The sequence below is a fragment of the Mesorhizobium sp. B2-6-1 genome, assembly GCF_006440475.1.
Lineage (GTDB): Bacteria > Pseudomonadota > Alphaproteobacteria > Rhizobiales > Rhizobiaceae > Mesorhizobium.
Genome location: NZ_VFUH01000011.1, coordinates 1 through 226,623, shown reverse-complemented (window position 1 = coordinate 226,623; position 226,623 = coordinate 1). Strand labels below are relative to the sequence as shown.

The following is a 226,623-nucleotide window of genomic DNA, read 5'->3' as shown; positions in this document are numbered from 1 at the left end:
CACAGCAGTTCGCAAATGCAAAGCGCGCGGCGGAACCAAGTCCACCGCGCGCTATTTTGATCATTGCGCGGTTGCCGTCCGTGCCGAGAAGATCAACGTGCCGTTACTTGAGAGAGTGGATCAGCTCAAGCGAGGTCACGGCAACGGCCAGGTTGACGCCGGTCTGTGCCTGGACGCTGAGCGGCTCCAGCATGAAGGCGCTGTCGAAGCCGCCGACCAGCAGATTGGCGCCGCCGCCGGTCACGACGCTCGCCTCGGCATTGACGCCGTAATAGCTGCCGGCAAGGTCGCCCGCGTCGCGGTCACGGGTCGCGGCAAACACGGCCCAGGCGAGTTGGCCCTGGTGCGTCTTGCCAACATCGACGCCGAGCTTGGAGATGACGCCGGTGTAAATCTCGGCCGGACCGTGATGATAGGGGCGGAAGACACAGGACACGCCCTTGTTGGATGTCACGATGTAGCCGGTGCCGCCGTCGATGGTGCAGTCGAGCGTGCCGAGCTGCAATCTGCCGGCGCTTGCCGGTGCAACAGCGAACATGGTCGTGGCGAGCGCAGCGGCGCAGACGAGTTTCTTGATCATGGGAGGTCCTTTCGCAAAACGCTTCAAAGTAACGGCTGGGTGACCAGACCGTTCCGCTGAAACCTTGGCGCGAACAAGGCAGGCGATCACGGCTTGCAGCGGGGTCAGCGCGCGGTTGCCGGATTGATGGCGATCTACGGCGATACGTGTCCTTTCGGACACGCATCCGACGCGTGGGCTTGGCCGGCCTTGCCTGATGTCAGCTGACGCGGGCGAGGCCATCCTTGGCAGGCTGGTAGGTGGGATCGAGCCGAACGGCTTCCCGGTAGGACTTGGCCGCCTTGGCCTTGTCGCCGCGCCGCTCGTAGATCAGCGCCTGGTTGGACCAGGCTTCGGCGTTTTTGCCGTCGAGCTTGATGGCCATGTTGAAATCGGAGAAGGCATTGTCCTCGTCATTGGTGGCGAGATAGGAAAGGCCGCGGCCATTATACGGCTCGGCGGCGTCCGGGGCCAGCGAGATGGCGGTCGAGAAATCCTCGATGGCGAATTTGTGCTGGCCCTGGCTCTGATAGATCAGGCCCCGATTGTGATAGGCGCGGGCATCGGTCGTGTCGAGCTGGATCGCCTTCTGGAAGTCGTTGAAGGCTTCCTGGGTGCGGCCGGCCTTGCGGTAGAGATTGCCACGGCCGATATAGGCGGCATCGTAGTTGCCATTGATCTGGATCGAGCGGTTGTAGTCCGCCAGCGCTGCTTCCTGATTGCCGAGGAAGCGCTGGATGAGCGCACGGTTCGAATAGGCCTGGTAGAAATTCGGGTTAAGCTGGATGGCCTGGTTGAAATCCTTGAGCGCCGCCTGGTATTGGCCGCCCCGGCCATAGGCCGAGCCGCGCACATTGTAGCCTTCAGGATCCTGCGGATTGCGCTGAATCACCGCCGACAGCGAGGAGATATTCTCGCTCGACCCTTGCGCCTTGTCGATGTTGTTGAACTCGCCGGTCGGGCCCGAGGTCTGGCAGCCGGCAAGCATCAATCCGGAAAGCAGGGCTGTCGCCAGGGCAAAGCCACGAAATGTGGTTTTGCTCTCCACGCTGATTGCGTTCATGTCTGCCCTGTCCTCACTTGCCGCGTCATTCAGGTCCGGATCCCCCCTCCGGGCCGGGTCACATCAAAATAAAAAGGTGGCGGCGATTCCGCATCGCGCCACCCCTGGTATCCTTCGAAAAGGACGAAATATTGGCGTTAATCAGCGCGGCGGACGCGCTGCGCCGGCGGCACCGCCAGCAGCCACCGGACGCGGCGTCATCGGCAGCAGACCTTCGCGCTGTGCACGCTTGCGGGCCAGCTTGCGGGCTCGGCGCACGGCTTCGGCCTTTTCACGGGCGCGCTTCTCGGAAGGCTTCTCGTAGTGACCGCGCATCTTCATTTCGCGGAAGATGCCTTCGCGCTGCATCTTCTTCTTGAGAGCGCGAAGCGCCTGATCAACATTGTTGTCGCGGACGAGTACCTGCACGGGCAATCCTGTCTTTCGGGTTTGATATCAACAGGCAAGCGGCCACAGCCACTAGCCTCCGCGGCGATTTACACCACGAATTGTGGCGGCTGATAGCAGAATCACGCCGCGCTGTCCACAGCCGAAATGAAGGGAGGCGGCCAAATCGCCCAGCGGGCGCTCGCAAGGTAGGCAGCCAACTACGCGGTGGCCAGATGCAACCGCTCAAAATCCTCGAAGAATTCGCCATAGTCGCAGGTTATCTCTTCGCCGGCCGCTATGTCGCGGGTCGCGGTTGCCCCGCCATATTGCGAAAAGTCCGTGTTCGGCGTCGCCGAATGGTTCATGAAGCGGCCATTGTCGACCTCATAGACCATGAAGCCGGGCCGGTCGGGGCTGGGATAGGCGTAGCGGTCGAGCAGTTCCCTGAGATGCGAGGGTGCCGCCTGGTATTTTTCCAGCGGGATCAGCCGGTCGAAATCCGGGTCGAGCCGCCAGATCGAGGCGCCTTTCCTGATCGGCTCGGCGGCGAACACGCCGACGCCCTCGATTGCGCTTTGGGCGACATAGGTTTTGATCAGCAGCATGGTTCCGGCCCGTTTCCAAGGAGAGAACGGAATCGTCAATTCGAGCCCAAATGCAAGCCCGGATTGCGACATCGCGGCCCGCGTTGATCCGCATGCCGGCGCCGAAACCGCTCACGTCCGGTTGATCGACACGCCGCCGTCGGCGAACAGTGCGGTTCCGGTGGTGAAGCTCGACGCCTCGGAGGCAAGATAAAGCGCCGAGCGGGCGATCTCTTCCGGCCGGGCCATCCGCTTCAAGGCATGGATGCCTTCGACGAACGTGCGGGCCTCGGGCGTGGTTGTGGTCGCGCCGGGCGTGTCTGTGCCGCCTGGCAGCAGTGCGTTGACGCGCAACCCCTTCGGCCCGTACTCGGCGGCCAGCACTTGCGTCAGGCCGATCAGGCCGGCCTTGGCCGCGGCGTAGGCCGCCATGCCTGGCATGCCGGCGGTATAGCCGACGAAGCTGGAGGTGAAGACCAGCGATCCGCCGCCACGCTCCAGCATCGCCGGTATCTGATGCCTGGCGGCCAGATAGGCGCTGGTCAGATTGGTATCCATCGTGTCATGCCACGACGCCGGCGGCAGGTCCGGCAGCGGCGCCATCATGCCGACAGCGCCGGCATTGTTGAATGCAATGTCGAGACCACCGAAGCTACCGGTCGCGAGATCGACCAGCGCCTTCGCATAGGCTTCGTCCCTGACGTCGCCGGCAAGAGCGATCGCAGTGCCGCCGGTTTCCACGATCTCCTCGACAAGCCTATCGAGCTCGGCCTGGCGGCGCGCGGCGGCGACGACCTTGGCTCCTTCCTCGGCAAAGAGCTTTGCAGTGGCGCGGCCGATGCCGGAACTGGCGCCAGTGACGATGGCGATCTTGTTGGCGAGTGCGAGCATGTTTCTGTCATCCTTCCGCTAAGCCGGCCTTGCCGGCGGTCGGATGCGTCGTCGCAAATGAGCATGGCCGCAGCCACCCGAAAGCTGCGAACCCGCCGATTTTCCCTGGCCTCGCACGCCGCGGCCGGTTGCGGCGCAAAACGGCAAGAGCCGTCGCAAACAGCGCAAGGGTGGCAGCGCTGTTTCGCTAGTGATACACCTCGCGCGCCGGGAGAAATTGCTAGCCCGGCCGCAAATCCGCGAGACTTTGGCGCGAGGCTGGAACGTGAAGAAATACTCTGTATTCGCCATCGCGCGTGAGGCCATGCGCGGCCACAAGGGCTGGGAGGAGCAATGGTCCTCGCCGGAGCCGAAGAAGGAATACGACGTCGTCATCGTGGGCGCCGGCGGCCATGGCCTGGCTACCGCCTATTATCTCGCCACCGTGCACGGCATCACCAATGTCGCGGTGCTGGAGAAGGGCTGGCTCGGTGGCGGCAATACCGGCCGCAACACCACCATCATCCGCTCCAACTACCTCTATGACGAGAGCGCCGGCATCTACGACCATGCGCTGAAATTGTGGGACGGGCTCAGCCAGGAGCTCAATTACAACGTCATGTATTCGGCGCGCGGCGTCATGATGCTGGCGCACAATGTGCACGACATCCAGGTGCTGAAGCGCCATGTCCACGCCAACCGGCTGAACGGCATCGACAATGAATGGCTCACACCCGAGCAGGCGAAGGAATTCTGCCCGCCGCTCAATATTTCCAGGGATGCGCGCTACCCGGTCGTCGGTGCCGCCTTGCAGCGGCGCGGCGGCACGGCGCGCCATGACGCGGTCGCCTGGGGGTATGCGCGCGGCGCCTCGGCGCGGGGCGTGCACATCATCCAGAATTGCGAGGTCACCGGCGTCAAGCGGGCGGCCAATGGCGCGGTCACCGGTGTCGAGACGACGCGCGGCTTCATCGGCGCCAAGAAGGTCGGCGTGGTCGCGGCCGGCCATTCCTCGGTCATTATGAACATGGCCGGCGTGCGAATGCCGCTGGAAAGCTATCCGCTGCAGGCGCTGGTGTCGGAGCCGGTCAAGCCTGTCGTTCCCTGCGTGGTGATGTCGAACACGGTGCATGCCTATATCTCGCAGTCCGACAAGGGCGAACTGGTGATCGGCGCCGGCACCGACCAGTACGTCTCCTACTCGCAGACCGGCGGCCTGCACATATTACAGCATACGCTGGACGCAATCTGCGAGATGTTCCCGATCTTCACGCGCATGAAGATGCTGCGCTCCTGGGGCGGCATCGTCGACGTCACGCCCGACCGCTCGCCGATCCTGGCCAAGACGCCGGTGCCCGGCCTCTACGTCAATTGCGGCTGGGGCACGGGCGGCTTCAAGGCGACACCCGGCTCCGGCCATGTCTTTGCCCACACCATCGCCAGGGACGATCCGCATCCGATCAACGCGCCCTTCACCATCGAGCGGTTCCGCACCGGCCGGTTGATCGACGAGGCGGCGGCGGCGGCGGTGGCGCATTGACGATGACTGAGCTGTAGGAACGAAAACATGCTTCTCATCCGCTGCCCCTATTGCGAGGAAGAGCGTCCGGAACTTGAGTTCCGCAACGCCGGCGAGGCGCATATCGCGCGCTCGGCCAACCTGTCAGGCGAGAGCGACGAGGATTTCGAAAAATTCTTCTTCATCCGCTCGAATCCCAAAGGCATCATCTATGAGCGCTGGCGACACATGCATGGCTGTGCGCGCTTCTTCAACGCCGTGCGCGACACCGTCACCGACAAGTTCGTCATGACCTACAAGGCCGGCGAGCCGAAGCCTTCCAAGCTGCCCAAGAACTCCAGCGAAGTGGTTGCCAAATGAGCGGCGCGTTCCGCATACCGAGCGCCGGCCGCCTGAGCCAGGCCAAGACCGCCCGCTTCAGCTTCGACGGTCAGTCCTTCATCGGCATCGAAGGCGATACGCTGGCTTCGGCGCTGCTGGCCAACGGCGTGCACCTGGTCGGCCGCTCGTTCAAATATCACCGGCCGCGGGGCGTGCTGTCGGCCGGGGCGGAGGAGCCCAACGCGCTGGTGCAGATCGTGCGCGACGACGCGCGCAAAACGCCGAATGTTCGCGCGACCGTGCAGGAACTCTATGACGGACTCGCCGCCAACTCGCAGAACCGCTGGCCGTCGCTGTCCTTCGACGTCAGCGCGGTCAACGATCTGGCGTCGCCGCTGTTTTCGGCCGGCTTCTACTACAAGACCTTCATGTGGCCGAAGGCGGCCTGGAAGAGCCTCTACGAACCCAAGATCCGGGAAGCCGCCGGGCTTGGCGTGTCCCCCGACAGGCCGGACCCCGACCATTATTCGTCGCGTTACGCTCATTGCGACGTGCTGGTGCTGGGCGGCGGTGCGGCCGGCATCGCGGCTGCATTGGCAGCGGCTGAAACCGGCGTGCGGGTCATTCTGGCCGATGAGCAGGCCGAATTCGGCGGCAGCCTGCGCTTCGAGAGCGGCGCGAAAATCGACGGCCAGGGCGGCTTTGCCTGGGCGCAGGCGGCGATCGCCAGGCTGAAAGGCATGGACAATGTCCGCGTGCTGTCGCGCACGACTGCCTTCGGCTACTACGCACAGAACTTCGTCGGCCTGGTCGAGCGGGTCAGCGATCATTTGCAAAATCCCGGCCACGACCTGCCGCGCGAGCAGCTGTGGCAGGTGCGCGCCAGGCGCGTGGTGCTGGCGTCCGGGGCCATCGAGCGCCACATGGTGTTCGCCAACAACGACCGGCCGGGCATCATGCTGGCCTCGGCCGCGCGCACCTATCTCAATCACCATGGCGTCGCGGTCGGAAAAAACGTCGGCGTCTACACCGCCAATGATTCCGCTTACGCGGCGGCGATCGACCTGAAGAAGGCCGGCGTCAACATCGCGGCTATCGTCGATCTGCGCGACAATCCGACCGGGCCGGTGATCGATGAAGCAAGGACGCTCGGCATCGAGATCAATTTCGGTCGCGCGGTGATCCGCGCCGGCGGCAAGCTGCGCGTCTCGTCGATGACGGTGCAGCCGAAGAATGGTGGCGGCGAGCGCACCATTGCGGTCGATGCGATCCTGATGTCGGCCGGCTGGACGCCGTCGGTGCACCTGTTCTCGCAGTCGCGCGGCAAGGTCGCCTTCAACGACGAAACCAAGCGCTTCGTGCCCGGCACCTATGCACAGGACTGCATCTCTGTCGGCGCCTGCAACGGCACGGACGGCCTGTCGGCGACCCTCGACGAGGCCTATGCGGCAGGGGCCAAGGCGGCAAAGGACGCCGGCGCAAAGACTGCCAAGGGTACAAAGCCAAAAGTCGACGCCTCGGAAAGCTGGTCGCGTGGCATGCTGGGCGCCGCCCCCGGCGCCGGTCCGGATACGATGGTGAAGGCCTTCGTCGATTTCCAGAACGACGTCACCGCCAAGGACATCCGCCAGGCGGTGCATGAGGGCATGCGCTCGATCGAGCACGTCAAGCGCTTCACCACCAACGGCATGGCGACCGACCAGGGCAAGACCTCGAACATGCACGGCCTGGCGATTGCCGCCGAGACGCTTGGCAAGCCAATCCCCGAGGTGGGCCTCACTACGTTCCGCGCCCCTTATACGCCGGTGACCTTCGGCGCCATCGTCAGCCATGCGCGCGGTCCGCTGTTCGATCCGACGCGCAAGACGGCGATCCATCCCTGGGCTGAAGCCCAAGGCGCCGTGTTCGAGGATGTCGGGCAGTGGAAGCGCGCCTGGTATTTCCCCAGGGGTGGCGAGGACATGCATGCGGCGGTCGACCGCGAGTGCGTCGCGGTTCGAAACACGGCTGGCCTATTCGACGCCTCGACGCTCGGCAAGATCGAGGTGGTCGGTCCCGATGCGGCCAAGTTCATGGAGCTGCTCTACACCAATCCGTGGGAAAAGCTGGAGCCCGGCCGCTGCCGCTACGGCATCATGCTGCGCGAGGACGGCTTCATCTATGATGACGGCGTCGTCGGCAGACTGGCGCCCGACCGCTTCCATGTGACGACGACGACCGGCGGCGCGCCGCGCGTCATGAACCATATGGAGGACTATCTCCAGACCGAGTTCCCGCATCTCAATGTCTGGCTGACCTCGATCACCGAGCAATGGGCTGTTATCGCCGTACAGGGGCCGAAGTCTCGCGACATCATCGCGCCGCTGGTCGAAGGCATCGACATGTCGGATGAGGCCCTCCCGCACATGTCGGTGCGCGAGGGCAAGATATGCGGCGTGCCGACAAGGCTGTTCCGCATGTCGTTCACCGGCGAGCGCGGCTTCGAGGTAAATGTGCCGGCCGATTACGGTCAGGCCGTGTGGGAAGCGCTGTGGGCCGAGGGCCAGAAGCATGGCGCAACCGCCTACGGCACCGAGGCAATGCACGTGCTGCGCGCCGAGAAGGGCTACATCATCGTCGGCCAGGACACCGACGGCACGGTGACGCCCAATGATGCCGGTCTCGACTGGGCCGTCGGCAAGAAGAAGGCCGATTTCGTCGGCATTCGCGGCCTGACGCGGCCTGACCTGGTCGCCAAGGGCCGCAAGCAACTGGTCGGCCTCAAGACCAAGGATCCCAAGGTGGTGCTGGAGGAAGGCGCGCAGATCGTGGAGGATCCCAGGCAGGCGATCCCGATGAAGATGATCGGCCATGTCACGTCGAGCTATTGGTCGCAGAATTGCGGCCGCTCGATCGCTCTGGCGCTGGTCGCCGGCGGTCGCGCACGCACGGGCGACACGCTCTACGTGCCGATGCCTGGCGGGACGATCGAAGTGGAGGTTTCCGGCATGGTGTTCTTCGACGAAACGGGAGGCCGCCTCAATGGCTAAGGCAGTCGCGAAAAAGACGGCTTCGGCCGCATCGCCGGCGGCCGAGCGCCGTCCGGCGCTGGCCGGGCGCGCTATCTCCGCCGCCGGCGTCAAGGTAGAGGTGCTGCCGCCGGCCGAACGGATCTCGCTGCGCGCTCCGGAGGCGTCGCTTGCCGCCTTGTCGAAGGCGCTCGGCGTGACCATGCCGAAAAAGCCGAAGACGTCCGTGTCGAAAGGCGGGCGCACCGCGCTGTGGCTTGGGCCGGATGAATGGATGATCATCGACGAGGCCGGCAAAGACCCGCTCGCCGATTGTGCAAAGATTTCCGCCTTGCATTCCGCTGTCGGCATCTCGCATCGCAACGTTGCGATATCGGTCGCCGGTCCGGCCGCGGCCGCGGCAATCAATTCGGGCTGCCCGCAGGATCTGTCGCTCGAAGCCTTCCCGGTGGGTGCCGCCTCGCGTACCATTCTCGGCAAGGCCGAGATTATTCTGCTGCGCACGGCGCAAGACGCTTTCCGGGTCGAGTGCTGGCGTTCCTTCTCGGATTATGTCTTTACTTTCCTCTCCGAGGGAGCACGCGACGCGGCGGCCTGATCCCGGAACGTTTGCCGCCCGCGCCCGTTTGCGGCAACAGGTCGAGGGAGAATGCCGATGCCATCGAAGTCCACGCCGAAGTCGCCCGGGAAAAGCTCGGCCGTGCGCTCCCTGGAGCATGAGCGGCATCACGGCGCCGACGCCGAAGAGGAACTCGAGGAAGGCCTCGAGGATACGTTCCCGGCCAGCGATCCTGTGTCGATCACGGGGACGGCTATCCCCGGCGCCCCCGCAAGGCCGGGCAAAGCCAAGACCGTTCCCGGACGCAAACCGCGCTGATTTCCCCAGCTTCGGTTGAGGAGCCATCTTTCCAAGACGGCGCCAAGTGGGATATTCAAAGCGCTTTGGGAGATCGTAAAATGCCGGTAAAAGCCGCCGTCTGGGGCGAGAATGTCCATGAGCAGACCAATGCCGCCGTGCGCGGCCTTTATCCATTGGGCATGCATGGGACCATCGCAGCCGCGCTCAACCAGGATAAGGGCATCGAGGCGACCACCGCCACCTTGCAGGAGCCGGAGCACGGCTTGAGCGAAAGCCGGCTGGCTGCCACCGATGTCCTGCTCTGGTGGGGCCATGCCGCCCATGGCGAGGTCAAGGACGAGATCGTCGAGCGCGTGCAGAAACGGGTCTGGGAAGGCATGGGTCTGATCGTGCTCCATTCCGGACACTATTCGAAGATCTTCAAGCGGCTGATGGGCACGCCTTGTTCGCTGAAATGGCGCGAAGCGGGCGAGCGCGAGCGCGTCTGGGCCATCAACCGCAGCCATCCGATCGCGCAAGGCATCGGCGAGTGCCTGGAGATCGGCGAGACGGAGATGTATGGCGAGCCCTTCGCGGTGCCGGAGCCGCTGGAGACGGTGTTCGTCTCCTGGTACGAAGGCGGCGAAGTCTTCCGGTCGGGGCTGACCTATCAGCGCGGCGCCGGACGGATCTTCTATTTCTCGCCCGGCCACGAGACCTACCCGATCTACCACAATGAAGGCGTGCAGCAGGTGCTGCGCAACGCCGTGCATTGGGCGCACAATCCCGCACCCGCATGGTCCGGCATCATCAATGCGCCGAACGTGCCGACAGACCAGGCCAAGGAGAAGATCGTCCAGAAGGGCCTGCGCCTGCATGCCGACGGCGACAAGGGCCTGAGTTAGGCGTGAGTTGAAGATGCACCGCCTCCTTCTGCTCGGCACCGGTGGCATTGCCGGACATCACGTCGAGGAGTTCGCCAGGATTCCAGGATGCACAATCGTCGCCTGCGTCGACCAGGTGCCGGGCCGCGGTGCGATGTTCGCCGCCGCCAACAAGATCAGCCAGTCTTTCGAGAGCCTGGAAGCGGCGATCGGCTGGGGTGCGTTCGATGCGGCCATCAATGCGACGCCGGATGGCGTGCACAAGGCCACGACGCTGGCGCTGCTTGCCCAGGGGAAACACGTCTTTTGCGAAAAGCCGCTGGCGCCGAACCATGCCGACGCGCTTGCAATGACGGAAGCGGCCGAGGCGGCCGGGGTCGTCAACATGGTCAACCTGACCTACCGCAACTCGGCGGCGATCGAGGAAGCGCGACGCATGGTGCAGGCCGGCGAGATCGGCGCATTGCGCCATGTCGAGGCGAGCTACAAACAGAGCTGGCTGGTCAGCAAGTCATGGGGCGACTGGCGCATCGAAGACAAATGGCTGTGGCGCCTGTCCAACCGGCACGGCTCGACGGGCGTGCTCGGCGATGTCGGTATCCACATTCTGGATTTCGCAAGCTATGGCGCCGACCAGGACATCGCCACCCTGCACGCCGACCTGGTGACGTTTCCCAAGGCCGAAGGCGATCGGATCGGCGATTATGTGCTTGATGCCAACGACAGTGTCGCAATGACGGCGCGGTTCAAATGCGGGGCGCTCGCGACGATCGTCGCCAGCCGCTACATGACCGGCCACGCCAACGACCTGTCGCTGGCCATGCATGGCACCAAGGGCGCCATCAAGGTCAAAACAGACGGCAAGGTTTCGCGCCTGTCGGCCTGCCTGGGCGAGGACATCGACCAGCAACGTTGGCGGACACTGGCGCTGCCGGATGTGAAGCGCAACGCGCTGCGTTTCGCCGAAGCGCTCGATAGGGGAAGGAACGGCGATCCATCCTTCCGTCGCGCCGCCGACATGCAGAGGCTGATCGACGCGGCCTTCGAGAGTTCGTCGTCCAGACTGCCGGTCACGATCGCCTGAATCACATCTGGCCGGCTGCACCAGCCAGGCGTGTGTTGCCGCTATCAGAACGCGCTCGGCACGATCCAGGGATTGATGCTGATGCCGAGGCGCGGGCCCTTGCCTTCAGCGGTGGTTTCCGTGACGCCCTTTTTCTCGAGCGAGCCGGTCGATGCGCAATCGAGCTTCACATTGGCCTTGGTGTCGACGCAGGTCGCGGCGGGCACGTGCTTGACCGGGTGTGTCGTGTTGGCGGCGAGGGCCGAGCCCGAAAGTGCCAGCACGGCAGCGAGGGTGAGGAGGGTCTTTTTCATTGTCCGTCTCCGGGTTCGATGGGTGAATTTGTTCTCGTACGTGTACGGTATTCCGTACAAATACGCCCACCGATCGCGGAGTTCAAGCCAGAATCGTACACGTACGGAAATTTTTGTTAACCAAGAAAATCCGCCCCGCTTGGCACGTTAAACGCGGAGCGTCGATGAAGCGTGGATACGCAAGGAGATATCGTTCAGCAGTTGACCGGTGTCTCGGTCAGCGGGGGCACGTTCTGCGTGCTGAGCGTGGCAAGGGTGAAATCGCACATCCGTTTCACGAAAGCCTGCGGATCACCGAAGGGGTAGAAGGGGAAGGTGATCAGCAGCGAGATGGTGCCGTGGCCGACCGCCCACAGCATGGTAGCAATGGCGCGCGGATCACCCTGCAACTTCCCCGCGGCGACGCAGGCCTCGACCCTGCTGATCAGCACCTTCATCGCCGGGTTGCTTTCTTCCATGTCCTCGTAGCTCCGGCCTGCCGGCAGCTTGGTCTTTTCGGTCATGAAGACGGTGCGGTATTCATTGGGATTGCCAAGCCCGAATGCGGCGTATTCCGTCATCACCGCTTGCAGCGCCTCGATCGGATCGTCGGCAGGATGCTCCTCGATGCGTCGGGCAAGCGTCTCGAACGCATCCTCAGCCAGCGCGAACAATATGTCCTGCTTGTCGGCGAAATAGGAATAGACCGACATCGGCGCGTAGCCGACACGCTTGGCCAGCTTGCGGATGGTCAGGCCCTCATAGCCTTCCTCCTGCACGAGCTTGTGCGCGGCCTCCACAAGTTCGGAACGCTGTTCGGCCTTTTGTTTCTCGCGGCGTGTTTGGGCGCTCACCGGCAATATCGCCTGCCTCTGCTGGTTGGGGGCCAACTGAATTATATACGCTGTACGGAAACGGACAAGGGCGTCGCTGGTTCCCAAGCGGCAGGCGTCAGATGGCGCCGACGCCGCCGTCGACAGCCAATGTGTGGCCGGTCATGAAGGAGTTGGCGGGGTCGGCGGCGAACAGGATCACCGGGGTGATCTCATCCACTTCGGCCACCCTCCTCATCGGCACGCCGCGCGTCAGTTCGGCCAAGGCGTCAGCTTCCGGAGCGCCGGAGACGCGCACGAAACTGTCGACCATCGCCGTTCTCGTGTGCGCCGGACAGACCGCGTTGATGCGCAGGCCCTTGCTGGCGTATTCAATTGCCGCCGACCGGGTCAGCCCAACCACGCCGTGCTTGGCGGCGGCATAGATCGAAAGCTTCGGCGCGCCACCCAGTCCGGCGGCGGAGGCGATGTTGACGATGGCGCCGCCCTTGCCGTCCGCCTTGAACTGCCGCTCCATCTGCGGGATCTGGTGCTTCATGGCATAGAAGACGCCGAGCAGATCGATTTCGATCACCCGGCGCGCCTCCTCCGAGGCGACCTGCGGCAAACGCACGAAACTCTGCAGGATGCCGGCATTGTTGACCGCGACATCCAGCCGGCCGAATCTTTCGACCGCCAGAGCCACCAGCGCCCGCGATAGCGCCTCGTCGGCGATGTTGCCGGCCAGGACCGCCGTCTCGGCATCGAGCGTTTCGGCAAAGCTCCTCAAGATTGGTTCATCGAGGTCGGAGAGGACCAGCCGCGCGCTCTCGGCGGCAAAAGCTTTGGCGGCGCCGCGGCCAAGCCCGCCCGCGGCACCCGTGATCAACACCGTCTTTCCGTCGAAGCGGCCCATCGATCACTCCTCGTCGATCAGTTTCAGTCGATCAGTTTCGCGGCGAGATGCGAAAGCAGTTTCACCGCCTCGCCATAGGTCCTGGCCTTTTCCGGGTTCGAGGCATTGCCGTCCAGCGCGCGCTTGTAGACGCCCTGGCAGATCGCGGCCAGCCGGAAGAAGGAGAAGGCGAGGAAGAACGTCCAGTGGCCGATGCCGGTGAGCCCGCGCCGCCGGCAATAGGTGGCGACATAGTCCTCTTCCGAAGGCAGTCCGAGCGCGGCGCGGTCGATACCGCCCAGGCCGCGAAAGCCCGAGCTATGCGGCAGGCGCCATTGCATGCACTGGTAGGCGATATCGGCAAATGGATGGCCTGATGTGGACAGTTCCCAGTCGAGCACCGCCATCACCTTCGGCCGGTCCGGCGCGAATATCAGGTTGTCCAGCCGATAGTCGCCATGCACCAGCGAGACACGGCCATCGTCGGCGGGCATGTGCGTCTCCAGCCAGTCGATCAGCCGGTCCATGTCGGCAATGGCACCGGTCTCCGAGGCGCGGTACTGGCTGGTCCAGCGCGCCAGCTGGCGCTCGAAATAATTGCCCGGCCGGCCGAAGTCGCCGAGACCCACGGCCTCGATATCGACGTCGTGCAGGGCGGCAAGCGTGGCGTTCATGGCATCGTAAATGGCCGCGCGCTCGCCATTGTCGCGCGCTTCCGGCAGTGCCGGATTCCAGAAGATGCGGCCGTCGATGAAATCCATGATGTAGAACATGCGGCCGATCGGCGAGTTCTCGGCCGAGAGATGCAGCATCCGCGGCACCGGCACGGCGGTGCCCGAAAGGGCGCTCATTACCCTGAATTCACGGTCGACCTGATGTGCGGATTTCAGCAACTGCCCCGGCGGCTTGGCGCGCAGCACGTAGCGGCCGCTGGCCGCCGTCAGCAGATAGGTCGGGTTGGATTGGCCGGATTTGAATTTTTCGACGGAGGAAAGTCCGGCAAAACCGGGGATCCGCGCCTCGAGATAGGGCGAAAGCGCTGCCTGGTCGAGCGCGTTCGGGTCGCTCATGCGGTCTCTGGCTGGCGTTCGATCAGGGTCAGCGTCAGCCAGCGGGCGGTGAGCGCCGGTTTCTTCGAGCCCTCGATCTCGATCGTCACGTCATGGGCCGTCTGCACCCAGCCCGAGGGTCTGACCTTGACGTCGGCCAGCACGAAACGGGTGCGGATGCGCGCGCCGGTCTTCACCGGCGCCAGGAAGCGCAGCGAATCGAAGCCGTGGTTGACGCCCATCTTGCCGTTTTCCAGCGGCGGCATGGTCTCGAAGGTCATTGCCGACAACAGCGACAGCGACAGGAAGCCATGCGCGATGGTGCCGCCGAACGGCGTCTCGCGTTTGGCCCGCTCGGGATCGCAATGGATGAACTGGTGGTCGTCGGTAGCGTCTGCGAACTGGTCGATCATGCGCTGCGTGACCACCCGCCATGGCGAGACGCCCACCTCCTTGCCGACGCTGGCCAGAAGCACATCGAGACTGATCGGTTCCACGCGGATGTCCTCCAGTTTCATCCCCGGCTTCCCCGGCCGGACATGTCATTCCTTGAACAGGGTCAGCCCATGCTGCACCGACTGTCCACCGTCAATCGGCAGGATGGCGCCGGTGACATAGCTGCCTGCACGGCTGCACAAATAGAGCGTTGCGCCGGCAATGTCATCCGGGGCGCCGATACGGCCGATCGGAACGTGGCTGCCGACATGCCTGGCCTGTTCCTCAGTGGCGGTGGCAAACGCCGTCATCCGGCTCTGGAAGGGCCCAGGGGCAAAGGCGTTGACGGTGATGCGGCGGCCGGCGAATTCCAGCGCCAGGGTGCGCGTCAGGTGATGAACGGCCGCTTTGGAGGCGGTGTAGGAGTAGGCGTCGTCGGCCAGCGGCTGCGTGCCCATCACGGAGCCCAGATTGATCACCCGGGCCGGATCCTCGTCGCTGGCGGCGGCTTCGAGCAGCGGCAGCAGTTCGCGGGTCAGGTGGAAGACGGCGGTGACGTTGACGCCGAACACCTTGGCCCAGGCATGATAGGGGAAGCTCTCCAGCGGCGCTCCCCAGGACACGCCGGCATTGTTGACCAGGATATGCAGCCGTTCGGCCCGCGTCTTGACCTCGCCGACCAAGGCGGCAATGCCGGCCTCGCTGGAAACGTCTCCGGCAAAGCCTTCCGCCCGGCCCGGCGCGCCAAACCCGTTCAATTCCTCGGCGACCTTGATGCAGTCCTCGCCCTTGCGCGAGGCGATCATCACCGTTGCGCCGGCCTTGACGAGGCCCGTCGCCGCCATGCGGCCGATGCCGGTCGCCGCGCCCGTGACCAGCGCGGTCTTGCCGGCCACCGAAAAAAGATCGTCGAGATAGCTCATCGAACTCCTGCGCCTTTCATCGGCGGATCGGGGAAAGCGTTCGCGTTGACAAGGCTATCCGAAGTACGGTCATCCTTGCCACTGACAAAATGCCCGGCCTGAATGAAGGGTTAGCGACCGATGACGGAGATGAATCTCGGCATGACGGAGCGGCTGAGGCCGATCCACGCGCGCGTCGCGGCCATGGTGCGCGACGAGATCATGCCGCTCGACAAGGAATTCCTCGGTGAAGTCGGCAAGGCGGGCGACCGCTGGACATACACGCGGCGCCAGACCGAGATCCTCGAAGGGCTGAAGACGACCGCAAGAGAGCGCGGCCTTTGGAATTTCTGGCTGACCGGCTCGGAACGCGGCTACGGTCTTTCCACCGTCGAATACGCCTATCTGGCCGAGGAGATGGGCAAGGCGCATCTCGGTGCCGAGACCTTCAACTGCTCGGCGCCCGACACCGGCAACATGGAGGTGCTGGAGCGCTACGGCTCGGCGGAGCACAAGAAGGCTTGGCTGGAGCCGCTTCTCGACGGAAAGATCCGCTCGGCCTATCTGATGACCGAGCCGGACGTAGCCTCGTCGGATGCCACCAACATTTCGATGCGCTGCGAACGGCGCGGCGACGGCTATGTGCTGAACGGCGAGAAATGGTGGGCCTCTGGTGCCGGCGATCCCCGCTGCGCCATCTATATCGTCATGGTGAAGACCTCCGATGGAGAGCCGAAGCACAGGCGGCATTCGATGATCCTCGTGCCGGCGGACACCAAGGGTGTCAACAAGCTGCGCCCGATGCAGGTCTATGGCGACGACGACGCGCCGCACGGCCACATGCATCTTCGCTTCGACAATGTGCTGGTGCCGGCGTCGAACCTGATCCTCGGCGAGGGCAGGGGTTTCGAGATCGCGCAAGGCCGCCTCGGCCCCGGCCGCATCCATCACTGCATGCGGGCCATCGGCCAGGCCGAGATGGCGCTGGAGCTGCTGTGCCAGCGTTCGGTCCGCCGGGAAGCGTTCGGCCAGCCATTGGCGAAACTCGGCGCCAATTTCGACATCATCGCCGAATGCCGCATGGAGATCGAGATGGCCCGCCTGCTCTGCCTCAAGGCGGCGTGGATGATCGACCAGGGCGACGCGCGCGCCGCCGCGCCCTGGATCAGCCAGATCAAGGTGGTCGCGCCACGCATGGCTCTGAAGGTCACCGACGAGGCGGTGCAGATGTTCGGCGCGCAAGGCATCAGCCAGGACACGCCGCTGGCGCGCTCGTGGACGCATCTCAGAACGCTGCGACTCGCCGATGGGCCGGATGCCGTGCATCGCCGCCAGGTGGCGCGGGCGGAGCTGAAGAAATACACGCAAGAGAAGGTCTGAGATGGCCCGGTCCGAGCGGGGAGACAGCCGATGAGCATCCCGTCCGAAATGAAGGCGCTGCTCCTGGTCGGCGACGGCTACACCAGGACGCCGAGCGGCAGCGCGCTGGAGGCGATGGAGCCCTATCTTGAGCCAGGCAGTATCGCAGTGCCGGCGCCTGGACCGACGCAAGTGCTGATCAAGGTCAGCCTTGCGTCGATCAATCCGTCCGATGTCGCCTTCATCAAGGGCCAATACGGCCAGCCGCGGGTCAAGGGCCGGCCGGCCGGCTTCGAGGGCGTCGGCGTGGTCGTTGCCGGCGGCGACGACGAGCCCTATCCCAAGAGCCTCGTCGGCAAGCGCGTTGCCTTCGCCACCGGGCTCTCCAATTGGGGCTCATGGGCCGACTATGCCATTGCCGAAGCCGCCGCCTGCATTTCGCTCCTCGACACCGTGCGCGACGAGGATGGGGCTGCCATGATCGTCAATCCGCTCACCGCGATCGCCATGTTCGACATCGTCAGCCGAGAAGGCGAAAGGGCCTTCATCCTGACCGCCGGCGCCAGCCAACTCTGCAAGCTGATCATCGGGCTGGCCAGTGAGGAAGGATTCCGGCCTATCGTTACCGTGCGCCGCGACGAGCAGATCGCGCTACTGAAGGAAATCGGCGCCGCCCATGTGCTCAACGAGAAGTCTCCCGATTTCGAAACCTCGCTGCGCGAAGTTATAAAGGCCGAACAGCCGCGCATCTTCCTCGATGCGGTGACCGGGCCACTGGCCTCGGCCATCTTCAACGCCATGCCGAAGCGCTCGCGCTGGATCATCTATGGACGCCTCGATCCCGAAGCCACGATCATCCGCGAACCCGGCCAGCTGATTTTCCAGCACAAGCACATAGAGGGCTTCTGGCTGAGCGAATGGATGCGGCAGCATAAGGATCGCCGCGGTCCTGCGATCCTCGAGGCGCAGAAGCGCTTTTCCGAAGGGCGCTGGACGACCGACGTGACGGCTGTGGTGCCGCTGGCCGAGGCGATGGCACGCGTGCCGGCGGAACTGGCCAGGCCCAATGGCAAGGTGTTCATTCGGCCGTAAGGCAGGGGGTGTGCGGTTGAGCTGCATTCCGGTCCATCGAGAGCACAGCTGCGATAACCTTCGAGGGCCGGGAAGAGGTGGTTTGTTGGCTGCGATCGTTCAATGTCGTCGGCGGCCGCGCCGTTCGATCCCCCTATGCCACCCCGCTTTGTCCGTGATATGCCGCCGCCAATGAACGCTGGGACAGTGCTGGACCGGGCCTGTTCCAGATTGGTGTGGGGTGCTTGATGAGGATTTCCAAGCCGGTTTTCGACCGTCTGGGGCTTAGCCTGTGGATTGGGGCATTCGCGGTCGTGCTTGGGCTTGTCCTGTGGTCGCCCGACGCACGCACCGTATTGCACGCCTACAGATATGGCAGTGTGGAGTTTCTCGCCGGCCGGCCGCTCTACGACCTCGAGTCCGAGATGGGATACCTTTACGCGCCCGCCTTCGCCGCGCTCTATATTCCGTTCTTGAATCTGGGACCGCATCTTGGCGGGCTGGTCTGGCATGCCCTCGGTTTCGCCGTTCTCACCCTTGCCGCGGCGCGGCAGGTGCATAAGCTGGGCGGACAGGAGCAGACCTGGCTGCTTTCCTTCGGCCTCTTCCTCGCTTTACCGATGACACTGGGCGCCATCCGCAACGGCCAGGCGACAATCCTGCTGACCGGCGCCTGCTGGCTCTTGAGCCTGTCGGCACTGGAAGGAAGGCGTGCGGAGACCTTTTTTTGGGCCTCGCTTGCCATAACGGCCAAGCCGACCGCGATCATCATGCTGCTGTTGGTGGGGGCGTTGCGCCCGCGGCTGATACCGGTGCTGGTGCTCGCGGTGCTGTTCGTGCTCGCCATACCCTACGCTTTCGCTCCCGCCGGCTACCTGAACGAGCAGTATGGCGATTTTGCCCGCATGCTGACGTCGATGGCCGTCGACAAGACCAGCCATTTTGTTCCTACCGATTTCACCGCGCCCTTTATCGAGATGGGGCTGCCCGTTCCGGACTCGGCTGCCACGGCGGTGCGCGTCGTGATCGGCCTGCTGACGCTCTCGATCGTGCTCTGGTTCGACCGCAAGCTCGAACAAGGAGCGGCCGGACTCGCGATCTTCCTGGCGGCCGCCTTCTACATGTGCGTCTTCAACCCGCGCGTCGAGCCCAACACCTATGCGATGATCGCGGTTCCCGCCGGCCTTGCCATTGCCCTGTTGTGGCGCGAAGAAAAAGGTGGCGTCCTGGCCTGCGTGCTGTCCATGACTTTATTCCTGACAGGTTTGACCGGTGTCGAGCGCCACATGCATGACTTTCTCTATCCCTGGTTTCGGCCGATCACGGTCACTTTCATCGCCTGCTTCCTGATATGGTGGTTCTGGGCCAAGGCGCGACAAAAATTGGTGAATGTGGAGCCTGTCGCCCATGGCTGAGATGCGCCCGAGACTCGACATCGTGGCGCCGTTCTTCAACGAGGCGCAATCGGCGACGGCTTTCGCGGCATTGCTCGACGCGCTCGAGGCGGCGGTGTCGAGCCGCTTCGGCATGCAGGTCCACAAGATCCTGGTCGACGACGGCAGCCGGGACGATAGCGCCGGGCGGTTTTCGCAGGCACTTTCGGGATCCTGGGAAATCGTGCGCCTCAGCCGCAATTTCGGCAAGGAGGTCGCCGTGCTCGCCGGCCTCGACCACTCGCGGGGCGACATGGTGCTTGTCATGGACGCGGATCTGCAGCACTCCCTGGAGACCAGCCTGAAGATGATCGTCGAGCTGGCTGAGAATCCGGACGTCGACGTCGTCTACGCGCAGAACGACCGGCGCGGGGCAAGCTGGCGGCGCAGCCAGTTGGCGAAACTGTTCTACAGTCTGATCAACAGCAGCCAGCGGTTTGATATACCCGAGAATGCAGGCGATTTTCGTGTCATGCGCGGCACCGTGGCGCGCGCATTGACCAGCCTGCGCGACAAAAGGCGCTTCAACAAGGGCCTGTTCGCCTGGGCCGGCTTCCGCCAGAAGGCCATATCCTATTCGCCGGAAAACCGCGCCAGCGGCAAGTCGAAATGGAGCCGGCTCAACCTGATCGCCTTTTCGTTAGAGGGGTTTACGTCCTTTTCGGTGATTCCGCTGCGCCTGATCAGCCTCAGCGGACTGCTTGCGGCGTTTGCCGGCGCGGTCTACGGCGCGAAAGTGCTCTTCGAGGTGCTGTTCTACGGCATTGCCGTTCCAGGCTATCCGAGCCTGCTGGTCGCCGTGGTGCTGCTCGGCGGCCTCAACCTGACACTTCTCGGGCTGATCGGTGAATATGTCTGGGTCACCCTCAGCGAAAGCAAGGATCGCCCGGTCTACATCGTGCGCGATATCGTGCGCAGCGATGTTCCCGCCAGGTCGGCGCCGGGCGTTTCCGGGGCATGATGCGCGGCATCCGCCTGATCGCCGACGATTACGGCCTGGCGCCCGGCGTCTCGGCGGCGATCCTCGACCTGCTCGATCGCGGGCGGCTAACGGGCACCGGTTGCATGACCGGTTTCGCGGAATGGCCGGGGGAGGCGGAACGCATCAAGCCGCTGTGCGGCCGGGTCGCCGTCGGCCTGCATCTGACCTTGACGGACCAGCCGGCCGTGACCGGCCCGTCGAGCCTGGCGCCGGAAGGCCGGCTGCCGCCGCTCCGCTCGCTGGCATTGCCGATCCTGCGCGGCAGCATCGAGACCTGCGACGTCCATGCCGAGCTCGACGCCCAATTTGGCCGCTTCGTCGAGGCGCTCGGACACCGGCCCGATTTCATCGACGGCCACCAGCATGTGCATTTCCTGCCTGTCGTGCGCAAATGGCTGCGGGGGCGTTTCGCCGGAGATGCCGGCAGACCGTGGCTGCGCGGCGCGCCGGCACTGGCCGGCAGCGGCGCGGCGGCATCGAAAATCGCGGCGATCGCCGCCCTGGCAACTGGTTTCAACCGATCCATGCGGCGCGCCGGCTTCACCGTGAGGGCGCCGCTCGCCGGCATCTATGACTGGCGGCAGCCGGAAAAGTTCGCGCCCGCCCTGCAAACCGCCGTTGAAAGCCTGCCGGAAGAGGGACTGTTCATGTGCCATCCCGGGCATGTCGACGAGACGTTGCGTGCACGCGACCCGATGCAAGATGTGCGCGAAGTCGAATTCGCGGTTCTCGCCTCCGATCATTTCGGCGCAAACCTGGCTCGCGCGCGTGTCGGCATCATGGACGGCACAGCATGAGTGCCGATCAGTCCCGGCGTTCGACCGGCAACAAGATTATCCGCTTCGCCATTGTCGGCCTGGTGAACACGGCCATCGACCTTGCCGGTTTCTTTCTGCTGCTCAAGCTGCACGTGCCGCCGCTGCCCGCCAACGTTGCGTCCTGGTTCATTGCCGTCACCTTCTCCTTCGCGGCCAACGGCTTCTGGTCGTTCGAGCGCGATCCGACCATCCGGCTGCATCATGCCTTTCTTCGCTTCGCCTCGCTCGGCGCGCTGATTTCGCTTGGTGTCTCCAGCCTTGCGATCGCGCTGTTCGCCGGCGTCGTCGGCGTGTGGCCGGCAAAGATCGGCGGGGTGGTTGTGGCGGCGGTGCTGAATTTCCTCGCCGCGCGCTGGTCGATCGAGGGCCGTCTCTTGAAATAGCAGGCTGTTTCCCCACGAAAATTCCGGACCCGCTACACGGTCTCCTGGAATTTCCCTATTCAGCCGGCTCCACATCGGTGTAGGCGGCTTCCTCGAGTTCGCGCTTCAGCCGCGCCTCCTCGTGGGTCTTCGGCGTGACGAAGCGGCCGAGCAAGAGATAGGCGACGGGGGTCAGGAACAGCGTCGAGACGGTGGCCAGCCCCAGTCCGCCGACGATCACCCAGCCGAGCGCGATACGGGCCTCGGCGCCGGCGCCCGCCGCCAGCACCAGCGGCACGCCGCCGAGCACGGTGCAGATCATTGTCATCATCACCGGGCGCAAGCGAATGGTCGAGGCCTGTTCGATCGCCTCGCGCACGCCCAGTCCGCGATCGCGCAGCTGGTTTGCGAATTCGACGATCAGGATGCCGTTCTTGGCCATGACGCCGACCAGCAGCACCAGGCCTATCTGGCTGTAGGCGTTGAGGCTGGTGCCCGAGAGCAGAAGCGCGAAGATGGCGCAGGCGAGGCCGAGCGGCACTGTCGCCATGATGATGATGGCGCTGACGAAGCTCTCGAATTGCGCGGCAAGCACCAGCAGGATGATGACCAGGGCAAAACCGAAGATGGTGACCATGGCGCTGTTTGTCTCACCCAGCGTCGCCGCCTCGGCCAATGGCACGATGCGGCTGCCCGGCGGCAGAAGCGGCGTTGCGATCTCCTCGGCGCGCGTAAGGGCCGAGCCGAGGGCGAAATCGCCGCCGAGGTTGGACGTGATCGCCACCGACGGCTGCTGCTGCTCGCGCGACAGCGAGGGCGGCACGGCACGCTCGGTCAGCGTGGCTATGGTCGACATCGGCACGAAACGGCCGTCAGCCGTCTTCAGGAAGACGTTCTCCAGGTCGGTCGGATCGTTGATCGGGTTGGTGGTCGAAACCAGCTTCACCCCGTAGCTGCGGTCGGCGATGTAGACATCGACGACGTCGTTGCCGTCGAGCATGGCCTGCATGGTGTTGGCCAGCCCGGTGATGTCGATGCCGAGATCGGAGGCGCGCTCGCGGTCGATGGCGACGGAGAGCTGCGGTTGCGTCGGGTCGATGGAAAGACGGGGTGTCTGGAAACGCGGATCCTTCTGCATCTCGGCGATGATCTTGACGGCCGCGTCGCCGAGCGCCTTGCGGTCGTTGCCGACCAGCGCGAACTGCAGGCCGTTGCCGGCGCCACGGATGCCGAGGCTGTTGGGCTGCACCGGGAAGATACGCACACTGGGCACTTGGCGGGTGAGTTGGCTGATCTCGGCCATGATCTCCTGCTGGCTGCGGCTGCGCTCGTCCCAGGGCGCCAGCGTCATCACCATGAAGCCTGAATTATAGGCGCCGTTCTGGCCGGCGCTCTCGAAAGTGCTGACGATTTCGCCGGAATCACGCAGCGGCTGGATCAGTTTTTCGATCTTCTGCATCTGCTGCGTCGTGTAGTCGAGGCTGACGCCTTGCGGGGCGCTGATGCGAAGCAGCACGACCGCGCGATCCTCGGTCGGCGTCAATTCCTGGCGGATGGTGCCGAACAGCGCGAATGCGGTGCCGGCGAACAGCAGCGCCACCAGCACCACGATCCACGGCGCGTCGAGGCAGACATGCAGGCTGCGCCGGTAGGCCGCGTTCAGCGCGCCGCCGATGCGTGCGCCGACGCCGTTGCCGCCCTCGTGGTGGAGGGCAGCAGTGGACAGCATGCGCGAGGCAAGCATGGGGCAAAGCGTCAGCGCGACCACGCAGGACAACAGCACCGACATGGCGAGCACGAAGCCGAATTCGCGGAACAGGCCGCCGGTCTGGCCCGGCAGGAAGGAGATCGGCACGAAGACGGCAACCAGCGTCAGGGTGGTGGCGATGACGGCGAAGAACACCTCCTGTGCGCCGAGCACGGCGGCGGCACGCGGCCCCATGCCTTGATTGCGCCGCCGCACGATGTTTTCCAAAACGACGATCGCGTCATCGACGACAAGCCCCGTCGCCAGCACCAGGGCCAGCAGCGTCAGGATGTTGATCGAGAAACCAGCGAGATAGATCGCCGCAATGGTGCCGATCATGGCGACGGGCATCGACAGGCCCGGAATGAGCGTGGCGCGCCAGTCGAGAAGAAAGGCATAGATGACGACCAGAACGATGGAGACGGAAAGCGCGAGCGCGATCTCCACCTCGTGCACGGCGCCGTTGACGAACACCGCGTCGTCGCTGGTGACCTTGATCGACATGCCTCGCGGCAGGTTTGCCTGCAATTTCTCGACGGCGGCCTTGACGCCGGTGGAGATATCCAGCGTGTTCGATTCCGCCTGGCGGATGATGCCGATGCCGATGCCGGTCTTGCCGTCCGAACGCAACGTGGTCTGGCCGATGTCGGGGCCGAGCGTGACGGTAGCGACATCGCGGATGCGCGTCGTGCCGCCAATGATGATGTTCTCGAATTCTTCCGGCGTCGTCACATCGGCCGTGGTGCGAACGATCAGGTCCTGATTGGTCGTGGTGATCGAGCCGGCGGGTGAATCGAAGGCGACCGAGGCAAGGGCGGTCCTGAGGTCGGCGACGGTGAAGCCCAGGCTGGCGAGCTTGTTCTGGTCGACGTCGATGCGGAAGATCTTGTCGCGGTCGCCATAGACCTGGACGTCCGCGACGCCTGGAACGGCAGCCAGTTCGTCCTCGATCTGGTCCTGGACCACAACGGTCATGTCCTGTACCGACATGGTGTCGGAGGTGACGGCCAGGCGCATCACGGGGTCGGAGTTGGCGTCGGCCTTGACGATGCGCGGCGGATCGGCCGTCTCCGGCATCTGGTTGGCGACGCGGCCGACGGCATCCCGCACATCCGAGGCCCCGACATTGAGATCGACGCCGTCGTTGAATTCGATGGTGACGCGGCTCGAGCCGAAGGAGGAGGTCGAGGAGATCGACTTGACGCCGGAAACGCGGGCAACAGCTCCCTCGATGGTATCGGTCAGTTCGCGATCGACCGTTTCGGCCGCCGCGCCTTCGAAAGTCGTGGAAACGGTGACGACGGCGCGGTCGACGTCAGGCAGTTCGCGGATCTCGACGCCATAGAAGGCGGCGACGCCGGCGACCGCGATGAGGACATTCAGCACCAAGGCCATGACCGGCCTACGGATGAACAGGGCGGTAAAGCCGGTCTCGCTGGCGGGGTTGACGGCTCCGGTCATGAGCCTTCGGCCGCGTTCGCGGCGCGCTGCTCTCCGCGAGCGATGCGGACTTCGCCTCCCTCGCTGACGCTCTGGGTGCCTTCGGTCACCACCATGTCGCCACTGTCCAGTTCCGCGTCGATCAACACGGTTTCGGTGTTGCGCTGGATGATGCGCACCGGCACCCGCTTGGCCTTGCCGTTCTCGACCGCCCAGACGTAAGCGCCCTCCGAGCCCCACAGGATCGCCAGCGGGCTGACGGCGGGATAGGTCTCGCCGGGGAACTTCATGGTGATGGCGAACGACATGCCGGCGCGCAGCGAATCGGCCGGGTTGGCGATCGTCGCCTTGACCAGAAGCGTACGGCTGTTCTCGTCGATGTGGTTGTCAATGGCCGAAACCGTGCCGGTATAGCTGTTGCCGGGGTTGGCGATCGGCGTCGCCGACAATTGCGCGCCGATCTTGACGGCGGCCGCGAAGCGTTCCGGCACCAGGAAATCGACAAGGATCGAGGAACGGTCGTCGAGCGTGGCGATCGCCGACTGGTTGGTCACATAATTGCCGGCGGAGATCGGCAGGATGCCGACCGTGCCGGAGATCGGGGCGAGAACAGACCGGCGGTGCAGGGCGAGTTCCGCATCCTGTAGCGCCAGCTTGGCACCGGCCAGCACCACTTCGGCATCGGCGACGGCGACCGGTGTCGCCGCATTGGAGGCGCGCAGCGACCTGACCCGGTCGAGCTTGGCCTGTGCGTCCTGAAGCGCGAGCCGGGCACGGTCCTGGGCGATCACTTCGGTCTCGGAATCAAGAGTCGCGATGACCTGTCCCTTGTCGACATGGGTGCCGGATGAAACCAGCAATTCGGCGAGACGGCCGGAGGAGTAGGGATTGACCGTTACCGACGCATTGGCGCGGCCGGTGCCTATGGCCTGGAGCCGATCGTTTATGGTCGCGGAAATAGCGGGCACGACGACGACGTTGACCTGACGGGCTCGCTCGCCGCCAGCGGATTTCGTGCCGGCGCCGGTTTCAGCCGGAGGCCTTGCCGCGTAGGCCCAGTCTATTCCCCAGCGCGCCAGCACGTCCGGCGCGCCCGGGAAAAAGCGCAGCCAGGCGGCAACCGCCACCACCAGCACCACAAGGGCGAAAAGTATCTGTTTCCAGGCGGCCATCGGCACTCCGGTTGGCAAAACAATCCTTCCGTCCACCGGTTTCCCGAAATAAGCAGACGCAGCGGGGCTATTCTAAGGCAAGAAGCAAGCCCCCGATATCGTGCCTTTATGACAATTCTTCAGTGTCCGCGCACATTAAATATGCGTAACGTTGCCGGTGTTCGTGCCGTTTTGATTTTTTAGTTCACTTCGAGCCGGGCTTTCGAGATTACAACGCTGGCTATGCCGCCCCGACGCCAGTTTCGGACCGAAATCGTTCCAGACTTATCCCGGGCTGCATCAACGCAGGCCTTCCATCTCGCGGATGCGCCGGGCGCCGTCGGCCTCGAGTTGCCTTGTGACGGCGCCGATCAGCGTTTCGGCGACGACGAAGAGCGCCGCCGAGGAGTCCCACGCCGAAGGCACGGCGGTTCGCCCGGCGATGACGTGACGGGCGAAGCGGGCGATCGGCGACAGCCACTGGTCGGTGAACAACACGATCTGCACGCCACGCTGATGCGCCTTCTCGGCGAAGCGGATGAGGCTGTCCTGGTAGCGCCTGATGTCGAAAATGACCAGCACGTCGCGCTTGCCCATGTCGATCAGCCTGTCGCGCCACATGCTTTCCTGACCGGCGAGGTGAATGACGTCAGGCTGGATGATGGCAAGGTGGGCGGCCATGTAGCGCGCCAGCGGATCGGTGAAGCGGCCGCCGATCAGGAATGTCTTGCCGCGACGCTCTGCGAGGCGGGACGCGATGTCGGCAAGCTGCTTGTCGGACAGGTGCCGGAACGTCTCGCGCATATTGTCGAGCGTTGCCTCCAGCATCGGCGACGCCGTGCCGCCGGGCAAGGGCGGATTGAGCGTGCGGGTCGCAGGGGACTGCAATTGCGCCGCCAGTTCGTCCTGCAGGCTCGACTGGAACTCCGGATAGTTCTGGAAGCCGAGCCTGGCGACGAAACGCAGGATCGTCGGCGAGGACACGCCGGCCGCGGACGAGAATTCGGCGACAGTCTTCAGACCGATCATCGGATAGCTCGCTATCAGCGTCTGGGCCGCGCGCCGCTCGCCGGCCGGCATTGTGCCGATGCGGTCGGCGATCAATTCGGCAATACTGGAAATCATCTTTCCCATCCATGGCCCGGCCGACGGTGTTTTCCCCAAATCGCATTTGACAAAGCCGGGCAAACTGTATGAAATCATCCATAGGGACGCAATGAGGCAAAATACGTAACATACGATACAGCGCTCCCCGGGGACCGCAGACTATGGAGAAAGCACGGCCCGCCAGCCTTGCATCGCCTGATGCCGTAAGGGTGACCAACCCGGGCGGATCGAGTCCCTTCGTGCTCACCTGCGACCACGCCTCCAATTTCCTGCCCGCCGAATTCGGCACGCTCGGCCTCACCGCCGAGGACCTGTCGCGTCACATCGCCTGGGACCCGGGCGCGCTGCCGGTTGCGCTGCGCATGGCGCAGGCGCTCGATGCGACGCTGGTCGAAACCTGCATTTCGCGTCTCGTCATCGACTGCAACCGGCCGCTTGACGCGCCGGACCTGGTGCCGCCGGTCAGCGAAACCACAGCCATACCGGGCAACACCGGCCTGTCGGAAAAGCAGCGCGCGGCGCGGGTCGCCCTGTCCTGGCAGCCGTTCCATAGCGCCATCGAGCATATTGTCGAAGACAGGCTGGCGCGCGGCCAGGAGACGCGGCTGGTATCGGTGCATTCCTTCACGCCGGTCTACAAAGGCCGAGACCGGCCCTGGCATATCGGCATCATCCACGATGACGACCGCCGGCTGGCGGCGCCGCTGATATCGGCGCTGCGGCACCTTGCCGGCATTACCGTCGGCGTCAACGAACCCTATTCGCCGGCCGACCGCGTCTATTTCACGCTGGAACGCCATGCGCGCCCGCGCGGGCTGCCCTGCGCGATGATCGAAATCCGCAACGATGAAATCTCCGGCGAGACCGGGCAGCGGAAATGGGCGGATTTGCTCACAGGCATCTTTTCGGATCTAGAGCCCGAGGAGACCAGGGGCGCCAGGGAACACGCAGTGGGAAAGTCAGTTCAATCGGCTAGCTGAGAACGCAAGGGGACTAAAAATGGCAGCACCTGGATATACCGAAGTTGACAAGGCGGAGGACGTCAAGGTCCTCCACAGCATGGGCTACGCCCAGGAACTGGAGCGGCGCCTCAGCCGCTTTTCGAATTTCGCCGTTTCCTTCTCCATCATCTGCATCCTGTCGGGCGGCATCAATTCGCTGGCGCAGGCAACGTCGGGCGCCGGCGGCATCGGCATCGGCATCGGCTGGCTGGTCGGCTGCTTCGTCTCGTTGACGTTCGCCGTCGCCATGTCGCAGATCAGCTCGGCCTATCCGACGGCCGGCGGGCTCTATCATTGGGGCTCGATCCTGGGCAACCGCGGCACCGGCTGGGTCACGGCCTGGCTCAACCTGCTCGGCCTGATCACCGTGCTCGGCGCCATCAATGTCGGCACCTGGACGTTCTTCATCGGTGCCTTCGGACCGGCGCTCGGCATCGAAGGCACGCTGACCAACCAGATGATCTTTCTGGTCATCATCACCGGCGCCCAGGCGCTGATCAACCATCTCGGCATCAAGCTGACGGCCAAGCTCACCGACTTCTCGGGCTATCTCATCTTCTTCGGCTCGATCCTGATCGCGGTGGTCTGCCTGCTCTCCGCCGAAACCTGGGATTTCAGCCGGCTGTTTACCTTCCATAACTACTCCGGCGATGCCGGAGGCGGCGTCTGGCCGTCGGTTTCGAATGCCTGGGTGTTCGCGCTTGGCCTCCTGCTGCCGATCTACACCATCACCGGTTACGACGCCTCGGCGCATACGTCCGAGGAGACCATCAAGGCGGCCAGCTCGGTGCCGCGCGCCATGGTCATGTCGGTGATCTGGTCGGCGGTCTTCGGCTATCTGTTCCTGGCCGCCTTCGTGCTGATGATCCCGAACATGGACGATGCCGCCAAGCAAGGCTGGAACGTGTTCTTCTGGGCCTTCGACCAGCGCGTCAGCCCTGGCCTCAAGGAGTTCGTCTATCTCGTCGTGTTCATCGCTCAGCTGCTGTGCGGCCTCGCCACCGTCACCTCAGCCTCGCGCATGATCTTCGCCTTCTCGCGTGACGGCGGCCTGCCGGGTTCGTCGGCACTGGCCAAGGTCAGCCCGACCTACCGCACGCCGGTGGCCGCGATCTGGACGGCATCGATCCTGTCGGTGCTGTTCGTCTGGGGTTCGACGCTGGTTTCGGTCGCCGGCACCTCGGCCTACACCATCGTGGTCTCCTGCACCGTCATCTTCCTGTTCCTGTCCTTCACCGTGCCGATCGTGCTCGGCATGCTGGCCTGGGGCACGCCCAAGTGGGACAAGATGGGACCGTGGAACATGGGGCGCGGCGTGTTCATGCTGTTTGCGGTCCTGTCGATCGTGTCGATGATCCTGATCTTCGTCATCGGCATCCAGCCGCCGAACGACTGGGCGCTCTACATCACCGTCGGCTTCTTCATCCTGACCGCGATCGTCTGGTTTGCCTTCGAGCGCAACCGCTTCCAGGGTCCGCCGCTCGGCGACATCATCGCGGCGCGCCAAGCGGCGATCAAGGCGGCTGAGCAGGCCGTCGGCGAAACCGGCCACTGAGGCCAGCATCTCACAGCCATGGCCGGCGCATCGCCGGCCATGGCTTCGACCCTTCGAAATCGACAAGCCCAAAATGACAAGCACTGGAGCGCCAAAGGAATGGCCGGAAATTTCTCGTTCGATCAGTTGAAGAAAGCGGTTTCCGGCGGGGAGATCGACACGGTGCTGGCCTGCATCGTCGATATGCAGGGACGGCTGGCGGGAAAACGGTTCCTGGCCCAGTACTTCGTGGATTCCGCGCATGACGAGACGCATGGCTGCAACTATCTCCTGGCCGCCGACATCGATATGGAGCCGGTGCCCGGCTATAAGGCGGCAAGCTGGTCGAAGGGCTATGGCGATTTCGTCATGAAGCCCGACCTCGCGACGCTGCGGCGCATTCCGTGGCTGGAAAAGACAGCGCTCGTGATCTGCGACGTGCTCGATCACCACACCCATGACGACCTGCCGCATTCCCCGCGCGCCATCCTGAAGAAGCAGGTCAAGCGGCTGACGGAGCGGGGCTATATCGGCTATTTCGCCTCCGAACTCGAATTCTACCTCTTCAGCGAGACCTACGATTCCGCCCGCAAGAAGCACTGGCAGGGCCTCGACACCGCCTCGCCCTATATCGGCGACTATCAGATCGGCATCACCACCAAGGAAGAAGGCGTCATGCGACGGCTTCGCAACGAGATGGAAGCGGCAGGCATCCCGATCGAGAACTCGAAGGGCGAGTGGGGGCCGGGGCAGGAAGAGATCAATGTGCGCTATGCCGAGGCCCTCGACATGGCCGATCGGCACGTCATCTTGAAGAACGGCGCCAAGGAGATCGCCGAATCCGAAGGCAAGGCGATTTCCTTCATGGCCAAGTACAATTACGGGCTCGCCGGCAATTCCAGCCACATCCACAATTCGCTGTGGAGCGCCGACGGCAAGACGCCGCTTTTCTTCGACAGACAAGCCGACTGGACGCTGTCGAGCCTCGGCCAGCAGTGGGCGGCGGGCCAACTCAAATACGCCAAGGAGTTCACCTGGTTCCTGGCGCCCTACATCAATTCCTATAAGCGCTTCCAGGCCGGAACGTTCGCGCCGACCAAGATCATGTGGAGCGAAGACAATCGCACCGCCGGCTTCCGCCTGTGCGGCGAAGGCACCAAGGGCATCCGCATGGAATGCCGCATCGGCGGCGCCGACTTGAACCCCTATCTCGCCTTCGCGGCGTTGATCGCCGCCGGCCTTGCCGGCATCGACGAGAAGCTGGAGCTGCAAAAGCCCTTCGTCGGCGACGCCTATCAGGCCTCGCGCCTGCCGGAGATCCCGAAGACGCTGCGCGACGCCACCGACACGCTGGCCAAGTCCAAGATGCTGAAACAGGCGCTCGGCGAGGACGTGCTCGAACACTACGTCCACACCGCCAAATGGGAGCAGTTCGAATACGACCGCCGCATTACGGATTGGGAACTGCACAGAGGGTTCGAGCGATACTAGAAAGATAGTAAGTTACTACCCTTACCTTGATCGGAAACGCGGATTAAACTAGATTTATGCGATGACCGAAGGAACCAAATACCATCCGCTTTTCGAGCATCTTCTGTTCTCGGGCCAAGGCCATATGTCCATGAGCTTCGCGGAGATTGAGCAAATAATAGGCGGCCGCTTGCCGCCGTCGGCGCGACAGCGGGAGGAATGGTGGGCGAACAGCCCGAGCGGGCACAGCCAGGCACGCGCCTGGTTGCGCGCAAACTATCGGGCGTCCCATGTCGACCTTGCGAACGAACGCGTGGATTTTAAACTGGAGGGATGGCCCGAGGGCTATCGAAAGCCGAACATGGCTACCATGGACAAGACTCCTCCGGAAATGGCGGAGCCAGCGCAGGCCAGCTACGAACTTCCACGGGAAAATATCGACCATCCGCTTTTCGGCATATGGACAGGCAAGGTTACGCTTTGCCCAGGGCATGATTACACCAGGCCGGCTTTTGAGCCTGATGTGCAGCCGTGACGCATAGGCTGCTGCTCGACACGTGCGCGATCATATGGATAGCGCTGAACGAGCCGATCAGGCCGGAAGCCAAGACTGCGATCAATACCGCCGCGGCTGTTGACGAGAAGATCCGGGTTTCCCCCATATCGGCCTGGGAATTGGGCCTGCTGAGCGCCAACGGCCGATTGGCGGCAGCAAAGTCGCCAACAAGCATTTTTGGGGAAGTGATCGCCACGCCAGGCATCAAGGTAGAGGCTCTTTCGCCGGGCTTATTGATTGAATCGTCCTTCTTGCCCGGATCGCTTCACGGCGATCCGGCAGATAGAATATTGATCGCGACGGCACGGGCGTTCGATCTGACGCTCGTGACGCGCGATCAGTCGATACTGGATTATGCGAGAGCGGGGCATGTTCGCGCCCTTGCCTGCTGACGCTTTGCCTTTCGATATGGAGACATCTTCTTGGAAATCGTGAAACTCAAATCCCCTATCGATGGTTCGGTCTATGCCGAGCGTCCGATCGCCACTGACCAGGCGGTCAATGCCGCTGTCGAGCGCGCCAAAGCGGCGCAGGAGAAGTGGGCCGGGACGCCGATCGTCGAGCGCGGCAAGTACATGCTGGCGATGCTCGAAACGCTGGTCGCCATGACCGACGAAATCGTGCCGGAGATTGCCTGGCAGATGGGGCGTCCGGTGCGCTATGGCGGCGAGTTCGGCGGCGTCAAGGAACGCACCAGCTATATGGTCGAGATCGCCGAGGCGGCGCTGAAATCGGTCCCGGCTTCCAATCCGAAGGACGGGTTCCGCCGCTATGTGAAGAAGGATCCGCTCGGCGTGGTCATGGTGATCGCGCCTTGGAACTACCCTTACCTCACCGCGGTCAACACGATCGTGCCGGCGCTGATGGCCGGCAACACCGTCATCCTCAAACATGCCGCGCAGACGCTGCTGGTCGGCGAGCGTTTCCAGCAGGCTTTCGACAGAGCAGGCCTGCCCAAGGGCGTGTTCCAGAACATCGTGCTGAACCATGTCCAGACAGAAAAATTGCTTGGCGCGGGCAAGATCGACCACGTCAATTTCACCGGCTCGGTCGCCGGCGGCCGCGCCATCGAAAAGGCAGCGGCCGGCACCTTCATGACGCTCGGGTTGGAGCTTGGCGGCAAGGATCCTGCCTATGTGCTGCCCGACGCCAAGATTGACCATGCAGTCGCCAATCTGGTCGATGGCGCCTTCTACAATTCCGGCCAGTGCTGCTGCGGCATCGAGCGCGTCTATGTGCATGAGAAGGTCTATGACGAATTCGTCGAAGCCTTCATCGCCGAGACGAAGAACTATGTCGTCGGCAACCCGCTCGAACAGGCGACGACGATGGGGCCGATGGCGCAGGCGCGTTTCGCCGACCTGATCCGTGAGCAGAAGGCCGAGGCGCTGCGCAAGGGCGCCAAGGCGCATATCAACATGAAGGTGGCTCAAGACAAGGCCGGCTCGCCCTATCTGGCGCCGGAGGTGCTGACCGGCGTCGACCACCAGATGAGCGTCATGCGCGAGGAAAGTTTCGGCCCGATCGTCGGCATCATGAAGGTGCGCAACGACGAGGAGGCGATCGCGCTGATGAACGACAGCCCCTACGGCCTGACCGCCTCGATCTGGACGCGCGACACCGAACATGCGGTGGCGATCGGCGACCGCGTCGAGACCGGCACGGTGTTCATGAACCGCTGCGACTACCTCGACCCGGCGCTGGTCTGGACCGGCGTCAAGGACACCGGCAAGGGGGCCGGCTTGTCCGCCATCGGCTACGACAACCTGACCCGGCCGAAATCCTTCCACCTGCGCGAAGCCATCTGATTTTTTGAAAGACAAACATGTCCAAGCTGATCTCCAAATGGAACTACCCCACCACCGTTCGCTTCGGCGCCGGGCGCATCAAGGAATTGCCCGAGGTGCTCGCCGCCACCGGCATCAAGCGGCCGCTCTTCGTCACCGATCCGGGGCTGGCGAAACTGCCGGTCGTCGCTTCGACGCTGAAAATCCTCGATGACGCAAAAGTGCCCTACGGCGTTTTCTCCGAAGTGAAGCCGAATCCGGTCGATTCCAATCTCACCGCCGGCATCGCGGTGTTCAAGAAGCGCAAGCATGACGGCGTCATTGCCTTCGGCGGCGGCTCGGCGCTCGACCTTGGCAAGCTGATCGCCTTCCAGGCGGGACAGACGCGGCCGGTCTGGGATTTCGAGGACATCGGCGACTGGTGGACACGCGCCAACTCGGACGCGATCGCGCCGATCATAGCGGTGCCGACCACCGCCGGCACCGGCTCCGAAGTCGGCCGCGCCGGCGTCATCACCAATGAGGCGACCCACACCAAGAAGGTCATCTTCCATCCGAAGCTGCTGCCGGCGATCGTCATTGCCGATCCGGAACTGTCGGTCGGCATGCCGGGCTTCATCACCGCCGGCACCGGCATGGACGCGCTGGCCCATTGCCTCGAGGCTTATTGCGCGCCGGGCTACCATCCGATGGCCGACGGCATCGCCGTGGAAGGCATCAGGCTTGTCTTCGAGAACCTGCCAAAGGCCTATGCCAACGGCAGGGATCTGGTCGCCCGCGCCAACATGATGAGCGCCGCGGCGATGGGCGCGGCAGCCTTCCAGAAGGGGCTGGGGGCGATCCATTCGCTGTCGCATCCCATCGGGGCGCTCTACGACACCCATCACGGCATGACCAATGCGGTTTTCATGCCCTATGTGCTCGCCTTCAATCGCGAGGCGATCGAGGACCGCATCGCGCGGCTCGCCGCCTATTGCGGCATAAGAGGCGGCTTCGACGGCTTCGCCAAGGCTGTCATCAAGCTTCGCAAGGAATTGAAGGTGCCGCATGCGCTGCCAAGCCTGATCAAGGGGCTCGACATGGACAAGAAGCGCAAGGCCTTGATCGCCGATATGGCGGTGGTCGATCCGACAGCCGGCGGCAACCCGGTCAAGCTGACCAAGAAAGCAGCGCTGACGCTGCTCGAAAATGCAATCGCCGGGACGGTGTGATACCGCTTTAAGGGTACAATTGATCTGGAAAATCAGGGGCAACCAAGGGGAAAGGGTGAAGTGCAAAGCAAAAAGTAATTAGCCGGAAAATTAAGTGATGGCTAATTGCTACAGTCGATTAAAAGGAGTTAACTTTCGTGCTGCCAGCGGTGGGGTTTCATAAAGCTTTCATCTGGCTGTCACACGAAAACGATACCGCATCGCAGGCGTCCAACGGCGTCAGTTCAACGGAGAGAACACATGTTCAAATTCACGGGGAAAGTGCTTTCCCTTTCGGCCGCGGCGCTGTTTGCGTCGACGGTGATTTCGTCCGCGGCTCCGCTGGACGATCTCGTCAAGGCCGCGAAGACGGAAGGCCAGCTCACCACCATCGCTTTGCCGCATGACTGGTGCGGTTACGGCGACGTCATCGCCGGGTTCAAGGCGAAATATCCGGAAATCACCATCAACGAGCTCAACCCCGACGCCGGCTCGGGCGACGAGGTCGAGGCGATCAAGGCCAACAAGGACAATAAGGGCCCGCAGGCGCCCGACGTCATCGACGTCGGCCTGTCCTTCGGCCCGACCGCCAAGGCCGACGGCCTGCTGATGCCCTACAAGGTGTCGACCTGGGACTCGATCCCCGACAGCGCCAAGGATGCCGACGGCGCCTGGTACGGTGATTACTACGGCGTTCTGGCGATGATGGTGAACAAGGATCTGGTCAAGGAATCGCCGAAGGACTGGGCCGATCTGCTGAAGCCGGAATTCGCCAATTCGGTGGCTCTCGCCGGTGATCCGCGCGCTTCGAACCAGGCCATCCAGGCGGTCTATGCCGCTGGCCTTTCGAGTGGAGCCGCGGCTGGCGAAGCCGCGGGCACCGCCGGCCTCGACTTCTTCAAGAAGCTCAATGCCGCCGGCAACTTCGTACCGGTCATCGGCAAGCCGGCGACACTCGCCCAGGGCCAGACCCCGATCCTGATCAACTGGGACTACAACGCGCTCGCCGGCCGTGACACGCTGAAGGGCAACCCGCCGGTCGACGTCGTCGTGCCGAAGACCGGCGTCGTCGCCGGCGTCTACGTGCAGGCGATCAGCGCCTATGCGCCGCATCCGAACGCAGCCAAGCTCTGGATGGAATACCTCTATTCAGACGAAGGCCAGATCGGCTGGCTCAAGGGCTATTGCCACCCGATCCGCTTCAACGATCTCGCCAAGAACGGCAAGATCCCGGCGGACGTCCTGGCCAAGCTGCCGCCGGCGGAAGCCTATGCTTCGGCGGTGTTCCCGACGCTGGACGAGCAGGGCAAGGCCAAGGAAGCCGTCACCAAGAACTGGGACTCCGTTGTCGGTGCCAACGTCAAGTAACAGTTGAATCCACCGGGCGGCTTCGCGGCCGCCCGGTTCCCCCTCGAAGACGGTAGCCGGCGCATGACCGATCTCTCGCTTTCCAGTCACGATACCGCAGGCAAGACCGCGCCGCCCGCGGAGGCACGCGCGTTGCGATTGCCGACGCAATGGCTAGGCGTCGCTCCGTTCTTCATCTTCGCCATCATGTTCCTGATTTTGCCCACGCTTTATCTGATGCTGGGCGCATTCCAGAATGATGCCGGCGAGTTCACGCTCGAGAACATTGTCGCTCTGGCGCAGCCGTCGATCGTTGCCGCTTACTGGATATCGATCAAGGTAAGCCTGGCCTCGGCGCTGATCGGCGCTTTCGCGGGCCTGGCCATCGCCATCGCCATCGTGCGCGGCGGGCTGCCGGACTGGATACGCTCGGCCACCCTGACTTTTTCCGGCGTCGCCTCCAATTTCGCCGGCGTGCCGCTGGCCTTCGCCTTCCTCGCCACGCTCGGCCGGCTCGGTCTTGCCACGGTGATCCTGAACACCGTGTTCGGCCTCAACATCTATGCCCACGGCTTCAACATCCTGTCCTTCTGGGGCCTGACGCTGACCTATGTCTATTTCCAGATACCGCTGATGGTGGTCATCATCACGCCGGCAATCGATGGCTTGAAGAAGGAATGGGGTGAAGCTGCCGCCACGCTTGGCGCGACCACCGCGCAATATTGGCGCATCGTGGTCATCCCTGTGATCTGGCCGAGTTTTCTCGGCACCGTGATCCTGCTTTTCGCCAACGCCTTCGGGGCGATCGCCACCGCCTATGCGCTGACCGGCTCGTCGCTCAACATCGTGCCGATCCTGCTCTACGCGCAAATCCGCGGCGACGTGCTGCACAATGCCCATCTCGGCTACGCGATCGCCTTCGGCATGATCGTCATCACCGGCCTGGCCAATGTCTTCTACATCTGGTTCCGGACCCGTTCCGAGAGGTGGCTGAAATGAAGTCGGGCAGATTCTGGGCCTGGGTGGTCTTCATCCTCGGCGCGGCCTATTTCTTCATCCCGTTGATCGCGACGGTGGAATTTTCCATGCGCATGCGGCGCGGCGCCTATTCCTTCGACGCCTACCGGATCGTGCTCGGCGACGCGCGTTTCCAGGCGACCTTCCTGTATTCGGTGGTCGCCGCCATCTTCACCATTATTCTGGGTGTGCTGATCGTGGTGCCGGCAGCCTACTGGATCCGATTGCGGCTGCCGCAGCTCAGGCCGATCGTCGAGTTCATCACGCTTTTGCCGTTGGTCATTCCGGCCATCGTCATCGTCTTCGGCTATATCAGGATGTACGGCTCGAATTCACCCTTGCCGTTCCTCGGGTCCGATATGGGAACCAATGCCTTGCTGGTCATCGGCTATGCGACCTTGGCGCTGCCCTATATGTATCGTGCCGTCGATACGGGGCTCAGAACCATCGACGTGCGGACGTTGACGGAAGCGGCCCAGATCCTCGGAGCCGGCTGGGGCACGATCATCACCCGCGTCATCCTTCCCAATGTGCTGATTGCGGTGTTGTCCGGCGCCTTCCTGACATTCGCCATCGTCATCGGCGAGTTCACGATGGCGAGCCTGCTGAACCGGCCGGCTTTCGGCCCCTATTTGCAGAATGTCGGAGCCAACCGCGCCTATGAGCCGGCGGCCCTTGCCATCATCGCCTTCGTCATCACCTGGGGCTGCATGTCGCTGATCCAGATCCTGTCGCGCTTCGCGCCGAAATCGGCTAATCGTCCGAACTGACCCGAAAGAAAAAGCCATGGCCGAGCCATTCCTCTCCATCCAGCATGTGCGAAAATCCTTCGGCGCCACCACCGTTGTCGAGGATTTCAATCTCGACGTCGAACCGGGCGAGTTCGTCTCATTCCTCGGCCCGTCAGGCTGCGGCAAGACGACGGTGCTGCGCATGGTCGCCGGCTTCGAGGAGCCGTCGGCCGGCAAGATCGTCGTCGGCAGCAAGGACATCACCAGGTTGAAGCCGAACCAGCGCAATGTCGGCATGGTGTTCCAGGCCTATGCGCTGTTCCCGAACCTGACCGTGGCGCAGAACATCGGCTTCGGACTGAAAGTCGCCGGCATGTCCAGGGCGGACATCGATGCCCGTGTCGCCGAAATGCTGGGCATCATCAAGCTGCCGCAGATGGCCGACCGCTATCCTTATCAGCTCTCGGGCGGCCAGCAGCAGCGCATCGCGCTGGCCCGCGCCATCGCACCGAAGCCGAAGCTCTTGCTGCTCGACGAGCCGCTGTCGGCGCTTGATGCCAAGGTGCGCGTCTCGCTGCGCGAGGAAATCCGCTCGATCCAGAAGAAGCTCGGCATCACCACCATCTTCGTCACCCATGACCAGGAAGAGGCGCTGTCGATCTCCGACCGCATCGCGGTGATGTATGGCGGCAAGGCCGAGCAGGTCGGCACGCCGTTCGAGATCTACAACCGGCCGGCAACCAAGTTCGTCGCCAATTTCGTCGGCACGCTGAACGTGCTGGAAGGCACCGTCACCGACGCGGCGTCGGGCAAGGTTCGTGTCAACACCGAGGAAGTCTCGCTCAAGGGCAGGCTCAACGGCTCGAAGTCCGGCGATACGCTGTCATTGGCGCTGCGGCCGGAAGCCATTTCGCTCGGCCGCCAGCCCGGTCGCGATTCAAGCCTGTCCGGCGAGATTTCCGAAGTGCACTTTCTCGGCTCGGTGATCCGGGTCCGGGTCGGCATCGGCGGCAACACCGTCTCGCTCGACACGTTCAACAGTTCGACGACGCCACCGCCGGCCGTCGGCGAGAAGGCGGAGATTTCCTTCTCGTCGGGCGACCTGCTGGTGCTGCACTGACGCGGCCGGAGCGCCCTGCCGATCCGGTCACCGGTCCAGTTGCCGGACGATCCTCCCCTGCTGGACAATCAACAGCATCTTGCCGCTTTGCCACTGCCAAGAGCTCTGCTTCGCCGCTACGATGAGCCATGGCGCTATTTGAGCTCACCCTTGTCCTCCTGCTGATCGCCGTTGCGCTGACGGCGCTGTCGCGGCGCCTGCAGGTTCCTTACCCCGCCTTGCTGGCGCTGGCGGGTGCCGGCCTTGGCTTCCTGCCCGGCGCGCCGACGATCGAGATCGATCCGGAACTGGCGCTTGCGCTGTTCATTGCGCCGGTGCTGCTCGACGCGGCCTACGACACATCGCTGCGCGATCTTAACCGCTACAGGCTGCCGCTTGTGCTGTTGGCGCTTGGCGCGGTCGTTTTCACGACCGCCGTCGTGGCCCTGGTCGGCTGGAAAATGGCCGGCCTGCCGATCGCCGCCGCCATAGCCCTCGGCGCCATCGTGGCGCCGCCGGACGCGGTTGCCGCGAGCGCCGTGCTCGGGCAGTTCAAGGTGCCGCACCGCATCACGGCCATCCTTCAGGGCGAAAGCCTGCTCAATGACGCCACCGCGCTTTTGATCTATCGCATCGCGATCACTGCCGCCGCCGGTCCCGTTCTTTTGGGCAGTGCCGTTCCGATGGTCCTGCTGTCGACCATCGGCAGCCTGGCCGCGGGCTATCTGCTCGGCCGCCTGTCCCAGGCGATGCTTGGACGCATCGAAGATGCGGCGAGCGGCACCGTCGTGCAGTTCGCCGGGACGTTCGGCGTCTGGATCCTGGCTGACAGGCTGGGGCTCTCGGCCATCATCACCATCGTCGTCTATGCCATGACTATCGCGCGCACCGCACCGCGGCGCATGTCGGCCAGAAAGCGCGTCAGCTCCTATTCCGTCTGGGAGACGGCGGTGTTCGTGCTCAACGTGCTGGCTTTCGTGCTGATGGGCCTGCAGGCGCGGCTGATCGTCGGTCGCCTGGCCGAGCAGGGACAGTCCGAGGCGTTCCTGTTTGCAGGGACGATCCTGGCCGTCGTCATCGTTTCCCGCCTTGCCTGGGTGCTGGGCTGCGGCGCCGTGATCCGAGGGCTTGCCCGCTTCGGCAATGCGGAGCAGCGGCAAGAGGTGCCGTCGTTTCGCGGCGGGGTGCTGATCGGCTGGTGCGGCATGCGCGGCCTGGTGACGCTGGCGGCTGCCTTCGCATTGCCGGCGAACTTCCCCGGCCGCGATCCGATCGTGCTCACCGCCTTTTGCGTGGTGCTGGGCACGCTTGTCCTGCAAGGCATGAGCCTGAAGCCGTTGCTGCGCCTGCTTCGTCTCGAACCGGACGAGACCATAGACCGCGAGGTCGCGCAGGCCCGTGTCGCCATCATGCAGGCGGCCCTCGACATATTGAGCGGCAAGACCTCGACCGCGGCGGCGGCGGTGCGCGAGCAGTATGCCGCACAGCGCAAGGTCGCCAAGAACCCCGACGACGCCCAGGCAGCAACCGAGTACGACCGGCTGCGGCTCTATGCCATCAAGCGCCAGCGCGACGCGCTGGAAGAACTTCGCCGCAACGGGACGATCGGTGACGAGGCCTATCACCGGCTGGAGGAAGAAATCGACTGGTCGGAGCTGGCGGCTTCCCCGGCGGGACGGTTCCAGCCGCTGACGACCTAGGCGAGGCGAGGGGCTTTTACGTCGTGGCCCAGCCGGGCCGCCGCGGCGGTCCATTGCAAGGTCGCCGTCGAAACGGTACTGCCGTCACCAAACTGAGCCGGACAAGAATGAAGCTGGTCAGCTACAATATCCAATACGGGTTCGGCAGCGACGGCCTCTACGATCCGGCGCGCGCCGCGCGCATTGTTGCCGGCGCCGATATCATCGCCTTGCAGGAGGTCGAGCGGCACTGGCAGCGCAGCAATTTCGACGACCAGCCGGAGCTGCTTTCGTGCCTGCTGCCGGACTATCACTGGGTCTACGGCCCGGCCTTCGACATGGACGCCAGCGAACAGCGCGACGGCCGCATCGTCAGCCGGCGCCGGCAGTTCGGCACCATGGTGCTGTCGAAGCTGCCGATCGTCTGGTCGCGGCTGCATGCGCTGCCGATGCGCCGCACACTGCGGCCGCTCAACACCCGCAACGCGGCGCTCGAATGCATGATCCGCACGCCGGCGGGTCCGGTGCGGGTGCTTTCATTGCATCTCGCCCATGTCGCGGTTGAAGAACGGCTGGAGCAGATCGATTATCTGTTCGCCGAGCATCGCCGGGCGCCCTCCGATGGCGGGCCGTGGAGCGGCGCCGACGATGAGCCGGCGCGCAACTGGAGCAATGGCGAGCCAGAGCCGGAGAACCCGCTGGCGGCGATCTGGATGGGCGATTTCAACATGGAGCCGGGCAGCGCCGAATACCGCCGCATCGTCGGCGGCACGCCCTATCATCGCGGTGCCGCCTATCTGGATGGGTTCGTCGATGCCGCTGCCGTGGCGATTGAACCGGCGGATGACTTCCACACGCATGAGAAGATCATCGACGGCAGGCTGGCAAAGCGCCGGCTCGATCATTGCTTCGTCGGCGGCCTGTTTGCCGGTCGTGTGCGCTCGGTCAGCTCGGACATTGGCGAAGTGGCTTCCGATCATTTTCCGGTCAGGATCGACATCGATCTCGAAACGCCCGCCGGCCCCGGAGGCGGATGAGGCCCAAATGACGCTTTTCGTCTTCTTCGCGGTGCTTGCGGCGGCCGCCATGCACGCGATCTGGAATGCGCTGGTCAAGGTCCATCTCGACCGCTTCCTGTCGATCACCCTGATGACGCTTGGCATGGGATTTGCCGCGCTTTTCGCACTTCCCTTCGTCGAGGTGCCGAGGGCGGAAGTCTGGCTCTATATCATTGCCTCCGTCGTTTTCCACATGGGCTACCGGACCTTCCTGATCGGCGCTTACCAGGCCGGCGACTTCGCCCAGACCTATCCTCTGGCGCGCGGCACCGCGCCCTTGCTGGCGGCGCTTGGCGGTATGTTCGTGGTCGCCGAAGTGCCGGCGCCGCTCGCCATTCTGGGTATTCTTTTGCTGTCGGCCGGCACGCTGGTGATGTCGTTTCGCGGCGGCGCGCATCTGGAACGATTGAACCTGCGCGCGGTGGGCTTTGCGCTGGGGACCTCGATCTTCATCGCCAGCTACACACTGTCCGACGGCAGCGGGGCGCGGCTGGCGGCCACGGCGCAGAGCTATGCCGCCTGGCTGTTCGTGTGCGATGCGCTTGGAGCGCTGGTGCTGTGCCTGATCTTCCGTGGACCGCGGGCCTTGCCGGTGCTGGCGCGGGACTGGAAAGCGGGGCTGTTCACCGGCGTGCTGAGCGGCGCTGCCTACTGGATCGTCATGTGGGCGATGACCAAGGCGCCGATCGCCTCGGTGGCATCGCTGCGCGAGACCTCCATCCTGTTCGCCATGGTGATCTCGGTGTTCGCGCTCGGCGAGAAGATGACAGGCTGGCGCGGCGCCGCCGCGCTCAGCATCGTCGCCGGCGTCGTGGCGCTCAGACTCGGCTGACGTCGTGGTCCAGCACGGTCATCACCTGGCCGCGCCGTTCCGGACTGAAGCGGATGACGATGATGATGCAGACGGCGACCACGCCGGCGAATAGCGCCAACGCGTAGCCATAGCTGCCTCCGGGAGCCTCGGCTATGCCCGCCTGATAGGGACCGCCATAGGAGGCTGCGAGATTGCCGGCCTGGTAGATGAAGCCGGGCAGGGTCGCGCGCACCGCGCCGGGCGAGAGCTCGTTGAGGTGCACCGGAATGACGCCCCAGGCGCCCTGGACCGCGACCTGCATGACGAAGGCGCCGATGGCCAGCATGAAGGGCGTCGAGCTGTAGGCCCATAGCGGGATGGACGGCAAGGCAATCAGGCAGGCGAGCGTGATCGCATTGACGCGGCCGATCTTCTCGGACAGCGCCCCGAACGCCAGACCGCCGACGATGGCGCCAATGTTGGCGACGATGGTGATCCAGCTCACCGTGTGCGGGTCGAAACCATGCTGCTTCTTCAGGAATGTCGGGTAGAGATCCTGCGTGCCGTGGCTGAAGAAGTTGAAGAACATCATCAGCACGACCGCATAGAGGGCGACGCCCCAGTGCTTTTGCAGTGTCTCCAGCATGCCGGGCCTTGCGGTCTTCCGCGCCTCGACGAAGGCCGGCGATTCCGGAACATGTGAGCGGATGAAAAGGACGATCAGGGCCGGGATGAAACTGAGCAGGAACATGGCGCGCCAGCCGATCGTGTAGCCGCCGATCGTCTGGTGATAGAGCAGGCCATAGACGACCGCCGCTAGGAGGTAGCCGGCCGGATAGCCGCATTGCAGGATGCCCGAGACCATGCCGCGGGCGCTGGGCGGGATGGATTCCATGGCAAGCGAGGAGCCAAGTCCCCATTCGCCGCCCATGGCGATGCCGAACAGTGCGCGCAGCGCCAGGAATATGCCGAGATTGGGCGAGAAGGCGGCCAAAGCGCCGATCACGGAATAACTGACGATGTTGAGCATCAGGATGGGCTTGCGCCCGAATTTGTCTGCCAACGTGCCGAAGAAGAACGCGCCAATGAAGCGCGTCGCAAGGGTCAGGAAAAGCGCCTTTGACACCGCCGGGACGTCGGTCTGGAATTCAGACGCAATGTCGGTGAGCAGGAATGTCAGAAGGAAGAAATCGAAAGCGTCGAGCGTCCAGCCCAGGAATGAGGCAAGGACGGTTTTCTTCTGCTGCGAATTGAGCTTCAAGGCGTTCCTCCTGATGTCGAGGAACGTTATCGCGTCGAGGCGGACAATCGTCAGTCACTTTTCAGAGAACTTGGTCACGTTTGCGTAGGGGGTCACCGAGTCCACAGCCGCATTCATTGGACACCCGCCGGCCGAAGCCGACGGGCTATCAGCCCAGCAGGTGGTTCCAACTGACGCGAGGCACCTGGAGGCCAAGGTTGCGAGTCGAGACATCAGTGGCAATGCGGTCAGCAACCTTCCGTCGTCGTTTCCATCTGGCCAGGGCCGCGGACTTGGCGCTGGTATCCTGCTGACCGGGAGCTGACTCCTTGGCGCTGCCTGTCTGTTGGCCCGGTGCGCAATCCTTAGCGGAGTTGGTCGACTTGGTCGTGGTCGAGTCCGTGTTCTGATCCGTCGGCATCGTTGTCGTCGTGGAGGAGGAGCCGCTCGACGTCGTATTGGTCGATTGCGCCAGGGCAAGGCCGCCGGAAAGAATCATTACGGCGGAAGCGAGAAGAAGTCGTTTCATCATTCACTCCTGGTGAGTATCCCTTCGGCCGCATAACAAGGGAGTCGGCGAACGCTTCCGTGGAGTATCTGGCGCCGTCGCCGTGGCATCAGCGTGCCGGTTGTGGTGCGTCGATGACGACATACGGCCCGGCCCGGAACAAAGAAAAGCGCCGTTAGTTTCACCCGCAGGGCACTCAAACAGAAGGACGAGCATGATGAAAATGGCTTTGGTAATCGCGCTTGCGGTGTCGTTTTCTGCGGGCTCTGCAATCGCGGCATGTCCGGACAAGTCGGCTGCCAACACGGGCGCCGACACCCAACAGACTGCCGGTATTTCGAAAGATGGTACCCACGCGCCCTTGGAAACTCCGAAGGCCAAGGATAGTGCCGGCAAACCGGCCGCCAAGGATGGCAGCACAATGCCGTTGGCGGGGGCGGAAGGCGGCGGTGACAAGAATCTCGCAACATCGCAGCAGGATATCGAGGCGCAGCAGCATGGCGGCAAGACCGCGGCGGCAAAGGCCGACGACAGCTGCAATGACTGACGACGGAACAGGGCCGGAGCGGTTGTTGGCTCCGGCCTTTTCATCAAGTCTACAGAAGAGCCGGCCGGACGGAGCCAGCGGGGCCTCGACGGACCGCGAGTGTTTGCCTTCGGCAGGTAGAGCTATGCCTTGGACGAGGCGGCCTCAGAGTTCCGCGTCGTTCGATGGCCGAAGGGGAAGAGGGAGCCAAACGAAGAGCACTCCTCCGCGGCCAGGGCTATGATCATTTCATCGATTCTCTCAACCGTTTCTCTGCTCACGTGATCATCGCCATGAAGGCACTGACGCGCGCGCTTCAGGTGTCGTCGTGCGGCCTCGAAATCGCTGCCCATCCGTTCCTCCCGCTTAGAGAGACTCCAGATTTGAACAGTTCACTCCTTTAAGAAAGTCACCCGAAAGAGCGATTCGGTCGGCAATTGGAGGTAGATGCCCAAAACGCAGAAACCCCGCCCCGCGAGCGCAAACGGGGCTATTGAGCCGACGGAGGGCGGAGGGAAGCGTGCCGGCTAACTTCTCACGGCGCTGGTTGTTCCGTTCGGCTTTTTTCTTGACCCCGCCATATCGGGCGTAACACACAAGCTGTCACGGATCGGCCGCATCGGAATACTCAAGGGCACTATTCAGGAGCTCAGTGGGCGTTTTGTGCCGTTCTGTGCCAATCGGCCCAAGAAGCTAAGTCTTTGAAAGGATGGTGGGCGTGACAGGGATTGAACCTGTGACCCCTGCAATGTCAATGCAGTGCTCTCCCGCTGAGCTACACGCCCATCCGAAGCCGCGCATACACCATTTTTGATCCGGCGCGTCAATAGCAGGAAAGGGGAAAGAAGGCTCCGTTTTGCCGCACCGGCCGATAGTCGCCGATGCCTTGGGCAAAAACGGCTCAGGCCGCCTGCAGCATCTTCTCGACCTCGTTGACGAGGTCGCGCAGATGGAACGGCTTCGACAGCACCTTGGCGTCTTTCGGCGCCTTGGAATCCGGGTTCAGCGCAACGGCGGCGAAACCGGTGATGAACATGACCTTGAGGTCGGGATCGATCTCGGTGGCGCGGCGGGCCAGCTCGATGCCGTCCATCTCCGGCATGACGATATCGGTCAAAAGCAGCGAGAACGGTTCCTCGCGCAGCCGCTCATAGGCACTGGCGCCGTTGTCGAAATCGCTGACCTGGTAACCGGCGCGCTCCAGCGCCTTGACGAGGAAGCGACGCATATCGTCGTCGTCTTCCGCCAGAAGAATGCGTGCCATGATATCCCGTCCGAATCACCCGCCCGGACTCTGCCGAAAGGCAGGGCCGTTAACCATCCTGTATATGAGGAGGCGAGGGTAAACATCAAGTGAACGAGGCGCGGCATAATCCGCATTCGGAAAGGCGGTGCCGGCGCCGAAATGCTGGACATGCGGCCGTCAAGGTGGCACTTTCATCCTATGATGCATTGGTGTTTTCGGGTTCGTTCAAATTGAAGACGGCAGCCGAGGATTTTTCGGTCGTTCCCCCCTTCGAAATCCGGTCGGGCGCCGAGCAGCGCGTCCCCTTCCTCTTCAACTCACCCCACAGCGGGCGCCATTATCCGGAGCGCTTCCTCGCCATGGCGAGGCTGGACCGCAACGCCATTCGCCGGTCCGAGGACTGCTATGTCGACGAGCTGTTCGGCGGCGCGGTGGCGCTTGGCGCGCCGATGCTCGCGGCAAATTTCCCGCGTGCCTATCTCGACGTCAACCGCGAGCCGTGGGAACTCGATCCGCGCATGTTCGCCGAGCCGGTGCCGTCCTTCTGCAACATCCGTTCCGCGCGCGTGGCCGGCGGGCTCGGCACCGTTCCGAAGCTGGTCGGTGAAGGCCTCGACATCTACTCCGGTCGCCTGCCGCTGGCCGAAGCGGTTGCCCGCATCGAGGCGGTCTACAAACCCTATCATGAGACGCTGAAACGGCTGTTGACGCGAACCCACGCGCGTTTCGGCTTTGCCGTGCTGATCGACTGTCACTCGATGCCGGCGAGCATCCGCGTCGGCGACAACGGCCTGCGGCCCGATTTCATCATTGGTGACCGCTTCGGCATCTCGGCCACCGCGGCATTGACCGAGACCGCAATCGGCCTGCTCAACGCCATGGGCTATACCGTCGCCCACAACAAGCCCTATGCCGGCGGCTTCATCACCGAACACTACGGTCGCCCGGCGCGCCATCTCCATGCGCTGCAGATCGAGGTCAATCGCGGGCTCTATATGAATGAGCGGACATTCGAGAAAGCGGCGGGCTTCGATGCGCTGGCCGACGACCTGGCGCGATTTTCGGCCGACCTGATGGCCATGCCCGACCACCATTTCATGGATCTGCCGCTGGCCGCGGAGTGAACAGAGCCCGGTTTCATTAGATGGCGCCATCCACAACCGCCGCATAGTTCTGGGCGACATGGATCGGGATTGGCGGGGATTGGAACTGGCGGCGAAAAAAAGACCGCATCGTTCGCACGATACGGTCGAAGTCTAGGGAGGAAACGCCCAAGGAGGGCATGGACAGGAAACCCTGTCCGAGATCAATGGTATGGTGCGCTGCACAAATGTCAAGCGACCTACCGGCTTTTTTAATTCAGAGTGATGTGGAAATTGCGCTTCGGTGGCGCCGGCGTGTTATTCTGGCAACAGTCGGCGCGGCGAAAAATCCTGGAACACCCTTGTCTTGGCGCGGAACTGGCGGCACACGTGGGCTCGGCCATGCTGCAATGCGGGAGAATCAGTTGGACATCAGCATCGATTTCATGCGCCGCATCGCGCAAGCGGCGGCGGCGGAAACCTTGCCGCGCTTCCGCAACCAGGGCGCGGTCGCCAACAAGGAAAAGGGCAGCTTCGATCCGGTCACCGAAGCCGATCGCGAAGCCGAGCGTGCCATCCGGGCGCTGATCTCGGCGCAATATCCGGACCATGGCATTCTCGGCGAGGAACATGGAAGCGAGAATATTTCCAGCAGGCATGTCTGGGTAATCGATCCGATCGACGGCACGCGCGCCTTCATCTCCGGCCTGCCGGTGTGGGGGACGCTGGTCGGATTGACGGTGGAGGGCGATGCCGTTGCCGGATTGATGTCGCAGCCCTTCACCGGCGAGCTCTTCTACGCCAACGCCTCCGGCTCCCATTATGAGGGGCCGGGCGGGCCGCGCAAACTGGTCACACGCAAGACGACGAGCCTTGCTGAAGCAACGCTGTTCACCACGACGCCGGCGCTGTTCAAGGGCGAGGCGCGCCTGCGCTACGACCAGTTCGAGAGGCAGGTGCAACTCGCTCGCTATGGCACCGACTGCTACGCCTTCGCCATGGTCGCCGCGGGAAGCGTCGACATCGTCGCCGATCCCGGACTGAAGCCCTATGACATCGTGGCGCTGATCCCCATCATCGAGAAGGCGGGCGGCGTGGTCACCACCTTCGACGGCGGGCCGGCCGAGAATGGCGGCGATATATTGGCGGCGGCGACGCCCGAGCTCCATGCAGCGGCGATGGCGGCCCTGCGCGGCTGAGCATCCGTTTCGCCGCGATGCGCTTTAGGCGTCTGAGAGACGCAGGCCCCATAGAATGAGCGCGAAAGCGATGAGGCCGGTCGGCGCGGACGAATAGGCGATGCCTTTGATCGCGTATTCCTGAAAGGCGCTTCCATGCGCGGCTCCGGCCGCCAGCGGCATCGTCTCGTCGCCGGCTCCCCAGAGGCTGGCCATCACATAGGCTGCCAGGATGGCCAAGGCTGAATAGATCAGGAACCAGAACGCAATCCGCGACATCGCGACGCCAAGATTGAGCCTGGACCAGACGAGACCCAAAACCAGCAGCAGGACGCCCTGCAAGGCGCTGAGTGTGTGAACCGACAATCCGAGCCGCGGTGCGGCGAGGTATGGGATGGCGAACCCTTCGAATGACGAAAACAGCAGGAGGGCGATGCCGAGCTGCAGCAGGCGATGGCCCTGGCGTGGCAGCGTGCCCGATGCGTTCATGACCGCTCCTCCCGATCCCGTCGACTGACCTCTGCGGACGGTAACTAGCGCCCGGCGCCGGAACGGGAACCAGGCGTCGAGCTGTCTCCGGCCGAACGGCCGAATTGAGAAGCATGCATAGCCGTTAAACCTGCCGAGGCGTCGGCGCGATCATCGTCCGACATTGATCCGTGCAAGACGGCGTGCTGGGAACGGGCGTTGTCGGCGGATAGCGGGGCGACCTGGGGGGCCAACCGGATTATGGAATTTCGCCAACCAGGCATGAGCCGGCGCCGGACCGGCTCCGGTCTCGGCAATACGCGCCATCAGGCCGTCGGGTCGTCGCTGCCGGGAATGAAAGCGTCGAAGGCGGCGAGGAATTGCTCGCGGTAGATGTCGGCCTCCTGCAGGATCTCGTGACGCGCGCCGTCGATCATGAGCAGCGAGCCGAGGCGCAGACGCCTGGCATAGGCTTCCACGGCCTTGGTCGAGACGACCTGATCGGCACCGGCGGCGATGACCAGCAGGGGGACCCGGATGCGGGCCATGAATTCGGGATCGCTTACCGCTTCCGCGGCTTCGGCAGCCGCTCTCAGCCAGCGGATCGTCGGGCCGCCAAGCGCCAGTTGCGGGTGATCCTCGTAGATCTTAGTGTTGCGGCGGTAGCGTTCCGGATCCGTCGTTACCTTGTTGGTGTCGAAGGGAGCGGTAACCTTCGGCCGCGGCCCCCAGGCGGCGTAAAGCCGGCCAAGGCCCAGGGCACAAAACAGCGAACAGACGCGGCGGACCGTCCGGATCGAGACGGGCAGGTCGGGCAAGGTGAAGAACGGCGCGATCAGCACCATGCGCCGCACGCGGTTGACCATGGAGGGCGAAGCAAGCAGCGTGATCACGGCGCCGGCCGAATGGGCAAGGATGTAGTACGGCCCGCGGCAGTCCGGCAGCACGATCTCCTCGAAGAACTGTTCAAGGTCGGCCGTGTGGTCGCGGAAGGACCTGATATAGCCGCGCTGGCGATCGCGGATCAGCCGGTCGGAGCCGCCTTGGCCGCGCCAGTCCAGCGTGGCGACGCCAAAACCGCGCGCCGCAAGGTCGCGGATGGTTTCGAAATATTTCTCGATGCACTCGTTGCGGCCGGACAGCAGCACCACGGTGCCCTTCATCGGGCGGGCGACCGCGGCGAACAGGCCATAGCGTATCTTCTTGCCGTCGCGTGCCGTAAAAAAGCCGCCGGTGGCGTTTTCCGGTCGCGGGTTGCCCTCAGTTTCATGAAAAAGGGGAGTTTCGTGAAAAGGGAGATCCGTCATTCGGCGCTTCGTGCTCGGCGTCTCGCATGCCTGCCTGTCGTGGCCGGCCTCGCCAAGGTTGATAGCCGTCCATGGGCCAAAAGCAAAGGAATTCCGGGAGCGTCGGATCGGCAACAGGGAAGGCCGGAAGCCGCTATGAGCGCGCTTCCGGCCCCTGTCGATCCGGGAGGAAGGGACGTTGCACCCGGTTCGGCCTCGTCGCGGCGCCCGGTCCATGCAAATCCGGCGCCGCTTGTCCTTGATGTCGAGAGCAGTCTAGCGGCGGCTGTCTGAACGCGCGCAAAAGCGCCGGTTCATCTGCCGTTCATCCTCGATTTTTGCCGGGAGGCAAAATCTTGAAATGGCTTTGCCCGCTCCCCAAATGTTGATTGCGGCCGCCAATGTCGGGGCCGCTGGTCAAACCGGAACGCCGCTCACGGGTTTCGCACCGGCCAAACGCAAGCCTTGTTGCTCAACAGGAGAACACACCATGCGTCACGTTGATTTTTCCCCGCTCTATCGCTCGACCGTCGGCTTCGACCGTCTCTTCACCATGCTTGATTCCCTTGCGCAGCCCGATGGCGCGCAGACCTATCCGCCCTACAACATCGAGCGCACCGGTGAGGATGCCTACCGCATCTCGATGGCTGTCGCCGGCTTCTCGGACGAGGAGATCTCGATCGAGGCCCACCGCAATGTGCTGACCGTGAAAGGCGAGCGCAAGGATGAGGGCACGGGCGAGGGTTCCGAACTGCTCTATCGCGGCATTGCCTCCAGGGCCTTCGAGCGCCGCTTCCAGCTTGCCGACCACGTCGAGGTCGTGGGCGCCACGCTGAAGAACGGCCTGCTCTTCGTCGACCTGAAGCGCAACATCCCCGAGGAACTGAAGCCGCGCAAGATCGCGATCACTTCGGCTCCGGCCAAGGCCAAGCAGATCGAGGCCAAGACCGCTGCGTAATCCCTAAGTCTCCTCCCGAGACGGAAGCGGCGCCGAAAGGCGCCGCTTCTTTTTTATTTGCCGAGAACAGCAATTATCCTGCGATCAACTGGCCAAAGCGGTCGACTTCCTCTGACGTCGTCGCAAAACTGGTGACGAAGCGATAGAGCAATTCGTCCTCGCCGATATGGCCTTCGAAGCCATGCGGCTTGTGCCAGTCGTAGAAAACAGCACCCGCCGCCTGCAGCCTGTCGGCTTCAGCCTTTTTCATCACCGCGAAAACCTCGTTCGCTTGCGGCAGCCAAGCCAGTTTCGCCGTCTCGGAATCCTCGATCGCCGCGGCAAGACGGGCAGCCATGGCATTGGCGTGCCTGGCGGTGTCGAGCCACAGGCCGTCGCGGAAATAAGCCTCGAACTGTGCCGCGATAAAGCGCGATTTGGAAAACAGCTGGGCGGCGCGCTTGCGCAGGAAGGCCAATTCCCGGGCACGCTCGAGATCGAACAGCACGATCGCCTCGGCGCACCAGCAGCCGTTCTTGGTGCCGCCGAAAGACAGTATGTCGACGCCACTTTTCCAGGTCATTTCGGCGGGCGTCGTGTCGAGCGCGACCAGTGCATTGGCAAAGCGGGCGCCGTCCATATGCAATGGCACGGAATGTTGCCGCGCGATGGCCGAGATCGCGGCGATGTCATGCAGGCCGTAGACCGTGCCGACCTCCGTCGACTGGGTGATCGAGACCGCCATCGGCCGGCCCCAATGGACCACCTCGCCGGCGAAACGGCCGATCGCCGTTTCCAGATTGTGCGGATCGATCCGGCCCAGCGCGCCATCGACGGCATGCAGCCGCGAGCCGCCGGAGAAATATTCCGGTGCGCCGCACTCATCTTCGATGACATGCGATTCGCGATGAGCGAAGGAAATGCCGCCGGGCTTGTTGTAGGCGGTCAGCGCCAGCGAATTGGCGGCGGTGCCGGTGGCCACGAAGAACGCCGCAACCTCGCGTTCGAAGATTTCGCTGAAGCGCTGGCAGACGGCCTGGTCGAGCGCGCCATCGCCATAGGCAGTGGAAAAGCCGCCGGCGTGGGCCGAGAGGCCGGAGGCGATGTTGGGGTGGGCGCCTGCCCAATTGTCGGAAGCGAAGAACATGCATCTGCCTGTGCTGGGAAAATCGCTGCAACCTTGACCGGTTTCATGGCTGGCTCGCAAGGGCCAGACGCCAGAAAACGGGTAAAGCCAGCGAGCTGCCGAAAACCGGCAGGGACCGAAGCTTGCGTTTAGCGGGTATTTCACGAAACTTTGTGTCGCGGAACGCCTAAGTTTTTTGTGAATCGGTCTTGTATGCGCCCGGCTTTTCTGCCATAAAAATTTAGGACAGTAGTGCTGTCTTATTTTGTCGCGCAAAACAGGCTGGATTGGCGTATTCTAAGCCTCTCCGGCTTTTGCTGCGAGCGACAGGTGGACGGCCGTGCTCTGGCCTGTACGATACCGGATGCGAACCGCGCGGTGAGCCGCATGGTTCGGCAAGGATTTCGCAAGACGTGCCGTAAGGATGAAGGGGAAGCAATGCGCTTCCCGAGGCAAACCAGCGCCCGCAAGGACGCGGAATGGAGGACAGGACGATGACGGAATTGACGCACGCTGCGACGAACGGCAAGGCCGCGCAGACGAAAGCGGCAGCCGTCAAAACCCTGGCCAATACCCGCCGCACCGGTTTGACCGCCCAGGGCCTTTACGATCCGCGCAACGAGCACGATGCCTGCGGTGTCGGCTTCATCGTCAACATGAAGGGCGCGAAGTCGCACACGATCGTCGAGGACGGGCTTTCCATGCTCGAAAACCTGACGCATCGCGGCGCCGTCGGCGCCGATCCGCTGATGGGCGACGGCGCGGGCGTGCTGGTGCAGATTCCCGACGGCTTCTTCCGCGAGGAGATGGCCGCGCAGGGCGTCGAGCTGCCGCCGGCGGGGCAGTATGGCGTCGGCCATTGGTTCATGCCGCAGGATGCCGCGCTGCGCGCCCATGTCGAGGACATCATTGCCGAATCGGCGCAGTCCGAGGGGCTGCCGCTGCTCGGCTTCCGTGACGTGCCGGTCGACAATTCGTCGCTCTCCAAGGCCCCGGATATCGTGGCATCCGAGCCGTTCCACCGGCAGGTCTTCATCGGACGCACGGCCGACATTCCCGACGACGAGGAGTACGAGGCCAGGCTCTATCTGCTGCGCAAGGTCATATCGGGCCGCATCTACGCCGAGAACGACAACAAGGACATCGGCGCCTACTGCGTGTCGCTGTCGGCGCGCACCATCGTCTACAAGGGTATGTTCCTGGCCTATCAGGTCGGAGCCTATTACAAGGACCTGTCCGATCCGCGCTTCGAAACGGCGCTGATCCTGGTCCACCAGCGCTTCTCCACCAACACCTTCCCCTCGTGGAAGCTGGCGCATCCCTATCGCATGGTCGCGCACAATGGCGAGATCAACACCGTGCGCGGCAACAACAACTGGATGGCGGCGCGCCAGGCGTCGGTGGATTCGGAGCTGTTCGGCAACAACATCTCCAAGCTCTGGCCGATCTCCTATGAGGGCCAGTCCGACACCGCATGTTTCGACAATGCGCTCGAGTTCCTGTTCCAGGGCGGATACAGCCTCAGCCACGCCATGATGATGCTGATCCCGGAAGCCTGGGCCGGCAACAAGCTCATGGACGCCGACCGCAAGGCCTTCTACGAATACCACGCGGCGCTGATGGAGCCGTGGGACGGGCCCGCCGCGGTCGCCTTCACCGACGGGCGCCAGATCGGCGCCACGCTCGACCGCAACGGCTTGCGGCCAGCGCGCTACATCGTCACCGACGACGACCGGGTCATCATGGCGTCGGAGGCCGGCGCGCTGCCTGTGCCGGAGGAAAAGATCGTCCAGAAGTGGCGGCTGCAGCCCGGCCGCATGCTCTTGATCGATCTTGCCAAGGGCCGCATCGTTTCCGACGAGGAGATCAAGTCGGAGATCGCCACCAGGCATCCCTACAAGACCTGGCTCGCCAATACGCAGCTCATCCTGGAGGACCTGAAGCCGGTCGAGCCGCGCGCGCTGCGCAAGGATGTCAGCCTGCTCGACCGCCAGCAGGCGTTCGGCTACACCCAGGAAGACACCAAGCTCTTGATGTCGCCGATGGCCACCACAGGCCAGGAAGCCGTCGGTTCGATGGGCACCGACACGCCGATCTCGGCAATGTCGGACAGATCGAAGCTGCTCTACACCTATTTCAAGCAGAACTTCGCCCAGGTCACCAATCCGCCGATCGATCCGATCCGCGAGGAACTGGTGATGAGCCTGGTGTCCTTCATCGGCCCGCGGCCCAACATTTTCGACCTGGTCGGCAGTTCGCGCCGCAAGCGGCTGGAAGTGCGCCAGCCGATCCTGACCAATGGCGATCTCGAAAAGATCCGCTCCATCGGCCACACCGAGGATCGGTTCGACACCAAGACGATCGACATCACCTATGCCTCGATCGAGGGCGCGGCCGGCATGCAGGGCGCCATCGATCGGCTGTGCGAGCGGGCGGAAGCGGCGGTCGCCGGCGGCTACAACATCATCATCCTGTCCGACCGCCAGCTCGGGCCGGACCGCATCGCCATTCCCGCGCTTCTGGCCACGGCCGCGGTGCATCATCATCTGATCCGCAAGGGGCTGCGTACTTCGGTCGGGCTCGTCGTGGAATCCGGCGAGCCGCGCGAAGTGCATCATTTCTGCTGCCTCGCCGGTTACGGCGCCGAAGCGATCAATCCCTATCTCGCCTTCGACACGCTGCTCGACATGCACAAGCGCGGCGAACTGCCTGAAGAGGTCGACGCCTACGAAGTCGTGTCGCGCTACATCAAGTCCATCGGCAAGGGCATCCTCAAGGTGATGTCGAAGATGGGCATCTCGACCTATCAGTCCTATTGTGGCGCGCAGATCTTCGACGCGATCGGGCTGAAGACCGATTTCGTGGAGAAGTATTTCACCGGCACCGCCACGCTGATCGAAGGCGTCGGGCTGGACGAGATCGCCGAGGAGACCTTCAGGCGTCATACGGATGGTTTCGGCAACGATCCGGTGCTGCGCAACAGCCTGGATGTCGGCGGCGAATACCTGTTCCGCATGCGCGGCGAGGCGCATATGTGGTCGCCCGACGCGGTCGCCACCTTGCAGCATGCCGTGCGTCAGGGGTCTTGGGAGACCTTCAAGGAGTATTCCGCGCAGATCGACAGCGAGACGGCGCGCGCGCAGACCATTCGTGGCCTGTTTAAGATCAAGCTGGCGGAAGATACCGGCCGCAAGAAGGTCCGTCTCGACGACGTCATGCCGGCGGCCGAGATCGTCAAGCGTTTCTCGACCGGCGCGATGTCGTTCGGCTCGATCTCCAGGGAAGCGCATACGACGCTGGCGCGCGCCATGAACGCCATCGGCGGCAAGTCGAACACTGGCGAGGGCGGCGAAGAGGCAGACCGCTATCTGCCGCTGCCCGGCGGCGGCAAGAACCCCGAACGTTCGGCGATCAAGCAGATCGCTTCCGGGCGGTTCGGCGTGACGGCCGAATATCTCGTCAACTCCGACGTCATGCAGATCAAGGTGGCGCAAGGCGCCAAGCCCGGCGAGGGCGGCCAGTTGCCCGGCCACAAGGTCGACGCCACCATCGCCAAGGTCCGGCACTCGACGCCCGGCGTCGGCCTGATCTCGCCGCCGCCGCATCACGACATCTATTCGATCGAGGATCTGGCGCAGCTGATCTACGATCTGAAGAACGTCAACCCGGCGGCCGACATTTCGGTCAAGCTGGTGTCGGAGGTCGGGGTCGGCACGGTCGCGGCGGGCGTCGCCAAGGCGCGCGCCGACCACATCACCATCTCGGGCTACGATGGCGGCACGGGTGCCTCGCCGCTGACGTCGCTCAAGCATGCCGGCAGCCCGTGGGAGATGGGCCTTGCCGAGACGCACCAGACGCTGGTGCTCAACGGTCTCAGGTCGCGCGTGGCGCTGCAGGTCGATGGCGGATTGCGCACGGGCCGCGACGTCATCATCGGCGCGCTGCTCGGCGCCGACGAGTTCGGCTTCTCGACCGCGCCGCTGATTGCGGCCGGCTGCATCATGATGCGCAAATGCCATCTCAACACCTGCCCGGTTGGCGTGGCGACGCAGGATCCGGTGCTGCGCAAGCGCTTCAAGGGCACGCCCGAGCACGTCATCAACTTCTTCTTCTATGTCGCTGAAGAGGTGCGCGGACTGCTTGCCGAAATGGGCTTCACCCATATCGACCAGATCATCGGCGACGCCGATCTCCTGGAAAAGCGCGACGTGATCCAGCATTGGAAGGCGCGCGGGCTCGACTTCTCGAAGATGTTCTACAAGCCCGATGCGCCACATGAGGCGGTGCACTGGACCGAGCGGCAGAAGCACCCGATCGACGACGTGCTCGACCGCAAGCTGATCGAGCTGGCCAAGCCGGCGCTGGAGGCCAAGCAGCCGGTCAAGATCGAGGTCGACATCCGCAATGTCGATCGTTCGGCGGGCGCCATGCTGTCGGGCGAGGTGGCCAAGCGCTTCAAGCACAAGGGCCTGCGCGAGGATACGATCCAGGTGAAGCTGACCGGGACCGCCGGCCAGTCCTTCGGCGCCTTCCTGGCGCGCGGCATCTCCTTCGAGCTGGTCGGCGCCGGCAACGACTATGTCGGCAAGGGCCTGTCGGGCGGCCGCATCGTCATCCGGCCGCCGGATGAAGCCAAGATCGTCGCGGCCGAGTCCATCATCGTCGGGAACACGGTGCTCTATGGCGCTACCGAAGGCGAGGCCTATTTTGCCGGTGTCGCCGGCGAGCGCTTCGCGGTGCGCAACTCGGGCGTCGTCACCGTCGTCGAGGGCGTCGGCGACCATGGCTGCGAATACATGACCGGCGGCATCGTCGTCGTCATCGGCAAGACCGGCCGCAACTTCGCCGCCGGCATGTCGGGCGGCGTTGCCTATGTGCTGGACGAGGCGGGCGATTTCGCCGAGCGCTGCAACATGGCCATGGTCGAGCTGGAGCCGGTGCCGGAAGAAGACGACCTGATGGAAAAGCTGCTGCACCATGGCGGCGACCTCGACCACAAGGGCCGCGTCGACGTCTCGGGTGACATGACCAGCCATGACGAGGAGCGGCTCTACCAGCTGATCTCGAACCACGTGCACTATACGGGTTCGGTGCGCGGCCGCGAGATCCTCGACAATTGGGCGGGGTTCCGGCCGAAATTCCGCAAGATCATGCCGGTCGAATACCGCCGCGCGCTGATCGAGATGGAACGCATGCGCATGAGCGTGGCGGCCGAATAGATCTTCGCAAAGGCCGGGAAGCCCAGGCTTCCCGGCTCCATGTCACTGATAATTTGACCTCTCGCGGAAGGTTGCCACGGCTGCCTGAAGAGGTTAACGGGTGCGGCGAAAACCGCACCATCTGGACAGCAGGAACTGGACTATGGGCAAGGTAACAGGCTTTCTCGAGATCGACCGGCAGGTGCACAAGTATCAGCCGGCCTCCGACCGCATCCGGCATTTCCGCGAGTTTACGCTGCCGATGTCGGACAAGGAGGTCGAGAAACAGGCCGCGCGCTGCATGGACTGCGGCATCCCGTTCTGTCACGGGCCGACCGGCTGCCCGATCCACAACCAGATCCCGGACTGGAACGACCTCGTCTATAACAGGGACTGGGACAATGCGATCCGCAACCTGCATTCGACCAACAATTTCCCCGAATTCACCGGCCGCATCTGCCCCGCGCCTTGCGAGGAAGCCTGCACGCTGAACCTCGAGGACATTCCGGTGGCCATCAAGACGGTCGAGCAGGCGATCGCCGACAAGGCCTACGAGACCGGCCATATCAGGCCCTATCCGCCGGAGAGGAAGACGGGCAAGCGCGTCGCCGTCATCGGCTCCGGCCCGGCCGGCATGGCCGCCGCCCAGCAGCTCGGCCGCGCCGGCCATGATGTCCATGTCTACGAGCGCGAAAGCCGGCCAGGCGGGCTGATGCGCTACGGCATTCCGGACTTCAAGATCGAGAAGCACTATATCGATCGTCGCATCGAGCAGATGCAGGGCGAAGGCGTGACCTTCCATTGCGGCGTCAATGTCGGCATCGACAAGCCCGTGGCCGAACTGCTCGCCGAGCATGACGCGGTGCTCTATTGCGGCGGATCCGAGACCCCGCGCGCGGCCAATATCCCCGGCGACGATCTCGGCGGCGTCTATGACGCGATGCCCTATCTCGTGCAGCAGAACCGGCGTGTCGGCGGCGAGCCGATCCAGTCGGTGGCGTGGCCGTCGCACCCGATCATCGCCAGCGGCCAGCATGTCGTCGTCGTCGGCGGCGGCGATACCGCTTCCGACTGCGTCGGCACCGCCTTCCGCCAAGGCGCCGTGCGCGTCACGCAGCTCGACATCCGTCCGCAGCCGCCGGAGAAGGAAGACAAGCTCGCCGTCTGGCCCTACTGGGCGACCAAGATGCGCACCTCCTCCTCGCAGGCCGAGGGCGCCGAGCGCGAATTCCAGGTGGCGACACTCGAATTCATCGGCGAGGAAGGCCAGCTGACCGGTGTCAAATGCTGCGAGGTCGACGATAAGCGCCGACCGATCGTCGGCACCGAGTTCGTCATCCGCGCCGATCTCGCCTTCATCGCCATCGGCTTTGCCGGGCCGGCCATGGCCGGCGTGGTGTCGGAGCTCGAAGGGGATATGAAGATCGTCACCGACAGCCGACGCTCCCGCAATGTCGAGGCCAATGACCGCGACTACCGGACCAGCGTCGACAGGCTCTATGCCGCGGGTGACGTGCGCCGCGGCCAGTCGCTGGTGGTCTGGGCCATCCGCGAGGGTCGCCAGGCGGCGCGTTCGATCGACGAGGCATTGATGGGTTCGAGCGTCCTGCCCCGCTGAGACCGTTTGGAAACTCTACTCCTGCGGCCATCTGAAGGCGTTTCTGCGCTTCCGGTGCTCACGTACCCCAAAGTACGCTCCGCTCCGGTTCTCGAAAACGCCATCATATGACTCGCAGCAGCGAGTTCCGAAAACGGTTTCGGGCCCCTCCGCGTTGCTAAGGAGTGATGGCCGTCGTCGTGCCAGCCCTGGCGGCCGCGGCTGCCGGATTTGTCTTCGGCGGCCAGGCGAAATCGTCGGCGCGGCCGGGCGAAGCCACCGGCGCCTTGCCCTCGACCACCAGTTTTTCGCCGGGCAGGCCCGGGTTGGCCTTCGCGGGCGGTCCGGCGCCGAGCAGTTCCGTGCCGCCGTCGAGCGCCGGATCGCTGAGCAGCATCGGCGCGGTGCGGTCAATGACGATGGGAGCGGCGGCCGGCGCCGGCGCCTCGACCGGCGCGCCGGCAGGAGCAGCGGTCGGGGCGACGCTTCCCGGCGCGGCCAGGCCCAGGACCTTCATCAGCGGCTTTTCGGTATAGAAGGCGAGCTTGCGCTTGCCGGCCTTCGACATGTTGATGCCGTCATCGGAGCGCAGCCGCACGGGCTGGCCGTTGATGTCGGGGCCACTAGTGACGAAGGCGCCGTTCTCATCGACGAATCCATCCCAGATATCGACAAATTCGCCGCCATGGCTTTCGGCCGCCTGACGGTAGATGTCGTTGAAGGCGAGCATGTCGGATGTCATCTTCGAAACCCTGAACGCCGGCATGCCGACCCACAGGAAAGGCACCTTGGCCGTGGCGATGGCCTTGCCGAACGCTTCGGTGCGGCGCTCGTATTCCTTGGTCCAGGTCTCGGAACGGGGCTGCTCGCGCACATCCCCCACCTTCATCGGCTGGCGGTCGTTGGAACCCAGCATCACGACCACGGCGGCGGGCTTTTCGGTCTCTATCAATGATTTGATCTGTTCTGGCCAATTGTAGAAATCATCGCGCACGAAGCCCGACGAGCCATTGGAGCGAACGACGATCCTGACGCCGGTATTCTCGGCAAAGGCGGTGTCTAGACCTTCGGCGAGCCCGGCCGCCATGAAATCGCCGACCACCAGGACGACCCGGGCGTCCGGCGCCTTCTCGGCGATCGGGATTTCCGGTTCCGCGGGCGGACGCGGCGCGCGCGGCTTTTTTGCCTTGGGCCTGGGCCTTGGTTTCTGGATGTCCAGCGGCGGCTCGATCCGCTCGCTGCGGCGCGGGAACAGAAGGTCACGCAATGACCAGCCGCGGCTTTGCTGCTCCTGCGCCATGGCGGGCGCATGGAAGGCGCCTGCCATGGCGACGGCGAGCACGGCGACGGCCAGGAACAGCACCAGCATGCGGGGAATGAACGTCCCGATGCGCGCAGCCCAAGCCAATCGCTCCTCCTCAGTTCATGACAGGCCCTATTTTTGCCTGAGCCATTTGAGCACTTCCATGCTCGGATAGCCGTCCTGGGTCAAGCCGACCTTTGCCTGATAGGCCATGATGGCCGACTTCGACCCGTCGCCGATCTTGCCGTCGAATTTGCCATCATAAAGGCCGTGCTGGGAAAGCCGCTTCTGCAATTCCTGCCTTTCCTCGAACGTCAGCTTGGTGAAAGGCCGTTTCCAGTCCTGTACGAGGCCGGTGGAACCGGCGATCTCGTCGGCAAGAAGGCCAACGGCAAGCGCGTATTTGTCGGCATTGTTGTAAGCCTTGATGACCGAGAAATTCCTGATCATCAGGAAGGCGGGACCGCCGCGGCCATCCGGTACTTTCAACGTCGCCTTGTCGCTGAGGTTCCTGAACGGCTTGCCGCTCGCCCTGACCACGCCGAGCGCCTGCCATTGCGCCAGCGTCCTGGAGCCTGCAGGCAGCTTGCCGGCCGGCAAGGCCACCTCGTAGCCCCAGGTCTTGCCGGCCTGCCAGCCATTCTTCTTGAGCAGATTGGCTGATGTCGCCAAGGCATCGGGAATGGAATTCCAGATGTCGCGCTTGCCGTTGCCGTCCATGTCCACCGCATAGTGCTGGTAGCTGGTCGGGATGAACTGGGTCTGGCCCATGGCGCCCGCCCAGGAGCCCATGAGGTGGCTCTCGTCGATGTCGCCGGTCTGGAGGATCTTCAGTGCGGCGACCAGTTGCGTGCGGGCATATTTCGACCGCTTCTGATCGCCATAGGCCAGGGTCGCCAGCGAGCGGACGACATTGCGCATGATGTCGTCGCGCTTGAGGATCTCGCCATAGTTGGATTCCATCGACCAGATGGCCAGCAGGACGTTGCGGTCAACGCCGAACCTCGCCTCGATCCTGTCCAGCCACGGCTTCCATTTCCTGGCCATCTGCTGGCCGACCGCGACCGACTGGTCGTGGACGCGGTTGTCGAAATAATCCCAGGCGGGTGCGGTGAATTCCGGCTGGGTTCGGGCTTTTTCCAGCACCACCGGATCGGGTTCGTCGATGCCCCTGAAGGCGCGGTCATAGACGGCGCCGGAAACGCCCCCCTGCACCGCGGTGGCGCGGAAGCCGGCGACCCATTGCCGGAAGCCGGCATCGGCGAAGGCCGGCCCGGCAGGCATCAGCATGGCGAGCGAGAGGCTGGCGGCCGTCATGACGCTGGTGAAACGCTTTGCGGCATTGCGAACGGACATCTTTTCCTCCTTCTCCGTCTTGGGAAAGACCATTCATCGCCGAACCAGGTTAGGAATTGGTTTACCATAGGCCGCCCCTGGAACGAAAAGGCGCCTCGATGCTTCTACCGGTGCAAGTTTCCCTTCATTCGCCCGATAATCCTCAATTCCGGCGTGAAAATGTCGCGGCGCGGGATTGCGGAGCCGGCCTGCAAACGGATAATTGAAGGCATGAAGAGAGTTCGCAAGGCAGTTTTCCCGGTCGCAGGTCTCGGCACGCGGTTTCTCCCGGCCACCAAGGCCGTCCCCAAGGAAATGCTTACCGTGGTCGACCGGCCCGTCATCCAATACGTGGTGGACGAGGCGCGCGAGGCAGGCATCGAGCATTTCATCTTCGTCACCGGGCGCAACAAGGCGGTCATCGAGGATCATTTCGATATCCAGTTCGAGCTCTATGACACGCTCGCCCAGCGCGGCAAGGACGACCAGCTCGCCAGGCTGCAGCGGCTGCAGCCCGGGCCGGGACAGACCAGCTTCACTCGCCAGCAGGTGCCGCTCGGACTTGGCCATGCCGTCTGGTGCGCGCGCGAACTGGTCGGCTACGAGCCGTTCGCGCTCTTGTTGCCCGACATGATCATGCAGTCGGAAAAGAGCTGCATGAGGGACATGGTCGACCTCTATGCCGAGACCGGCAACAACATTATCGCGGTTCAGGAATGCGATCCCGCCGAGACCCATAAATACGGCATTGTCGGCCGGGGCGAAGCCACCCATCATGGCTTCCGCATCACCGAGATGGTGGAAAAGCCGAAGACCGGCACCGCGCCCTCCAATCTCTACATCAATGGCCGCTACATATTGCAGCCCGAGATTTTCAAAATCCTCGAAGGCCAGGAGAAGGGCGCCGGAAACGAGATCCAGCTCACGGACGCAATGCTGAAGCTGGAGAAGCAGCAGCCCTTCTACGGCTACCACTTTCAGGGCCGCACCTTCGATTGCGGATCGCCGGAAGGGTTCGTCGAGGCCAATGTGGCCTTCGCGCTCTGGCGCAACGACATGAACCAGAGCATGGCCGGCGTTATCCGCAGGCTTCTCGACGAGATGGCGCCTTCGGAGGACGTTGTGGCGGCGCTTTAAGGGAGGCGCTGTCTGGCCGATGTCTCGGATGCGGCACGCAGCTTAGCGGCCCGCGCTTACCGCTGCACCTTCAAGCCGAGATAGATGCTGTTGGCGGTGTAGTCGCGGCCAGGCAGGTTGCTGGTGAGCTTCTCGGTCCTGGCGCGGGTGGTGAGGCCGGCATAGCGGTTCAGCCACCATGTCAGCCCGGCTTCGGCGCTCAGCACCCTGTCATGGCCGTCTATGCCGATATAATCGCGCCAGTCCAGGCCCAGCGCGGCATTGCCGGTCAGGTTGGCGCGGATCTGGCGTTCGGCCGTGAGGCGGCCGGAATAGAGGATGTCGCCGCTTTCACCTGCGGTGGTCGTGGGCTCGACCGTGGTCCGCCCGGTCAGGCCGATCGTGGTGCCGCGTTCGGGCGACCATTTCAGGTCGGCGTCCACGGTGGCACCCGCGATCGCCCCCAGGCGGTCGTCGTCGATCGCTTCCTGCAGCCAGCCGGCCGAGAACTCGCCGGCGAGCTTCTCGCCCATGTCGAGCTCGAGGCCGGCGCGGGCACCAAGCCGCGTTGATGAACGCTCGAAGCCTTCATTGTCGAAGCGTTGATCATAGGCCCTGCGCCCGAGCTCGATTTCGGTGAAAGGCGTAAGGGCAGGGGAGATTTCGTAGCCGGTGCGCAAGGTCGCCGTATAAAGCGTGGAGTTACGATCCTTCTGCGACAGCGAGGTGTCGTCAGAAAGCTTGGCGTCGCCATAGAAGTCGTGCGAGACCGCGCCGGTCAAAGTGTATTGCGCCTTGCCGACGTCCTTTTCGATGCCGAGGCTGCCGTCGATGGTCTGGCGCAGCGGTTGCTTGCTGACGCCTGCAATGGCGTCGGGCGACGAGGCCGATTCCGGCACGGCCTCGTAACCGAGCTTGGCGACGGCGCGTTGCTCGTTGTCGAGGTCGACATTGAGCTGGCCTTCGATGCGGCCTTGCTCATTGTGAACCGGGTAGCCCGAGACGGTCTCGCGGAAGAGGCCATAACCATCAATGGTCGCGGAGTTCTCGCGCCAGTCGGAGGCGGCGGAAAAGCGCAGTGCCGTCTCGGACAGCAGCGCCGCTTTGCCGGCACTGCTGGAATCGCCGTTCGAGGTGGCGGTCAGGCCCTGCTCCAGCGTCGGCCTTATGACGAAGGAGCCCCATTTGATGCCTGGAGCGGTGAACGGATCGTCCTCGATTTTCTTCTTCTGCCCTTCGATGGAAGCGGTGCGTTCGGCGCCCGGATCGAGCTGCTGCCGGTCGACGCTGTCGATCGTGACGGCGCGGCGGTTGGCGGTCTCCTGGTCGGTGCCGGTGCCGGTGACGGTGGCGTCGGCATCGTCGGCCGTGCTGGCGGTGGTGGTCGCGTCGGTCGTCGCGGTGGTGTTCTTTTTCTTTGTCTTCGCCCTGTCGGCGGTCTTGTCCGCATTGGCCTGCCCGGTGGCCGATGGCCGGCGTGGTTTGGGCGGAGGCGGATTGTCGGCGGTCGCGTCGTCACCGGCCGCCGGCGGGTCGAAGATGCTGCCAGTGGGCGAGGCGGCGCCGCTATCGTCAGGAGCAGCGCCGGCGCTGGCGGGCAGATAGGTGCGCGACGGCGTGTCGTCCTGACCGGGGGGGGCCGGCTGCTGTTGACCCTGACCGGCTATGGCGGCCAGTCTCGCCTTGCGCTGCTGGTCGGACAGGATCGCCGATTCCGACACCTCGCCGCGCAGCTCCGTTTCCTGGGCGAAGGACAGCGTCGGTCGCGGCAGACCGAAGATGCTGGTCGCCAACAGCAAGGCGCAGGCAGCCTTGCTCTTTCGCCTTCTCGTCTTTTCTGACTGGGCCCCGGACATCGCCACCACTGCTTGCGCGGCGCGAGCGCGCGCCATACTTACCGAACCGTAAATGGGGATGGTTAACGGAGGGTTGAGGCGGAGGGCGATTGCTTTTCCAAGCGCTCATTGTTCCAGGCCTCGACATTCGTGACCTTGCGCTTCGTTCATTCGAACCGCTCTCCTAGACGGTCGGGGGAGGCATTTCCGTTGGACAGGCGCGGCACAAAGCGCTAATCGCATCGGCCATGGATGCGCGATCCCTCGACAAGAAGCCGTTGGACAGACAGGCCTCTATCGCTTCGGCACTAAGAACGGTGGCGACCGAACAGGCGGGAGTGGCGGCGCTGGCCGAGGCGCTCGAAAATGGGCTGGCGAAGCCCTTTGCCGAAGCGGTCGACATGATCTCGAGGATCGAAGGCCGGGTCATCGTCACCGGCGTCGGCAAAAGCGGCCATATCGGCTCGAAGATCGCCGCGACCCTGGCCTCGACCGGAACGCCGGCTTTTTTCGTCCACCCCGCTGAAGCCAACCACGGCGATCTCGGCATGATCGCCAGGGACGATGCCATCATCGCCATGTCATGGTCGGGCGAAAGCAAGGAGATGATGGGCATCGTCGCCTATTCCAGGCGCTTCTCCATCCCGCTCATTGCAATCACGTCCGGTGAGACATCGGCGCTGGCGCGCGCCGCTGACGTCGTGCTTTTGCTGCCGCGTGCGCCGGAAGCCTGCCCACATGGCCTGGCGCCGACGACATCGGCACTGCTGCAACTGGTGATGGGCGACGCGCTGGCGATCGCCCTGCTCGAGGCGCGGGGTTTCACGCCCGATCATTTCCGCACCTTCCATCCCGGCGGCCAGCTCGGCGCCAACCTGATGCAGATCCGCGAGATCATGCATGTCGGCGAGAGGTTGCCGCTGGTCGTTTCGGGCACCGGCATGCCGGACGCGATCCTGGAGTTGTCGCGCAAGGGCTTCGGCTGCGTGGCGGTCACCGCCGCCGACGGCGCGCTGATCGGCATCGTCACCGATGGCGACATCAGGCGTCACATAGGCAGCAACCTGACGGCGATGACGGTCGATGAGGTGATGACGAGATCTCCCAAGACCGCGGCGCCGGACACGCTGGTGGCTACGGCGCTGCAGACGATCAACAATTCAGCCATCACCAGCCTGATGGTGGTGGAGGGCGACAAGCCCGTCGGGCTCGTCCACCTGCACGATCTTTTGCGCATCGGCGCTGCGTAGAGCAGTTCACCGTTTCACGGAAACGGCGAACTGCTCTATCTCTTTGTTTCTGCACAATTCCGGACGGAAAACCGTACACACTTTTCCTGGAATTGCGCTAGCGCGGAGCCGGTTTCACACCCGCTCGACGGTCAGTTCGAGATCGGTGTCGGCGGCTCCGGTGACGCGCACCTGGGTGCCGGCCGGCAGGTCAGGGCCAGAGACGCGCCACAGCGTGTCGCCGAGCTTGATGCGGCCGCGGCCGTCGCGGATCGGCTCGGCCAGCGTCGCCATCCTGCCGATCATCTGCGCCCCACGGCGGTTGAGCAGCGGCTGGTCGGTCGGCTCGTCGCGTCCGCCGATGAGTTTCTTGCCGACCAATGCCGAGACCAGCGACAGCGCGAGGAAGACGAGCACCTGGACCTGCCAAGTCCAGCTGGCCGCATCCCAGACCAGCAGCGATACCGCGCCGACGATCAGCGCGGCGATGCCGGTCCACAACATGAAGATGCCCGGTGCGATGATTTCCATCGCCAAAAGCACGAAGCCCAGAACCATCCAGTTCCACGGGCCGAGTTCGGAAACGATGCGGTCGATCATGGTTTTGATCCACTCACAAAGGCATTAGTTGTCGCTCGGCCTGACGACCGGAGGTCGTGAGACCTGCCGTTGCGTGCCGGCCGGCCCGTCGCCCTTGAACACTTCCCTGGCGATCTCGCCGATGCCGCCCAGCGAGCCGATCAGCGACGACGCTTCGAAAGGCATCAGCACGATCTTGCTGTTGGTGGCCGAACCGATCTTGCCCAGCGCTTCGGTGTATTTCTGGGCGACGAAGTAGTTGAGCGCCTGCACATCTCCCTTGGAGATCGCTTCCGACACCACTTGCGTGGCGCGGGCTTCCGCTTCGGCGGAGCGCTCGCGTGCCTCGGCATCGCGGAAGGCGGCTTCCTTGCGGCCTTCGGCCTCGAGGATCTGCGACTGCTTGAGGCCTTCGGCGGCAAGGATCTGCGCGCGTTTGTTGCGTTCGGCCGTCATCTGCCGGCCCATCGATTCGATCAGGTTGGCGGGCGGATTGATATCCTTGATCTCGACGCGGGTGATCTTGATGCCCCAGGGATGGGCCGCTTCGTCGACCACGCGCAGCAGGCGCTCGTTGATCGCGTCGCGGTTCGACAGCAGCTCGTCGAGATCCATCGAGCCCATCACGGTGCGGATGTTGGTCATGGTCAGGTTGAGGATGGCGTTCTGCAGGCCGGAAACCTGGTAGGCCGCCTGCGCCGCGTTGAGGATCTGGAAAAAGGCGATGCCGTCGACACCGACGATGGCGTTGTCGCGGGTGATGATCTCCTGGCTCGGGACGTCGAGCACCTGCTCCATCATGTTCAACTTGGCGCCGATGCGATCGATGAACGGCACGATGAGGTTGAGGCCTGGCGACAGCGTTTTCGTGTAACGGCCAAAGCGTTCGACCGTATAATTGTAACCTTGCGGGATTGTCTTTATGCCTTTGAACAGCACCAGCACGACAAGAGCGACCAGAACAATAATCGCGATATCGAAACCACTGAAATCCATTTGGCTCTCCCTCAAGAGGCAAGCCATGGGAGCCATTCTCCCGCAGCCGGCTTCAGCAAACACTTAAGTGTGTTTCAACAACGTTACAATCAGGTGATGAGGGATTGTTTGTGTCGCTGCTGCCGGTGGCTGAAGGCGAACAGGCTTGCGTCCGTATCTTCCGATCCGGCGATGGCGGCAGAAACGATTTCGGATGCGATTTGCGAGAAGGCGATGCCGTTGCCGCCATAGCCCATCACGGCCTGGATGCGCGGATGCCCAGGGATGGCGCCGATATAGGGCAGGCCGGTGGTTGTGGTGCCGAAGGAGCCGGTCCAGGCAAAATCGGGCCTGGTGTCCAGATCCGGGAACAGGCGGCCGAGCTTCCTGGCCAGTCTCAGGCTCTTGCCGGCGATCAACGCGTCACGCCGTTCCTTGTCGATAAAATCCTCGTCTTCGCCGCCGCAGATCACCCTGCCGTCGGCTGTCGCCCTTGCATAAAGATAGGGGTCCGACGCTTCCCAGATGAGGGCCGCGTCCGGCCAAATCTTTCGCGGCTGCGGGCGTGTGGCGATGGCCCATGTCGAGATGACGCGGTGGGCGGCTGCCGGCACGATGTCGGTCAACTCGTAGCCGGTCGCGAGCAGGACGTACTGCGCGCTGATTATGGGGCCGCCCCTGGTGGCGACGACGACCTCCTTGGCGCTGTCTTCGATCGCGGTCGCCTCGACCGGGGCGTAGAGGCGCGCCTTGCGCTCCAGCGCCTTCAGCAGCAATCCGGCGGTCAGTTTGCGCGGATCGAGCACGATGTTGCCATGGCTGAGGATGGCGCCGTCGCGCTCGATGCCGAATCGCGCAGCCAGCGGCGCAGGGGCGAGATAGGTCGCGGCGATGCCCGCCTGTCGCCGCGCCTCGGTCTCGTCACGCAACTGCGATGGGCCGAGCACGGTACCGGCCAGATAGAGGGAGGGGGCGCGGCTCAGGCGGCAGTTGATGGAGAGCTCGGCTATGCGGCCGGCAAGGTTGGAAACGGCCAGACGCGAGCGCCGCCAGGCCTGTTCCGCCGAGGCCTTGCCGATCATCCTGCCGAGTGCCGTCAGCGGCTGGTCGATCTCGAACTGCACCAGGGCGGTGGTCGCCGACGTCGACCCTCTCAGCGGGCCGCGCCGGTCGATGCAGACCACCGAATGGCCGTCAGCCGTCAGCGCTTCTGCGATCATGGCGCCGCTGATGCCCATGCCTATCACCAGCACATCGGCCTTGGCGTCACGGGTCAGAGCGCTTGTCGGGACAGCGGGTGCCCGATAGGCGGACCAGACTGGCCGGCCGCTTCTGAGGTCGAGCTTGCGGGGCATCGATGGTCTCCGGAGGGCGCGCCTCAACGCCCCGGAACGTCCATTGTTCCCGGGTTCAGATCCAGCCGGACAGTTCGCGCCGCACCATCGCCTCGATCACCGCCATGCCTTCGGGACTGTCGTTGAGGCAGGGGATGTGCGCGAATTTCCCGCCGCCGGCATGATGAAAGGTTTCCGCCGCCTCGCGGCCGATCTCGTCCAACGTTTCGATGCAGTCGACGGAAAAGCCGGGGTTGACGATGGCGATCGATTTCACGCCGTCCTTGGCCAGTTTCTCCACCGTCTTGTCGGTGTAGGGCTGCAGCCATTCCTGTGCGCCGAAGCGCGACTGGAAGGTGGTGATCAGCTTCTTCTCGTTCCAGCCGAGCCTCTCGCGCAGCAGCCGTGTCGTCTCGAGGCAATGCGCGCGGTAAGGATCGCCTCTGTCGGAATAGGGTTTCGGGATGCCGTGATAGGAGGTGATGACCACCTCCGGTTCGAAGTCGAGGCTCGCCAGATGCCGTTCGATCGAATGGGCGAGCGCCTCGATATAGACCGGTTCGGCATAGTAGGGCGGCACGCTGCGAACAGCGGGCGCCGCGCGCATCTTCATCAGCGCCCGGAACAACTGGTCATTGGCAGTCGCCGTGGTGGTGGCCGAATATTGCGGATAGAGCGGAAAGGTCAGGATGCGGTCGCAGCCCTGCGCGACCAGGCTTTCGGCGACGCTCGCGGTCGAGGGATTGCCGTAGCGCATCGCCCAGCCGACGACCATGTCGGGCAGGTCGCGCAATGCCACGGTCAGCTTCTCGGCCTGGGCGCGGGTATAGGTGCGCAGCGGCGACTCGTTGTTCTCGCGATTCCAGATCCTGGCATAGTTGGCGCCCGACTTCTTCGGTCGCGTGGTCAGCACCAGGCCGTAGAGGATCGGATACCAGATCGCCTTGTTGAGTTCGATGACGCGCGGGTCGGACAGGAATTCGCGGAGATAGCGCCACATCGGCCTGAAATCGGTGCCGTCCGGCGTGCCGAGGTTGACCAGCATGACGCCGACCTTGCCCGCCTTGGCCGGCGAATGTCCGGCCGGTCTCGGTCCCACGGTCCTCGCGGGCTTGGCGTCGACAGGGATGGAAGGCGGCATTGCGGGTCTCCGAACACGGCGCGAAAGTAGCGATGCGGCGCTGCTTTTCAATGCAGCGTCTGGCCGCACCTTACCCGAAACAGGATGCCCGCCCTGTTTCGGGCGGGTGTCCCTGCGCGCAAAGGCGAAGGCGGTTACCTCGGCGGTATGGTCAAGGTGGCGCCGACCGGAAGCCGGCGCGGCTCGTTGCCCTTGTTGGCTTCGGAAATGACTTTCCACCTGGTGCCGTCGCCATAGGCCTTCTTTGCCAGGTCCCAATAGGTATCGCCGGCGACGATGACATGGCTGGTTTCGGCCGGTGCGGCCTCGGCGGGCTTTGCCGGCTCAGCCGGCGCGGGTGTTGCCGGGGCAGGGGCGGCTTCGGCAGGCTTTGCCGGTTCCGCAGGTGCTGGCGTTGCCGGAGCGGCAGGCGTTGCCGGTGCGGGCGCAGGCGCGGCCTCGGTCGACACGGCCGGCGGCGTGTTGGCGATATCGCCGGAGTTGGCAGGCAGGTCGGGCATTGCTTCGGCTGGCTTGGCGGGCTCCGCCGCAGGCGCGGCCGCTGTCGTCGCGGCGATCTCGGTGATGCGGCCGTCGAGCTTGGGCGTGTAGGGCCGGTGCGCGCCGAGATAGTCGGCGACCACCTGTTCGAGGCCGGGGCCGTAATCATAGGCGTTCTTGGCCTTTTCGGCGAAAACCTTGTAGCCGTCGCCGCCCTGGCGGACATAGTTGTTGGTGGCGACCAGATAGTCCTTGTCGGGATTGAGCGGCGTCCAGGCGCCGTTCTCCATCACCTCGACAGACTTGACGCGGCCGGCATTGGCCGGGGCGGATTTGTCGAAGGCGTATTTCAGGCCGGCCACCTGCGGGAAGCGGCCGGCGCCGTCCTCGACCTGGCTGAGACCGCTTTCGAGCCCGGCAACGAGGTCCTTGCCCGAGATCTGGAAGGTCGCCAGCGTGTTCTGGAAGGGCAGCACGGTCAGCACCTCGCCCATGGTGACGGTGCCCTTGTCGATCGAGGCGCGCAGGCCGCCGCCATTGGAGATGACGATCTCGACGCCCTGTCCCTTGACGTGGTCGAGGATGGCGTCGGAGACGAGATTGCCCATCGCGCATTCGCGGGCGCGGCAGCTCTCGCGGCTGCCGTCGATGACGTCGGTCGTCTCGGCCACTTCCTTGTTCTTAAGCGCTTCGATCGGCGCGCCGAGCTCCTTTATGCGGGCGAGCACGGCGGGATCGGGCGTGATCGACTTGTCGAGGAGGATCGGGTCGCCGCTCGCCGACTTGACGACGCCATTGTCGTCGAACACGACCTTGAACTCGCCGAGATATTTCGAATAGGACGCCGCCTGCACGACCGGCACCTTGTAGCCGTCAGGATTGTCGACCATGGTCGGATAGGGGCCTGCCGCCTTCGGATCGGTGTTGGACAAAAGCGTATGGCTGTGGCCGCCGACGACCACGTCGACGCCCGGGATCTTCGCTATGACATCGCGCTCCCTGTTGTAGCCGATATGGGTCACGGCAATGATCTTGTTGACGCCCTCTCCCTTCAACTTCTCGACCTCGGCCGTGATCGACTTGACGTCGTCCTCGATGGCGATGTTGGGGCCGGGAGTGGCGAGTTCGGGCGTATCGTTGGTGACGGCGCCGATAATGCCGATCTTCTGGCCGCCGACCTCGACGACGATGGACGGCTTGACGCGGTCACCGAGCTTGGACTGCGCGTTGGCTTTCACATTGGCGCCGAGCACGGGGAACTTGATCATGTCGAGGAACGGCGCCAATGCCGTTTCGCCGTCGTCGAATTCATGGTTGCCGAGCGCCATGGCATCGAACTTCATGTCGTTGAGGAACTCGCCTTCGGCCTTGCCCTTGTAAGTCGTGTAGAACAGCGAACCCTGGAAATTGTCGCCGGCGCTGAGCAACAGCACGTTCTGGCCTTCCAGCTTCTTGCGCTCCTGCGCGATCGCCGTGACCAGCCGGCCGGCACCGCCGACGCATTCGCCCTTTGTCTCCTCGTCCGCCGAGCAGGTGGATTCGTATTTGTTGTTGCTTTCGATGCGGCTGTGCCAGTCGTTGATGTGCAGGATATTCAGCGTGTAGTCGGCAAAAGATGCGCCGGCCGACAGGCCCAGCGTCGACGCGGAAAGGGCGGCAATGGCGGCAAGCTTCTTCATCTTCGTCTCCCGGATAGGCTGATCAGAGCCGTTTAACGCTCTTGCTTGACCGGTCTATAACAGCCGGCTTTTTCAGCCATGTTCCCATCGCGTTCCGGAGCATGCAAGGGGAAATCGGGGCAAAATCCCGTTGATCCCTGCTGGGCACAAAAAAGGACGGCGGCCATTGGCCGCCGTCCTTTGGAGGTTTGAATGCCTGGTGGTTCAGGCCCGCCGGGTCAACACGAAGTTCTGGCCGGAGCCGCTGGTGCAGTTGAGCTGGCTGGTGGACACCAGCAGGCAATTGAAGCTCACCGGCGTCTGCCGGATCAGCGAGGTTCCGTGGATCTCGACCGATGTGGCGCCGGTCATCGTATAGGTGCCGTCGGACAACTTCTGGCCGGTGTCGGTCGCCACCGTGGTGAAGGTTCCGCCGGCAAAGGTCGAAAGACCGGTGCCCTTGGCGTCGATCCAGGAGCCTTCGACGCCCTTCGGCGCGGCCCCTATCGACGGCTCGTCGGGACCGCTGGTTGCACAAGCGGCCAGCCCCACCATCGTGGCCGCCGCAACACTCATCGAAAGAATCTTGCGCGCAATGGTCATGTAAAAATCCTCTCCTCGCCCGTCGGCCCGAAATCGGAAAACGACTTTCGGAAAGCACGGTGCATGCATCCAAGTTTCAAGAGCGTAGTTCATGCGTCCAGATGGACGCGGCTTGCTCCCGTCCGCATCCTTCAATCGCCCGATTTCCGGGCGATTGCAAGGCAGTGAGGCATGCTTGGCGCGACGCTATCGCACCAGGATGTTGCGGAATTGCCACGGGTCGTTCCGGTCGAGGTCCTCCGGAAACAGGCCGGGCCGATTATCGAGCGGCGTCCAGTCGGTATAATAGCCCTTCACCGGTCCGAGATATTGCGACTGCACGTCCAGACAGCGCTTGTAGTTCATCTCGTCGGCCTCGACGATGCCGGCCTCGGGGTTCTCCAGCGCCCAGACCATGCCGGCCAGAACCGCCGAGGTGACCTGCATGCCGGTGGCGTTCTGGTAAGGCGCCAGCTTGCGCGCTCCGGCGAGCGACAGTTGCGAGCCGTACCAGTAGGCGTTCTTGTCATGGCCGTAGAGCAGCACGCCGAGCTCGTCTACGCCGTCGACCAGTTCGTTTTCGTCCAGCACATGGTGTACCGGTTGCGCCTTGCCGGCAGCGCCGAACATTTCATGCAGCGACAGCACCGCGTCGTTGCAGGGATGATAGGCGTAGTGGCAGGTCGGGCGGTACTGAACCTTGCCCTTTTTGGACCGCACGGTGAAGAAGTCGGCGATCGAGATCGCCTCGTTGTGGGTCACCAGGAAGCCGTATTGGGCACCTGGCGTCGGGCACCACGAGCGCACGCGCGTGTTGGCGCCGGGCTGCTCCAGATAGATTGCGGCCTTGGAACCATGTTTGTGTTTCTTGCCGTTCTTGGGCATCCATTTCTCATGCGTGCCCCAGCCGAGTTCGGCGGGCTGCAGGCCCTCGGAGATGAAGCCCTCGACCGACCAGGTGTTCCAGAACACGTCCATCGGCTTCGGCTTCTTGGTGCGCTGGGTGTCGCGCTCGGCGATGTGGATGCCTTTGACGCCCGCCTTCCTCATGAGCTTCGCCCAGCCCTCGCGGTCTTCCTGCGCGGGTTCCGAAAACTCGAGGCCGAGATCGGTGGCCAGGTTGACCAATGCCTGCTTGACGAACCACGAGACCATGCCTGGATTGGCGCCGCAGGTGGAGACCGCGGTCGCGCCGCCGGGCTTGTCGTGCTTTTCCTTGAGCAGCGACTCGCGCAACGCATAGTTGGTGCGGCTGGCATTGTCGGCCTCGGCATCGAAATAGAAACCGAGCCATGGCTCGACGACCGTGTCGATGTAGAGCACGCCGAGCTTGCGGCAGAGTCGCATCAGATCCACCGAGCCGGTGTCGACCGACAGGTTGACGCAAAAACCCTGGCCGCCGCCATTGGTCAGAAGCGGGGTCAGGAGCTTCTTGTAATTCTTCTCGGTCACCGCATCCTGCATGAAGGTGATGCCGCGCTCGTCGAGCAGCGCGCGGTCGGTGCCGAGCGGGTCGATGACCGTCATGCGCGATTTGTCGAACTTGAAATGGCGCTCGATCAGCGGCAGCGTGCCCCGTCCGATCGAGCCGAAGCCGATCATCACCACAGGGCCGGTGATCTCACCGTAAACGGGCCAGTTTTCATTCGCCATTTTATCGAGCACTCCTTCAGACAGGTGCAAACCCGGGCATTCTCGCCCAACGGGCATGCGCTACATCACAGATCATTGTCATAAACCAGTGAAAAGCGCCAACCGCCGGTCAGGCGGCGTTCGCCATTTGGTTAAGGACGCCGACCAGCCGGTCGCGGTCTGATGTCAAGCCCTTGTAATCGAGCTGGGCGATGTCGAGCGCTTCGAGTTGGGCAGCGAAAGCCGGAGCCAGCGTCGCCCGGTCGGGGTGATGCGCCAACGCCGCCAGCGGGTCGAGATGAATGCGGATGGTGAACAGGATGTCGCCCGAGACGGGCAGTTTTCGAAGCGTCTGCCGCTCGACGCGGATGAAGGCGTGGGCATTGGCGTCGCCATCGGCAAATCGCGACGGGCGGCTGGCGGCGCGCTCGATTCGCTCGACATTGGACAGCGGGTGGTAGAGCGCATCGCCCGATTGAATCGACCAGTTGTAGCGCTCCACGGCCTGGCCCTGGAGGCCGTCGAACATGCGGTTGATCAGCTCGGCCGGCCGCGTGCCAGGGCCAAAACCCGGCACAGGCGCATGGATCTGCTGCAACGGCTTGCCGAATTTTTCGAGCAGCGACCAGGACGAGGGAAAGCAGAGCGAGCCGGCGGCGAGCCGCCAGCCGTCTTCGCCGCGGCGCATCAGGATCAGGTCTTCCTGGACGAGCAGCGAGGCCGCGACAAGCGGCGCCTTGGCGAAGTCGCCCTCGGGATTGCCGGCGGCGCCGATCACCTCGACCCCACCACTGGCACGCCGATGGGTCTCGGGAAATGCCCGCGGCAAGTGCGCTTCGAGCAGGTCGAGCACTTCGCGCTGGGCATCGCGCGTGCCGTCTTCCTCGACGAACACGGTGCCGGGCATTTCGGCATAGAGCCGCTGCTTCTCGGCGAGGAACGGCAGGAGATGTTCGTCGACTTCGATCCAGTCGGCCAGGGCAAGCGGCTTCAGCCCGATGGTAAACAGCTTGGACGAGCCATCATAGGGCGTGTGGGTGGGCAGCGATGTCATGCTTCAGATCAGTTTTGCCGGGATCAAGCCGCGCAGTGAATTGCCGACATAGAGCGCCCTGGCGGATTTCAAGTCGTCAAAGCTGTAGATCGCCTCGCGGGCGCGGCCTTCATCCAGAAGCGCGCCGCGCAATACGCCAGGCAGCAGCCCGCAATCGAGGCGGGGCGTCAAAAGCATGCCGTCGCCGAAATCGGCGAAGACATTGGTGATGGTGCCTTCGCACATCTCGCCACGCTCGTTGACCAACAGCACTTCGTCGGCCTGGGTGATGAGATATTCGGCGCGGGCATGCGTGTAGACCTGCCGGCGGCTGGTCTTGTGGCGCAGCAGCATATCGTTCGAATCGAGCCTCGTGCGCGCCAGCCGCAGCGTCCAGACCTTATCGGCGTCGAGCTGCTCATAGGGCTGGACCGAGGCGGCCGCGTCGCCACTGCGCGCCAAAGCCAGGCGCGTGCGCAAGGCGTTGCGCGCGCCATCGACAGCCTTGCCCAACACGTCGCCGATCCTTTGCGGGTCGCAGGCAAAACCGAGTTCGGCCGCCGAACCATAGAGGCGCGCGAGATGCCGCTCGAAGCGCAGGAAGCCCATGGGCGGCTCCCAGCGCATGGTCTCGATCAATTCGAAACCGGCGGCGTTCCCGTCGCGAAGCGGGCTTTCAAGAGACACTCCTGATACTCCTCCTGCGCGGTTGAATCGAAGACGATGCCGCCGCCGACATTGTAGACGGCCTCGCCCCCGGGAAAGAGCGAGATGGTGCGGATCGCCACGGAAAAGCGCATCGTGCCGCCTGGTGCGATCCAGCCGATGGCGCCGCAATAGACATCGCGGGGCGTGCCTTCAAGGTCATGCAGGATCTCCATGGCGCGGATTTTCGGCGCGCCGGTAATGGAGCCGCAGGGAAACAGCGCTGCGAAAATCTGGCGGATCGTGAGGCCCGGCAGCAGCTTCGCCCTGACGTCGCTTACCATCTGGTGGACGGTCGGATAGGTCTCGATGCGGAACAGCTCTGGCACTTCCAGCGTACCGACCTCGCTGATCAGCGAGATGTCGTTGCGAAGCAGGTCGACGATCATCCGGTTCTCGGCCTGGTTCTTCTCGTCATTGCGCAGGAAGGTTTTCTGGCGCTCGTCGTCGGCTTCCGTCGCACCACGCGGCGCCGTGCCCTTCATCGGATGCGTCTCGACCATGCCCTGCGCGTCGATCTCGAAGAACAGTTCGGGTGAGCGCGACAGCACGACCGGATCGCCAAGCGAAACCAGGGCACCATATTTCACCGGCTGGCGTTCGGTCAGCGCGTCGAAGGCGGCGAGCGGATCGCCCGACCATTGCGCATGCACCGGGAAGGTCAGGTTGCCCTGGTAGCAGTCGCCTTGCCTGATGTGCCGGTGCAGCCGCGAGAACCGCTTCTCGTAATCCTCGAACGACCATGTCGCCCTTGCATCGAAGATCGGGCCGTTGGTCGCCGCCGCCTTGCGGGGCGGCACCGGCTCTTGCACCGGCGCGTCAAAGACGCCCAGGCAGACCAGCGGGGCGCGGCGCCCGGGCGGCAGCAACGGAACCAGCTTCGGCTCCAGCAGGTAGCCCGCCTCGTATGAGAAATAGCCGGCAAGCCATTTGCCGGCGTCATGCGCGGCCTGGGCCGCCTGCAGCGCGGCCGAGAAATCCCGGGCCTCGTGCGCCGTGATGATGTCGTCCGGTCGGTCGAAAACGAGCTGGCGCGCGCTTTCGTCATTGCGGAAAATTGCGGCGGGCAGGGGCATGGAACTCGGCGCGTGGATCGATGAAGCCAATCATGGCTCTATATGGGGGGCCAGCCGCGCGCAATCGAGGGAGCGGCACCTTGCCACTTAAAGCCGACCTCTGGCCCCACCTTTGGCCCGACCTGTGGACAGACCTGCGGCCAAAAACAAACCGGCGGCGCTTCGTTCGCGCCGCCGGCCGCAATCGTCGGATCTGCCCTGTCGCTCAGGTGTTGCTGGCGGTTCCAGCCGACGGAAACTGCCTGGCGAATTCCGCCTCGTTGCCGGCGGCGAGCAGCTTGGCCTGCTCGATCCAGCGCTCGCGCGCGATACGGCCGTCGAAATTCATGACGTCCTCGATCCGCTTGATATCAGCGGCTGTCCAGGCGGCGATCTGGGCAAAGCTGGTGACGCCTTGTGCCCTGAGCAGCTTCTCGTTGACCGGGCCGATACCGATCAGCCGGCGCAGATTGTCGGGTTTGCCGGAAGCCGCCTTGGCCGGCGCGGCCTTCGCCGGTGCCGCCTTCCTGGGCGCCGCGCTGGCCTTGGGAGAGGCTTTGGCGGCAGCGGCCTTCGGCGCGCCGGTCTTCGCGGCGCTGGAAGCGGCCTTGGCCGCAGCCGGCTTCCTGGGCGCCGGCTTGGCCGCCGGAGCGGATTTGGCAGGGGTGGGCGTCGACATCAAGGCGGCCGGCGCCGGCGCCGCCGCCTTTGCCGGGCCGGAGCCGGTCGAGGCCTCGCGCAGCTGGCGCTCGAGATCGGCGCGGGTGCGCCCGCAGGCATCCAACTCGCCGGTCAGGCGATCGCTGTCGGCCCGCAGCCGGTCGCGCTCGCTGCGTGTGCGGTCGAGGTCGCCGCGCAAGCTGTCGAGTTCACCGCGCAGGCGTCCCCAGATGAACCAGCCAACCAGCACACCCACAAGGAACGCCAGGAGCATGTAGAAAAAAGTGCCCATTGTCTCTCTCTTCAGTCAGATCCGTCTGCCGCGGCATTGGACTTAATGACCTTCGGCGAAGGACTACTCGATGATGGTTCCGCCGCCTGCGGAACAGCCGGCCTCAGTCGAGCCGTCGGCGTCGGCTTTGCAAGCCATGGCCAATGGCCGTCGTCGCGTGCACCGGAACGCCGCGGTCGGCTGAGACTTCCCCGCCCGACCCGCATGCTCCGGCTGAGCTTGGCGGGGAGGCTATCATAGAGCTTACGGAAAGCTATGGGAAAACTACGAAAGAGAGTTATTCAAGAACAGATATTTAGACCAAGAATAGTGTGGTCCCAATATGCATTCCGGCTAAACTGTTCTGAGCAGGTGGGGACGGCGTACAGAAGACGCCTCAGTTGTCGAGCGCTTCCAGCTCGTCGATCAGGCCGCTGATCACGCCAAGCCCGATCTGCCAGAAGGCGGGATCGGTTGCATCGAGGCCGAAAGGCGCCAGAAGCTGCGAATGATGCTTGGTGCCGCCGGCGCGCAGCATCTCGAAATATTTGTCCTGGAAGCCGCGCTCTGCGTTCTGGTAGACCGCGTAGAGCGAGTTCACCAGACAGTCGCCGAACGCATAGGCGTAGACGTAGAAAGGCGAATGGATGAAGTGCGGGATGTAGGTCCAGAACACTTCGTAACCGTCGCGCAGCTTTATCGCCGGGCCCAGACTTTCCGCCTGCACCTCCAGCCAGAATTGGCCGAGCCTGTCGGATGTCAGTTCGCCGTTGCGGCGCTCCGCATGCACCTTGCGCTCGAACTCGTAGAAGGCGATCTGGCGCACGACCGTGTTGATCATGTCCTCGACCTTCTGGGCGAGCATGGCCTTGCGCTCGCGCCTGTCGGTGGTCTGCTCGAGCAACGAGCGGAAGGTCAGCATCTCGCCGAAAACGGACGCCGTCTCGGCCAGCGTCAGCGGCGTCGAGGCCATCAGCGCGCCCTGGCCGCCGGCCAGCACCTGGTGCACGCCATGGCCAAGCTCATGCGCCAGCGTCATCACATCGCGCGGCTTGCCCATGTAGTTGAGCAGCACGTAGGGGTGCGCCGAAGGCACGGTCGGATGGGCGAAGGCGCCGGGGGATTTGCCTGGGCGCACCGGCGCGTCGATCCAGTTGCGGTCGAAGAAAGTCCGCGCGATCTCGGCCATCTCGGGCGAGAAGCGCTGATAGGCGGACAGCACCGTGTTCCTGGCCTCGTCCCAGCCGATCACCGCCTGCGGGGTCTCCGGCAACGGCGCGTTGCGGTCCCAGTGGTTCATCACCTCCATGCCCAGCCAGCGCGCCTTCATCCGGTAGTAGCGGTGCGACAGGCGCGGATAGGCCTCGCGCACCGCCGAAGCCAGCGCATCGACCACACCGCGCTCGACGCGGTTGGCGAGATGGCGTGAATCGGCGATGTCCTCGAAGCCGCGCCAGCGGTCCGAGATTTCCTTGTCCTTGGCCAGCGTGTTTGTGACCAGCGTGAAGGTGCGCAAATTCCTCCGGAAGGTCTGGGCGAGCGCCTCGGAGGCGCGGCGTCGCACCTCGCCGTCGGCATCCTGCAATCGGTTCAGGGCCGGTTCCAGCGTCAGCTCCTCGCCGTCGACGTCGAAGCGCAGGTCCGTCATCGTCTCGTCGAACAGCCGGTTCCAGGCGCCGCGCCCGGTGATCGACTTCTCGTGGAAAAGCTGCTCGACGCGATCCTCGAGCTGATAGGGCTTGTCCAGGCGCAGATCGAGCACCCAGGGCCGGTAATGACCGAAAGCGGGGTCGGCGGCGAGCGCGCCCTCGATCGCCGGGTCATCGATCAGGTTCAGTTCGAGCGCGAAGAACAGAAGATGCGCGCTGGCGTCGGTCATCTTCTCCTGAATGTCGCCATAGAGCTTGGCGCGCTGCGGATCGGCGGTGTTGCCGGCATAGATGAGGCCGGCATAGGAGACGATGCGGCCGATCAGCTCTTCCAGGGCCTCATAGGCGACAAGCGCTTCGCCCAGCCTGCCTGCGCTGCCGCGCTCGGCCTCGGCGGACAGCGTGCCCTTCCAGCGGCTCTCGAAGGCGACCGCATCGGCGGCGGCTTTGGCGATGTCGCGCTTCAGCTCCGGCGCCTCCATGCCCGCATAGAGGTCGGCAAGATTCCATTCCGGCAGATCGCCAAGCTCGGCGGCGCCCTGACCGGAAGCTGGCGCCGCAGGCCGCCGATCAAACATCACGCGCATCGACAATACCTTCTTTTGAATCAAGTGGCCGGCCCAGGGCCAGAATCAAGGAGAACGGAGAAGCCGGTCAAATCCTAAGGAATTCGTTCACCGGGTTTTTTGAAACCTTATTTAGAACCCTGTGCCAAGATGGTCCATGGGGATATCAGGCGGGCGGCTCAAGACAGTCATGACAGGTTCCATACTCATAGTCGATGACGATCCCGTGCAGCGCCGGCTGCTCGAGGCGGCGGTGACGCGGTTCGGCCACACCGCAATCGTCGTCGACGGGGGCGCTGCCGGCCTCGACGCCCTCGACGGGCCCGGAGCCCGCGACGTGTCGGTGGTCATCCTCGATCTGGTCATGCCCGATCTCGATGGCATCGGCGTGCTCAAGGCGATGCGCGAGCGCGGCATCACCATCCCGGTCATCGTGCAGACCGCCCAGGGCGGCATCGAGACCGTGGTTTCGGCGATGCGCCACGGCGCCTTCGATTTCGTGGTCAAGCCGGCCTCTCCCGACAGGCTGCAGGCCTCGATCGCCAACGCGCTCAAGGTCGAGGCTGTCGAAGGCGAGGTCAAGCGCACGTCGCGCCGGCGCGGCGGGCTGCTGACCTTCAGGGACATGATCACGCACAGTCCGGCCATGGACAAGGTGATCCGCCTCGGCCAGAAAGCGGCGGCATCCAACATCCCGATCCTGATCGAGGGCGAATCCGGCGTCGGCAAGGAACTGGTGGCGCGCGCCATACAAGGCAGTGGCGACCGCCGCTCGAAACCTTTCGTCACCGTCAATTGCGGCGCCATTCCCGACAATCTGGTCGAATCGATCCTGTTCGGCCATGAGAAGGGCTCGTTCACCGGAGCCACGGAGAAGCACACCGGCAAATTCGTCGAAGCGCATTCGGGCACGCTGTTTCTGGACGAGATCGGCGACCTGCCGCTCGACGTGCAGGTCAAGCTGCTGCGCGCCGTCCAGGATGGCGAGGTCGATCCGGTCGGCGGCCGCGCCACGGTCCGGGTCGACATCAGGCTGATTTCGGCGACGCACCGCAATCTCCTGCAGCAGGTCAAGGACGGCAAGTTCCGCGAGGACCTGTTCTACCGGCTCAACGTCTACCCGATCTATGTGCCGCCATTGCGCGACCGCCGCGACGACATTCCCGATCTGGTCGCACATTTTATGGAGAAGGTGGCTCCGGCAGACCCGCGCCATCGCCTTCGGGGCATTTCGGCGGCGGCGCTCGCCGTGCTCCAGGCCTATGACTGGCCCGGCAACATCCGGCAGCTGGAAAATGCCGTCTTCCGCGCCTCGGTGCTGTGCGAAGGCGATGTGCTCGGCGTCGAGGATTTCCCGCAAATCCGCGCCCAGGTGGAGGGCACGGTCCGCCTCGATGTGGACATCGCGCCGGCCGGCCCGGCTTTGGCCGTAGAACCGCGCGATGAGCCGGCGCTAAGCGGTGAGGACGTTTCGGCTGCCGAACCCGAATCGCCGATGCGGCTTCAGCCACGCTTCGGCACGCTGCGCGCGCTCGACGAACGCGGCAATGTGCGCGCCCTGGCGGATGTCGAACTGGAGATGATCAAGCTCGCCATCGATCACTACAACGGCCAGATGAGCGAAGTCGCCCGCCGCCTCGGCATCGGCCGCTCGACGCTTTACCGCAAGCTCAAGGAATACGGCATCGATCCGGAAACCGGCAGGCTCGACCGGCTCGCTTCCTGAGGGCGCTATCGCGCACAGCCGCCCGATGTCCGGCCTGAGAGCGGTCGGCCCGAGTGCGGTCACGCAAGGCCGGGACCAGCTTGCGCTGCCATCATGTCGCCGGTGCATTGACTGGACCGGAGTGTGGCGCGCCGATGGCGACGTCCCCGACGGTCCCGTTCACGCATTAAGGCTAACGGTAACAGATCGTGTTTCGGCCAAACGAGGAATCATGATCTAAACCAGCGGTTTACCAAGAAACCTTGTGGACAATTTTTGGCGGGATATCGCCACGGTCTTACCGCATTTCGGCTTCAATAAGCGATGATTAACCATTAGGATCGATATTCGGATGTGACAACGACACGTCCGTTTGGGCAAATCCGGGGACAAACGGCAGCCTGCAAGGCCTTTTGATTTGAACAGAATCGAACGACACACAAACGGGCGGCACTATCATTTGAGCGTCTGGCCGAAGTGGCTGGCGGCCATGATTGTCGCATTTGGTTTTCTTGCCGCTGCCGCAACCGGCGCCAGGGCCGAAGTGCGTTCGCTGAAGCTCTACCACCTCCACACGCACGAGAAGGCGGAGATCGTCTACAAGCGCAACGGCCGTTACGATCAGGCCGGGCTGAGGAAGATCAACATCATCCTGCGCGACTGGCGCCGCAACGAGCCGACCAAGATGGACCCGCGCCTGCTGGACCTGGTCTGGGAAGCCTATCGGGAAAGCGGCGCCACCGACTATATCCAGGTGGTTTGCGGCTATCGCTCGCCGTCGACGAACTCGATGCTGCGCAGTCGCAGCAAGGGTGTCGCCGAGAAGAGCCAGCACATGCTCGGCAAGGCGATGGACTTCTACATTCCGGGCGTGCCGCTGAAGAAGCTGCGCAATATCGGGCTCAAGATGCAGGGCGGCGGCGTCGGCTACTATCCGAGATCCGGTTCGCCGTTCGTCCACATGGATGTCGGCAATGTGCGCCATTGGCCCGGCATCAGCCGACAGGAACTGGTGAGCCTGTTCCCGAACGGCAAGACGCTGCACGTGCCGAGCGACGGCCGGCCGCTGCCTGGCTTTGAGCAGGCGCTTGCCTCATACAAGGCACGCAAGGGCTCCGGCGGCGCCGCCATCGAGCTGGCCAGCGCCGGCGGTGGTTCCAAAAGGTCCGGCGGACTCCTGGCTGCCTTCTTCGGCGGCGGCGACGACGAGGCCGACGACAGCGCCGATGTCGCATCGGCAGAGCCGGCGCCGAAGCCGAGAAGCGTGAAGCCGGTACCGGCGAGCACCGCCAAGAGCGGCACCCTGCCGGGGATCGCGATCGTGGCGCCCGAGAACGCCAAGCGCGCCGAGATCCCGCAGGTCGCCGAGGAGCAGGCCCCGGAGCCGGAAAAGGATACGCCCGAGACGATCATCGCGGCGTTGCCGGCACGCAGCATCCCGCTGCCCGATTTCGCGCCGCGGCCGAAAGTCGATGTCGGCGCGCAGCCGCCTGAAAATGTTCCCTTCGGCATGGCGGATGCGACGGCCAGCACCGAACAGACCGTGGCAACCGTGCAGACGCCGGCGAATATGCCTTTCGGCAAGGCTGATCCCTCGGCGGTCGCCGCCGATGCAGCGCAGGTTGCCGCCAACAACATACCTTTGCCGACATGGCGCCCCGAACACACGTTGCCGGCGGTGCTGGCGCCTGCGCCCAGCAAGGATGTGCTGATGGCGCTGGCCGAGACGGCCGAGCGTGGCAAGACCGCGACCGATGCCTTCTCGGTGCTGCCGAGCGCGCGGCCGGATATGACCAATATCGATGCGGCCAAGGCCGATGCGGTCAAGCCCGATGCGGTCAAGGCCGTGCTCGACGAGGCCGAGGCGCTTCCCGTGCAGGCTGACTATTATCGGGTTGCGTCGTTGTCCGAGCCTCGTTCGGCTTTCAACGACCCGTCCGGCGTCGATGCCGCATCGCCGCGCGAGGCCGTCGTCGCCCGCGCTGCCGGTTCCGATCCGGTCGCCGCGATCGGCGCCGGCGTGAAGACGACCCGCAAGGAGGCCAGAGCCACCGCCCGCGACCTGAAACCCGGTCCCAAGGCCATCGTGGTCGCCGCCGCGCCGCAGGCCGCCCGCTGGGCGCTGACCAGCGGCGAGAATGTCGCGACGGTTTCGAGCGCCACGACGGCGCCGGGCTACGCCTACAACGTGGTCCACACGCCGCCGAGCGAGGTCTACACGGCCGGCTTCCAGCAGGGCGACCAGATGGCGGATGCCAACCGTTTCACCGGCAATGCCGTAAAATTCCTGTCCGTCGCGCGCTTCCAGACGAAGTAGCGTAAAGACCGGGCATTCCGAAAGCCGCGCCGGGCAACCGGCGCGGCTTTTTTTGTGTGTGCCGGCTGTGTGCGGGCACAACCGGCATGCATGAAGCCGGCCCCGGCCCCGCGGGATCACGGGTGCCTGAACTTCTCGTGAAAACGTAACAGCCGCCTATTTCCCGGCTAGAATGGCTGCGTTCCAACCCGGGGATATTCATGAAGAAGATCCTGTTGGCATTCGTCCTGGCGCTGGTGGCGGCATCGGCGGCTATTGCGCCCTCGCAAGCCGAAACCGTGATCATCAAAAATGGCAAGCATCACTGCCGGACCAAGATGGTCACGCATTGGAAGCATCACCACAAGGCGGTCGAGAAGGTCAGGGTCTGCAACTGACCGCCAAGACACCACTGACTATCATGGCACCAGACTAGCCCGATCGGCGCAAGCCGGCCGGGCTTTTTCGTGCCGCCCGGGATGGTTCAGTCGATGTCCAGCGCGGCCGCTTCGCCCCGCGCCAGAAGCCGCGCGGCATCGCGTGCAGGCGGCAACCCGAACTGACGCGCATACTCCCGGCTGAACTGCGAAGCGCTTTCATAGCCCACGGTAAAGGCAACCCGCGCGGCGTTTCCCGGCTGGGCCAGCAGCAGGTGGCGGGCCTCCAGCAGGCGGACCTGCTTCTGGTACTGGATCGGGCTCATCGCCGTCGCCGCCTTGAAGTGGCGATGAAACGCAGCGCTGCTCATATTGGCGAGCTCGGCCAACCGCCGCACCTCGATAGGCTCGTCATAGTGAGCCCGGATCCAGGCGGTCGCCCGGCGGATCTGTGACAAGCGGCTGTCGGCGCCGGCGAGCTGGCGCAACTTCGCGCCTTGCGGGCCTTGCAACAGGCGAAACAATATCTCGCGCTCGAGCAGGGGAGCGAGCACGGGAATCTCGGCGGGCCTGTCGAGCAGCCGCAGCATCCGGCGCCACGCGTCGAGCAGGTCGTCATTGGCCAGGTAGGTCATGAAATCGTCGCCACCGACGGCCGGCTCGTGCTCGATGAGCAGGGCTGCGATCGCCTTGACATCGAGGGCGAAACCGATGGCCACATAGGGATGCGCGATACTCGCCTCGATCAGCTGGCTGGTGGCGGGTGTCTCGACCGCGTAGACGAAATAGCTGCCGGCTTGATAACGAAGCGTGCGCTCGCCGATCAGCACCGATTTCGTGCCTTGCAGCACGAACAGCGCCGTCGGCTGACAAAGCTCGGGCATCGGCGGCGTCGGGACCTCGCTGCGGCCGATCGTAACGCGAGGGATCGCCGTCCTTGTCCGCCGCCCATGCGCATGGCGGCCGGCGATGGCGATCAATTCCAGCAGCGCCTCTCTCATCGTTTCAGCATTGCCGATCCGCGTGGGCCGCGCAACCAGGTGAGAGGATCAGGCAAGAGCAAGAGAGTTTTCGGCGCGCGAGGCGGGCCGCAATCCGCCATCTCTAAGGCGCGTCGCGTTTGGCGACGCGTCTTGGGCCTTTGTTTTATGCATGTCGTTTTCCCGGACCGGGCCACTTCCAGGCGACAGGCGTCAGGCCTCCACAAAGGAGATTTGGATATGACGACATCGAAGCGCGCACTGGTGACCGGCGCCAACAAGGGCATCGGCCTGGAGACCGCACGGCGCCTGGCGGCAACGGGATTCAAGGTCTGGCTCGGCGCCCGCGACGCCGCACGCGGCACCGCAGCGGCACAGGCGCTGCGCAGCGAAGGGCTCGACGTCGAGTGGCTCGAACTCGACGTCGTCGATGACGAAAGCGTGGCGGCCGCCGCCAGGACCGTCGCGGCGCGGGTAGCCAGCCTCGACGTGCTGGTCAACAATGCCGGCATTGCTCCTGGATATGTCGACGCGCTCGGCTCGAACGGGCGGTATGAGTTGCCGCCGAGCCGGGAGAATATCGCCGACATCAAGGCCACCTATGATGTCAACGTCTTCGGCCCGGTCCGCGTCACCCAGGCATTCCTGCCGCTTCTGCTGGCATCGCCCGCCGGCCGCATCGTCATGGTGAGCAGCTATATCGGCTCGATCGCCCGCGCGCAGGACGCAACAGGCGAAAACCAGTCGCCCAACATAATGGGCTATGGCAGCTCCAAGACGGCGCTCAACGCCATCACGGTGGCGTTCGCCAGGGAGCTCGCGCCGCGCGGCATCAAGGTGAATGCCGCTGCTCCCGGCTACACCGCGACCGATCTCAACGGGCACAGGGGCGGTCGCACGGTGCAGCAGGCAGCCGAGATCATCGTGCGCCTGGCGACGCTCGATGCCGATGGTCCGACCGCCGGCTATTTCGACGAGAATGGCCCGCTGCGCTGGTGAACGCGAAAGCGCTTATCCGGCGAGCTTGCTCGCGGCGCGTGCGAGAGCTTCGATTTCGTCCCACCTGCCGGCCTTGACCATGTCGTCGGGGGCGACCCAGGAGCCGCCGACGCAGATGACATTGGGCAGGCTGAGATAGTCGGCCGCGTTCTTGCCGGTGATACCGCCGGTCGGGCAGAATTTCACGTCGGCGAGCGGCGAGGCGAATGCCTTCAGCGAGGCGATGCCGCCGGACTGCTCGGCCGGGAAGAACTTCAGGAAGCGCAGCCCGGCTTCGCGCGCGGCCATGATCTCGCCGGGGGTGATGGCGCCGGGCAGCAGCGGAACCTCGCTGTCGGCGGCGCCTGCCAGAAGCTCGCGGGTTATGCCCGGGCTGACGATGAATTGCGAGCCGGCGGCGGCCGCCTCATCGAACTGGCGGGCATCCAGAATGGTGCCGGCACCGACGATGGCTTCCTCGACCTCGCCGGCCACGCGCCGGATCGCTTCCAGCGCATCCGCGGTCCTGAGCGTGATCTCGATCGCCGGCAGGCCGCCGCGCGCCAGGGCGCGGGCCAACGGCACCGCATTGGCAACATCAGCGATCTTCAACACCGGGATGACCGGCTGACCGTTGAGCAACGACAGGAGTTTTTCGGTCTTGCTGGGCATCTTCTTCTCCATATCGTTGTCAATTCAACCGATTAGCAGACGGGTATTTTCCTGTCCACGCAACCGGGCGTGTCGTGATGTCACGCACGCCGGGTAGCTTACGGGCTCTTCCGGAACAGGGCCATGGCAGGCCGTCCAACCCGTTTCACCTTGAAACGGCTTTTACGAGCGTCTAGTTGCTCTGGCAATGACACCGTCCGCGCCATCCCAGCCTGTCCGCGTCGCCGCGCTCTACAAATTTGCCCGGCTCGACGCCTTCCAGGCGCTGCGGGCGCCGCTGGCTGCCTTCTGCTGTGGGCGCGGCATCAGGGGTACGCTGCTTCTGGCGCATGAAGGCATCAACGGCACGGTCGCCGGCAGCGATGCGGCGATTGCCGAACTGATCGAACATCTCGAAGCCATCGACGGGCTGTCCGGCCTCGAGGTGAAATACAGCAGCGCCGCGCAAATGCCCTTCCACCGCATGAAGGTGCGGCTGAAACGCGAGATCGTCACCATGGGTGTCGAAGACATTGACCTGGCGAAGAGTGCCGGCACCTATGTCGCGCCGGCCGACTGGAACGCGCTGATTTCGCAACCCGACACGATCGTCATCGACACGCGCAACGCCTACGAAGTGTCGATCGGCACCTTCAAGGGCGCCATCGATCCGGCGACCGCGAGCTTTCGCGAATTCCCGGCCTGGGTGGAAGAGCACCGCGCGGAGCTGGAAGGCCGCAAGATCGCCATGTTCTGCACCGGCGGCATACGTTGCGAAAAGGCGACGGCCTATGTCAGGTCGCTCGGCCTTGAGGAGGTGTTCCATCTCAAGGGCGGCATCCTGAAATATCTCGAAGAAGTGCCGGCCGAGGAAAGCCTGTGGCAAGGCGAATGCTTCGTCTTCGACGAACGGGTTTCGGTGTCGCACGGCCTCGCCGAGGGCGACGCCAAGCTGTGCCGCGCCTGCCGCCATCCGCTGACCTTGGACGAGCTGACATCGCCGAAATTTGCCGCCGGCGTTTCTTGCCCGCATTGTTTCGACGCTCGGTCGGACGACGACCGCCAGCGCTATGCCGAGCGCCAGCGGCAGGTCGAGCTGGCGCAGGCGCGGGGCAGGGGACCGCATATCGGGTCCTGATCAAGGCGCCTGGGCCGGGGCAAAGCGGCCGCCCGTCATTGCAATGCCAGGTTTAGGGACCTACGTCTTCGGCGTTCGAAACCTGCCCGTTCGGCCGGGCAATCCTGGAGGCATTGATGTTCGATCCCAAGAAGCTTCTCGACGATCTGCTCGGCTCGCAAATTCCCGGCACCGGCGGCACGGTCCGCGACAAGGCCGGACAGGCGGTGCAGATGGCCAAGGACAATCCTCTTGCGGCGGGCGCGCTGGCCGCGGTGCTGCTTGGAACCGGCGCCGGGCGCCAGGTCACCGGTGCCGCCGTCAAGCTCGGTGGGTTGGCAGCGATCGGTGGCCTCGCCTACAAGGCCTACCAGAACTACAAGGCCGGCAATGCACCCGAGCAGGCGCCGGCGGCCGGCGAACCGGAATTGCTGCCGCCGCCGAAGGACACTGCGTTCCACCCGTCGCAAGCGCCGCAGGGCGAGGACGAATTCACGCTGACCCTGGTGCGGGCGATGATCTCGGCGGCCAAGGCCGACGGCCATGTCGACGATGAGGAGCGCAAGAAGATCGCCGGCAAGCTGAGCCTCGCGGGGATCGGTTCCGATGCGGAAAAATTCCTGATGGCGGAGCTGGAGAACCCGCTCGACCTCGACACGCTGGTGGCCGGCGCCAAGACCGACGCGCAGAAGCTTGAGCTCTACACCGCGTCGCGCCTTACAATCGATCCCGACACACGCGCCGAGCGCGGCTATCTCGATCTGCTCGCGGGCCGGCTCGGCCTGCCGGATGCGCTGATCGACCATGTCGAGGCAACGGTTTCGGCGGTCAAAGTGCCGGCTGCCAAGGCCGGGACCTCACCCAATCCACGCTGGTAGGCCAAAACGGAACAGGCGGGCCTTCGTGGCGTTAACCTCTCGTTAACCCAGGAAGCGCATGATTCTAGACAGTCGGATCGGCTTTCCTCCTCCCAAGTCCGGTCCAGATCAGGGCGGTCGCCAATGACCGCCCTTTTTGGCGGCCCTCCGGGCTTCTCCCAAAAAGGAATTGTACTTTTCGGCACCCGGCCAGGCTCCGAACCCTTGATAGGAATTTTTTCCTTGACTGGGTGAAGGCAACTATGGTAGATATTTGGTTATGGTGCTGAGTTGCGCCAGGGACCCGCCGCACAGGCGGTTTTTCCGTTCAATGCTCCCTCGACAGCGCGGGGTCGAAGGCCCGAAGAGACCTGTCAGCTTGGATTCGTTGCCCTGGATACCAGTGTCCCGCTTGCCATCGCCGCCGTCATTTGCGATGCCTTTTGTCCCTGGACCACCTGAAAATCAGTCGAGCAAAACGCGGCGCAGCCGGAGGATATCTGCCATGACCGAAAAAACCGCCATCGTCACCGGCGCCGGCACGGGCATCGGCAAGAGCGTCGCCACCGCGCTGCTCAAAGCCGGCTGGAACACCGTGTTCTGCGGACGCCGGAAGGCGCTGCTGGACGAGGCGATCGCCGCGGCCGAGCAGACGGATGCCAAGGCACTGGCTGTCGCCTGCGACATCAGCAAGCCCGGCGAGGTCGATGATTTGTTCGAGACGGTGGCGGAGGCGTTCGGCCGCGTCGACCTGCTCTTCAACAATGCCGGCATGGGCTACAAGTCGGCGCCGATCGACGAGATCCCGGTCGAGGTGTGGAACGATATTGTGGGCGTAAATCTCACCGGTTCGTTCCTGTGCGCCCGCGCGGCCTTCCGCGCCATGCGCAAGCAGAAACCGATGGGCGGCCGCATCATCAACAACGGCTCCATTTCGGCCTACGCGCCGCGCCCGGGATCGGTGCCCTATACCGCGACCAAGCATGCCATCACCGGGCTGACCAAGACGCTGGCGCTCGACGGCCGCCCCTACGACATCGCCTGCGGCCAGATCGACATCGGCAATGCACTGACCGACATGGCGCAACCGATGACGGTCGGCGTGCCACAGGCCAACGGCTCCATTGCCGCCGAAGCGGTGATGGACGTCCAGCACGTGGCCGACGCCGTCGTCCACATGGCCAGCCTGCCGCTCGAGGCCAATGTGCTGTTCATGACCGTGATGGCGACCAAGATGCCGTTCGTGGGCAGAGGCTGACCAAGCCTTTATTTTTGCGCAATTCCCAAGGGAAAGCGCTACGCGCTTTTCCCGGGAAACCTCTACGCGCTTTCTGGAGTTGCCTTAGGCCCCCGCCAGCGCCACGCCCGGCAGATAGAGCGCGATCGGGCGGATCTCGTAGACGGCGGTCGGGTTGACGCGGCGCAGATCGCGCGCGATGGCGATCGCGTCATCGCGCTTGGCGCAATCGACGACATAGAGGCCGAGAAGCTGTTCCTTGGTCTCGGCGAAGGGGCCGTCGATGACGATCCCGTCGCCGGGTCCGCGCAAGGTGCAGGCCGACTGGGTCGCTCCAAGCCGCGCCGAGGGGCCGAGGCTGCCGTTCGCATAGAGCCCGTCGTGGATCTTGAGCAGGTCGGTCATCAGTGCCGCATCTTCCTGCGGCGTCAGTGCCTTGATCGCGTCTTCCACGTGATAGGCAAGAATTGCATAAAACATCGAGGCCCCCCATTTCGATCCTGATCCGACGATCGTAGCGGCTCCCCGCACGCAGGCACAGTCTTTGGCCATGCGCCTCCCGACGCATCATGACATTGCCATGCCGCCAGCGGCAATCGATGCGGACTCGCGGCGAACGCCGGAGGCCTCACTTGGCCAGGAACGCTCCGATCCTGTCCAGCGCGCGCAAAATGTTCTCCTCGGAATTGGCGTAGGAGAGCCTGACATAGCCCTCGCCGAGAATGCCGAAATCGGGGCCGCCGATCAGTGCCACGCCGGCGTCGTCGAGCAGGGCGGAGGCCAGTTGCTTCGCCTTCCAGCCGGTCTTCGACACGTTGGGGAAGGCATAGAAGGCGCCCTTGGGCGTGATGCAGGATATGTTTGGCAGGGCGTTCAGTCCCTCGACCACGATCTTCCTGCGGCGATCGAAGGCGCGCATCATCTTTTCGACGTCGTCCTGCGGGCCGTCTATGGCGGCGATGCCGGCGAATTGGCTGGGCGCGTTAACGCAGGACCAGCAATTGACCGCCAGCTTGCGCACCTTGTCGTAGAGATGGGCGCCCTTGTCGCCGTTCGGCCAGATCGACCAGCCCATGCGCCAGCCGGTCATCGCCCAGGTCTTCGACCAGCCGTTGAGCACGATCAGCCGGTCGCGGATTTCGGGAAACTCGAGCAGCGAGCAGTGTTTTTCGCCATCATAGGTCATCACGTCATAGATTTCGTCGGAGAGGATGGCCACTTGCGGATGTGCCTCCAGTCCCTTGACCAGCTTCTCGATCTCGGCCCGCGGCGTGACGCCGCCGGTCGGGTTGGCCGGCGAATTGAGGATCAGGAGCCGCGTCTTCGAGGTGATCAGCGCCAGCGTCTCATCGGCCGAGAAGGCAAAGCCGTTCTCCTCGCGCATCGGCACGGGGATGGGTGCCGCACCGGTGAACTCGATCATCGAGCGGTAGATGGGAAAACCGGGATCGGGATAGAGGATCTCGGCGCCAGGTTCGCCGAACATCAGGATGGCGGCGAACATGGTCGGCTTGCCGCCGGGCAGGATCATCACCGCCTCGGGCGATACCTCGACCCCGGTCGTGGTCAGCGTGCGGCGCACCACCGCCTCGCGCGTCGCCAACAGGCCGTTCGCCGGCGTGTAGCCGTGGTGGCCGTCGCGCAGCGCCTTGATCGCCGCCTCGACAATGTGCTGCGGCGTCTTGAAGTCGGGCTGGCCGATGCCGAGATTGACGATGTCGCGGCCTTGTTGGGCGAGTGCCGTGGCCCTCGCGAGCACGGCGAAGGCGTTTTCCTCGCCGAGACGATCGAAGGCCGAAATCGTGTGGAGCATTTTTCCCGTCCGTGTGGTTCTTGCTATGCGGTTGCGTTTTTGTGAGCTTCGGCCCGCAAAAGTCAAACGGATTGGAGCTTTCGGTGTCGGAAAATCTCAAGGACTGGCAACCGCGTCCGCGCCCGGAGCGCAAGGTGCTGGAGGGCCGCTATGTCAGGCTTGAGCCGCTGAGCGCCGCGAAGCATGGCGATGGCCTCTATGAAGCGTCTTCCGTGGCCGACGTCGATGGCCGCTTCGCCTGGCTGCCCGACTATCCGCCGGAAACCCGCGCCGCCTTCCAGCCTTGGCTGGACAAGGTGGAGGCGAGCGAGGATCCGCTGTTCTTCGCCGTCATCGACAAACCGAGCGGCAAGGTCGCCGGGCGCCAGACGTTGATGCGCATCGATCCGGCCTATGGCGTCATCGAGATCGGCAACATCTATTGGGGGCCGCTCATCGCGCGCAAGCCGGCGGCGACGGAAGCGCAGTTCCTGTTCATGAAATACATTTTCGACGAGCTCGGCTATCGCCGCTACGAATGGAAATGCAACAACCGCAACGAGCCGTCGAAGCGCGCCGCGGAACGGTTCGGCTTCAAGTTCGAGGGCGTTTTCCGCCAGCACCTGATCGTCAAGGGTGAAAACCGCGACACCGCATGGTATTCGATCATCGACAAGGAATGGCCGGCCTTGCGCAAAGCCTACGAGGCGTGGCTCGATCCGGCCAATTTCGACGGTGCCGGCCAGCAGAAACGACGGCTCGAGGATTTTCGCGCGGAATTCGGCGCTTGAGCTGAATCCGGGCATGGGAGTTTGCCATTGGCGCACAGTGACGACGACAGCCGGCACGACGGCAGCCGGCACGACCACAGCGGGCACGGCTACAGCGGGCACGGCCACAGCGCGCATAGTCATGGCTCGACCGACAAGAAGCGCGTTTTGATCGCGGCCTGCCTGACGGCGGGCTTCATGGTGGCGGAGGCGCTTGGCGGTCTTTTCACCGGCTCGCTGGCGCTGCTGGCCGATGCCGGCCACATGCTTGCCGACGCCATTGCGCTCGGCCTTGCCTGGTACGCGTTTCATCTTGCGGACCGGCCGGCGACCGTCCGCCTGACCTATGGCTTCGGCCGGGTCAAGACGCTGGTGGCCTACACCAACGGCATCGCCATCTTCGTCATCGCGCTGTGGATCGTCTACGAGGCGTGGGAGCGCCTGCAGACGCCGGCGCCGGTGCTGGGCGGGCCGATGCTGGTGGTGGCGATCCTCGGCCTGCTGGTCAACATCGGCTCCTTCCTGGTGCTGCATGGCGGCGACCGTGAGAGCCTCAACATGCGCGGCGCCATACTGCATGTGCTCGGCGACCTGCTCGGCTCGGCCGCGGCAATCGTGGCGGCGATCGTCATTCTGGCGACCGGCTGGACCCCGATCGATCCGATCCTGTCGGTGCTGGTCTCGCTGCTGATCCTGTCCACGGCATGGTCGCTGATGCGCGCGGCCGCCCACGTCCTGCTCGAAGGGGTGCCGCCGAGCCTCGACCGGGACCTGATCGCCAGCGACATCGCGACGACGGTCCAGGGGGTGCGCGAGGTGCACCACATGCATATCTGGTCGATCGACGGCACCAGCAGCATGGCGACGCTGCATGCCTGCCTCAACGAGGGCGTGGACGCGCACAAGGCGGTCAGCGCGATCAAGAAGCGGCTTGCGTCGGAGCATGGCATCAGCCATGCCACGGTGGAACCTGAATTCGGCCAGTGCGCCGACGACGGCGACGAGCACGACCATGGTCATGACCATGATCACCACCAGGGGCATGACGCGGCTTTGCATCATGGCCACCATCACTGACGCAGGGAACCCAAGCGCCTTGAATCCGAGCTCGACGACCCCTGGCCACGCCGGGACAGCATAATGGATCGCGATACCAAGAACGCCGCCATCGCCGCGCTGTCGATCATGCTGCTGTTCGGCATTGCCGTTTATTTCCTGCCAAACATCATGCTGGCCCTCGGCGGCCTTTCGACCGTGCTCGCCGGCATCTTCGGCACCGCGTTCGTGCTGGCGTTTTTCTTGGTGTTCTGGCTGCGCGCGCGCAGCCAACGCAAAAATCAGAGCAAATAAGGGAAGTTCGACATGCGCATTCTGATCACGGGCGCCGCCGGCATGGTCGGCCGCAAGCTCATTGCACGGCTGGCGAAGGACGGCAGGCTGCGCGGCCAGAAGATCTCCGCGCTCGACCTGCACGACATCGTACCGCCACAGGCGCCGGCCATCGATGGCGTCAGCATCCACAGCCATACCGGCGATCTCGCCGAGGCGGGCGCCGCCGAGAGGCTGGTCGCGTCGCGGCCCGACGTCGTGTTCCATCTCGCCGGCATCGTATCGGGCGAGGCGGAAGCCAATTTCGATCTCGGCTACCGCGTCAATCTCGACGGCACGCGCGCCTTGTTCGATGCCGTCCGCCTGGCTGGGTTTGCGCCGCGCGTCGTGTTCACCTCGTCGATCGCGGTGTTCGGCGCGCCGTTCCCGGACGTCATTCCCGATGAATTCCACACTACGCCGCTGACCTCCTACGGCACGCAGAAGCAGATGAGCGAGGCGCTGCTGGCCGACTATTCCAGGCGCGGCTTCTTCGACGGCATCGGCATCCGGCTGCCGACCATCTGCGTGCGGCCGGGCAAGCCGAACAAGGCGGCCTCCGGCTTCTTCTCCGGCATCATCCGCGAGCCGCTGAACGGTCAGGAGGCGATCCTGCCGGTGCCGCGCACCGTCGTCCATACCCACGCCAGCCCACGCTCGGCGGTGAATTTCCTGATCCATGGGATCGACGGCGCCGCCGTCGGGCCGCGCCGCAACCTGACGATGCCAGGCGTCGCCGTCACCGTCGGCGAGCAGATCGAGGCGCTGGAACGCATCGCCGGGCCGAAGGCGGTGAGCCTGATCCGCGAGGAGCCGGACGAGACGATCTGGGCGATCGTCAAGGGCTGGCCGACGCGGTTCGAGGCGCGGCGGTCAAGGGAACTCGGCTTCAGTGCCGAGAAGAGCTTTGACGAGATTATCCGCGCTCATATCGAGGATGAACTCGGCGGCAAGGTGTATTGATATTCAGGTGATGCCGGCCTGCGAACGGCTGATACCTGCGCTTCCGGTGCTCACGTACTTTAAGTACGCTCCGCTCCGGTTCTCGATATCAACCGTTCTCGGCACGGCCTGACCTGAATCTCAACACACCTTGGGGCGCTACTTCCGGGTCAAACGCCACCCGTCAGGCTCGCCGACAGCAGCAGCAGTCCGAACAGGAACACGAAGGCGGCGCCGCCGATCTCGACGATCGAATGGATGCGGTTGCCCATGCGGCCGTCGCCGGCGAAATACACCGCCCAGTTCTTTGCGGTCACCGCGATCGTGGCCAGCGCCGAGACGGTTATGGCGGTGCCGATCGACATCGCCAGCACCGACAGCAGGCCGCCGAGCCACAGGCCATTGAGCAGGGCGAAGCTGAGCACGATCAGCGCGCCGGAGCAGGGGCGGATACCGACCGCGGCCACCGCCGTCCAGGCGGTGCGCCAGTCGAAGCGGTCGCCGGACAGCAGCGCCGGATCTGGCGCATGCGAGTGGCCGCAGGTCTCGCAGACCTCGCCCGCCGCGTGCGCGTGATCGTGCGCGCCATGATCGTGGTGATGGTCATGCGCGCCGTGGTCATGGTGATCGTGCGAATGGTCATCCCCATGGTCGTGATGTTCATGCCCATGCAGCGCGTTCGCCGAATGGCTGTGAGCGGCATGCGAATGGCCCGTGTGACCTGTATGACCGGCATGCGAATGGCTCGCGTGAGAATGCCCGGCGTGAGCCGCCGACAGGCTGTAGGCGGGACCTCTGCCGAACAGGCGCAGGATGGAAGGGCCGAGCTTGCGCCACAGCAGCCAGGCGCCGAACAGGGTGACGAAGACGAAGCTCATGATCTCCATGAACCAGGCCGCATCGGTCATCGAGACGGCGGTACCGCGCAGGACGAAATAGGCGACTGCCATGACCGCGACCGCGGTCAGGCCCTGCAGCAGGGCCGAGACAAACGACAACAGGATGCCACGCCGCAGCGCCACTTCGTTGGCGACCATGTAGGACGAGATCACCGCCTTGCCGTGGCCGGGGCCGGCGGCGTGGAAAATGCCGTAGGCGAAGGACAGGCCGATGAGCACCCAGAGCTTGCTGTTGTCCTGGCGCATCGCCTTCATCGCCGTGGCGAGCGCGCGATAGAATTCCTGCTGCCTGAGATTGATCCACATCAGGATGTGGGCGAACGGGCCGGTGGTCGGGGCCATGCCATCGTTGACGCCAATGCCGAGCGAGCTCTGGGCATGAGCCGAGCCGGCGAAATGCACCATCGCGAAGCTGATGGCCAACAGGCCGAATGCCAAACGCAGGGACGGTCTCATCACCGGGTTCATCCTTCTGGCTGACAGGTCAGTTCGAGCTTGGTGGCAAAGATCTTGCTCATGTCGGTGCCTGTCGGGTCGTTGAAGAAGGCGTCCGTCAGGGTCTTCTGGTTTTCCTTGATGGCCTCATCCGGGTCGGGGCGGACCACCTTGTCGGTGCAGTTCGGGGGCAGGCCCTCGACCGTGATGTTGGCGTCCTCGGTGAAATCGATCGCCGTGTAGAAGGTCGGATCGTAGACGCCGATATCGATCTTGCCGGCGAGCTTGATCGGCGCCTTCGGTTCGGACTCGAACAGGATGATCAGCTGGTCGTTGTCGAAATTGGCCATCAGATGCGGCGGCGGCGTCATCGGCACGTCCTTGCCGTCCTGGGTGACGAGCTGGAAGTAGTTGAATTCGGCCAGCGAGGCGTGGACCGTGTCGGCGACCTCCTTCAACTCCTTGTCGTCAAGCTTCAGGTCGGAATTCTTGTCGAACTCCATCATGACAGTGCTGGAAAACAGATCATCGAAGCGCCAGAGATGGCGCAGCGCTTTCACGCTTTGGTGATCCGGGGAGAGGATCACGTCGAGGCGGGCCTCGGCGAAAACGTGCGGATGCACCTCGGCCGGTCCAACGGCGGTCAATGTCGCCGCCAAGGCCGAAGCCAGCATGATTGCGTGCCGTTTCAGATGCATTCGCGGTCGCGATTCCCTTGGCTTCGGAGAGAAGTCGACAGTTACCAGAAAGGGGGCGAAAATGGGACCGCGCCGCAATTGAAGGCGGTCATGCGGTTTCGCGCGTCCTGAACCACTGGACCAGGAAATCGACGAAGACACGCACCTTGGCGGGCAAATAGCGCCGGTGCGGATAGACGGCGAAAATGCCGGCGCCCGACAGGGTGCGGTCATCCAGAACCGTCACCAGCCGGCCGCTCGCAATATCCGGCACGGCGATGAAATCCGGCAGGATGGCAAATCCCAATCCCGACAGGGCAGCAGCCCGCGCCGCCATCGGGCTGTTGACTTCGATCGGGCCGGAGACCGAGACGCTTACCGTATCCTCGCCGTCTCCCTTGAATTGCCAGTTGTTCAGGCCGCGGCCATTGGTGTCGACGATGCAGGGCATGCGGCCGAGGTCCTGCGCCCGTACCGGCATGCCATGTTTTGCGATGAGTTCGGGAGATGCGCACAGCCGTGTCGAAAACGGCGCCAGACGCCTGGCGATCAGCGACGAGTTCTCCAGGCGCGAGATGCGCACCGCGAGATCGAAGCCTTCCTCGACGAGGTCGACGAAGCGGTCGTCCAGCTGGATGTCGAGCACGATGTCGGGATATTGCTTGGCGAAGTCGATCAGCGACTGGCCGATCGGCGCGTCGGCGAAGGTGCGCGGCGCAGACAGCTTGATCCTGCCGCGCACGTCGCCGGACGATTCACGCACGGCATCGGCAAGACTGTCGACCTCGCGCACGATCTCGGAGGCGCGGCGATAATAGGTGTGGCCGGCCTCGGTCATCGAGAACTGGCGGGTGGTGCGGTTGAGCAGCAGCGCGCCGAGCTCGTCCTCCAGCTCGCGCACATATTTCGACAGCAGCGCCTTGGAGCGGCCGATCTTGCGCGCCGCCGCCGAAAAGCCCTCGGCCTCGACCACGTCGATGAAGGCGCGCATGCGGGTCAGTGTGTCCATGAATCAGGCCTTTCGTGCGGCGTCGAGTTTCGGCCGAGCCGTATCAGGGCAATGTCGCCGCCGGAAGGGCCAGCGACAGGCCGGCCCACCGGTATCTTGCGAGGGTGCAGAAGGGGGTCGAGAGGGTCGTGCGTGCCTGTCATCGTTCGATATCCGGATACGGTGAACCAACATTGTTCGATGCCGGAATTTTTACAACCTGCGATACGATTTTTATTGATTGTGAATCTCTCTGCCCCTATATCGCGCTTGCCCAAAGTCGCACGTGCCTGTGGGTGTCCGCCGATCCTCTGAATGGTGAGGGAAATCGGTAAGGTAACTGGAGCTAACCCCTCCAGTCGGTTTAGCGGCCAACCGCCAGACCGAGGACACCTTGAAGCAACGACGGTGCGGGCCTTTCTGGTTCTCTGCCGGTTGTCCAAAGACCGGGGTTACTGAAGAGGCACACCATCATTGCCGGCAGTGCGGAACGGGGTTCTCCCAGTCCAAGCCAAGGCAGACAAAGCGAACCGAAGCCGGGCAAGGCCAAGGTTCATCGCCGCGAGACGGCGTTTCATGGTTCCGGGGTCTCCACCGGCTGGGTCCATGGATTTCCGTCCCGCCTTTGTCCACCGCGTGTTCGCGAGGCCGACAGCCCGCGTCCGCACCCTTGTGCGCGCCGAAAGGCGTGATGGAGAAACCCGATGGCCACGCAGCGCATCCTCGACTTCCTCGCCACCCGACGCCCGACCGGTCCTTGCCTCGTCGTCGACCTTGATGTCGTGCGCGACAATTTCCGCGCCTTCGAGAAGGCGCTGCCCGATTCCAGGATCTACTATGCGGTGAAAGCAAACCCGGCGCCGGAAATCCTGCGCCTCCTTGCTGCGATGGGCTCGTCCTTCGACACCGCTTCCGTTGCCGAAGTCGAGATGGCGATGGACGCCGGTGCGCCGGCGGACCGCATCTCCTTCGGCAACACCATCAAGAAGGAGCGCGACATCGCGCGCGCCTACCAGCTCGGTATCAAGCTGTTCGCCGTCGATTGCGTCGAGGAGGTCGACAAGATCGCCCGCGCCGCTCCAGGCGCCCGCGTGTTCTGCCGCGTGCTGACCGATGGCGAGGGCGCCGAATGGCCGCTGTCGCGCAAGTTCGGCTGCGTGCCTGCGATGGCTGTCGACGTGCTGCGCCATGCCAAGGCGCTCGGGCTCGACGCCTATGGCGTGTCGTTCCATGTCGGCTCGCAGCAGACCGACCTGACGGCCTGGGATCGCGCGCTGGCCGACGCCAAGACCGTGTTTTCGACGCTCGCCGAGGAAAGCATCGTCTTGAAGATGGTCAATATGGGCGGCGGCTTCCCGACGCGCTACCTGCGCGACGTGCCGGCGGCCCAGGCTTACGGCCAGGCCATCTTCTCGGCGCTGCGCAAGCATTTCGGCAACGCCATTCCCGAGACCATCATCGAGCCGGGCCGCGGCATGGTCGGCAATGCCGGCGTCATCAAGTCGGAAGTCGTGCTGATCTCGAAGAAGGCGGACAACGACAATGTGCGCTGGGTGTTCCTCGATATCGGCAAATTCGGCGGCCTGGCCGAGACGATGGACGAGGCGATCCGCTATCCCCTAGTGACCGCGCATGACGGCTCAGAAACCGCGCCTTGCGTGCTCGCCGGCCCGACCTGCGATTCGGCCGACGTGATGTATGAGAAGACGCCCTATCCGCTGCCTCTGTCGCTGACCATCGGCGACGAGGTGCTGATCGAAGGCACCGGGGCCTACACGACCACCTATTCGGCGGTCGCCTTCAACGGTTTCGAGCCTCTCCGATCCTACGTGATCTGACGGTCGAAAGAACCGTCGGATCATCCCAGGTGGGCGTTTGTCGCCCATCCGGGCTCGCCTGTGGAACAGTCTCCGCTCGTGAAGGGATCGCGGAAATGGACATTGCAAATTTCGTTGTCGAAGGCGCTGCGCGCGACATCTCCCCCTCTGAGGGGGAGATGGTCACGAACTGGCCGGAGGGGTTTGTCTCAGCCGCCTCGACGTCTCTTGGACCGCATGGGGCTAGCGCTTCACGCGCGGCGACCCCCTCTGTCGCCTTCGGCGACATCTCCCCCTCGAGGGGGGAGAGTGCCTGTGCTTTCGCCATCGTTGCCGAAACGCCTGATGACATCGTGGGGCGCGAGGCGTTGCTCGATGCCGCCATGGGGCCGAAGCGCAAGACGAAGTCGTCGGAGAAGCTGCGGCGGGGCCGGCGGCCCTCGGAAGGCCTGGCTTTCGTCGCGCGCGACGCATCGGGCGCCGTGATGGGCACGGTGCGGCTCTGGGACGTCACGCTGGGCGAGGGCGGTCCGGCAGCACTGTTGCTTGGGCCCCTGGCGGTCGCTCCTTCGCTCAAGAGTGCCGGCATCGGCTCGGCGCTGATGCGCCATGCGGTCGCCGAAGCCGCGCGTCTCGGCCACGCGGCGATCCTGCTGGTCGGCGACGCGCCCTATTACGGGCGCTTCGGCTTCTCAGCCGCAAAGACCGGTTCGCTGGCCATGCCGGGCCCGTATGAGCGGCATCGGCTGCTCGCGGTGGAACTGGTGGAGGGCGCGCTCGACGGCGTCCATGGCACGCTGAAGGCCGCGGGGCGCAAGCTGAAGGCGCCGACGCTGGCGGCCTGAGGCGCTGAGCCCCAAACGAACGAAAAACGCCGCCCGAAACGGCGGCGTTTTCGTCCCGAGAACAGTCTCGGCGGTCTTCTGTCTCAGCCGATCAACTGGCTGAGCGCCATGGCGACAGACATGTCGCCTTCGACCTTTATCTTGCCGGTCATGAACGCCATGGTCGGGTTGAGATCGCCCGATATCAGCGAGTCCAGATCGTCGAGCGAGAGCTTGATGGTGCAGTCGGCGGGGCCATCGGTGGTCGAGACATCGGCGCCGTCGATGACGATGACGCCGTCGCCGCCGGTGTCGAATTTCACGGAACGATCGAACCCGCTGCTGGCCACGCGCGACCTGATCTTGTCGGCAATCTCCTGAACGCTCACGCTATTCTCCTGTCTGGTTGCATCTGCCTGTTCGGTTGCATCTGCTTATCTGGTTGCATCTGTCGCGCCACGGCATGATCCGCCCGAGACCCATGCATCTTCGCGGCCACGGTCGCTGCCGCATATAGCTTTGGATTGACGTTTACGTCAACGCGAATTGCAGGGCCTGGTTCCTATCGCCGCACCGGGCGAGGGACCGGATCACCGTGCCTGGCCAGTGGCATGCCCGGGGGCTCAATGCGACTTGAAGGCCTTGGTCATCTCGGACGCCGTGGCGCCGGCTTCCTGCCGGCGGCGCAGCCAGTTGTCGCGTATCTCATCCTTGCTCAGGAAATTGACCTGATCGACCAGAACCTCATGCACCAGTGTGGCGCCGACGCGTGTGTTGACGGTATCGCGGATCGCGGCGCGGAAGGCGTCGAGGTCGATCGTCTCCTTCTTGGTGAAGTCGATCTGCGGATTGGAATAGAGGTAGGAATAGACCTGGTCGGTGATCAGCGCCTCGGCCGGGATCGACAGTTTCTTGATCTGCTCGGGTTCGACCGTGTAGACCAACTTGGTCAGGAAATAACCGTCGATCCTGGCGTTGCGGATCAGCGGCACCGAGATGACCTCGGTCTTGACGTAGTCCAGTCCGCCCAGCATCGGCTTCGGCTTTTCGCCGACGCCACGCTCGCCGGCGGCCTGGAACGAATAGAACACCGCGCCGAGCGTGGCGACGCAGATCCAGACCGCGATGGCGATGACCTTGACCATTCAGGCACCCGAGCCGGCGACCACCGCGCGCTAACCGCGCGCCCGGCCGAACTCGCCGGCGGAATAAGTGCCGTCGGTTTCGGCGCGCTGGATGGCGGTGCGCAACAGGCCTGCGACCTCGTTGACGGCGCTCAGATGCGCCAGGATCGCCGCCTCGTTCTTCGCAAGCTTCTGGCGAAGCCGGACAAGGCCTTCGCGGTGCTGTTCGAGGAACTCGGCTTCGCTGCCGCCGCGCATGGCACGGGTCAGTTCATAGAGATAGCGGCTCTTGCGCGCGTTCGATGCCTTGAGGTCGTAGCCGGTGTCGCTGCGCAGCCCGGCCGTCTCTTGCTCGACGACTTCCTCGATGCGGCCGATGATGGCGGCAAGGTTTCCGGGCCGCGCGAGTGCGACCGGGGCTTCCGATGTGGCCGTGCGCGCCGGCAGGTTGGCGGTGAATTCCGAAAAGTCGGCCATGGCGTTTCCCAGTCTAGATCTTGATGTCTGTCTTTGTGGTCGTTTCATCGCCGGTCATGGACCTGGCGGCCTTGCGCTGCAGCTCCTGGACGAGCGAGGTGGACAGACGGCTCTGCCGGTCGGTCTCGGTCTTTTCAGGCCCGCCGGAGACTGGGCCGATCGGCACCTTGCGCTTGCCTTCGAGATAATGGTCGGCGAGCAGCGACTTGGCGATGCCGATGCCACCACGCTCGGCCATGACGTCGGCGACGCGCTCGGCGAGCTGCGATTTCCACATGTCGCCGGCCAGGCCCTTGCCGTACACGCCCTCGGTGTCCTTGGGCATCATGTTCTGGATGAAGGTCTGGAGCACCATGGCTTCGAATTTCTTGAACTTCTTGGATGGATCGGCCGCCATGGCCTGGTCGGCGGTGGCGCGCGACAGCATCGTCCCGGCCGAAGCGGCATCGACCGAAAAGCTGCCGGCAACGCCGCCCGCATGCCTGGTCAGCGCGGCGCGCGCGGCCGCGAGATCCGCCGGCTCGGCTGCTCGGATAACATCCATCACGATGTCGCTGGGGGGAGAGATCGCCAAGAAAGTCCGCCTTTTGTCGGGTTTCCTTGGCCAGACCATGCCTCAACAAGCTTGTGGCAGGCTTGCGGGGGGAGGAAGGAAGGTCAGGGTTCTCTGCATCCAGCCGCGCAGCCAGATTTCAACAACGCATGTCGGGTAAAAATGTGGCTTCCGGTTTTGGGAGAACGACCTGCAGAAGGCGTCTCGCCCGAATCCGTTCGAACGTGACGCGCTTCAGGACGGGGGAAGACCGGCCCTCGACAGCATTTCAAGGAACCGGGAATGGTGATGATCCTTCACATAGCGCGGCACAAAGCCAGGGCAGACATTGCTCAGATTGAGATGCGGAAGTTGTGACAGGCAATGATGGATGGCCCGCGACGCTTCATCGCGATTGCCGGTTGCGGCCGCGGCCGCGGCCCAATAAAGCGCGCCACGAACGAAGCCCGGCTTTGTCCTGACCACCTTGCGCGCGACCTCGAGCGCCCGCTGATCGTCTCCGCCGGCAAACAGCGCCATAACGAGCCCGTGGTGACGCCAGTAGTCGATGACGTCATGGGTTCCCAGCCGGATCGCCTCGTTCGCCTCGCGCACGGCTTCGCTGACCTGCCCGCGCAGCGCGAAGAGCATCGCAATATCGCCGTGGCCGCTCGGATAATTTGGGTTGAGGCTGATCGCGTGCCGGCATTCGACGATCGCCTCGTCGATACGACCGCAACTTTCGAGAGCGAATGACAAGATGCACCGGGCAATTTCATCGTCCGGCACCGCCCGCACCGCGGCCTCGGCAAGCGCCAGCGTATACTCAATATTGCCCTGCTCGCGGGGCAGCGCGCCAAACGCGATGCCCATGGAAATCATGATCGAGAGCGTCCGCTTCGCACGGGCGTTGTCGGGCCCTGTCGAGAGCGCCTTCGTCGCAAGTTCCATCCCGACCAGCAGCGAGTCGTGGGTCATCTCAAAATATTTCATGAGCGCCTCGTTCACCAACCTGCGCACTTCAGGGGGACCAGGCGGACTCTTGTCGCGGACCTTCCAGTTGGTCAGCTGAAGTTCGAGGATCACCGCCAGAACGACGGACTGGGCGATCCTGTCCTGGAATTCGAGCGCATTCTCGGAGTGGCCGTCGAACTTCTGGGCCCAGACATGATGACCGCCGACGGCATCGACAAGCTGGATGTTCACCCTCAGCCCATTGCCGGATCTCTGGATGCTGCCGCTGAGCACATATTGTGCCCGCAGCGCTCCTGGCGCTTTACCTTCTTGGCGCGGGCCGACCTTATCTGTCGGGGGAACCGCGGAGAGCACGACATAGTCGGCCACCTCGGAAAGAGCTGTCGTGATGTCCTGGACCAGTCCCTTGGAGAAAAAATTGTCGCCTTGTTTTCCGGTCAGATTGGTGAAGTCGGCAACGCCAATGGAAGGGTGTCCGAGGCGATGGCTGGCCGCAACACCACTTGCCGACGGCGCGTGTGACGCCGTGTCGGAAGCAAGCAGCAGGGACTGCCATAGTGCCCGCGTCTCAGGGCCGGCTTCGACGCCGAACTCCTTCTTCAGCATGCTTCTGCAGGCCTCGTATGTCCTGAGCGCCTTGTCGCGTTGACCACAAGCAAGGAGCAATTCCATCTTGAGCCGATAGGATTCTTCCCGCGCCGGATCCATGGCCAGGACGCGATCGGCCAGGACGAGGCCCGCTTCAGCGTCGACGAGGCGAGCCAGTTTCTCGAATGATTCAAGCGCACGACCGAGCAACCTGTCGCGTTCCGACGTGACCCAGTCGTCGAAGCCATTGCTTCCCACATGGAGACCGTCGAGAAACGGGCCAGTGTAGTTCGCCAGAGCCTTTTCGAGTTCCTGCGCGGAGCGGGCCGATAGACCCGTCTCGAACTCCTCCACATCGACCCGAAACGCCTCTGGCCTGAGGTGGATCAACTCTCCGGTGGAATGGATAAGATCGACACCCGAGAGATCGCGGCGCAGGACGCTGAGGGTCTGGCGAAGACTGTTGCGCGAATGTTCGCCATCGCTGTCGCCCCATAGCAGGTCAGCCAGTTTCTCCCGCGTTGCTGCCATGCCCGGACATCGGGCCAGATAAGCAACGATTGCCGGGCCGCGTTTCCCAGCCAGTCGAAGCGGGCCAGTTGTTTCAATACGGAAGCCGCCGAAGAGTGAGATTCTATTTGCAGCGCCGCCGTCGTCACTTTGCATCTGCTGCCTCAGCCTGACGAAATTCTAACGCAAATCTAACGTTCCGCAATCGTCCGTCACCGCGCTTCAAGCGCTCCCGTGACGGCAGGTCATTTAGACTTCGCTAAATTAGGCGGCCAAGTCAACGCAATGCTTGGTTCAAGGGGGGCGCGTGTCCAGAACAAGAGCCAATTTGCTGCTGCTCCTTGCAGCCGCATTGTGGGGCTTCGGCAACGTCTCGCAAAAGACGGTGCTGGTCCATCTCGACGCCATGAGCGCGGTAAGTCTGCGTTGCCTGATCGGCGGGCTGCTGGTGCTGCCCTTTGTCTTGACCGAAAGGCGAGTGGCGATCGGGGCGGGCTATTTTCCGAGCCTGGCCAGGGTGGGCGCGCTGTTCGCCATCTCCATCACGCTTCAGCAGCTTTGCTATGTCGGAGCCTCGGTCACCAATGCAAGCTTTCTGGTGAGCACGGCAACCGTAATGACACCATTGGCCGCCTGGTTGCTCGTCGGCGAGCGTCCGACAGCGGGCCTCACGATCGCTGCCGGGCTGACCCTGGTCGGAGCCCTGCTTTTGTCGGATGGGATCGGCGGCCTCGGCAGCGGCGATCTCACCGCCATCCTGTCGGCTGCCTGCTATGCGCTCTGGGCGGTCGAGCTCGGCCGGCACATGCAGGCCCATGCGCGGCCGTTCACCGCCGCCGCGGCACAATTTCTCGGCGCCGCAGTCTTCGCCCTGCCGCTCGGGGCAATGCATGGCAATCTGTCGCTGGCCGCCGCATTTGCAGCCGGCCCGGAATTGGCGATACTCGGCGTCTTCTCCACCGCGATAGCCTTCGGCATACAGACGGCTGCCCTCCGCTTCACGCCGGCCAGCCACGCCGCCGTGATCGTCAGTGCCGAAAGCGTTTTCGGGGCGCTGGGCGCGGCGATCTTTCTGGGCGAGCGGAGTTCGTGGCCGGGCGCCTTGGGAGCAGCGATCATTCTCGGTGCGATCCTTTCCGTAGCACGATCGAACCGAACGCCGCAGGCATGTGAGTCCTTGCGGACCGCTTCGAACCAACTCTTCGACATTGCCCCTGCCTTTGCAACAGCGCCGGCAAGCGGGGCAGGCGAACGCCGCGTCAACAGTTCAGGTCCGGTGGAGGAATGCGATGACCACTGCCGCTGATGCGACCGTCGCCGTGTCGAGCGCGGCCGGACAGGCCGCGGGGGCGCTGCGATGAACGGGGGGACAGTCCTTCTTCCGCTCACACACTTGAGATCGGCCCTTGGTGCCCGCATGAAGGGACCCGGCGGCTATTACAACAGTGGCAACGCGCTTGGCCTCGTCGTAGGTCTTGCAACCCAAATTGCGGCCGCGCCAGTCGGCCAGCATGAGGAAAGCGCCATCATCGCGGCGGTGATGGACTATTTCGCGGGCAGCCATGGCACTGTTGCGCTCACCTTGGCTACCCTCGTCTTTTTCTGCGGCGGCGAAGCCTACCACCGAGCTTGGGCAAAGCCGGATGTTCCCGATCCCACCCTCAATCGTCTGGGCGACTTCCTCTCGGGACTAGGCGCAATCGGGCTCGGCATCGCGCTGTTGCTGCTCGGCGACCCGCTGCTTGCGGCGACCTCTGGCCTGCTGCATGCACTCGGCAAGTTCGGCAGCGTCTTTCACAGGCCGGGCAGGCCAGTTCCGGTGTGGCCGACCGCCTGGCCCGATCCGTTCCGCAGTGCGGTGCTCGCCAGCAGGTTGCCGGCAGTGGTGGCGACAACCGTCGCCCTCGGCCAGGCTTTGCCGGTGGTCTGGTCGGGCGAGTCCTTCGCGGCACTCATCATGCCGCTGACGTTACTCGGCTGTTATCTTTTGTGGACCAAGGCCGATCTGCTGCTGTTCGGCGTTGGGTCCAAGGTCCCTCGTCAAATTTCCACATGTTGAAAATGGGCGGCTTTGACAACGATCGGTTGTCGAGATGGAGAATGGCATGTTTACAGATATGTATCAGGACGCCGGTCCCTCTTCTGGAGCGGTCTCCTTTCGCGGGCGGGTGCAGTCGATAGGCCGGGGCAATCTTTTTTCGCCGACAAAGCCATCGGGAAGGGGGCTGGCAAAGCGAGCCAATTCACTCCTGAGACTGGCGGGGATACTTGCAGCTTCTGCGTTCTGGAATCTCCCGGCGCATGCAGCGAATGTCGACGTTGCCATCGTGTTCGCGGTCGACTTCTCGGCATCGATTGATCCAAAGATCGCCGATCTGCAACGCGAGGGACATGCCGCGGCACTCACTTCGCCCGAGATCATCGCCGCCATCGGCCGGAATTACGTCGGCTGCATCGGCGTGGCCTACTTTGAATGGTCGAGCCCCGGACACGCACGCACCATACTGCCGTGGACAAGCATTTGCGGACTGGAAGATGCAAGAGCGGCGGCGGCGGAGATCAGCAGGAAAGGGGATACCGGCGTCATCCGCCGAGGGCGAGCCGGAACATCGGTTTCCTCGGCTATCGACATTGGCAGTCTTCTGCTGGACCAGTTTCCTGGAAATGCCGCCAAGAAGGTCATCGATATCTCTTCCAATGGTGAGAACAACGACGGACTTCCTGTTCAGCCGAGCAGGCTGAACGCCATTGCCAAGGGATATACGATCAACGCGATCGCCATTCCCACCGAAGACGACGATCCCGGCAATTCGCTGGCATCCTATTTTGCCAAATCGGTCATTGGCGGTTCCCAGGCTTTCGTCATGACGCCGAAAGGGCCAAACGACTACAGCACGGCGCTTCGCCGCAAGCTGGTCACAGAAGTAAGCATGAACAACGAAGGACAGTTCCCGCAACCGGCGGACGGGCGCTCTTCTCAACCGTAATTCCGGACAGTGGCGCATTGCTGCACGGCCGCGTAGGGCCGAGAGCAGACGGCGGTCACCTGCCCGTTGCTCTCCCGATAGGTATGTTTCTTGGCGATCCACGGCCCCTCGTTGATCTTGACCTCGGCCCGGTCGATCGGCGGCGCACCCCAGGCGGCTCCGACGATCCGGTAATCGCTGCCGACAGGAGCCACCCGAGCCGGCGCCGATCTGAGGCCGGCTCAGCCGCAGCAACCCTCATGCCACCGCGGCGGTGGGAGCGCGGCTCATCCGATCGAGCGGAGCACACCACCGTCGACGCGCAAGGCGGCGCCGGTGGTCGCCGAGGCCTGCTCGGAGCAGGTGTAGACGACCATGTTCGCGACTTCCTCGGTTGTCGCGAACCGGTTGATGAGCGTGGTCGGACGCAGCGATTTCAGGAAATTATGCTCGGCGTCCGTTTGCGTGATGCCCTGCTCCTTCGCGGTGGCCTTCATCCAGCCGCCGAGAATCTCGGAGTCGGTCGGCCCCGGCAGGACAGCGTTGACCGTGACGCCGGTGCCACCGACAAGTTCGGCCAGCCCGCGCGACACGGCCAGCAACGCGGTCTTGGTCATGCCGTAGTCGATCATCTCCTTGGGGATGGCGAGCGCGGACTCGCTGCTGATGAAGACGACCCGTCCCCACCCGCGCTCGACCATACCCGGCATATAGTGGCGCGCGGCGCGCACGCCGCTCATCACGTTGAGCTGGAAGAGGTCGAGCCATGCGGCGTCGTCCTGCTCGAAGAAGCCATTGGGACGCGCAGTGCCAACATTGTTGACGAGGATGTCGGCATCCGGCGCCTGCGCCGCGAGCGCCGCCGAGCCCTCGGCCGTCGCGAGATCGGCGGCAATGCCGGTGAGGTCGGCGTCAGGCAGCAGCGCGCGCAGTTCCCGGAGCGTCGCGGCGACCCGCTCTTCCGTACGTCCATTGACGACGACGGCGGAGCCTGCGCGCGCGAGCCCTTCGGCGATCGCGCGGCCGATGCCGGCGGTCGATCCGGTGACGATGGCCTTGCGGCCCTTGAGTTCGATGTTCATGCCCTTGATCTCCGATTATAGGCGGCCGGACGACCGGACAGATGGCCCGGAGGTCAGCTGATGCCGCTCAGCTAGATGAGCCGCGCGAGCGCGCGCAGGCGTTCCGATGTTAGTGCCGAAGGGCGCCGAGCCGGGTGCTTGCCACGCACACCGCCATTTCCTGGCGGCCGAACATACGGGCCAATGCCTGGCCAACAGCCCCAAATCTCATGGTGGAATAGCTCATCGCGCTTCTCCTTCGGGCGGACGCATCGCCGCTGCCTCACGCCAAGAGGTAGGCATGCCCAGGCGCGCCATGCAGTCGGAAGATACGCATTACGGTGGTGCGAAATCGCACCGGAGGCTTCACGTGACGACGCGAACTTCTCCATGATCGACCGGCTGGGACGACTATCCGTTACTTCCTCGCAGTCGCGCTCGGCGGTTCGGTCCGAGCGGCGAGCGATGGATCAGGCGCCGCTGCCCGCATGGTTCAGATGGCGACTGTCTCGCGAACCTGATTGGCCGCCGCATCCAGAAAAGCCTGCGCGAGGTCGGGGTCGTTGACCACCCGCGAGAGCATGACCGCGCCGACCATTGTCGAGAGAACGGCCATTGCCTTGTCGCCGGCCTTTTCGCTGTCGTCCTCGCCAACCCAACTGCCGAGCATCTCGAGATACTCCCTGATGCCGGCCTCGAATGAGGCCTTCACCTCGGCGCCTTGCCTGGCCGCATCCGAGCCGAGCGCGACGACCGGGCAGCCGTCCATCTTTTCCGCGCGATGATCCATACTGAGGTAGAATGAGATCACCCCGTCGAGCGGTTTCCCAGGGTTTGCCGCCGCTGTCGCGGCCGACCACTTGTCGGTGGCGCTTTCCATCGCGCGCCTGGATGCCTGCGCCGCCAGGTCGTCCTTTGACTCGAACTGCTTGTAAAAGGCGCCCTGGGTCAGCCCGGCGCCCTTCATCAGATCCTTGAGGCCAATGCCGTCAAAACCTCGCTCCCGAAAAAGGCGGCTTGCCACATTGATCACGGTTTCGCGGTTTTCCGCGGCCTGAGTGCGACTTACGCGCATCGCCATCTCCTTTTTTAGATTGCATTCGTAATCTATACATTATATAGAGGTCGAATGCAATCCAAAAAAGGAGATATGAGATGATCCGCAAAACCCTGAGTGCGTCCGTTCTGGCCGCGATGTTTCTTGCGAAACCGGCTTTTGCCGAGGAAGCGACCATCGGACGCCCGATCGAAGCTGCCAGCCTGCACGAGGGACAGCTCGACATGGTGGTCTACTACGTCCCGGTCAACGGCGACCTGCTGGAGGTCACCGCCACCTTCGCGCCGAAGATCGGAGGTGATCCGCTGCGCTTCGTCATGGGCCTTGCTGACGGCGACTCCGTGGCCTTTTCCATGCCGGGCCATCAGGATTCGCTTTATGCGTTCTCAAGGTCGGGCGAGGAGGTCACGATCTCGACCGAGACCGACACATACCTGCGAGCCGACGCGACAATGCGCTGACGCGCAGACCCTGCATGGTGTCGGCTGCGTCCGAACAGCTTGCCACAGGTGCCTTTCGATCGCGCTACCGAATGAGTTGGAGGAGAGTGATATGCTATATAGTTATTTTGTCGAGAAATCGATCCGAAAGAGCTTCGATGACGTCAACAATCATCGCTGGGATGCGGCGGTGAAAGCACTCGCGCCGCATGTCCATCATCGGGTTGGCGGCGCCCACGCGCTTGGTGGAGAGCGCCACGACAAGGAAGCCCTGCGCCGCTGGTTTGAACGCCTCGGCCGTGTTCTGCCCACCCTCCGTCTCACGGTCAATCACATCTGGGTGGAGGGCTGGCCATGGCATACCACTGTGTTTGCCCAGTGGGATGGCACCGCGACCCTGCTTAACGGCGACACGTCGTACATCAACCGAGGTCTCCACGTGTTTACCCTGCGGTGGGGCAGGGTCCATGCGCTCGAGGAATTTTACGATTCACAGGCAGCGGCTCGCGGTCTTGCCGTCCAAGCGGCAGCTGGCCTCGACGAAGCTGCCGCCGAGCAGATAACAAGCTAGCTGAAACGTCGCCTTTTCACGATCCTCCGCAATGCGTGAGTTCGGTTACATTTTTCGACAGGCAGTCCGGGCGGCTTCGCTTTGGGTCCAATAGCAGACCTCCTCCTCTACTCCTGTCCCCGCTTCTGCGCGATCAGATCGAGGCGTTCGCGGTCGGAGCGTTCGCGTTCGTCGCGGTTGCGCACGTCCTTGTAGGCGCGCTCGACCATGTTGGTGCGCGCGGTTGCCGACGCGACGAGGCCGGCTTCCTTCCTGGCGCTTTCGAGGCTCGCCTCCTGACGCACGACGGCCTGGGCGATGCGGCGATGGTAGAGATCGGGGAAAAGGCCGGAGAGGGAATTGTCCCTATCGAAATGCTCGACCAGTTCCTTGGCCTCGGCTTCGGCGGCATTTGCGGCGGCGAGGAGGGTGGCGTGGCGCGTCTCGTGCAGCGCCTTCAACTGTTCCTGAACCTTGACCAGCTTCTTCAGGCGGTCCTTGCGCGTGCTCATGTCACCTCGCCAGCGTCAGGTCGACAAAGCCGTCGACGAACAGCGACAGCATGGAGCCGACGGCGAAATAGAAGATGAGCATGCCGCCGGCGATGACGAAGGGCTGAGAGATGAAATAGATCGGGATCTGCGGCGTCAGCTTGTTGACGAAGCCGATCGTCAGGTTGACGAGAATGGCATAGGCGACGAAAGGGCTGCCGAGGCGGATGACCAGGAAGAAGGTGTCCGACACCGTGTCGGCGACATCGACCAGTGCCGCCTGCGGGTTGAAGAAGACGTTGACCGGCGCGACCGTATAGGATGTCACCAGCGCGCGTATGATCTCATGGTCGAAGTCGAAGACGAACAGCAGCAGCAGTGCCGAGAACGAGATCATGGCGGCGAGCGCCGCCTGCGGTTCGGGCTCCTCGATCGCTGGCCCGCCCGAGCCGCCATAGCCGATCAGCATGGCGATGGCCGACCCCATGAAGCGCAGGGCTTCCATGTAGAGCCTGGTCATGGCGCCGATCAGGCCGCCGACCAGGAGTTCGGAAACGATCATCGGCACCAGGATCTGCGGACGCGGATCGACGAAGGGAAAGATCTTGTCCCACAGGAAGGCGAGCAGGCCGCCGGTGGCGGCGACCGCAACGAACAGCCTGACCTGCACCGGGATGCGGGCGCTGGACAGGCCGGGCATCAGCATGAAGCAGGCGCCGATGCGGCAGAAGGCGAGGAAAGCCGCGATGACGACCGCTTGCGAGAGAACGCTCACGATATCGTCCCGAGCACCCTGATCTCGACGCCCTTGGCGATTTCGACATGCGAGAGCACCGGCAGCGTGGTGAACAGCCGCTCGATGATCATGCGCACATAGGGGCGCGCGTCGGGCGCGGTGACGAGGACGAAACGCTCGCCGGCTTCGAGGAATTTCTTGATCGCCTTGGTGGCGTCCTGGCCGAATTCTTCCAGCTGGCGCGGATCGATATCGAACTCGCGCACCTCGCCCTTGGCGTCGCGCTTGAGGCTCTGGTGGAAGGCCAGGTCCCAGCGGTTGCCGAGACGCAACACCTTGAGCACGCCGCCCTCCGAAAGATCGCCGCAGATCTGCTGCGCCATGCGGATGCGGACATGCTCGACGATCTGCTCGGTGCGGCGCACATGCGGCGCGATCTCGGCGATGGCCTCGATGATCAGGTGCAGGTTGCGGATCGAGACACGCTCGGCCAGCAGCAGCTTCAACACTGCCTGCAGGCCGGGATAGGAGATGTGCGTGGTGCAGATCTCGTCGGCGAGCTTGCGGTATTCCTGATCCTGGCGCTCGAGCAGCGCCTTCATGTCCTTGTAGGACAGAAGCTGCGGCAGGTTGTTGCGGATGACCTCGGAGAGATGGGTGAGCAGCACCGACATGTTGTCGGCAAAGGTGTAGTTCTCGCGCTTCAGATCCTCGGCGAATGTTTCCATGACGGAATAGGCACGCATGCCGAAGGCCGGCTCGCGGATCTCCTCGCCCGGAATTTCGGGAACGTCGCGGTTGCCGAGCAGCACCATGATCTCCCCGACGCGCATCGAATATTCGGCGACCACCGTTCCGTGCACCTTGATCTGATAGCTTTTCGGCGGGATGGCGAAATCGTCGGCGACGCGCACTTCGGGCACGACGAAGCCATATTGCTGGGCGAACTTCTTGCGCATCTTGGCCATGCGGAAGACCAGCTCCTGATGCGAGACCAGCAGCCGGGTCGAAAGCTGCTTGCCGATCAGAAGCTCGATCTCGGCGGTGGCGAGCGAGGCCTTGACCGAGTTCTTCTCTTCCTCGGCCTTGGTCGCCTTCTCCTGGTTCTTCAGCGCCTCGGCCTCGGCCATGGCCCGGTTGTGGCGCATCGGAATGACATAGCCGAGGCCGGCCATGCCGCCGGCGAGCGCGAAGAAGGGGAAGAAGGGGAGGCCAGGCATCAGGCCGAGCAGCACCAGCAGCGCCGCCGCCACATAGAGCGCGCGCGGATGCGCGCCGAGCTGCCCGAACACGGCCTGGTTCGTCGAACCGCGCGTACCGCCCTTGGAAACCAGCAGGCCGGCGGCGAGCGAGACGATGAGCGCCGGGATCTGGGTGACCAGACCGTCGCCGACCGACAGCTTGATGAACACGTCGGCGGCCTCGCCCATGCCCATGCCGTGCCTGATATAGCCGATGGCGATGCCGCCGACGATGTTGATGGCGGTGATGATGAGGCCGGCGATGGCGTCGCCGCGGACGAATTTCGAGGCGCCGTCCATCGAGCCGAAGAAGGAGGATTCCTCTTCCAGCTCGCGGCGGCGCAACTGCGCTGTCTTGTCATCGATCATGCCGGCGGAGAGGTCGGCGTCGATCGACATCTGCTTGCCGGGGATGGCGTCGAGGGTGAAACGGGCGCCGACCTCGGCGATACGGGTGGCGCCCTTGGTGATGACGATGAAGTTCACCACGATCAGGATCATGAAGACGATCAGGCCGATGACGAAATCGCTGGCCATCACCAGTTTGGAGAAGCCGGCGATGACGTAGCCGGCGGCGTGCGTGCCTTCATTGCCGTGCGACAGGATCATGCGCGTGGTGGCGATGTTGAGCGATAGCCGCAGCATGGTGGCGATGAGCAGCACGGTCGGAAACGAGGAGAAGTCGAGCGGCCGCTGGATCCACAGTGCCACCATCAGGATCAGCACCGAAAGGGCGATCGAGAAGGCAAGGCCGACGTCGATGAGAAAGGCCGGGATCGGCAGGAACAGCACGGCCAGGATGATGACGATGCCCAGCGCGAAGAAGACGTCGCGACCGTTCTTGGCCACGGCGCCGGGCTGGATGCTTTCGCTTATCGCCATTCTAGTCCTCGAAAACCGTGGGCTGCCGAGCATGCGACAGCCCGGCGAGGGTAGCTGGCCAAGCTTGCGCGAGGGTGGGAGAGTGGCCTGCCCAACCATCGAAAGGAAATCTCATGCTGCTGGTCATCGGCACGGTTCGTCTGCCACCCGACAAGCTCGAACAGGCAAGGCCAGCGATGGAACGCATGGTTGTTGCCAGCCGTGCCGAGCCCGGTTGCCTCGCATACTCCTATGCGCGGGATGTCCTCGACGCCGGGTTGATTCGGGTCACGGAAGTCTGGAGTGACAGGGCGGCGCTCGACGCACATTTCGCCGCGCCGCACCTTGTGGACTGGCGCGCAAGCTGGCCGGCGCTCGGCATAGGCGAGCGCAATCTCGTGCTCTACGAGGCCGGCGACCCGAAGCCGACCTGACCATCGGCGGCCGGACGGGCTCCCTCCCAAAGGGCGCGCGGGCGCCGTCATTGTGGTTGCCATGCGGTGCCGCTCGGCGTATCAGCACGGCAGTGTTTTCAATGCCTTGCTGATGTCGGCGAGCCGCTCCGGTGCTTACCAAAAACCAATCGCCCAGGAATCAACCGCAAGTCTACGCTCGCCGGCTGCGCGCGGTGCTCATCAATTCGATCCCGCTGCTCGAAGCGCGAGGCATCGCGGTTGTCGTCCTTGCCGGCATCGTCGGCGTCATGGCGGGCATACTGGTCACCGCGATGAGCCAGATCGTGCAGGACCTGCACGGGCTGTTGTTCGGCGTACAGCCCGGCGGCCGGCTTTCCGGCATGTTCTCGCTCGCCCACCCCATGCAGGCCCTGATCCCGGCGATCGGCGGCATCCTGCTCGGGCTGACGGTGATCTGGCTGAGAAAGCGGAGATTTCGCACGCCTGTCGACCCGATCGAGGCCAACGCGCTCTATGGCGGTCGCATGTCGCTGACCGATACGTTCATCATCGCCGGCCAGACCATGATCTCCAGCGGTTTCGGCGCCTCTGTCGGGCTGGAAGCCGGCTATACGCAGGTCGGTTCCGGCCTGGCTTCGCGGCTGGCGCGGCTGTTCAAGCTGCGCCGCAATGATGTCCGCATCCTGGTCGGCTGCGGCGCCGCCGGCGCCATCGCGGCGGCTTTCGATGCGCCGCTGACCGGTGCTTTCTATGGTTTCGAACTGGTCATCGGCATCTATTCGGTCGCCAATGTGGTGCCTGTCATGACGGCGGCGATCTCCGCCTCGCTCACCGCCGAGATGTTCGGCGGCGTGCCGTTCCCGCTGGAGCTTGCGGGCCTGCCGGCACTCACGGCCAGCCAGTACGTGCCCTTCCTGCTGCTTGGACTGCTTGGCGGGGCCGCCTCGATCGCCATCATGCATCTGGTGACGCTGGTCGAACGCGCCTTTGCCAAGCTGTCGGTCGACGCCTCGCTGCGTCCCGTCATCGGCGGCGTCATCGTCGGCCTGCTCGGGCTGGTCACGCCGCAGGTGCTGTCGAGCGGCCACGGCGCGCTGCATCGCGAATTCGCCATGAACTATGGGCTGAGCGTGGTGGCCAGCGTCTTCGTGCTGAAGCTGGCGGCTTCCGCGATCTCGCTGGGTTCGGGGTTTCGCGGCGGACTGTTCTTCGCTTCGCTGTTTCTTGGCGCCCTGCTCGGCAAGGCATTCGCCGATGTGATGGCTTTCATCTCGCCGTCGACCGGCATCGATTCCGCCGTCGCTGCCGTCGTCGGCATGACATCGCTGGCGGTCGGCGTCGTCGGCGGGCCGCTGACGATGACGTTCCTGGCGCTGGAATCGACCCGCGACCTGACGCTAACCGGCGTCGTCCTGGCGGCCTCGATCATGGCGGCGATCCTGGTGCGCGAGACCTTCGGCTACTCCTTCTCGACGTGGCGCTTTCATCTGCGCGGCGAAACGATCCGCAGCGCCCATGACGTCGGCTGGATGCGCAGCCTGACCGTCGGCTCGATGATGCGCAAGGACATCAAGACCATCAATGCCGACACGACGCTTGCGGCCTTCCGCAAGCAGGTACCGCTGGGCTCGGCCCAGCGCGTCATCGCCGTCGACGCGGGTGACCAGTATGTCGGCGTGCTGATCGTTGCCGAACTGCACAGCGACCTGTCCGACGGCGAGACGGCGGTGCGCGACCTCGCGCAATACAAGGATGCCGTCCTGGTGCCGAGCATGAACGTGCAGTCGGCCGCCGAGACCTTCCAGCGGGCCGGCGCCGAGGAGTTGGCCGTGGTCGAGGATTTCACCGACCACATCGTGCTCGGACTGCTGACCGAGGGCCATCTGATGCGGCGCTATGCCGAGGAGCTGGAAAAAGCGCGCCGGGACTTGTCGGGCGAAGGGTAGGTCGGGCGAAGGTAGGCTGCCGAGCCGGCCCGGCTGAACTCGTGCAAGGCGAAGCTGCCGTGGCCAAGCTTGTTCTCCACCCTACATCAGCAGACCATGGCCGACCGCACACCATATCCGCCGCTCAACACGTTAAAGCTGGTTTCGAAGGACGTCTGGATCGTGGATGGCCCGGTCATCCGCTTCGGCATGCCTTGGCCGAAAATGCGGTTTCCGACACGGATGACCGTCATCCGCGTCAACGACGGCGATTTGTTCGTCCATTCACCCACCTTGCTGACAGGGAGCCTCGAGGCCGAGATCGCTGGATTGGGCAAGGTCCGCTACATCATCGGGCCGAACCGGATCCACTATTGGTGGATTCCGATGTGGCGCAGGGCCTTTGCGGATGCGGGTATCTGGCTGGCACCGGGCATTCGCGAGCAGGCGGGCGACAGGATCGATTTCGAGGCGAACGAGCTTGGTGCCGAGAGGGGCTACCCGTGGGACGATGACCTCAAGTCGCTGCCGGTGGAGGGCAGCTTCATGACGGAGATGGTGTTCTTCCATTCCGTCAGCCGAACATTGATCCTGACAGACCTGATCGAGAACTTCGAATCGCGGAAGCTTGGCTGGCCGTGGCGCTGGCTTGCCAGGGCGGCTGGTGTCGTTGATCCGGATGGCAAGACGCCGCGCGATTTGCGATTGACCTTCCCCAGGGGGCAACTCAAGGCGGCAGTCGAAAAGATGCTAGAATGGAATCCGGAACGCGTGATCATGGCGCACGGCCGTTGGTACGAACGCGATGGCGTCGCCGAACTGAAGCGCGCGTTCCGCTGGCTGGGTCCGCTCTAACGCTTTGTGTTGATGCAAGCCCGGACGAAAACGTCTTCGCGCTATCCTGCACTCCTAATGCTCGATCGGGCCCTTTGCCATGACCAGCGCCGTGCCCGCGGTTGTCGGGCGCTCGATCACGCGGCGCACCCGCGGCGGCTCGTCGCCGCTGTGCAGCGCCCGCAGGCGCTCGCCGACCGTGGCGTCGGCTTGGGTGATGCGGCCGTTGTGCCTGACATATTCGAGCCAGGTCGGCGTGTGGTAGTGCTCGATCCAGATCGCCGGATTTTCGAGATCGCGCGCCAGCGTCCAGTTGCGGGCACCGTCGCGGCGGCGGATGCGGCCGCGCTCGGCCATGGTGGCCAGGAACTCCGGCACGTCCTCGTCGCGGATGATGTATTCGATCATGATGGCGATGGGGCCGCTGCGTGGCTTCAGGTCGAGCGCGAGATGCGGCTCCTTGAAGCGGTTGAGCGGATCGAGGTTCAGCACCTGCTGCTGCGGCAGCGGCAGCACGAGGCCGATGGCGCCGCCAGCCAGCATGGCGATGGCCGCCGCGATCAGCGCTGTCCCGGCGCCATGCGCGTCGGCGACGATGCCCCAGATCCAGCTGCCGAGCGCGATGCCGCCGAAGGTCGCGGTCTGATAGACCGACAGCACCCGGCCGACGACCCAGCGCGGCGTCGCCATCTGCACGGTGACGTTGAAATGCGAAAGCGCGATCACCCAGCACGCGCCGCCGACCAGCAGGCCGAGCGATGTCTGCCAGGCGTTGTGGCTGACGGCGGCATTGAAGGCGCAGACGGCGAAGCCGGCGAAGGCCGAGCGCACCATGGTCTCGCTGGACAAAAGCTGGCGCAGCCGCACGCTGATCAGCGCGCCGCCGACCGCGCCGATGCCGAAGGCGCCCAGCATGATGCCATAGGTCAAGGCATCGCCCTTGACGACGTCGCGCGCCACCAGCGGCAGGAGCGCCAGCACCGCGCCGGCGCTGAAGCCGAAGGCGGAGCCCCTGACCAGCACCTTGCCGATGTTGGGCGACATGGCGACATAGCGCAGGCCTGCGCCCATGGCCGCGCCAAGCGATTCGCGCGGCAGCGTCGATGGCTGAACCTGCGGCTTCCAGCGCGCCAGCACGACGATGAGACCGATATAGCTCACCGCGTTGGCCGCGAAGGCGGCCGCCGCCCCGGCTGCGGCGACGATGATGCCGCCGATCGCCGGACCGACGCTGCGGGTCAGGTTGAAGCCCATCGAGTTCAACGCGACGGCGGCCGGCACCTTGTTGCGGGGCACGATGTCGCCGACGGAGGCTTGCCAGGACGGGCTGTTCAGGGCCGTGCCGCTGTCGATCAGGAAGGTGAAGGCAAGCAGCGTCCACGGCGTCATCAAGCCGGAATAGGTGAACAGGGTCAGAAGCACCGAGACGACCAGCATGAAGGTCTGGGCGACCAGCATAACCTTGCGCCGGTCGAAGCTGTCGGCGATGGCGCCGGCGACGAGCGCGAACAGCATGATCGGCAAGGTGGTCGAGGCCTGCACCAGCGCGACCTGATAGGGCGAGGTGGCGATCGTGGTCATCATCCAGGCGGCGCCGACGCCCTGGATGAGGCCGCCGAAATTCGACACGAGGCTGGCCGACCACACGGCGCGGAAGATGCCGTGCCGGAACGGCGCCAGCGCCGAAACGCTCTCGCTCTCCGGCTTTTCGTCAATCATAGGAAAGGCCCTGTCATGGCTTGCCGATCGTTGCGGTGATCCGTTTCCCCGGATGGTTTGCCGAAACTATGGCATCGTGCCGCAAAGAGCGAACGTCCTGAAAAAAAGATCATGGTCCAACAAGAGGATAGAGGAGGACCACGCAGCCGTGCGGCGTTGCTTCGACGCCGCGCCGCGGATGCAGCCCTATGCCGTACACGGTCCGCATCGGCGACAGCAGGCTGCTGCCGGTAAGTCGTCGGGACAGAACGGGCCGGCTCGCCGCAAGCAGCTAGAACCCGTTTTCAATGCGCTCGAAGACGACGTTGGTGAAGGCCGATATCTGGCTGCCGATGAAGGGACCGGTCAGCGCCGCCACGAGCATGATGGCGACGATCTTCGGCACGAAGGTCAAGGTGATCTCCTGGACCTGCGTCAGGGCCTGGATCAAGGCGATGCCGATACCCACCGCCATGGCGACCAGCACCACCGGGGCGGATGCGGTCAGCACCGTCCACACCGCGTACTGGACGATGTCGAGTGCGTCGGCCTCGTTCATGGGGTCGGCCCGCCGGAGCCGTCAGCTTGCCGCCTTGACCGAGACGCCGGGGCCGACCGCGATCTCGGTGCCGTTGCCCAGCACGGCGATGAGGCCGCTGCTGGCAAGGCGCACGGACGCGACGGTGCCCGTCGTCTTGCCGTCGGCGGACGTTATCGAGCGCCCGATCAGCGCATCGGCCTGCGACAGCGCCGAGGACTGCATGATCTGGTCCAGCTTGGTATTGGTCTGCACAGACTGCTCGACCTGCGAGAAGGTGGCGAGCTGGGCGACATACTGTGTCGAATCCATCGGCTTGGTCGGATCCTGGTTCTTCATCTCGGCGATCAGAAGCTTCAGGAAGGACTGGTAGTCGACAGCGGTCTTGGAGGTCTGCTGGCTGGCCTGATTGGCGCCAACCGGTATCGTCGTCGTCATGTCCACGGTCATCAGCGTGCTCCTACAGCCAGCGGACGCGAGGCGCCCGGAACGTCGTCATTGCCGCCAAGCGCGCGGCGTTCGAGCGGATAGAGCGACCTGATCGCCTTTAGCGCCTCGTAGATGTGATCCTCGCCGACCATGCGGTCGATCTGTTTCAGCGCACTGCCGATCTCGGCGTCCTCGAAACTTGCAAGCAGCAGCGGCAAGGAGCGGCGGAACATTTCGCGCGCCTCGCCGGCGCCGGCCGGGTTCATCAGCATCACCTGGAGGATGAAATACAGCTGCTTGAGCGGCGTCGAGGCGTCATCGGCCTGGATCACATGGCTTTCGAGCAGGAACTGCACGTCGTTCATCAATTCGACGGTGACCTTGCGGTCGACGCGGATGACGGCACCGTTGATGTAGATCTTCTCGTTCGGCTTCAGCGATATCTTCAGCGTGTTGGTCATTGAATGCCGTCGCGGATGATCTGGGATACCTCGATCAGTCCCTCGAAATTCTGGGTGCGGCCCTGGCGGATGTCTTCCGCCTCGCGCAGCAGCCAAAGGCCGATCGAAATCAGGTTGGCGCGCAGTTCCTTGGGAAGCGCGTTGTCGTTGGAGCCGAGATCCTCGACAAAGGCGGTCCAGACGCGGTTGGTGAAATGCAGCGCCTCCACTGCCTCCATCGAAGCGGGGCCAAGGGCGGCGGCCGCCGCCAGCATGTCGATCGAGCGGGTCAACAGCTCCCGTTCACGGTCCTTCGCATCGGCGACAGAGGTGCTCTGGATGTCGGCGTAGGAGAATTGGTACATCGTTGGCTCTACCGTTCCGGTTCAGAGTTGTCAGGTCAGGTAATTCAACAGGCTGAGCTGCTGGAGCCGCGCCGTCAATGCGAAGGAGGTCTCGATGTGCTGCGTCAGGTCGGCGACGCGGGTCGCGGCTTCGGCCGGGTCGACCGCTTCAAGATCGAGAATGTGGCGCTCGAACAGGTCGACCTGCGTCTTCATGCGGTCGACAGCGTCGGACACGCGCTTCTGGACGATGCCGGTTTCGGACTGAACCTGGCCGATGCCGCTCAGCGCTTCGCCGACCAGCGACTGCGAGCGGCCGACGATGGTGTCCTTCGCCGCCTGGCTGATGTTGGTCGACATCAGGCTGGAGACCATGGCCGCCGCCATGGCGAGCTTCTTGATGCCGTCGCTGTTGGCGCTGGTCGAGGTCGCGGTGGTTTCGTTGAGCGCGATGCGGCTGACGATCTGCTGGTCGGTGGCGTTCGACCAGTTGGCCTGCCAGCCCGAACCGAAGAACTGCGGCTCGACGTCGTTGGTGATGAAATCGTCCATCTGGGCCGCGGTGATGTTTGCCGCGGCGGGGTCATCCGGCGTGAAACCGAAATTGGCGACAAAGGAGGCGTCGAAGGCAGCCTTGGCGGGTGATCCGGCCGCTGTGAAATCGTTGATCGGCTTGACGTCGGTGTTGGTGCCGGCAAACAGATACTCGCCGTTGACGCTGGTGTTGAGGATCGAGGCGAGCTGCTGGACGGCCGTCTTGCCGGCCGACTGGGTGAGGTTGGCGGAAGAATCGCCCGACGTTGAGGTGGTCAGGCTCGACAGCAAGGTCTGCGCGACGCTGGAGAGCTGGCCGAGCGAGGTCTGCGTCGAGGAGAGCCGGGCGGCCACCAGGCCGTTGGAATCGATAATGACATTGAGCCGGTCGAGATCGCGCGAGAAGGTGACGGACTGGGCGGTGCGTCCGCCCAGCGCCAGGCCGACATCGGCGACCCTGCCGGTCGAGGACTCCTTCGTGGCTTTGACGAGCTCGGCCTGCATGCGCATCTGCTGATAGCGCATGGCGTTCGAGAGAGCGGCCGAAGAGACTGAGGTCATGGATTATCCCACCGCGCTGAGCAGAGCCGCCAACATGTCGTCGACGGTTTTCATCATTCGGGCCGATGCCTGATAGGTATGTTCGAGATCGAGAAGCAGCGACATTTCCTGGTCGACATTGACGCCGGTGGCGTTGGACAGCGCCTCGGCGCTGCGCGATGCCAAAGCTTGCTTGGCGTCGGCTGCGGTCGACGCCTGCTGGCGCACGCCCTGGAGCCACCCGATCGAATTGGCGGCATAATCGGCAACGCTCGACGTCGCCGAAATCCCGGCGGCGGGGTCGAATGTCATCGGCTGATCGAGCCGGTCGCCATAGGCGACCAGAAGGCTGGAATAGGAGGCGCCGCCGGTGTTGACGACATAGGCCGCGCCGTTGGCGCCGCCGTCGCGCAGCAGTGCCGGATTGCCGCCGACACTTGGATCCATGGCGGCATTGACGCTGATCGTGCCGGCAAGGCCATTGACCAGCGTGCCAGCGGCCGGCACCGCCGGCGCGCCAGACCAGGTGAACAGCCCGGCGGCGTTGGGCATTGACGGCGCGGTCTCGGCGAAGGCCGTGATCAGGCCGCGCGCGGTCTCGTCGAGCTGGCTCTGCATGGTCGAGGCCACGCCATCGCGCAATTGCAGCAAACCGGCAAGCTTGCCGCTGGCGCTGGTGTTGCCGCCGGTTCCCGCCGAGATCGGCACGTTATCGATGTAGAGTGCGTTGCCGACGGTACCGGCGCTGTAGCCGGAGGATGGGGCGAAGCTGACCGTTCGCGGGATGGTTTCGAACAGCGTCGTGCCGTCACCCGTGGTGATGACCATGTCATTGTCGCCGCGCGTGAAGGTCGAGACCGGAACATAGTCCGAGATCTTCTTCAAAAGCGCGTCGCGCTGGTCCAGCGCATCGGACACGTCGGTGCCGGAGCGCGTGCCTGATATGACAGCCTGGTTGGCATCCTGGAACTGGCTGAGCAGCGAGTTAAGATCGTCTACCGCGGTGGCGATCTGGCCGTCGGTCTGGGTGCGAAAGTCCTGAATGGCCCTGGAGCCTTCGTTCAGGGAACGCACGACCTGCTTGGCTGCGTCGATGACGCTGGAGCCGAGATTCTGGTTCGAGGGCGAGGTGGCATAGAGCTGCAGCGCCTGCTGCAAATTGCCGATCGCGGTCGAGGGAGAGGACGCATTGTCAACGCCATTGACCGAAACATCCAGCTGATCCAGGCCGCTATAGAGCGCGTTTTGGCCGCTGTACGCCGACAGGGCGCTGAGATTCTGGCGGAAGAGCAGGTCGTTGGCTACGCGCTGGATATCAACCGAGCGCGCGCCCGGCGCCGTGCTGGTGACGACGGCGATGCGGCGCGTATAGTCCGGATTGGAAGCGTCGGCGACGTTGCGCGAGACAACGCTGGTCTGCCGAGCGGTGTTCATAAGCGCCGATTGGGCGATGCTCAATGCGGTGGAAAGCGACATGCGGGTCTTTCACGGGCGTTGCCCGGTTTTATCTCTTCAGGTTGACAAGGACGTCCATCAGGTCGGAACCGGTCTGGAAGACTTTCGAATTGGCGGTGTAGCTGCGTTGCGCCGCGATCATGTTGGTCAGTTCCTCGGCGATATCGACGTTCGAATTCTCGAGCGCGCCGGAGATGATGGAGCCGAGCTTGCCTTCATTGGCAAAGCCGACGCGGACCGCGCCGGATTCGGTGCCCTGCGAGTACACATTGCCGGGCAGCGCGGTGAGCTGGTCGGGACTCTGCACATCGGCCAGCGGGATCTTGTAGAGCGGCTTGGTGGAGCCGTCCTTGTACTGGGCGTAGATGGTGCCGTCCTTGCTGATCTGCACCTTGTCGATGGTGCTCGGCGCGTTGCCGTTGACCTGAGCGTCCGAAACCGTGAAGCCGGTGCCGAGCTGGGTCAATGCCGACAGATCCAGTGAAAAGGTGCTGCCGTTGGGCACGGTGAGCGAGACGCTGTCGACGGCGCCGGTGAGCTTGCCCGTGGTCGTGTCGAAGGTCAGGTTGGCCGAGCCAAGCGCGCCGCCGGTGTAGGGGAATGACGTTCCGGCGGTCGCCTTCGACTGGTCGAAGACCGACACCTGCCAGGTGCCGGCGCCGGTGTTGGTGAAATAGACGTCGAGCAGCTTCTTGTTGCCGAGATTGTCATAGGCGACCATCGAGGATTTCGAGGTGTACTGCGCGCCTGCGGCGTTGGTGGTGGGCAGGTTGCCGGCCGCGACCGGCGTCGCGCCTGCGGGCAAGTTGCCGCTGTAGAGACCCTCGGTGCTCGGGGTCGCGGTCATTCCCTGGTCGGAGATGACGACCGGGACCAGTCCTTCAAAACCGTTCACCGTCGCCGCCGGCACGCCATTTTCGTAGCTGTAGGCCATCAGCTGGAAGCCGGCCGAGTTGACCAGCCTGCCCTGTCCATCGGGAACGAAGGCACCGGCGCGGGTCAGGAAAGGCGTACCGCTCGGGTCCTGGACGACAAAGAAGCCGTCGCCGCTGACGGCAAGATCGGAGACAGAGGTGGTGTATTGGAGCACGCCGGGATCGCTGACCGCCTGCCGGATCGTGGTGGTGATGCCGCCGGAATTATAGGCGCCGCCCGTCGATGGCATGACCAGTGTTGAGAATTCGGCGGATGACCGCTTGTAGCCGGTGGTATCGGAATTGGCGATGTTGTCGGCTGTCGTCGACAGACGGTTGGCCTGCGCGTTCATGCCGGAAACGCCGGTCCGCATCATCCCGTAGAGGCTCATCGAAATGTCTCCGCAATGTCCATGCCATTGGCAGCGAGGCTACGCGTCCTGTCTTGCGCGAGGCTGGCGCGGCGGTGCATCAGAACACCAGCCGGTAACCGAGGAAGCGCTTGGAATCGATCGGATCGGTGCCCAGCTTCTCGCGCAGCTTCTTGCGCAGCTTGCTGATGTGGCTTTCCACCACGTTCTCCTCGACCTCTTCGTCGAAGATGCCGTAGATGGCGTTGAATACTTGGGTCTTGGTGACGCGGCGGCCGCGATTGCTTGCCAAATATTCGAGAATGCGGCGCTCACGGCGCGGCAAGGGAAGCGGCTGGCCATTGATTTCAGGGTCGCGGCCATCCATGAAGATGCGCATGGCGCCGATCTCGGTAAAGGCGGCATCCTCGTTGGCGCGGCGGCGGATGGCTGTTATGCGGGCCAGGATCTCGCGGATATGGACCGGCTTGCGGATGACGTCATCGACACCGCTCTCGAACAGCCGCAACGTGTTCTCCAGCGAATGCTGCTCGCTGAGAGCAATCACCGGGGCTCCGGTGCGGTCGCGGATCTGGCGCGGAGAGATCGCGCCTTCGCGGCAGTCGCCGATGAGGAAGGCCCGGACCGAGCGCAGATCGGCATCGGCGGCCGAGTTCACCCACTCGCCGAATTCGCCGGAAGCGAAGCCCGCGCAGGCGATGCCCTCGCGGTCAAAAAGTGAATTGTATCCGTCTGTCACGAGCTCTCGCTCGTCAACGATAACGATCATCGGCCCCGCCTCCGAATCAGCTCATCTGCCCCGTGGGGAAAGCCGTATCCGCTGGCAGGAATCCTGAACAACCGTCATTTCTTGTAACTAGTTTCTTGGGAGTCCGGAATCGCATCGGTTGCATTAGCGTGGGGTGAGATATGCTTCGTGCTCCAAGTCCCGGCCAAGTCGAAGCGCAACGCCGAGACTTTGCGACCGATTGCATGAGATGCAACAATACACTCATGGATTGCAGAACGTGCGAGCGTTGCCGGTCCATTTGCCGAAGCCGGTGGCCACCATATTTGATATCACGCGGCAGACATAGACCTTCTGCGCCGGGTCGTTGTCGGGCCCCGCGTGATAGCGGGCGACAGCCATCGACCAGGTCACGTGACGGGCATGAAGGCTGGCCAGGAAACGCGCCGCATAGTCGACATTCTGACGCGGATCTAGCATGTCCTCGACGCTGCGAAAATGCGCGCCGTGGTAGTGGTGATTGATTTGCATGCAGCCGAGATCAATCAGCGTCTTGCCTTCGCGTCGGGCATTGGCGAAGGTGGCAAGAGCTTCGGCGCGGCTTGTCGGGAAGACTGCTTTTCCTTCTATATTCAATGCGTTGGGCTGCAAGCTTCCCTTCTTGCCGGTCTCGGTCAAGCCGACGGCATAGAGGATGCCGGCCGGCACGCCATAGTGGTCGGCGGCGCGCAGGATCTCCGGTTCGCAAGCATTGGCGGCGGCAGCGGCGGCGCTCGCAAGACTAGATAAAGATATCGCCGCCAGCGCGCTCGCGAGAAGGCGAAGCGGGGCGGCCGTGTGCTTGCGCGTCATCATTGTGTCTTCCGGCGGATTGCTGGCCCGGTTGCTGGCCGCCGGCGCCGCTGTTGCCGCCGCCGGAATTCCCGGGTTGAAAGGACGACTGGTCGCGGCCCGCCGCCGTCTGCAAGGATGCGGTCGCATCAGTGCGGGTCGTTGCGGGGACCGCTACCGAAGGTTGTAGTATCGTGACCTTGTCAACCTCGAAGCCGAGTCCGCGCAGGGACTTGACGATGGCATCGCTATCAGAGGACAGCCGGTGGTAGGCGTCATGTGTTTGAGGCTTCAACTCAATCGAAAGTTGTTCTCCGGAGAGGCGAAGATTGGCGGTGACCATGCCAAGCTCGGCCGGATGAAGTTCGATCTTCAACACATGTGTCGCGGCGGCAACAGGGCCTGTCAGTTGCGCGGTTGCGGAGTGTGTCGAAAGCGTCGTTTTCGGGCCGCCATCGGCTGTTATGGCGCCGATCACGTTGAGGGCGGCCTGGCTCATCGGCGCCTGCGGCGGGGCAGGGAAGCTGCGCTCGGAGACCACGTCGATGCGCCCTGCCGCCGACAGTTGTTTTCCGGGCTCGTGCCGCAACGAGGACTGAACATCGGCCATGGATTTCAGCTGCGGTGCCGCCTGCTTCGGATCCACGCCCGGCACTTCGGCCGGCGCTGTCTGGGGCAGCGGCCCGGCCGCGATCGCATTGTCGCGTTTTGGCGTGCCAGCGGCGTCGTGGACGGTCTGGCCATCGAGCTTGGTCAGCGACCCATCGACGAGCGATGTCCGCTCGGGCTTCGAGATCGGGTCGAGATCGTCATGCCCGGCGGCGGATTTCGGCCGGTAGGCCTTCGGCAGGAGCTGCCCGTCGAGCGCCGGTTCCTGTCCGGTTTCGTTCGTATCGGCCGGTCTGGCCGATGTCGAGAAATGGCGCAGGTCATGGAACGCGATCAGCAACGGCAGATGGTCCTCGAGCGGCGTCGCACCTGTCGCGGCCGCTGCGCCATCGGAGTCCTTGTCCGGCTCGGCGGTCTTGTCGTCCCTGGCCGTTTTCGCGGCCGGCATTCCGCTGGATGGGATCCTTGCCTTGCCAGCCGGCAGTGGCTCGTCCTTCTGCCCGGCAGGACCGGCGGCAAGCCTGCTCCAGCGCTCATCGCGCGATCCGGCCCCGGCTGCCGGATGCTTGTCCGGGTGGGCCGGGCCGGCCTTGTCGTCGAGCATCTTGCCGAAACCCGTGTCGTCATTTTTTCCGGTCGCCGCCGGCTGTTCCGCCGTCGTGCGCGCGGTGGTGATTCCCGGCAGCGCCGGACCGAGGCTGGGGGTCATTTCGGAGCGGCTCCAAGCATCTGGTCGATCAGGTCGAGCTGTCGACGGGTTTTGACCATCGCGGCATCGGTTGGGTCTGACGTGTCGGTGCTGGCCGCGGCCGCCGGCGCCGATGCCGGCAGGACAGTTGCCGCATCGCCCGGAGCCGGCGCGTTCGGCGCAACTGCCACTGTATCGCCGGATGGCGCGACGGCCGGCCGTTCGGAGACAGCACCCTCGACGGGCGGCAATCCGGCGGCGTCGGCCGTCTGCGCGGCGGCAGGCTCGGGCTCGTGCGATGGCATGACCTCTGCAGGTGCCGAGCTGGCGGTCGGGAGGGAAGCGGGCGGTGCCACCACTTCGCCGGCGATGGCCTCGGCGGCGTCGAGCAGCGCGCGGTCGCCGTCCGATAACCGGCTGCGGTCGATCTTGCCCAGCTTGGCGCGCACGTCCTCGATGGTACCCGATGTCACGGTGGACAGGCTTGAGTAGAGCAGGGCGCGCGGATCGCCCTGATTGGTGTTGCCGTCGCGGCCTTGCTCGGCCCGCGCCGAGGCGAAGGCGGACAGTTCGTTCAGGCCGTCGATCGCGGCGCGGCGGGCGATGCGCAGATAAATGACCTTCTCGCGCTCGGGATCCATCATTGAGGTGATATCGGCCAATTTGTCCTGGCTGATCGACATGTGCAGCTCAATCACGCCCGAGACGAAGGAGTCGGCGAACTGGCTGGCATAGGGCGAATAGAGATAGCGCTCGACATATTGTGTGGAGGCAAGCGCAAAGCGCGCCGCGTCGCGCTGCGCGACCGCAATGCCGACCGAGCGGCGCAATGCCGCCTCCTCGACCAGTGTCCCGGGGCCGAGCAATTTCGCCTCGTCGAGCAGCACCAGCGCCGCGGCCGGCTGGTCGCTGGCGAGCAGCGAACCCTTGACCAGGGCAAGGAAGGCGCCGAGGTCGCTGGGCTCCGCCATCGGATCGACCGGCTTCAAGGCTTCGATGGCCTCGGCGGGGCGGCCGTTCAGGTAATCGATGACGCCCCTGGCAAGGGCTAGGTCCCGCGCATCGGCGGTGGCGCGCGACACGGCCGCCTCGACGGTCACCGGGTTGCCGCCGCTCATGCCGTAGACCAGCAGCGCGCGAAAATTCTTCGGATCCCTGAAATCGTCCTTGTCCGCCTCGCGCAAGCGCGTATCGATCATCTCCAGCAGCTTGGACTGCATCGGCAGCGCGGCGTGGTCGCCGACGGCGATACGGTCCTGAATAAGCTGCAGCGAGCGCACCAGCTGATAGGGTTGCAACGAATCCTGCGCGAGGGCGGCCGTAGGCTGGCCGGCCAACAGCAAAAGGCCCATCAAGCGGCTGGTGAAGACCGCCCGCCTCATCCGCCGGTCGCCATCAGTATCTCGATGCGGCGGTTCACCGCCGACAGCGGATCGGCGGGGTCCTTCGGCTGGCGGTCGGCGAAGCCGGCGACTTCGGTGATGCGGCGCTCGTCGACGCCGCCGCGCACCAGCATGTAGTACGCCGAATGCGCGCGCGCCGTCGACAGCCGCCAATTGTCGTAGCCGGCGCTGCGGAACGGCCGCGCGTCGGTGTGGCCGTTGATGCTGATCGTGCCCTTCTGGCTGTTGACGATGCGGCCGATCTTTTCCATCGCGAGCACCAGCTCACGGCGCGGCATCGCGGAGCCGACCTCGAACATGCCGAAGTCAAGCTGGTCGGTGATCGAGATGAGGACGCCCTTGTCGGTGGCTTCGACCGAGACGCCGTCGTGCAACTTGTCGCCAGGTTTGAAGGCCTCGGCCAGCTGCTGCCTGACATCGGCCGCAGCCTTAAGCGCGGCCGCGCCCGGCTTCTTTTCGCCGGCATCGGGCTTGGCCGCCTCCTGGGCGGCGGCAACCTTGGCGTCCGCGGGCCCGGCGGCGCCGGCTTTCGCATCACCCGCCTCGGCGATTGCCGTTGTGGCCTTGCCGTCCTTTGCCAGAGGTTCAAGCGGCGCCGCGATGACCGGCGGCGCAGGCGGCACGGCCTTGACCTTGGCGACCTGCGCCTCGGCGGCCTTGTCGCCGGGCTTCACCGGATCACCTTCGATCCTGGCGCGCTGCGCGCTGGCCTCGGCGCCCGGCGAGGCCACCTGCTGAGACCAGAAATCAGGCTCGAACGGATCGCGATAGGAGGCGCCGCCGGAAGCGCCCGTTGCCGGGCCGGCACTCTGCGCGCCGCCATCGCCCTTCTGGCTGACGTTCTGCATGATGCCGGTGTTGGTGGCGATTTCCGAAAGCACCGCGTAGGGATCGGCGAACAGGTGTTCGTCGGACTGCTCGGACTGCTGCGGCTCCTGCTTTTCCTTTTTGGGATCGGATGAACCCGCGCCGCCGGCTCCATCCTGTCCGGCCTTGGTGGCCGCCTCTTCCGGATTGTCGGCGGTCAGCCCGATGGCGCGCGGACCGTCGCCGAGATCCTCCAGGCCCTTGCGGCTCGACGTGCGGTCGACCAGCTTGACCGGATTGAAATAGCTGGCGACCGCCGCCTTGGTCTGTTCGTTGGCGGCGTTGATCAGCCACATGACCAGGAAGAAGCACATCATGGCCGTCATGAAGTCGGCGAAGGCGATCTTCCAGACGCCACCGTGATGGCCCTCCTCGTGGTCGTCATGGCCACGACGCACGATGATGATCTCGTGCCTGGCCTGATCGGCATCGGCGACGCTCATGCCAACACCTGGGAGAGCGTTGCCGACCATTCGGCCATGCGCGTCTCGAACACCGCTTCGTCGATGGAGACCGTGAGATCGAAGCCGGGAGCTTCGATGAAGTCGAGATTGGCGGCGCGCGCTCCGAGCGATGCCTTCAGCGCTTCGAAAAGGGAAAGCGGGCCGCGAACGACTATGCGCACCGCTTCGCCATCGCCGACCGCTTCGCGGACCGCACCGGCAAGCGCTTCAAGCGAGCGCTTTTGCAGGTCGTCACTGACGATGCCGCCGATGATGCCGGCGACCGTGGCGGCGACGAGGTCCGTCACGCGCGCCTCCATGGCATCAATGCGCAGCGAGACCGCCTCGCCGACATCGCCGCCGAAGCTCTCGAGAAAGGCCTTCGCTTCCTCGGCATTCGCCCGGCGTTCAGCGTCCATCGCTGCTTCGTGGGCAGCCGCAAGCCGCTCGCCAAGCGCTGCCTCCGCCTGGGCGACCGCTTCGGCGATCAGCGTGCCGATATCGGCTTGAGGCACGGCTGCTTCCGGCTCGTGCTCGGCGGCGGCCCTCGGCTGGCTGACACGTTGCGGGCGCGGGCCGAAATCCGGCAGGAGATCGAAAAGGGCTAGGGAAGGCATGGACTACACCGCGACTTCCTGGGCCGCCCATTTGCGCAGGATCTGCGCTGTGCGCTCCTCGTTGAGGTCGACCATGCGGGCAAGCCGCTCCTGCGGCGCGGGCCTGATCTTCTGGCGCAGGTCGTCGAGCGGCGTGGAGCCGGCCCGCACGCCCGGCAAGGCGCCGACGGCCGAGCCGGCTTCGGCGGAAGCCGTGCCCTCTGGCGTCGGCAGCGAGCGCTGGACCTCGTCGAAATTGGGACCGGCTATGGACGGCGTCGCCTTTGCTGTCAGGGCCGCCGCCATCGGGCGCAGGCCGAAGAAGGCCACCAGGAACACCACGACGATGAAGGCGCCGGCATTGATCAGCGTGCCGGCGTGCTGGCCGACGGAATCGAGCATTCCGGCCTGCGGGATCGCCTCGCCGTCGAGCCCGTCGATGAACTCGACCGCCGAGACGTCGATGACATCGCCGCGCTTGTCGTCGAAGCCGGTGGCAGAGGTCACCATCTTCTGGATGTCGGCGACGCGCTTGGCGATCTGTTCGGGCGTGGCGTCCTTGCCCAGGATCGCCTTCAGCCGATCCTGGTTGACGACCACGGCGATAGACATCTTGGTGACGCTGTAGCCGTTGGAGACGGTGGCGATCTTCTTGGAGTTGATCTCGTAGTTGGTGATCTCTTCCCTGCGGTCGTTCTGCGAGGAGGATTGCGGACCCTCGGTGGCGGTCGTCCGCGTCTCGGGCAGGTTCTGCTCGACGCTGGCCGGGGTGGAGGCCTGCTTCTGGTTGTTGTTCTCGTTGGCGCGCACCGACTGCACCGAACGCTCGACGCGCGACTCCGGATCGAAGATCGTCTCCTCCGTCTGGCGGGTATCGGTGTTGACGTCGGCCTTGACGCTGGCGCGGAAATTGTCCGGGCCGAGATACGGGGTGAGGGCGCGCCGGATGTTGTCGCCGATCTGCGCCTCGACGGTTTGTTCGACGCCAAGCGTGCGGGCGGCACTTGTGTTGGAGGGATCATCTCCCGCCGCCAGCAGATTGCCGTTGGAATCGAGCACCGTCACCTTGTCGGCCGACAGGCCGGGAACGGCGGCGGCGACGAGATGGCGGATCGACATGGCGCTTTTCTCGGCGTCGATGCCGGCGTAGCGGATGACGACCGACGCGGAGGGCTGCTGCTCGTCGCGGCGGAAATTGGCACGCTCGGACATAACGATATGGACGCGCGCAGCCTTGACGCCCGCGATCGACTGGATGGTGCGCGATATTTCGCCCTCCAGCGCGCGCACACGCGTGATCTGCTGCATGAAGGAGGTCAGGCCGAGCGAGCCGACATTGTCGAACAGTTCATAGCCGGCATTGGCGCTGGTCGGCAGGCCCTTTTCGGCAAGCAGCATGCGGGCCTGCGCGGTGGTGCCGGCCGGGACCAGGACCGAGGTTCCGTCGGAGCCGACGTCGAAGCCGATGCCGGCCTCGCCCAGCACGAGGCCGATCTGGTTCACGTCGGCGCGGTCGAGCCCGACATAGAGCGTGTCGTAGGCCGGACGGTTGAGATAGACGGAAGCGACACCGATGACGCTCATCACCAATGCGGCGATGCCCGCCAGCATGGCCAGGCGCTTCACGCCAAACCCGCGGAGATTCGCGATGATGCTCTGGATCTGTTCCGGCACGGTCGACTACTCCCAGCATGACTGTCCGCTGGAACACTAGCCCTCGAAGCTTGTGCGAAAATGAAATCGGGCCGCGCTCGGCGCGCGGCCCGTCAACCTTGAGGTGAAGACGTCGAGTGGGCGGTCAGCTCTTGAACAGCGACAGGATCGACTGCGAGGAACTGTTGGCGATCGACAGCGACTGGATGCCGAGCTGCTGCTGCACCTGGAGCGCCTGAAGGCGGGTCGATTCCTTGTTCATGTCGGCGTCGACGAGCTGGCCGACACCGCGGTCGATGGAGTCCATCAGGCTCTGCGTGAAGGTCTTCTGCAGGTCGATGCTGCTCTTGGCCGAACCGAGGATGGTGGCGGAATCGGTCAGCTGGCTCATGACGTTGTCGATCTTGGTGATCATCTGGGTGATGATGTCGTCGGTCACGCCCGCCGCAGTGATGTCGAGATTGTAGGCGGAAATATTGTCGACCTTGGCAACCGCCCCCGCCGCGGTCTGGCCGGCGGTGTTGGCTGCGATATCCGTTGATCCACCCGCGATCGATGCCGCATAGGCGGTGTCATACAGGGTCTGCGCGGCCGCGGTCGAATAGACCGATGTCTTGCGGTCGAGAATGCCCTGGTTCTTGACCTCGCCGGCGAGACCGGAATCGAAAAGCTTGGTGCTCTCGACATCGATGTCAATCGTCCCGAGTTGGACGGCGCCGGACGAGGTGCGGTTGAACGAGGACACGATCTTGGAGTCGGGCTGGACGCCGTCATTGGCGGCCGACACCTGCTTGGAGATCACCGACAGGAAATTCGAACCGGAGAAGGTGGCGGCGTCGGCAAAGGATTTCATCTGCGCCTGAAGCGCCGTGATTTCGGTCTGCGTCTTTGCCTTGGCGGCATCCGTCTGGCCGACGGTCGAAAGCAGCTTGGTTTTGATCTTGCCGATCGTGTCCAGCACATTGTTCATGCCGGTATAGGCGGTGTCGACCTTCGAGGCGCCGAGGCCGAGCGCATCCTGCACGGTCGAGAGCGCCTGGTTGTCGGAGCGCATGGTGGTGGCGATCGACCAGTAGGCGGCGTTGTCGGAGGCTTCGGAGACGCGATAGCCCGTCGAGACGCGGGCCTGTGTCTGCTCGAGCGACTTGTTGGTGGCGTTGAGGCTTTGAAGTGCAGTCAACGCCGCAGCGTTCGTCATGATGCTCGCCAAGAAACTCGCTCCTTCTCTAAGCCGGCATGCCCACAGGCCTGGTCGGCCTGCCCATCGGCTGCGATCGTGCCGGTCGGGCCGATTCGACAACCTGTCGTAAGCTATTGGTTAACCATAGCTAGCGCGATATGGTTAACGCCCTGTTAAAAGTCAGCTTTCGACAGTTAAGGAACGAGGATTGCGCGGGGCTGGAGCAAACGCAATCGGGCCGCGCTTTTGGCGCGGCCCGATATCTTGGTGCTGTTCGTGGATGGTGAAGGCGATCAGCCGCGGAAGAGCGACAGGATCGACTGCGACGAACCGTTGGCGATCGACAGCGCCTGGATGCCGAGCTGCTGCTGAACCTGCAGGGCCTGGAGGCGGGTCGATTCCTTGTTCATGTCGGCATCGACGAGCTGGCCAACGCCGCGGTCGATGGAGTCCATCAGGCTCTGCGTGAACGTCTTCTGCAGGTCGATGCTGCTCTTGGCGGCGCCGAGCGTGGTGGCGGCGTTCGTCATGTCCTTGAGCGCGGCGTCGACGACGTTCATCATCCCCGAGATCTGGTCGTCGCTGAAGCCCTTGCCCGTTGCGGAGTCGAAGATCTTCAGGCTGGCGACCGAATAGGTGTCGCCGGCCGCAACGGTAGCACCAGCAGCCGGAGTAGCCGCCGTGGCGGTGACGCTGCCGTCGGTGCCCAGACGCGCGGCGTCGAGGATGCCCTTCGCGGTGCCGGCCGTGGTACCCGCCTCGTACAGCTTGGTGCTTTCCACGTTGACGTCGATCGTCGAGATCGATACCGCGCCGGAAGCGTCACGGTTGAAGGCCGAAACGATCTTGATGTCCGCCACGGACGTGCCCGTGCCGCTGTCCACGGACAGCATGTTGGTGCCGGAGAAGCTGGCGCCATCGGCATAGGCCTTCAGCTGCTTCTGAAGGGCGGCGATTTCGGTCTGGGTCTTTTCCTTGTCGGCATCCGTCTGGCCGTAAGAGGCGGTCAGCTTGGTCTTGATCTGGTTGATGGTGTCGATCGCGCTGTTCATGCCGGTGTAAGCGGTATCGACCTTCGAGGCGCCGAGGCCGAGCGCGTCCGAAACGGTCGACATCTGCTGGTTGTCGGAACGCATCGTGGTGGCGATCGACCAGTAAGCGGCGTTGTCCGAAGCCTGGGAAACGCGATAGCCCGTCGAGATGCGGGCCTGGGTGGTTTCGAGGTTCTTGTTGGTGGCGTTCAAGCTCTGCAGCGCGGTCAGCGCCGAGGCATTGGTCATGATACTGGCCATGTCTACTCGTACCTTACTTTTTACAGGTGTTTTTTGACATACCGGATTGGCCGGTATGACGGAGCGGCATCATGCCAATGATCTGTCTGAGATCCGATCACCCGCCATCTGCGGGGAATATGGCGGCAAGTCCCTACCAAAGGACTAAACCGGACGGTTAATCGAAAAATATTGTCGAAAAAAACGGGAGGGCGCAGTTCGGCGCCGGGCGCGATCAGTTGAAGGAGCGCACCAGGCTGCCGACGAGCAGGTTCCAGCCGTCGATCAGGACGAAGAACAGGATCTTGAAGGGCAGCGACACCACCGTCGGCGGCAGCATCATCATGCCCATCGCCATTGTGATGGTGGCGACGATCAGGTCGATGACCAGGAACGGCAGCACGATCAGGAAGCCGATCTCGAAGCCGCGCCTGATCTCGGAGATCATGAAGGCGGGCACCAGGATGCGCAGGTCGACGGTTTCCTTCGCAACGGTCTGGCCGCGTTCGCGCGCGAGGTCGGCGAACAGGTCGAAGTCCTTGTCGCGCACATTGTGCAGCATGAAGGTGCGGAAGGGATCGGAAATCTTCTCGAAGGCCTCGGTTTGGCTGATCTGGTTGTCCATCAGCGGCTTGACGCCGGTATTCCAGGCCTGGTCGAAGGTCGGCGCCATGACATAGAAGGTCATGAACAGTGACAGCGAAATGAGGATAAGGTTCGCCGGCGTCGACTGCAGGCCGATGCCGGCGCGCAGGATCGAGAAGGCGATGACGAAACGGGTGAAGCTCGTCACCATGATCAGCAGGCCCGGCGCCACCGAAAGCACGGTGAGCAGGCCGAACATCTGGATGATGTAGCCGACGGTGGTGCCGTCGGCCTTGCCGATGCCGCCGAGGTCCAGTTGCTGGGCCGTCGCGATCGATGTGGCGGCGCCGAGCAGCGCCGCGGCAAGAAGAAATTTCTTCATTCGAGCAGCAACGTCCTGATGAGTACCTGCTTGGCATGCCCCTGGCTGCGGATCGAGGCGCGCTCCTCGATATCGGCCTTCAGGTGCTGATAGCCGCTGGCGCCTTCTATCTGGTGCATCTTCAGGGTGCGCACGAAGGCCAGAAGATCCTGATGGATCTCATCCGACATTGCCGGCGGCTGCGGCGCGTCGTAGACTACCGACACTTCCATCCTGATCCAGGTCTCGGCGGGCGAGGCGATGTTGGTGGTGATCGGCGCCAGCGCGACGAGTGACGGTCCCGTGCCGGGCTCTTGCGCGTCGGCGGGCTTGGGCACCTTGCCCTCGTTTTCCGGCGCGACGGGTACCGATGCCGGTGCCCCCACACCCTTGAGATAGCCGCCGGACAGCCAGCCCATGCCGATGGCGGCAGCCGTCACCAGGAGCAGCATGGCGCCCTGGACGGCAAGGGAAGGACCCTTGCGAGACGGAACCTGTTCGACGCTGGCCACGGTGCTGCGGTCTCCAATGCCTTAGAACGGAAGAACCTGGTCGAGGATCTGCTGGCCGTAGGCCGGCTGCTGGACCTCGCTGACGCGGCCGCGGCCGCCATAGGAGATGCGCGCCTCGGCGATGCGTTCATAGGAGATGGTGTTCTCCGCGCCGATATCCGACGGGCGCACCATGCCGGCGATGGTAAGCACCCTGAGCTCATAATTGACACGCACTTCCTGCGAGCCCCTGATCATCAAATTGCCATTGGGCAGGACTTCGGTGACGACGGCAGCGACGTTGAGCTCCAGGTTCTCCGAGCGCTTGATCTCGCCGTCCGCATTGGTTTCGGTGCTGGAGCTCAGGCCGGCGTCGCCCTTGCCGCTCGTGCTCTTGTCTTCCCATCCGAGCGTGACGTCGTAACCCAGCTTGCGCGAGGCGGTGCGGCTCCTGTCGTTCTGGTTCTTGAAGTTGGCCTTGTCGTTGAGCTTGATCCTGACGGTGAGAATGTCGCCTTCGCGCAACGCCCTGGGGTCGGTGAACAGCCGGCTCTGGCGATCGTCCCACAGCGAGAATTTCTTGACCGGCGCGGCAGGCGGCTCAGGATAGCTGTAGGGCGAAGCTCCTTCACTGCCGATGCCGGAACCGACCGGCGACAGTGAAGGCTCCCTGCCGATCTCCTTGAGATTGGTGCCGCAGCCGGACAAAGCTGCGACCGCGCACAGGATGAGCGTTCTGCGGATCATGACGGATCTACCCTTCGGGCTGCGCTGGCCATGATGCCGGTGAGCGTCGCCGCCGCCTTCTGGTCCATTTCGTTGAGGATGACGCCGGCCTTGCGCGAATCCAGCTTCATCAGGATGGCCGCGGCGAGATCGGCATTGACGATGGCCAGGCGCTCGGCCGCCGCGTCGGGCTTCATGCCGGCATAGATCTTGACGACGCTGTCCTCGGCCCGGGCCAGGAACACCTCGCGCCGCTTCAGCCAGGTCTCGTATTCGGCCCGCTTTTCGTCCAGTGCCTTCATGCGTTGGTCGATGCCGGCCTGGAGCTGTTTCAACTCCTCCGCCTGCAACACGTAGCGGCGGTCGCGGGCGGCGTCGGCTATGTTGGAGCAGAAGCGCTCGATCTCGCTTTGGTCGGGAGCCTTCTCCCGGGCCAACAGCTGCGGCGCGGGTGCGGGCGGCGCCCCCGGCAGGACCTGGCGGACGGCTTCCTCGGCATGCACGCCGCTGGAAAAGGCCGCCAGAGCGCAGGCCGCGAACAGGATCGCGGCGGGGCGGCATCCTTGATGGAATGAGGGGAAGAAGATCATCGGCATCGCCTATTGGAGAACCAGATCGGCTTGCAGGGCGCCGGCCGACTTGATGCCTTGCAGGATGGCAATGATGCCGTCGGGCTTCACGCCGAGGCGGTTGAGGCCGGAAACAAGGGTTTGCAGGTCCGGGCCGTCGAGCACGGCGACGCGCGCGTCGGGCCGGCTGGCGTCGATGGCGGTGAACGGCTCGACGGCGGTTTCGCCCTTGGAGAATGGTTCGGGCTGCACGACGCGCGGCGCTTCGGTGATGCGCACCGTCAGCGTGCCGTGGCTGATGGCCACGCGTGAGATCTTGACGTCGTTGCCGATGACTATGGTGCCGGTGCGCTCATCGATGACGACGCGGGCCGGCGTATCGGATTCGACCACGAGGTTCTCGATCTCGGCGTAGAAGCGGGCCGCCGATACGCTTTTCGGCCGTCTGATTTGCACGGTGCGGGAATCGCGCTCGGCCGCCACGCGCATGCCGAAGCGCTGGCTGGTGTAGTCATTGATCGCGTCGGCGATGCGAATGGCGGTCGAGAAATCGGGATTGCGCAGCTGCAGCGTCAGTATCGGCTGGTCATCGAACTCGGCCTTCACGGCACGCTCGATGATGGCGCCGTTCGGCACGCGGCCCGCGGTCGGGACGCCTTGCGTCAACTGCTCGGCCTGGCCCTGGGCGGTGAAGCCCGAAACGATGACCGCGCCCTGGCCGACGGCATAGATTTCGCCGTCCGCCGCCTTCAGCGGCGTCATGATCAGCGTGCCGCCGGCGAGCGAGGTAGCGTCGCCCATCGAGGAAACGTCGATGTCGATGCGCGCGCCCGACTGCACGTAGGGCGGCATGTTGGCGGTGACGATGACGGCGGCCACGTTCTTGGCGCGCGCTCTGCCGCCTTCGGTGGCGATGCCGAGATTCTCCAGCATGGCGCGAATCGACTGTTCGGTGAACGGCGAGTTGCGCAGGCTGTCGCCCGATCCGGCGAGGCCGATGACCAGGCCGTAGCCGACGAGCTGGTTGTCGCGCGAACTTTGCAGCTGCGCGATGTCCTTGATGCGCGAGGCGACCTGGCCCGGCGGCAGCGAGCTTGGCCCGGGCGAGACGCGGAACATGCGCGTGGTGGTGGCCGGATCATATCCAGGATCGTCATAGACGCCGCCATTCCTGGCGGCGAGTTCGCGCTTGGCCTTGGGCGTGAGGCCGTCGGCCAAGGCAGGCTGCAGGCCGAGCGCGGCCGCAAGCAGAAGAGCAAGCGGACGCATCATGAAGCGCTGACCTGGATGGTTCCGTCAGCCATCACCGTGCCGGAGAGAATCTTGCCGCTGTCGCTGTTGCGAACCTTGATGAGATCGCCGGCCGAGCCTGGCTGCAAGGTCACGGCGGTGGCCGATATCGTCAATCCGCCGGCGATGAAGAAGACCTGCACGGCTGCGCCCTGCTCGACCAGCCAGGCGTCGCGAATGGCGGCGGCGGGGATGTAGCGGCCGGGCAGCAGCGTGCGCTTGGCGATCTTGCCCTGGAGTTCCTCGGCAAGGGTCGCCACCGCGTCGGGCTTGTGCTTGCCGGGGATGAGGGTCACCTGCTTGAGGGCCGCGAGCTCGATGGTCTCGCCGGGATAAATGACCCGGTTTGGGATCAGCACGACCTCGCCGGCAAGCTGGCTGCTGGCGATCTGCGTTGCCGACCGGTTGGCCGCGTCCTGCGCGAAAGCCGGCATGCCGCCGGTCATCAGCGCAAGGACGAGCGCGGTACGGCGGAACGCGGAGCACGAGACCGGAGCGGCCATTGTCGTTACCTGATGTTCTTGGAGACGACCGAGGCCATGTCGTCGGCGGCCTGGATGACCTTGGAATTCATCTCATAAGCGCGCTGCGCCGAGATCAGTTCGGTAATTTCCTTGACCGGGTCGACGTTGGAGGCCTCAAGATAGCCTTGCTGGATGGTGGCGAAGCCGGGATCGCCGGGCACGCCGGCATTGGCCGGGCCAGAGGCGGTCGTTTCCTGGAACAGATTGTCGCCGAGCGGCGCCAGTCCCGCTTCGTTGGCGAAGTTGACGATCTGGAGCTGGCCGAGATTCTGCAGGTCGGTCTGGCCATCGATGCGGGCGAAGACCTGGCCCGTCTTGTTGACGATGACCTCGACGGCGTCGACCGGGACGTTGATCGCTGGAATGACGCTGGCGCCGTCCACCGTGACCAGCTGGCCTGTGGCGTTGGTGTTGAAGGCGCCGGCGCGGGTGTAGAGCGTGCCGCCATCGGCGCCTTCGATCTGGAACCAGCCCCTGCCGGTGAGCGCCATGTCGAAACTGTTGCCGGTGCTGGTCAGTTCGCCCTGGGTGTGGACGTTGCGCACGGCGGTGGTCTTGACGCCGAGGCCGATCGAGACGCCCTCCGGCACCAGCGAAGCGTTGGAGCGGTTGGGCACGCCTTGCGTGCGGTCGACCTGGTAGAGCAGGTCGGAGAATTCGGCCCGCGCCCGCTTGTAGCCGGTGGTGTTGATGTTGGCGATATTGTTGGCGATGACTTCCAGATTGGTCTGCTGGGCGTTCATGCCGGTGGCGGCGATGGCGAGTGCTTTCATGGCCGAACTCCTCAGATGCCCATGCGGCTGACTTCGAGATAGGCCGAAACGACCTTGTCGCGGATGGCGACGGCGGTCTGCAGCGCCTGCTGGGCGCTCATCACGGCATCGACGACCTGGCGAGTGTCGGCGTCGCCCTTGAGCGCCTGGACCGAGACCTGCTCGGCGTTCTGCAGCGTGTTGACGGTCTTTGTGGCCGCCTGGCTCAGCGCCTCGGCGAAGGAGGTGCCGAGGTTGCCTGCGCTCGCGGGCGCAACGCCGCCCTGAAGCAGCTCAGTCGCCGTGTCGCCAAGTCCAGGCTTCAAGTTGAGCGCGCCGATGCCGTTCACGATCATTGGTTCCTCATCAGGTCGATGGTCATTGAAATGAGATCGCGCGCCTGCTTCACGACTTGCAGGTTAGCCTCGTAGGAGCGGTTGGCCTCGGTCATGTCAGCCATTTCGATCAGCACGTTGACGTTGGGCATCTTGACGTAGCCCTTGTCGTCGGCGGCCTCGTTGCCGGGTTGGAATTCCACGGGAAAATCGCTGGGATCGCGGTCGATCGAGTTCACTTCGACCGTTGAGCTGCCAGTGGTCCGGTCGAGCTCCGAGACGAAGCTGATGGTCTTGCGGCGATAGGGGTCGGAGCCGGGGGTGGTGCCGGTCGACTGGGCATTGGCGAGGTTTTCGGAAACCACGCGCAGCCGCTCCGACTGGGCGCCGAGGCCGGAGGCTGCTACTTTGAGGGCTGCTGTGAGCGCGTCCATGGTCAGCTCTTCACCGCCATCATCATCATCGAATGGAATGCCTTGACGATTGCCGTGTTGAGCTCGAAGGAGCGGCGCACCTCACCGGCCTTGAGAAGCTGGTCCTCGAGCACGACGGTGTTTTTTGACGGCATGACGACGCCGTCGTCTTCCTGTGGCTTGATCGCGAAACCGGCATTGGTCGCGGCGCTGCCGAGGTGTCCGGCCTGTGTCGTCTGCAACGACACCGCCGCGCGGTCGAGCACCTTTTCGAACGGCTCGACATCGTTTGCCGTATAGCCCGGCGTGTTGGCGTTGGCGATGTTGCCGGCGACCGCCGACTGACGCACGGCCAGCCATTGCGCCTGCTTGGCGGCGAGATCGAAAAGAGAAACGGGCTCCATGGGAATCTCCGGGCGTGTGCCCAAAGACTAGGCCGCCAGTCTTGCGCGGACCTTGCGGGCGGACGCAACCGGCAAGCGCGGCGAACTTATCTGGAAAGCTCGATCACCTGGTTGGCGCTGGTGACCATCACCCATTTGCCGTTGCGTTGCTCGATCGACGACACCTTGTTGGAATCCGGCAGTATCGAGCCGCGCTGGACCATCCACAGCCCGGTGTCGTCCTCGATCATGGCGCGGCCATTGGCGACGTGGACCATGCGGAATTTGGTGACGTCGGCTGGAAAGGGCTGGTCATCTGGTGCCGGGGCGGCGCTGGGATCGTCCTGCACGGTTCCGGTGGCAAGCAGGTCGATATTGGCATTCGGAACGTCCTTGGCCGTCAGCGGCGCGCTGCGCTCGGCAACCACGCCGCCGCCCTCGCGTCCAGAATTGGTGCCGGTGCCGCCGAACTTGATTGCCTGGACGCCGAACTGTTCCTGATTGAAGAAGATATACCAGGGAAACAGCGCGCAGATCAGGCCGAGCGTGATGCCGAGCGCGGCGATGACGAAGTCGCTGCGCCGCCCGGCCTTCTTGCCCAGCCTGGGAAACGCGGTCTTGGGCGGCTGCGGCCATTGCGGCGCCGCGAAGAGCCCGTCGATGGCCGAGTTGCGGCTGGCTTCTATCTCTTCTTCGGCTTTCGCCTCAGCGATCATTTCGCGCAGGATGCGCTCGGTATGCTGGAGCTCAGTCCCCTGGTTCGGCATTCTGCTTTCCCTTGAGATGGCGGGCGAGATCGGAGAACGGATCAGCGGACGGGCGGTCCTTGGGCGATTGCATCAGCGCCTCGTAGATCAGGGGTACCTGGCGCACCGCCATGTCGAGTTCCACGTCGGCGCCGCCCTGGTAGGCGCCAAGCAGGCGGATGTCGCGCGTGTCCTCGAAGCGGGAGATCATCGACTTCAGCCGCGTCACCAGCGCGCGCTGCTCGACGCTCCAAGCCTTGCCGGCCAGGCGTGATATGGACGACAGCGGATTGACCGGCGGATAGCGGCCCTGTTCGGCGATCGCGCGGTCGAGCACGACATGGCCGTCAAGGATGCCGCGCACGGAATCGGCCACCGGATCGTTGTGGTCGTCGCCGTCGACCAGCACGGAAATGATCGCGGTGATCGATCCTTTCCCTTCCACTCCCGGCCCGGCGCGTTCGAGCAGCTTCGGCAGCTCGGTGAAAACCGAAGCGGGATAGCCGCGCGCGACCGGCGGCTCACCCGTTCCCGTCGCCACTTCGCGCAGGGCGTGGGCAAAGCGGGTGATCGAATCCAGCACCAGAAGCACGCGGTGGCCCTGGTCGCGAAAATGTTCGGCGACGCGCATCGCGGTGTCCGGCGCGCGCCGGCGCATCATGGCGCTTTCGTCGCTCGTGGCGACGACGGCTACGGTCTTGGCCATGCTGTCGCCGATCGTGTCCTCGAGGAATTCGCGGACTTCGCGGCCGCGTTCGCCGATCAGCGCCACAACGACGGTGTCGAAAGCGTCTGCGCCGGCGAGCATGGCCAGCAGCGTCGACTTGCCGACACCGGAACCGGCAAAGACGCCCATGCGCTGGCCGAAACAGAGCGGCGTGAAAATGTCGATGATCTTGACCCCGGTCATGAAGGCGGTCCCGACGCGCTGGCGCGCCATGGCGCCCGGCGTTGCGGCGGCGGCCGACATGCCGTCGCCCCTGACCAATGGCGGACCGCCGTCGATCGCCCTTGTGAGCGCGTCGATCGTGCGGCCGCGCCACGAGGCATGCGGCGCCACCGCGAGCGGACCGCGACGGAAAACGGCGTCGCCTATGCCGGCATCGGCACTGCGTTCGAAGGGGGCCACGACAATCTCGTCGCGGCTGATCTTGACGATCTCGCCGCGGCGCGTGCCGGCATGGCCGCGCTGTTCGACAAGATCGCCCAGCCTGGCGAAATCCGAAAGGCCGCGCACCTTGTAATGCGTCGATGTGACTTCGGTGACGAGGCCGCCGCGTTTGAGCAGTCCCTCGGCATCGCTGAAGCGCCGCCATATCCGCTCCAGCGCGGCAAGCCGGTCTTCCGGCGTTGGCTGGGGCAGTCTTTCGGGTGCGCGCAGGGTTGGCTGGTCGAGCGACATGTTACTTCGAGCCGAGCGTCTTGATCGCCTCGTCGGTGGAGGAATCAGTCTGCCGCATCAAGGCGGCGGTGTTCTCGAAAGCGCGCTGGACCATGATCAGCCGCGTCATCTCCAGCACCGGATTGACGTTGGATTCCTCGACGAAGCCCTGGGCGACGCCGATATCGGCGCGATCGGTCACCGGCTCGGGCGTGCGCGCCGGCACGATACCGGAATTGCCGTAGCGCACGAAATTCTCACCCGGATCGAAATTGTACAGGCCGATGGAGCCTACCAGCTGATCGTTCTGGCGCAACGATCCGTCGGCTCCGGCCTTGGGCGGGCCGTTGCGGGGGTCGAGCTGGATCGGTGCGCCGCCGGCGTCGAGCACGGGATGGCCCTCGACCGACATCAGCTCGCCATTCTCGTTCATCGAGAAGCGGCCATCGCGGGTCATGACGGTGCCGACCGGCGTCTCGATGGCGAACCAGGCGTCGCCCTGTATGGCGAAATCGAACGGATTGCCGGTCTCGGTCAGAGAGCCATGGGCGCCGGAAAGGTAGGTCTTGCCCGAGGAGGCGAAGGACACGGATTTCGGCCCGGTGCCGGACACCACGTCCTCGAACTTCACGCCGGTGGCGCGAAAGCCGACGGTCGAAGCGTTGGCGACATTGTCGGCGATCGTGTCGAGCCGACGCTCGAGCGCGATCTGCGAGGAAAGGGCGACGTAGAGACTGTCCCGCATGGTCAGAACTTCAACTTCTGCATGGCCATCATCAGGTCGGTGGAGATCCCCGCCGTGACCGGCTTGGCGAAGAGCACGCTGATCGACGACACGGCTGACGAGGTCGGGTGGTTGATCTCGTACATGGAGGTGAAGCGGGTCAGGAACTTGCCGAGCTTTTCGGGGTCGGAGAAATCGGAAATGTCGAGCTTCTGCTCGAACAGCTGCGCCTGCTTGTCGACGTCGGCGGTGGCGAAGGAATCGGGCAAGCCGAGCACTGTGCGCACCACACTGGCAAGAGCGGTGTCGGCGAGCACATTATACCAGCTGGTGATATCAGGCGCCTTGCGCTGGAAATAGAGCGCCAGCCGTACGCCCTCGTTTGTTTGGCCGGCATCCTCCTCCAGCGTCTGGCGCATGTATTTGTCGACGGTCGGCTGCTGTGCCGGATTGGTCGTGGTGGCCGCTTCGCCGTATTGTTCGAAGTTGAAGGCGGAGGCGAGCCCGGCATAGGCTTTGTTGGTCATCTTGTTGGCGACGCTGTCGGGGTCGCGGACGCCACCGGCCAGGACGCTGCGGATCAGGTCCTTGCTCTCTGTCGCCGGATCGAGCGCGTAGGCCGAGAGGGCATAATTGTACAAGCGGCTGTTGGCCATCAGATCGTCGATGGATTTCACGTTCGTGATGTTCGCCAGGTAATATGCGGTCTCCGACTTGATGTAGTCCGCATTCGGCTTGATCAGGCCAAGCGCCGACTCTGTCGTGTAGATTTTCGGCGTATCTTTCAGCACTGCGTCGCGCGAGGTTGTCTGATCGCCGTATTGGGCAAAATCGAAGGCCGTGACAAAGTTGGCGTATCGTTTATCGGTCAGCTTGTTTGCAGGGCTGTTGGGATCGCTCACGCCGCCCTCGAGCATGGCGCGGATCTGCCGCGGGGTTTCGGTTGACGCATCCAGTCCATAGGACGCCATGGCGAATGTAAGCAGGCGCTTGTCCGCCATGAGGTCGTCAATCGACTTCACCTTGGAAACGTTTGCCGCGTAGTAGTCGGCCTCGCCCTTGACGTACTGCGCGCTCGGCTTGACCAACGTCAGCCCGGCTCCGGCCATGTAGCCCTTAGGCACCGCCTGCTGGACGTTGTCGCGCGTGGTCGTCTGATCGCCATACTGGGCGAAGTCGAACGTCGAGACGAAGTTGGCGTAACTCTTGTCGGTCAGCTTGTTGGCGGGACTGTTGGGATCGCTGACGCCACCTTCGAGCATCGCCCTGACCGTTGCGGCCGGTTCGGTTTCGGCGTCGAGCCCGAATGCGGCCATCGCGTATGTCAGCAGGCGGCTGTCGCCCATCAGGTCGTCGATCGACTTAACCTTGGAGATGTTGGTGACATAATAGGCGGTTTCGCTCTGATAGTAAGAGAAGCCCGCCTGCGAGGCGCCGATCTGGACTTGCAGCGCATAGTTGCCGGTCACCAGCTGCTGCGCCTTGTTGTAAACGGTGGTATTGGCGCCGTTGGCTGCGAAGTTGAAGGCGCTGACAAATTCGGCGTAGCGCTTGTCGGTCAGCTTGTTGGCGAAACTGTCGGGGTCGGAAACGCCTTCCTTGAGCGCCTTGACCATGAACGCCTTGGCGTAAGCCATGTCTTCCAGGCCGTAGGCCTTCATGGCATATTTGAACAAACGGTCATTGTTGACGAAATCGTCGATCGATTTCACCTTGGTGATGTTGTCCAGATAATATTTGGTGTCGCGATCGACCGTCGGCTGCTTTTCGATGCGGTCGATCGACTTGTCGATGTCCCTGGTGATCAACTGGTAGCTGGTATAGGTACTGAGCAAGGACGCGCCTCCGGCCGAAGCTATGCCAGCACAATAGACTCACTTCCTTGCGCGAAACTGAATCGCGCCAATCGGCTCGATGCCGCTCCGATTCAAGCCTCACACAAGGCACGGGGACTATCCCTTGCACCTGACTTGAAATGCGGAAGGACCTCTCGTGGGCATTCTGATTGGACTGGTGGTGACGCTCGGCTGCGTCCTTGGCGGCTTCATGGCCATGGGCGGGCATCTGCATGTGCTGATGCAGCCCTGGGAAGCGGTGGTTATCTGCGGCGCCGCACTCGGCACCTTCCTCGTCGCCAATCCGATGAAAACGGTCAAGGACACCGGCAGGGGCATCCTCGAAGCCTTCAAGCAGGCCGTGCCGAAGGAGCAGGATTATCTGGAAACGCTCGGCGTGCTGCACAGCCTGATGCGTGAACTGCGTTCGAAGTCGCGCAGCGAGGTCGAGGCGCATATCGACAATCCCGAGGAATCGGCGATCTTCCAGGCATTCCCCACCGTGCTGAAGAACCACGACCTGACGCATTTCATCTGCGACTATTGCCGGATCATCATCATCGGCAACGCCCGTTCGCACGAGATCGAGGCGCTGATGGATGAGGAAATCCAGACCATCAAGTCCGACAAGATGAAAGCCTACCACGCGCTGGTGGCGGTCGGCGACGGCCTGCCGGCGCTCGGCATCGTCGCCGCCGTGCTCGGCGTGGTCAAGGCGATGGGCGCGCTCGACCAGTCGCCGGAAATCCTTGGCGGCCTGATCGGCGCCGCCCTCGTCGGCACCTTCCTCGGCATCTTCCTGTCTTACGCGGTGGTCGGGCCCGTCGCCACCAAGATCAAGACGGTGCGCGAGAAGAAGAACCGCCTCTACATCATCGTCAAGCAGACGTTGCTCGCCTATATGAACGGCGCCCTGCCGCAGGTGGCGATCGAGTTCGGCCGCAAGACCATATCGTCCTATGAACGGCCGACCATCGACGCCGTCGAGCAGAGCACGATGAACACCGGCTCCGCCGAGAAAAGGGCCGCCTGAGCGATGCGCGACAGATCGGTGCCGACATTGTCATGACCAGTCCCGGCAGTCCCTCACAAGCGCGCTCCCTGATCATCGAGCGCCTGGTCGGCGACAGCGGCGAGGCCGCCCAGGTCATCGGCGCCGGCCGGGGCATGGCAGAGCGCGCTGCGCCGCTGCTGCAGAAGAGCCTGACCAGTGAGCTTGGAGTTCCGGTCACCGTCGATCTCAGGGGGGTCGAGGTCAGCCGCGTCGCGGAGGCCCGCTCCCGTGCCGGCGATACGTTTGCCATGACCATCGTTGCGTCAGCCACGTCCTCCGATGCCATGACCCTGGTGATCGATGCGCCGGCGATCGCGGTCACGCTTTGCACGCTGTTCGGCGGCGACCCGGAGATGCCGGCATCGCCGATAGAGCGTGATCTGTCGCAGATCGAGGTCGATGTTTCGACCATGATGTTCCAGCAGGTCGCGCAGGCACTGAACGGATCGGGACGACGGTCGCTCGACCTGCGCCTGCCAGTGCCGCGGGCGATGTCGGGCACCGAAGCCAAACGACACGTGTTCCGCGACGGCGCTGCAATCCGCATCGTCTTCGGCATCTCGACGCCGGCCGACAGCGGCACCGTCACGGTGACGATGCCGCAGCGTGTCGTGCTGGCCAGCCGAGACAGCGCTGCTGCCGGCGGCGAGAACGATCAGGGCGCCAGCTGGCGCGCGCGCTTTTCGGAAGAAGTGATGCGCTCCACGGTAGCGCTCGAGGGGACCATGCCGCTGGCCCGACTGACGCTCGGCGATCTTGCCGATTTCGAAATTGGCCAGATCATCGAATTCGAGGCAACGGCGCAATCGCAAGCGCGTCTCGGCGCGCGCGGCAAGACGCTGTTCGTATGCGAGTTCGGCAAGCTGGGACAGAATTACACCGTCCGGATCAAGCATCCCTATGATGCCGGACAGGATTTTATCGACGGGCTCATGCCGGCTGGTGCCGGGCACGCCTGAGCTTTTGGAGACGATGCATGGCCAAGACCAAGGCAGAAGCCGAAATCGACCAGCCGGACGAGCAGCTCGACCGCGCCATCGAGGAATTGCGCGGGGTTCTGCATGAAGAGGAACAGCGCCCCGATATCGCGTTCAAGGCCGCGTCCGCGGCCAATTCGAGCGTCATCATGAACATCCCAGTCGACGTCCAGATCATCCTCGGCAGCACCGAGATGCCGGTGTCCGACCTGATGGCGCTGCAGAAGGGCTCCACGGTGGCGCTCAACCGCCGCATCGGCGAACCGGTCGACGTGGTGGTCAACGGCCGCAGAATAGCGCGCGGCGAGATCACCGTGCTCGAAAGCGACCCGTCGCGCTTCGGCATCAGGCTGACCGAAATCATCGCCGGCACGAAGGGCGCGTGAAGATGCGTCGCGGGTCTTGCCGGCGGCAGCGGGAGCGAAAGGCATGACAACGTCCCTTTCCCTGACGCGTCCGCAGAAGGCGGCCGCCATACTGGTGGCGATGGGCAAGCCGTCGGCCAGCCGCCTCTTGAAATTCTTCAAGCAGGAGGAATTGAAGGCGCTCATCGAGGGCGCCCGGCTGCTCAGGACCATTCCGCAAGGCGATCTCGAGCGCATCGTCGCCGAGTTCGAGGCGGAGTTCACCGAAGGGGCGGGACTGCTCGATTCCGCCGACAGGATGGACACCATCCTCAATGAATCGCTGTCACCCGAAGAGATGAGCGCGATCATGGGTGACAAGAAATTCGAGGTTGCGCCGGAAGGTCCGCCGCCGATCTGGCCCGAGCTCGAGAAGCTCGAGCCGGTGCGGCTTGGTACTTTCCTGGCCGGTGAACATCCGCAGACTGCGGCCATGGTGCTGTCGAAGCTGGCGCCGCAGGCGGCGGCGAGCGTGCTGTTGACGTTGAGCAAGCCGACGCGCGGCGAGATCATCAAGCGCATGGTGACGATGGCCAATGTTCCCGACGCCGCCAGCAGGATCGTCGAAAATCGGCTGCGCACCAGCGTGCTGGCGGAAACCGCGACCAAGGATACATCGGCCGGACAGGCGCGCGTCGCCAGCGTTCTCAACGAATTGGACAAGCCGCTGCTCGAGGAGGTCATGCAGGACCTGGAGGCCGCCGGCACGCCCGATCTCGACGGCGTCCGGGCTCGGCTGTTCTCCTTCGACGATTTGCCGCTGCTTACCCAGAAAGCGCGCGTGCTTCTATTCGACGGGCTGTCGACCGAACTGGTCACGCTGGCGCTGCGCGGCACTTCGGCGATCCTTGCCGAAGCGGCGCTGTCGGCGATCGGCGCGCGCTCGCGGCGCATGATCGAAGCCGAACTCGGACAAGGATCCGAAGGGGTTCCCCTCGCCGACATCATGGCGGCGCGCAAGACGATCGTGACGACGACAATCCGGCTGGCGCGCGAAGGCGCGTTCGAGCTTCCCGCGACCCAGAACGCCGCCGCCTAAGGCCGGATCATGGCAGAGGCGGTCGACAAGGATTCCAAAACCGAAGAAGCGACGGAAAAGAAGATCCGCGACACCATCGAACAGGGCAAGCTGCCCCATTCGAGGGAGACCGCGCTCCTGGCCTCCTTCGTCGCCATACTGGTGTTCACCGTCTTCTACGCCAAGGATGCCATTGTCGATCTCGGCATGTTCCTGTCGATGTTCCTGGAGAAGCCGGAAGCCTGGCCGATGGACACCGAGACCGACGTCATCGCGCTCTACAAGATCGTCATGCTGGAGGTGGGCCGTGCCATCCTCAGCCTGCTGGTGCTCCTGACCATCGCCGGCATCGGCGCCTCGGTGTTCCAGAACATGCCGCAGTTCGTCGGCGAACGCATCAGGCCGCAGCTGTCGCGCATCTCGATCGTCAAGGGCTGGAACAGGCTGTTCGGGGTGCAGGGCTGGGTCGAGTTCCTGAAGGCGCTCGGCAAGGTGGGCTTCGCCATCGTCGTGCTCGCCTTCACGCTGTCCGAGGATCACCGCAAGCTGCTCGCCGGCATGATCACCAATCCCGTCGCCTTCGGCCTCGTCATCCGCGGCATCGCGGTCGACATACTGGTGGCGATCGTCTTCGTCATGGGCCTGATCGCGGCGATCGACATCGTCTGGTCGCGCTTCCACTGGAAGCAGGACCTGCGCATGAGCAAGCAGGAGGTCAAGGACGAGTTCAAGCAGTCCGAGGGTGACCCGATCGTTAAGTCGCGGCTGCGCTCGCTGGCGCGCGACCGCGCTCGCAAGCGGATGATGACGGCGGTGCCGCGCGCGACGTTGATCATCGCCAACCCGACGCACTTCTCGATCGCGCTTAAATATGTGCGCGACGAGGATTCGGCACCGCTGGTGCTGGCCAAGGGGCAGGATCTGGTGGCGCTCAAGATCCGCGAAATCGCGCGCGAGCACAACATCCCGATCTTCGAGGACGTGGCGCTCGCCCGCTCCATGTACAAGCAAGTTTCGGTCGATAGTGTGATCCCGTCGCAATTCTACCAGGCCGTCGCCGAACTGGTGCGGATCGTCTACTCGAAAAAGGCTGAGCGCAGACAGATTTCATGAACCGCCAACCGCACGCCAACTCCCGCGAGATCATCGTCGCCAGCGCCATCGAGCAAGTCGTGGCGGAGCTCAGGCTGATCGATGTCGCCGATTATATCGCCTTCATCCGGCTGGAGCATTTCGCCTGCCTGTCGGACCTGGTCGATTCCGCGGCGGAGCTGTTCTTCAAGCCGGGCACGCTGAGGCTCGGCCATGGCGGCGAGGCGCATGTCGACTGGAGCGGCAGCCCGCGCATCGTGCTCGATCTCGAGCTTCGGCCGCCCGGCGTCACCGTCTATTTCCAGCTGACGCTGAGCGAAAAAGGCGCCTCGGTCGCGGTCAACTACGTGTCGTTCGAAAAGCCCGGCGAGGACCCCGAGCACAACACCGCCTTGCTTGAGGCGGTGGTCGAACAGGCGCGTATCCGCAAGGTCGAGCCGCTGGCGTTCTAACTATTCGATCAGGCCGAGCCGCAGCGCCTTGGCGACCGCCTGGTTGCGGTTGACGGCGTTGAGCTTCTGGGTCGACTGGGTGAGATACTGGTTGGCGGTATGCACCGACAGTTTCAGCAGCCGCGCTATCTCCTCGCTGGTATTGCCGTTGGCGGTCAGCTTCAGGCATTCGAGCTCGCGCTTGGAGATCGCGCGCGTCTTGCCGACATCGCCCGGCCGCATGCGGGCGACAGCGGCGAACAGCGAAAAGCAACGGGCGTGGATTTCATAGAGCGCGTCCTGCGGCAGGGCGATCTCCGAGCCGAGGAAGACGACGAGGCCGCATTGGCCGCGATCGGCGTGGACGGGAAAGGCGATGCCGCTGCTGCCGGGCGCCAGCGGCGCCATCTGCTCGGTCCAAGCAAGGCCGCCGAACATCTCGCTCATGGCCGCCACACCGTCATCCGTCCACCAGCGCGGTTCGGTCGAGATCCTGCTATGGCGCACGATCTCCTCGCCATTGGCGCCCGAGATGAACTTGGTCGCCACCGATATGCCGGGATAGTCGGAATCGAAGCACGGCACCAGCCGCGCCCGCTCGAGCGACGGGCTGACGAAGAACAGGCCGAAGGCCGAGGCATTGATGTCGACGGCGATCCACCGGCAGCGCCGCACAGCATCGGGAATGGTCACGGCGTGATGCGTTTCGGAGCCGAGCGAGAAGGCACCGAACGGATTGCGCTGGTCGTTAAAAAGGGCCTCGGCGGCCTGCTTGACGTCGGCCTGTTTCAAATGATGCCGCTCCTGATCGCCGTGGCGATGGCCATCGCGCGGTTGCTGGCCGCGAATTTCTGGATGGCGTGGGTGATGTAGCTGTTGACGGTGTTGGAGGACACGCCAAGGATGACGGCAACCTCGTCCGTGGTCTTGCCTTCCGAGACCCAGAACAGGCATTCGCGCTCGCGGTCCGACAGCGGATCCTGCATGGCGGCGGCGGCGATCAGTTGCGGAATATGCGAGAGCGCGTAGCAGCACTTCAACTGCGCCTTCATCAGCGCCGGTTGGTCGATCCGACCGGCGGCTGCCGCCGAGAACAGCGCGAACAGGCGTTGGCGGCCGACATTCAGCCTGAGCGAATAGATCTCGGCATGGCCGAGCACGTCGAGCAGACGTGCCTCTTCGCCGGAGACCAGCCCCTCGGCCTGTGGTGCCTGCGCCGACACCAGCGGCCTTGGACGCATGCCCGGCGCGACGGTGAGCGCGCCCTGGGCAAGGCCAGCGATTAGCCGCTTGCCGATCAGTTCGATGGCGTCGAAAATCCAGTTGGACGAAACGATGCGCGCGTCGTTGCGGTCCTGATCGTGGACGATGGCGACCAGCATATAGCTGTCGGCACCGATCTCGGCGGTCAACTCCATGAAAAAGCTGGTGAGATCGCCGCGCGACGTCAGGCGCGAGCCCAATGTGTCGGATTGAAGAAGCGCGGCGGGACTGCTCATTTGCTGTTTTTGGCCGGAATCGATGCTGATGTCCGGATGCTGGAGAGCCAGCCGCCGAACCGGAAAACGCGTTACATTTACGAGACACACACAAGCGCGGGGTCGCGCCCGATCAGACGGAATCCATTCAGGGAACGCGAAGCCGTCCGCGTCTGGCGCCGGAATATTCCGGCACGTGAGACTTTGGGTGGTCGCCGCGCCCCCCGAGGACCGGCTGATTCGGGTCTAATCTACCCGTAGATGAATCTGACATCAAACGCGATTTGACAAAATCGAATCGAGTGGACTCAAGCCGCGACTCAGGCGCCGATTTTCGCGCGTTTCGGTGCGTGGAAATACCCGAGCCATGCAAGCCGGTCATCTCGGCCGGGCTGTTTCGGTCGCGCAAGCCAAGGTCCGAGAGGATGTCGCTGGAGGATGTCAAAGAGCGGCTGACGCCGCCCTTTTTCGTGTTTCCCTGAAAGCTGCCGCGCTGTGGGCAGCCGGTTTCACCGGTCCTCGAAGCCGGTCAGGACGCCGACGGCATTGATGCCGATTTCCTCGACGGCGTAGCCGCCTTCCATGACGAACAGCGTCGGCAGGCCGAGCCTGGCGATGCGGCGGCCGATCATGGGATAGTCCGACGACTTGAGCTTGAACTGGCTGATCGGATCCTTCTCGAACGTGTCGACGCCGAGCGAGACGATGACGACGTCTGGCGCGTAGGCGGCGAGCCTGGCGCAGGCGTCTTCCAGCGAGGCGCTCCAGGCGTCCCAGCCGGTGCCGAACGGCATGGGATAGTTGATGTTGAAACCTTCGCCCGCGCCGGCGCCACGCTCGTCGGCATGGCCGAGGAAGAACGGATATTCGACCATCGGGTCGCCGTGCAAATTGAGGACCTGCACGTCGGCGCGGTCGTAGAAGATCTCCTGTGTGCCGTTGCCGTGATGATAGTCGACATCGAGGATCGAGATGCGGCTGGCCCCCTGGTCGCGGAACCACTGCGCGGCAACGGCCGCGTTGTTGATGTAGCAATAGCCGCCCATGAAGCCGGCTCCGGCATGGTGGCCGGGCGGACGGCAGAGCGCGAAGGCGGAGGCTTCGCCGGCCTTGACCAGGCCCGCGGCGGTCAGCGCGACGTCGTAGGAGGACTTGATCGCATCCCATGTTCCTTCGACGAAGGTGGCGCCGCCGTCGAAGGAATAATAGCCGAGCAGGGCGTCGACGCGCTTGGGCGGCACGTCGCCGCGCAGGCCGCGTGTCGGCCAGGTGAAGGGCATGGCTGTGCCTGTGTGGCCCTCGGCGATCCATTGCGGCCAGACCGTCGGCAGGAAATCGACGTAGTCGGCCCTGTGGATGCGCTTGGCGGCGGCAAGATCATGCTCGGCCGGCGCGATGATCGGCCCGAGTTTCTCGCTGTCGACCCGCGCCTTGATGAACTCGGCGCGCGAGGGTTTTTCGAAACCCGGCACGATCGCCGATGTGACCAGTTCCATCTGGCCGGCGTGGCCGGCGTGAAGCGGCGAATAGACAGTCTTCATAAAATTCCTCTCGAAATGCGAAATCAGTCAAGGTTGAGGTAGGGGGTCACCAGAGCGAGCCACATGGTTTCGACATCGTCCTCGATGAGGTCGTATGTCCGGCGATCCCTTTTCAGGCCGACAAGACGGCAGGCGTGTCCGACCTCCATCATCAGCACGCCGAGCCGGTTGGCGACCTTGTCTTCGAGAGCCGGGTTCACGTGCCGCAGCCACGCCGCATAGAGGGCGATGATCTGGTCGTCATACTCGTTCTGGATCGGTCTCAGGTCGGCGTTGCCTGAAATCGCCTCGATCACCGGCATCAGGCTGGCATTGTCGAGATAAAGCCTGGAGGTATCGGTGAAGAGCCTGCGCACCTCCCGCCGAAACTCCTCGCGGTTGGTGGGCGGATCGACCCTGATGCGCCTCGCGATCACTTCGGGAAAGGATGACAGCCAGCGCCGGGCGAGGTCCAGGAGAATGGCTTCCTTGTTGGGAAAGTATTGGTAGACCGAACCGACCGACAGGCCCGCGCGCTGCGCTATGGCGAGCGTCGTCGGCGTCCTTGTCCCTTGCTCGCGGGTCAGGATCAGCGCCGCGTCGAGAATCCGGTCCACCACCTTGCTCGACCGTTGTTGCCGCGGCTGCTTGCGCGGTTCGAGCGCTATCCTGGTTTTGCGATCGAGATTGCGCTTCACGGCTTGATGTCCTCGTTCCCCGCCCGGTCCCAACATCGGGGCGGGGTTATCCACAATACATTGCAAATTCCGCATGTTGACAAACGCGAATGATTAGTCGCATTCTTTTATCCACGCTGCCTTGGGGATAACAAGGGGAATTTCGAAGACAGCGCGCCGGCATCATCTTTTCCCATCGCCCCTCCCGCGGAGCGGCAGCTCGTGGGCAGTGGTTGTCGGTCTCAGTCAAAAGCGCGGAGTCGCGATGTCTGTCATGGGTGCGGGTCACAAGGCGGATCTGATCGTCATCAATGGTCGTGTGTTGACCATGGACGATGACAATCCGACCGCCGAAGCCGTTGCCGTCAAGGATGGCGCCATCGTCGCTCTCGGCAGCCAAGCCTCCATCGAAGAGTTCAAGGGCCCGGCCACCAGGGTCATCGACGCCAGGGGCGGTTCGGTGATCCCGGGTTTCATCGAAGCCCACATGCATCTGTTTTCAGGCGCGGCCGAGCTTGCGCATCTGCAGCTGTCGGGCGTCCACGGTTTCGAGGCGCTGCAAAAGGCGATCCGCGACTACGCGTCGACGCACCCCGATGCCAAGATGCTGGTCGGACAGGGCGTCGACTACACCGTGCTCGATGACGAGCGAGTGACGCGCCATCATCTCGATGCGATCCTGCCGGACCGGCCCTTCGTCATGGCCGCGCCCGATCACCATACGATGTGGGCCAACAGCAGGGCGCTGGACATGGCCGGCATCCTGAATGGGCGCGCGCTTGGCCCCGGCAATGAGATCGTCATGGGCGACGACGGCCTGGCCAATGGCGAACTGCGCGAGGGCGAGGCTTTCGGCCCGGTTCTCGATCTTGCCGGTGAGAGCCGGGTGCGGCTCGGGCTGGCGACAGGCGGCGAACCGGACCCGATGCCATCGGCGGAAGAGCGCGCCGCCGACCGCGACATCATGCGGCGCGGGCTCGCCTGGTGCGCGCGCCACGGCATCACCTCGATCCAGAACATGGACGGCAATCTCTACCAGCTCGAATTGCTGGCCGAGATCGAGGCCGAGGAGGGTCTGTCCTGCCGGGTGCAGATACCCTTCCACTACAAGAATTTCATGACGCTCGACATACTCGACAAGGCCTCGGCGATGGCCGAGCGCTACAATGGCGAGTGGCTGTCGTCAGGCATGGTCAAGGTGTTCTACGACGGCGTGCTCGATTCCTGGACGGCCGTCATGATCGAGCCCTATGCCGACCGTCCCGACTGGGTGGGTGAACCACTGTTCACGCCCCAGCAATTCATCGATCTCGCCGTCGCCGTCGACAGGCGCGGCCTGCAGATCGCCGTGCATTCGATCGGCGACGGCGCGGTGCGCGCCGTGCTCGACGGCTACGAGGCGGCGCAAAAGGCCAATGGCAAGCGCGACAGCCGGCATCGTGTCGAACATATAGAGGTCATCGCTGCATCTGATGTGCCGCGTTTCGCCGAACTCGGCGTCATCGCCTCCATGCAGCCGCCGCATCCGCCCGGCGCCATGGATTTTCCGCTGGAGCCGACCGTCTCGCGCATCGGGCCGGCGCGCTGGCCGCTGAGCTATGCCTGGCGCACCCTGAAGAATGCCGGCGCGCATGTCGTGTTCGCGTCGGACTGGCCGGTGTCGCCGATCGATCCGATCCTGGGCATCCAGGCGGCAGTAATGCGCAAACCATGGGCATCAAGCGATCCGGACCAGAGCTTCTCGCTGCGTGAATCGCTCGCCGCCTACACGGTCGAGGGCGCCTATGCCGAATTCGCCGAGCACCGCAAGGGCACGCTGAAGCCAGGCTATATGGCCGATCTGGTGGTTTTGTCGGCCGACATCGAAAAAACGGCACCGGCCGACCTGCACAAGGTGCGCCCGGTAACGACGATCTGCGGCGGCAAAGTCACCTACCAGGCCTGACATGGCATGCGGCCTGCCTGCTGAAATGGCGGACTGAAATGACCGACTGAACTGTGATTCAATGCCGGACTTGCCAACCCACCGGCCGTGTGGTCACATCCAATAGGGGAAAAGCTCCGCCAGCAAGAGCGGGGTCAACAGTGAGGCGTAATCGTGCCGGACAAACCGGATCGGAATGCGATTGAAGTAGTAAACGTCAGCAAAATTTTCGGATCGGGTGAGGGGCAGGTCGCTGCCCTCGACACAGTCTCGGTATCCATCCGCGAGAACGAATTCTTCACACTGCTGGGACCATCCGGCTGCGGCAAGACCACCTTGCTGCGGCTGATCGCCGGCTTCGACTTTCCAACCGCCGGCGAAATCCTGCTTTACGGCCAGGACATCGCGCCATTGCCGCCCTTCAAGCGGCCGGTCAACACCGTCTTCCAGTCCTATGCGCTGTTCCCGCACATGACGGTGGCAGACAATATCGGCTTCGGCCTGGAGATGCTGGGCAAGCCCAAGGCGCAGATCAAGGCGCGCGTTGCCGAGATGCTGAAGCTGGTCAAGATGGAGGCGCTGGCGGGCCGGCGCACCGGCCAGATTTCCGGCGGCCAGCAGCAGCGCGTGGCGCTGGCCCGGGCGCTCGCGCCGCAACCGAAGGTGCTGCTGCTCGACGAACCGCTCTCCGCCCTCGACTACAAGCTGCGCAAGGAGATGCAAATCGAGTTGAAGCGGCTGCAGCACGAGACCGGCATAACCTTCATCTTCGTCACCCATGACCAGGAAGAAGCGCTGACGATGTCGGACCGCATCGCCGTGATGTCGTCGGGCAAGATCCTGCAGGTCGGCTCGCCCTGGGATATCTACGACAAGCCTGCCGAACGCTTCGTCGCCGACTTCATCGGCGAGACCAACTTTCTCACCGCGGCCATATCGGGCACCGGCAACGGCAAGGCGCGCGCGACGCTCAAATCCGGCACCACCATCGAGGCGACCGTCGCCGAAGGTTTCCAGCCGAAGGACAACGCCACCGTGGTGGTGAGGCCGGAGCATGCCAAGCTGACCAAGAGCAAGGGCGACCTGGCGGGCACGGTCGACAACATCGTCTATTTCGGCACCGACACGCATATCCATGTCCAGCTCGACAGCGGCGAAGCCTTCACCGTGCGCCAGCAGAACACGCGCAGCGCCGGCTGCGGTTTCGAGCGCGGCGACAAGGTCGGCATCCTGATCGGCAACGACGCCGCGCAAGTGCTGAGGGACTGATGGCCACCGCCGAAGAAGTCGCCAAGGCAGCGGAGCGGCGCGACGTCCGCGACCGCTGGTTGCTGTCAGCGCCGGCGCTGCTGGTCATTCTGCTCGCCGCGACCGGCCCGTTGCTAATCGTGCTCGTCTATTCGTTCCTGACGCCCGGCGCCTATGGCGACGTGAAGTGGCAATTTTCGCTGGAAGCCTGGGTGTCGGTGTTCATGGAACGCGACATTTTCGACGACACGCTGTCGCTCGCGGCCGCCCACGTCACCATCTTCCTGCGCTCGATCAAGCTCGCGGTGGTGACGACGCTGGCGACTTTGGCGCTCGGCTTCCCGACCGCCTATTTCATGGCGACGCGCAGTGAAAAGACCAGGGATCTCTGGCTATTCCTGATCACCATTCCGTTCTGGACCAACCTCCTTATCCGTACCTTCGCGGTGCTGCAGATCATCCGCAACGAAGGCATCGTCAATACCATCCTTCTGAAGCTCGGCATCGTCTCGGCGCCGGTGCAGATCCTCTACACCGACACGGCGATCCTGATCGGCATGGCCTATGTCTACCTGCCGCTGATGGTGCTGCCGATCTATGCAAGCATGGAAAAACTCGATTTCCGGCTGGTCGAGGCTGGCTACGATCTCTACGCGACGCGCTTCAAGGTGCTGCGCAAGATCATTTTCCCGCTGGTCAAACCCGGGGTCATCGCCGGCTCCATCCTGGTCTTCATTCCGGCCCTTGGCGCCTATGTGACGCCGAGCGTGCTTGGCGGCGGCAAGAACATGATGCTGTCCAACCTGATCGAATTGCAGTTCGGACAGGGCCGCAACTGGCCGCTTGGCTCGGCGCTGTCGATCACGGTCATGATCATCGTCATGGTGGCGCTGCTGGCCTATGTGCGCAACGCCGGCAAGTCGGGGGTGCGTCATGGCTAGCAATTTCTCCATCAAGCACCAGCCTGGCTTCACCGCCATCGCGGCAACCTGTTTCGTCGTGCTCTATTTGCCGATCATCGTGCTGGTCATCTACGCCTTCAACGCGGCGAGCTCGACCTCGGAATGGGGCGGGTTTTCGCTCAAATGGTTCCAGTCGGCCTGGCAGAACACGCAGGTCATCGATGCGACGATGCGTTCCTTCCAGATCGGCGCCATAGCGGCGGCCCTTGCCACCATCTTCGCCACCATGGCCGCGCTCGCCACCACGCGCACACCGCCCTATCCCGGGCTGACCTTCAAATACGCGGCCATCAACCAGCCGCTGATGGTGCCCGAAATCGTCACCGGCGTGGCGCTGCTGATCTTCTTCTCGCGCATCAAGATCTTCACCGGCTATTCCGGCCTTGGCTACCTGATCGCCGCGCATACGGCGTTCTGCATCCCGTTTGCCTACCTGCCGATCCGGGCGCGGCTGGAGAATATGGACCTGACGCTGGAACGCGCCGCCGCCGACCTCTATGCGACGCCGTGGAAGACCTTCCGCCGCATCACGCTGCCGCTTTTGTGGCCCGGCATCCTCGCCGGCCTGATGCTGGCTTTCGTCATCTCGCTCGATGACGTCGTCATCACCGAATTCGTCAAGTCGGGCGGCCAGGACACGCTGCCCACCTACATGCTCGGCCAGATCCGCCGCGGCATCACACCCGAGATCAACGCGATATCGACCGCCTTCCTGCTGCTTTCGGTCGCGATCGTCACGTTGTTTTTCTTTGTCAGCAGGAAACGAGACTGAAACCGATAATGGGAGTTAAAACGATGAACTGGAAGACAACGGCGTCCGCCATGGGGTTGGCGTTGCTCGCTTCGACGGGCCTTGCCCGCGCCGACGGCGTGCTCAACATCTACAATTGGGGCAATTACACCAGCCCCGACGTGATCAAGAAGTTCGAAGCCAAATACAACGTCAAGGTGACCATCACCGACTACGATTCCAACGATACCGCGCTTGCCAAGGTGCGCCAGGGCGGCACCGGTTTCGACATTGCCGTGCCTTCGCAGACCTATGTACCGATCTGGATCAAGGAAGGCCTCGTTCAGGAAACCGATCCGGGCAAGATGGAGAACTTCAAAAACGTGGCGCCGGAATGGGCCAATCCTGAGTTCGATCCGGGCCGCAAATACACGGTTCCGTGGGCCTGGGGCACGATCGGCGTCGTCGTCAACACCGACGCCTACAAGGGCCCGGCCAACACGTGGGGCATCATCTTCAACACGCCCGACGAGTTGAAGGGTAAGGTCAACGTCGTACCGGAGATGGGCGACGTGATGTTCGCCGCGATCAAATATGTCGGCGGCCAGCAATGCACCAACGACAAGACGGTGCTGAAGAAAGTACGTGACCTGCTGGTGGCGGCGAAGCCGAACTGGATCGCCATGGAATACAACACCATAGAGAAGATGGGCGCCGGCGACTTCAAGGCAACCAGCGACTGGAATGGCTCGGCTTTGCGTCAGCGCCTCGCCAACCCGGCCATCCACTTCAATTATCCGAAGGAAGGCTATGGCCTGTGGAGCGACAACGTCGTCGTCCTGAAAGAGGCCAAGAACGTCGAGAACGCCAAGCTGTTCCAGAACTTCATCATGGATCCGGAAAACGCGGCCGGCCTCTCGGCCTTCCATCGTTACGCCAATGCCATCGCCGGTTCGGACAAATACATGCCGGCCGACATGAAGGACGCGCCGGAAGTCGTCATTCCGGCCGACGCCAAGCCGCTTGGCGAACTGCAGCAGATGTGCGCGCCAGAGACGCGGGAACTTTACACCAAGATCTGGACCGAACTGCAGAAGTAATCGCCGCATGACGGACCCGGCGGCACATGCCGCCGGGTCTTTTCCGTTTCCGGGAATAGCTTTCATGGACTCCTATCGCAACAGCGATCCGCGGCCGCCGATCATGCAGGGCTCGCCGCCCGCCATGGTGCCACCAAGGCTCGACTGGGACAGGCCGCCCTGGAACCGCTGGGCTTTCCAGCACATCAGGGAAATTCTGCCGACCGTCGAAGTCTGGCGCGGCAATGGCCACCGTCACCGCCTCGAACGCGCCGAGGTCGATCTCGACGGGCTGCCGGTCGAGGACAGCGATGGCAAGGCCTCGACGCTCGCGGGCCTGCTCGACGAGACCTACACGGATGGTTTCCTGGTGCTCAAGGACCGCAAGATAGCCTATGAGCGTTACTTCAACGGCATGGACGAGCGCACGCTGCATCTGTCGCAGTCGATGGCCAAGTCGGTCACCGGCTCGGTGTTCGGCATACTGGCCGGGCGCGGGCTGGTCGATCCGGCGAGGCCGGTGACGGACTACCTGCCGGAATTGAAGGCAACCGGGTGGGCCGGCGCCAGAGTCCAGCACGTGCTCGACATGACGACGGGCGTGTGTTTCTCGGAGGAATATAACGACCGTTATTCCGACATAGGCCAGGTCGATGTCGCCACCGGCTGGAAGCCGGTGCCGCCGGGCAGCGACCCGGACTTTCGCTGGCCCGCGCACATGTTCGAGCTGATCCTGGGCTTGACGGAGACGGTCCGGCCACATGGGGCGGCATTCGAGTACCGCTCGGTCGAAACCGATGTGCTCGCGTTCATCCTGGAGCGGGTGACCGGCAAGCGGCTGGCGCAACTGGTCTCGGAAGAACTCTGGCAAAAGCTCGGCGCCGATGAAAGCGCCTGCTTCACCGTCGACAGCGCCGGCTACGCGCTGGCCGATGGCGGCTTCAACGCGACGCTGCGCGATTATGCCCGCTTCGGCCAGCTGATCCTCGATAATGGCGGCGGCATCGTGCCGGCCGATTGGATCGAGGCGACGCGCAGCGGCAGCCACGGGCCGGGCTTTAGTCCGAGCCTGCCAGAGGGCAGCTATCGCAACCAGTTCTGGATCGAGAATCCACATTCGCGGGCGCTGATGTGCCGGGGCGTGTTCGGGCAGATGATCCACATCGACTGGAATACGCGGATGGTCGTGGTCAAGCTTTCGAGCTGGCCGGATTTCAGCAACGTCGCCTATTCCATGGCGACGCTGAAGGCCGTGCATGCCATCGCCGCCGCGCTGAGCTGAACCCCCACAAGACACGACCTGGAAGGAAATGCCATGACCGGCAAGACCGCGTTCGAGACCCGTTACGGCTTCCGCCGCAACCAGGTGCTGCTCGCCAACTGGCGGGAAAATCCGTTCAACCGATGGTCATTCCAGAACGTCGGCGAGCTGGTGCCGAGCGCGCGTGTCGCCGCCCTGCCGGTCAACGAGGCGCCGGCCGAGGATTTCGGCGGATTGCTCGACGAAAAGATCGCGGTGGCGAGCACGCCGGAAACCGTCGCGGCTTTTCTCAGCCGCTCGCACACGGATGCGCTGACCGTCATGAGAGGCGGCAGGATCGTCGGCGACTGGTTTGCGCCGCATATGGATTTCGGCGCCCGCCACATCATCTTTTCGATCAGCAAGTCGGTGACCGCGATCATGGCCGGCATATTGGAAGGCGAGGGCGTGTTCGATCCGGAAGCCCCGGTGACGGCCTACATACCGGAAGCCCGCGATTCGGCCTATGGCGAGGCTACCGTGCGGCATGTGCTCGATATGAGTGTCAGCCTCGATTTCGAGGAGGCCTACCTCGATCCCGAAAGCGCCTTTGCTCGTTACCGTCGCGCCACCTTGTGGAACCCGGGCGGCGGCACGGAAAGCCTGCGTGAATTCCTCCTGACACTGCAGCGGCTCGCCGAGCCGCATGGCCAGACCTTCCGCTACCGGTCCCCCAATTCCGACCTGCTTGGCCTGCTGCTCGAACGGGCGTCCGGCCAGCGCTTCGCCGACCTGATGCGCGAGAAACTGTGGCTGCCGCTGGGTGCTGCCGGCGAAGCTTCGGTGGCGGTCGACATGGAGGGCACGGCGCGCACTGCCGGCGGCATCTCGGTGACGCCGCGCGATCTGGCGCGCGTCGGCGAGATGATGCGGCAAGGGGGCACTGCGAATGGCCGCCGCATCGTGCCCGAGGCCTGGGTGCGCGACACCACGGTAACCGGCGGCAGTTCTGAAGCCTGGCAGCGTGGCGCCATGCTGCCGCTGTTTCCCAAGGGCCGCTACCGCAACAAATGGTACCAGACAGGACATGAGAACGGGGCCTATTGCGGCATCGGGATCCATGGCCAGTGGCTCTATGTCGACCCCCGGACGGAAGTGGTGATCGCCAAGATGTCATCGCAGCCCGAGCCGGTCGACGATCCGCTCGATCTCGAGATCGTCGCATTCTTCGAAGCGCTGAGCCGGATGGTCTGAGCGGCCGCAACATTAGGGCGCGCTTTCCTGTGGACCTCTGTCGCCGGTGAAACCGCGAAGGTTGGCGGGCAGGATAACTGCGCCTATGGTCGCCGCTCTTTTCGAGAAGAGCAGGAACGGCATGGCATCCGACATCAAGCGCATCGCAGCCATTATCGCGACCGAGATCACAGCGCGGCCCGAACAGGCCGCCGCTGCCATCGGGCTGCTCGACGAAGGCGCGACCGTGCCGTTCGTGGCGCGCTACCGCAAGGAGGTGACGGGCGGGCTCGACGACACGCAATTGCGCCTGCTGTCGGAGCGTCTTGCCTATCTGCGTGAGCTCGACGCGCGGCGTGACACCATCCTTGGCTCGATCCGGGAGCAAGGCAAGCTGACCGACGAGCTTGAATCCAAGCTCGCCTCCGCCGTCACCAAGGCCGAGCTCGAAGACATCTACCTGCCCTACAAGCCCAAGCGCCGCACCAGGGCGGAGATCGCCCGGGAGCGTGGGCTGGGGCCGCTGGCGGAAGCCATCCTGGCCGACCGCTCGCTGGTGCCGGCGGAACTCGCACTGGCCTATCTGACCGAGGACGTGGCCGACGCCAAGGCGGCACTTGAGGGTGCGCGCGACATAGTGTCGGAGCAGTTCGCCGAGAATGCCGACCTGGTCGGCAAGCTGCGAAGCTACATGAAGGAACGCGCCTTCATGCGCGCCAGGGTGGTCGACGGCAAGCAGGAGGCGGGTGCGAAATTCTCCGATTATTTCGACCATGTCGAGCGCTGGGCCACCGTGCCGAGCCACCGCGCGCTGGCGATGCTGCGCGGCCGCAACGAGGAGGTGCTGTCGCTCGACATCGAGGTCGATGCCGACGACTCTTCGCCGGTGAAGCCGGTAGAGCGGATGATCGCCAATGCCTACGCCATCGGCGGCAGCCTGCCGGGCGATCGCTGGCTGATGGAGGTCGCAGGCTGGACCTGGCGCATAAAACTATCCCTGCACCTGACGCTCGATCTGATGCGCGACCTGCGCGAACGGGCCGAGGAAGAGGCGATCCACGTCTTCGCCCGCAATTTGAAGGATCTGCTGCTCGCCGCCCCCGCCGGATCGCGGCCGACGATGGGGCTCGACCCTGGCATCCGCACCGGCGTCAAGGTCGCGGTGGTCGACGGCACCGGCAAGCTGGTGGCGACGACAACGGTCTATCCGTTCCCGCCCAGGAACGATGTGCGTGGCACGCAGGCGGAGCTCGCCAAGCTCGTTCGCCTGCACAAGGTCGAGCTGATCTCGATCGGCAATGGCACCGGCAGCCGCGAAACCGAGAAGCTGGTGGCCGACATGCTGTCCGACATGCCTTCCGACGGCGGGCCGAAGCCGCTCAAGGTGATCGTCAGCGAGGCCGGCGCTTCGGTCTATTCGGCTTCGGCGACGGCGGCGGCGGAATTCCCCGGTCTCGACGTATCATTGCGCGGTGCGGTGTCGATCGCGCGCCGCTTGCAGGATCCGCTGGCCGAACTGGTCAAGATCGAGCCGAAATCGATCGGCGTCGGCCAGTATCAGCACGATGTCGACCAGTACCGGCTTGGCCGCTCGCTGGAGGCGGTGGTCGAGGACGCCGTCAACGCGGTTGGCGTCGATCTCAACACGGCTTCGGCGCCGCTTCTGGCGCGGGTTTCAGGGCTCGGGGCGTCGCTCGCAGACGCCATCGTCGCGCATCGCGATGCCACCGGCCCGTTCGCCAGCCGCAAGGATTTGCTCAAGGTCTCCCGCCTCGGGCCGCGTGCGTTCGAGCAATGCGCCGGCTTCCTGCGCATCCCGAACGGCTCCGAGCCGCTCGACGCCTCGGCCGTGCATCCGGAAGCCTACGGCGTGGCCAAAAAGATCGTCGCCGCCTGCGGGCGCGATGTGCGTTCGCTGATGGGCGACAGTGCGGCGCTGAAGGCGCTCGATCCGCGCGTTTTCGTGGACGAGCGGTTCGGCCTGCCGACGGTGCGCGACATTTTGGCTGAGCTGGAAAAGCCCGGCCGCGATCCGCGCCCCGGCTTCAAGACGGCAACCTTCGCCGATGGCATCGACGACATCAAGGATCTGAAGCCCGGCATGCTGCTGGAAGGCACCGTCACCAATGTCGCCGCCTTCGGCGCCTTCGTCGACATCGGCGTCCACCAGGACGGGCTGGTGCACGTTTCGCAACTGGCCGACCGTTTCATCAAGGACGCGCATGAGGTGGTCAAGGCCGGCGACGTGGTCAAGGTGCGGGTCGTCGATGTCGACATCAAGCGCAAGCGGATCGCGCTTTCCATGCGCAGGGATGGTGGCGAGGGCGGCGCATCGCGCGGCCCGCGCGACAATGGCGGCGGCAGGCCGGCGCCACGCTCGCCAGCGCCGCAGCGCCAGCCGGAGCGACCGGCGCAGCAAGGTGCGTTCGGCGCGGCGTTGGCGGATGCGCTGAAACGGAAGTAGCTACCACGCCAGAACAGCCGGGTCCTTTTCAACCTGGCTCGTCAGCCAATCTCGAAAACTCGCGACCGGCGGATGGCCGCGCTTGTCGTGCGGGACGACTAGATAATAGGCGCTGCGGCTGTGCATAGGCTGGCCGGGCGCGGGCACCAGCTGGCCGCGCTGCAACTCGCCTGAGATGAGGATTTGCGGCAGCAGAGCCACGCCCAGACCCGCCATGCAAGCCTGGGCGGCGGTGCCGAACTGTTCGAACTGCATACCCGGTCCGGTCGGCGCGCTCAGGCCCTGATGCTCAAACCATTCTGTCCAGGCGCCAGGCCGCGTCGCCATGTGCAGCAGCGGCAGACGGCCGATGTCGGCCGGCGTGGCGATGGAGCGCTCGGCGAGAAATTCGGGCGACACCACCGGGGCCACCACCTCCCGTACCAGCAGCGTCGAGTCTGCCTCGAGCCAGTCCGGCAGGCCATAATGGATGGCGGCGTCCAGCCGCTCCCTGGCGAAGTCGAAGCGGCCGACGCGGGTGACGAAGTTGATGGTGATGTCGGGATTGTTGTCGACGAAGTCTGGGATCATCGGCATCAGCCAGCGCGTGCCGAAGGTCGGCAGGATTGCGAGGTTCAGGATGCCGCTATGCCGATTACTCATCAATCCAAGCGCTGCGTCGCGCAATTGGCCAAGTGCCGAACGGACCACTTCGGCGTAGGTTTCGCCCGCCGCCGACAGCCGGACATTGCGGCTGTCGCGCTCGAACAGCCGGCGGCCAAACTGGTCCTCGATCAGCCTGATCTGCCGACTGACGGCGCCCTGGGTTAAATCCAGCTCCTGGGCTGCAGCGGTGAAACTGCCAAGCCGGGCCACCGCTTCGAAGGCGGCAAGCGCGTTGATGTTAGGCAAAAGACGACGTTGGACGCTCATGATCTATTCCTAACGCTCATTGATCGGTGAAGCAATTTCGTTTGATTTTTTCAGGCCGTGGGCCGATAAGCCGGGCTTCACCCGTTTTTAAGGATCGAGACGCCATGGCCGCCGAGAAGAATGCATTCGTCTGGGAAGACCCGTTCCTGATCGAGGACCAGCTTTCGGAAGACGAGCGCATGGTGCGGGACGGGGCGGCGGCCTTCGCCGCCGACAAGCTCGCGCCGCGCATCGAGGAGGCCTATCTCAACGAAACCTTCGACACGGCGATTTTTCGCGAGATGGGCGAGGCCGGCCTGCTCGGCATCAACATTCCGGAAGAATTCGGCGGCCTCGGCGCCAACTATGTCACCTACGGCCTGGTCGCCCGCGAAGTGGAGCGCGTCGATTCCGGCTATCGTTCGATGATGTCGGTGCAGTCGTCGCTGGTGATGTATCCCATTTATGCCTATGGCTCGGACGAACAGCGCAGGAAGTATCTACCCAAGCTCGCCAGCGGCGAGTGGATAGGCTGTTTCGGCCTGACCGAACCGGATGCCGGCTCCGACCCCGGCGGCATGAAGACGCGCGCCGAGAAGACCGCCAATGGTTACAAGCTTACCGGCTCCAAGATGTGGATCTCCAATGCGCCCGTCGCCGACGTGTTCGTCGTCTGGGCGAAGCTGAAGGGCGAGAACGGCAAGGATGAGATCCGTGGCTTCGTCCTGGAAAAGGGCATGAAGGGGCTTTCGGCGCCGAAGATCGGCGGCAAGCTGTCGCTGCGGGCGTCGATCACCGGCGAGGTGGTTATGGAAGGCGTCGAGGTCGGCGAGGATGCTCTGCTGCCCAACGTGTCGGGGCTGAAGGGGCCGTTCGGCTGCCTCAACCGGGCTCGCTACGGCATTTCCTGGGGCTCGATGGGCGCGGCCGAAGATTGCTGGCATCGCGCGCGCCAGTATGGCCTCGACCGCAAGCAGTTCGGCAAGCCGCTGGCCAGCACGCAGCTCTACCAGAAGAAGCTCGCCGACATGCAGACCGAGATCGCGCTCGGGCTGCAGGCCTCGTTGCGCGTCGGGCGGCTGCTCGACGAAGGCAAGATGGCGCCGGAGATGATCTCGATCGTCAAGCGCAACAATTGCGGCAAGGCGCTCGACATCGCCCGCCAGGCGCGCGACATGCATGGCGGCAACGGCATCCAGATCGGCTATCACGTGATGCGCCATGCGCAGAATCTGGAGACGGTCAACACCTATGAGGGCACGCATGACGTGCACGCGCTGATCCTGGGACGGGCGCAGACGGGGATCCAAGCGTTTTTCTGAGGTTCGGTAGCCGTTTAAGTTAGGTGCAGCGCAACATCCGCTTGGAGAATGACGGCCAGATGTGTCAGGGTTCGGCCAGCTAAACGCCGATCTTCCGGGGCTCCATGGCAATTCTGGCCGCCGTCTATCACCTGACCCATTACAAATACGACCGGCCGGTGGTTCTTGGTCCCCAGGTGATCAGGCTCCAGCCGGCGCCACATTCGCGCACCAAAGTGCTCAGCCATTCGTTGAAGGTCGAGCCGGCGAACCACTTCGTCAATCTCCAGCAGGACCCCTACGGCAATTTCCTCGCCCGTTTCGTCTTTCCCGACCCGGTGAGCGAACTCAAGATCGAGGTCGACCTCGTCGCCGACATGACGGTCTACAACCCGTTCGATTTCTTCGTCGAGGAGACGGCGGAAAATTTCCCGTTCGAGTATCCGGAAGAGACACGCAACGACCTCGCCATCTATCGCACACCGGAACCGGCAGGCCCGCTGCTGTCGGCGTTCCTGAAAACCATCGATACCAGCCCGAAAAACACGGTCAATTTTCTCGTCGACCTCAATGCCCGGCTGCAGCGCGAAATCGCCTATATCGTGCGCATGGAGACCGGCGTGTTCTCGCCGGAGGAAACGCTGGCGGCCGCCAAAGGGTCGTGCCGCGATTCGAGCTGGCTGCTGGTGCAGATCCTGCGCAATCTAGGCATCGCCGCGCGCTTTGTCTCGGGCTATCTGATCCAGCTCAAGCCCGACCTCGTCGCGCTCGATGGGCCGGCCGGTACATCAGTGGATTTCACTGACCTGCACGCCTGGTGCGAGGTCTATCTTCCCGGCGCTGGCTGGATCGGTTTCGACCCGACTTCGGGCCTGCTTACCGGCGAGAGCCATGTACCGCTTGCCGCCACCCCGCATTTTCGCAATGCAGCGCCCATTTCCGGCATGGCGAGCTTTGCCAATGTCGAGTTCGGCTTCGACATGCGGGTCGACCGCATCGCGGAGCATCCGCGCATCACCAAGCCGTTCTCGGATGAAAGCTGGCATGCGCTTGATGCGCTCGGCAACAAGGTCGATGCGGCGCTGGCGGACGGGGATGTACGGCTGACCATGGGCGGCGAGCCGACCTTCGTGTCGATCGACGATTTCGAGTCCGCCGAGTGGAACACCGCCGCCGTCGGCCCGACAAAACGCGAAAAGGCCGATGCGCTGATCCGGAGGCTGCGCGAGCGCTTCGCGCCTGGCGGCTTCCTCCATTATGGCCAAGGCAAATGGTACCCCGGCGAAAGCTTACCGCGCTGGACCTTTTCGCTCTACTGGCGCACCGACGGCCAGCCGGTGTGGAGCGACCCGTCGCTGATCGCGCGGGAGAAAAGCGAAGCCGATATCGGTCCGAAGCAGGCCGAGAGCCTGCTGACCGCGATCGCCGGCGAGCTCGGCATCGAAACGTCCATGGTCAGCGAAGCCTATGAGGATCCGGCCGAGTGGCTGCTCAAGGAAGGCAAGCTGCCGGAGAATGTCGATCCGTCCAATTCGAAGCTGGAGGATCCCGAAGAGCGCAGCCGCATGGCGACGGTGTTCGAACGCGGGCTAACCAAGCCGTCGGGCTATGTGCTGCCGGTGCAGCGCTGGAACAGCCAGGCGTCGGGCCAGCGCTGGCGCTCGGAAAAATGGACGACGCGGCGCGGGCGGCTGTTCCTGGTGCCGGGCGATTCACCGGTCGGCTACCGCCTGCCGCTCGGCACGCTGCCTCACGTGCCGCCGGAGCAGTTTCCCTATATCGTTCCGGTCGATCCGTCGCAGCCGCGCGGTGCGCTGCCCGTGCGGGAGGCGATCTTGCCCATGGCGGCTCCGGCCGAACCTCAGGGCGCCGATGAAATGGCACGCCGCCAGCAGGCGGCATCGTTCACGGCCGCGACCGCCCAGCAGGACCGGGTCGAGCAGGAGATCACCGAGATCGGCGGCGCGGTGCGTACCGCGCTTTCGGTCGAGCCGCGCGAGGGACGGCTCTGCGTGTTCATGCCGCCGGTCGAGGCGCTGGAGGATTATCTTGAGTTGGTGGCGGCAGCCGAGAACGCGGCCAAGGCGATCAGGTTGCCAGTGCATATCGAGGGCTACGGCCCGCCGCATGATCCGCGCCTCAACGTCATCCGCGTCGCGCCGGACCCTGGCGTCATCGAGGTCAACATCCACCCGGCTGCCAACTGGCAGGACTGCGTGGCGACGACCACGGCGATCTACGAGGAGGCGCGGCAAACGCGGCTTGGCGCGGATAAATTCATGATCGACGGCCGCCACACCGGCACCGGCGGCGGCAACCATGTTGTGGTCGGCGGCGCGACGCCCAATGACAGCCCGTTTCTGCGCCGCCCCGATCTTTTGAAGAGCCTGGTGCTGCAATGGCAGCGGCATCCCTCGCTGTCTTATCTCTTCTCCGGCCTGTTCATCGGCCCGACCAGCCAGGCGCCGCGCTTCGACGAGGCGCGCCACGATTCGCTCTACGAGCTTGAAATCGCCATGGCGCAGGTGCCGCGTCCGGACCAGGGCAACGTGCCTTTGCCATGGCTGGTCGACCGGCTGTTCCGCAACCTTTTGACCGACGTCACCGGGAATACGCATCGCTCGGAAATCTGCATCGACAAGCTGTTTTCGCCTGATGGACCGACCGGACGGCTGGGCCTGGTGGAATTCCGCGGCTTCGAGATGCCGCCCAATGCGCGCATGAGCCTGGCGCAGCAACTGCTGGTCAGGGCGATCATCGCTCGCGCCTGGAAGAACCCGCTCGACGGCCGTTTCGTGCGCTGGGGCACGTCGCTGCACGACCGCTTCATGCTGCCGCATCATGTCTGGGCGGATTTTCTCGACGTTCTCGACGACCTCAAGCTCAACGGTTTCACGTTCCGCCCCGAATGGTTCGACGCGCAGCTCGAGTTCCGCTTTCCCTTCTGCGGCGAGGTCCAATATGCGGGCGTCAAGCTGGAACTGCGGCAGGCCCTGGAGCCGTGGCATGTCATGGGCGAGCAGGGGGCCATCGGCGGCACCGTGCGCTTCGTCGATTCCTCGGTCGAAAGGTTGCAGGTCAAGACCGAAGGGCTCAATCCGGAGCGCCATGCCGTCGTCTGCAACGGCCGCATCGTGCCGATGAAGGTTACCGACAACAGGGAAGTCGCGGTGGCGGGCGTGCGCTTCAAGGCGTGGCAACCCGCTTCGGGCCTGCATCCGGCACTGCCGATCAATACGCCGCTGGTGTTCGATATCTACGACCGTTGGTCGGGTCGGGCGATTGGCGGCTGCGTCTATCATGTCGCGCATCCGGGCGGGCGCAGCTACGACACTTTTCCGGTCAACGGCAATGAGGCGGAAGCGCGCCGGCTCGCCCGCTTCGAGGCGCGCGGCCACACGCCGTCGACCTATGTGCTGCGCGAAGAACAACCCACGGAAGATTTCCCGGTGACGCTTGACCTTCGGCGTCCGCCAAGACTCTGATCTGACATGGCAAAGGGGAATCACAAGCGGGTACGAGGCAAGGCGCAGATCCATCGCCTGCTGGAGCACTACCAGCCGATCGACGGCGTCGTCGACGAGATGGTCGACGCGTCGGGCAATCCCCGTCCGGCCTGGAAGCATTTCATCGAGGCGCTCGATGATCTCGGCGCCGAAGAACTCGCCCAGCGTTTTGCGCGTGCCGACCAGTATCTGCGCGACGCCGGCGTCTATTACCGCGTCTATGACAAGGCCGGCGCCAACGAGCGCGAATGGCCGCTGGCGCATGTTCCGGTGCTCATCGAGGACGCCGAGTGGGCAGCGATCAGCGCCGGCCTGGTGCAGCGCGCCGAGCTGTTCGAGGAGATCATCGCCGATATATACGGGCCGAACCGGCTGGTCGAGAAGGGCATCCTGCCGGCCGGACTGATCGCGGCGAGCCCCGAATATTTGCGGCCCGTGGTTGGCACTCGTCCGGCCGACGGCCATTTCCTGCATTTCTGCGCCTTCGAACTCGGCCGCGGGCCGGACGGCCGCTGGTGGGTGTTGGGCGACCGTACTCAGGCACCATCCGGCGCCGGTTTCGCTCTGGAGAACCGCGTCGCCACGACCCGCGCGCTGTCGGACATCTATGGCGAGATGCATGTGCATCGCCTCGCCGGCTTCTTCCGGCGCTTTCGCGATGCGCTGATCGGCATGGCCAGGGAAGCTGACGGCCGCGTCGCCATATTGACGCCTGGGCCGCTCAACGAAACCTATTACGAACACGCCTATATCGCCCGCTATCTCGGCATCATGCTGCTCGAAGGCGAGGACCTGACCGTTTCCGGGGGCAGGCTGATGGTGCGCACCGTTTCCGGGCTGATGCCGATCAGCGTGCTGTGGCGACGGCTGGACGCGGCGTTCGCCGATCCGTTGGAACTGCGCTCGGAGTCGCAAATCGGTACGCCGGGCCTGGTCGAGGCGATCCGGCAAGGCAGCGTCTCCACCGTCAATGCGCTCGGCTCGGGCCTGATGGAAACGCGCGCGCTGCTTGCCTTCCTGCCCAAGATCGCGCGCGAATTGCGGGGCGAGGAACTCGAGCTGCCCACCGTCGCGACATGGTGGTGCGGTCAGGCATCCGACCGAGCGCATGTGCTCGCCAATATCGACCGCATGGTGATCGGGCCGGCGCTGTCGACGAGGCTGGCCTTCGAGGACGACGACCAGACTAGGCTTGGCTCCGCGCTGTCGGCCGGGGAGCGGGCGGACCTGGTGGCGCGCATCGAACGCGACGGCGACGCTTTCGTCGGCCAGGAAGCGCTGACGCTTTCGACGACGCCCGTCTATGTCGGCGGCTGGCTGGAGCCGCGGCCGGCAAGCCTGCGTGTCTACCTGGCGCGCACGCCCGAGGGCTGGACGGTGATGCCGGGCGGGTTCGCCCGCGTCGGCCTGTCGCTCGATCCGACCGCGATCGCCATGCAGCGCGGCGGCCAGGCGGCCGATGTCTGGGTGGTCAGCGACCGGCCGGTGGAGCGCGAGACGCTGCTGCCGCAAGAGGGTGACAGCTTCAGCCGCACCAAGCCGGGCAGCCTGCCCAGCCGCGCAGCGGAAAACCTGACCTGGCTGGGCCGCTACATCGAACGCTCGGAAGACACGGTGCGCATCCTGCGCGCCTATCATGTGCGGCTCGCCGAAACCTCCGACCCGGATATGCCGTTGCTGGCCGACATCAGGGATCATCTCGAACCGTTCGGCATCGATGTCGAAACAGCGATCCCATCGGGGCTGATCGGCACGCTGGACAGCGCCGTCTACAGCGCCGGCCAGATCCGCGACCGTTTCTCGCCGGATGGCTGGCTGGCCCTCAAGGACCTGTCGAAGACCATCCATCAGTTCGCGACGACGGTGGCGCCGGGGGATGATGCGACACGGGCCATGACCGTCATCCTGCGCAAGCTCGCCGGTTTTTCCGGCCTGCTGCACGAGAACATGTACCGCTTTGCGGGCTGGCGCTTCCTTGAGATCGGCCGGCGGCTGGAGCGCGGCATACAGATCGCCAGCACGCTCGCCCGGCTGACCAGTGACAAGGCGCCGGACGGCTCGCTCGACATGATGCTGGAGATCGGCGACAGCGTCATGACGCACCGGCGGCAGTACCCTGTGCAAGCCGGCCGCCGCACGGTGATCGACCTTCTTGCGCTCGATCCGCTCAATCCGCGTTCCATCCTGTTCCAGCTCGAACGGCTGAAGGCCGAGATCGGACTGCTGCCGGCGATCGGCGGCGAAGGGCACATGTCGCCTGCGGCCAAGGAGATCCTGCAGCTCAACACAGCCATCGCCATCAAGGAGCCAGCGGACATGAGTGTGAAGGCGCTGAACGATCTCGCCGGCGAGATAGGCGGGCTCTACAGCAGCCTCGCCAAGGCCTATTTCGGGTAAGGCGGCGCTCCGGCATGCTCTACGACATCAGGCTTCACCTTCACTACGATTACGCCGCCGTCGCCGGCGGCGGCCGTCACCAGGTGCGCGTACTGCCGCCGACCATCGAGGGCGTGCAGCGCGTCGTCGCTGCGTCGCTATCCTTCGCGCCGGCGCCCAACGAACGCTCGGATTTTTCCGATTTCTTCGGCAACAACGTCACCTCGATCGCCTTCCGCGACGCGCATGACGCACTCGACATCAGGATGAGCGCGCGCGTGGCGGTGTCGCGGCCCGAGCCCGGGCTCGACGTGTCGCCCGACCTTAGCCGGCTGCGTCAGGAGCTCGCCGCCGTGCGCTCGCTGGCACCGGATACACCGCACCATTTCCTGGCCCCCAGCGGTCACGCCGGCATCGATGCGGCGATCACCGCCTATGCGCGCGATAGCGTCGGCGGCTCGGCCGCCGGTACGGCGATGAACCTCTGCAATCGCATCCACCGCGATTTCACCTATGATGGCGAGGCGACAACCGTGCGGACCCTGGCTGGCGACGCATTCCGGCTGAAGCGCGGGGTGTGCCAGGATTTCTCGCATATCATGATCGCCGGCCTGCGCGGGCTTGGCATACCGGCCGGCTATGTCAGCGGCTTCCTGCGCACCATTCCGCCCAAGGGCAAGGCCAGGCTGGAGGGCGCCGACGCCATGCATGCATGGGTCAAGGTGTGGTGCGGGCGCGATGCCGGCTGGCAGGAGTTCGACCCGACCAACGGCATGCGGGCCTCCAACGATCACATCACCGTCGGCTATGGCCGTGACTATTCGGATGTCGCGCCGATCGTCGGCGTTCTCAAGACCACCGGCGGACAGGTCGGAGAGCAAGCCGTCGATGTTATTCCGGTGGTGCTGGAGAAGACCTGACGTCCGGCCTGCTTGCGCAAAGCGCCTTGCAGGGTTCCGCCCCGGCGTGGGTGGCCGCCGACTTTTCGGACAGGAATGGAACCAGTGCTCGGCCCAGAGGCTTATCTACGGGTGTTTCCGTGGGGCCAGCATGCTGCAGAAATCCGGATTGACTATCGACGGCGAGGCCGCACCAAAGAACGGCGCTCAGATCTCTGCCGAGGATGCCGCACTGATCTATGTCAGCGATACCGAGCCCGGTATCCGCCGACTGAAAGCGGGCAAGGGATTTTCCTACAGGGGACCTGACGGAAGGCCGGTCTCGGATGCCACCCGAGCGCGCATCGAGGCGATCGTTATCCCGCCGGCCTGGACGGATGTGTGGATCTCGCCCGAGGCGGACGGCCATATCCAGGCAACCGGCAGGGATCAGCGCGGGCGCAAGCAATATCGCTACCATCCGCGTTGGGCCGAGGAACGCGACAGCGCCAAATATTCGAGCCTTGTCGCTTTCGCCGAAAGCCTGCCGGAGCTTCGGCGTAGGATGGACAGCGACCTGCGCCGCCATGGCCTGCCGCTCGAACGCGTCGTCGCCGCGATCGTCTGGCTGCTCGACAACACCATGATCCGAGTCGGCAACGCCGCTTACGCCCGCGACAACAAGAGCTTCGGCCTGACGACGCTGCGGGACCGCCATGTCGACATCAAGGGATCGAGCCTGCGGTTCGCCTTCAAGGGCAAATCGGGCAAGGAATGGAAATTGAAGCTGGTCGATCGCCGCATCGCGCGAATCGTGCGCGGCGCGCAGGATCTGCCGGGCCAAAAGCTGTTCCAGTATCTCGACGAGGACGGCAACAGACACCCGGTGCGCTCCGAGGACGTCAACCGCTACATCCGCGAGGCCATCGGGGATGCATTCAGCTCGAAACATTTCCGTACATGGGGCGGCACCATCCACGCCGCGTCGCTATTTGTGCAAACGGTGCTGCCCGACAGCCAGGCACAGCAGAAACGGGCGATGAACAGCGTCATCGACAGGGTCGCCGAGCGGCTGGGCAACACGCGCGCCGTCTGCCGCCAATGCTATATCCATCCGCAAGTCTTCGAAGCATGGCTGCAGGGACGGCTGCTTGCCGAAATGGCGGAAGCCAACAAGCGCAAACGATCGATAGACGGTCTCGATGACGAGGAAGCGCTCGTGCTGCGATGGCTGAAGACGCACGAAAGCGGACCCGCGGCAACCAGCGGCCGCTGAATCCGCGGCGCCTCGATTTTTTTATCGACGCCGTGTCGGGATCGGTCCTAGTGTTTCGTCCTTTGACACAGAAGAGGACAAACCATGCTCTACGCGATCTTGTGCTATGCTTCCGAAGACGTCGTCTGCTCCTGGAGCAAGGAACAGGACGACAAGGTCATGGCCAACATTCTCGATGTCCAGCAGAAATACGCGGACGCCGGCCGGCTTGGCCCGGTGGCGCGGCTTTTGCCGACGACGGCGGCGACGACGCTGAGGAAGGTCAAGGGCGAATCGATCGTCATCGACGGGCCGTTCGCCGAGACCAAGGAACAGTTCCTCGGCTTCTACACGCTCGAATGCGCCGATCTCGACGAGGCGGTGGAGTTCGCGCGCGAACTTTCCGAGGTCAATCCGAGCGGCGGCTCCTACGAAATCCGGCCGGTATCCATCTTCAATCCCACTAGGGCCGCCGTATGACCGAACTTGCCTGGATCAGCTCAGCGATCAGCGCCGCCCGCCCGCAGGCGATGGGTGCGCTGCTGCGCTATTTCCGCGACCTCGATACGGCGGAGGAAGCTTTCCAGGACGCTTGCCTCAGGGCGCTGAAGAACTGGCCGCAGAACGGTCCGCCGCGCGATCCGGCGGCCTGGCTGATCTTCGTCGGACGCAACAGCGGCATCGACGCGGTGCGCAAGCGCGCCAAGCAGGCGCCGATGCCGGAAGAGGACCAGATATCTGATCTCGAGGACGCAGAGAGCGACATCGCCGAGCGGCTCGATGGCGCGCACTACCGCGACGACATATTGCGACTGCTGTTCATCTGCTGCCATCCCGACCTGCCGGCAACGCAGCAGATCGCGGTGGCGCTGCGCATTGTCTCCGGCCTTACGGTCAAGCAGATCGCGCGCGCCTTCCTGGTCGGCGAAAGCGCCATGGAGCAGCGTATCACTCGCGCCAAGGCACGTATCGCCGACGCCGGCGTGCCGTTCGAGACGCCGGGCGCGGTGGAGCGCTCGGAGCGGCTCGCCGCGGTCGCGGCCATGGTCTACCTGATCTTCAACGAGGGCTATTCGACCAACAGCGGCGAGGCGCCGGCCCGCGCGCCGCTGTGCGAGGAGGCGATCCGGCTGGCCCGGCTGCTGCTCAGGCTGTTCCAGACCGAGCCGGAGATCATGGGGCTGACGGCGCTGCTGCTGCTCCAGCATGCGCGCGCACCGGCCCGCTTCGATGCGGACGGAGAGATCGTTCTGCTCGAGGATCAGGACCGCAGCCTGTGGAGCCGCAAGATGATCGATGAAGGGCTGGCGCTGGTCGACAAGGCACTGCGCCACCGAAAGCCCGGCCCTTACCAGGTGCAGGCGGCGATTGCCGCGCTGCATGCTCGGGCTGAAAAGGCCGAGGACACGGACTGGGTGGAGATCGACCTGCTTTACGGCCTGCTCGAACAGATGCAGCCGTCGCCCGTCGTCACCCTCAACCGTGCGGTAGCGGTTTCCAAGGTGAGCGGACCGGAGGCCGCGCTCGCCATGATCGAGCCGCTGGAGCAGAGGCTTTCCGGCTATTTCCACTTCTTCGGTCTCAAGGGCGGGCTTTTGATGCAACTCGACCGGGGCGAGGAGGCGCGGGTCGCCTTCGATCGCGCCATCGCGCTTGCCAACACCGCGGCGGAAGCGGCCCATATACGCATGCACATCGACCGGCTGATGAAGGACAGCGCAGCGCGCACCGCAAGCTGACCCTGGTTCAATGGTCTGGCCCGAGCTTGGACCATGCCGGGGTGGCGATTTTTTCCTGAAACCGCTATTGGCACGCCAAGACAGCGCCACCCTGCGCCTGACCGCATAGGGAATGCACGGCGCAATGCTTTGACCACGCCACATGAATGGCGGGATCTGAAAGGGACAGACATGACGATAGCGAAGGAAACCGCCGAGCTGCTGGCGAAACTGGGTGTTGCCAAGGAGGCGCTTGTCGGCGGCGACCTGATCGTGCGCAGCCCGGTCACGGGCGAGCAGATCGCGGCATTGAGCACGATCTCGCCGACCGATGCGGCCAGGACCATCGATGCCGCGCACAAGGCGTTTCAGGCCTGGCGGCTGGTACCGGGCCCGAAGCGCGGCGAGCTGGTGCGGCTGCTCGGCGAGGAATTGCGCGCGCACAAGGCCGAACTTGGCCGGCTGGTGTCGATCGAGGTCGGCAAAATCCCCTCGGAAGGGCTCGGCGAAGTGCAGGAGATGATCGACATCTGCGACTTCGCCGTCGGTCTTTCCAGGCAATTGTACGGACTGACCATCGCCACCGAGCGCCCAGGACACCGCATGATGGAAACCTGGCATCCGCTCGGCGTGGTCGGCGTCATCTCCGCCTTCAACTTCCCAGTCGCGGTGTGGTCGTGGAATGCGGCGCTCGCGCTGGTCTGCGGCGACGCGGTGGTATGGAAGCCTTCCGAAAAAACGCCGCTGACGGCGCTTGCCTGCGAGGCGATCTTCAAGCGCGCCGTCAAGCGCTTCGGCACTGATGCGCCGGAAGGGCTCGCGTCGGTGCTGATCGGCGACCGCGCCGTCGGCGAGATTCTGGTGGATCATCCCAAGGTGCCGCTGGTCTCCGCCACCGGCTCGACCCGCATGGGCCGCGACGTCGGCCCGCGCCTGGCCAAGCGTTTTGCACGCGCGGTGCTGGAGCTCGGCGGCAACAATGCCGGCATCGTCTGCCCGACCGCCGATCTCGACATGGCGTTGCGCGCGATTGCCTTTGGCGCGATGGGCACGGCGGGCCAGCGCTGCACGACGCTGAGGCGCCTGTTCGTGCATGACAGCGTCTACGACGCCTTGGTACCGCGGCTGAAGAAGGCCTATCAGAGCGTCTCTGTCGGCAATCCGCTGGAGACGTCGGCGCTCGTTGGGCCGCTGATCGACAAGGCAGCCTACGAAGCCATGCGGAAGGCGCTGCAGGAAGCGTCCGCCCACGGCGGCAAGGTGACCGGCGGCACGCGGGTCGAGAATGGCCATCCGGACGCCTACTACGTGCATCCGGCGCTAGTCGAAATGCCCAGCCAAGTGTCGCCGGTGACCGAAGAGACGTTCGCGCCGATCCTCTATGTGATGAAGTATTCCGATTTCGACGCCGTGCTTGACGAGCACAATGCGGTGGGAGCGGGGCTGTCGTCGTCGATCTTCACCCGCGACCTGCAGGAGTCCGAGCGCTTTCTCGGCGTCGACGGCTCGGACTGCGGCATCGCCAATGTCAATATCGGCACGTCGGGCGCCGAGATCGGCGGCGCCTTCGGTGGTGAAAAGGAAACCGGCGGCGGCCGCGAGAGCGGCTCCGATGCGTGGAAAGCCTATATGCGCCGCGCCACCAACACGGTGAACTATTCCAAGGCGCTGCCGCTCGCCCAGGGTGTCTCCTTCGACATCGAGTGACATTGCGGGTTCCGGCTCGGGTGACCTTGCGCACCCGGGCCGTTCTGCGGCCTGAGGTTCACTGCTGAGGGCAGTTATGCTGTCATTCTTCGTATGGTGCTGACGTCCCGCCGCCGAGGCGGCTTTTTTGTTTCGAGGATACGCAGCGGCACGGACCGCCTTCATAGCCTGGGCAGCGGCGAGTCTCTCAGAGGTCGGTGGAAAAGCATGCTGCGAAGGCGGCATCCACGATGGCCAGCTTGGCGGCCTGGACGGTCATGTATTCCTGAAAGAAGCGGTGCGAGACCCACATCACGGAATTGCCGCGCTGGCCCAGCCAGCCGATGCTGCCGAGCGCCTCGGCATCGCGTAGTTTTCGGGCGAGGTGGGTGCGCGACAGTTTGAGCCAACTGGCGAATTCCGCCACCGAGACCACGCTGGTCGGAATCCGATCTAGGCCGGCATGGTCGGGGTCGATGCCGGACATGAGCCGATCCATGACGATGCCGCCATTGTTGAGCCAGATGAACAGGGAAAAGGTCTGGTTGGGTTCGCGCACCGGTTTGGACGAAAGCAGGCCGTCGGCCACGAGGGGCTGCAGGGCGGCGAGCATATCGGGCCGCTCCAGGTATTTCGCCAGCCGGTCCGCGCCGTCGAGTCGGTCAAGGGTGCTTAGATGTGCGTGCACCCATCCGGTGAATGTCCGCACCGTGTCCGCTGTCGGCTGCAACGGGTGGGTGCGCCCGTCTCCGCCCGCGACGTATTCGGCGATGCGGTAATTCAGCATCTCCTTGATGAAAGCGTCGGCGGTGTTGCGGCTGGCGACCTTGTGCTGATGCACGAACTCGATGAAGCGCGACACCGTCAACGCGGTGCGACGGTCGCCCGGGTCGCGCCTGAAATGCATGGCAAGGCCGACATGGCCCATCAGCCAGCGCTGCTGCGTGGCGAATATGGAAGCAAGCCGCGGGCTGGCTTCGTAGATGTGGATCAGCGCCAGCGACTGCTCCTGGACGTGGCGGTGCAGATCCGGATGAGCGGCTATGTCCTCGATGTCCAGCATCCGCCTCCTTCTGGTTGGCCAAGCTTACTGCGCTCCAAGAGCGGGTCGCGTCGAAGCGGATTCATGCGACGCGCTTTTGGCTTTTTCCGTGCATGTCGTCCTCCCAAAACCGAGGTTACTTTTGGGCGACATGCATTAAGACATTTTCAGCCTTGCGCTTTTGTGTCCAGATGAGACAGCTCGGACTAAAGTCCAGTTCTGTAGCCAATGATGGCGGCGAGACGTCGGCGGCAACCCACACGGCGGCAAGTACGGCGCGCTTAGCGATCTGGACAACCGCAGCTACGCCCCGGGTGTCGTCCTGCCGCCCGGCTATGATGGGCTGACGCGGGGTCCGCCGGCGCATACGCATCGGGAGGCCGCCGATGGCGGGTTCTGCCGCCTACTCGGCCGCCTGAACGCGATGTGCCTGGATGATGGCGCGGATCTCAGAGCGGCAGGAGCCGCAATTGGTGCCTGCCTTCAGCGCGGCGCCGATGGCTTCCACGTTCGTGCAGCCGGAAGCCACCGCCGCCGTGATCTGGTTGATCCCGACGTTGAAACAGGAGCAGACGGTCGCGCCGGCATCGCGCCGTTCGGCACCGGCGCGGCCGGCGACGATGCGGAAGCGCTCGCGTTGGCTGGCATGGGCCTCTTCGAGCTGCTGCGTTGCCCATCCGCGCGACACGGCGACCGGGCCGGGAGCGACGAACAGGGCGCCCGCGAGCTGTACGCCATCGAAGGCGGCGATGCGATGCTGGCCGGCATCGCGGTCGTGATAGGCGAGTATTTCGGCATCGGTCGAGGCGCCGAACAGGGATTGGGCAAAAGTCGTCCAGTCGATTTTGTCGTCTGCAAAGGCGAGCTCGACCCGCCAGCCATCCCTGCAGCGGGCCACGGCCCAATAGTCGCCGGCGACCGCTTCGGGCCTTTGTCGGGTCACGGCGAAGCCGAACGCCATCGCGGCGAATTTCTCGATGTGCACCGCGACGTGCTTCAGTGCCGGCTGGCCGGAAACCGGGTCGGTGAGCGGCGCGGTGAGCGTGTCGAGCCGGCCCTTGGCGGTGAACTGGTCCGTCCAGTGCATCGGCGCGAAGATGCTGCCCCGGCGCTGGCGGGACGTGATCAGCGCGCGCACGAGCACGGCGCCGCGCGGGCTGGAAACGCGCGCGATGTCGGCGTCGCCGATGCCGTATCGCGCGGCGTCGTCGGGATGGATCTCGACGAAGGGTTCGGCCATGTGCTGCGACAGACGCGGGCTTTTGCCGGTGCGCGTCATGGTGTGCCAATGGTCGCGGACACGGCCGGTGTTGAGGATGAGGGGGAATTTCTCGTCCGTGCGGGTTTCCGTGACAGGGCGGACGGCGATGAAGCGCGCCTTGCGGTCGGGCGTGTAGAAATTGCCGTCGGCGAAGAAGCGGGTGTTCGGTGGCCCTGCTTTATCGTTCTCCGGTTGGGGCTCAGCTTGAACGTTCCCCTCCGAGAGATGTCGAGCCCAGGCGCCCCCCTCTGTCCTGCCGGACATCTCCCCCTCTAGGGGGGAGATCGGCAGTTTTGTCGACGGCGCTCGTCCTGAGATATCGGCGATTGGCGAAGGCCGTCGTGGCATCCAATCTCCCCCCTTGAGGGGGAGATGGCCGGCAGGCCAGAGGGGGGTGGCCGGGCTCTGTGCTGGCCATTGGAAAGGCGCCAGCGCGTCGTATTCCTCCCCATCGAGGCCGGCATAAACCCCAATGTCGAAATCGCGCCCACCGTCGTTTTCAAATCCCGACAGCGCGGCATGCTCGCCAAAAACCTCCGCCGGGGACGCATGCGCGAACGCTTCGCCAAAACCCATCCGCCGCGCCACTTCCGCAATGATCCACCAATCCGGCCGGGCCTCGCCAGGTGCCGCCAGGAACGGGCGCTGGCGTGAGATGCGACGCTCGGAATTGGTGACGGTGCCGTCCTTCTCGCCCCAGGCGGTGGCCGGCAGCCGGACATGGGCATGGCGCACCGTGTCTGTGTCGGCCTGCACGTCCGACACCACCACAAACGGGCAGGCCTTGATCGCTGCTTCGACGGCGTCGGCATCGGGCATCGAATCGACAGGATTGGTGGCGAGGATCCACAGCGCCTTGATCCGCCCGTCGGCGACCGCCCGGAACATGTCGACCGCTTTCAGACCGGGCTTTTGCACGATGTCAGGTGCATTCCAGAAGCGCTTCACGCGTTCTCGATGCCCGGGATTTTCAATCTCCATGTGGGCGGCCAGCATGTTGGCCATGCCGCCGACCTCGCGTCCGCCCATGGCGTTGGGCTGGCCGGTGACCGAGAACGGCCCGGCGCCGGGCCTGCCGATGCGACCGGTGGCGAGGTGGCAATTGATGATGGCGTTGACCTTGTCGGTGCCGGACGACGACTGGTTCACGCCCTGGCTGTAGACCGTGACAGTCTTGCCGGTCGCGGCGAACAGGCCGTAGAAGCGGGCGAGCTCGTCCTCGCTCAGGCCCGTGGCGGCAGCGATGCCGGCAAGGTCGAGTGCCGAGGCGGCGAAAAGGGCTTGTCCGAAGCCGGTCGTGTGCGCCGTGATGTAGGCGCGGTCGAGCGCATTGTGCTGGCCGAGCCAAGCGAGCAGGCCGGTGAACAGGGCGACGTCGCCATCGGGCGCGATCGCCAGGTGCATGTCGGCGATATCGGATGTCATGGTGCGGCGCGGGTCCACCAGCACGATTTTCATCTCCGAGCGCTTCTCACGCGCGGCAGCTATGCGCTGGTAGAGCACGGGATGGCACCAGGCGAGATTCGAGCCGACCAGCACGATGAGATCGGCAAGCTCCAGATCCTCGTAGGTTCCGGGCACCGTGTCGGAGCCGAAGGCGCGGCGATGGCCGGCGACCGAGGAGGCCATGCAGAGGCGCGAATTGGTGTCGATATTGGCCGAGCCGATGAACCCCTTCATCAATTTGTTGGCGAGATAATAGTCCTCGGTCAGCAACTGGCCGGAGACATATAAGGCGACCGCATCCGGCCCATGTTCGGCAATGGTTTGCGAGAAGGTCGACGCGACAAGATCGAGTGCCTCGTCCCAGGAGGCGCGGCGGCCGTGGATCTCAGGATGGAGCAGCCTGCCGTCAAGACCTATGGTCTCGGCAAGAGCAGAGCCCTTGGAGCAGAGCCGGCCGAAATTCGCGGGATGATCGGGGTCGCCGCGGACCGACACCTGCCCGTCCGCGGCGACCTTCGCCAGCACGCCGCAGCCTACCCCGCAATAGGGGCAAGTGGTCCTCACCTCGCGTGCTTCGCCAATCTGCATGGGTCAGGCCGCGCGGCTTGCCAGCGCTTCGAGCGCGATGAACAAACGCTCGCCCTCGATCTTCACCGGAATGGTGCGCACCGCGCCCTCGTCGGCGCCGAGCGCCTTGCCGGTCTCCAGCGAGATGACCCAACTGTGCAGGGGGCAGGTGACCGCCGCGCCATGCACGATGCCCTGGCTCAGCGGCCCGCCTCTGTGCGGGCAATGATCGTCGATGGCGAAGACCTGGTCCTCGGCGGTGCGGAAGATAGCGATCTTGCCCTGCGGCGTGGCAACACAGCGCGCGCCCCGGCGGGGGATGTCGGACAGGGAGCCGATCGGTGTCCAGGTCATTGGGTCGCCTTTACTTGATACGAATGCGCCCAGGCGCCCCCCTCTGTCCTGCCGGACATCTCCCCCTCGAGGGGGGAGATCGGCAGTTTTGCTGATGGCGTCCGTTCTGCGAAGTTGGCGATTGGCAAAGGCCGTTGTGGCATCCAATCTCCCCCCTTGAGGGGGAGATGGCCGGCGGGACAGAGGGTGGCTCGCGCGAACATCTCCATCACTCCGCCGCCTCCGCGAACCCGACCGAGGCCATCGGCCGGAACTCGTGCTTGTCCTTGCCTGACACGCGTTCCGACCACGGATCGACCTGGGCGAATTTCTGGGAAAAGACGAAGCGGTCGTAGAAGGCCTTGCGCTTGTCGCCATCGTCCATGATCTGGCGCTTGATCTCGGCGATGCCGACGCGCTTGGCCCATTTGTAGATGCGTTCGAGATAGCGGGCCTGCTCGCGGTACATCTGCGTCAGCGCCACGATATGCTCCAGCGCTTCGTCCTCGGTCTTGACCAGGCCAAGCACTTCGGTGCCCTTGATGTCGAGGCCTGCCGCACCCGCGAAGTGGATCTCGTAGCCACTGTCGACGCAGATGACGCCGACGTCTTTGCAGGTCGCCTCGGCGCAGTTCCTCGGACAACCCGAAACCGCCATCTTGACCTTGGCCGGCGTCCACGAGCCCCACATGAATTTCTCGATGCGGATGCCGAGACCGGTGGAATCCTGCGTGCCGAAGCGGCACCAGTCGGAACCGACGCAGGTCTTCACCGTGCGCAGACCCTTGGCATAGGCGTAGCCGGAGACGAAGCCGGCCTGGCCGAGGTCGGCCCACACCGCTGGCAGGTCTTCCTTGCGGATGCCCAGCATGTCGATGCGCTGGCCGCCGGTGACCTTGACCATCGGGATATCGAACTTATCGACGACATCGGCGATGGCGCGCAGTTCGGCGGCATTGGTGACGCCGCCCCACATGCGCGGCACCACCGAATAGGTGCCGTCCTTCTGGATGTTGGCGTGGACGCGCTCGTTGATGAAGCGTGACTGGTAGTCGTCCGCGTATTCGTCCGGCCAGTCGCAGACGAGATAATAGTTGAGTGCCGGCCGGCATTTGGCGCAGCCGCAGGAGGTTTTCCATTCCAGTTCCTGCATGATCGCGGGAATGGTCTTCAGCGCCTTGGCCTTGATCAGCCGGCGCACCTCGTCATGGCCGAGCGTCGTGCAGGAGCACATGGGCTGTACGGCGGCCGGGTTGTACTTGTCGCCGATGGTCAGCACCATAAGTTTTTCGACCAGCCCGGTGCAGGAGCCGCAGGAGGCCGACGCCTTGGTGTGCGCGCGCACGTCGTCGAGCGAAGTCAGCCCCTTGGCCGCGATCGCGCCCGTGATCTTGCCCTTGCAGACGCCGTTGCAGCCGCAGATTTCCGCATCATCCGGCAAGGCTGCAACGGCCGCCATAGGGTCCAGTGGGGCACCCCCCTGGTAGGACTGGCCGAAGATCAACGTATCGCGCATTTGCGATATGTCTGTTTGCTTCTTCTTGAGGTCGTTGAACCAGGCGCCGTCCGCGGTCTCGCCGTAGAGCACGGTGCCGATGATGCGGTCGTCCTTGAGCACGAGGCGCTTGTAGACGCCGGCCGCCGCGTCGCGCAGCACGATCTCCTGGCGGTCCTCGCCCTCTGCGAAGTCGCCGAGCGAGAACAGGTCGATGCCGGTGACCTTGAGCTTGGTCGGCGTGTCCATGTGGACAAAACCGGCCGCCTCGTCGCCGGCGAGTTGGCGGGCGGCGACGCGGGCCATCTCGTATAGGGGGGCGACCAGCCCATAGATCTGGCCGTTCACCTCGGCGCATTCGCCGAGCGCGTAGATGTCCGGGTCGTTGCTGCGCATGCCGGCATCGACGACGATGCCTCTGTTGACGGCGATGCCCGCCTCCTTCGCCAGCGCTGCGTTCGGCCGGATACCGACGGCCATCACCACCAGCGTCGCGGGGATGACGGTGCCGTCGACGAGTTCGACCTGCTCGACCTTGCCGTTGCCCGTGATCGCCTTTGTATTGGCCTTGGTGACAACCTTGATCCCGCGCTGCTCGACGGCGCGCTGTAACAGATAGCCTGCCGCCGGATCGAGCTGGCGCTCCATCAGCGTCGGCATGACATGCAGCACGGTGACGTCCATGCCTTGCGCGTTGAGGCCCGCTGCTGCTTCCAGTCCGAGCAGTCCGCCGCCGATGACCACAGCCTTGGCGCGCGACTGGGCCGCGAGCATCATCGCCTGGACGTCGTCGAGGTCGCGATAGGTGAGAACGCCGGGCAGGTTGTGGCCGGGCACCGGGATGATGAACGGCACCGAGCCGGTGGCGATGACAAGCTTATCGTAGGGTTCGGTGACGCCGTGGTCCGACGTGACGGTCTTCGTTGCGCGGTCGATGGCGACGATCTTGTGGCCCTTGTAGAGGGTGATGTTGTTGGCGATGTACCAGCCGTCGCCATGGATGATGATTTCTTCGTAGGCCTTCTCGCCCGAGAGGACCGGCGACAGCATGATGCGGTCGTAATTGACGCGCGGTTCGGCGTTGAAGATGGTGACGCTGTAGCGGTCCGGCGCCTGTTCCAGCAGGTGCTCCAGCATGCGCCCGGGGGCCATGCCGTTGCCGATGATGACGAGTTTTTGGGTCATGTTCCTAATCCGCTCCGGTGTCACTCTGCAGCATAGGAAAGGGTCGACGCCTTGGTTGATGCGGCCCGCCCCATCCGCCTGACGCTGACATGCATCCAGGCAAAGCAGGCGACGACGAGGACGAAGAGCAGCATGAAGCAACTCGACCAGACGCCGGTGAGATCGTTCAGCGCGCCAAAGGCGATCGGCAGGATGAAGCCGCCAAGGCCGCCGATCATGCCCACGACGCCGCCAACGGCCCCGACGCTCTGCGGATAGTAAGCCGGGATATGTTTGTAGACGGCGGCCTTGCCGAGGCTCATGAAGAAGCCGAGCACGCAGGCGACGGCGATGAAGGCGAGCGGGCCGATCTCGAAATGGAAGGCGATCGGCCCGCTGATGCCGCGCACCACATAGTCTGCCGAGGGGAGAGACAGCACCAAGGTCGCGACGGCACAAACGGAGAAGGTCCAGTAGAGTACGGTACGAGCGCCGACGCGGTCGGAAAGCACTCCGCCATAGGCGCGGAAGATGCTCGCGGGAATCGAATAAGCCGCGCCGATCATGCCGGCGGTCGCCAGCCCGAAGCCGTAAACGCCGATCAGGTAGCGCGGCAGCCACAGCGACAGCGCCACGAACGCACCGAAGGAGAAGAAGTAGTAGAAGGCGAAGCGCCAGACCTGCGGGTTCTTCAGCGGCGCGAATTCCTGCCAGAAGCTCCTCGCAGGCGTGGTCTTGCCGGCGCGGCGCTCGCGAATCACGGGATCGTCGCCGGTCGTGAACCAGAAGATGGCGGCCATGATGACGAGTGCTGCCGCCCAGATCAGCGCGACCGATTGCCAGCCCCAGGCGAGAAGCACGAAAGGCGCCAGGAATTTGGTGACAGCGGCGCCGACATTGCCGACACCGAAGATGCCGAGCGCCGTGCCCTGCCTGCCCGCCGGGAAGAAGCGCGAGACATAGGCGACGCCAACGGCGAAGGAGCCGCCGGCAAGCCCGACGCCGAGTGCAGCGATCAGCATCTGTCCGTAAGTGTGCGCAAAACCGAGCAGGAAGGTCGCTACCGCCGCAGCGAGCATGGTGGCGGTGTAAACCAGCCGTCCGCCATAGCGGTCGGTCCAGACGCCGAGCACCATGCGCACGAGGGAGCCGGTGAGGATCGGCGTGCCGACGAGCAGGCCGAACTCCGTCTCGTTCAGCCCAAGTTCCTGCTTTATGCGCACGCCGATGATGGAAAAGATCGTCCACACCGCAAAGCAGACTGTGAACGCGATGGTGGACATCAGGAGCGCCTGCCGGGGGGCATTGTCCTGGCTGGGCGCGGCTGGGAGGATTGCGGTCATGTCAGGCTCCGGTTTGCGATGGAGAAGCACCGCGCGTGTTTTCTTGATCGATGGTCAGCGGCGCGGCATCAGCGCGGCGAGCTTGGCGCGTTCACTTGGGCACCTTTGCCCTCGGCCACGGCGCCAACCGGGAACAACATCTTCGCTGCGACGAACAGCGCCGCCGCCAGCGCGCTGCTGGCGACAAAATCGCGGCGCGTGAAATCCTTGAGGGTTGTTCCAGTTCCGATCCGTTTCGTCATCGTCGTCTCCGGTTGGGCGCTGCCTGGGACCAGCACCGTCGATTGCGTGTTCGGCCAAACAAAAAAGCCGCCGGCCAGGTCTTCGCGTCCGGGAATCCGGATCGCGTCTTGACCTGAGCGGCAGCTTTGCCTGTGGGCGCCCGCCATTGGACGCCTGTTCCGTGACCCACTAAGGGTCTGGTTATTTCAATGCAGGAACCGTGCCAGTCTCGCCTTAGAAAGGAATTTCGAATGAATTCAGCTGAATAGCCGATTCACGGGCAGATCCGGCCACCAGGTGACAAGGCCAAACATTGGTCAGCTATGCGATCAGTCCGCATAAATTTTGTGCAATGCACAAGAACGGCGCGGAAATGATCACCCTGGCCGCTGCGCCCCGATATAAGCGTCGATCTGGTCCGGATCGAAGATGCGGCCGTCGAAGAAACCGTCGGGGCCGAGCACCAGGCTTGCCCCGGCCGAGCCGACGGGCGTTGCGATCTTCAACGCCCCCTCGACCTTGGCATTGGCGCCCGGCAGCGCCACGCCGAGCGGCTTCAGCGCCGCCCGATAGAGGTCGGGCCGGTAGCAGTCGCGGGCGACGGCGAGGTTTTCAGGCGTGTGCGCGATATCGCCCCAGCGCACCATCTGGGTGTAGAACCACAGCGCATGGCTCTTCCAGGGAAAGTTCGCCGCCTTGTCGAACGGAACGAAGAAGTCCTCGACGTTCCGCTCGGCGCCGCTGCCGAGGCGGAGATGTCCGGTCAGGACCGGCATCTGGATCTCGGTGGACTGGCCCAGGAAGCCGGGCTGCGCCATCAATGCCGCCAGTTCGCCTCGATTGGCCGGGTCCTGGCACCAGCGGGCGGAGTGGTGCAATGCCCTGAGCAGCGCCGCCAGCGCCTCCGGCTGCGCTTCGGCCCAAGCCTTGCGCGCGCCGATTACCTTTTCGGGGCTGTTGCGCCACAGCAGCGCCTTGACGGTGACGATATGGCCGGTGCCGGCCGAGACGGAGGCGCTGTTCCAGGGCTCGCCGACGCAATAGCCGTCGATGCGGCCGGCGGCCAGCGCGTCGGCCATGAAGGGCGGCGGCACGATGACGATCTCGATCTCACCGTCGGGGTCGATGCCGCAGGCGGCGAGCCAATAGCGCAGTTCGTAATTGTGCCCGGAATGCGGATGCACGACGGCAAAGCGCAGCGGGTCGCGGCCGGCCGCCGCGCGTTCGCGGATAAACGCGCCGAGCGCCGCGCCGGCGCGGGCCGGATCGAGATCCGATACGGCGCCGTGCGCCGCCATGCCTTCCCAGACGGCGTTGGAGATGGTGACGCAATTGCCGCCGAGGCCGAGCGAATAGGGCACGATCGTCTCGGATGCCAGCGGCGTGAGCCCGAGGTTGCAGGCGAGCGGCATCGGCCCAAGCATATGGGCAAGGTCGAAATGGCCAATGGCGATGCGGTCGCGGATGTTGGCCCAGGAGGTTTCGCGGTGGAGGACGAGATCGACGCCTTCGCGCGCGGCAAAGCCCATTTCGCCGGCCGCGACCAGCACGGCGCTGTCGAACAGGGGCATGAAGCCGGCGGTGATCTGATGCGCAGCTGTCATGCTCATTCATCCTCCAGCGGCCCGAGCAGCCCGGCTGTCGTCACCAGGCTATGGGCGATGTCGCTGATCTTGCGGTTCTGGTTCATCGCCGTCTTGCGCAGCAGCGTGTAGGCCGCGTCTTCGCTCAGACCCCGCGATTTCATCAATATCCCCTTGGCGCGGTCGATGACCTTGCGGTTCTCGAGTTCGCTGCGCGCTTCCTCCAGTTCGCGTGCCATGCGCGAAAAGGCGTTGAAGCGGCTGACGGCCATGTCGAGGATCGGCTTCACGCGTTCCTGTCTGAGGCCATCGACGACATAGGCGGACACGCCGGCATCGACCGCGGCCTCGATAGAGGCCTTGTCGGAACGGTCGACGAACATGGCGATCGGGCGCTTCACCGCGCGCGACAGCTGGAACATGTTCTCCAGCATGTCGCGGTTGGGGTTTTCGAGGTCGATGACAATCACGTCGGGTTCGATCTCGGCGATGCGGCGCGCAATGCCCGCCACGTCATGGACGACGGTCACCCGCTGATGGCCGGCCTCGCGCAGTCCCGCCTCGATGATCGAGGCGCGGATACGGTTTTCGTCGATCACCAGGACGGCTAGGGAGGATAGGACCATGCCCCGCATTGTGGGCAAGGTCGCGGAATTGTGCAATGCGGCATAGCCAGTGCAGCAGAAGGGGCGTGGCCGCAGCTTACCGCATTGCAATCAGGCCACGCAGATGCACTTCAGCGATCCTCGGGTCAGGTGCAGACACGAACCTCTTCGATCACCCTGTGATGGTGGCGCCAGTGTTTCACCAACTCGATGTGGCAGCGGTGGTGACGATGGTAGCGGCGGTATTCGCGGTCGCTGTAACGAACATCGCTGTCCTCGTCGTCGTTATAGCGATTGTCGATATAACGCTGGCGATCGTGATGGCGGCGCACGACGACCTCGCCATTGTCATAGTCGTCGTCGGGCGAATACTGGGGCTCGTCGCCGGACTGGATGGTGACGCTCGCGGCCTGCGTCGGCGCAATGACGGAAGCCGAAGCGGCCAACGCCATCATCGAGGCCAGGAAAAAGCTTCTCATGTCTCGTCCTCCTGTTGTCCAAGCCATATCAACTCGCAAAAGGAGCCGCCGTTCCGATACCGCCCTACACGCTTTCCAACGCGGTCGACATCAAGGCGTTATCGGCGCGTGGCTACAGGCGGACAAAGGCGGTCAGCGGCAGATGGTCGGAGGCGACCCGCGACAGCGGCGTGTCATGCGCTTCGACGGCCGCGATCATTCCGTGCCGGTTGGCCACGATGCGGTCGAGCGCCAGCAGGGGCAGGTTCGAGGGGAAGGTGGGAACCGCCGGAGGCAACGGTCCAAACGTCAGATGCAGCGTGTTCAGCGCGGAGCGGTTTCCGAGGCGCCATTCGTTGAGGTCGCCGAGCAGCAGCGTCGGCTTCTCGTCGGGGCTGTTCATGATATCCAGTACGACCTGTGCCTGCTGCGACCGCGAACGGCGCAGCAGGCCCAAATGCGCCGCGATGACGCGCAGGGACTGGCTTCCGTCGAGGTCGATTTCTGCCACCAGAGCGCCACGCGGTTCCAGCCCGGGAAGCCTGATCTGATGCACGTCGCGCACGACGCCCTTTTTGAAAAGCAAGACGTTGCCGTGCCAGCCATGGCCCTTGCCGGTTGCCGAAATCGGCACCGGCACCAGGCCGGTTTCCAGTTCGAGCCGGGACAGGTCGAGAAGTCCGGTCCGGTCGCCGAAACGATTGTCCGCTTCCTGCAGGGCGATGACATCCGGGTCGATCTCGCGGATGACGCGACTGGTGCGCTCGGGATCGAACTTGCGGTCGACGCCGATGCATTTGTGGACATTGTAGGAGGCGACCAGCGTTCCGGTGGCGTCCGCCTTGTTGGTCGACGTGGCATTGGCCTTCCGCATCCGTTTGTCGCGAATGGACAAAAGCATGCTTGCCGGCAGGCTGCGCCCGTTCACCCGCATCGTTTGCCCGCCATTCCTGCTGCTTGCACCATGCACCTCAAAAAATAGAACCTTTCGGCATCTGTTCCATCATCGATTTCAAGCTATCTGGCAAACACGTCCTTTTGTTAAAGATAGGGCGAGCCCAGCCACAGGATGCGATCGAACAGACGGATGACGAATGGCCGCGCCCGCAATGCTTCCAGCGTGACAGGGACGGCCGTCTCGATCGCCGCCGCGATCCGCTTTTCGACCTCGCTGGCGAAGCCGGCGTCGAGTACCTCCAGGTCGATCTCGAAATTGAGCCGTAGCGACCTGGCGTCAAGGTTGGAAGACCCGATATAGGCCCATGCGCCATCGATCGAAAGCAGCTTCGAATGGTCGAAAGGTCCTTCCGTGCGCCAGACGCGGCAATAGTGCTTCAGAACCTGGTCGAATTGCGCCGTCATCGCACGGTCGACAAGGAAAAGATTGTTCACCGCCGGCACCACGATATCGATTTCGACACCGCGTCTTGCCGCGGTCGTCAGGGCGCTGATCAGTTCGCGGTCCGGCAGGAAATAGGGCGACATGAGGCGGATCGATTTGCGCGCGACGGAGAAGGCGCCGATCAGCAGCTTGTGATTGGTCTCGACGCTGGCGTCCGGGCCGGACGCGACCGCCCGCACCAGCATGGGCGTGGCGGGCGCCGGCGACAGCGGGGCAATTCGCCAGGCATCGCCCTTCAGCGCCTCGTTGCTGGCGAAACGCCAATCTTCGGCGGCAACCGAAAAGAGGTCGGCTACCACTGGACCGGTCACGCGAAAATGCGTGTCCCTGGAACTGTTGGAGCCGGCAAACTCGGCGGAAAAGCCCTTGCGAATGTTCATGCCGCCGGTAAAGGCAACCGTGCCGTCGACCACCAGGATCTTCCGGTGGGTCCTCAGATTGGCATAGGGCAGGTGCAGGCCCATGACGATGTTGCCGTTGAAGAGCCCGGCGGTGATGTCGGCGCCGCGCAGGTGGCCCAATATGCTGGGCACGGAATAGCGGGCGCCTACGGCGTCGATCAACACGCGCACGCTGACGCCGCGGCGGACCGCCCGGGCAAGGGATTCCACGAAGAGCAGGCCGACGGGGTCATTGTCGAAAATATAGGTTTCGAGCAGGACGCTGCGTTCGGCGCCGTCGATGGCCGCACACATCGCGGTGTAGGCTTCGTCGCCTGTTTCCAGGACCGTGATGGCATTTCCCGGATGAAGCGCGCGCCGCGCCACCCTGTCGCCCAGCGTCCTGAGGCCGATGAAGCGCGGCCCGTATCGTTCGACGATCAGGGCCTCCTCGGCGGCAATGTCGCGGTCGTGCCTGGCGGACGCCAGATCGCCGGCAAGCGAGCGCTGTGCGCTGATCGAGGCGCGCCGGATGCGGTTGATGCCGGCCACGGCATAGATCAGCACGCCCAGGATCGGCGACAGCACCATCACGCCGACCCAGCCGGTGGCGGCCCGGACGTCCTCCTTGGTCATGACGGCATGGGCAATGCCAACGCTGGCGATCATCACCGAGATGATCGCCAGGATTTGAGGCCAGTGAGTCGTCAGGCTCTGCAGCATGGCCGGAACTATCCAGCGAGCGGGTACAGAAGGCAATGCGGCGGGTCATTCGCCCGTTCTCATGCTTCCGCGGGTTATCGCGTCCGCACGCCGGCTACGCGCTGGCCATTCCTGATCGCGTCAGACCGCGCGGCCCTCGCCGTCGAAGAAGTGCAGGTTCGTCGGGGCTGCGTCCAGGCCGATCTCGGCGCCGATCTCGGGCGCCGTTCCTTGATTGTGGATGACAAGACAAGTCTGGCCCGCGTCCAATTCCACGTGGATGAGCGTGACGGCGCCAGTGTATTCGGCAAGCTTTACCTTGCCGCGCAGCGTGGCGGACGAAGGCTGGGCCAGCGACAGGTGCTCGGGCCGAACGCCGATCGAGACGGCCGCCGCAGGCACGGACGCCCCGTGGGTGATTGGCCGTCCATCGGCGAGCGGCAGGATGTTCATCTTCGGGCTGCCGATGAACTGGGCGACGAAAATGGTTCGGGGGCTGTCGTAGAGCTCGCGCGGTGAGCCGACCTGTTCGATCTTTCCGTCGCGCAACACCACGATCTTGTCGGCAAGCGTCATGGCCTCGATCTGATCGTGGGTCACGTAGATCATCGTCGTCGACAGGCGCTGGTGGAGCGCGGCGATCTCGGAGCGCATGTGCACACGCAGTTCGGCGTCGAGGTTCGAAAGCGGTTCGTCGAAAAGGAAGACGTCGGGATTGGCGACGATGGCGCGGCCGATGGCCACGCGCTGGCGCTGCCCGCCCGACAGCTGACGCGGGAAACGGTCGAGCAACGGCTCGAGCTTCAGCGTCGCGGCGGCCTCCGAGACGCGCCGGGCGCGCTCGCCGGCCGGCACTTTGCGGACCTTGAGGCCGAAGCCCATATTGTCGCGGACGGTCAGGTGAGGGTAGAGCGCGTAGGACTGGAACACCATGGCCACGCCGCGCCTGGCCGCCGGAACCTCATTGACCAGACGGCCGCCAATGTGGAGTTCGCCCTCGCTGAGATGCTCGAGGCCGGAGATCAGCCGCAACAGCGTCGACTTCCCGCATCCCGACGGGCCGACGAAGACCACGAACTCGCCATCCTCGATCTCGAGATCGACGCCACGGATCACCTCGACCGTTCCGAACCGCTTGCGGATGTCCTTGAGCAGAAGCTTTGTCATGACTCCCCTTATCCCTTGACGCCGGAGAGGGCGAAGCTCTCGATGATCTGGCGCTGGGCGATCAGATAGATGATGAGGATGGGAACCACGGCCAGGCTCGTCGCCGCCAATTGCAGGTTCCACAAGGGCAGGCCGTAACTGTCGTTGAAGTTGGACAGCGCCAGCGGCAGCGTGAATTTTTCAAGCGAACTGAGGAAGATCAGCGGTTCGAGGAACAGGTTCCACGAATGCAGGAAGGTGATGATCGCAACCGCCGCAAGCGCCGGCCGCGCCATGGGCAGGGCGATCTTCAACCAGACGCCGAAGCGCGAGAGGCCGTCCATCTTGCCGGCCTCTTCGAGTTCCCTGGGCAGCGCGAGGAAGAACTGACGCATCAGGAAGGTCGCCACGACGCCCTGCGGGCCGAAGACCGGCAGAAGGATGAGCGGCCAGTGCGTGTCGATCAGGCCCATGGCGCGGATCAGGAAGAAATTAGGGATGATGGTGACCTCTTCCGGCACCATCAGTGCCATCATCAGGAACAGCATCAACAGCCCGGCGCCGGCAAAGCGGATGCGCGCCAGCGCGTAGCCCGCGAGCGAGGCGATGAACAAGGTCAGCACCGTCACCGTCGCGGCGATGTAGAGCGAGTTGAAATACTGCCGCGCGAAGGGCTGATAGGTGAACACTTCCGCGAAGTTCTCGAAGCGCCAGACGCGGGGAATCAAGGTCGGCGCGCCGAAGATTTCGGTGGTGCTCTTGAAGCCGCCGGAAATCATCCACAGGAACGGGAACACGAAGGGCACGGCCAAAAGCAGCAGCGCCATGGTCCAGCAGATGCGATAGAGAATCTCGGTCCGGCGCTGGGTCACTCCATCTCCTTCCGCCGCAACATCACCTGCACGAGGGTGAGCGCCATCACGATGACGAACATGATCAGGGCCAGCGCGGCCGCGTAGCCGACGTTGAAGAATTTGAAGCCTTGCTGATAGATGTAGAAGGCCAGCACCAGGGTGCCGTTTTCCGGGCCGCCCCCGGTCATCTGGTAGATGTGGTCGAACACCTTGAACGAGCCGATCGTCGTCAGAACCATGATGACCAGCGTCGTCGGCGCGAGCAGCGGCCAGGTGATCATGCGAAAGACCTGCCAGCGCGAGGCGCCTTCCAGCGCCGCTGCCTCCTCGTAGTCGCGCGGTATCGATTGGAGCGCGGCGATGTAGAGGATCATGTTGAGGCCGACCATCTTGATGACTCGGGTGACGATGACGGCCGCCATCGCCCAGTTGGGCTCGCGCAACCAATTCGGGCCATCGATGCCGATCCAGGCGAGCATCTGGTTCACGGCGCCGCCTTCGCCCTGCAGCATGAATTTCCAGACGATGGCCCAGGCGATTGCCGATGTGACCACCGGCGCGAAGAAGACCGTGCGAAAGAAGACGACACCGAAGAACGGCCGCGAAAGCGCCAGCGCGAGGGAGAGCGCCAGCGCCATGTTCAGGGGAACGAGCCCCAGCGCGAAGATCACGGAATTGCGCACGACATGCCAGAAGTCGGGGTTCTCCAGCAGCGCATTCTGGAAATTGCGAAGCCCGACGAAGGTCGCCTGCTGGCTGAGCAGGTTCCACTCGGTCGTCGAATAATAGAAGATGGCGACCAGCGGCCCAAGGAAGAAGACCAGGAAGCCGATCAAGGTCGGGCTGACGAACAGCCATGCCTCCAGCATCTCCCTGGCCTTCAAGCTCAGCCACGGCGCGCTGGCAGGGCGCGCCGCATTGTCCCGGGATGCCATGCCGGCCATGAACCGAAATCCTGTCAGAGCAATGGCTGAATGGCGGCGCAGACGCCCTTCAGCGCCTCTTCGACATTGGCGTCGGCCCGCCACAGCGCGTCGACGCGCGGCGCCATCGCGGCGAATATCTGCGGCACATGCTCATGCGAAGGGTGAACGCGGCCGTTGACGATCGCTGCGGCGACGCTTTTCATCTGCTCGGGCGGGATCAGCTTGTTGGAGTTGACGAAGGCGTCGCTCTCCAGGACGCTCTTGCGGGCCGGCGGAAAGAACTGGGCCATGACAGCCACATTGTCCTTGCTGGTCATGTCGGCCACGAGTTGCGCGGCAAGCTCCTTGTTCTTGCCGGACGCAAAGACTGTCAGCGCGGCCTGGCCGATGACCGGAGCTTCGCCGGCGGGTCCCGAAGGCAAGGGGGCGATGCCCCATTTGAAGCCTGCCTCGGGCATCTTCGAGGCTCGCGAGATCTGGTTCACGGTCATCGCCGAATTGCCGGAGAAGTAGTCGCCCTGCTCTCCCGGCGGCACGATCGACCTGTCCTTGAACACCATATCATGGAGCTGCTTGATGGCAGCCACCGCTTCAGGCTTGTCGAGGCCGCACTGGCCGTCGGCCCACAGATCGCCGCCGTAAGCGCGCACGGGCGGCAGCAAGGCGTGCGTCATACGCGATGCGTAACCTTCGCCATCCTTGAATTCGAAGCCCCATTTGCCGGGATTAGCCTCGGTGATCTTCTTGGCGACCTCCTGGAATTTCTGCATGTTCCACTCGCCCTTCGCGGCGAGCTGGTTGGGATCTTCGACACCTGCTTTGTCGAACATGTCCTTGTTGTAGTAGATCAGGAAAGGCGAGGTGGAGAAGGGCACGCCGTAGACCTTGCCGTCCTTCTGCCAGAGCGCCATGGCGGGCTGGGAGAAATCGTCGAAATTGTATCCCTCGGTCGCCTTGAGCGTCGGGCCGATGTCCATCAGCAGCCCGGCGTTCTCGAAAGCGGGTGCGGCATCCTCCATCATCCAGGCGATGTCGGGGGCGTTGCCCCCGGCGACCTGGAAAGTGAGCTTCTGCGTGTAGTCGGCGACCGGAACGGTCTCGAATTTCACCGTGACGCCCGGATGCTTGGCGATGAAGCCCTGGGCGATGCCGTTCAGCATCTTGAGGTGGGCCTCGCTGCCCGTCCACACGGTCACTCGGAGTTCCTGGGCCAGCGAGTGCGCCGACAGGGCGCACAGCGCCAAGGTCGATAGTGCAAGTTTGATTGCGGTCTTCATGGTTTCCTCCCGAAACGCCGATGGTCCAATCAACAACTGCGGGCGCGCAACGAACGGGCCGGCAGGCGGCGGCGACTTGTCATGCTGTTGTCCCCGGCAGCGCGCTGGGCGCGTCGTCGATCGTCCAGCCGCCGTCGACGGGCAGGTCAGCCCCGGTGACGTAGCGGGCGGCGTCGCTGCACAGAAAAACGAAGGCGCCGACGAGGTCGTCGGCCTGGCCGTGGCGGCCGGCGGGAATCTTCGCCGCGACCGCTTGGCGGAAGGCTGCGTCCCGGTAGCGCTCGGCGGTTGCCTCCGTCTCGATCGCGCCGGGCGATACCACATTCATGGTGACGCCATGCGGCGCAACCTCGCGTGCCATGGCGCGCACCGCCGTAAGTTGCGCCGCCTTCAGCGAAGCATAGACGATCGTTTCCGCGCGCGGACGCCTCGCCATCACGCTGCCGGTCGCGACCACGCGTCCCCATCCGCGCTTGGCCATGGCGGGAACGAGCCGCGTGGCCAGGGTAAGCAGGGCCGTGAAGTTTGCCGCCACATGGGCCTGGATATGCGCTTCGTCGATCTCGCTCCATGCACGGCGCCGCTCGATCGCGCCGTTCGAGACGAGGATGTCGATGGGCCCGGCGCCGGCGGCTTCATCGGTAAAGGCCGACATTGACTTGCTATCGGTGAAATCGGCCTCGAGAACCGCGGTGCCCGGGCCGATAGCGGCAGCCGTTTCGCGCGCGCCGGCGGCGTCACCGAAGTGATGCAGCGCGACGCTGGCGCCATGCTGCGCCAGGGCGATCGCAACCGCGCGCCCGATGCCGGAGCTGGCGCCGGTCACCAGCGCCCGCCGTCCGGCAAGGGAAAAACGGTCCTTGCTCACGGCGACGGCTCCCCGAGCTTGCCGGCCACCTCGAACGAGGCGATGTCGGCCGCGTCGAAATGCTCGTGAATGCGCCGGTCCGCGAGATCGGTGTCGCCCGCCATGATCGCGTCGTAGATCGCCTGGTGCCGTTCGACGGTGGCCCTCCAATCCGTTTCCGTGCGGTTGGAGCGCTGGGAGAACAGTTCCGAAACCTCGCGTTGGACAGACCGCATCCCTTCCATCTGAATACGGATCATGGAGTTGCCCGTGGCCGTCGCGAGGCCGAGGTGGAACAGAATGTCGGCTTGCGTGAAATCGCCAGGCCTCCCGATGCCGGCGTGCATGTCGAGCACGGCCTGGCGCATCATTTCCAGGCCGCGCGGATCGCGGCGCTCGGCGGCCAGCCTGGCTATGCCAACCTCGATGACGCGGCGCATCTCGTTGGCTTCCTGAAGCCGCGTCAGGCTCGAACGGACCGCATAGGCGTAGATGCGCTCCATCGGCTCGCCGCTGAGTGCCTTGGCGCGGGCAACTTTTCCTTGCTGCGTCGAAACGAGGCCGGCGCTGGTCAACTGGCGCAGCGCCTCGCGTGCGATGGGCTTGGAGACGCCGAATTCCCGGGCGATCTCGCCTTCCGGCGGCAGCGCTTCGCCAGGCGCGATGCGTCCGTCGAACAACGCCGCGGCGATCGCATCCGAGACGCCGTCCGCGAGGCGGGAAGGGCTCGCGAGTTTCGCGGAGAAAATCGGCTTGCGTGCTTCGTCCAGGGGCATTCGGAATCCTTTCCGAGCTCACTAGCACGGTTTTCCCGAACATAGCAACTAAGTTTTTTGGTTGCTAAGTTTACAAGTGAAAGCTATGAAGGCGGTGCGAGAGGACCAAGGGAGAAATCTGGAGCCGATGCACATGAGCGATCCAATCGCGGCGGGGCCGCTGAAGATTGCCGAGGTGATTGCCCATCCCCTCAGCCAGACATTGCCCCGGCCCACGGTCACGTCCTGGGGCGTCTATGAAAAGGTCTCGCTGGTCCTGGTCGAAGTGCGCACGAGCGAGGGCATTGTCGGCGTAGGCGAAACCCTGGCGCGGTTCTCGCCCAAGGCTTATGTCGAGCTGATCGAAAGCTCGCTCAAGCCGCGCCTGCTCGGCCAGGACGCGCGCAACATCGGCGCCCTATGGCAGTCCATGCGCCGCGTGCTTTCGGGCAGGGCGGGCGGCGTGCTGATCGAGGCCATCGCCGGCGTGGACATCGCGCTATGGGATATATTGGGCAAGGCGACCGGGCAGCCGATCGCGAAGCTTCTCGGCGGTGTCGGACGCGACCGCATCGACGTCTATGCCGCCGCGGTCAACTGGGTCGACGACGATGCCGCCGACGCTGAACTCGATCGTTATCTCGGCGAGGGCTTTACGCGCATCAAGGTTAAGATGGCGCGGCCCGTGCGCGAAGCCTGCAAACGGATCGAGCGCATCCGCAAGCGCGCCGGCGATGCGATCGGGCTCTGCGTCGATGCGAACTGGGCCTACAATCTGGACGAGGCGGTCGAGGTAGGTCGTGCGCTTTCGGCAAACGGCTATTTCTGGTTCGAGGAGCCGCTGCAACCGGAAAACGAGCAGGGTTATGAGGAACTGCGCCGGCGCTGCGACGTGCCGCTGGCCGCGGGCGAGAGCAATTTCACGTTGGACCAGGCGCAGCGCCTGATCGCCAACCGGACGCTGTCCGTGCTGCAGCCCGACGTGGCGCGCGCGGGCGGCATCTCCGAGACGCGTCGCATGGCCGACTACGCCGCGGCGCATGATGTCGGCTACGCGCCGCATATCGGCATGTCGGGCATCGTCTGCGAGACCGCAAGCGTGCATCTGGCAGCCGCGATGCCGAACTTCGGCGTCATGGAGTGCGAGTGCGACGCCAGCCCGTTCAAGGCCAGCCTGGCCGATCTCGCGCCCGGTTGCGTCAGGCAGAAGAACGGCACGCTGGACGTCCCGCAGAAACCGGGGCTCGGCATAGAGATCGACTGGGACGCCGTCAAGAAACTGAAAGCCGGATGAGACCGAGATGAAGAACCAGGTTCCAAACCAGGGCGCTGACCTCGCCGAGGCGATGCGGCTGGCGTTGTTGCGCGCGGACCCCGCGCTCAGCCGCTTCGACCCGCTGCCGCGGATATTGTCGTTCGACGATTTCGCTCGCGGCCATTGCGGCTGGTCGCAGCTTGTCGGCAACTATGAGGACGATCTGGACACCATGCTGCCGGGCTACGCGCAACATACCAGCGCCATGCTGTCGACGCTCGCGCACTGGGACGCCGGCTCACACGGGGGGATGGATTCATCCTATGCGTTGAAGGTTGCGACACGTCCCCTGCCGGGAGCCCGCAACGTCGCCATCAAACGCCACACATTCAGGAAGCGCGGACCGATCCGCTTCGAAATGTATTTCACCTTCAAGCCCGAAGCTAATGCGCTGAAGCTGTCCGAAACCGATGTGCGCTCCGTCGGCTTCCTGTTCGACCTGCAGGGCGGAGACCAGGATGGCAACAGCGATCGGGTCATGCCGCATCTGCGCTTTTTGAACGCGCTCGACGGCCAGCACTTGCAAAAATGGCAATACAAGCGCGAGACCGAGAAGATCATCCCGATCGGCAGCGACGACAAGACGATCAGCCACTATCACCTGTCGCCGGAGGGATGGCTCGACCTTCCCGGCGGATCGCAGCGCCTGTGCTACAACGAGATCCCCACCAAGGTGAACTGGACTTATCTGTGCTTCGATTTCGATCTGGAATCGATGACGGCGCTCGGGCTGCGCTGCAACGATCGCAGCTTCGATCTCTCGGGATTCGATTCGATCCGCATTCCGGCGATGAAGAACCTGTGGTGCATGCTCAATTTCGGCCTCTTCGCTGAAACCGACGTTGCCAAACGGGCCTTCCTCTATGTCGATTCCATCTGCATTTCCGGAGACTTCTGATGCTGCCCGAGAACATCACCGCGGTCGTCTCGCGCAACGAGCGCTGGCGCGGCGAGGCCGCCAGCGAGCCTTACGAGGCAGGATGGGCGCGCGAGGCGATCTTCTTCGTGCGCGCGTTGAAGCAACCTGTCGGCCCTGCGGCAACGGCGTGGATCGAGATCTCGCCGGATGGAATGCACTGGCTGCGCGAAGGCACCGAGTTTGTCATGCCGGCCGAGCGCGACGGCATGGCAATGGCGCGGCTTAGCCATTTTGGCAACTGGCTGCGCGTCGCGGCGCGTTTCGACAGCGGCGCGGAGTGCAGCGTGCTCGTGACGCTGCACCTGAAGGCCTGAACACGCCGTGCCAAACCTTGCCGCCGGCCAACCCTTACTGTTCACGGAGACATCATGATCGATCCCTATCCGACGTTTGCCCAGGACAGTTTTGCCGGCAAGACCGTGCTGGTGACCGGTGCCGCGAGCGGCATGGGTTTCGAGACCGCCCGTGCCTTTCTCTCCAAGGGCGCCGAGGTCGTGATGTGCGACCGCGATACCGAGGGGTTGGCGAAGCGCCATGACGAATTGAGCGGAACGGCCGGGACACCACCGCACAAGGTGGTGGCCGACATGGGCGACCCCGACAGCATCGCGCGCATGTTCGACTATTGCGACGCCAAGCTGGCGCGGCTCGACAACGTCGTGACCTGCGCGGCGATCATCACTGCCAAGAGAATCGCGGAGCAGGATTGGGCGCACTGGCAGCGCGTCCTCGGCGTCAATCTGCTGGGCACCTTCTTCACCGTCCAGGGGGCGGTGCAGCGCATGCAAGGCAATGCCGGCGGGGGGAATATCGTGTGCGTGGCCTCCGACGCCGGTGTGCATGGCGGCGGCGGGCTCATCGCCGACACCGCCTATGCGGCGTCCAAGGCCGGCACGCTGTCGCTGGTGAAGTCGGTTGCGCGCGAATTGGCGGGAAAGAAGGTGCGCATCAACGCCCTCAATCCGGGGCCGACCGATTCGCCGATGCATTCCCATATCGACCAGGCTCTCAAGGACCGCATCGCGGCCAATTTGCCGATGCGCCGCATGGGCCGGCCCGACGACATGGCCGCCGCGATCCTATTCCTTTGCTCGGACGCCGCGAGCTTCGTCTATGGCGCGGCGCTCGACGTTGATGGCGGCTCGATGTTCCGCTGACCGGCACCGCCAAGCATGGTGACCGGCGTTAGCACCGGTCACCGCGCCCTGCCGGCGGCACGACCTACGGAATTAGGCGCTCTCCATGACTTTGCTCGGAACCTGACATACTTGAAACCGAAGGTTCGGCGAACGTTCTCCTCAGGCGGAAATGCCGCCTCTGCCCGTCTTGATCCCCGCCATCCAGGGTATGGAGGTCGAGACGTCTTCAAGGATCCTGGCCGAGCGCGCAAAGCCGGCAAAAGCATCGCGTGCCAGCGAGGCTGGGACATGGCCGTCATAGGCGCGTTGACACGCGCGCAGGGCGGTTTCGAAAATCGGGCCTCTGCGGTTCCGGGGCCAATTCTGCAGAAACTCGAATGCATCTTCGAGGCACGCTACTTCCTCGATCATGAAATCCCCGTTCTTCACCAGAACAGGCTGCTCGAACATTTTGTCATTCATGAATTTCCTCCATTGGCTGGATGCTTTTGAGGGGTTGGACCCAACCCCTTCATTGGGGCAGTTCATCGTTTCACGAGACGCCGAACTGCTCTAACCGTCTGTTTCCACGTAATTTCCAGGGAAAAAGCGGTATGCGCTTTTCTCGGGATTGCTCTAGGCTGCTTCAGGTTCCGGCAGGGAAAATGCCCCGCCACCGCCTGCCCTCGGCGGGATCGCCGCGCAGACCGGGCTCGGAGGTGGATCGTCATCATCGTCTTCACCTCGGATGCCCGCGATCCAGCGGGACCAACTCCCTCGACGGAAGCGGCCGAAAGAACGCCGCTGGGACCGAGACGCCGCCCTGTGCGGCGGATGCCCTTGCTCGCGCTCATCCAGTGCCTTCAGCGCGCGAAGGATCTCATCCACATTCATGACCGAGCCGTCATCCAGCCTGCGCAGCGACGGAGCGTCGTCAACCGCATGCGCGTCCGAGGCCCATGAGGCAAGCAAGGCACGCTTCGCCTCAAGGCTCATGGTTGAGCAGTTAAGAACGTCGCCGGGGTTTTTCGGCACCGGCGAGACGTCGATGCGGGTCGGTTTTCTTGTGCCGGCTTGAAGAAAGATATCAGCTTCGCTTGTCATCTCCGTTCTCCGCAATCTTGGCTTCCCGGCGTTGCCGGGAGGCGGACCGCAGGTTGTTGCGACATTCTAGGCCGCCTTGCGCGACACATCCTGGCTTATCGACTTCGTTGTATTTTCAGGGTCGCGGACGCCAATCTCGATGCGACGCGGCTTGAGTTCCTCGGGCACCTCACGCACGAGCTCGATGGCGAGCAAACCGCAGTTCAGCGTCGCAGCCTTCACCCTTACGTGGTCGGCCAGCCTGAAGGCCTGTCTGAAATTACCTATCGCAAGGCCTTGGTGGAGAACTTGCCGCTGCTCTGGATCGGGCTTCTTGCGTCCGGTAACGCACAGTTCGGCGCCGTTCTGCACGAGTTCGAGCTCGTCCAGGTCGTAGCCTGCTGCCGCCATGGTGATGCGGTAATTGTTCTCATTCTTCTTTTCAATGTTGTAGGGAGGCCAGTCCGAGCGAATGCTGCTGTCGAGCATGTCGAAAAGACGCTCGAAGCCGACCGTCGTGCGGTAAAGGGGTGCAAAATCCACGCTTCTCATATCCATATCCTCCGAAAAGCAACATGGGACGCCGCAGGTGTCGCGACGCCTTTTTCATCGAGCCGAAGCCTCGACGCGAAACGATCTGGGAACGGCCAGAAATCTCTTCAAGAGGGGTCCCAAAAATTTTTTGATGCTAAGTTGCCATGCAAGAACAGTGGCTTGCGGTAGTTCTGCCGCACGACCCTTTCACTCTTGCAACAGCAGGATCTGCCCCGAAGCGGTACATGGCCCGAGACTTCCGCGATGGTCGGGGCGCCGATACCGATGCCACGGACTCGGTAGAAGTATCCCTATGCAGTGTCGCCGCGCACGTCGCCATCCGTCGCGGACGTGGGGCGAGATCGGCTGTGCCTACGCTTCCTCGGAAACTTCGTTCATCATGGACTTCAGCGGCTCCTCGCCGACATTGTCCTCGATCTGGTCGTGTCCAGGCGTGTCCGGCAGCGCCTTGCGGAAATTCCTCGCATAATCCGGTGGCATCCTGGGCGGCATCATTGGCTCATAGGCGTCCACGACGGCCTCGATGATCACCGGTCCCTGCGTGGCGAAGGCCGCCTCAAGCACGCCCTCGACCTCTTCCGGCCGCGAGACGCTGTAGCCGATGCCGCCCATGGCCTCGGCTGCCATGGCGAAATCGATGGGCTGCAGCTCGCAGCCGAATTGCGGATTGCCAAGGAACATCATCTGCTCCCAGGCGATCTGGTTCAGCATGCCGTTCTTGAGCACGAGGACCTTGAGCGGAATGCCGTGCCGGACCGCGGTCGAGAATTCGCCGAGTTGCATGGCAAGCCCACCATCGCCAACCACTGCGAAGATAGGCCGCCCCGGAAAGGCAATGCCGGCGGCAATCGCATAGGGAAGGCCGCAGGCCATAGAGGCGAGCGCTCCAGAAACCCCGAATGCCTGTCCGGCCTTCATGTCGATGTGCCTGGCAGCCATCTCGGTATTCTGTCCTGAATCGGCTGCCAGGATCGCGTTCTCAGGCATACGCCTGCCGAATGCCTTGACCACGAGTTGCGGCTTCAGCGGCACATCCGGCTTGGCTTCGGATAATGCCATTGCATCGCGCCAGCGGGTCATTTCCTGCCGCGCCTTTTCCAGGAAGGAGCGGTCGCTCTTGCGCTCGAGGCGTTCGTTGAGAAGACGCAAGGTGTCGGCGGCATCGCCTACGAGCCCTGCCTCGACGGGATAGCGCAGGCCGATCCTCTGCGCGTCACGGTCGATCTGGACGCCGCGCGCCTTGCCGGGTTCGGGATAGTATTCGATGTAGGGGAACGTCGATCCGACAATCAGCAGGGCGTCGCATTCGCTCAGCGCATCCTGCGAGGCGCGGGTGCCGAGAATGCCGATGCCGCCAGTCGTATTCGGATGGTCATCAGGGAGCACGGCTTTGCCGAGCAGCGCCTTGGCGACGGGCGCCGCCAGCAGGTCCGACGCGCGTTCGAGTTCTTCGCGTGCGCCGAGTGCGCCGCGCCCGGCCAGGATAGCGACTTTTTTCGCCGCATTGAGAATCTCAACCGCCTGGTCGAGCTGGTCGGCAGCCGGAAGCCGGCTGCCTTCGAACCATCGATCGGGGGTGTGGGAGGGCCGGTTTCGCTTCGAGCGGTCCGCCTCGGGCAACTCGTTTTCCTGTACATCGCTGGCAATCGACAGATGGGCGACCCCGCGCCGGGCAAGAGCCGAGCGGCAGGCGAGACCCGCCAGGTTTTCCATGTGGGCGGCATCGGAGACCTGCGCGTTGAAGATCGCGACGTCGTTGAAGGCGCGGGTCAGGTCGACGTCCTGCTGCGTAAAAGTCTCGATAAGGTCGTGGAACTGCATGCCGGTGATGGCAAGCACGGGAGCCTGGTCGAGCTTGGCGTCATAGAGGCCGGTAAGGAGGTGTGTGCCCCCCGGTCCCGAGGTGGCCAGGCAGACGCCCAACCTGCCGGTCCATTTGGCATAGGCGCACGCCATGAAGGCGGCAGATTCCTCGTGCCTGACCTGGACGAACCGGATGCGGTCCTGACGGGTGCGCAACGCCTCCATGATGCCGTTTATGCCGTCGCCCGGCAGGCCGAAGACGACCTCCACTTTCCAGTTGATCAGCGTGTCGACGAGGATTTCGGCGGCATTGGGCATGGCGGATTTCCTTTATTGAGCACGCCGGCCTCTCGAACCGAGAGGAGGTTCAGTGTTTCGTATCGGGATCGGGACAGAGCTGCCGTACGTCCGCAGGCAGCGAGGCGCGGATCTTTCTGATCTGGCCGGGGTCGATATGATGAAAGAGGACTTTGAAGACCGATTGAACCGCAGCTTTCGGGTCGACGGGACGCGTATCGTCCATGCCCTGCTCAACGGGGCCGAGAAACTCTTCCAGGGAACGGCTCTTTTGCGGCATGCGTGACGGCTCGAACTGCTCATAGTAGGTGCCGCGCACGAGCAGCGGCAACTGCGCTCCAAGATGCGAAGCCATGTCGACCGGAAGCCGGTCCCTGACGGTGCGCAAGACGACGCCGAGCAGGTGCCAAGCGAACTGGCGATCCTGTCCGTGGTCGGCCATGATCTCGTCCAGCCCGAGTCCGGTAGCGCTCATCGCCGCCTCCTCAATCGAATCGCTCACCCGCAAAACCCGTCGGCAAAACCATCGGTGGCAGGGAAAGTTTCATGCCCGGCCGAAATTTCTTCGCTTCGGCAGTTTACGCGAGACGCTGCACCGGCTGTCGCAGTCGCTGTCCGACAATCACAACGGCCGGAGCGTCCGCAACGTGATCGAATAGCGATGCTCTTTCACCGGCGGTATGCTGTGCTCCCACTCGGTCCGCGAGGCGCCCGCCATCAGATATGCGGATCTCGGCTCGACCGTGACGGTTTCGCGGTCCCATTTCGCACCGTTCCTGCGGCGCAGGCGGAAACTGCACGCAGCCAACAGCGACACTCCGGCGACAATGCCGAAGTGCGGCTTGTCGCGATGCCATCCGATGCCGGCGCCCGGTCGATATTCGTTGATCAGGACCTGCACGAAATCGGTGGCAGGCAGGCCGGCAAAGCCGGCTACCTTGTCCCTCAAGGGCAGCAAGAAACCTGGTATGGACGGCGCCTCCATCACCTGGCGCCGCTCATAGTCGTAGCGCAGGCCGAAGCCTGCCACGCGCCTATTGGCGAGATAGCCGTGGAAATCGAATGGCTGGAAGGGCAGGCTCTCGAGCTCCCGCACCAGTTCAGCTTCCTGCGCCGGCGTGATCAGTTCGGGCCGGTAACGAAATCCTTCCGGCAAGCTGTCGGGCGCACCAAAGAGGTCGTCCTGGCGAGGGTCCGTGGGATTGCTGGATCCGGGCGATGGCATCGCCTTTAGATGGTGAAATCCGCGGCTGAGACAAGATTTGCCCGGCCGGCCGCGTAAGGCGGCTCGCATTTCATGGGAACCTCGACTTCGCTGTCGGATTATTCAATGCGGGCGGCACGCATCGTATTTCAACCAGCTTTGCCAAGGAGAAACTCGTGCGGGCAATGCGTAGCCGGCCTGAACAAGGAGAGCTCGATCTTATCGACCGTTATTGGCGGGCGGCGAATTTTCTGTCGGTCGGACAGATCTATCTGATCGACAACCCGCTGCTGAAGGAGCCGTTGCGGCCGGAGCACATCAAACCTCGCCTGCTTGGCCACTGGGGGACCACGCCTGGGCTGAATTTCATCTACGTCCATCTCAACCGCATCATCAGGCAGCGTGATGCCGACGTGATCTACATTTGCGGCCCAGGCCATGGTGGACCGGGGATGGTCGCCAATACCTATCTCGAAGGGACCTACAGCGAAATCTATCCCGAGGTCAGTCGCGACGAGGATGGGCTGCGCAAGCTCTTTCGCCAATTCTCCTTTCCGGGCGGCATCCCGAGCCATGCCGCCGCGGAAACGCCGGGGTCGATCCATGAGGGCGGCGAACTCGGCTATGCGCTGGCTCACGCCTATGGCGCCGCGTTTGACAATCCGGACCTCGTCGTGGCCTGCGTGATCGGCGACGGCGAGGCGGAAACGGGGGCGCTGGCAGCCTCCTGGCATTCGAACAAATTCCTCAATCCGGTCCATGACGGCGCTGTCCTGCCGATCCTTCATCTCAACGGCTACAAGATCGCGAATCCGACGGTGCTCGCCCGGATCGACGCGCAGGAGTTGCGAAGCTTGCTGGCTGGATATGGCTATGAACCTTTTTTCGTCGAAGGCGACGAACCGCGGGCGATGCACCGGCTGATGGCCGAAACGCTCGATACTGTCTTCGATCGGATCGATGAAATCCAGAAGGAAGCGCGCGAGACCGGCAGAGTGGATCATCGGCCCCGCTGGCCGATGATCGTGCTGAGAAGCCCGAAGGGCTGGACCGGCCCGAAGGAGCTGGATGGCAAGAAGGTCGAGGGTTTCTGGCGCGCGCACCAGGTGCCGATCACCGACCCGCGAAACGATGCAGGCCATCTCGCAGCTCTGGAAAATTGGATGCGCGGCTATCGGCCCGAGACGCTTTTCGATGAAGCGGGCAGGTTTCGAAACGAGCTACAGGCCCTGGCGCCGGACGGCGAGCGGCGCATGGGCAGCAATCCACATGCCAATGGAGGGATGCTCAAGCAGGAGTTGCGATTGCCGGATTTCCGCCACTTCCGGGTCGCGGTCCCGAAACCCGGCGGCGCAAGGGCCGAGGCGACGAAGCTCATGGGAGCGTTCATCGAGGAGGTCATACGGCTGAATGCCGATGCCCGCAATTTCAGGCTCATGGGACCGGACGAGACATCGTCAAACAGGCTGGACGCCGTGTTCGACGCGACCGAGCGCGTCTGGATGGAAAAGATCGAGCCTTATGACGAGCATCTGGGGCGCGACGGCCGCGTCATGGAGGTGCTGAGCGAACATCTTTGCCAAGGCTGGCTGGAAGGATACCTGCTGACCGGCCGGCACGGCCTCTTCTCATGCTACGAGGCGTTCATCCACATAGTCGATTCCATGTTCAACCAGCACGCCAAATGGCTGAAGGTCTCGCGCGAACTTGCCTGGCGGCGGCCGATCGCGTCGCTCAACTATCTGTTGACCTCCCATGTGTGGAGGCAGGACCACAATGGCTTCAGCCATCAGGATCCCGGCTTCGTCGATCTCGTCGCCAACAAGAAGGCGGACATCGTGCGCATCTACTTCCCGCCGGATGCCAATACGCTGCTCTGGGTCACGGATCACTGCCTGCGAACCTACAATCGGGTCAACGTGATCGTTGCCGGCAAGCAGCCGGCTTCCCAGTGGCTGCCGATGGACGACGCCATACGTCATTGCGAGGCCGGCATCGGGATCTGGGATTGGGCGGGAACCGAGCGTGGAGAAGAGGATCCCGACGTGGTGATGGCCTGCGCGGGAGACGTGCCGACGCTGGAGACGCTCGCGGCTGTCGACCTTCTTCGCCAGGCGATACCGGATCTCGCCATACGCGTCGTCAACGTAATGGACCTGATGGCGCTGCAACCCAAGGAGCAGCACCCCCACGGCCTGGCGGACGCGGAATTCGACAGGCTGTTCACGACCGGCAGACCGGTGGTCTTCGCCTACCACGGCTATCCCTATCTCATTCACCGGCTGACCTACAAACGGGCCAATCACGACAACTTCCACGTTCGCGGCTACAAAGAAGAGGGCACGACGACCACGCCCTTCGACATGGCGGTGCTCAACGAACTGGACCGTTTTCACCTAGCCATCGAGGCGATCGACCGGGTGCCGGGGCTGAGCGCCAGGGCAGCCGATGCGAGGGCCCGATTTGCCGACGGCCTGAACGAGCACACGCGCTATGTTCGCGAACATGGCGAGGACATGCCCGAGATCCGGAACTGGGCCTGGCGCGACAAAGCGGGCGCGGCGGATGGTTAAGGCTGTGCCCGCCGGGGAGTGCCGCTCGTGACCAGCGCAATACTCGCCCTCAATGCAGGCTCGTCCAGCCTGAAGTTCGGCCTGTTCGAAGCCGGATCACAGGAGGGGCCGGTGCTCACGGTGAGCGGTGCGTGCGAAGACCTGGATGACGAGCCAAGCCTCGTCGCCAAGGACGCGTCGGGCAAATCCATCTTCAAACGCGCCGTCAAGCCCGCAAGCCCGCCCGTAGAGGTTCTCCTGCGGGACTTGTTCGATGTCCTCGATCCGTATCTTGCGCAGGCTCCGCTGAGCGCGGTCGGCCATCGCATCGTCCATGGTGGCAAGCGGTTTTCGACTCCGGTCCTGCTGACCGGCGAGATCGTCGCGGCGCTCGACACGCTGACGCCGATGGCACCGCTCCACCAGCCGGCCGGCCTGGCGCCGGTTCGTGCGATCTCCAAACTGCTGCCCGGCCTACCCCAGATCGGTTGCTTCGACACCGCCTTTCACCGCACGCTGGAGCCGCCCGTCAACCGCTATGCGCTGCCGCGCGAGTTCGAGGAAAGCGGGATCCGCCGTTACGGCTTCCACGGCCTTTCCTACGAATTCGTCGCAGGCCAGCTGCAGGCGCTTTCGCCCGGACTCCGGGGCAAGCGTTGCGTGGTCGCGCATCTCGGCAGCGGATGCAGCCTGTGCGCCATGCGCGAAGGCAGAAGTCTCGACACCACCATGGGGTTCACCGCGCTTGACGGGTTGATGATGGCCACGCGGCCGGGCGCCATCGACCCCGGCGTGCTTCTCTACCTTCAGCAGGCGCGCGGCATGTCCGTGAAAGAGTTGGAGACCTTGCTCTATCACAAGTCCGGCCTGCTCGGCGTTTCGGGAGTGTCGGCAGATGTGCGGACCTTGCTTGGCAGCAAGGATCCTCGTGCGGCGGAGGCGATCGATCTCTTCACGTTTCGGATCGCCCGCGAGATCGCGGCGATGGGAGCCACGCTCCAGGGTATCGAGGCGCTGGTGTTCACGGGAGGGATCGGAGAGCATTCCTGGCAGATCCGTGAAGCGGTTTGCGAGCGCCTGCGATGGCTGGACGTGTTGCTCGACGCGAATGCAAACCGGTCGGGAAAAGGGCGGATCACCGGCGAGGGCAGCGCGGTCGATGTTTACGCAATCGCCACTAACGAAGAATTGATCATCGCCCGCCAGGTGCTGGCGACCGTGCCGATCTGACCGCTGAACTCGGTCCGCGGCGACCCGCCGGGACCATCAGGCAGGAACCTCCGGCCTTGGGGATTGTTTATGGGCCAACCAAGAGTTGATATGGAAGGACTTCCTCATGGCAAGGGAGAATCCGGCTTCCACGGCCAGCATCGCCGGCCATCCCATCCATCCGATGCTCGTGCCCATTCCCATCGCCTGCTTCGTCGGCGCATTGCTGACGGACCTGAACTACTGGCGGACGGCGGAGATGATGTGGGCGAATTTCTCCGCCTGGCTGCTGACGGTCGGCGTGATCGTGGGCGTGCTGGCCGCCATTGCCGGCCTCACCGACTTCCTGGGCGATCGCCGGGTGCGCGCACATAAAACCGCGTGGCTGCACATGCTGGGCAATGCGGTGGCGGTCATACTGTCCTTCTTCAACATGCTCATACATACCCGTGATGCCTGGACCTCGGTGATGCCGACAGGCCTTATCCTGTCGGCGCTGGTGGTACTCATCCTGATATTCACCGGCTGGCTGGGCTGGGCCCTTGTCTACCGCCACCACGTGGGAGTGGCCGATGAAACCGTTTGATCGATCCGGCAAGCGACGCGCTTATGGTACAGGGCTTGCGTTCCTTTGCTTTGCGACGCTCGGCGCCGCGGGCTGCAGCAACGATGCCGCCGACCCAAGCACTCAGATAGGCCCCAACCCGAATTTGCCGGAGATAAAGCAATATCTGTTCCCGCCGATGCATCTTGCATCCGTGGTCGGCTGGAAGAAGGATGAAACGCCGACGGTAGCGCAGGGCCTGCAGATCCATGCGCTGGCGACCGGGCTTCAGCATCCGCGCTCGCTCTACATCCTGCCGAACGGCGATGTGCTGGTCGTCGAATCGAAGGCCCCGCCGGAACCGCCAGCCAAACGGCCGAAGGATATCGTGATGGGCCTGATCGAATCGCTTGTCACCTCGGGCGGCGATACGGGACCGAGCAACCGCATCACCTTGCTGCGTGACAGCAATGGCGACGGCGTGCCTGACGTCCGGGATGTGTTCCTTGATCACCTGAATTCGCCCTTCGGCGTCGCTCTGGTGGGAAACGACCTCTACGTTGCCAACACCGACGCGATCATGCGCTATCCCTACAAGCCAGGCGAGACCAAGATCACCGCGCCGGGCGTCAGGTTGACGGAATTGCCGGGCGGTCCGATCGATCACCATTGGACCAAAAGCCTCGTCGCCAGTCCGGACGGTTCGTTGCTCTATGTCGGCGTCGGTTCGAACAGCAACATTACCGAAAACGGCATCGGCGCGGAAAAGGACCGCGCCGCGATCTGGGAGGTGGACAGGGCCACCGGGCGATCGCGCATTTTTGCCAGCGGATTGCGCAATCCCAACGGCTTGAGCTTCGAGCCGCAGACAGGAGCACTCTGGACCGTCGTCAACGAGCGCGATGAACTGGGGCCAAATCTGGTGCCGGACTATATGACTTCGGTGAAGGAAGGCGGCTTCTACGGATGGCCGTACAGTTACTACGGCCAGCATGTCGATCCCCGGGTAATGCCGCAACGCCCGGATCTGGTCGCCAAGGCTATCGTTCCCGATTATGCGCTGAGTTCGCATGTGGCACCATTGGGCATGGCTTTCTACACCGGAACCAGCCTGCCGCAGACATACCGGGGCGGCGCCTTTGTCGGCGAGCACGGCAGCTGGGACCGTCCCGGGCTGAATGGCTACAAAGTCGTCTTCGTGCCATTCAGCGGTGGCCGCCCGAGCGGCATGGCTCAAGACGTCGTCACAGGCTTCCTCAACCACCAGGAGGAGGCGCGTGGTCGGCCGGTCGGCGTTGCCATCGACAAAACCGGAGCGCTGCTGATCGCGGACGATGTCGGAAACACAGTGTGGCGCGTCACACCCTCGGCGTGATGATCGCTGCTTGAGGCATGTCGCTCTCCCGCCGGTCGGCATCAAGCTCGGTCCGCCTTCGTCCCTTTGGCAGGATGTCACGAAATATTACGTGAGGGAACGTCGGCGCCGAAATCTGCATTCTCCGGGGGAGACGACCGTCGTCTCGAAGTTGGATTGAAAGGAGAATTACCATGCCCAATCAAGGTGGTAGCCACGAGCAACATGTGAAGGCGGGCCAGCAGAGCCACAAGAACACGGAAAACAAGAACCGCCAGCAGCAACAGGCCGCAGGCAATAATGAGCGGCAACAGGGCGACGGCTCCAACATGCGGGGCGGCTCGCACGAACAACATGTAAGAGCGGGCCAACAGAGCCACAAAAACCGCTAGGCATTTCAGCCAGGCGCGCTGACGCTCGCTCCGTATCATGACATGAGAAAGGTCCATCCCGAGGAATCGGGATGGGCTTGTGTCTACCCCGGCTCAAGGTCAGTCCGCGGGAGCAGTGTAACGGCGGCCAATGGCCTCGGCGATGGCCGCGCGGCTCTCCTGCATGTCCGTGCCGGTATCCGTTTCTATGTCCGCCACCTCGTCGGCGAGGTTCTTGTCCTTGATCTTGCTGCGGAACCATTTCGAATAGTCGCCGGCGCGCAGGTGATGTTCCCAGGTGCGATCGTCGATGCCTTCTGCGATGTGAAGGAACATCATCAGGTTCTGCGCTTTCAGGTTAAGCGCTCCGTCCGGCCCCCGGAAATAGAAGCTGTTGTCGCCAAGGTCGCCCTCGGCATATTTGCGCATGTGCCGCTTGCGAACCTGGCGGGGCCGTTCGACCTTGACCGTCCTGATCGGCTCGCCCGATGATCGGTTCCAAAACAGGACCTCGTCCTTTGGCGGCGGCACGGCGCCGTCCGGAACGTCTATGCCGGTGGCGGCACAGAAGCTTGCGACGATCTTGTCGGCTTCCGGTCCAAGCGCCAGAACGGTTTCGACGCCAGCCAGGACGTCGCGCGAAACCAGATCGGGGTGCACGGTGATCAGGATGGTCGCGGGGAGGCTCTTGGGCAGCGCGAAAGACGCGCCGTCACGGGCCTGGGGCAAAAGATGATGCGCCTCATCGATGATCAGCCAATGCGGTCGGCCGGTGCGCGCGCGAATGCTAGCCATATCCGGCAGCAGCTTGGCAAAATTGCCGGGCCGTTCGGCGGTCTTCAGCCCCAGCATGTTAACAGCGACATTGTTGGTTGGCTTGGACAGAAGATCGAAGACCTCACGCGAGATCGGCGGGGTCTTGGCGTCGCCAACCACCACCACATTCTCGAGTTCCTGATAGTCGCCTTCGGGGTCGAGAACGCAAAACTGAAAGCCCTTCTCGACAAAGCGCTCGGTCAACGCGGTGGCAAGCGTGGATTTGCCGATGCCGGACGTGCCGGCCAGCAGCACGCCGCCGCCATGCGGTGAAAGGTGCACCTGCGCGCCCGCTATGTCGGTTCCCACTTCCACGTGTTGGCGAGCCGTCTCCACGAAGCCGGCATCGCGCGATATGAGCTGTTCAATCAGTTCCACCACGCCGGCACCTCGAGGGCTGGCTGTGACGAAATCCGCCGTCTCCTTAACGGTCGGCAATGCGTTGGCCACGGCGACGCCGAAGCCGACGGCGCGCAGGAATGCATGGTCGTTCTCGGCATCGCCGACACCGACGACGTTGTGGGCGGAAAACCCCAATTCCTCAAGTGCGCAGGCAAGGCCGGTGGCCTTGTTGACCCCGCTTGGCAGCACCATCACCGCGCCCTTGTTGAAGATGATCTCGAGCTCAAGTCCAAGCTCCTTGATTTCCGACAGCACGGCGGCTTCCTGTGGTTCCCAGGTGGCCACGACGCAGCGTCCGACCGACAGGGGCGCGACCCCGCGACGCTTCAGCCTGTCGACGAATTCAGCCGGGGGCGCCGGCGCCAAAAGCCGTTCCTTCTTCGAAGCGGGCGTATAGATCAACGCGCCGTTTTCGGCGACCACCCTGTCGAAGATGTCGAGTGCCGGAAAGACCCGCTCGAGATCGGCAAGCTCGCGGCCGGTCACCATGATCAGCTTGCGGCCCGTCTGCTTCAGCCGTTCGAGCGCAGCATAGGTCGCATCGGAGACGACCCCGTCTTCGGCGAGCGTGCCGTCATAGTCTGTCGCTAGGGCAAGAACATACATCCTGGATATCGTCTGCGCTTGAAACCAGACACCCCGATCGCCCGAAGGCAGCTTTGGCTGTCCGGGCTAACGATGCCGAATGGCGATGGTTCCATGCAGGGAAACGGCCCATGCAACCATATTGAAACCCGGGACTCTGCGGGTAATTTTGCCCGTTGCGCCCGATTTCCTTCAGGCCGCAACGCGACCATGGCGGAACCAGGCAGGGTTCCCGCTGTTAACAACGCGGGCGATCAATCGGTTGCCGATGTGTGGGAGCCATGCGTGCCATGATCAACGATCCGTTGCCGGGAACTGTTCCGGCATCCCTTCCCGCGATCGACGCAAAGGCCGCCCCGACGCTCAAGAACGCCGAGGCGGAGGTGTTCTATACCGAAGCCATTCGCGAACTCGCCGCCACCGACATTCCTTTCCTTGTCGCCGGAACCTATGCGGTAAGCGCCTACACCGGCGTCATCCGTCAGACCAAGGATCTCGATATCTTCTGCAAGGCAGGCGACTTCTCGCGCATCCTGGCCCATTTCAAGCAGCTCGGCTACGCGGTCGAAATCGAGGACGACCGGTGGCTTGGAAAGGTCTTTAAGGGCACGCATTTCTTCGACATCATATTCGCCTCGGCGAATGGAACGATGCCGGTAAGCGACCAGTGGATGGAGCATGCCCGCCAAACCGAACTGCTGGGAAGCCGGGTGAGGATCGTCGGCCCGACCGAGCTCATATGGTCCAAATGCTTCATCCAGGACCGAGGGCGTCATGACGGGGCGGACATCGCCCATACGATCCTCAAGGCGCAGGACCAGATCGACTGGCACAGGCTGCTGTCCTACCTGGAAGTCCACTGGGAAGTGCTGCTGATGCAGATTCTCAGTTTCAGATGGATCTATCCGAGCGAGCGCGACCGCATCCCCACATGGCTGCTTGACGAACTGCTCGACCGCCTTGCCAAGCAGCGCCAATTGCCTTCCCCCAGAATGAAGATCTGCCGCGGGCGCCTGCTTTCGCAGACCGATTACGAAATCGACGTCAAGGAATGGGGCTTCGCCGGCGTCGGCGGTACAGGAGAATTTCGTGATGGCTGAACGGACCGAAGACGCTCCGGCGATGGAGGGCACCGCCACGATCAAGGTGGCGGCCGTTGGCGACCTGCATGTGAAGGAGGACGCCCAGACATCGTATCGCGATCTCTTCGGCGAAATGTCGCGCGAGGCCGATATCCTCGTTCTTCCAGGCGATCTGACCAATCTGGGCAAGCCCCGCGAAGCCGAGATCCTCGCCGAAGACCTGCGCGCCTGCTCTATCCCGGTGGTCGGCGTGCTCGGCAACCACGATTATGAATCCGGTGCGGTCGAGGACGTCGCGGAAATCTTGCGTCAAGCGGGCGTCCATCTCCTCGACGGGCAGACGACCGAAATAGAGGAGGTCGGTTTTGTCGGCGTGAAAGGGTTCGTCGGGGGGTTCGGTTCACGCATGCTCGGCTCCTTCGGCGAGCCGGCCATCAAGTCGATGGTCGCCGAGAGCGTCAGCGAGGCCATGCGGCTTGAGAACGCGATGCGCCAGGTTCGCGCAAAACGCACGCTTGTCATTTTGCACTACGCTCCGATCGTCGAGACCATCGCCGGCGAACCCCTGGAGATATTTCCGTTTCTGGGCTCGTCGCGGCTGGCGGAAACGATCGACCGGTTCCAGGTCAGTGCTGTCGTGCACGGCCATGCGCATCGGGGAAGCTATGAGGGCCGCACGCCCGGCGGGGCGAGGGTCTACAACGTCGCCATGCACGTTTCCAAACCGACCGGCCGACCCTATGCCTTGCTTGAAATCTGACGGAGTCGGGGCGCCGTCCCGACGGTCAGCTTACCGCTTTGATCGATTTTGCCAGTTCTTCGAGCTTGTGCGGATCGTTGCCGTGACGGCGCACGAGCTCGCGTGCCTGATTGGACGGCAGATCGGCTGTCGCCACCAGTTGCCGGACCTGTTCACTGTCGACCGCGACTTGGGGCAAGTTGCTGCCGGAAATTCTCTCGTCACCAGCCATCGTCTTTCTCCTCGATCGATGCCGAGACAACGGATTGGAAAACCGTCCGGTTCCGAAAGACGGGGCTGAAGTCGACCGGCGGATCCGATCGGCAGCGCGCCGTCTCGATCCGTGGCGGCAAGGCCGGAGGCGACCGCGAATTGGCGATGGAACAAATGACGCCGGCCAGGAGTTGCGTCCCGAATGAAGGGAGGTGATCCCGATGCCAAACCCAGGAAAACCAGATCCCAATCGCGACGTGCCGATGCCGGCGCCGACCTGGAAGCCCGAACCGATCGAGGAGCCTGATCCGGAACAACTCCCGGACGAGACGCCTCTGCCCAATCCCGACGAGAACGAAGAATCGCCGATGCATGCCGGGAGCCGCGTCGTCTGAACGTGCGACGCATGAGATCCCGATCCCGTGGCAATGGAACGTCTTGGGCCGGCGCCATTGTCCCCCCATCGTGTTTCCATCGCAGCAACGGCAAGGGGCGCTTCAACCAAAGGAGAACATCATGAAAGTTGGCAACTGCATGACGCAAGGCGTTCAGGTCGCCAGTCCGGACCAGACCCTGCGGGAGGCCGCCGCCGCCATGGCCAGCCTCGATGCCGGCGCTCTGCCCGTAGGCGAGGACGACCGGCTGGTCGGAATGATCACTGATCGCGACATCGCCGTCCGTGGCGTCGCCCAGGGTAGGGGCCCGGATACGCGGATACGCGAAGTGATGAGTGCCGAGATCAGGTACTGTTACGACGACGAGGAGATCGAAGACGTGCTCCAGCAGATGGGGGACCTTCAGGTTAGACGGCTGCCGGTGATCAGCCGTGAAAAACGGCTGGTTGGCATCATCTCGCTTGGCGATCTCACGAAAAACGGCGAGGCAGCACGAGCCGGCGAAGCGCTGAACGGCATCTCACAGGCAGGCGGCGCGCATTCGCAGACGGCACACTGACCATCGATGACATTGCGAGAGCGCTGCCCGCGTCCCGCGGGCGGCGACGGCGGTTCAGCGATCGATCTCTCCAAAGACGATGTCGAGGGAGCCGATGATCGCCGAGACGTCGGCGATCATGTGCCCCCGGGACAGATAGTCCATCGCCTGCAGATGTGCGAAGGACGGCGCGCGAATCTTGCACCGGTAAGGAACATTGCCCCCATCCGAAACCAGATAGACGCCGAACTCGCCTTTCGGCGCCTCGACGGCGGCATAGACCTCGCCCTCGGGCACGTGATGGCCTTCCGTGTAAAGCTTGAAATGGTGAATGGTCGCTTCCATGGAGCGTTTCATCTCCGCGCGGCGTGGCGGCGTGATCTTCCGGTTGGGAATTGCGACCGGTCCTTGGCCTTGCGGCGACCGTAGCTTGTCAAGACATTGCCTCATGATCCGGACCGACTGGCGCATCTCCTCCATTCGTACGAGGTAGCGGTCATAGCAGTCGCCGTTCTTGCCGATGGGAATATCGAAATCCATCTGCGGGTAGCATTCGTAAGGCTGCGCCTTGCGCAAATCCCATGCCGCGCCCGACCCACGCACCATTACGCCCGAAAATCCCCAAGCCCAGGCATCGTCGAGACCGATGACGCCGACGTCGACATTGCGCTGCTTGAATATGCGGTTTTCGGTGAGCAGTTCTTCGAGATTGTCGCAGACCTTGAGGAACGGATCGCAGAAATCCCAGATATCGTCCAACAGGTCCGGGGGAAGATCCTGATGTACGCCGCCGATCCTGAAATAGTTGGCATGCATGCGGGCGCCCGATGCCCGTTCATAAAACACCATCAGTTTCTCGCGTTCGGCGAAACCCCAGAGCGGCGGCGTGAGGGCGCCGATATCCATCGCCTGCGTGGTGACATTGAGCAGATGGGACAGCAGCCGGCCGATCTCGCAATACAGCACGCGAATGAGCTGGCCGCGCTGTGGAGCCGAGATCCCGAGCAGCTTCTCCGCCGCCAGGCAGAAGGCGTGCTCCTGATTCATCGGCGCCACATAGTCGAGCCTGTCGAAATAGGGCAGGGCCTGTAGGTAGTTCTTGTACTCGATCAACTTCTCCGTGCCTCGATGCAGCAGCCCGATATGCGGATCGACGCGTTCGACGACTTCGCCGTCGAGTTCGAGCACCAGCCGCAGGACGCCATGCGCCGCAGGGTGCTGCGGCCCGAAGTTTATCGTGAAATTGCGGACCGTCGCGTCAGCCATGACGCCCTCCTTCGACCGTTGCCGCCTGGCACCGGGAATGGGACATCCGCCGAAGCACCGGGTTCTGCCCCACGCCGTCAGGTCGTGGTCTGGATGATCAGCGTCAGCGTGCCGTCGCCGTCAATGTTGGCCGCCACCACTTCGGAGGCATCAAGTCCATTCGCGGCCAGGACCGAGGAAGCTTCCGGCGATGCGCTGACCGAACGCTGCAGGACGTGAAGGTCTTCCTGGCTGGTCTGGGCAACCACGGTCTCGACCTTGGCCTTGAGGTCGGGTGGCAAGTCCGCCAATGCGACGATGGCTATGTTGGTGAATGTCTGTCCGGTGATGCCCTGGTCGGGGCCGGTCTGACCTGGCACGGCTTCCGGTGCCGGTGCGTCCGGGGGAAGGGGTGCGTTTTGGGACTGAGCATGGGCAGGCAAAGCCAGAGTGAGTGCCGCCAGGATGATGATTGCCTTGTTCATGATATCTTCCTTCCTTGTTCGAGGAGGGTCGATCGGGATGACGCGCGACAGGGACAGCAAGCCATCGCCTCGAACAGTGTTGCGTGTTCAAAGCGCGAAGTCCGGATTTGTTCCGGCTCCGGTCGAATCCGAGGCAGGGACGAGGACGCATCGCTGCCCTGCCTATGGTCGGGGACCTTTATCGCTGATCGCGTCAAACCGTTCGATGTCGTAGCGCGGACTGATCCGCGCCAGTATCTCGACGGAGGGTTTGGCCGCGTCGGGCTGTTTCCAGCTCAGCTCGAAGGAGAATACGAACCGGCCGCGCTCGATGTCGTGCTGCATTCCGAGAAAGCGCCAGCGATAGCCCAGCGGTTGAACCAGCGCGTCGAGGTCAGGCGGAACGCCGTTCGCCGACGAGATCGCCAGGATCGCATGATGGGTTCGTGGGACCCACAGATCGACCTGCTTCAGCACCTGAAGCGTTATCAACGTCAAAACCGTCCCCGCTGTGCCAAGTGCCAGTTGCCCGCCGCCGAAGGCGAGGCCGATTGCGGTCATGACCCACAAGGTGGCGGCCGTGGTGACACCTGTCACGAAGTCGCCGCGGCGGAGAATGGCTCCGCCGCCAATGAAGCCGACGCCCGTCAGCACGCCCAGCGGAAAACGGAGCACGTCCATCACACTGAACGAATCGGGGCCCTTGCCGCCCACCTCGAGCAGGATATTGGCCTGCATCATCGCTATCGCGGCCGCCAGGCCGACCAGAACGGTTGTTCTGAGCCCGGCGGTGTGGCCGCGGGCTTCCCTGTTCATTCCGATGATCACGCCGGCAACAAAAGCAAGAGCCAGGCGTAGGGCGAGGTCGGTCAAGGTTGGATGAAGCGGCATGGTCATAGCGGGGACGACTCACGCAATGGGCTCGTTCTCCAACACCGCGGAGCGTTCGATGGTTCCCAAGGGTGGAAGGTGAAGCTTCTTGTCGGGTTTCAGGCAACCCACGACGTCCCGGTGCGTTTGGCACAGAACGCACTCGGGAGATCTTTCCATGCCGCTCACCGCCTTTGCGCTCAATTGCACCTTGAAGGCCTCCGACGACGCCGAGAAATCGTCCACGGACCGCCTGCTGGCGGATCTGCTAGCGGCAATGGTGCCGCATGGGGTGCGCGGCGAGATTGTTCGCGCCCTCGACCATGACGTCAAACCCGGCGTGCTGTCGGACATGGGCGAGGGAGACGGTTGGCCGCAGCTCCGCAGGAAGATCCTCGACGCCGACATCTTCGTGCTAGGCCTGCCCATCTGGCTCGGCCAGCCGTCGAGTGTCGCCAAGCGCATCCTGGAGCGCATGGATGCGTTTCTATCGGAGACCGACAAACAAGGCCGGATGCCGGCCGCCGGCAAGGTCGCGATCGTGGCGATCGTCGGCAATGAAGACGGCGCTCACGCCTGTCACGCGGCGTGCTTTCAGGCGCTAAACGACGTCGGCTTCACGATTCCTGCCAATGGCGGCGTGTATTGGGTTGGGCAGGCTATGGGCGACGTCAACTATGTCGACCTGCCCGGAACGCCGGAAGCCGTGGTCGAGATGATCGAAATGACGGCTTCGAATGCGGCCCATCTGGCCAGCGTGCTGAAGGAAAGGCAGTATCCCGGCGTCGGAAAGTGAAGAGATTTTCGTGACGCACGGAGTGCCCGTTGCCCTGACACCCTCGGCCACTCGATGGTTGCCGGGCGCCAGCAAGATCAGTGTCGGCGCCCTTGGGGTCAGGGCTCGTCAAAAGGCCCGGCTCGCCTGGCCAGATCGCGCGATATGGCACCTTCCTCTTCGTCATCGGGCAATGCCTCGTCGCTGTTCTGGTAGGCGTTGTCATCGTCCTCCTCCGGCAGGTCGCCTTCCTTCTCGACGTCGACGACGTCGTCGACATTGTCGGACACCTTGTCTGGAAGAACCCTGCCGCCCTTGATTGCATCCCAGTCCGCCTGCTGGATTGCCGGGGCTTCAGTTTCGTCCCGTTGTTCGGATCGTTGCTTCTTGCGCGGTTCCATCTCATGTCTCCGATATGAACGGGTGCCTCATGTGGCCCCTTTGTCGCCAGTTGCGTCGCTTTCCGCCGCCAGAACTCGGCTATCCTGATGGATCGTGGAATCGGAAAGGCTAACGGATAACCGCCGACCCGGCCCGTTGTTCCTCTCAGCGGGATCGGTTGGTGTTCCGCCTTGGGCCTGGGATGCAGCATCGCGGGGTAGCCGCCGCATTCGCGCAACCAATCCCGCATTACCTCGTTTTGCCTTTGAGACCGCCCTTGAACTTTACCGATTGGAAATCTCAGAGACACTCAAATGAACCCTTCAGCCGAGCCCCGATCACCGTCGGGAAACAATCTCCATATTCAGCCTTTCCATGGAACGGTGACTGTCAGATTCTCCGACGCCATCATCGCCTCCACCGAACATGCGCTGCAGGTCCAGGAAACGGGGAGGGATCCTGTGTTCTACATCCCGTTCCAGGACATCTATTTCGACCTGCTCGAGAAAACCGATACCACCTCGATATCGCCAAAAGGCACTGCGAGCTATTGGCGCGTGCATGCCGTTGGCGGATCGGCGGATGATTTCATGTGGGCGTATGAAGAGCCCGAGGCGCCTGTCCGGGTGCTTGCTCGCCACGCCGCCTTCGATCCCGGCAAGGCTCGCATAGACGCCGATCCCGCTGAAGACGAGCGCCACACGCCTCACATAGTGGAATAGCAGGACAGCGGCAGGATCTATCCAAGGGAACCGATTCCATTGGGTTGTCGTGCGATGACACCGGGCCCAGGTCGCCTTCACGCTGCGCGGTCTTCGTCGAGAATGCGCAGGCCCTCTTCAAATTTCGCGAGGGGAATCCCGGCCCGCCGCGCTTGCCACAGGTTGTCGGCCAGATCCGCACGCTTGACCGGCCGCGCCAGGGGATTTGACGCAGCCCGGCGCACGAAAGCGATTTCATTCTCGCCAGGCCTCTTCGTCAGCGCATCGACCGCAGCGACAATCGAGGGACCAAAGCCTGCGGATTTCAGCCTCGTCCTTGTCCAGCCCTCCCCTTTTTCGAGGACGTCATGCAGATATGCCACGATCTTCTGGTCAAGGGTTTCGACCGTGTCGACCACGCGCCTGCAGTGTTCGATATAGGGTTGCCCGGTCTTGTCGGTCTGCGATCGATGCGCGTCCTCGGCAATCTTGGCCGCCCGGTAGAGCATGCTCATTGCCAGCCCTTTCTTCATTGGATCTGTTCAAAGCGGCATTGCCGCGGCGCCTTGTCCGGCCGCCATCGCAGCAGTTTCGTTCCATGGCGAAACCGATTGCCGGTGACATGATCGAAACGGACTTCGACCACCAGCTCCGGCCGCACGGGCTCCCACTCCCCGCTGCGTTCGGTGCTCCAGCGGCTCGGTCCGCCGGGAGCCTTGCCGGTAAAGCCGGGTCCGCCTCTCAGGTTCTCGAGCTTCGCGGTAATTTCTGCCCTGTCGTCCTTGCCGATCGTCGACGTAAACCCGACATGGTCGAGCTTGCCGTGGTCGTCATAGAGTCCGAGCAGTAGGGATCCGACCTGGCTGCTGCCCGTCAGGTAGCGGAACCCGCCGACGACACAGTCCGCGGTGCGCAGCCGCTTCACCTTGATCATGGTGCGCTCGCCCGGCCGATAAGGGTCCGTCAGCAGTTTGGCGATAACTCCATCGGTGGAGCCGTGGCCGGCCTCGCCCAGCCAGCGCCTGGCGGTGGTCACGTCGGTGGTGCGCGGCGACAACCGCAACGAGGAAACGCCCGACCTCGTGACGAAGCGCTCGATCGCGGCCCGTCGTTCCGTCAAGCTCTTGTCGAGCATGATCCCGCCGTCCGGATCGGCGAGAATATCGAACAGGACGAGATGGGCCGGGGTTTTCGCGCTCAGCATGCGAATCCTGCTTTCGGCAGGGTGAAGCCGCATCTGCAAGGCCTCGAAGGAGGGATCGCCATTCACCTCGATGACTATCTCGCCGTCGAGAATGAAAGACTGGGTATCGAGATCGCGCAACAGTGTCGTTATTTCCGGAAAATACCGGCCGAGCGGCTTGCCGGACTTGGCCCTGAGATCGACGCTTGCGGTGCCTTTGAAGGCTAGGCAGCGGAATCCGTCCCACTTCGGCTCATACTGCCAGAGACCGTCGTCGCCCGGCAGTGCGTCGGCCGCCTTGGCCTCCATGGGGCGGGTATCCAAAGGCAGCGGAAAAGCAGCGGCCACGGCTTCTACCACCGCTCTTCGGCGTCGTGGTGCGGCAGGTCCACACCGCAGCATGTCCATCCGAGCCGTTGCGCGGATCCGTAATTGTAGCGTGGCTCGAGATCGGCGGGATCGTCGAAGGTTCCGACATGCAGGGCGATCTCATCCGGCGATGCATCGTAGGCCAACGCGACGGGCGATCCGCAGTCGCGGCAGAAGCTTCTTTGTGCGATGGGTGATGACCTGCGGCAGAAAGGCTTGTTGGAAAGCCATTCCAAGCTGGCTGATGGTACCCACGCCAGGACTGCGAACGCACTGCCGGTCGAGCGTCGGCACATGTCGCAGTGGCAATAGTGAGTGCGCGGCCTGGAGATGGTGCGATAGCGGACGTTGCCGCACAGGCATCCCCCGGTTCGTTCTCTCATTTCTTGCTGCGCGACCATTGGCCGATCTCTCGAACCTCGATGCTGGTCAACGTTCCACCGATGATGTGGTTTCCGAGAGCCCGAGGGGAACGAGTTTCGCTGCCTCGCGTTTGGTCGGCACTCGAGAAACTGGGGACTAGCGCAAGGATGTCGACTTGAACGGAACCCCTATGCGGCTGGCATGTGCGTTCAGGTATCCGTCCCTGGCCGCCTTGTGCCGGCTCGACGCCGAAGACGACAAAGCGGGTCGCTGCTGATGTCGGCTCCGGGTCTGGCATATGGACCTCTGGGCGATCATTGTGCCCATCTGTGTGTCGACATGCAGCGGCTGTTCGCCGAGCCGTCGGAGTGGGCGACACCCTGGATCACCCGTGTCCTTCCCCGGATCGTCAGCCTTGCCGAAAGATATCCTTCACAAACGATCTTCACTCGCTTCCTTCCGGCGCGACGCCCGGGGCAGGGCACCGGCACCTGGAAGCGGTACTATGAACGCTGGGCATCGATGACCATCGACAGGATCGGCGAGGAGATGATCGAACTCCTGCCGCCGCTGGCGGCATGCTGCCCGCCGGCGATCGTTGTCGACAAGCACATCTACTCACCGTGGCCCGAAGGGCATCTGCACACGCTGCTTTCATCCCGCCGGATCGACACTCTCGTCATCACCGGCGGCGAGACCGACGTCTGCGTTCTGGCGACAGTGCTTGGCGCGATCGATATCGGCTACCGCGTGATTCTGGTGACGGATGCCCTGTGCAGCTCTTCGGATGCAACACACGACGCGCTGATGACCGTCTATCATCAGCGGTTCGCGCAGCAGGTCGAAACGGTCGAGATGGAGACGGTTCTTTCCAACTGGACCTGATCTCGAAGCAATGTCCAGGTCAGGCGCTCAGGTCGATCAAGGCGATGCCGAGATCGGCGTGTTTCGTGCGGCGCAGATGAGCGGGGGACTCGACCAGTGTGACCTCCAGGGTCGGTCGCACCACGCCGCCCAGCAGATGTCCGCCCCGCGTCGCTCCGTCGCTCAGTCCGAGCACGGCATGCAGGTGGAGGCTGGGCTTGCCGTCATCGCCCAAGGCAATGTCGCCGATCGCGCTGAGAACCTCGCACTGCTCGTTGACCGGTATCTTGCGATAGTCCTTTGCCTCGAAATCGAACCAACCGACCGCTGCTCGCTCGAACGCGCCAAGCGCGGTCAGCGATGCGCCGTCGATCTGTTCTTCGCTGGCAAAGGCAGTGAGCACGCCAATCGCCTCTTCGCCAGGCTCGAGCACCACCACGAAGGTCCTCTGTCCCGCGACTTTCGAAACCAGTTTCGATTTCATTGCCGTTGTCCTGTGGCCAAGGTGCAGAAACCTTGGCGGTGAATTTTCAGGCCGGCCCACTTATTCGAACGAACCGTTCGCGTCCCGGTTCCATATTGCGGCAGGCGCGCGGCGTCGAAGCGGCCGGCAGTATCCGCCCGAACGCCTACCCCTCAGCCTTGAAGTTCTTGGCTTCCTTTTTCACCTCTTTCCTGTCGTTGTCGTGCTTGCGGATAAGATCTTTCGCCTGCTTGGGCGAGACGTCGGTCGTTTCGGCCAGATGCACGGCTTCGCGATCTTCGTCTTGTGGCCGGATCTTTTCCTTGGCCATCGGTCTGTCTCCTTTTTTCCGTGTCATGGGACGTAACCAGACAAGCGCCGCCCGGTTCCATGAAACTGCCTTGCTCGAAGGAGCGCCTGCCTCGGTAGAAGCTATTTCGCGGAGGAACTCGACTTGGGAGAGCGCAGCAAAAGTGCGAGCGGCACGAGCAGGGCGGTCGCGATCGCGGAGTAGCGAAACAAGTCCACGTAAGCCAGAAGCGTCGCCTGCCGGCCTATCGTCTGGCCAATCCAGCCGACCGCCTGGACTTTCGCCTCGACCGCGGGCGAGCCCTGAGCGACGAAATAGTCAGTCATGCGCCGAAGCATCTGCTGATAGACAGGCGAGGACTGCGCCGTGTTGCCGATCAGATGGGTCTGATGCAGTTGTGCGTTCTGCGCCACGACGGTGTTGGAGAGCGATACGCCGACGCTGCCGCCGATATTGCGGGCGACATTGATCAGCGCCGAGGCCTGGTTGGTCTTTTGCGGCGGCAGGCCGACATAGGCGGCCGTCGAAATGGGGATGAACAGGAAGGGAAGCCCTACCGTGATGAAAATGCGGGCATAGGTGAAATAGCTGAAACCGGCATTCGGCGACAGTGAAGTCAGGTGCCACAATCCCACGGCAACCGCCGACATGCCGATCATGATCAGGTATTTCGGCTGCACGAAGCCGGAGGCGAAGCCGGAAATCGGCATCAGCATCAGCATGGC

Annotated in this window: 217 protein-coding genes, 1 tRNA gene and 1 pseudogene; 94 read left to right on the top strand and 125 right to left on the bottom strand. The window is 63.9% G+C overall.

Going from position 1 to position 226,623, the window contains the following annotated elements:
* Positions 1–103 precede the first annotated feature (103 nt).
* The 5 genes from FJ443_RS22390 to FJ443_RS22370 form a co-directional block, all read right to left on the bottom strand.
* The gene (locus tag FJ443_RS22390; protein WP_140549556.1) at positions 104–580 is read right to left on the bottom strand and encodes a DUF992 domain-containing protein; all 477 of its coding nucleotides are present in this window, start codon (positions 578–580) and stop codon (positions 104–106) included.
* A gap of 199 nt (positions 581–779) precedes the next feature.
* Complete coding sequence (locus FJ443_RS22385; RefSeq protein ID WP_140496334.1) at positions 780–1,622, bottom strand: tetratricopeptide repeat protein; 843 nt, start codon at positions 1,620–1,622, stop codon at positions 780–782.
* Positions 1,623–1,763: 141 nt separating this feature from the next.
* Complete coding sequence (gene rpsU, locus FJ443_RS22380) at positions 1,764–2,030, bottom strand: 30S ribosomal protein S21 (RefSeq protein ID WP_010911429.1); 267 nt, start codon at positions 2,028–2,030, stop codon at positions 1,764–1,766.
* 179 nt (positions 2,031–2,209) lie between these two features.
* Positions 2,210–2,596, bottom strand: coding sequence for an SET domain-containing protein-lysine N-methyltransferase (locus FJ443_RS22375; RefSeq protein WP_140513719.1), 387 nt, complete (start codon positions 2,594–2,596; stop codon positions 2,210–2,212).
* A 111-nt stretch (positions 2,597–2,707) separates the two neighbouring features.
* Positions 2,708–3,466, bottom strand: a complete 759-nt coding sequence (locus FJ443_RS22370) for an SDR family oxidoreductase (protein ID WP_140566153.1) — start codon at positions 3,464–3,466, stop codon at positions 2,708–2,710.
* A gap of 265 nt (positions 3,467–3,731) precedes the next feature.
* On the opposite strand from FJ443_RS22370, the gene FJ443_RS22365 reads away from it, so the two are divergent.
* The 7 genes from FJ443_RS22365 to FJ443_RS22335 all read left to right on the top strand — a co-directional run bounded on the left by FJ443_RS22365 (position 3,732) and on the right by FJ443_RS22335 (position 11,099).
* Entirely contained in the window at positions 3,732–4,985 is a 1,254-nt protein-coding gene (locus FJ443_RS22365) for a sarcosine oxidase subunit beta (RefSeq protein WP_140624375.1), read from the top strand.
* 27 nt (positions 4,986–5,012) lie between these two features.
* Entirely contained in the window at positions 5,013–5,324 is a 312-nt protein-coding gene (locus FJ443_RS22360; RefSeq protein WP_140624374.1) for a sarcosine oxidase subunit delta, read from the top strand.
* Complete coding sequence (locus FJ443_RS22355; protein ID WP_140665953.1) at positions 5,321–8,314, top strand: sarcosine oxidase subunit alpha; 2,994 nt, start codon at positions 5,321–5,323, stop codon at positions 8,312–8,314. Before FJ443_RS22360 ends, FJ443_RS22355 begins: the two co-directional genes overlap by 4 nt.
* A complete protein-coding gene (locus FJ443_RS22350; RefSeq protein ID WP_140624371.1) occupies positions 8,307–8,891 on the top strand; it encodes a sarcosine oxidase subunit gamma in 585 nt (194 codons plus the stop codon). The genes FJ443_RS22355 and FJ443_RS22350 overlap by 8 nt, the downstream gene beginning before the upstream one ends.
* Positions 8,892–8,948: 57 nt before the next feature.
* Positions 8,949–9,170 (top strand): hypothetical protein, encoded by a 222-nt coding sequence (locus FJ443_RS22345; protein ID WP_140496327.1) that lies wholly within the window; start codon positions 8,949–8,951, stop codon positions 9,168–9,170.
* Between the two features lie 80 nt (positions 9,171–9,250).
* Positions 9,251–10,036: a ThuA domain-containing protein gene (locus FJ443_RS22340; protein WP_140624370.1), complete on the top strand. Its 786-nt coding sequence runs from the start codon at positions 9,251–9,253 to the stop codon at positions 10,034–10,036.
* A 13-nt stretch (positions 10,037–10,049) separates the two neighbouring features.
* Positions 10,050–11,099, top strand: coding sequence for a Gfo/Idh/MocA family oxidoreductase (locus tag FJ443_RS22335; protein WP_140513713.1), 1,050 nt, complete (start codon positions 10,050–10,052; stop codon positions 11,097–11,099).
* 44 nt (positions 11,100–11,143) lie between these two features.
* Here the strand turns inward: FJ443_RS22335 and FJ443_RS22330 are convergent, their stop codons facing one another.
* The 6 genes from FJ443_RS22330 to FJ443_RS22305 form a co-directional block, all read right to left on the bottom strand.
* Positions 11,144–11,392, bottom strand: coding sequence for a DUF680 domain-containing protein (locus FJ443_RS22330; protein WP_140496324.1), 249 nt, complete (start codon positions 11,390–11,392; stop codon positions 11,144–11,146).
* A 194-nt stretch (positions 11,393–11,586) separates the two neighbouring features.
* Positions 11,587–12,231 (bottom strand): TetR/AcrR family transcriptional regulator, encoded by a 645-nt coding sequence (locus tag FJ443_RS22325; protein ID WP_140522442.1) that lies wholly within the window; start codon positions 12,229–12,231, stop codon positions 11,587–11,589.
* Between the two features lie 91 nt (positions 12,232–12,322).
* Positions 12,323–13,099 carry an SDR family oxidoreductase gene (locus FJ443_RS22320; protein ID WP_140522440.1) on the bottom strand — a complete coding sequence of 259 codons (777 nt, stop codon included), beginning with the start codon at positions 13,097–13,099 and terminating at the stop codon, positions 12,323–12,325.
* A gap of 23 nt (positions 13,100–13,122) precedes the next feature.
* Complete coding sequence (locus tag FJ443_RS22315; RefSeq protein WP_140665950.1) at positions 13,123–14,148, bottom strand: phosphotransferase family protein; 1,026 nt, start codon at positions 14,146–14,148, stop codon at positions 13,123–13,125.
* On the bottom strand, positions 14,145–14,645 hold the full coding sequence (locus FJ443_RS22310; protein WP_263483366.1) for a MaoC family dehydratase: 501 nt from the start codon (positions 14,643–14,645) through the stop codon (positions 14,145–14,147). Before FJ443_RS22310 ends, FJ443_RS22315 begins: the two co-directional genes overlap by 4 nt.
* A gap of 24 nt (positions 14,646–14,669) precedes the next feature.
* Positions 14,670–15,485, bottom strand: a complete 816-nt coding sequence (locus tag FJ443_RS22305; protein WP_140513710.1) for an SDR family oxidoreductase — start codon at positions 15,483–15,485, stop codon at positions 14,670–14,672.
* Positions 15,486–15,605: 120 nt separating this feature from the next.
* Between FJ443_RS22305 and FJ443_RS22300 the strand changes: the two genes are divergently transcribed.
* The 6 genes from FJ443_RS22300 (at position 15,606) to FJ443_RS22275 (ending at position 21,510) form a co-directional block, all read left to right on the top strand.
* On the top strand, positions 15,606–16,844 hold the full coding sequence (locus FJ443_RS22300) for an acyl-CoA dehydrogenase family protein (RefSeq protein ID WP_140513709.1): 1,239 nt from the start codon (positions 15,606–15,608) through the stop codon (positions 16,842–16,844).
* Between the two features lie 30 nt (positions 16,845–16,874).
* Positions 16,875–17,915, top strand: coding sequence for a zinc-binding dehydrogenase (locus FJ443_RS22295; RefSeq protein ID WP_140665947.1), 1,041 nt, complete (start codon positions 16,875–16,877; stop codon positions 17,913–17,915).
* Positions 17,916–18,142: 227 nt separating this feature from the next.
* Positions 18,143–19,309: a glycosyltransferase family 87 protein gene (locus FJ443_RS22290; protein ID WP_140665944.1), complete on the top strand. Its 1,167-nt coding sequence runs from the start codon at positions 18,143–18,145 to the stop codon at positions 19,307–19,309.
* Complete coding sequence (locus tag FJ443_RS22285) at positions 19,302–20,288, top strand: glycosyltransferase family 2 protein (protein ID WP_140496316.1); 987 nt, start codon at positions 19,302–19,304, stop codon at positions 20,286–20,288. Before FJ443_RS22290 ends, FJ443_RS22285 begins: the two co-directional genes overlap by 8 nt.
* Positions 20,285–21,106, top strand: a complete 822-nt coding sequence (locus FJ443_RS22280; RefSeq protein ID WP_140496315.1) for a ChbG/HpnK family deacetylase — start codon at positions 20,285–20,287, stop codon at positions 21,104–21,106. Before FJ443_RS22285 ends, FJ443_RS22280 begins: the two co-directional genes overlap by 4 nt.
* The gene (locus FJ443_RS22275; RefSeq protein ID WP_140556527.1) at positions 21,103–21,510 is read left to right on the top strand and encodes a GtrA family protein; all 408 of its coding nucleotides are present in this window, start codon (positions 21,103–21,105) and stop codon (positions 21,508–21,510) included. The genes FJ443_RS22280 and FJ443_RS22275 overlap by 4 nt, the downstream gene beginning before the upstream one ends.
* A gap of 55 nt (positions 21,511–21,565) precedes the next feature.
* On the opposite strand, the gene FJ443_RS22270 is transcribed toward FJ443_RS22275, so the two are convergent.
* The 3 genes from FJ443_RS22270 to FJ443_RS22260 all read right to left on the bottom strand — a co-directional run bounded on the left by FJ443_RS22270 (position 21,566) and on the right by FJ443_RS22260 (position 26,952).
* Entirely contained in the window at positions 21,566–24,697 is a 3,132-nt protein-coding gene (locus FJ443_RS22270) for an efflux RND transporter permease subunit (protein ID WP_140665941.1), read from the bottom strand.
* The gene (locus FJ443_RS22265) at positions 24,694–25,848 is read right to left on the bottom strand and encodes an efflux RND transporter periplasmic adaptor subunit (protein WP_140665938.1); all 1,155 of its coding nucleotides are present in this window, start codon (positions 25,846–25,848) and stop codon (positions 24,694–24,696) included. The genes FJ443_RS22270 and FJ443_RS22265 overlap by 4 nt, the downstream gene beginning before the upstream one ends.
* A 279-nt stretch (positions 25,849–26,127) precedes the next feature.
* The gene (locus tag FJ443_RS22260; protein WP_140496311.1) at positions 26,128–26,952 is read right to left on the bottom strand and encodes a MurR/RpiR family transcriptional regulator; all 825 of its coding nucleotides are present in this window, start codon (positions 26,950–26,952) and stop codon (positions 26,128–26,130) included.
* 143 nt (positions 26,953–27,095) lie between these two features.
* Between FJ443_RS22260 and FJ443_RS22255 the strand changes: the two genes are divergently transcribed.
* The 14 genes from FJ443_RS22255 (at position 27,096) to FJ443_RS22190 (ending at position 42,235) form a co-directional block, all read left to right on the top strand.
* Positions 27,096–27,914 carry an N-formylglutamate amidohydrolase gene (locus FJ443_RS22255; RefSeq protein ID WP_140513702.1) on the top strand — a complete coding sequence of 273 codons (819 nt, stop codon included), beginning with the start codon at positions 27,096–27,098 and terminating at the stop codon, positions 27,912–27,914.
* Between the two features lie 19 nt (positions 27,915–27,933).
* Positions 27,934–29,490, top strand: a complete 1,557-nt coding sequence (locus FJ443_RS22250) for an amino acid permease (RefSeq protein ID WP_140496309.1) — start codon at positions 27,934–27,936, stop codon at positions 29,488–29,490.
* A 99-nt stretch (positions 29,491–29,589) separates the two neighbouring features.
* Positions 29,590–30,960, top strand: a complete 1,371-nt coding sequence (locus tag FJ443_RS22245; RefSeq protein WP_140496308.1) for a glutamine synthetase family protein — start codon at positions 29,590–29,592, stop codon at positions 30,958–30,960.
* Between the two features lie 61 nt (positions 30,961–31,021).
* The gene (locus tag FJ443_RS22240; protein WP_140665935.1) at positions 31,022–31,474 is read left to right on the top strand and encodes a hypothetical protein; all 453 of its coding nucleotides are present in this window, start codon (positions 31,022–31,024) and stop codon (positions 31,472–31,474) included.
* The gene (locus tag FJ443_RS22235; protein ID WP_140522425.1) at positions 31,471–31,887 is read left to right on the top strand and encodes a type II toxin-antitoxin system VapC family toxin; all 417 of its coding nucleotides are present in this window, start codon (positions 31,471–31,473) and stop codon (positions 31,885–31,887) included. Before FJ443_RS22240 ends, FJ443_RS22235 begins: the two co-directional genes overlap by 4 nt.
* Positions 31,888–31,917: 30 nt before the next feature.
* A complete protein-coding gene (locus FJ443_RS22230; protein ID WP_140665932.1) occupies positions 31,918–33,303 on the top strand; it encodes an aldehyde dehydrogenase family protein in 1,386 nt (461 codons plus the stop codon).
* A gap of 17 nt (positions 33,304–33,320) precedes the next feature.
* Complete coding sequence (locus tag FJ443_RS22225; RefSeq protein ID WP_140665929.1) at positions 33,321–34,493, top strand: iron-containing alcohol dehydrogenase; 1,173 nt, start codon at positions 33,321–33,323, stop codon at positions 34,491–34,493.
* A 240-nt stretch (positions 34,494–34,733) separates the two neighbouring features.
* Positions 34,734–35,840: an ABC transporter substrate-binding protein gene (locus tag FJ443_RS22220; RefSeq protein ID WP_140556535.1), complete on the top strand. Its 1,107-nt coding sequence runs from the start codon at positions 34,734–34,736 to the stop codon at positions 35,838–35,840.
* 63 nt (positions 35,841–35,903) lie between these two features.
* Positions 35,904–36,818, top strand: a complete 915-nt coding sequence (locus FJ443_RS22215) for an ABC transporter permease subunit (protein WP_140513697.1) — start codon at positions 35,904–35,906, stop codon at positions 36,816–36,818.
* Positions 36,815–37,606: an ABC transporter permease gene (locus FJ443_RS22210; protein WP_140513696.1), complete on the top strand. Its 792-nt coding sequence runs from the start codon at positions 36,815–36,817 to the stop codon at positions 37,604–37,606. The genes FJ443_RS22215 and FJ443_RS22210 overlap by 4 nt, the downstream gene beginning before the upstream one ends.
* 16 nt (positions 37,607–37,622) lie before the next feature.
* The gene (locus FJ443_RS22205; protein WP_140496300.1) at positions 37,623–38,687 is read left to right on the top strand and encodes an ABC transporter ATP-binding protein; all 1,065 of its coding nucleotides are present in this window, start codon (positions 37,623–37,625) and stop codon (positions 38,685–38,687) included.
* Positions 38,688–38,815: 128 nt separating this feature from the next.
* Positions 38,816–40,366 carry a sodium:proton antiporter gene (locus FJ443_RS22200; protein ID WP_140496299.1) on the top strand — a complete coding sequence of 517 codons (1,551 nt, stop codon included), beginning with the start codon at positions 38,816–38,818 and terminating at the stop codon, positions 40,364–40,366.
* A 107-nt stretch (positions 40,367–40,473) separates the two neighbouring features.
* The gene (locus FJ443_RS22195) at positions 40,474–41,382 is read left to right on the top strand and encodes an endonuclease/exonuclease/phosphatase family protein (RefSeq protein ID WP_140665926.1); all 909 of its coding nucleotides are present in this window, start codon (positions 40,474–40,476) and stop codon (positions 41,380–41,382) included.
* 7 nt (positions 41,383–41,389) lie between these two features.
* Positions 41,390–42,235: an EamA family transporter gene (locus tag FJ443_RS22190; protein WP_140496297.1), complete on the top strand. Its 846-nt coding sequence runs from the start codon at positions 41,390–41,392 to the stop codon at positions 42,233–42,235.
* On the opposite strand, the gene FJ443_RS22185 is transcribed toward FJ443_RS22190, so the two are convergent.
* Positions 42,222–43,457 carry an MFS transporter gene (locus FJ443_RS22185; protein ID WP_140513694.1) on the bottom strand — a complete coding sequence of 412 codons (1,236 nt, stop codon included), beginning with the start codon at positions 43,455–43,457 and terminating at the stop codon, positions 42,222–42,224. The two genes, FJ443_RS22190 and FJ443_RS22185, sit on opposite strands and share 14 nt — an antisense overlap.
* Before the next feature lie 148 nt (positions 43,458–43,605).
* Entirely contained in the window at positions 43,606–43,968 is a 363-nt protein-coding gene (locus FJ443_RS22180) for a hypothetical protein (RefSeq protein ID WP_181165233.1), read from the bottom strand.
* 190 nt (positions 43,969–44,158) lie between these two features.
* On the opposite strand from FJ443_RS22180, the gene FJ443_RS22175 reads away from it, so the two are divergent.
* Positions 44,159–44,491 (top strand): hypothetical protein, encoded by a 333-nt coding sequence (locus tag FJ443_RS22175; RefSeq protein ID WP_140496294.1) that lies wholly within the window; start codon positions 44,159–44,161, stop codon positions 44,489–44,491.
* A gap of 689 nt (positions 44,492–45,180) precedes the next feature.
* Here the strand turns inward: FJ443_RS22175 and FJ443_RS22165 are convergent.
* Positions 45,181–45,255 (bottom strand) — tRNA-Val (locus FJ443_RS22165).
* A 116-nt stretch (positions 45,256–45,371) separates the two neighbouring features.
* Entirely contained in the window at positions 45,372–45,734 is a 363-nt protein-coding gene (locus FJ443_RS22160) for a response regulator (protein ID WP_006199474.1), read from the bottom strand.
* 164 nt (positions 45,735–45,898) lie between these two features.
* On the opposite strand from FJ443_RS22160, the gene FJ443_RS22155 reads away from it, so the two are divergent.
* Positions 45,899–46,840: an N-formylglutamate amidohydrolase gene (locus FJ443_RS22155; protein WP_140556542.1), complete on the top strand. Its 942-nt coding sequence runs from the start codon at positions 45,899–45,901 to the stop codon at positions 46,838–46,840.
* 383 nt (positions 46,841–47,223) lie between these two features.
* Positions 47,224–47,997 carry a histidinol-phosphatase gene (gene hisN / locus FJ443_RS22150; RefSeq protein ID WP_140556544.1) on the top strand — a complete coding sequence of 258 codons (774 nt, stop codon included), beginning with the start codon at positions 47,224–47,226 and terminating at the stop codon, positions 47,995–47,997.
* Between the two features lie 24 nt (positions 47,998–48,021).
* Here hisN and FJ443_RS22145 read toward each other — a convergent pair whose 3' ends face one another.
* Entirely contained in the window at positions 48,022–48,465 is a 444-nt protein-coding gene (locus FJ443_RS22145) for a hypothetical protein (RefSeq protein ID WP_140556546.1), read from the bottom strand.
* Between the two features lie 305 nt (positions 48,466–48,770).
* The gene (locus FJ443_RS22140; RefSeq protein WP_140513689.1) at positions 48,771–49,751 is read right to left on the bottom strand and encodes an alpha/beta hydrolase; all 981 of its coding nucleotides are present in this window, start codon (positions 49,749–49,751) and stop codon (positions 48,771–48,773) included.
* Between the two features lie 469 nt (positions 49,752–50,220).
* Between FJ443_RS22140 and FJ443_RS22135 the strand changes: the two genes are divergently transcribed.
* Positions 50,221–50,688, top strand: coding sequence for an Hsp20 family protein (locus FJ443_RS22135; RefSeq protein WP_140496288.1), 468 nt, complete (start codon positions 50,221–50,223; stop codon positions 50,686–50,688).
* Between the two features lie 73 nt (positions 50,689–50,761).
* Here the strand turns inward: FJ443_RS22135 and FJ443_RS22130 are convergent, their stop codons facing one another.
* A complete protein-coding gene (locus FJ443_RS22130) occupies positions 50,762–51,814 on the bottom strand; it encodes a low specificity L-threonine aldolase (RefSeq protein WP_140665923.1) in 1,053 nt (350 codons plus the stop codon).
* A gap of 473 nt (positions 51,815–52,287) precedes the next feature.
* Here FJ443_RS22130 and gltB point away from each other — a divergent pair, with 473 nt between their 5' ends.
* Positions 52,288–57,012: a glutamate synthase large subunit gene (gene gltB, locus FJ443_RS22125; protein WP_140665919.1), complete on the top strand. Its 4,725-nt coding sequence runs from the start codon at positions 52,288–52,290 to the stop codon at positions 57,010–57,012.
* Positions 57,013–57,154: 142 nt separating this feature from the next.
* Positions 57,155–58,609 (top strand): glutamate synthase subunit beta, encoded by a 1,455-nt coding sequence (locus FJ443_RS22120; RefSeq protein ID WP_140496285.1) that lies wholly within the window; start codon positions 57,155–57,157, stop codon positions 58,607–58,609.
* Between the two features lie 157 nt (positions 58,610–58,766).
* Here the strand turns inward: FJ443_RS22120 and FJ443_RS22115 are convergent, their stop codons facing one another.
* Complete coding sequence (locus tag FJ443_RS22115) at positions 58,767–59,996, bottom strand: DUF459 domain-containing protein (protein ID WP_140560304.1); 1,230 nt, start codon at positions 59,994–59,996, stop codon at positions 58,767–58,769.
* A 27-nt stretch (positions 59,997–60,023) separates the two neighbouring features.
* Positions 60,024–61,247, bottom strand: a complete 1,224-nt coding sequence (locus FJ443_RS22110) for a lytic murein transglycosylase (protein ID WP_140496283.1) — start codon at positions 61,245–61,247, stop codon at positions 60,024–60,026.
* A 201-nt stretch (positions 61,248–61,448) separates the two neighbouring features.
* On the opposite strand from FJ443_RS22110, the gene galU reads away from it, so the two are divergent.
* On the top strand, positions 61,449–62,363 hold the full coding sequence (gene galU / locus FJ443_RS22105) for a UTP--glucose-1-phosphate uridylyltransferase GalU (RefSeq protein ID WP_181175128.1): 915 nt from the start codon (positions 61,449–61,451) through the stop codon (positions 62,361–62,363).
* Between the two features lie 56 nt (positions 62,364–62,419).
* Here the strand turns inward: galU and FJ443_RS22100 are convergent, their stop codons facing one another.
* Complete coding sequence (locus FJ443_RS22100) at positions 62,420–64,198, bottom strand: outer membrane beta-barrel protein (protein ID WP_181175127.1); 1,779 nt, start codon at positions 64,196–64,198, stop codon at positions 62,420–62,422.
* Between the two features lie 227 nt (positions 64,199–64,425).
* On the opposite strand from FJ443_RS22100, the gene FJ443_RS22095 reads away from it, so the two are divergent.
* Positions 64,426–65,427, top strand: a complete 1,002-nt coding sequence (locus FJ443_RS22095) for a KpsF/GutQ family sugar-phosphate isomerase (RefSeq protein ID WP_140624325.1) — start codon at positions 64,426–64,428, stop codon at positions 65,425–65,427.
* 114 nt (positions 65,428–65,541) lie between these two features.
* Here the strand turns inward: FJ443_RS22095 and FJ443_RS22090 are convergent, their stop codons facing one another.
* The 12 genes from FJ443_RS22090 to FJ443_RS22035 form a co-directional block, all read right to left on the bottom strand.
* On the bottom strand, positions 65,542–66,006 hold the full coding sequence (locus tag FJ443_RS22090) for an NfeD family protein (RefSeq protein ID WP_140496280.1): 465 nt from the start codon (positions 66,004–66,006) through the stop codon (positions 65,542–65,544).
* Between the two features lie 24 nt (positions 66,007–66,030).
* A complete protein-coding gene (locus tag FJ443_RS22085) occupies positions 66,031–66,981 on the bottom strand; it encodes an SPFH domain-containing protein (RefSeq protein WP_140624323.1) in 951 nt (316 codons plus the stop codon).
* 89 nt (positions 66,982–67,070) lie between these two features.
* Complete coding sequence (locus FJ443_RS22080; protein WP_140665913.1) at positions 67,071–68,315, bottom strand: FAD-binding oxidoreductase; 1,245 nt, start codon at positions 68,313–68,315, stop codon at positions 67,071–67,073.
* Between the two features lie 55 nt (positions 68,316–68,370).
* Positions 68,371–69,435: a ferrochelatase gene (gene hemH / locus FJ443_RS22075; protein ID WP_140665910.1), complete on the bottom strand. Its 1,065-nt coding sequence runs from the start codon at positions 69,433–69,435 to the stop codon at positions 68,371–68,373.
* A gap of 134 nt (positions 69,436–69,569) precedes the next feature.
* A complete protein-coding gene (locus FJ443_RS22070; RefSeq protein WP_140665907.1) occupies positions 69,570–71,594 on the bottom strand; it encodes a bifunctional metallophosphatase/5'-nucleotidase in 2,025 nt (674 codons plus the stop codon).
* Positions 71,595–71,798: 204 nt separating this feature from the next.
* Positions 71,799–72,176: a hypothetical protein gene (locus FJ443_RS22065; RefSeq protein ID WP_140496275.1), complete on the bottom strand. Its 378-nt coding sequence runs from the start codon at positions 72,174–72,176 to the stop codon at positions 71,799–71,801.
* 186 nt (positions 72,177–72,362) lie between these two features.
* Positions 72,363–73,808 carry a homospermidine synthase gene (locus FJ443_RS22060; RefSeq protein ID WP_140665904.1) on the bottom strand — a complete coding sequence of 482 codons (1,446 nt, stop codon included), beginning with the start codon at positions 73,806–73,808 and terminating at the stop codon, positions 72,363–72,365.
* Positions 73,809–73,917: 109 nt separating this feature from the next.
* Entirely contained in the window at positions 73,918–74,841 is a 924-nt protein-coding gene (locus FJ443_RS22055; RefSeq protein WP_140522392.1) for a DUF3445 domain-containing protein, read from the bottom strand.
* A 3-nt stretch (positions 74,842–74,844) separates the two neighbouring features.
* Positions 74,845–75,507 carry an aminotransferase class IV family protein gene (locus FJ443_RS22050; RefSeq protein WP_140665902.1) on the bottom strand — a complete coding sequence of 221 codons (663 nt, stop codon included), beginning with the start codon at positions 75,505–75,507 and terminating at the stop codon, positions 74,845–74,847.
* The gene (locus FJ443_RS22045) at positions 75,456–76,601 is read right to left on the bottom strand and encodes an aminodeoxychorismate synthase component I (protein ID WP_140666029.1); all 1,146 of its coding nucleotides are present in this window, start codon (positions 76,599–76,601) and stop codon (positions 75,456–75,458) included. Before FJ443_RS22045 ends, FJ443_RS22050 begins: the two co-directional genes overlap by 52 nt.
* A gap of 205 nt (positions 76,602–76,806) precedes the next feature.
* On the bottom strand, positions 76,807–77,532 hold the full coding sequence (locus FJ443_RS22040; protein WP_140665899.1) for a proton-conducting membrane transporter: 726 nt from the start codon (positions 77,530–77,532) through the stop codon (positions 76,807–76,809).
* Between the two features lie 376 nt (positions 77,533–77,908).
* The gene (locus tag FJ443_RS22035) at positions 77,909–79,747 is read right to left on the bottom strand and encodes a M3 family oligoendopeptidase (RefSeq protein ID WP_181175125.1); all 1,839 of its coding nucleotides are present in this window, start codon (positions 79,745–79,747) and stop codon (positions 77,909–77,911) included.
* 169 nt (positions 79,748–79,916) lie between these two features.
* Between FJ443_RS22035 and FJ443_RS22030 the strand changes: the two genes are divergently transcribed.
* The 3 genes from FJ443_RS22030 (at position 79,917) to FJ443_RS31245 (ending at position 84,125) form a co-directional block, all read left to right on the top strand.
* Entirely contained in the window at positions 79,917–81,452 is a 1,536-nt protein-coding gene (locus tag FJ443_RS22030) for a sigma-54 dependent transcriptional regulator (protein WP_140665896.1), read from the top strand.
* 469 nt (positions 81,453–81,921) lie between these two features.
* A complete protein-coding gene (locus FJ443_RS22025) occupies positions 81,922–83,748 on the top strand; it encodes a DUF882 domain-containing protein (protein ID WP_181171642.1) in 1,827 nt (608 codons plus the stop codon).
* A gap of 200 nt (positions 83,749–83,948) precedes the next feature.
* On the top strand, positions 83,949–84,125 hold the full coding sequence (locus tag FJ443_RS31245) for a hypothetical protein (protein WP_181175124.1): 177 nt from the start codon (positions 83,949–83,951) through the stop codon (positions 84,123–84,125).
* An 86-nt stretch (positions 84,126–84,211) separates the two neighbouring features.
* On the opposite strand, the gene FJ443_RS22020 is transcribed toward FJ443_RS31245, so the two are convergent.
* Entirely contained in the window at positions 84,212–85,105 is an 894-nt protein-coding gene (locus FJ443_RS22020; RefSeq protein WP_140556570.1) for an AraC family transcriptional regulator, read from the bottom strand.
* 219 nt (positions 85,106–85,324) lie between these two features.
* On the opposite strand from FJ443_RS22020, the gene FJ443_RS22015 reads away from it, so the two are divergent.
* Complete coding sequence (locus FJ443_RS22015; protein ID WP_140566205.1) at positions 85,325–86,083, top strand: SDR family NAD(P)-dependent oxidoreductase; 759 nt, start codon at positions 85,325–85,327, stop codon at positions 86,081–86,083.
* A 12-nt stretch (positions 86,084–86,095) separates the two neighbouring features.
* Here FJ443_RS22015 and FJ443_RS22010 read toward each other — a convergent pair whose 3' ends face one another.
* A complete protein-coding gene (locus FJ443_RS22010) occupies positions 86,096–86,734 on the bottom strand; it encodes a 2-dehydro-3-deoxy-phosphogluconate aldolase (RefSeq protein WP_140566208.1) in 639 nt (212 codons plus the stop codon).
* Between the two features lie 187 nt (positions 86,735–86,921).
* Here FJ443_RS22010 and FJ443_RS22005 point away from each other — a divergent pair, with 187 nt between their 5' ends.
* From FJ443_RS22005 to FJ443_RS21995, 3 genes are all read left to right on the top strand, one after another.
* The gene (locus FJ443_RS22005) at positions 86,922–87,851 is read left to right on the top strand and encodes a rhodanese-related sulfurtransferase (RefSeq protein WP_140665893.1); all 930 of its coding nucleotides are present in this window, start codon (positions 86,922–86,924) and stop codon (positions 87,849–87,851) included.
* A 116-nt stretch (positions 87,852–87,967) separates the two neighbouring features.
* Positions 87,968–88,708: a tellurite resistance TerB family protein gene (locus FJ443_RS22000; protein WP_140513669.1), complete on the top strand. Its 741-nt coding sequence runs from the start codon at positions 87,968–87,970 to the stop codon at positions 88,706–88,708.
* Between the two features lie 484 nt (positions 88,709–89,192).
* Positions 89,193–89,945 (top strand): SDR family oxidoreductase, encoded by a 753-nt coding sequence (locus FJ443_RS21995; protein ID WP_140513668.1) that lies wholly within the window; start codon positions 89,193–89,195, stop codon positions 89,943–89,945.
* A gap of 84 nt (positions 89,946–90,029) precedes the next feature.
* On the opposite strand, the gene FJ443_RS21990 is transcribed toward FJ443_RS21995, so the two are convergent.
* Positions 90,030–90,404: a YciI family protein gene (locus tag FJ443_RS21990; RefSeq protein ID WP_140496262.1), complete on the bottom strand. Its 375-nt coding sequence runs from the start codon at positions 90,402–90,404 to the stop codon at positions 90,030–90,032.
* Between the two features lie 148 nt (positions 90,405–90,552).
* Entirely contained in the window at positions 90,553–91,737 is a 1,185-nt protein-coding gene (locus FJ443_RS21985; protein ID WP_140513667.1) for a pyridoxal phosphate-dependent aminotransferase, read from the bottom strand.
* 83 nt (positions 91,738–91,820) lie between these two features.
* Here FJ443_RS21985 and FJ443_RS21980 point away from each other — a divergent pair, with 83 nt between their 5' ends.
* The 4 genes from FJ443_RS21980 to denD are packed head-to-tail and all read left to right on the top strand — an operon-like array spanning position 91,821 to position 94,817.
* Positions 91,821–92,507: a GNAT family protein gene (locus FJ443_RS21980; protein ID WP_140522370.1), complete on the top strand. Its 687-nt coding sequence runs from the start codon at positions 91,821–91,823 to the stop codon at positions 92,505–92,507.
* A 27-nt stretch (positions 92,508–92,534) separates the two neighbouring features.
* Positions 92,535–93,563, top strand: coding sequence for a cation diffusion facilitator family transporter (locus tag FJ443_RS21975; RefSeq protein ID WP_140556580.1), 1,029 nt, complete (start codon positions 92,535–92,537; stop codon positions 93,561–93,563).
* Between the two features lie 60 nt (positions 93,564–93,623).
* Entirely contained in the window at positions 93,624–93,836 is a 213-nt protein-coding gene (locus FJ443_RS21970) for a hypothetical protein (protein ID WP_140513664.1), read from the top strand.
* A 12-nt stretch (positions 93,837–93,848) separates the two neighbouring features.
* On the top strand, positions 93,849–94,817 hold the full coding sequence (denD, locus tag FJ443_RS21965; protein ID WP_140665890.1) for a D-erythronate dehydrogenase: 969 nt from the start codon (positions 93,849–93,851) through the stop codon (positions 94,815–94,817).
* A 149-nt stretch (positions 94,818–94,966) separates the two neighbouring features.
* Here the strand turns inward: denD and FJ443_RS21960 are convergent, their stop codons facing one another.
* From FJ443_RS21960 to FJ443_RS21950, 3 genes are all read right to left on the bottom strand, one after another.
* Positions 94,967–96,163, bottom strand: a complete 1,197-nt coding sequence (locus FJ443_RS21960; RefSeq protein WP_140665887.1) for a nickel/cobalt transporter — start codon at positions 96,161–96,163, stop codon at positions 94,967–94,969.
* A complete protein-coding gene (locus tag FJ443_RS21955) occupies positions 96,160–96,828 on the bottom strand; it encodes a DUF1007 family protein (RefSeq protein WP_140665884.1) in 669 nt (222 codons plus the stop codon). Before FJ443_RS21955 ends, FJ443_RS21960 begins: the two co-directional genes overlap by 4 nt.
* A gap of 88 nt (positions 96,829–96,916) precedes the next feature.
* Positions 96,917–97,816 (bottom strand): LysR family transcriptional regulator, encoded by a 900-nt coding sequence (locus FJ443_RS21950; RefSeq protein WP_140496254.1) that lies wholly within the window; start codon positions 97,814–97,816, stop codon positions 96,917–96,919.
* A 683-nt stretch (positions 97,817–98,499) separates the two neighbouring features.
* Between FJ443_RS21950 and odc2 the strand changes: the two genes are divergently transcribed.
* Together odc2 and FJ443_RS21940 are read left to right on the top strand one after the other, a co-directional pair.
* On the top strand, positions 98,500–99,633 hold the full coding sequence (gene odc2 / locus FJ443_RS21945; RefSeq protein WP_140665881.1) for an ornithine/lysine decarboxylase: 1,134 nt from the start codon (positions 98,500–98,502) through the stop codon (positions 99,631–99,633).
* A gap of 266 nt (positions 99,634–99,899) precedes the next feature.
* Positions 99,900–100,457: an N-acetyltransferase gene (locus FJ443_RS21940; protein WP_246681240.1), complete on the top strand. Its 558-nt coding sequence runs from the start codon at positions 99,900–99,902 to the stop codon at positions 100,455–100,457.
* Positions 100,458–100,540: 83 nt separating this feature from the next.
* On the opposite strand, the gene FJ443_RS21935 is transcribed toward FJ443_RS21940, so the two are convergent.
* From FJ443_RS21935 to FJ443_RS21915, 5 genes are all read right to left on the bottom strand, one after another.
* On the bottom strand, positions 100,541–100,825 hold the full coding sequence (locus tag FJ443_RS21935) for an SCP2 sterol-binding domain-containing protein (RefSeq protein WP_140522358.1): 285 nt from the start codon (positions 100,823–100,825) through the stop codon (positions 100,541–100,543).
* 234 nt (positions 100,826–101,059) lie between these two features.
* Positions 101,060–101,581 carry a hypothetical protein gene (locus FJ443_RS21930; protein WP_140496251.1) on the bottom strand — a complete coding sequence of 174 codons (522 nt, stop codon included), beginning with the start codon at positions 101,579–101,581 and terminating at the stop codon, positions 101,060–101,062.
* Positions 101,582–101,611: 30 nt separating this feature from the next.
* Positions 101,612–102,037, bottom strand: coding sequence for a hypothetical protein (locus FJ443_RS21925; RefSeq protein WP_140496250.1), 426 nt, complete (start codon positions 102,035–102,037; stop codon positions 101,612–101,614).
* Positions 102,038–102,050: 13 nt separating this feature from the next.
* Positions 102,051–102,650 carry a rod-binding protein gene (locus FJ443_RS21920; RefSeq protein ID WP_181171779.1) on the bottom strand — a complete coding sequence of 200 codons (600 nt, stop codon included), beginning with the start codon at positions 102,648–102,650 and terminating at the stop codon, positions 102,051–102,053.
* Positions 102,651–102,824: 174 nt separating this feature from the next.
* Positions 102,825–104,798 (bottom strand): BTAD domain-containing putative transcriptional regulator, encoded by a 1,974-nt coding sequence (locus tag FJ443_RS21915; RefSeq protein WP_140665878.1) that lies wholly within the window; start codon positions 104,796–104,798, stop codon positions 102,825–102,827.
* Between the two features lie 151 nt (positions 104,799–104,949).
* Here FJ443_RS21915 and FJ443_RS21910 point away from each other — a divergent pair, with 151 nt between their 5' ends.
* The 3 genes from FJ443_RS21910 to FJ443_RS21900 all read left to right on the top strand — a co-directional run bounded on the left by FJ443_RS21910 (position 104,950) and on the right by FJ443_RS21900 (position 107,629).
* Positions 104,950–105,948 (top strand): DMT family transporter, encoded by a 999-nt coding sequence (locus tag FJ443_RS21910; protein WP_140665875.1) that lies wholly within the window; start codon positions 104,950–104,952, stop codon positions 105,946–105,948.
* Between the two features lie 111 nt (positions 105,949–106,059).
* Positions 106,060–106,701, top strand: a complete 642-nt coding sequence (locus FJ443_RS21905; protein WP_246681239.1) for a hypothetical protein — start codon at positions 106,060–106,062, stop codon at positions 106,699–106,701.
* 34 nt (positions 106,702–106,735) lie between these two features.
* Positions 106,736–107,629: a DUF1194 domain-containing protein gene (locus tag FJ443_RS21900; RefSeq protein ID WP_348641937.1), complete on the top strand. Its 894-nt coding sequence runs from the start codon at positions 106,736–106,738 to the stop codon at positions 107,627–107,629.
* On the opposite strand, the gene FJ443_RS21895 is transcribed toward FJ443_RS21900, so the two are convergent.
* The 3 genes from FJ443_RS21895 to FJ443_RS21885 all read right to left on the bottom strand — a co-directional run bounded on the left by FJ443_RS21895 (position 107,620) and on the right by FJ443_RS21885 (position 109,744).
* Entirely contained in the window at positions 107,620–107,823 is a 204-nt protein-coding gene (locus FJ443_RS21895; RefSeq protein ID WP_246681238.1) for a hypothetical protein, read from the bottom strand. The two genes, FJ443_RS21900 and FJ443_RS21895, sit on opposite strands and share 10 nt — an antisense overlap.
* 72 nt (positions 107,824–107,895) lie before the next feature.
* Positions 107,896–108,690, bottom strand: a complete 795-nt coding sequence (locus FJ443_RS21890) for an SDR family oxidoreductase (protein WP_140496246.1) — start codon at positions 108,688–108,690, stop codon at positions 107,896–107,898.
* Positions 108,691–109,162: 472 nt separating this feature from the next.
* A complete protein-coding gene (locus tag FJ443_RS21885) occupies positions 109,163–109,744 on the bottom strand; it encodes a TetR/AcrR family transcriptional regulator (RefSeq protein ID WP_140665869.1) in 582 nt (193 codons plus the stop codon).
* Positions 109,745–109,824: 80 nt separating this feature from the next.
* Here FJ443_RS21885 and FJ443_RS21880 point away from each other — a divergent pair, with 80 nt between their 5' ends.
* Together FJ443_RS21880 and FJ443_RS21875 are read left to right on the top strand one after the other, a co-directional pair.
* On the top strand, positions 109,825–110,187 hold the full coding sequence (locus FJ443_RS21880; protein WP_140560320.1) for a hypothetical protein: 363 nt from the start codon (positions 109,825–109,827) through the stop codon (positions 110,185–110,187).
* A 91-nt stretch (positions 110,188–110,278) separates the two neighbouring features.
* Positions 110,279–110,737 (top strand): nuclear transport factor 2 family protein, encoded by a 459-nt coding sequence (locus FJ443_RS21875; protein WP_140665866.1) that lies wholly within the window; start codon positions 110,279–110,281, stop codon positions 110,735–110,737.
* A gap of 107 nt (positions 110,738–110,844) precedes the next feature.
* Here FJ443_RS21875 and FJ443_RS21870 read toward each other — a convergent pair whose 3' ends face one another.
* Genes FJ443_RS21870 through flhA form a run of 3 tightly spaced genes read right to left on the bottom strand, consistent with a single transcriptional unit; the run spans position 110,845 to position 114,066 of the window.
* The gene (locus FJ443_RS21870; protein ID WP_140665863.1) at positions 110,845–111,228 is read right to left on the bottom strand and encodes a hypothetical protein; all 384 of its coding nucleotides are present in this window, start codon (positions 111,226–111,228) and stop codon (positions 110,845–110,847) included.
* Position 111,229: 1 nt separating this feature from the next.
* The gene (gene fliR, locus FJ443_RS21865) at positions 111,230–111,982 is read right to left on the bottom strand and encodes a flagellar biosynthetic protein FliR (protein WP_140496241.1); all 753 of its coding nucleotides are present in this window, start codon (positions 111,980–111,982) and stop codon (positions 111,230–111,232) included.
* The gene (gene flhA / locus FJ443_RS21860) at positions 111,979–114,066 is read right to left on the bottom strand and encodes a flagellar biosynthesis protein FlhA (protein ID WP_140496240.1); all 2,088 of its coding nucleotides are present in this window, start codon (positions 114,064–114,066) and stop codon (positions 111,979–111,981) included. Before flhA ends, fliR begins: the two co-directional genes overlap by 4 nt.
* 113 nt (positions 114,067–114,179) lie before the next feature.
* On the opposite strand from flhA, the gene FJ443_RS21855 reads away from it, so the two are divergent.
* The 3 genes from FJ443_RS21855 (at position 114,180) to FJ443_RS21845 (ending at position 117,241) form a co-directional block, all read left to right on the top strand.
* Positions 114,180–114,479 carry a putative quinol monooxygenase gene (locus FJ443_RS21855; protein WP_140665860.1) on the top strand — a complete coding sequence of 100 codons (300 nt, stop codon included), beginning with the start codon at positions 114,180–114,182 and terminating at the stop codon, positions 114,477–114,479.
* 131 nt (positions 114,480–114,610) lie between these two features.
* On the top strand, positions 114,611–116,407 hold the full coding sequence (locus FJ443_RS21850) for a chloride channel protein (RefSeq protein WP_140665857.1): 1,797 nt from the start codon (positions 114,611–114,613) through the stop codon (positions 116,405–116,407).
* 96 nt (positions 116,408–116,503) lie between these two features.
* A complete protein-coding gene (locus tag FJ443_RS21845) occupies positions 116,504–117,241 on the top strand; it encodes a DUF4336 domain-containing protein (protein ID WP_140665854.1) in 738 nt (245 codons plus the stop codon).
* Between the two features lie 54 nt (positions 117,242–117,295).
* Here FJ443_RS21845 and FJ443_RS21840 read toward each other — a convergent pair whose 3' ends face one another.
* The 31 genes from FJ443_RS21840 to FJ443_RS21690 form a co-directional block, all read right to left on the bottom strand.
* A complete protein-coding gene (locus FJ443_RS21840) occupies positions 117,296–118,939 on the bottom strand; it encodes an MFS transporter (protein WP_140665849.1) in 1,644 nt (547 codons plus the stop codon).
* A 271-nt stretch (positions 118,940–119,210) separates the two neighbouring features.
* Positions 119,211–119,477, bottom strand: a complete 267-nt coding sequence (gene fliQ / locus FJ443_RS21835; RefSeq protein ID WP_140496235.1) for a flagellar biosynthesis protein FliQ — start codon at positions 119,475–119,477, stop codon at positions 119,211–119,213.
* Positions 119,478–119,498: 21 nt separating this feature from the next.
* Positions 119,499–119,906, bottom strand: coding sequence for a flagellar hook assembly protein FlgD (gene flgD / locus FJ443_RS21830; RefSeq protein WP_140549654.1), 408 nt, complete (start codon positions 119,904–119,906; stop codon positions 119,499–119,501).
* The gene (gene flbT, locus FJ443_RS21825; protein ID WP_140496233.1) at positions 119,906–120,346 is read right to left on the bottom strand and encodes a flagellar biosynthesis repressor FlbT; all 441 of its coding nucleotides are present in this window, start codon (positions 120,344–120,346) and stop codon (positions 119,906–119,908) included. Before flbT ends, flgD begins: the two co-directional genes overlap by 1 nt.
* A complete protein-coding gene (gene flaF / locus FJ443_RS21820; protein ID WP_140496232.1) occupies positions 120,343–120,690 on the bottom strand; it encodes a flagellar biosynthesis regulator FlaF in 348 nt (115 codons plus the stop codon). The genes flbT and flaF overlap by 4 nt, the downstream gene beginning before the upstream one ends.
* A gap of 30 nt (positions 120,691–120,720) precedes the next feature.
* The gene (locus FJ443_RS21815) at positions 120,721–121,764 is read right to left on the bottom strand and encodes a flagellar hook-associated family protein (protein WP_140496231.1); all 1,044 of its coding nucleotides are present in this window, start codon (positions 121,762–121,764) and stop codon (positions 120,721–120,723) included.
* Positions 121,765–121,767: 3 nt separating this feature from the next.
* Positions 121,768–123,219, bottom strand: coding sequence for a flagellar hook-associated protein FlgK (gene flgK, locus FJ443_RS21810; protein WP_140560324.1), 1,452 nt, complete (start codon positions 123,217–123,219; stop codon positions 121,768–121,770).
* 28 nt (positions 123,220–123,247) lie between these two features.
* A complete protein-coding gene (locus FJ443_RS21805; RefSeq protein WP_140522332.1) occupies positions 123,248–124,504 on the bottom strand; it encodes a flagellar hook protein FlgE in 1,257 nt (418 codons plus the stop codon).
* Positions 124,505–124,583: 79 nt separating this feature from the next.
* Positions 124,584–125,252 carry a response regulator transcription factor gene (locus FJ443_RS21800; RefSeq protein WP_140496228.1) on the bottom strand — a complete coding sequence of 223 codons (669 nt, stop codon included), beginning with the start codon at positions 125,250–125,252 and terminating at the stop codon, positions 124,584–124,586.
* 222 nt (positions 125,253–125,474) lie between these two features.
* A complete protein-coding gene (locus FJ443_RS21795) occupies positions 125,475–126,062 on the bottom strand; it encodes a lytic transglycosylase domain-containing protein (RefSeq protein WP_181165242.1) in 588 nt (195 codons plus the stop codon).
* Positions 125,992–127,359 carry a flagellar hook-length control protein FliK gene (locus tag FJ443_RS21790; protein ID WP_140650215.1) on the bottom strand — a complete coding sequence of 456 codons (1,368 nt, stop codon included), beginning with the start codon at positions 127,357–127,359 and terminating at the stop codon, positions 125,992–125,994. The genes FJ443_RS21795 and FJ443_RS21790 overlap by 71 nt, the downstream gene beginning before the upstream one ends.
* Positions 127,356–128,720, bottom strand: a complete 1,365-nt coding sequence (locus FJ443_RS21785) for a chemotaxis protein MotC (RefSeq protein ID WP_140650217.1) — start codon at positions 128,718–128,720, stop codon at positions 127,356–127,358. The genes FJ443_RS21790 and FJ443_RS21785 overlap by 4 nt, the downstream gene beginning before the upstream one ends.
* A complete protein-coding gene (locus tag FJ443_RS21780; protein WP_140522326.1) occupies positions 128,717–130,051 on the bottom strand; it encodes a MotB family protein in 1,335 nt (444 codons plus the stop codon). The genes FJ443_RS21785 and FJ443_RS21780 overlap by 4 nt, the downstream gene beginning before the upstream one ends.
* Entirely contained in the window at positions 130,048–130,668 is a 621-nt protein-coding gene (locus FJ443_RS21775; RefSeq protein WP_140665846.1) for a hypothetical protein, read from the bottom strand. Before FJ443_RS21775 ends, FJ443_RS21780 begins: the two co-directional genes overlap by 4 nt.
* A 3-nt stretch (positions 130,669–130,671) precedes the next feature.
* The gene (gene fliF, locus FJ443_RS21770; protein ID WP_140665842.1) at positions 130,672–132,321 is read right to left on the bottom strand and encodes a flagellar basal-body MS-ring/collar protein FliF; all 1,650 of its coding nucleotides are present in this window, start codon (positions 132,319–132,321) and stop codon (positions 130,672–130,674) included.
* A gap of 124 nt (positions 132,322–132,445) precedes the next feature.
* A complete protein-coding gene (locus FJ443_RS21765) occupies positions 132,446–133,510 on the bottom strand; it encodes a flagellin (protein WP_140496222.1) in 1,065 nt (354 codons plus the stop codon).
* A gap of 263 nt (positions 133,511–133,773) precedes the next feature.
* Positions 133,774–134,772 carry a flagellin gene (locus FJ443_RS21760; protein ID WP_140496221.1) on the bottom strand — a complete coding sequence of 333 codons (999 nt, stop codon included), beginning with the start codon at positions 134,770–134,772 and terminating at the stop codon, positions 133,774–133,776.
* 214 nt (positions 134,773–134,986) lie between these two features.
* Positions 134,987–135,718, bottom strand: a complete 732-nt coding sequence (gene fliP / locus FJ443_RS21755; protein WP_140513640.1) for a flagellar type III secretion system pore protein FliP — start codon at positions 135,716–135,718, stop codon at positions 134,987–134,989.
* Positions 135,715–136,209 (bottom strand): flagellar basal body-associated FliL family protein, encoded by a 495-nt coding sequence (locus tag FJ443_RS21750; protein ID WP_140496219.1) that lies wholly within the window; start codon positions 136,207–136,209, stop codon positions 135,715–135,717. The genes fliP and FJ443_RS21750 overlap by 4 nt, the downstream gene beginning before the upstream one ends.
* A 21-nt stretch (positions 136,210–136,230) precedes the next feature.
* A complete protein-coding gene (flgH, locus tag FJ443_RS21745) occupies positions 136,231–136,935 on the bottom strand; it encodes a flagellar basal body L-ring protein FlgH (protein WP_140513639.1) in 705 nt (234 codons plus the stop codon).
* Positions 136,932–137,510 (bottom strand): MotE family protein, encoded by a 579-nt coding sequence (locus FJ443_RS21740; protein ID WP_181167714.1) that lies wholly within the window; start codon positions 137,508–137,510, stop codon positions 136,932–136,934. Before FJ443_RS21740 ends, flgH begins: the two co-directional genes overlap by 4 nt.
* A 3-nt stretch (positions 137,511–137,513) precedes the next feature.
* Positions 137,514–138,755, bottom strand: coding sequence for a flagellar basal body P-ring protein FlgI (locus FJ443_RS21735; protein ID WP_140665839.1), 1,242 nt, complete (start codon positions 138,753–138,755; stop codon positions 137,514–137,516).
* Complete coding sequence (gene flgA / locus FJ443_RS21730; RefSeq protein WP_140665837.1) at positions 138,752–139,276, bottom strand: flagellar basal body P-ring formation chaperone FlgA; 525 nt, start codon at positions 139,274–139,276, stop codon at positions 138,752–138,754. Before flgA ends, FJ443_RS21735 begins: the two co-directional genes overlap by 4 nt.
* A 5-nt stretch (positions 139,277–139,281) precedes the next feature.
* Positions 139,282–140,070 (bottom strand): flagellar basal-body rod protein FlgG, encoded by a 789-nt coding sequence (gene flgG, locus FJ443_RS21725; protein WP_140513636.1) that lies wholly within the window; start codon positions 140,068–140,070, stop codon positions 139,282–139,284.
* Between the two features lie 11 nt (positions 140,071–140,081).
* Positions 140,082–140,405 carry a flagellar hook-basal body complex protein FliE gene (locus tag FJ443_RS21720; RefSeq protein ID WP_181165227.1) on the bottom strand — a complete coding sequence of 108 codons (324 nt, stop codon included), beginning with the start codon at positions 140,403–140,405 and terminating at the stop codon, positions 140,082–140,084.
* The gene (gene flgC, locus FJ443_RS21715) at positions 140,402–140,818 is read right to left on the bottom strand and encodes a flagellar basal body rod protein FlgC (RefSeq protein WP_140496213.1); all 417 of its coding nucleotides are present in this window, start codon (positions 140,816–140,818) and stop codon (positions 140,402–140,404) included. Before flgC ends, FJ443_RS21720 begins: the two co-directional genes overlap by 4 nt.
* Positions 140,819–140,820: 2 nt before the next feature.
* Positions 140,821–141,201: a flagellar basal body rod protein FlgB gene (gene flgB, locus FJ443_RS21710; protein ID WP_140496212.1), complete on the bottom strand. Its 381-nt coding sequence runs from the start codon at positions 141,199–141,201 to the stop codon at positions 140,821–140,823.
* A gap of 86 nt (positions 141,202–141,287) precedes the next feature.
* Positions 141,288–141,947 (bottom strand): hypothetical protein, encoded by a 660-nt coding sequence (locus tag FJ443_RS21705; protein ID WP_140665833.1) that lies wholly within the window; start codon positions 141,945–141,947, stop codon positions 141,288–141,290.
* Positions 141,928–143,328, bottom strand: coding sequence for a flagellar protein export ATPase FliI (fliI, locus tag FJ443_RS21700; protein WP_140665830.1), 1,401 nt, complete (start codon positions 143,326–143,328; stop codon positions 141,928–141,930). Before fliI ends, FJ443_RS21705 begins: the two co-directional genes overlap by 20 nt.
* Position 143,329: 1 nt before the next feature.
* Positions 143,330–144,052 carry a flagellar basal-body rod protein FlgF gene (flgF, locus tag FJ443_RS21695; RefSeq protein ID WP_140513633.1) on the bottom strand — a complete coding sequence of 241 codons (723 nt, stop codon included), beginning with the start codon at positions 144,050–144,052 and terminating at the stop codon, positions 143,330–143,332.
* A gap of 2 nt (positions 144,053–144,054) precedes the next feature.
* Entirely contained in the window at positions 144,055–145,866 is a 1,812-nt protein-coding gene (locus FJ443_RS21690) for a DUF1217 domain-containing protein (protein ID WP_140513632.1), read from the bottom strand.
* A gap of 157 nt (positions 145,867–146,023) precedes the next feature.
* Here FJ443_RS21690 and motA point away from each other — a divergent pair, with 157 nt between their 5' ends.
* The 6 genes from motA to FJ443_RS21660 are packed head-to-tail and all read left to right on the top strand — an operon-like array spanning position 146,024 to position 150,863.
* A complete protein-coding gene (gene motA / locus FJ443_RS21685) occupies positions 146,024–146,899 on the top strand; it encodes a flagellar motor stator protein MotA (RefSeq protein ID WP_140496207.1) in 876 nt (291 codons plus the stop codon).
* 32 nt (positions 146,900–146,931) lie between these two features.
* Positions 146,932–147,879, top strand: coding sequence for a FliM/FliN family flagellar motor switch protein (locus tag FJ443_RS21680; RefSeq protein WP_140665827.1), 948 nt, complete (start codon positions 146,932–146,934; stop codon positions 147,877–147,879).
* A 17-nt stretch (positions 147,880–147,896) separates the two neighbouring features.
* Positions 147,897–148,283: a flagellar motor switch protein FliN gene (gene fliN, locus FJ443_RS21675; protein WP_140496205.1), complete on the top strand. Its 387-nt coding sequence runs from the start codon at positions 147,897–147,899 to the stop codon at positions 148,281–148,283.
* 43 nt (positions 148,284–148,326) lie between these two features.
* The gene (locus FJ443_RS21670) at positions 148,327–149,340 is read left to right on the top strand and encodes a flagellar motor switch protein FliG (RefSeq protein ID WP_140513630.1); all 1,014 of its coding nucleotides are present in this window, start codon (positions 148,327–148,329) and stop codon (positions 149,338–149,340) included.
* A 9-nt stretch (positions 149,341–149,349) separates the two neighbouring features.
* Positions 149,350–150,432, top strand: a complete 1,083-nt coding sequence (flhB, locus tag FJ443_RS21665) for a flagellar biosynthesis protein FlhB (protein ID WP_140522313.1) — start codon at positions 149,350–149,352, stop codon at positions 150,430–150,432.
* On the top strand, positions 150,429–150,863 hold the full coding sequence (locus FJ443_RS21660) for a hypothetical protein (RefSeq protein WP_140496202.1): 435 nt from the start codon (positions 150,429–150,431) through the stop codon (positions 150,861–150,863). Before flhB ends, FJ443_RS21660 begins: the two co-directional genes overlap by 4 nt.
* Here the strand turns inward: FJ443_RS21660 and FJ443_RS21655 are convergent, their stop codons facing one another.
* The 4 genes from FJ443_RS21655 to FJ443_RS21640 all read right to left on the bottom strand — a co-directional run bounded on the left by FJ443_RS21655 (position 150,864) and on the right by FJ443_RS21640 (position 154,538).
* Complete coding sequence (locus FJ443_RS21655; protein ID WP_140513628.1) at positions 150,864–151,634, bottom strand: helix-turn-helix transcriptional regulator; 771 nt, start codon at positions 151,632–151,634, stop codon at positions 150,864–150,866.
* The gene (locus FJ443_RS21650) at positions 151,631–152,341 is read right to left on the bottom strand and encodes a helix-turn-helix transcriptional regulator (protein ID WP_140496200.1); all 711 of its coding nucleotides are present in this window, start codon (positions 152,339–152,341) and stop codon (positions 151,631–151,633) included. The genes FJ443_RS21655 and FJ443_RS21650 overlap by 4 nt, the downstream gene beginning before the upstream one ends.
* A 488-nt stretch (positions 152,342–152,829) precedes the next feature.
* Entirely contained in the window at positions 152,830–153,861 is a 1,032-nt protein-coding gene (locus tag FJ443_RS21645) for a histone deacetylase family protein (RefSeq protein WP_140560338.1), read from the bottom strand.
* Positions 153,862–153,884: 23 nt separating this feature from the next.
* Positions 153,885–154,538 carry a TetR/AcrR family transcriptional regulator gene (locus tag FJ443_RS21640; protein WP_140522311.1) on the bottom strand — a complete coding sequence of 218 codons (654 nt, stop codon included), beginning with the start codon at positions 154,536–154,538 and terminating at the stop codon, positions 153,885–153,887.
* 244 nt (positions 154,539–154,782) lie between these two features.
* Between FJ443_RS21640 and FJ443_RS21635 the strand changes: the two genes are divergently transcribed.
* The 8 genes from FJ443_RS21635 (at position 154,783) to FJ443_RS21600 (ending at position 165,397) form a co-directional block, all read left to right on the top strand.
* A complete protein-coding gene (locus tag FJ443_RS21635; RefSeq protein ID WP_140522310.1) occupies positions 154,783–156,462 on the top strand; it encodes an amidohydrolase in 1,680 nt (559 codons plus the stop codon).
* Between the two features lie 153 nt (positions 156,463–156,615).
* Complete coding sequence (locus FJ443_RS21630; protein ID WP_140522308.1) at positions 156,616–157,710, top strand: ABC transporter ATP-binding protein; 1,095 nt, start codon at positions 156,616–156,618, stop codon at positions 157,708–157,710.
* Positions 157,710–158,630: an ABC transporter permease gene (locus FJ443_RS21625; RefSeq protein WP_140665824.1), complete on the top strand. Its 921-nt coding sequence runs from the start codon at positions 157,710–157,712 to the stop codon at positions 158,628–158,630. The genes FJ443_RS21630 and FJ443_RS21625 overlap by 1 nt, the downstream gene beginning before the upstream one ends.
* A complete protein-coding gene (locus FJ443_RS21620) occupies positions 158,623–159,423 on the top strand; it encodes an ABC transporter permease (protein WP_140496194.1) in 801 nt (266 codons plus the stop codon). Before FJ443_RS21625 ends, FJ443_RS21620 begins: the two co-directional genes overlap by 8 nt.
* A gap of 23 nt (positions 159,424–159,446) precedes the next feature.
* A complete protein-coding gene (locus tag FJ443_RS21615; protein WP_140665820.1) occupies positions 159,447–160,481 on the top strand; it encodes an extracellular solute-binding protein in 1,035 nt (344 codons plus the stop codon).
* Between the two features lie 64 nt (positions 160,482–160,545).
* Positions 160,546–161,742, top strand: a complete 1,197-nt coding sequence (locus tag FJ443_RS21610) for a serine hydrolase (protein WP_140665817.1) — start codon at positions 160,546–160,548, stop codon at positions 161,740–161,742.
* A gap of 33 nt (positions 161,743–161,775) precedes the next feature.
* Positions 161,776–162,954, top strand: coding sequence for a serine hydrolase (locus FJ443_RS21605; RefSeq protein ID WP_140665814.1), 1,179 nt, complete (start codon positions 161,776–161,778; stop codon positions 162,952–162,954).
* Between the two features lie 121 nt (positions 162,955–163,075).
* A complete protein-coding gene (locus tag FJ443_RS21600) occupies positions 163,076–165,397 on the top strand; it encodes a Tex family protein (protein ID WP_140666012.1) in 2,322 nt (773 codons plus the stop codon).
* Here FJ443_RS21600 and FJ443_RS21595 read toward each other — a convergent pair whose 3' ends face one another.
* Positions 165,398–166,309, bottom strand: a complete 912-nt coding sequence (locus FJ443_RS21595) for a LysR family transcriptional regulator (RefSeq protein WP_140665811.1) — start codon at positions 166,307–166,309, stop codon at positions 165,398–165,400.
* 104 nt (positions 166,310–166,413) lie between these two features.
* On the opposite strand from FJ443_RS21595, the gene FJ443_RS21590 reads away from it, so the two are divergent.
* From FJ443_RS21590 to FJ443_RS21555, 8 genes are all read left to right on the top strand, one after another.
* Positions 166,414–167,610 carry an acyl-CoA dehydrogenase gene (locus tag FJ443_RS21590; RefSeq protein ID WP_140665808.1) on the top strand — a complete coding sequence of 399 codons (1,197 nt, stop codon included), beginning with the start codon at positions 166,414–166,416 and terminating at the stop codon, positions 167,608–167,610.
* A 104-nt stretch (positions 167,611–167,714) separates the two neighbouring features.
* Positions 167,715–171,074, top strand: coding sequence for a transglutaminase family protein (locus FJ443_RS21585; RefSeq protein ID WP_140522303.1), 3,360 nt, complete (start codon positions 167,715–167,717; stop codon positions 171,072–171,074).
* A gap of 6 nt (positions 171,075–171,080) precedes the next feature.
* Positions 171,081–173,492, top strand: a complete 2,412-nt coding sequence (locus FJ443_RS21580; protein WP_140665805.1) for a circularly permuted type 2 ATP-grasp protein — start codon at positions 171,081–171,083, stop codon at positions 173,490–173,492.
* Between the two features lie 14 nt (positions 173,493–173,506).
* Positions 173,507–174,391, top strand: coding sequence for a transglutaminase family protein (locus tag FJ443_RS21575; RefSeq protein ID WP_140665802.1), 885 nt, complete (start codon positions 173,507–173,509; stop codon positions 174,389–174,391).
* A 130-nt stretch (positions 174,392–174,521) separates the two neighbouring features.
* Complete coding sequence (locus tag FJ443_RS21570; RefSeq protein WP_140665799.1) at positions 174,522–175,625, top strand: DNA topoisomerase IB; 1,104 nt, start codon at positions 174,522–174,524, stop codon at positions 175,623–175,625.
* Positions 175,626–175,709: 84 nt separating this feature from the next.
* A complete protein-coding gene (locus tag FJ443_RS21565; protein WP_140513613.1) occupies positions 175,710–176,084 on the top strand; it encodes a YciI family protein in 375 nt (124 codons plus the stop codon).
* Positions 176,081–177,343 (top strand): RNA polymerase sigma factor, encoded by a 1,263-nt coding sequence (locus FJ443_RS21560; RefSeq protein ID WP_140665795.1) that lies wholly within the window; start codon positions 176,081–176,083, stop codon positions 177,341–177,343. Before FJ443_RS21565 ends, FJ443_RS21560 begins: the two co-directional genes overlap by 4 nt.
* Positions 177,344–177,514: 171 nt before the next feature.
* Complete coding sequence (locus tag FJ443_RS21555; protein WP_140522295.1) at positions 177,515–179,029, top strand: aldehyde dehydrogenase family protein; 1,515 nt, start codon at positions 177,515–177,517, stop codon at positions 179,027–179,029.
* Between the two features lie 187 nt (positions 179,030–179,216).
* Here FJ443_RS21555 and FJ443_RS21550 read toward each other — a convergent pair whose 3' ends face one another.
* From FJ443_RS21550 to FJ443_RS21470, 17 genes are all read right to left on the bottom strand, one after another.
* The gene (locus FJ443_RS21550) at positions 179,217–180,071 is read right to left on the bottom strand and encodes a hypothetical protein (RefSeq protein ID WP_140632611.1); all 855 of its coding nucleotides are present in this window, start codon (positions 180,069–180,071) and stop codon (positions 179,217–179,219) included.
* A 382-nt stretch (positions 180,072–180,453) separates the two neighbouring features.
* Positions 180,454–183,345 (bottom strand): nitrate reductase, encoded by a 2,892-nt coding sequence (locus tag FJ443_RS21545; protein ID WP_140665792.1) that lies wholly within the window; start codon positions 183,343–183,345, stop codon positions 180,454–180,456.
* 3 nt (positions 183,346–183,348) lie between these two features.
* Positions 183,349–183,678, bottom strand: a complete 330-nt coding sequence (gene nirD / locus FJ443_RS21540) for a nitrite reductase small subunit NirD (RefSeq protein ID WP_140496179.1) — start codon at positions 183,676–183,678, stop codon at positions 183,349–183,351.
* 208 nt (positions 183,679–183,886) lie between these two features.
* A complete protein-coding gene (nirB, locus tag FJ443_RS21535; protein ID WP_140665789.1) occupies positions 183,887–186,337 on the bottom strand; it encodes a nitrite reductase large subunit NirB in 2,451 nt (816 codons plus the stop codon).
* A 20-nt stretch (positions 186,338–186,357) separates the two neighbouring features.
* Positions 186,358–187,659, bottom strand: a complete 1,302-nt coding sequence (locus FJ443_RS21530) for a nitrate/nitrite transporter (RefSeq protein WP_140566293.1) — start codon at positions 187,657–187,659, stop codon at positions 186,358–186,360.
* Between the two features lie 68 nt (positions 187,660–187,727).
* On the bottom strand, positions 187,728–188,048 hold the full coding sequence (locus FJ443_RS21525) for a hypothetical protein (RefSeq protein WP_140496176.1): 321 nt from the start codon (positions 188,046–188,048) through the stop codon (positions 187,728–187,730).
* Positions 188,049–188,258: 210 nt separating this feature from the next.
* A complete protein-coding gene (locus FJ443_RS21520) occupies positions 188,259–189,485 on the bottom strand; it encodes a CmpA/NrtA family ABC transporter substrate-binding protein (RefSeq protein ID WP_181169826.1) in 1,227 nt (408 codons plus the stop codon).
* Between the two features lie 2 nt (positions 189,486–189,487).
* Positions 189,488–190,090, bottom strand: coding sequence for an ANTAR domain-containing response regulator (locus FJ443_RS21515; protein ID WP_140665783.1), 603 nt, complete (start codon positions 190,088–190,090; stop codon positions 189,488–189,490).
* A 125-nt stretch (positions 190,091–190,215) separates the two neighbouring features.
* Positions 190,216–190,548, bottom strand: coding sequence for a hypothetical protein (locus tag FJ443_RS21510; protein WP_140496173.1), 333 nt, complete (start codon positions 190,546–190,548; stop codon positions 190,216–190,218).
* Between the two features lie 112 nt (positions 190,549–190,660).
* On the bottom strand, positions 190,661–191,461 hold the full coding sequence (locus FJ443_RS21505) for an endonuclease/exonuclease/phosphatase family protein (protein ID WP_140496172.1): 801 nt from the start codon (positions 191,459–191,461) through the stop codon (positions 190,661–190,663).
* A 107-nt stretch (positions 191,462–191,568) separates the two neighbouring features.
* Positions 191,569–193,032, bottom strand: coding sequence for a phosphatidylserine/phosphatidylglycerophosphate/cardiolipin synthase family protein (locus FJ443_RS21500; protein ID WP_140496171.1), 1,464 nt, complete (start codon positions 193,030–193,032; stop codon positions 191,569–191,571).
* A 120-nt stretch (positions 193,033–193,152) separates the two neighbouring features.
* Positions 193,153–194,178 (bottom strand): ABC transporter ATP-binding protein, encoded by a 1,026-nt coding sequence (locus tag FJ443_RS21495; RefSeq protein ID WP_140496170.1) that lies wholly within the window; start codon positions 194,176–194,178, stop codon positions 193,153–193,155.
* A gap of 8 nt (positions 194,179–194,186) precedes the next feature.
* On the bottom strand, positions 194,187–195,029 hold the full coding sequence (locus tag FJ443_RS21490) for a carbohydrate ABC transporter permease (protein WP_140496169.1): 843 nt from the start codon (positions 195,027–195,029) through the stop codon (positions 194,187–194,189).
* Positions 195,026–195,946 carry a sugar ABC transporter permease gene (locus FJ443_RS21485; protein WP_140496454.1) on the bottom strand — a complete coding sequence of 307 codons (921 nt, stop codon included), beginning with the start codon at positions 195,944–195,946 and terminating at the stop codon, positions 195,026–195,028. The genes FJ443_RS21490 and FJ443_RS21485 overlap by 4 nt, the downstream gene beginning before the upstream one ends.
* A 23-nt stretch (positions 195,947–195,969) precedes the next feature.
* Positions 195,970–197,214: a sugar ABC transporter substrate-binding protein gene (locus FJ443_RS21480; protein ID WP_140496168.1), complete on the bottom strand. Its 1,245-nt coding sequence runs from the start codon at positions 197,212–197,214 to the stop codon at positions 195,970–195,972.
* A 79-nt stretch (positions 197,215–197,293) separates the two neighbouring features.
* Positions 197,294–198,082, bottom strand: a complete 789-nt coding sequence (locus FJ443_RS21475; RefSeq protein ID WP_140665780.1) for an SDR family oxidoreductase — start codon at positions 198,080–198,082, stop codon at positions 197,294–197,296.
* Positions 198,079–198,837 (bottom strand): FadR/GntR family transcriptional regulator, encoded by a 759-nt coding sequence (locus FJ443_RS21470; RefSeq protein WP_140496166.1) that lies wholly within the window; start codon positions 198,835–198,837, stop codon positions 198,079–198,081. The genes FJ443_RS21475 and FJ443_RS21470 overlap by 4 nt, the downstream gene beginning before the upstream one ends.
* Positions 198,838–198,970: 133 nt before the next feature.
* Between FJ443_RS21470 and FJ443_RS21465 the strand changes: the two genes are divergently transcribed.
* The 4 genes from FJ443_RS21465 to FJ443_RS21450 are packed head-to-tail and all read left to right on the top strand — an operon-like array spanning position 198,971 to position 202,207.
* On the top strand, positions 198,971–200,110 hold the full coding sequence (locus tag FJ443_RS21465; RefSeq protein WP_140665777.1) for a mandelate racemase/muconate lactonizing enzyme family protein: 1,140 nt from the start codon (positions 198,971–198,973) through the stop codon (positions 200,108–200,110).
* Between the two features lie 52 nt (positions 200,111–200,162).
* Complete coding sequence (locus FJ443_RS21460; protein WP_140632677.1) at positions 200,163–201,029, top strand: DUF6772 family protein; 867 nt, start codon at positions 200,163–200,165, stop codon at positions 201,027–201,029.
* Positions 201,029–201,364: a hypothetical protein gene (locus FJ443_RS21455; protein WP_140496164.1), complete on the top strand. Its 336-nt coding sequence runs from the start codon at positions 201,029–201,031 to the stop codon at positions 201,362–201,364. The genes FJ443_RS21460 and FJ443_RS21455 overlap by 1 nt, the downstream gene beginning before the upstream one ends.
* A 54-nt stretch (positions 201,365–201,418) precedes the next feature.
* Positions 201,419–202,207, top strand: coding sequence for an SDR family oxidoreductase (locus FJ443_RS21450; protein WP_140556663.1), 789 nt, complete (start codon positions 201,419–201,421; stop codon positions 202,205–202,207).
* A gap of 141 nt (positions 202,208–202,348) precedes the next feature.
* Here the strand turns inward: FJ443_RS21450 and FJ443_RS21445 are convergent, their stop codons facing one another.
* From FJ443_RS21445 to FJ443_RS21420, 6 genes are all read right to left on the bottom strand, one after another.
* Positions 202,349–202,651 (bottom strand): DUF982 domain-containing protein, encoded by a 303-nt coding sequence (locus FJ443_RS21445; RefSeq protein ID WP_140496450.1) that lies wholly within the window; start codon positions 202,649–202,651, stop codon positions 202,349–202,351.
* 153 nt (positions 202,652–202,804) lie between these two features.
* Positions 202,805–203,272 carry a hypothetical protein gene (locus FJ443_RS21440; protein WP_140665774.1) on the bottom strand — a complete coding sequence of 156 codons (468 nt, stop codon included), beginning with the start codon at positions 203,270–203,272 and terminating at the stop codon, positions 202,805–202,807.
* Between the two features lie 66 nt (positions 203,273–203,338).
* A complete protein-coding gene (locus FJ443_RS21435; RefSeq protein WP_140665771.1) occupies positions 203,339–203,803 on the bottom strand; it encodes an Hsp20 family protein in 465 nt (154 codons plus the stop codon).
* Positions 203,804–204,157: 354 nt separating this feature from the next.
* Positions 204,158–205,927 (bottom strand): thiamine pyrophosphate-dependent enzyme, encoded by a 1,770-nt coding sequence (locus tag FJ443_RS21430; protein ID WP_140496160.1) that lies wholly within the window; start codon positions 205,925–205,927, stop codon positions 204,158–204,160.
* Between the two features lie 49 nt (positions 205,928–205,976).
* Positions 205,977–206,381: a DUF2267 domain-containing protein gene (locus tag FJ443_RS21425; RefSeq protein WP_140665768.1), complete on the bottom strand. Its 405-nt coding sequence runs from the start codon at positions 206,379–206,381 to the stop codon at positions 205,977–205,979.
* A 147-nt stretch (positions 206,382–206,528) separates the two neighbouring features.
* Positions 206,529–207,131: an alpha-ketoglutarate-dependent dioxygenase AlkB gene (locus tag FJ443_RS21420; RefSeq protein WP_140665765.1), complete on the bottom strand. Its 603-nt coding sequence runs from the start codon at positions 207,129–207,131 to the stop codon at positions 206,529–206,531.
* Positions 207,132–207,295: 164 nt separating this feature from the next.
* Between FJ443_RS21420 and FJ443_RS21415 the strand changes: the two genes are divergently transcribed.
* From FJ443_RS21415 to FJ443_RS21395, 5 genes are all read left to right on the top strand, one after another.
* Positions 207,296–209,683, top strand: a complete 2,388-nt coding sequence (locus FJ443_RS21415) for a phosphoketolase family protein (RefSeq protein WP_140666009.1) — start codon at positions 207,296–207,298, stop codon at positions 209,681–209,683.
* 27 nt (positions 209,684–209,710) lie between these two features.
* The gene (locus FJ443_RS21410) at positions 209,711–210,892 is read left to right on the top strand and encodes an acetate/propionate family kinase (RefSeq protein WP_140665762.1); all 1,182 of its coding nucleotides are present in this window, start codon (positions 209,711–209,713) and stop codon (positions 210,890–210,892) included.
* Between the two features lie 106 nt (positions 210,893–210,998).
* Complete coding sequence (locus FJ443_RS21405) at positions 210,999–211,457, top strand: DUF2231 domain-containing protein (RefSeq protein ID WP_140556674.1); 459 nt, start codon at positions 210,999–211,001, stop codon at positions 211,455–211,457.
* Positions 211,444–212,790, top strand: a complete 1,347-nt coding sequence (locus FJ443_RS21400; protein WP_140665759.1) for a sorbosone dehydrogenase family protein — start codon at positions 211,444–211,446, stop codon at positions 212,788–212,790. Before FJ443_RS21405 ends, FJ443_RS21400 begins: the two co-directional genes overlap by 14 nt.
* 173 nt (positions 212,791–212,963) lie before the next feature.
* Positions 212,964–213,161, top strand: coding sequence for a hypothetical protein (locus FJ443_RS21395; RefSeq protein ID WP_140496155.1), 198 nt, complete (start codon positions 212,964–212,966; stop codon positions 213,159–213,161).
* A 99-nt stretch (positions 213,162–213,260) separates the two neighbouring features.
* Here the strand turns inward: FJ443_RS21395 and FJ443_RS21390 are convergent, their stop codons facing one another.
* A complete protein-coding gene (locus FJ443_RS21390; RefSeq protein WP_140556677.1) occupies positions 213,261–214,964 on the bottom strand; it encodes an HAD family hydrolase in 1,704 nt (567 codons plus the stop codon).
* Positions 214,965–215,233: 269 nt separating this feature from the next.
* Between FJ443_RS21390 and FJ443_RS21385 the strand changes: the two genes are divergently transcribed.
* Both FJ443_RS21385 and FJ443_RS21380 read left to right on the top strand, forming a co-directional pair.
* Positions 215,234–216,043, top strand: a complete 810-nt coding sequence (locus FJ443_RS21385) for a nucleotidyltransferase family protein (RefSeq protein WP_140496153.1) — start codon at positions 215,234–215,236, stop codon at positions 216,041–216,043.
* Positions 216,036–216,785: a metallophosphoesterase gene (locus FJ443_RS21380; protein WP_140496152.1), complete on the top strand. Its 750-nt coding sequence runs from the start codon at positions 216,036–216,038 to the stop codon at positions 216,783–216,785. Before FJ443_RS21385 ends, FJ443_RS21380 begins: the two co-directional genes overlap by 8 nt.
* A gap of 25 nt (positions 216,786–216,810) precedes the next feature.
* Here FJ443_RS21380 and FJ443_RS21375 read toward each other — a convergent pair whose 3' ends face one another.
* Positions 216,811–216,996: a hypothetical protein gene (locus FJ443_RS21375; RefSeq protein WP_140496151.1), complete on the bottom strand. Its 186-nt coding sequence runs from the start codon at positions 216,994–216,996 to the stop codon at positions 216,811–216,813.
* A gap of 202 nt (positions 216,997–217,198) precedes the next feature.
* Here FJ443_RS21375 and FJ443_RS21370 point away from each other — a divergent pair, with 202 nt between their 5' ends.
* Together FJ443_RS21370 and FJ443_RS21365 are read left to right on the top strand one after the other, a co-directional pair.
* Positions 217,199–217,372, top strand: coding sequence for a hypothetical protein (locus FJ443_RS21370; RefSeq protein WP_140496150.1), 174 nt, complete (start codon positions 217,199–217,201; stop codon positions 217,370–217,372).
* A 121-nt stretch (positions 217,373–217,493) separates the two neighbouring features.
* Positions 217,494–217,931, top strand: a complete 438-nt coding sequence (locus FJ443_RS21365) for a CBS domain-containing protein (protein ID WP_140496149.1) — start codon at positions 217,494–217,496, stop codon at positions 217,929–217,931.
* Between the two features lie 54 nt (positions 217,932–217,985).
* Here the strand turns inward: FJ443_RS21365 and FJ443_RS21360 are convergent, their stop codons facing one another.
* The 3 genes from FJ443_RS21360 to FJ443_RS21350 form a co-directional block, all read right to left on the bottom strand.
* Entirely contained in the window at positions 217,986–219,176 is a 1,191-nt protein-coding gene (locus FJ443_RS21360) for an NADH-quinone oxidoreductase subunit D (RefSeq protein WP_140556680.1), read from the bottom strand.
* Between the two features lie 77 nt (positions 219,177–219,253).
* Positions 219,254–219,640, bottom strand: a complete 387-nt coding sequence (locus FJ443_RS21355; protein ID WP_140513581.1) for a hypothetical protein — start codon at positions 219,638–219,640, stop codon at positions 219,254–219,256.
* A 162-nt stretch (positions 219,641–219,802) separates the two neighbouring features.
* The gene (locus FJ443_RS21350) at positions 219,803–220,516 is read right to left on the bottom strand and encodes an MgtC/SapB family protein (RefSeq protein WP_181171972.1); all 714 of its coding nucleotides are present in this window, start codon (positions 220,514–220,516) and stop codon (positions 219,803–219,805) included.
* Positions 220,517–220,667: 151 nt separating this feature from the next.
* On the opposite strand from FJ443_RS21350, the gene FJ443_RS21345 reads away from it, so the two are divergent.
* Positions 220,668–221,285 (top strand): NAD(P)H-dependent oxidoreductase, encoded by a 618-nt coding sequence (locus FJ443_RS21345; RefSeq protein ID WP_140513580.1) that lies wholly within the window; start codon positions 220,668–220,670, stop codon positions 221,283–221,285.
* 98 nt (positions 221,286–221,383) lie between these two features.
* On the opposite strand, the gene FJ443_RS21340 is transcribed toward FJ443_RS21345, so the two are convergent.
* On the bottom strand, positions 221,384–221,665 hold the full coding sequence (locus tag FJ443_RS21340; RefSeq protein ID WP_140665756.1) for a hypothetical protein: 282 nt from the start codon (positions 221,663–221,665) through the stop codon (positions 221,384–221,386).
* Between the two features lie 363 nt (positions 221,666–222,028).
* Between FJ443_RS21340 and FJ443_RS21335 the strand changes: the two genes are divergently transcribed.
* On the top strand, positions 222,029–222,367 hold the full coding sequence (locus FJ443_RS21335; protein WP_318012459.1) for a DUF427 domain-containing protein: 339 nt from the start codon (positions 222,029–222,031) through the stop codon (positions 222,365–222,367).
* Positions 222,368–222,444: 77 nt separating this feature from the next.
* On the opposite strand, the gene FJ443_RS21330 is transcribed toward FJ443_RS21335, so the two are convergent.
* Genes FJ443_RS21330 through FJ443_RS21320 form a run of 3 tightly spaced genes read right to left on the bottom strand, consistent with a single transcriptional unit; the run spans position 222,445 to position 224,299 of the window.
* The gene (locus FJ443_RS21330; RefSeq protein WP_140513578.1) at positions 222,445–222,861 is read right to left on the bottom strand and encodes an HD domain-containing protein; all 417 of its coding nucleotides are present in this window, start codon (positions 222,859–222,861) and stop codon (positions 222,445–222,447) included.
* Between the two features lie 14 nt (positions 222,862–222,875).
* Entirely contained in the window at positions 222,876–223,931 is a 1,056-nt protein-coding gene (locus FJ443_RS21325) for an ATP-dependent DNA ligase (protein ID WP_140666006.1), read from the bottom strand.
* Positions 223,883–224,299, bottom strand: a complete 417-nt coding sequence (locus FJ443_RS21320) for a GFA family protein (RefSeq protein ID WP_140556685.1) — start codon at positions 224,297–224,299, stop codon at positions 223,883–223,885. Before FJ443_RS21320 ends, FJ443_RS21325 begins: the two co-directional genes overlap by 49 nt.
* Before the next feature lie 238 nt (positions 224,300–224,537).
* Here FJ443_RS21320 and FJ443_RS21315 point away from each other — a divergent pair, with 238 nt between their 5' ends.
* A complete protein-coding gene (locus FJ443_RS21315; RefSeq protein WP_140665753.1) occupies positions 224,538–225,146 on the top strand; it encodes an isochorismatase family cysteine hydrolase in 609 nt (202 codons plus the stop codon).
* A gap of 19 nt (positions 225,147–225,165) precedes the next feature.
* Here FJ443_RS21315 and FJ443_RS21310 read toward each other — a convergent pair whose 3' ends face one another.
* The 3 genes and pseudogenes from FJ443_RS21310 to FJ443_RS21305 all read right to left on the bottom strand — a co-directional run.
* The gene (locus FJ443_RS21310) at positions 225,166–225,609 is read right to left on the bottom strand and encodes a PPC domain-containing DNA-binding protein (protein ID WP_140522248.1); all 444 of its coding nucleotides are present in this window, start codon (positions 225,607–225,609) and stop codon (positions 225,166–225,168) included.
* 145 nt (positions 225,610–225,754) lie between these two features.
* Entirely contained in the window at positions 225,755–225,919 is a 165-nt protein-coding gene (locus FJ443_RS31240; RefSeq protein WP_181165226.1) for a hypothetical protein, read from the bottom strand.
* A gap of 101 nt (positions 225,920–226,020) precedes the next feature.
* Positions 226,021–226,623: pseudogene (locus FJ443_RS21305) on the bottom strand (EmrB/QacA family drug resistance transporter); the annotation flags it as partial.

What these genes read in the sequence shown, in the direction of transcription:
- FJ443_RS22390 (WP_140549556.1), bottom strand. Translation starts at nt 580, where the DNA reads ATGATCAAGAAACTCGTCTGCGCCGCTGCGCTCGCCACGACCATGTTC.
- FJ443_RS22385 (WP_140496334.1), bottom strand. Translation starts at nt 1,622, where the DNA reads ATGAACGCAATCAGCGTGGAGAGCAAAACCACATTTCGTGGCTTTGCC.
- FJ443_RS22375 (WP_140513719.1), bottom strand. Translation starts at nt 2,596, where the DNA reads ATGCTGCTGATCAAAACCTATGTCGCCCAAAGCGCAATCGAGGGCGTC.
- FJ443_RS22370 (WP_140566153.1), bottom strand. Translation starts at nt 3,466, where the DNA reads ATGCTCGCACTCGCCAACAAGATCGCCATCGTCACTGGCGCCAGTTCC.
- FJ443_RS22360 (WP_140624374.1), top strand. Translation starts at nt 5,013, where the DNA reads ATGCTTCTCATCCGCTGCCCCTATTGCGAGGAAGAGCGTCCGGAACTT.
- FJ443_RS22355 (WP_140665953.1), top strand. Translation starts at nt 5,321, where the DNA reads ATGAGCGGCGCGTTCCGCATACCGAGCGCCGGCCGCCTGAGCCAGGCC.
- FJ443_RS22350 (WP_140624371.1), top strand. Translation starts at nt 8,307, where the DNA reads ATGGCTAAGGCAGTCGCGAAAAAGACGGCTTCGGCCGCATCGCCGGCG.
- FJ443_RS22345 (WP_140496327.1), top strand. Translation starts at nt 8,949, where the DNA reads ATGCCATCGAAGTCCACGCCGAAGTCGCCCGGGAAAAGCTCGGCCGTG.
- FJ443_RS22340 (WP_140624370.1), top strand. Translation starts at nt 9,251, where the DNA reads ATGCCGGTAAAAGCCGCCGTCTGGGGCGAGAATGTCCATGAGCAGACC.
- FJ443_RS22335 (WP_140513713.1), top strand. Translation starts at nt 10,050, where the DNA reads ATGCACCGCCTCCTTCTGCTCGGCACCGGTGGCATTGCCGGACATCAC.
- FJ443_RS22330 (WP_140496324.1), bottom strand. Translation starts at nt 11,392, where the DNA reads ATGAAAAAGACCCTCCTCACCCTCGCTGCCGTGCTGGCACTTTCGGGC.
- FJ443_RS22320 (WP_140522440.1), bottom strand. Translation starts at nt 13,099, where the DNA reads ATGGGCCGCTTCGACGGAAAGACGGTGTTGATCACGGGTGCCGCGGGC.
- FJ443_RS22315 (WP_140665950.1), bottom strand. Translation starts at nt 14,148, where the DNA reads ATGAGCGACCCGAACGCGCTCGACCAGGCAGCGCTTTCGCCCTATCTC.
- FJ443_RS22310 (WP_263483366.1), bottom strand. Translation starts at nt 14,645, where the DNA reads ATGAAACTGGAGGACATCCGCGTGGAACCGATCAGTCTCGATGTGCTT.
- FJ443_RS22305 (WP_140513710.1), bottom strand. Translation starts at nt 15,485, where the DNA reads ATGAGCTATCTCGACGATCTTTTTTCGGTGGCCGGCAAGACCGCGCTG.
- FJ443_RS22300 (WP_140513709.1), top strand. Translation starts at nt 15,606, where the DNA reads ATGACGGAGATGAATCTCGGCATGACGGAGCGGCTGAGGCCGATCCAC.
- FJ443_RS22295 (WP_140665947.1), top strand. Translation starts at nt 16,875, where the DNA reads ATGAGCATCCCGTCCGAAATGAAGGCGCTGCTCCTGGTCGGCGACGGC.
- FJ443_RS22290 (WP_140665944.1), top strand. Translation starts at nt 18,143, where the DNA reads ATGAGGATTTCCAAGCCGGTTTTCGACCGTCTGGGGCTTAGCCTGTGG.
- FJ443_RS22285 (WP_140496316.1), top strand. Translation starts at nt 19,302, where the DNA reads ATGGCTGAGATGCGCCCGAGACTCGACATCGTGGCGCCGTTCTTCAAC.
- FJ443_RS22280 (WP_140496315.1), top strand. Translation starts at nt 20,285, where the DNA reads ATGATGCGCGGCATCCGCCTGATCGCCGACGATTACGGCCTGGCGCCC.
- FJ443_RS22275 (WP_140556527.1), top strand. Translation starts at nt 21,103, where the DNA reads ATGAGTGCCGATCAGTCCCGGCGTTCGACCGGCAACAAGATTATCCGC.
- FJ443_RS22270 (WP_140665941.1), bottom strand. Translation starts at nt 24,697, where the DNA reads ATGACCGGAGCCGTCAACCCCGCCAGCGAGACCGGCTTTACCGCCCTG.
- FJ443_RS22265 (WP_140665938.1), bottom strand. Translation starts at nt 25,848, where the DNA reads ATGGCCGCCTGGAAACAGATACTTTTCGCCCTTGTGGTGCTGGTGGTG.
- FJ443_RS22260 (WP_140496311.1), bottom strand. Translation starts at nt 26,952, where the DNA reads ATGATTTCCAGTATTGCCGAATTGATCGCCGACCGCATCGGCACAATG.
- FJ443_RS22255 (WP_140513702.1), top strand. Translation starts at nt 27,096, where the DNA reads ATGGAGAAAGCACGGCCCGCCAGCCTTGCATCGCCTGATGCCGTAAGG.
- FJ443_RS22250 (WP_140496309.1), top strand. Translation starts at nt 27,934, where the DNA reads ATGGCAGCACCTGGATATACCGAAGTTGACAAGGCGGAGGACGTCAAG.
- FJ443_RS22245 (WP_140496308.1), top strand. Translation starts at nt 29,590, where the DNA reads ATGGCCGGAAATTTCTCGTTCGATCAGTTGAAGAAAGCGGTTTCCGGC.
- FJ443_RS22240 (WP_140665935.1), top strand. Translation starts at nt 31,022, where the DNA reads ATGACCGAAGGAACCAAATACCATCCGCTTTTCGAGCATCTTCTGTTC.
- FJ443_RS22225 (WP_140665929.1), top strand. Translation starts at nt 33,321, where the DNA reads ATGTCCAAGCTGATCTCCAAATGGAACTACCCCACCACCGTTCGCTTC.
- FJ443_RS22220 (WP_140556535.1), top strand. Translation starts at nt 34,734, where the DNA reads ATGTTCAAATTCACGGGGAAAGTGCTTTCCCTTTCGGCCGCGGCGCTG.
- FJ443_RS22215 (WP_140513697.1), top strand. Translation starts at nt 35,904, where the DNA reads ATGACCGATCTCTCGCTTTCCAGTCACGATACCGCAGGCAAGACCGCG.
- FJ443_RS22210 (WP_140513696.1), top strand. Translation starts at nt 36,815, where the DNA reads ATGAAGTCGGGCAGATTCTGGGCCTGGGTGGTCTTCATCCTCGGCGCG.
- FJ443_RS22205 (WP_140496300.1), top strand. Translation starts at nt 37,623, where the DNA reads ATGGCCGAGCCATTCCTCTCCATCCAGCATGTGCGAAAATCCTTCGGC.
- FJ443_RS22200 (WP_140496299.1), top strand. Translation starts at nt 38,816, where the DNA reads ATGGCGCTATTTGAGCTCACCCTTGTCCTCCTGCTGATCGCCGTTGCG.
- FJ443_RS22195 (WP_140665926.1), top strand. Translation starts at nt 40,474, where the DNA reads ATGAAGCTGGTCAGCTACAATATCCAATACGGGTTCGGCAGCGACGGC.
- FJ443_RS22190 (WP_140496297.1), top strand. Translation starts at nt 41,390, where the DNA reads ATGACGCTTTTCGTCTTCTTCGCGGTGCTTGCGGCGGCCGCCATGCAC.
- FJ443_RS22180 (WP_181165233.1), bottom strand. Translation starts at nt 43,968, where the DNA reads ATGATGAAACGACTTCTTCTCGCTTCCGCCGTAATGATTCTTTCCGGC.
- FJ443_RS22175 (WP_140496294.1), top strand. Translation starts at nt 44,159, where the DNA reads ATGATGAAAATGGCTTTGGTAATCGCGCTTGCGGTGTCGTTTTCTGCG.
- FJ443_RS22160 (WP_006199474.1), bottom strand. Translation starts at nt 45,734, where the DNA reads ATGGCACGCATTCTTCTGGCGGAAGACGACGACGATATGCGTCGCTTC.
- FJ443_RS22145 (WP_140556546.1), bottom strand. Translation starts at nt 48,465, where the DNA reads ATGAACGCATCGGGCACGCTGCCACGCCAGGGCCATCGCCTGCTGCAG.
- FJ443_RS22140 (WP_140513689.1), bottom strand. Translation starts at nt 49,751, where the DNA reads ATGACGGATCTCCCTTTTCACGAAACTCCCCTTTTTCATGAAACTGAG.
- FJ443_RS22135 (WP_140496288.1), top strand. Translation starts at nt 50,221, where the DNA reads ATGCGTCACGTTGATTTTTCCCCGCTCTATCGCTCGACCGTCGGCTTC.
- FJ443_RS22130 (WP_140665923.1), bottom strand. Translation starts at nt 51,814, where the DNA reads ATGTTCTTCGCTTCCGACAATTGGGCAGGCGCCCACCCCAACATCGCC.
- gltB (WP_140665919.1), top strand. Translation starts at nt 52,288, where the DNA reads ATGACGGAATTGACGCACGCTGCGACGAACGGCAAGGCCGCGCAGACG.
- FJ443_RS22120 (WP_140496285.1), top strand. Translation starts at nt 57,155, where the DNA reads ATGGGCAAGGTAACAGGCTTTCTCGAGATCGACCGGCAGGTGCACAAG.
- FJ443_RS22110 (WP_140496283.1), bottom strand. Translation starts at nt 61,247, where the DNA reads ATGTCCGTTCGCAATGCCGCAAAGCGTTTCACCAGCGTCATGACGGCC.
- FJ443_RS22100 (WP_181175127.1), bottom strand. Translation starts at nt 64,198, where the DNA reads ATGTCCGGGGCCCAGTCAGAAAAGACGAGAAGGCGAAAGAGCAAGGCT.
- FJ443_RS22095 (WP_140624325.1), top strand. Translation starts at nt 64,426, where the DNA reads ATGGATGCGCGATCCCTCGACAAGAAGCCGTTGGACAGACAGGCCTCT.
- FJ443_RS22090 (WP_140496280.1), bottom strand. Translation starts at nt 66,006, where the DNA reads ATGATCGACCGCATCGTTTCCGAACTCGGCCCGTGGAACTGGATGGTT.
- FJ443_RS22085 (WP_140624323.1), bottom strand. Translation starts at nt 66,981, where the DNA reads ATGGATTTCAGTGGTTTCGATATCGCGATTATTGTTCTGGTCGCTCTT.
- FJ443_RS22080 (WP_140665913.1), bottom strand. Translation starts at nt 68,315, where the DNA reads ATGCCCCGCAAGCTCGACCTCAGAAGCGGCCGGCCAGTCTGGTCCGCC.
- hemH (WP_140665910.1), bottom strand. Translation starts at nt 69,435, where the DNA reads ATGCCGCCTTCCATCCCTGTCGACGCCAAGCCCGCGAGGACCGTGGGA.
- FJ443_RS22070 (WP_140665907.1), bottom strand. Translation starts at nt 71,594, where the DNA reads ATGAAGAAGCTTGCCGCCATTGCCGCCCTTTCCGCGTCGACGCTGGGC.
- FJ443_RS22065 (WP_140496275.1), bottom strand. Translation starts at nt 72,176, where the DNA reads ATGACCATTGCGCGCAAGATTCTTTCGATGAGTGTTGCGGCGGCCACG.
- FJ443_RS22060 (WP_140665904.1), bottom strand. Translation starts at nt 73,808, where the DNA reads ATGGCGAATGAAAACTGGCCCGTTTACGGTGAGATCACCGGCCCTGTG.
- FJ443_RS22055 (WP_140522392.1), bottom strand. Translation starts at nt 74,841, where the DNA reads ATGACATCGCTGCCCACCCACACGCCCTATGATGGCTCGTCCAAGCTG.
- FJ443_RS22045 (WP_140666029.1), bottom strand. Translation starts at nt 76,601, where the DNA reads ATGCCCCTGCCCGCCGCAATTTTCCGCAATGACGAAAGCGCGCGCCAG.
- FJ443_RS22040 (WP_140665899.1), bottom strand. Translation starts at nt 77,532, where the DNA reads ATGGGCACTTTTTTCTACATGCTCCTGGCGTTCCTTGTGGGTGTGCTG.
- FJ443_RS22035 (WP_181175125.1), bottom strand. Translation starts at nt 79,747, where the DNA reads ATGCGCGTGATGTTTGATCGGCGGCCTGCGGCGCCAGCTTCCGGTCAG.
- FJ443_RS22030 (WP_140665896.1), top strand. Translation starts at nt 79,917, where the DNA reads ATGACAGGTTCCATACTCATAGTCGATGACGATCCCGTGCAGCGCCGG.
- FJ443_RS22025 (WP_181171642.1), top strand. Translation starts at nt 81,922, where the DNA reads ATGATTGTCGCATTTGGTTTTCTTGCCGCTGCCGCAACCGGCGCCAGG.
- FJ443_RS31245 (WP_181175124.1), top strand. Translation starts at nt 83,949, where the DNA reads ATGAAGAAGATCCTGTTGGCATTCGTCCTGGCGCTGGTGGCGGCATCG.
- FJ443_RS22020 (WP_140556570.1), bottom strand. Translation starts at nt 85,105, where the DNA reads ATGAGAGAGGCGCTGCTGGAATTGATCGCCATCGCCGGCCGCCATGCG.
- FJ443_RS22015 (WP_140566205.1), top strand. Translation starts at nt 85,325, where the DNA reads ATGACGACATCGAAGCGCGCACTGGTGACCGGCGCCAACAAGGGCATC.
- FJ443_RS22010 (WP_140566208.1), bottom strand. Translation starts at nt 86,734, where the DNA reads ATGCCCAGCAAGACCGAAAAACTCCTGTCGTTGCTCAACGGTCAGCCG.
- FJ443_RS22005 (WP_140665893.1), top strand. Translation starts at nt 86,922, where the DNA reads ATGACACCGTCCGCGCCATCCCAGCCTGTCCGCGTCGCCGCGCTCTAC.
- FJ443_RS22000 (WP_140513669.1), top strand. Translation starts at nt 87,968, where the DNA reads ATGTTCGATCCCAAGAAGCTTCTCGACGATCTGCTCGGCTCGCAAATT.
- FJ443_RS21995 (WP_140513668.1), top strand. Translation starts at nt 89,193, where the DNA reads ATGACCGAAAAAACCGCCATCGTCACCGGCGCCGGCACGGGCATCGGC.
- FJ443_RS21990 (WP_140496262.1), bottom strand. Translation starts at nt 90,404, where the DNA reads ATGTTTTATGCAATTCTTGCCTATCACGTGGAAGACGCGATCAAGGCA.
- FJ443_RS21985 (WP_140513667.1), bottom strand. Translation starts at nt 91,737, where the DNA reads ATGCTCCACACGATTTCGGCCTTCGATCGTCTCGGCGAGGAAAACGCC.
- denD (WP_140665890.1), top strand. Translation starts at nt 93,849, where the DNA reads ATGCGCATTCTGATCACGGGCGCCGCCGGCATGGTCGGCCGCAAGCTC.
- FJ443_RS21960 (WP_140665887.1), bottom strand. Translation starts at nt 96,163, where the DNA reads ATGAACCCGGTGATGAGACCGTCCCTGCGTTTGGCATTCGGCCTGTTG.
- FJ443_RS21955 (WP_140665884.1), bottom strand. Translation starts at nt 96,828, where the DNA reads ATGCATCTGAAACGGCACGCAATCATGCTGGCTTCGGCCTTGGCGGCG.
- FJ443_RS21950 (WP_140496254.1), bottom strand. Translation starts at nt 97,816, where the DNA reads ATGGACACACTGACCCGCATGCGCGCCTTCATCGACGTGGTCGAGGCC.
- odc2 (WP_140665881.1), top strand. Translation starts at nt 98,500, where the DNA reads ATGGCCACGCAGCGCATCCTCGACTTCCTCGCCACCCGACGCCCGACC.
- FJ443_RS21930 (WP_140496251.1), bottom strand. Translation starts at nt 101,581, where the DNA reads ATGGTCAAGGTCATCGCCATCGCGGTCTGGATCTGCGTCGCCACGCTC.
- FJ443_RS21925 (WP_140496250.1), bottom strand. Translation starts at nt 102,037, where the DNA reads ATGGCCGACTTTTCGGAATTCACCGCCAACCTGCCGGCGCGCACGGCC.
- FJ443_RS21920 (WP_181171779.1), bottom strand. Translation starts at nt 102,650, where the DNA reads ATGGTCTGGCCAAGGAAACCCGACAAAAGGCGGACTTTCTTGGCGATC.
- FJ443_RS21915 (WP_140665878.1), bottom strand. Translation starts at nt 104,798, where the DNA reads ATGCAAAGTGACGACGGCGGCGCTGCAAATAGAATCTCACTCTTCGGC.
- FJ443_RS21905 (WP_246681239.1), top strand. Translation starts at nt 106,060, where the DNA reads ATGAAGGGACCCGGCGGCTATTACAACAGTGGCAACGCGCTTGGCCTC.
- FJ443_RS21900 (WP_348641937.1), top strand. Translation starts at nt 106,736, where the DNA reads ATGGAGAATGGCATGTTTACAGATATGTATCAGGACGCCGGTCCCTCT.
- FJ443_RS21890 (WP_140496246.1), bottom strand. Translation starts at nt 108,690, where the DNA reads ATGAACATCGAACTCAAGGGCCGCAAGGCCATCGTCACCGGATCGACC.
- FJ443_RS21885 (WP_140665869.1), bottom strand. Translation starts at nt 109,744, where the DNA reads ATGCGCGTAAGTCGCACTCAGGCCGCGGAAAACCGCGAAACCGTGATC.
- FJ443_RS21880 (WP_140560320.1), top strand. Translation starts at nt 109,825, where the DNA reads ATGATCCGCAAAACCCTGAGTGCGTCCGTTCTGGCCGCGATGTTTCTT.
- FJ443_RS21875 (WP_140665866.1), top strand. Translation starts at nt 110,279, where the DNA reads ATGCTATATAGTTATTTTGTCGAGAAATCGATCCGAAAGAGCTTCGAT.
- FJ443_RS21870 (WP_140665863.1), bottom strand. Translation starts at nt 111,228, where the DNA reads ATGAGCACGCGCAAGGACCGCCTGAAGAAGCTGGTCAAGGTTCAGGAA.
- flhA (WP_140496240.1), bottom strand. Translation starts at nt 114,066, where the DNA reads ATGGCGATAAGCGAAAGCATCCAGCCCGGCGCCGTGGCCAAGAACGGT.
- FJ443_RS21855 (WP_140665860.1), top strand. Translation starts at nt 114,180, where the DNA reads ATGCTGCTGGTCATCGGCACGGTTCGTCTGCCACCCGACAAGCTCGAA.
- FJ443_RS21845 (WP_140665854.1), top strand. Translation starts at nt 116,504, where the DNA reads ATGGCCGACCGCACACCATATCCGCCGCTCAACACGTTAAAGCTGGTT.
- FJ443_RS21840 (WP_140665849.1), bottom strand. Translation starts at nt 118,939, where the DNA reads ATGATTGACGAAAAGCCGGAGAGCGAGAGCGTTTCGGCGCTGGCGCCG.
- fliQ (WP_140496235.1), bottom strand. Translation starts at nt 119,477, where the DNA reads ATGAACGAGGCCGACGCACTCGACATCGTCCAGTACGCGGTGTGGACG.
- flgD (WP_140549654.1), bottom strand. Translation starts at nt 119,906, where the DNA reads ATGACCGTGGACATGACGACGACGATACCGGTTGGCGCCAATCAGGCC.
- flbT (WP_140496233.1), bottom strand. Translation starts at nt 120,346, where the DNA reads ATGACCAACACGCTGAAGATATCGCTGAAGCCGAACGAGAAGATCTAC.
- flaF (WP_140496232.1), bottom strand. Translation starts at nt 120,690, where the DNA reads ATGTACCAATTCTCCTACGCCGACATCCAGAGCACCTCTGTCGCCGAT.
- FJ443_RS21815 (WP_140496231.1), bottom strand. Translation starts at nt 121,764, where the DNA reads ATGACCTCAGTCTCTTCGGCCGCTCTCTCGAACGCCATGCGCTATCAG.
- flgK (WP_140560324.1), bottom strand. Translation starts at nt 123,219, where the DNA reads ATGTCGCTTTCCACCGCATTGAGCATCGCCCAATCGGCGCTTATGAAC.
- FJ443_RS21805 (WP_140522332.1), bottom strand. Translation starts at nt 124,504, where the DNA reads ATGAGCCTCTACGGGATGATGCGGACCGGCGTTTCCGGCATGAACGCG.
- FJ443_RS21800 (WP_140496228.1), bottom strand. Translation starts at nt 125,252, where the DNA reads ATGATCGTTATCGTTGACGAGCGAGAGCTCGTGACAGACGGATACAAT.
- FJ443_RS21795 (WP_181165242.1), bottom strand. Translation starts at nt 126,062, where the DNA reads ATGACGCGCAAGCACACGGCCGCCCCGCTTCGCCTTCTCGCGAGCGCG.
- FJ443_RS21790 (WP_140650215.1), bottom strand. Translation starts at nt 127,359, where the DNA reads ATGACCCCCAGCCTCGGTCCGGCGCTGCCGGGAATCACCACCGCGCGC.
- FJ443_RS21785 (WP_140650217.1), bottom strand. Translation starts at nt 128,720, where the DNA reads ATGAGGCGGGCGGTCTTCACCAGCCGCTTGATGGGCCTTTTGCTGTTG.
- FJ443_RS21780 (WP_140522326.1), bottom strand. Translation starts at nt 130,051, where the DNA reads ATGAGCGTCGCCGATGCCGATCAGGCCAGGCACGAGATCATCATCGTG.
- FJ443_RS21775 (WP_140665846.1), bottom strand. Translation starts at nt 130,668, where the DNA reads ATGCCTTCCCTAGCCCTTTTCGATCTCCTGCCGGATTTCGGCCCGCGC.
- FJ443_RS21760 (WP_140496221.1), bottom strand. Translation starts at nt 134,772, where the DNA reads ATGGCCAGTATCATGACCAATGCCTCGGCGCTGACCGCGCTGCAGAGC.
- fliP (WP_140513640.1), bottom strand. Translation starts at nt 135,718, where the DNA reads ATGAAGAAATTTCTTCTTGCCGCGGCGCTGCTCGGCGCCGCCACATCG.
- flgH (WP_140513639.1), bottom strand. Translation starts at nt 136,935, where the DNA reads ATGATCCGCAGAACGCTCATCCTGTGCGCGGTCGCAGCTTTGTCCGGC.
- FJ443_RS21740 (WP_181167714.1), bottom strand. Translation starts at nt 137,510, where the DNA reads ATGCCGATGATCTTCTTCCCCTCATTCCATCAAGGATGCCGCCCCGCC.
- FJ443_RS21735 (WP_140665839.1), bottom strand. Translation starts at nt 138,755, where the DNA reads ATGATGCGTCCGCTTGCTCTTCTGCTTGCGGCCGCGCTCGGCCTGCAG.
- flgA (WP_140665837.1), bottom strand. Translation starts at nt 139,276, where the DNA reads ATGGCCGCTCCGGTCTCGTGCTCCGCGTTCCGCCGTACCGCGCTCGTC.
- flgG (WP_140513636.1), bottom strand. Translation starts at nt 140,070, where the DNA reads ATGAAAGCACTCGCCATCGCCGCCACCGGCATGAACGCCCAGCAGACC.
- FJ443_RS21720 (WP_181165227.1), bottom strand. Translation starts at nt 140,405, where the DNA reads ATGATCGTGAACGGCATCGGCGCGCTCAACTTGAAGCCTGGACTTGGC.
- flgC (WP_140496213.1), bottom strand. Translation starts at nt 140,818, where the DNA reads ATGGACGCGCTCACAGCAGCCCTCAAAGTAGCAGCCTCCGGCCTCGGC.
- flgB (WP_140496212.1), bottom strand. Translation starts at nt 141,201, where the DNA reads ATGGAGCCCGTTTCTCTTTTCGATCTCGCCGCCAAGCAGGCGCAATGG.
- FJ443_RS21705 (WP_140665833.1), bottom strand. Translation starts at nt 141,947, where the DNA reads ATGCCGAACCAGGGGACTGAGCTCCAGCATACCGAGCGCATCCTGCGC.
- fliI (WP_140665830.1), bottom strand. Translation starts at nt 143,328, where the DNA reads ATGTCGCTCGACCAGCCAACCCTGCGCGCACCCGAAAGACTGCCCCAG.
- flgF (WP_140513633.1), bottom strand. Translation starts at nt 144,052, where the DNA reads ATGCGGGACAGTCTCTACGTCGCCCTTTCCTCGCAGATCGCGCTCGAG.
- FJ443_RS21680 (WP_140665827.1), top strand. Translation starts at nt 146,932, where the DNA reads ATGACCAGTCCCGGCAGTCCCTCACAAGCGCGCTCCCTGATCATCGAG.
- fliN (WP_140496205.1), top strand. Translation starts at nt 147,897, where the DNA reads ATGGCCAAGACCAAGGCAGAAGCCGAAATCGACCAGCCGGACGAGCAG.
- FJ443_RS21670 (WP_140513630.1), top strand. Translation starts at nt 148,327, where the DNA reads ATGACAACGTCCCTTTCCCTGACGCGTCCGCAGAAGGCGGCCGCCATA.
- flhB (WP_140522313.1), top strand. Translation starts at nt 149,350, where the DNA reads ATGGCAGAGGCGGTCGACAAGGATTCCAAAACCGAAGAAGCGACGGAA.
- FJ443_RS21660 (WP_140496202.1), top strand. Translation starts at nt 150,429, where the DNA reads ATGAACCGCCAACCGCACGCCAACTCCCGCGAGATCATCGTCGCCAGC.
- FJ443_RS21650 (WP_140496200.1), bottom strand. Translation starts at nt 152,341, where the DNA reads ATGAGCAGTCCCGCCGCGCTTCTTCAATCCGACACATTGGGCTCGCGC.
- FJ443_RS21645 (WP_140560338.1), bottom strand. Translation starts at nt 153,861, where the DNA reads ATGAAGACTGTCTATTCGCCGCTTCACGCCGGCCACGCCGGCCAGATG.
- FJ443_RS21635 (WP_140522310.1), top strand. Translation starts at nt 154,783, where the DNA reads ATGTCTGTCATGGGTGCGGGTCACAAGGCGGATCTGATCGTCATCAAT.
- FJ443_RS21625 (WP_140665824.1), top strand. Translation starts at nt 157,710, where the DNA reads ATGGCCACCGCCGAAGAAGTCGCCAAGGCAGCGGAGCGGCGCGACGTC.
- FJ443_RS21620 (WP_140496194.1), top strand. Translation starts at nt 158,623, where the DNA reads ATGGCTAGCAATTTCTCCATCAAGCACCAGCCTGGCTTCACCGCCATC.
- FJ443_RS21615 (WP_140665820.1), top strand. Translation starts at nt 159,447, where the DNA reads ATGAACTGGAAGACAACGGCGTCCGCCATGGGGTTGGCGTTGCTCGCT.
- FJ443_RS21610 (WP_140665817.1), top strand. Translation starts at nt 160,546, where the DNA reads ATGGACTCCTATCGCAACAGCGATCCGCGGCCGCCGATCATGCAGGGC.
- FJ443_RS21605 (WP_140665814.1), top strand. Translation starts at nt 161,776, where the DNA reads ATGACCGGCAAGACCGCGTTCGAGACCCGTTACGGCTTCCGCCGCAAC.
- FJ443_RS21600 (WP_140666012.1), top strand. Translation starts at nt 163,076, where the DNA reads ATGGCATCCGACATCAAGCGCATCGCAGCCATTATCGCGACCGAGATC.
- FJ443_RS21595 (WP_140665811.1), bottom strand. Translation starts at nt 166,309, where the DNA reads ATGAGCGTCCAACGTCGTCTTTTGCCTAACATCAACGCGCTTGCCGCC.
- FJ443_RS21590 (WP_140665808.1), top strand. Translation starts at nt 166,414, where the DNA reads ATGGCCGCCGAGAAGAATGCATTCGTCTGGGAAGACCCGTTCCTGATC.
- FJ443_RS21585 (WP_140522303.1), top strand. Translation starts at nt 167,715, where the DNA reads ATGGCAATTCTGGCCGCCGTCTATCACCTGACCCATTACAAATACGAC.
- FJ443_RS21580 (WP_140665805.1), top strand. Translation starts at nt 171,081, where the DNA reads ATGGCAAAGGGGAATCACAAGCGGGTACGAGGCAAGGCGCAGATCCAT.
- FJ443_RS21575 (WP_140665802.1), top strand. Translation starts at nt 173,507, where the DNA reads ATGCTCTACGACATCAGGCTTCACCTTCACTACGATTACGCCGCCGTC.
- FJ443_RS21570 (WP_140665799.1), top strand. Translation starts at nt 174,522, where the DNA reads ATGCTGCAGAAATCCGGATTGACTATCGACGGCGAGGCCGCACCAAAG.
- FJ443_RS21565 (WP_140513613.1), top strand. Translation starts at nt 175,710, where the DNA reads ATGCTCTACGCGATCTTGTGCTATGCTTCCGAAGACGTCGTCTGCTCC.
- FJ443_RS21560 (WP_140665795.1), top strand. Translation starts at nt 176,081, where the DNA reads ATGACCGAACTTGCCTGGATCAGCTCAGCGATCAGCGCCGCCCGCCCG.
- FJ443_RS21555 (WP_140522295.1), top strand. Translation starts at nt 177,515, where the DNA reads ATGACGATAGCGAAGGAAACCGCCGAGCTGCTGGCGAAACTGGGTGTT.
- FJ443_RS21550 (WP_140632611.1), bottom strand. Translation starts at nt 180,071, where the DNA reads ATGCTGGACATCGAGGACATAGCCGCTCATCCGGATCTGCACCGCCAC.
- FJ443_RS21545 (WP_140665792.1), bottom strand. Translation starts at nt 183,345, where the DNA reads ATGCAGATTGGCGAAGCACGCGAGGTGAGGACCACTTGCCCCTATTGC.
- nirD (WP_140496179.1), bottom strand. Translation starts at nt 183,678, where the DNA reads ATGACCTGGACACCGATCGGCTCCCTGTCCGACATCCCCCGCCGGGGC.
- nirB (WP_140665789.1), bottom strand. Translation starts at nt 186,337, where the DNA reads ATGACCCAAAAACTCGTCATCATCGGCAACGGCATGGCCCCCGGGCGC.
- FJ443_RS21530 (WP_140566293.1), bottom strand. Translation starts at nt 187,659, where the DNA reads ATGACCGCAATCCTCCCAGCCGCGCCCAGCCAGGACAATGCCCCCCGG.
- FJ443_RS21525 (WP_140496176.1), bottom strand. Translation starts at nt 188,048, where the DNA reads ATGGCGGGCGCCCACAGGCAAAGCTGCCGCTCAGGTCAAGACGCGATC.
- FJ443_RS21520 (WP_181169826.1), bottom strand. Translation starts at nt 189,485, where the DNA reads ATGACAGCTGCGCATCAGATCACCGCCGGCTTCATGCCCCTGTTCGAC.
- FJ443_RS21515 (WP_140665783.1), bottom strand. Translation starts at nt 190,090, where the DNA reads ATGGTCCTATCCTCCCTAGCCGTCCTGGTGATCGACGAAAACCGTATC.
- FJ443_RS21510 (WP_140496173.1), bottom strand. Translation starts at nt 190,548, where the DNA reads ATGAGAAGCTTTTTCCTGGCCTCGATGATGGCGTTGGCCGCTTCGGCT.
- FJ443_RS21505 (WP_140496172.1), bottom strand. Translation starts at nt 191,461, where the DNA reads ATGCGGGTGAACGGGCGCAGCCTGCCGGCAAGCATGCTTTTGTCCATT.
- FJ443_RS21500 (WP_140496171.1), bottom strand. Translation starts at nt 193,032, where the DNA reads ATGCTGCAGAGCCTGACGACTCACTGGCCTCAAATCCTGGCGATCATC.
- FJ443_RS21495 (WP_140496170.1), bottom strand. Translation starts at nt 194,178, where the DNA reads ATGACAAAGCTTCTGCTCAAGGACATCCGCAAGCGGTTCGGAACGGTC.
- FJ443_RS21485 (WP_140496454.1), bottom strand. Translation starts at nt 195,946, where the DNA reads ATGGCATCCCGGGACAATGCGGCGCGCCCTGCCAGCGCGCCGTGGCTG.
- FJ443_RS21480 (WP_140496168.1), bottom strand. Translation starts at nt 197,214, where the DNA reads ATGAAGACCGCAATCAAACTTGCACTATCGACCTTGGCGCTGTGCGCC.
- FJ443_RS21470 (WP_140496166.1), bottom strand. Translation starts at nt 198,837, where the DNA reads ATGCCCCTGGACGAAGCACGCAAGCCGATTTTCTCCGCGAAACTCGCG.
- FJ443_RS21465 (WP_140665777.1), top strand. Translation starts at nt 198,971, where the DNA reads ATGAGCGATCCAATCGCGGCGGGGCCGCTGAAGATTGCCGAGGTGATT.
- FJ443_RS21460 (WP_140632677.1), top strand. Translation starts at nt 200,163, where the DNA reads ATGCGGCTGGCGTTGTTGCGCGCGGACCCCGCGCTCAGCCGCTTCGAC.
- FJ443_RS21455 (WP_140496164.1), top strand. Translation starts at nt 201,029, where the DNA reads ATGCTGCCCGAGAACATCACCGCGGTCGTCTCGCGCAACGAGCGCTGG.
- FJ443_RS21450 (WP_140556663.1), top strand. Translation starts at nt 201,419, where the DNA reads ATGATCGATCCCTATCCGACGTTTGCCCAGGACAGTTTTGCCGGCAAG.
- FJ443_RS21445 (WP_140496450.1), bottom strand. Translation starts at nt 202,651, where the DNA reads ATGAATGACAAAATGTTCGAGCAGCCTGTTCTGGTGAAGAACGGGGAT.
- FJ443_RS21440 (WP_140665774.1), bottom strand. Translation starts at nt 203,272, where the DNA reads ATGACAAGCGAAGCTGATATCTTTCTTCAAGCCGGCACAAGAAAACCG.
- FJ443_RS21435 (WP_140665771.1), bottom strand. Translation starts at nt 203,803, where the DNA reads ATGAGAAGCGTGGATTTTGCACCCCTTTACCGCACGACGGTCGGCTTC.
- FJ443_RS21430 (WP_140496160.1), bottom strand. Translation starts at nt 205,927, where the DNA reads ATGCCCAATGCCGCCGAAATCCTCGTCGACACGCTGATCAACTGGAAA.
- FJ443_RS21425 (WP_140665768.1), bottom strand. Translation starts at nt 206,381, where the DNA reads ATGAGCGCTACCGGACTCGGGCTGGACGAGATCATGGCCGACCACGGA.
- FJ443_RS21420 (WP_140665765.1), bottom strand. Translation starts at nt 207,131, where the DNA reads ATGCCATCGCCCGGATCCAGCAATCCCACGGACCCTCGCCAGGACGAC.
- FJ443_RS21415 (WP_140666009.1), top strand. Translation starts at nt 207,296, where the DNA reads ATGCGTAGCCGGCCTGAACAAGGAGAGCTCGATCTTATCGACCGTTAT.
- FJ443_RS21405 (WP_140556674.1), top strand. Translation starts at nt 210,999, where the DNA reads ATGGCAAGGGAGAATCCGGCTTCCACGGCCAGCATCGCCGGCCATCCC.
- FJ443_RS21400 (WP_140665759.1), top strand. Translation starts at nt 211,444, where the DNA reads ATGAAACCGTTTGATCGATCCGGCAAGCGACGCGCTTATGGTACAGGG.
- FJ443_RS21395 (WP_140496155.1), top strand. Translation starts at nt 212,964, where the DNA reads ATGCCCAATCAAGGTGGTAGCCACGAGCAACATGTGAAGGCGGGCCAG.
- FJ443_RS21390 (WP_140556677.1), bottom strand. Translation starts at nt 214,964, where the DNA reads ATGTATGTTCTTGCCCTAGCGACAGACTATGACGGCACGCTCGCCGAA.
- FJ443_RS21385 (WP_140496153.1), top strand. Translation starts at nt 215,234, where the DNA reads ATGATCAACGATCCGTTGCCGGGAACTGTTCCGGCATCCCTTCCCGCG.
- FJ443_RS21380 (WP_140496152.1), top strand. Translation starts at nt 216,036, where the DNA reads ATGGCTGAACGGACCGAAGACGCTCCGGCGATGGAGGGCACCGCCACG.
- FJ443_RS21375 (WP_140496151.1), bottom strand. Translation starts at nt 216,996, where the DNA reads ATGGCTGGTGACGAGAGAATTTCCGGCAGCAACTTGCCCCAAGTCGCG.
- FJ443_RS21370 (WP_140496150.1), top strand. Translation starts at nt 217,199, where the DNA reads ATGCCAAACCCAGGAAAACCAGATCCCAATCGCGACGTGCCGATGCCG.
- FJ443_RS21365 (WP_140496149.1), top strand. Translation starts at nt 217,494, where the DNA reads ATGAAAGTTGGCAACTGCATGACGCAAGGCGTTCAGGTCGCCAGTCCG.
- FJ443_RS21360 (WP_140556680.1), bottom strand. Translation starts at nt 219,176, where the DNA reads ATGGCTGACGCGACGGTCCGCAATTTCACGATAAACTTCGGGCCGCAG.
- FJ443_RS21355 (WP_140513581.1), bottom strand. Translation starts at nt 219,640, where the DNA reads ATGAACAAGGCAATCATCATCCTGGCGGCACTCACTCTGGCTTTGCCT.
- FJ443_RS21350 (WP_181171972.1), bottom strand. Translation starts at nt 220,516, where the DNA reads ATGACCATGCCGCTTCATCCAACCTTGACCGACCTCGCCCTACGCCTG.
- FJ443_RS21345 (WP_140513580.1), top strand. Translation starts at nt 220,668, where the DNA reads ATGCCGCTCACCGCCTTTGCGCTCAATTGCACCTTGAAGGCCTCCGAC.
- FJ443_RS21340 (WP_140665756.1), bottom strand. Translation starts at nt 221,665, where the DNA reads ATGGAACCGCGCAAGAAGCAACGATCCGAACAACGGGACGAAACTGAA.
- FJ443_RS21330 (WP_140513578.1), bottom strand. Translation starts at nt 222,861, where the DNA reads ATGAGCATGCTCTACCGGGCGGCCAAGATTGCCGAGGACGCGCATCGA.
- FJ443_RS21325 (WP_140666006.1), bottom strand. Translation starts at nt 223,931, where the DNA reads ATGCTGCGGTGTGGACCTGCCGCACCACGACGCCGAAGAGCGGTGGTA.
- FJ443_RS21320 (WP_140556685.1), bottom strand. Translation starts at nt 224,299, where the DNA reads ATGGTCGCGCAGCAAGAAATGAGAGAACGAACCGGGGGATGCCTGTGC.
- FJ443_RS21315 (WP_140665753.1), top strand. Translation starts at nt 224,538, where the DNA reads ATGTCGGCTCCGGGTCTGGCATATGGACCTCTGGGCGATCATTGTGCC.
- FJ443_RS21310 (WP_140522248.1), bottom strand. Translation starts at nt 225,609, where the DNA reads ATGAAATCGAAACTGGTTTCGAAAGTCGCGGGACAGAGGACCTTCGTG.
- FJ443_RS31240 (WP_181165226.1), bottom strand. Translation starts at nt 225,919, where the DNA reads ATGGCCAAGGAAAAGATCCGGCCACAAGACGAAGATCGCGAAGCCGTG.